The organism is Priestia sp. SRI_019, from assembly GCF_057586255.1.
In genome coordinates this window covers 1-230,686 of the sequence record NZ_JBYCZN010000003.1, presented here as the reverse complement: position 1 = coordinate 230,686, position 230,686 = coordinate 1, and the positions used below count along the sequence as shown (strand labels likewise).

Below are 230,686 nucleotides of genomic sequence, written 5' to 3'. Positions count from 1 at the left end.
CAAAACGAATCGCCATTGCTTTTCCTAAACCTGTAGATGAACCTGTTATGACAACTACTTTTCCTTCCAAATCTTTATACATTGTTAATACCCTCCTAGTTAGCTTTTGGCGAGCCCTAACATGACTCCTGCTATGATGATCAGTATAATTCCAATAATAATCCCAACTAACTGACGCTTCGTTTTCTTCTCACCTAAAATGATGATCCCGCCTAATGTTGAAATGACGATTCCCATTTGAGAAAGCGAAAAGCTTGTCGCTACGCCTACTTTAGGCTGCGAAATAAATAAAAACATATTACCAGCGGCCCAAATAAGACCTGGGATAATATTGCGAATTGCATATTTATTAAATGGCTTATGCTTAAACGTCAGCAATACTCCTCCAATAACCATACCAATTGCTTGAGGTAATAAAGCCGACCATCCGTCTACATTAAATAGACGGGCTACTACAACATAAACTAAATAACCAACGGTTGAAATTAATAAAATAACAATTCCTTTTTTGAAGTTTCCTTTTCCTCCTTCAGCCTCTTTCTCTTCTTTGCTTTGAAGTGATGCTAAAACAATCCCTACAATAATAAAGATAAGAGCGAGCACACCAAGAATAATTGAAGTTTTTGTAGACCACTCGTGAAACACAATTACTCCAAATAATGAAGTGGAAACTAACTGAAGCCCAGTTGAAATAGGCATCGTTTTAGAAACTCCAATTAAATCAATACTTTTCAGCTGATTACTTTGTCCAACTGCCCAAAATAGCCCCGATACAACTCCAACCCCAAAGATTAAAGGTGTAAGCGTAGGGTGTACAAAAATATAAATACCGATAGAGAAAATCAAAGCTCCCAATGTGGTTCCAAGCGTTTGACTATAAGGCCCTCCGCCTAGTTTCACATTGAAAAGAACAATGCTTCCCCAAAATATGGCTGGTAAGACGGCTAAAAATATGTCCATGTTTCAAAACCTTCCTGTGCTAAAATTAAATGTCAAAGTGCATATTCCCCAATTTTTCCGCCATTAATCCTTTTTCAGGGACATTTTATGAATTAATGACCGCACGAAATATTCTTTAGATAGCGAAAACTGTATACCTTAATTTGTTCTAGGAGAGAAAAAGATATACTTTCTAACGCAAAAAACAGCTTTTCCAAATAAAAGCTGTTCTGTATCATTTAATTTATTTTTAACATATAGCGATTAATAGGTCTCCCCACTCTGCCGTATTCAACTGATAATTTCAGCTCGTTTTCCTGTTCTAAAAACTCTAAATACCTTCTTGCCGTCACACGCGCAATTCCTACGCCGTCCGCTACTTCTTCAGCAGAAATTGGATGATTTTGTTCGGAAAGATATTGTTGTATCCTCCTTAGCGTAACCGCATTTAGCCCTTTTGGAAGCAAATCGGCTTTTTCTTCGAATTGCTGAAACAGCATAGAATCTAATTCAGACTGAGTAATATGTTCTTTTTGACTTATTTTAACTTGAAACGAACGATACTGCTCAAGCGCTTGCTTCATTCGTTCAAACTTGAACGGTTTCATAATATAATCCACCGCTCCGTATTGAAGAACTTTCCGTACGGTTTCAATATCACTTGCAGCCGTAACTGCTATCACGTCTGTTTTATAGCCATTTGCTCGAATTTGCTGTAAGGTAGTTAAGCCATCTTGATTAGGCATATACATATCAATAATCGTTAAATCAGGCTGATGCTGTTTAATGAGCTGCATACCCTCTAAACCATTCGAAGCTGCAGCGATAACGATGAACCCTTCAACTTGTTCAATAAATTGGCGGTTCACTTCCTGTACCATAGGATCGTCTTCTATGAGAAGCACCGTCCATTCTTTTTTATTCATTTCCCACTCCCCCTATAAAAAGAATGTAATGATAAAAGTCGTTCCAACATCTAATTCTGACTCTACTTCGATCTGACCGTTTCCTTTTTCAACAATTTGTTTTACTAAATGCAAACCAATTCCTCTATTTTCTTTTGCTTTGGTTGAAAAACCTTCATCAAAGATTCTCTCTACTTGATCCTCATTCATGCCACACCCGTTATCTTCAATTAATATAGAAAGAATCCCGTCATTTTGTTCCATACTTATATAGATCTTCCGTTCACGATGCTCCAAATGTTGATATGAATCAAAAGCGTTCTCAATTAAGTTACCGATAATAATCACAAAATCATGATGATCTAGGTAAGGAGGAAATGAGTGAAGCTCACTGTGGCGATCGATAGCTAACTCAATTCCAAGTTCTTTGGCACGACTGACTTTGCTCAACAGCAATCCCGATATACTTTCATCTTTGATATGCTTATGAAGAAATTGGGTGAGCTCTTCTTGCTGTTCAGACACTTGAAAAACATACTGAAGAGCCTTGTCTTTATTTCCAAGTTGGATAAGCCCTGCAATCGTATGAAGTTTATTCATGTATTCATGGTTTTGAACTCTAAGAGCGCTTACAAATGATTTAACTCCTGTTAACTCTTCAGCTAATTTTTTAACTTCCGTTCGGTCTTGAAAAATAGCGACCGCACCGACTGTGTGATTATTAACCTTAATCGGCACACGATTGCTTAAAATATTCAAATTTCGAACTTGAAGCTCTCGATTATAAACAGGCTGATTAAGCTGCAGAATTTCTGGAAGTCTTGTATCTGGAATCACATCATAGATCTTTTTTCCAATTACCTCATCGGGTACATCCATCATAATTTTCGCTTTATGATTAAAAATAGTGATGTTCTCCTCTTTATCAATGGCAATGACTCCTTCATGCATGGCATTAAAGGTCTCCGTTCGTTCTACGAACAAACGAGCAATTTCATGAGGTTCAAGCTCAAACATCTCTTTTTTGATACGAGATGCAAGCGCCCACGCTCCCCACCCTCCAAAAAAAAGAGCAAGACCTGAAATAAGAAAGATTTCTTTTTTTAAACTTAAAATGACCTCTGTAAATTTCGGAAGAAGATAGCCTGAGACAACTACTCCTACTTGTTCATGCTGATCGTTCACAACGGGCACAAAAGAGCGAATGACCATTCCGCCTTCTCCTTTTGCTTTATCGGTATAGGTATGTTCTGCAAACGCCTGTCCCTCATCATCTCCTTTAGAGATTTTTCCAATCATGCTTTGCAAAGGGTGAGACAAACGTTCATGATTCATATTCATAACCACTACATAATAAGCACCGTGAATAATGCGAATCGGCTCTACAATTTGATTAATGTTCTTGCTATCTTTTTCAATTTTTTCTCGAATTTCAGGCATTTCAGCAACTGTTCTCGAAGTGATTAAAGCCCTTTGCTCTAAATCATTTTCTTTTGACTGTACAAAATTATTAATCACCACGATACTTGCTAAAAACAACGAAAAGACCACGATAAAAAAGATTAACCCCGTCATTTTCGTTTGCATGGATAAGCGCGTCATAGCGGAACACCTACTGCTGATTGAAGTTTATTTTAATTTTACCACGTTGAGAAATTGCGTGTTAAAATATTTGTAGAGAAAAATTATCGAATCGCGGGGTTGGACATTTTGAAGATGTTTATAGGGGCAAGTATCATTGTCAGCGTTTTCTTGATGATCTATGTTTTTTTGCAGTATACGGTTATAAATCAGGATAACGTGTATCATGACGATGAGCAAAAAGGATTAAATAAGCAAATTGTGATTAATTTTAGCCACGTTGTAGCCGAAAACACTCCAAAAGGCTTAGCCGCTCAAAAATTTGCTGAAATCGTTAATCAAAAATCGGATGGTAAAGTTAAAATTGAAGTATATTCAAACGGTGTATTGTATTCAGACGACGAAGAACTTGCCGCCCTTCGCCGAAATGATGTACAAATGATTGCACCTTCCATTTCAAAGCTAAGCGACCTCTCCCCTACGTGGCAACTTTTTGATCTTCCCTTCATTTTCGATGATTACAGCGAGGCAAAACAAGTGTTTACCGGTAAAATCGGACAGGATTTGTTGAGTACGCTGCAAGAGAAAAACATTAAAGGGCTTGCGTTATGGAGCAACGGCTTTAAACAAATGACTAGCAATACGAAACCTTTGCTCCATCCAGCAGATTTTCAAGGTCAAACGTTTCGCATTATGCCAAGTGAAGTAATCAAAAAACAATTCGAACTTCTTGGCGCTAAGCCTCAGGCTGTCTCGTTTAATAAAGTATATCAATCCCTTGAACGACAGGAATTTGATGGACAGGAAAATACCATTTCTAATATTTATTCAAAACGTTTGTACGAGCTGCAAAAATATATGACCATCAGCAACCATGGATACTTGGGCTATGCTGTTTTAATGGATGAAAAGTATTGGGACAGCCTCCCTGAAGATGTAAAACAACTATTAAGTGATGCAATGGTAGAAACAACTAACTGGATTTGGACTCAATCAAAAATGATGAACGATGAACAGCTGCAGCAAATAAAAAATAAATCTGGCATGCGCGTTTATTACTTAAATGATTTACAAAAAGCCGAATGGAAAAAACAGTTTAACTCTCTTTATCAATCGTTTGAAAACAATGCAACAAAACAAACGCTTGATATCATTCAGCAAATAAAAAATATCGAAAGCAAAAAGTGATGACTAGATGTTCATCACTTTTTTTGACCAAAATGACCAAAAAGAACATTATCACCAGAAATATAAATAGTTAAAATTATCAGTTAATATAAGGATAAGAATAATGTAAGCGTTAACAAAAAAACACTCTCGAAAGGAGCATTACGTATGAAATTAAGTTTTAAAAATCTAACTGTTCAAGTTGTTATCGGTATCCTTCTTGGTATTGCAATTGGCTTCATGTTTCCTGAATTTGGAGCTAAATTAAAAGTATTGGCTGATATCTTCATTAAATTAATTAAAATGGTGATTGCCCCAATTATTTTCTTAACAGTGGTCATCGGTATCGGAAGCATGGGAGACTTAAAGAAAGTGGGACGAATTGGAGGTAAAGCTCTTTTATACTTTGAGATTGTCACTACTTTTGCCTTAGCAATTGGAATTATCGTTGTAAACTTTATTAAACCTGGGGCTGGCTTTAATATCAATGGCGCAAACGGAGCTGATGTTACTCAATATACGCAGCAAGCAGCTGAAGCGGAGCATGGCTTTATGGAGTTTATCATGGGAATTATTCCAGACAGCGTATTTGGCGCAATGGCAAATGGTGAATTATTGCCAATCTTATTCTTTGCCGTACTATTTGGAATGGCTACAGCTACACTCGGCGAAAAAGCGGCTCCTGTCATTACATTCTTTGAACGCTGTACAGATATTTTCTTTGGCATTGTTAATATGATTATGAAACTTTCACCTATTGCGGCGTTTGGAGCGATGGCTTATACGATCGGTAACTTTGGAATAGGCTCTCTTCAAAAACTCGGTTTCTTAATGGGATCTGTTTACATTACTATGTTCTTATTTATTGTATTTGTACTTGGAACCATTGCTAAGATTTACGGATTTAATATTTTTAAATTCATTGCTTTTATTAAAGAAGAAATTCTACTTGTATTAGGTACGTCTTCTTCCGAATCTGCACTGCCAAAAATGATGGACAAAATGGAGAAGTACGGATGTTCAAAATCTGTAGTAGGACTTGTCATTCCAACTGGTTACTCATTTAACCTAGATGGAACAGCCATCTACTTATCCATGGCTGCTATCTTTATCGCTCAAGCGTATGGAGTCGACCTGTCGTTAATGCAAGAGATTACGCTGCTTGGTATTTTAATGCTAACGTCTAAAGGAGCTGCTGGAGTTACTGGCTCTGGATTTATTACACTAGCAGCTACGCTTGCTGCATTCCCGATGATTCCAGTTGAAGGAATCGCGCTGTTAATCGGGGTAGACCGCTTTATGTCAGAAGCTCGTGCTATTACGAACTTAATTGGAAATGGTGTAGCAACTGTAGTTGTATCGAAAATGGAAAATGAATTTCATTCTCCTGTAGAGAGGATACAAGACGTTAATTCCGCACCTCCATTAGCTAAATAATAAAAAAAGAAGTTGAGACATAGCGAAACGAATCCAATCTAAAGACGAATAAATGGGATACATGAGCTGAACCGCTTATGGCACCGCAGTTGATTTCCGTACAAGACTTCGCTTTCCGCGGGCGGCCGATGAGCCTCCTCGTCGCGTGCGCTCCTGCGGGGTCTCATCTGTTCCGCTTTTCCCGCAGGAGTCTTCGCCTTGTCCTCCAATCAACTGCTAGAAGGATCTAAATAAATGAAGCCTACGTTCACCACAACAAAAAAAACGAACCACTAATCAAAATTGATTAGTGGTTCGTTTTTCACTTCATCTTAAATACCTTTGTCCCAACCTCTTTTTAGGATTAATGCGTTTCTTTTTTAGAACGTCCGCTAAGTTTCCCGACAACAACAACTAAAATAGCTAACAAAATAGGAACAATCGTATGCAAATACGGATTTAATCCTTCTAATACATGTCCCACCGCTTTGTCTTTAAAGATCATTTCACCAGCAGTATAGCCAAGAAGCGCTGCTCCGGCAATGATGATAATCGGAAATTTTTCCATAATTTTCATTAAAAGCTGACTTCCCCAAATGATTAACGGAATGCTGATAACAAGACCAAGGATAATGAGTAGAATATTGCCGTTAGCCGCACCCGCAACCGCTACTACGTTATCTAAACTCATAACAAGATCCGCTATAATAATTGTTTTGATAGCACCTGCTAGAGTTGAATTCGCTTTAATATCTCCGTCATCTTCACCTTTTAAAAGACTAATTGCAATCCATAGAAGAAGCAGGCCTCCGATGAAATTTAAAAATGGGATTGTTAATAAATATACCGCGACAAACGTTAGCCCTACACGTAATACAACCGCTCCTAATGTACCGAAAACAACCGCTTTGTTTCGATGCTGGTCCGGAAGATTCCGACAAGCTAAAGCAATCACGACTGCGTTATCGCCACTCAGTACAATGTTAATCAGTAAAATTTCTAAAAGATTTAAAATAAAACTCTGATCCATAAAAAAACTCCTTGATTGATTTTTATTAGTCTATTTCTCTATCTCTTATTTCATTACTAGAAATAGAGAACTAAAACTCTATCAATATAACCCCTTCTTACCCTTTAATGAAGAGAAGTAGTTATTTCACTAACAGTATTTTATCACTAAAAAGAAATTTGAAATAGGTATTTGTAAAGGAAAAGTCAGTTCATTACAATAAATCAAACCTTATCCTTTATCTTTCATCTGTTTTTCACCATCACCCTCTATTATTAGTAGCAGGAGAGCATTTATAAAAAACAGAGTAATTTTTATAAATAATACAAGCCTCCAATGCTTCTTCATTATTTTGTAGTTTTTCGGCAGCTACGATATAAGAAGGGAGAAAATAGGTATGATTTTAAAAGCATTAAAAACAAATAAATTATTAACTATTAACTATCAAAACAACGGTTTTGTTCAAACGGTAAAAGGTTATATTCAAAACTTAAACTTACTCGAACAAACGCTTCTATTAAAAGATGAAAATCAGCATGTACGATCACTTCGCCTATCAAGCATTAAAAATATTTATTGATAAAAAAAGAAGAAATTCACGTTCCCATAACCATAAAAAGATCCGAACGATTCATCGTTCGGATCTTTTTTCAACTAAATAAAAAACTTTTGTCCTATCCTCTTTTTATTTAACTCACTGTATGACGTGCGATTACTTCTTTAATTGATTCATATACAATTTCAACCATTGTTTTTAATTCTTCGTCTGTCATTGAAAGAATAGGCATCATCGTAATCACAGGACCTAGCTCTCTAATAATTAAACCTTTTTGGCGAGCCGCTAAAATGATGTCTCCCATCACTTTTTTATCTTCAAAAATAGACTTTGTTTGGCGGTCTTTCACAACTTCGATTCCTGCCATTAATCCTCTTTGTCTAATGTCTCCCACGTTAGGCAGTTCATAAAGCTTTAATAGATAACGTTTAAAAACTTTTTCCTTTTCTTTTACACTACGGATTAACTCCCTTTCTTCTATCAGTTCAATATTTCTAAGCGCTACTGTACAGGCTAATTGATTTCCGGTATACGTATGTCCATGAAAGAACGTTTTATTTTCATCTGGATGAGCTAAAAAAGCATTAAATATCTTTTCGCTTGTTAACGTAGCCGCAAGCGGCATATACCCTCCTGTTATCCCTTTTCCTACACACATAATATCCGGTACAACATCTTCTTGTTCACATGCAAACAGCGTTCCGGTTCGTCCAAATCCAACGGCTACTTCATCACAAATCAGCAATACCCCGTACGCTTTGCACAGACGCTCTACTTGTTTTAAAAAACCGGGAGGATGTGTAATAATACCCGCGGCTCCTTGAACAAGCGGTTCAATAATCAAACCGGCTACTTCTTCTCCTTTGTTCTGCAAGAGCTTCTCTAGCTGTTGAATACAGTAAGCTGAAGCTTGCTCTTCCGTTTCTACCCCGTCCATACGGTAAGTATAAGGAGAAGGTGCGGGAATTCGTTCAAACAGCAAAGGCTTAAAGATGCGATGAAATAAATCCATGCCTCCCACACTGACTGCCCCAATTGTATCTCCATGATATGCCTCATTCAATGAGATAAATTTATTTTTGTTTTTGTACTTTACAGAGTCGAGATTTTGCCAATATTGATAGGCAATTTTCAACGCAATTTCGACAGCGGCGGAGCCTGTATCAGAGTAGAAGACTTTCGATAAGCTGCCAGGGGTAATTTCCGCTAGCTTTTTGGCTAACAAAATAGATGGAACGTTTGCGGATCCAAGCAGCGTAGAATGCGCTAATTTTTCCACTTGTATATGTAAAGCTGTATTTAATTCCGGATCATTATGTCCATGCACGTTCACCCATAGAGAAGCGTATCCATCTAAATATTTGTTTCCCTCTACATCATATAAATAGCTTCCTTCCCCTCTTTCAATAATAAGAGGATTGGATTGACGGTAAGCTTTCATTTGTGTAAACGGATGCCATACATATTCTTTATCCCATTTCTCCAGCTCAGCTTTTTGATACGGCACAGTCAAACACCTCCTGAATATGTTGAATAACATTTTTTTGCCTCATCATTTTCTCAATATATGCCTCTAACTCTTCATCGATATGTGTGAATACTGGAACGGTCATTAAAGATGATATTTGAAGCAGCTTTTCAATCGTTCGAACATTATCGTTATGAATGATACTGCTGTGATTAAAACGATTAAAAATGAGTCCGTTGATTTTAAGGTGATGCTCACTTGCATATGAAAAGGTAGAAAGCGCATCGTGAATAGCTCCTAACCCTGTTGTTCCAACAGCAATAACCCGCATCTGTGCATCTATGATCAAATCTTTTGTCATATAGAACGTTGTTTCCTTCTCAATTAAAGGTACGGCAAGACCTCCCGCTCCTTCTACGAGCACTACATCAAATTTCTTTTTTAATTCATTAATGCGTTTTAAGACGATTGAAGGCTCTACTTGCTTGTTGCTCAGTGCAATAGCCAAATGAGGAGACGTCTCCGGCTTTAACTGATAAATACCCGTATCTGCTACTCCGAGCCTTGTTTCAAACCAGTGAATATCCGGATAACCTCCAATTTTGTCTTGATAGCCGGTTTGAAATGGTTTGCAAATTGTCGTTTTTATTCCTAGACGACCAAGTACTTTATACAAAATACTTGTAACCAGGGTTTTTCCAATATCTGTTCCAGTTCCCGTAATAAAATACGCTTTGCCCATTTTCTTTTCTCTCCTTTTTTTCTATGTCTTAGTTACCCCGCTTTAACCCGCTTTGATGACAAACGACTAAATTGAGGCTGCATTCGGTGAATCAGCACTGAACATAAAATACACAACAAAAGATCTCCAGGCATTGGCAAAACAGCTCCAAAAAGAAGTGTATCGCTCAGTGAAAGAGGCTTTTCAAGTATCCATTTCATTGCTCCGTAAAGCCAGAAGCAGCCGACTGCGTACACAATAGCTAACGTAGATAAATTAGCTGAAAAGATAGAAAAAGGTTTCTTTAAGTCATATTTTTGAATAAGGTAGCCGTTCATAAATGCACCCATAGCATAGCCAATTAAATAGCCAAACGTTGGTTTGAAAATATACCCTAAACCTCCTCCTTCTGCAAAAACCGGAACACCGATTAACCCAATACCTATGTAGCATAGCTGACTATACAAACCTAAACGCGGACCTAACAGCGCACCGGCTAAATAAACAGGAACAATTTGAAGAGTAAACGGTATGTAGGGAATAGGAATTTTTATAAATGCACCAATCGCCGTTAAAGCTGCAAATAAGGAAACATACGCCATTGTTTTCGGTTTCATATTCACCCTCCTTTCTCTTTTCGCTGCTTTAAGTTTGCAATAATTCCTTTTTATTTGTCAACTTAATTTTATTTTAAGTTTACAAATAAACAATAAAAAAAGACGCAAAAGCCCATGCTTTTGCGTCTTTTTTTATAAAATTACTTTTTTGTCGTCTTTAAGCTGCACTTCTTGACGGCTGATAGATAAATCAACTTTCTTTTTTACACGTGCGTGATAATAAGCATAAAACAGCAGCGCTAGTGGAATACCGACATACAGTGCCATTCGCTGTTCTGCATCAAATGCCATGCTTCCCAATACGATTGTATTTAATACTAATGCGATTAAAGGTAATACCGGGTAAAGAGGGACTTTAAATTTTAAATCCTCGATTTGCCCTCCTTGATTTATATATCTTTTTCTAAATGCAAGCAGTGATGCAGCAATCGTAATCCAGCCGATTTGTGCACCTAAACCCGCTGCAGAAATGAGCCATACAAATACTGTTTCTTGAGCAAAGAATCCTGAAAGTAAAGATAAAAGCGCAATGCCTAATGTTAAAAGCAGAGCATTCATCGGCACACCGCGTTTATTTACTTTCATGAAAGCTGAACTTGCCATGTTATCTTTTGACAATGAATACAGCATACGCGTTGCTGCATAAAGACCTGAGTTAGCTACAGATAACAGTGCCGTTAGGATAACAAAGTTCATAATATCTGCTGCATATGGAATACCAATTTGGTCAAATACAACAACAAATGGACTCTCAACTACGCCTGCTTTTTCAAGCGGAATCATACCCGCTAAGACAGCTACAGCTAGTACAAAAAATACAAGCGTTCTCCATACCGTTTGTTTAATTGCTCTTGGTACAGTCTTGTCTGGGTTTTCACTTTCCCCAGCTGCTACACCAATAAGCTCTGTGCCTTGGAATGAAAAGTTAACTGTAATCATGGTAATCAACACGGCACTAATTCCGTGAGGAAACACACCGTGAGCCGTATAATTAGAGAAAAGCGGTGCGCTGTCTCCATTACTTAATGGAAGAAAACCAAACATAGCAGCTCCACCAAGCACGATAAATAAAATAATAGCTAACACTTTAATGCTGGCAAACCAAAACTCCGCTTCACCAAACGCTTTAGCTGATAGTGCATTTAATGAGAATAATAAAAGGGCAAATATAGCACACCAGATCCATACAGGAGAATCAGGAAACCATCTTTGCATAAGCTGACCTGCTGACAAAAATTCTAATGCAACCGTTACAGCCCAGCCCAACCAATATAACCATCCAAAAGCGAAACCAACACCAGGGCCAATAAATTTTGTTGTATATGTCTGAAACGAACCGGAAACTGGCATTGCTACTGCAAGTTCCCCTAAGCAAAGCATTGTTAAGTACATAATGAAGCCACCTACGATAAACGAAAGGATCGCTCCAATCGCTCCTGCTTGGCTAATCGTGTATCCTGTTCCTAAAAAGAAACCTGTACCAATAACCCCGCCGAGCGAAATCATAAACAAATGTCTGCTTTTCATCGTCTTTTTTAATTCATTTGTTTGCTGTTGTCCTTCTATCATATTAACGACATTTCCTTTCAACCTATTTATTACGAGATATTACCTAGAAAAAAATTAATAAACCTTTGTTTTCTATGCATATTTACTTACATATTTATGCGGTGTTCTCAATTTAAATGAAACAGCCTTTTGTAATCTTAACATAATGCTCACTAGATTTAAAATATTTTTCTACAAAAGTAAAATGAATTTTTCTTGAATAGTGTGATTTTCTTTTACTGTGGATATTCATAACCATTTTTCTGCAAATGAATAGGTGATGCAACAAGAAAAAAAGCTGTGCTTTCTAAGACGAAAGCACAGCTTTTTTTAACTTTTTACCAAACAAACAATCCAACAATCATAGCACTTAATAACGAAACAGCGATACCGCTCACAAGCAGTTTCCATACGTTTTTTCCAATAATCGTTGATTTACCTTCTGATAACGTAGAATTATACGTCCCATAAATCATACCCACCGTACTGAAGTTAGCAAAAGATGTTAAGAATGTTGTAGCAACTGCAATCGTATGCGGTGGAAGTGTATCTAGATTTTTCTTCAAATCCATCATTGCCACGAATTCATTTGTTGCTAGCTTGATACCCATCAGCTGAGCTACGTACATTGCATCATGTCCCGTTAGCCCTAGTAAGAATGCGAATGGACTAAAGATATAAGAGAAAATCTTTTGTACAGTCAAGCCGTCTACGATAACGCCTAAAATACCGTTAAGCGCAGATGTAAGAGCTACATATCCAATAACCATCGCTAAAATAACAATAACCATGTTCATTCCGACTAACATACTGTTTGAAATGGTAGAGAAAAAGTCTTTTTTCTCCGACTTTGGCGGTACGTAAATCATATCTTCTTCTTTTGTAACATGAACTGGATTCAATAAGCTCACTAAAATAAGCGCGTTTAAACAGTTCAGTGGAATTGCTGTAAACACATACGTAGCGGGAACCATCGTTAAATAAGCACCGATAATAGATCCGCTAATACTGCTCATACTCATAATTCCAAACGTAAGCAAACGGTTGTCTTTTAACACAGAAAGCTGATTACGAATAACCGCTAATGCTTCCGTATTTCCTAAAAACATCATTTGAATAGCGAAAAAGCTTTCTAATTTAGGCAAACGAGAAACTTTTGAAATGACCCAGCCTACTTTATCAATAATCCACGTTAAAATACCAAAGTAAGATAAAATATCAAAAAATGTCACGACAAAGATGATAGGCAGTAATGCACTGAAGAAAAAGTCAACCGTTTCATTTCCCATTACGGATGGGAACGCAAAAGCAATTCCATCGTTAGCACAGGAAATTAGCCAAGTAAAGAACGAAGCAATTTTATTAATGATCCATGTTCCGATTGAAGTTCCTAACATAAACCAAGTAATGAGGACTTCAACGACCAATAGTGAAGCAATAGGACGCCACTTTATTTCTTTCTTTTTAGGAGAACATAAGAAGACGACACCCATTACTACAAAAACGCCTAATAAATTTAATAAAAAGTACATGCAAGCCACTCCCAGGTGTGTATTTAAAAAACAAAAAAAGCTCTTACTTTTCATAAATTCTGACAATAACAGAAAGTATGAAAAGTAAGAGCTTTGAAAGAAGACTGTATTCATGAGAATACGCCCTTCTTTTTGCTGCTTATATCCAAACTTTCTTGTAGTCTAGTTTTTTACGGTTACTAGGTAGAGACTATCAGACCATATTACTGATAATATACAAGATCGTAATCTTAGCTGTATTCAATTGATATGAACAAATTCTACCCTTTATTTTTTTAATAATCAACACTTTAAAAGTTTTTCGGAATAATAAAATTGGTATGAAAATTCTATTTATTTATTACTTCTTTTGAACTACTCATCAGAAAATTACACAAAAAAAGTGAATTTAACCGTTCTTTTAACTCAATTATTTTCCTATTTTTGAAACAAAGAATTTGATTCTTTGATGAGTATGTTTAAATATCTACTTCGCTTTTCATTTAATTCCTCAAAAAAATATTTCATTTTTACGACTTGAGACGTAGAAAAAAATAATCCTGCTGTTCGTTGAAATTAACCGCTTTTCATTTTACACTTTATGGTAGAAGAAACAAATTTAATTTAGGTAGAAAGCGGGTTATAACGTGAAAAAAATATTGGCTTTTATTTTAGTGATAGGTGGTACGGCAGTCCTCTTTTCTACTGCGTTTGCACCCTTCTCTTGGTCGTTAAGTTCATTCAAGACGTCCAAGTCTGAAGCAGCGTTATCAAGTGATATTCAGCGTATTCAAATCGACTCTCCAAGCATTAGTACAACTGTCGTGCCGCAAGATCGTCAAGATATTAAAACAAAAGTAGAAGGTAAAGGAAAAGTAGATGTAAAGCAAAATGGAGACACCCTAGTCGTCACTTATCAAAAAAGTCCTTTTCAATGGCTTTCTATTTTTTCAAATACAAAAGTGACAATCTACATTCCTAGAGATTATCACCACAACCTTGCGCTTACGGTAGGTTCTGGGGACCTTCAAGTTGCTACACAGCCTGAGCAAGCGCTTCAGCTGAAAGATGTTTCGATTAAAGTAGGTTCTGGAAATGCAAATATTTCAAACTTGAGGAGCACCTCTCTTCGTACGGATGTCAATTCTGGAGATTTACAGCTGAGTAATGTTGAAAGCCAAACGGCTAAATTTGCTGTAGGCTCTGGGGAAATTAAAGGAACAAACTATCAAGGAAAACTTCAGGCGCGCATTGGATCTGGTGATCTCTATATGGATTTTAAAAAGCTAGAAGAGGCCGTTTCTGTAGATGTAGGATCTGGAGATGCCGTGCTGGTTCTTCCGAAAAGCGCTGGTTTTAAAGTGAATGGAAAAGTAAACAGCGGTGATATAAACAATGACTTTAAGTTAAGCAATGCAACCGTAACAGAAGGTGTCTTAAAAGGAAAGCACGGAAATGGAAAATATCCTATTGATGCAGCTGTTTCAAGCGGAGAATTAACGTTAAAATCAAAATAAAACGAACACGGAAGTGTTCGTTTTATTTATGGTCTCACTGCAATATACCATGCTACTCCTACGATTGATCCTATGAATACGACTCCGTAAATAATAGATAAATTCACTATACTTTTCTTTTTAGATTTCCCGTAATCTTCATCTACTTTCTTTGCAGCACTGATCGTACCTGCAAGGGCAGCAACGCCGATAATAATGACAAGAAGCAATGCTAATTTCATTCATTCTCTCCTCCATATTTCGGTGATTGAATAAGATTGAATACCAAGATATTATTTATTTCATTTTAAGCAGCACGATTTAATCAGAATATGAAAGCGTTATATCTTCTCTTTCTATCATAAAGCTAAATTATGTAAAATCAACCATCCAATCGTGCATTATTTTCCTCCGCCACTTTACATACATAAAAAATTCCCGAGCTTCACTGCTCAGGAATCTTTACACATTTTAAGGTTTTAAAATGACTTTAATGCAGTTATCTTGATGACCATTAAAGATTTTGTAAGCATTAGCTGCGTCTTCTAAAGCGACTTTATGAGTAATGATTTCTTTTGGATCGAATTCTCCTTTTACAATTTGATCATATAATTTCGGCATAACTGGAATGACAGGAGCTTGCCCCATTTTGAGAGTTACATTTCGAGCAAAAAATGCTCCTAACGGAAAACTGTTATAGTTGCTTCCGTATACCCCGGTGATTTGGACGGTTCCACATTTACGAACGGCTTTTGTCGCAATTTGAATGGGTCCGAGCGTCCCACCTTGAAGCTTTAATTTTTGTTCAATGTATTCAAGAGGCGACTTTTTGCCATCCATACCTACACAGTCAATCACCACATCAGCTCCGCCTTTTGTGATTTCTTTTAAATGCTCCCCCATATCTGGGTATTCTGTAAAATCAAAGATTTCTACGGCATTCATTTTCTTTGCATGCTGCATTCGGTATGGAACATGATCTACTGCGATAACCCGTTTGGCACCTTTCATCCAAGCAAACTTTTGAGCCATTAACCCTACTGACCCGCAGCCGAGTACGATAACGGTATCACCTTTTTTAACATCCGCATGCTCTACACTCCAATAAGCAGTTGGAAGCACATCTGATAAAAAAAGAAGCGATTCATCTTCTAATTCGCACGATTCTGGAATCACAAACGGTGTGAAATTCCCAAACGGCACTTTTAAATATTCAGCTTGACCTCCTGGATGATTTCCAAACTTTTCAGTATATCCAAAATAGCCGCCAGAATCATAATGTGGATTAGAATTATCACATTGGCTCGTTAAATCATCCTTACAGTACGCACACTGTCCGCACGCTACGTTAAATGGAATAATAACGCGATCTCCTTTTTTTACTTTTGTAACATCCGGTCCTACTTCTTCCACAATTCCCATTGGTTCATGACCAATAATATAACCGTGAGGCAATGGCATGTTTCCTTGATATAAATGCAAATCAGAACCACAAATAGCGGTTGACGTTATTTTAATGACAATGTCATCTTTTTTCTCTAACTTCGCATCTTCTACTTCTGCTACTTTTACCTGATTAGGTCCTTGATACGTTACCGCTTTCATTTTTACCTCCATTTTTAAAACCTTGATGCTACTTAAATTTATCTAAAGGCATGTATTCTATCCGGATAAATCAAGGAAAAATAAAAAAGCAGCGCTTACGCATCTGCTTTAATGATTATTAAAACTGAAAGACATGTTTTCCTACCAGTACATCTGCCATCTTTACAAAGCGCTTAATTTCTAATACGTCATGAACCCGAACTATTTGTACGCCTTGTGCAATCCCAGCATATACAGTAGCTGCGGTTCCTTCCATTCTTTCCGTAGGAGGAGCATCGACTATTTGTCCAATAAATCCTTTACGAGAAGTAGCAAGCAGCACAGGATAGCCCATCTTTGTCAGCTGATCTAGATGCTGAATCGCTTCTACATTATGCGCAGCCGTTTTTCCAAAGCCAACGCCTGGATCTAAAATAATCTGATCATCTCGAACTCCTGCAGCTTTTGCTATTGATATGCTTTCTTCCAAATCACTTATCATATCTGTAATCAGATTTGTATAGTTGGGCTCATGACGGTTATGCATTAAAATAATAGGAACATTATAATCAGCTGCCACTTGAGCCATTTTAGGATCAGCCTTTGCCCCCCATATATCGTTAATAATATGTGCTCCTGCTTCTAGCGCATGCTTGGCCACTTCCGATTTGTATGTATCTACGGAAATCGGCACCTCTACGCGCTTAGCCACTTCAGAAATAACGGGCACAATCCGTTTAATCTCTTCTTCATCGCTAATTCTTGTATAACCAGGACGAGTTGATTCTCCTCCGATATCAATGATGTCTGCTCCTTGCTTTACCATTTCCTCAGCATGAGCAACCGCTTTATCTACATCGTAGTATTTTCCGCCGTCTGAAAATGAATCTGGGTTTACGTTTAAAATCCCCATAATAAGCGTACGGTCCGCATAATTCAGCTTATACTTTCCACATTTAATGACGGATTGAGACGTTAAAGTTGACACTATCCTCAGCCCCTTCGTAATTTGCAAATTGATGTATATTTATAAATATCATGTATTTTGAGAATGTCATACCGTTCGTAATTATATCAAAAGTCGCCGGTCCTATGTGATTTTTCTTAGAGTTTCTTTCTTCTATAGTGTGAGATAAACATTAAAAGTGAATACATAGATAACATTAAAAATCTCTATCGGACTTGTCTTCAGGGTCTTTTTTCCTTTTCTCACATCTTTTGTGAGTCTTTTTATTCAAAAAGAAAGGATTCGCATGAAAAGTGTTTAATTTATAGAAATAGTTGGGAATTTATAATTAAGCAACTTCCATTTTTATGGAATTCATTTTAAGGAGGATGACTATGACTCAACAACCGTTACAAGTCAAATTAATTCCTTATACAATTGAGTCGATTATCGATTCAACAAACGAAACGCCTAAAGGAGTAAGCTTAATTCAAGCGCCTGCTATTTGGGAACAAAGCAATCAAGGAGAAGGCACTGTAATTGCAGTTATCGACACTGGTGTTGACACAAATCATCCTGACTTAAAAGATTGTATTATCGGAGGAAGAAACTTCACTACGGATTATGACGGAGATTCTTCTGTATTTGAAGATAATAATGGGCACGGCACTCACGTGTCTGGTACCATTGCTGCTGCGCTCAACAATGAAGGGGTCGTAGGGGTGGCACCCAAAGCAAAAATTCTAAGCTTAAAAGTACTTACCGGTGAAGGATCAGGAAATTATGAATGGATTATTGACGCTATTAACTACGCCGTCGAATGGCGCGGTCCTAACAATGAGCGAGCACGAGTTATTTCCATGTCACTCGGGGGACCACAAGACGTTCCAGAACTGCACGAAGCTGTTCAAAGTGCTGTGAATAAAGATGTTTCTGTCGTTGTTGCGGCTGGAAATGAAGGTGACGACCGCGAAGAAACCTTTGAATATTCATATCCAGGAAGTTACAACGAAGTTATTCAAGTAGGAGCAGTGGACAGCAGTTTAAATCTTGCTTCTTTTACCAATGTCAATGAAGAAGTGGATTTAGTGGCACCGGGTGTTAACATCATCTCTACTTTTTTAGAAGGTAAATATGCGACTCTTTCAGGAACTTCAATGGCAACTCCCCACGTCGCCGGAGCTTTAGCTCTATTAATTAACTTATGTGAGAAAGATTTTGGCCGCTCTTTAATTGAAGCTGAAATCTATGCTCAACTTGTAAGAAGGACGCTCCCTCTTGGATACCGGAAAAGCTCTGAAGGAAACGGATTTCTCATGCTCGATTTGGTAGAGAAAATACATGATATTATTAACGTAGCCCGTATCAATCCTAGTAAGTAATAAATAAGAAAACCGGATCATTACATGATCCGGTTTTCCCAGATTAACGAGAATCCTTCTTGGTTCTCGTTAACTTGAAATAAAGACAAACCATTGCTTATCTTTATTCATATCTTAATGCTTCGATTGGATCTAGCTTCGCCGCTTTGTTTGCAGGAAGCATGCCGAATACAATGCCAATCGTCATGGAAAACAACACTCCTCCAAGTACTACTTGCCACGAAATTAACGACGGCCAGCCAGCAAATAATGAAACAAGAGCTGCCCCGCCCGCGCCGAGACCAATTCCAAGCAAACCACCAATTAACGTAAGGGTAATGGATTCAATCAAAAACTGAGTTAGAATTTGTCTTTTAGATGCTCCCAACGCTTTACGAATACCAATTTCTCTTGTACGTTCCGTTACAGAAACCAGCATAATGTTCATAACGCCAATTCCTCCAACAAGCAATGAAATGCCTGCAATTGACCCAATAATCGTGGTCATAATGCGCGTTACATTTCCAATACTATCTGCTATTTCTTCTAAGTTCTGCACTTGGTAAGCATCTTCCGCATCATGCAAGTTATTTAACAAATCCGTTGCGTCATTGCCTACTTTTTTTAGCTGATCAGAGCTTTTTGCTTGAACGCTAAGGTTTGTGTAGTCAAGCTTACCGAAGCTTGATTTGTACGTATTATTTGGAATGTAAATAGTCGGTATTTCATATGCTAAAAAGCCTTTTGGCTTTTTTGTCACACCAATAATTTTGATAGGCTGTCCTTGAACCCATACTACTTGTCCAAGAGCTTCTTTTTTATCAAACAGCTCTTTTTTCATATCGCTCGTAATAACACCTACTCGATTACCTGACAAAAAATCAGCGCTGTCTAGCATTCTTCCTTTTGAAACTTCAAGCTGATTAACTTCAATATACCCTTCATTAATTGCATTAACAGTCGTATCCGATTCCTTGTCTCTATATCTTATTCCCATTCCCATTGAGCTAGAAGCTACCACATTCTTCGCTCCCGGAATACTCGAAAGAGCTTTAATATCATCCTCTGTAAAGATGGGCTCCCCCGTCATGGAAAGGTCATCAGCTTGCATCTCATCTTCAGGAGGCTCGTAGTAGACATCAACTGTATTGCTTGCTCCTGTTATTTCTGACTTAATCATCTGTTCTCCGCCTTGACCGATAGCAACAACGATAATAACCGCCCCTACGCCAATGATAATACCAAGCATTGTCAAAATTGAGCGCATTTTATGAGCAAGAACCGAGGAAAAAGCCATACGAATATTTTCTATTAAACTCATAAGCTATCGTTCTCCTTATCGCTATGACTTAGCACTTTACCGTCACGAACGATAACTGTACGCGATGTATATTCTGCCACTTCAGGTTCATGCGTAATGACTACAACCGTTGTGCCATCTGCATTAAGCTGAGAAAATTGCTCCATAATATCAGCACTTGTTTTTGTATCCAGAGCTCCTGTTGGTTCATCTGCTAAAATAAGCGTCGGATTGTTAACAATAGAACGAGCAATAGCAACGCGCTGCTTTTGCCCTCCTGATAGCTCGCTCGGTAAATGTTTCATCCGCTCACTCAGCCCTACTTTTTCAAGCGCAGCTTCTGCTCTGGCTCGTCTTTCCTTACGCGTTACACCTGCATATACCATTGGAAGCTCTACGTTTTCTACCGCTGTTAAACGCGGCAACAGCTGAAATTGCTGAAAAACAAAACCGATATGAATATTTCTTACTTTTGCAAGCTGCTCATCACTATAAGTGGAGATTTCTTGTTCATTTAATAAATAGGACCCCGACGACGAACGGTCTAAACATCCGATAATGTTCATTAGCGTTGATTTACCTGAGCCAGAAGGTCCCATAATCGCAACAAATTCACCGTCATAAATCTTCAAATTAATATCTTTTAAAATTGGCACTTCCTCTTTGCCAAGATGATAACTTTTATGAATATTCACAAGCTCAATCATTGAACAGTCACTTCCGCACCATCAGTTAAGTTCTTTGTAGGATTTGTAATGACTTTGTCTTTAGAAGATACGCCGCTTTTGATTTCAATAAATTTATTTGTTGTTTCTCCAATCTTTACTTTCTTACGAACCGCCTTTTTATCTTTCACCACATATACATATTTTTCACCGTCTTCATTTACAACTGCTTTTATCGGCAAAGATGAAGCCTTTTTACTGCTTGTTTCAATTTCAAGCAGCAGCTTAAATCCCGGCTTAATCATCGTGATATCCTGGTCATCTACTTTTACTTCAACTGGATATTGATTAGCCCCATCATTGCCCGCTTCTGCTGATGCCTGCTGCTGAGGTAGATAGTCAATTTGTTTAACGCTCCCTGCCCATTCTTTATCAGGCAGCACATCTGATGTAATTTTGACAGCTTGACCGGTTTTAATTTTTAATGCATCGTACTCAGACAGCACACCAGTAGCTAAGTATTCATCGGTATTACCAATATGTATAAGCGGTTTTTGAACGTCACTTGTGTTATTAACCGCTTCTTTATCTACTTCTAGCACCGTCCCATTAATATCACTCGCTACGTCTAAATTACGTTCTTTTTTAGCAATTGATTTGGCTTCTAGTTTGTTTCGTTCTAAATCAATTTTAGCCGTTTCTAAATCGAGATTGAGCTGCGTACGTTCTGTATCGATTTGATCTCTCGCTTCTTGCTTACTCATTTCTTTTTCCAATTCTTTTTGTTTTTTATTTAAATTAGAAAGCTGTTTGCTTACTGAGTCAATTTGCAGCTGACTGGATTTTTTTTCTAGCTTGTTTTGTTCTTGCTCTAAATCAAGCGTATCGCTTTCGTATGTTACAAGAGAGGTTCCCTGCTGTACACGAGATCCTTCTGTTACGTGAAATCGTTCAACCTCGCCTTTTTCAGCATCAAAATAGACATATTGCTCATCAGCAAGCTTTAACGTACCGGGAACCATAACTGTATTTCTTAACTTTTTTTCCTTTATATTTGCTACGCGAACATTGATTGCTTTCCCACTTACACTTTGTGCACGATATACGTTAATTCCAATAACCGCAACAATAACAACTGCTACAGCTGTAATAATTATTCCTTTTTTCATTTACAACCCTGCTCCTTTAAGCGCTTCTGAAGCAGCTCCTCCAACTCCTGAAATAGCGGCTCCTAAGATGAATAAAATAATCACTGCAATAATAGAAGCAGCTTTTGATACATTTGCCACTTTTTGTAGTCCTACTGCTGTCAGAATAAGTCCCCAGATAGAAAAGATTTCAATGGAAGTAAATACTCCTCCCATAGCACCTTTCGCACCAACCATTCCATTTAACGAAGTCACATTCGCTGAAGTATGTGCTAGTGCAGCTACTCCCGTATTAATTAGCTGACCGATTGCTGTGATGAACGTAACAAACAAATTTAAGCTAAACATTTGGCGGTACGTTGTTTTTCCAGTCCCTAACTTTGCAATTAAAAACAGAATCAAACTCGTGAATGCCAGTGTAGCAACTATTGCAATCACTCCTCCAACTGCTCCGCCGATCATACTAAATGTTGAATTCACTTCAATGCCAGCTTCTTTTTGCTGCTGTAATGCCTCTTTTGCCTGAGGGGTATAGACGGCTAGAATCGTTGTTGCAGCTGTTAAGATGAGGATAAGTAAAAGAGGTCCCCAAATGACCGGGTTGCTTTTCATTTTCTCAAACTGTACAACTGGACTTGTAATAAAACCAAAAATAGAGGGCTTTCCTTTCTCTTGGACTTCCGAAGATACGTTAACTTCTGTGCTCATAATCAAACTCCTTTTATTTTGTTTCGTTATTAGCTCTTAAGACCCGTCTTTTGCTGTTTTTTAAAGTTTTCTAGCAAAATCGACTCTTTCTAAGAAACTCTCAAACACCTAATATTCTAACATAATTATACAAAATAATTTACATTTTTCTTACATTTTATATTTTTTATGGTATTTTTAGAAATTAAAGAGATGTCTGAATGAAAGTATTAATCTTACTTAATAATTTCTAAATATTCTAATTATTATTTGACATCATTTAATAGAATCCGTATATTATGATTAAAGTTTATTATTCCTATGTTTTTTATAAGTTTTATATCTAAGGAGGAGTTTCAATGTCTGCTAAGAAACCATTTCGTCCTGAAACACAAGCCATCCATTCTGGCCAACAGCTTGACCCGACTACTTTTTCGCGTGCGGTACCTATTTATCAAACAAGCTCATTTGGATTTAAAGATACGGAGCATGCTGCATCTTTATTTAATTTAAGTGAACAAGGCTACATCTACACTCGAATTGTAAACCCTACTACGGACGTTTTTGAACAGCGAATTGCTGAGTTAGAAGGCGGAGTAGGTGCTCTAGGAGTAGCTTCAGGTCAGTCAGCTACTACCTTTTCCATTTTGAATATCGCTTCCGCAGGAGATGAAATTGTATCAGCAAGCAGTTTATATGGGGGAACATATAACCTCTTTTCGTCTACGCTTCCTAAACTGGGCATTACCGTCAAATTTGTAAACGCCGATAATCCAGAAAATTTTAGAAGTGCAATCACTTCCAAAACAAAGGCAATTTATGCTGAATCCGTTGGAAACCCGCAGGGAAATGTGTTAGACATCGAAGCAGTTGCAGACATTGCCCATGAACATGGAGTTCCTCTTATTATTGATAATACGGTTCCAAGCCCTTACCTTCTTCGTCCCATCGATTTCGGAGCAGATATTGTCGTTCATTCTGCTACTAAGTTTCTTGGAGGGCATGGAACAGCAATTGGGGGTGTTATCGTAGACAGTGGAAAATTTGATTGGGAAGCGAGCGGGAAATTTCCAGACTTAACAACTCCAGATCCAAGTTACCATGGCCTTGTATACACAGAAGCTGCCGGTGAAGCTGCTTATATTACCAAAGCGCGCGTTCAGCTTTTACGAGATATTGGCGCTGCTTTATCACCTTTTAATTCCTTTTTACTCCTTCAAGGGGTAGAAACACTCCATCTGCGATTAGAGCGTCACAGCGAAAACGCATTAAAGGTAGCGAAATTTTTAGAGCAGCATGAATTAGTAGACTGGGTACATTATGCGGGGCTTCCTTCTCACCCTTCCTATTCATTGGCAAAAAAATACTTACCTAAAGGACAAGGAGCCATTTTAACCTTTGGTGTAAGGGGAGGAAAAAACGCTGCGGCTAAGTTAATTGATTCCGTTCAGTTATTTTCTCATTTAGCCAATATCGGCGACTCGAAGTCACTCATTATTCACCCGGCAAGCACCACTCATCAACAGCTATCTGAAGATGAACAAAAAGCTTCCGGCGTGACGCCAGAACTCATTCGTCTATCGGTTGGAACAGAAGCAATCGACGACCTTCTTGAAGATTTAGATTATGCCTTAAAAGCCAGCCAAAAAGTGAATACAACTGTTTAAAAGCTGTGATTTTTCACAGCTTTTTTTATATCGCCCAATAACTTTTTATACTTTCCCTTATGCTACAATAAACAAAACGAATGAAAAAGGAGCTACTATGAACACGTTCAATTCAATACCTGCTATTACATTTACAGACGTTCATAAAACATTTAAAGATAAAGAACATAGTGTTTTAAAAGGCATATCGGGTACAGTGATGCAAGGCTCGCTCGTCATGATGGTAGGACCATCAGGATCCGGAAAAAGCACCCTTCTTTCCATGTGCAATCTACTTTCTGCACCTGATGAAGGAAGTATTGAAGTATATGGTAAAGACATTAGCAAATGGATTATTTCTGATTTGCGAAAAAAAGTGGGCATTGCTTTTCAATCAGCTCCTGTTATTGATGGAACAGTGCGAGATAATATGATGCTTGTTCAAAAACTGCACGGCAAACAGGATATTATGCCTGAAGAACTCTGTGCCTTAACCGGTCTTTCCCCTGACTTGTTAGACCAGGATGCCAGAGATTTATCCGGTGGTCAAAGACAAAGGTTATCATTAGCCCGCACGCTGTCCAACGGATCTGACCTTTTACTTTTAGACGAAATCACTTCTGCTTTGGATGCCACTTCTGCTCATGAAATTGAGCAGCTTATTTCTCATTTACATAAAGAGCAGAATAAAACGATTATTTGGGTTACCCATAATTTAGATCAAGCGAAACGTTTAGGAGAGGAAGTCTGGCTTTTAATGAACGGAGTGATTGTAGAAAAAGCGAAGACGGAGACCTTTTTTCATGCTCCTGTAAAAGCTGAAACAAAACAATTTATTGAAGGAGCCTTTCTATGAGTTCACTTTCACTGATTTTTACAATTGTTTTTGTTTTTATTGCTCTTTTTTTATCAAAATCTTTTCGTATAGGACTCGAAAAAGATATTATCATTGCCAGTATTCGAGCAGCCGTTCAGCTGTTAGTAATCGGATATGTTTTATCGTTTATTTTTGACGCGAATCATCCTGTTTTTATGATTCTCATTTTATTCGTTATGCTCACAGTCGCTTCTCAAAACGTTGTAAAGAAAAAAAAGCAGGGATTTAAAGCTTTTTTTCGTGTATTTGTCACTCTTTTTATTGTAGAAATCCTGACCCAAAGCGTTATGCTCGGTCTACATATTATCCCTGCTACTCCGCGCTACGTCATTCCTGTCAGCGGTATGATTATTGGAAATTCGATGATTTTGGCTAATTTATTTTTAAATCGGTTAGATGCTGAAGTAAGTCGAAGAAGAGAGGAGATTCAATTAATTCTGGCGCTTGGGGGTACTCCTAAACAAGCTATTCATAGTATTTTAAACGCCGCAATCAAAGCTAGCATGATTCCTACGGTAGAAAGCCAAAAAACAATTGGACTTGTTCAGCTTCCGGGTATGATGACAGGCCAGATTATTGGAGGGGCAGATCCGATACAAGCTGTCAAATTCCAGCTGCTTATCGTTTTTACTATTCTAGCGTCTGCTACGCTTTCCTGCGTCATCTTAAGCCGATTAACATACCCTACCCTTTTTAATAGCTATCAGCAGCTTATCCGTGAGCATACATAAAAAGAAGAAGGGAGACTCCTTTCTTCTTTTTTTATTGAGCAGCTTTTTTTAATCTTGATCCTACGTCACTTCCAAAGGTCACTCCTAAATCACCTAGCCATCTTCTATAGGCAATACTCAATCGGTCCGGATTCAAATGAAGCTCTGCTTGTAAGTCAAGCGGCAGCTCTTCTGGTTTTTGACTTTCCACAATACTGGTATCTTGTTCAATAATAAGCTGCTGAAAATCGCGGAAATATTGATCAGGTGCATCAAACGAATAGTTTCTAGAAACTAGCGCAAATACCGTGGACTTTCTTTCCTCTTCAGGTAAAACCGCAAACAGCATTGAAAAGATTTCACCCGTTTCATAGTTCACTTTTTTCAATCTTGCAATAGTAGGACGAAGAATTTCAAAGGTATAATAAATAGTCGCAAAGTTACCCGTACCATCTGCATCTGCGTACACAGCGATTTCATCAGAAACGTATCGGTTATCTTTCCAATGCACCTTATAATCAGGAATTTCGGCGTAGTCAGAGTGTCCAAGGCTTCCTTCGTGAACAAAAGCCAAATGGCTTACATCTAGAAAGTTTTCTACGACACGAGGAGCTGCTGCCTGCAGAGTATGAGGGTTGGCGCAAACCGTTTTGAATCCGGAGTTAAGATGTTCTTCATACAAGGGAAGAGGAGTATCACCCGCCTCTCTGTTCATCTTCACCCATATAATTCCGTACTTTTCAACGCAGTCATATACCTGTGCTTTTGCTTTTGAAGGAATAGCTCTTCCCGGCGGCTGTTGAGGAATTTTCACACAAGCCCCGGCATCATCGTATTTCCATCCGTGATAAGGGCATACAATGCAATCATCTACCACTTTTCCAAGAGATAACGCTGCACCGCGATGGATGCACAAATCTTTAAATGCTTTAATGGCATTAGATGTGCGAAAAAGCACAACTCGCTCTTCTAAAATCGTTACTTGCAAGGGCTGATCTGTTAAATCATGTGAATAAGCTGCAGGCAGCCATTCCTTAGCCAATACTAAATCTTTAATCATCTGCATCGCCTCCGTACAATAAGTAAATTTATTTCTTGTTTATAAAAAAAACCGCAGAAATAGAAGGAGTGCTTCTAATTCCGCAGCTTTTTCGTTCCGTAAAACAGACTATAAGCGCGCGAAGATTCTACATGATTGCAGATAGAGCGACCTTAGCACTTCATCTACAATGACAATACGTGTTCATCGCTATTTTTTAAACTCAATACTTAAACCCTTATATATTGAATAAAGAGCGGCCAGCCGCTAAAAGCTTTTCTGTCCACTGATTTCTCTTAGTTTTACTTTATCAATTTCCCACTGAAAAATCTCTTGATTTGTAAGCATCTCTAACATAATTTTTTCGGTTAAACGAATAAAAGCTGCGGTTTTAAAAACCGCAGCTTGCTTTATTATGAGCTCATATAACTGGCTGTATATTTTTTCGTCTGCTTTTGTATTTCTTGATTTAAATGTTTGAAAAATGAGAGGGTTTCTTCATAATCCGTCGCTTTTTCATGAAACTTCAATGTAAGACTTTCTTCAAACAACGTTTCTCCTTGATGACCAACCGCTTTCAGCTGAACATCTGTAACAATACCTTGCGAAATCGAACATAATAAATAATTAAAGCAATGAACCGGAACGATATGCATGAGATGAAAATCATCGATAGTTCTATCACTTTTTGTTTTCTTAAATTCCACGGTGAGTTCTTCCGGATGAATAAACACATTTATATGCTGTTTGGACAAACAAGTAGGATTCATTTTTTGTGTATACTCACAAAATTCCAGTCCAATAAATACAGAATTCTCGGAGTCAGCTTCAATGAAGATTTGCGAATTTTTTACCATTGTCCTCGTCCTCCATATTCAATCTAGTTCCCCCATCACTCGCATTCAGTTGTAGAATATTTCCATCTTTTTTCTATTCTATCATTGATTTTTCTCAGTGCCTATTTAACAGGCGGAAGTTCTCTTTAAAAGAGAGGGAACTGACAGGCAGTTCTTTATGTGAGAAAAATAGGCAAAAGACACCTCTTTTATTTTCTTGAGGTGTCTTTTGGTAGCATCAGCCTGTATTACGCAACCCTGCTGCAATGCCGTTAATCGTTAATAACGCTTCTTTTAAAAGTTCTTCATTTAACGTTCCAGCCTCATCTTCACGCAGCTTGGAAATGACCTTAACTTGTAAGAATGTTAGAGGGTCCACATACGGATTTCGTAATTTAATAGATTCTTTAATCGTAGGAAGATGATCCATTAATTCTTTTTGACCTGTGATTTGAAGAATCATTTCTTTTGTGAGATTATACTCTTTTTTAATGGCGGTAAAAATCCGCTCTGAAATAGCCGGGTCTTGTACCATTTCCGTGTATTCTTTTGCTGCCATTAAATCTGCTTTTGTTAAGGCCATTTGCAGATTATCGACGGTCGAGCGGAAAAATGGCCATTCTTTATACATTTGCTGAAGAAGCTGTATATCTCCGGACTTCTCTACTAAATGCTGTAAGCCCGTACCTGCAGCGTACCAGGCTGGAAGCAGCTGTCTGCTTTGCGTCCATGCAAATACCCACGGAATTGCTCGCAAGTCTTCAAAGCGATCACTTCCTTTTCGACTCATTGGACGTGACCCAATATTTAAAGCTCCCAGCTCAGGAAGAGGTGTAGCTTGTTTAAAATACGTTAAAAAGTCTCGATCTTTGAAAACAAGCTCTTGATACTTACGTAAAGAAGCAGTTGAAATCTCGTCCATTGTTTCTTCCCATTCATGTGTACGAATATCACATTGTTCAGCTTCTTGAGAAACATTTGCTGCCGCTGTAAGAAGAGCTGAGACCGCTTGTTCAAGGCTTCGGTAGGCAATGTCATATAAAGCGTATCTAGAAGAAAGAACTTCTCCTTGCTCTGTAATTTTCACGCCGTCTCCTAGCGTCTCAACAGGCTGAGATAAAATGCTTCGGTTTAACGGTCCACCTCCTCGGCCTAGTGAGCCGCCTCGGCCATGGAAAAACTTCAGACGAACTTGATACTTCCTCGCCATATCGTGAATTTCCTGCTGCGCTTTATATAGCTTCCAATTAGCAGTAAGCGTTCCTCCGTCTTTACTTCCATCTGAGTAGCCAAGCATAATTTCTTGCAAATCCTGCTGTTTCCTTAAGTGCTCACGATAAAAATCTAATTGAAATAGCTGTTCCATAATTTTAGGACCCGCTGTGAGATCATCAATCGTTTCAAGCAGCGGAGCTATATTTAACTTACTTTCAATGCGGCCATCTGCATGAAGGCGATAAATACCCGCTTCTTTGGCAAGTACCATGACTTCTAACAAATCACTTGCAGACTGCGTCATGCTGATTAAGTAGACTTCAATAGATCTTTCTCCAAATTCTTTATGTGCTCGATGTATCATATTAAATACTTCAATTACTTGCTGCGTTTCTTTAGAGTAATTCTCTACAAACGATAGCACAGGTCTTGGGTCTTGAAGAACTTTCCCTAACAGCTCAACTTTTTTCTCTTCTGTTAACGCTGAATAATCTTCAGCTAAAGAAACCGCATGGAAAATTTCTTTGATTGCCGCTTCATGTTCCCCGCTGTGATTACGGATATCAAGCGTTGCTAAATGAAAACCAAACAGCTCAACTTGGCGAATTAATTTACATAAGCTTTTTAACTGATAATCCTGAGGCTGGTGCTTTTGCAAACTGTCTTTGATTAGAAATAAATCATGTAGAAGTTCTTCCGACCTTTGATAACCCGCTTCCGACTCTCCAACTAAATTTAATTTATGAAGCATAATCGTAAGCTTGCAGCGATACACTTCGTGTTTGATTCTCCATCGCTTTTTCTCAGGCAGCAGAGATATTTCTTGATTAATAGAATCAAGAAGATTATCTGAAACTGCGACTCTTTTTGTAGACTGACTTAACCTTTGTCTCAATTGAGTAAGCGACTCTTTATATTTACGAATAGCTAACTTTCTTTGTTTGACAAGCGTTTGCCACGTTACTTTGGGAGTTACGTTTGGATTTCCATCCCGGTCTCCGCCAATCCATGAACCAAATCGAAGAATATTAGGCACCTTCCAATTTTCTTGGGGGTAATTCTCCTGCAATGAATTTTCCAACTCCTGATGAAGTTGAGGAAGCACTTCAAATAACGTTTCATCAAAATAATATAATCCATTCGATACTTCATCCATTACGGTTGGCTTGCGATCTCGCAGTTCATTTGTTTGCCATAAAATCAACACTTCGCTAAACAGTCTTTCTTCAATTTCCGTACGTTCGCGTTTTGTTAACGTTGGATTATCCAAATTTTTCAGAAGCTCAGCCATTCGTTTATGAATATCAAGAACACTTCGTCTAGTGGCTTCTGTTGGATGAGCAGTGATGATGAGCTCTAGAGATAAAGTTTGAAGCAAGTTAGCAATTACGTCTGGCGCCACGCCATTATTTTTAAGCGAAACAACGGCACTTTCCAATGAGCCCGGCTGCATAATAGAATCTTCTTGCTGCTGATATTCCCGTCTGCGACGAATTCGATGATTTTGCTCTGCAATATTAACTAAATGAAAATAAACTGCAAATGCCCGAATAACCTGCTCGCGCATCGGCTGTTCAAGAGTAACGATTTCATTTTTTATTTCTTTATAGATAACTTCATCTTTGTTTTCTCTAAGTGATTTTGCTACTTCGCGTATTTTTTCTACTTTGTTGAGCAGTTCTTCTCCACCTTGGTGAACCAGAACTTTCCCTAACAATTGACCGAGAAATTTTACATCACGGCGCAGGGCAGTGCTGCTGTTTTGTCTTTCTGCTGCTTCTACTGTTACCATTAGACACGACACCTTTCTTTATAAATGTTGTACTTTTTAAACTTTTTAGAAAATTATATTAAATTCATATTACCATGAACGAAAATAAATTTCATATAATTTTATTTCCTCCTCTCGTTCAGGAGAGGAGATTCATCAAATATAAAAAGAGGTTAAGACATAACTAAATGAATCCAATCTAAAGACGAACAAATGGGATACATAAGCTGAACCGCTTGTGACACCGCAGTTGATTACTGTGCAAGACCTTGCTTTCTGCGGGCGGTCGATGAGCCTCCTCGTCTCTTTCGCTTTTCCCCCGTAGTCTTCGTCTTGCTCTCCAATCAACTGCTAGAAGGAACGAAACAGATGAAACCTACGTTCACCATAACAAAAAAAACGAACCACTAATCAAACACGTTGATCAGTGGTTCGTTTTTCATTTGAGCTAAAACACTTTTGTCTCGGCCTCTCTTTTATGCTACCAAGGTTGTCCTAAATCCAATACCGATGCCAGCTCATTGCTTTTTTTACGCACTTGTTTACGCGTGGCAGCACGATCTGCCCCCGTTTGAAACAGGTATTTTTCTTCTTCTGTTTCTGGAATAAGCTCCGGTACTGCACGAGGCTTTCCATCATCATCCATTGCCACAAAAGTTAAAAATGATGTGGCTGCAATTTGACGCTCCCCGGTTTTTAAATTTTCTTTAATCACTTTCACAAACACTTCCATGGATGAACGACCTGTCCATGATACGTATGACTCCAAACATACAGAATCCTGAGGCGTAATAGGGTGCAGAAAATGAATAGAGTCTGCTGAAGCTGTTACACACTCTGTACGACTGTGACGATAAGCTGAAATGGACGCAATCATATCAATATCACTCATTAACTTTCCACCAAATAACGTATTGTGATTATTAATATCATTAGGAAAAATGCGGCTCGTTCGAACAGCCTTTGTATCTTTACAATAATTTGCTTTCATTAGTAAGAACCTCCATTGATGCCTATCATAATAAGAATAAAAGAATGAATGAACCTATACTAGCATATTTTGATAAATTTAGCTTTACAAAAAACTCGTTGATTTATTTACAGAAAACAAAAAAGAGAAGAAAAATTCTTCTCTTTTTTTGTCTATCGAATATAGCTTGATCCAAACGTTTTACCTAAAGAATCACTGTATAGGTCACTTGACTTTACAGTCCATTTCCCATCTTCTTTCACCATAAAAATTCGTAGGGGACGACTTCCTTCTTTCGTTTCTAATTCATTTACAATATCTTTGAAATGAGAAGCCGCAAACTCTTCAGAGTGTTCTGTATCGTAATCTTTCGTTTCATCTGTATATGCTCGCTTAAGCTGCGATACGTATGAATACAAGTCTGATAAATTAAGAGTAGTGTACTCCACCTCTACTACTGCTTTATTATTTGCATTCGCAATCACATTTGTTTTTACACTTGCTTTTTCTTTTAAAACATCTTTATACATGTTAAAAAAGTCTTTTTTTGCTTTGTCGGTTAAACTATTAGAAAACGCACCTTTTAATTCTTCGTTAAACGCTTTTTTCTGTTCTTCTATAACAGCTGTTTTATCTGCTGTTACATATTTATCATAGTCTACGTTTTCTTTATTTAAGTAAAGGACTTCTGTATAAGCTTGCAGAGCTTTTTCTGGGTCTTGCAGCTTATTATAGCTTTTCGCGTATTTCTTTGTATCCAGTGTTAATGTCACTTCGTCAATTTCTTCATCATAATCAGATGATTTTGGCTGAAGCCCAATTTTGTACTTGTTATCTTTTTTGACTTCAAAGACAAACGTTAAATTTTTTTGCTTTCCAGCACCAATTTTGTCAGATGCACTGCTTTCTAGTCCGAGCTCACGACTGTTCACTCCCGTTTTTGGAGACAGCTGTTCATCTCCTTCGTACAAATAAACACCGTCATAATCCGATAAAGATATACTGTTTTTGGAGACATTTTTCACTTTTAAATCAACTTTCAACAGCCCTTTTTCTTCACTTGTATCTCCTTCATCACTATCTACTAAAATGTAAGAAGCGCTGTCAATAGATACTTCAATCGCCTTATTTTTAGCCGAAGTGGACCCTCCCGTTTCCTTAGAACTGTTGCAAGCCGCTAATACTAGCATAAGTACAAAAGCTAAAGCCAAAACATTCATTTTTTTCACAGCTGCCTAATCCCCTTTATTTTGTTTTTTTAGAACTTTATCCCAAATAAAGGTTCCCTCTGTATAAATACTTAAACCTTAAAATCTATATTTTTTACAATATTTTGATAAAAACTAAGTCTAAACTCTCCACTCACCTAAATAAAAAAACACGAGCACGGGCTCGTATTTTTTTATTTAGATTTAAAATTTTCTTGATTGATTTGTTCAGCTTCTTTCATATATCGGTTAGCTTTGCCACTTTTAATTCCCCAGTAATAAAAAGCTAATGATACGCAAGCAATCACTAGCATATCCCATCCGAAAGGCAAAATATTTTTGCCTCCGAATTTTTCGCTTCCTATGTAGGAAATAAAAATCATGCACGCTAAATAGATAAGCATCCAAGCCCCGGTTAAAAATTCTTTTTTAAAGCCCACCCATTTATTTTTCGCTTGGTAATAAAAATAAACAGGCAGGCCAATTGCCATAATAAAGATCACTTCACCTGTAAGTGGCCACCTTGCCCAGTAAAGCGTCAAGGAAGCAAAAACGAAGCCGCATGGCGCAATAACTGATGCCCCTTTTAAATAAAATGGACGGTAAAAGTGTGAAGCCGTTTTTCTTAATGTTATAAGCGCTACAGGACCCATAATATAAGAGATAAGCGTCGCTACTGAGATCACTTCTGCTAAGACACCCCATCCTCTAAATAAAAAGAGAAACAAAAAGCAAGCTGCTAAATTTAGCCACATAGCTGAGCGCGGGACATTGTAAAGTGGATGAAGAGTACCAAATATCTTTGGCAAATATCCATTTTGCTGCATCCCGTATAACATTCTAGAAGTAGTTGCCGTATATGTAGCACCTGTGCCGGAAGGAGAAACAAATGCGTCTGCGTATAACACAATTGTTAGCCAGTTAATTCCAAGCGCAATCGCTAAATCAGCAAAAGGAGAATTAAAATTCAAATGATTCCATCCATCAGCAATTGATGACGGACTTACTGCTCCGATAAAAACAATTTGCAATATAATGTATACAATTCCTGCAATAAAAATTGAACCAATTACAGCTACCGGAATCGATTTATTAGGTGATTTTGCTTCTCCTGCCATATTTACAGGACTTTGAAACCCATTAAATGCAAACACAATACCTGATGTTGCCACTGCCGTTAAAACACTGGCCCACCCATAAGGGGCAACCCCATGCTCACTTGAAAAGTTTCCACTATGAAAACCAGCAAAAAATAAAGCCCCTGCCGTTAAACCAGGAATAATTAATTTAACAATCGTAATAAATGAGTTTGCTTTAGCAAAGAGATTTACCGTCCAATAGTTCATAAAAAAGTAAACGAATAATAACAAAGACGCAACTGCCAACCCCTTGGACGTCAAAATTCCATTATCTACTAATTCGTGAGTCCAGCGAGCCCATTTCCACGGCCAAGTACTCATATATTGCACAGATGCAATAGCCTCCACTGTTATCGTTGAAGCGATTGAAATCCAGTTAGCCCAAGCAGCCAAAAAACCAATAAATGATCCGTGTGAATACTGAGGATATTTAACCATCCCCCCTGCTTGTGGAAACATCGCGCCCAGTTCAGCATATGATAGAGCAATGGTCAAAATAACCACCATTCCAATAACCCATGAAAAAATAGCCGCGGGTCCCGCAATTTGAGCTGCTTTCCATGCTCCAAACAGCCACCCTGAACCGATAATCGAACCTATGCCTGTCATGGTTAAAGCAAATGTTCCCATCTTCCTTTGCATATTGCTCATCCAAATCTACTCCTCTTCCCTAGGAAAATAAAAAAACACTTGCGAAAATTTCTCAAGTGTTTGCCCAGGCGCGCGGCTTATACGCTATATGCTCCCCCATGGTCATCCATGTTGCGCCAGTCACATATAGGAATATATTTTTTATCAGTATATAACATTCATTTCTATTACTCAATACACAAAAATGTTTACATTACTTTTATAAAGATAATAAATTATTCGTAAAATTCCGAATAAAACTTCTAAAAACCTCTTTTTAATTACAAAAATAACTAAAATCCTATCTTTTCTTGTTGTTTGATTCTTTTACTCCACGAGTAGATTACCTTCTAAAGATTATACTAATATATAGTATTCATTTACATAATAAGAATTAGCAGCTATATATCCATAGAATTCTTGCACTAGACCCTTTACTTATATACAATATGAAGAAAAGATACTAAAGTGAACTGTCCACCACTTAGCTACGCTTGAAGTGGGAGACTTCTTTTAGGAAAACGTTAAAACCTACATATCATGCACTTCGCAACAAATGAAGTACTTCGAGCAAACTTCTCTGTTTACGCAAGCAAAAAACAGGGAAAATTACGAAAAAAGATTGTTAGAGGGATGCTTATGAATTATGCAAATGTAAAAGTTCTTTATTTTGATGACGACGGAACCATTCCAAATCACCCTCGTCTTCCAGTTTTATTGTATGAACACGTATTTATTAGTAAGAAAGAGAAAGTGGAGAGCATTTTTAATTCTCACAACTGGAAAAACAGCTGGGTAGGTGGCATACATGATTTTCACCATTACCACAGCAATTCCCATGAAGCACTAGGCGTAATTAGCGGATCTGCACGTTTAAAACTAGGTGGACATATGGGGGAAAATATCGTGGTGCACGCTGGCGATGTGCTCGTACTTCCTGCAGGAACAGGGCATATGCGTCTGCAGTCAACTGCTGATTTTAAAGTGGTTGGAGCTTATCCAGAGGGCATGGATTACAATTTACGAACAGGAAAACAAACTGATCGCCCTCACGTATTTGATGAAATTGCACAAGTACCTATTCCTACAACAGATCCTGTTTATGGCGACAAAGGACCATTGACAGAGTGGTGGAACTAGACAAGCACTTATTGTCTAGTTTTTTTATTTGCTCTGTTTTATTCTTTCCATGAATCTCTATTTGAACATACAAATTCTTTTCTTATGATGCAATAGCAATATACTTTATCTCAGCGAAATAACAAAAACTTCCCGGTCAAAACTAAATTTCTTCTTTTTCGTGCTTTTTTTGCTTCAAGAGCAGCTTCGCTTAGATTATTCCCCTTTTTTTCTTTCATAATCATTTCAAATATACTCTCATCACAAGCTCTTTTTTGTTTTTCTAAAAAAATTTTCATAGATTATAACGAAATTTTCAAAAAACTTATTGCTTTACCATGTCAGACTTGCTATCATAGTGAACATTGTTAGATAAATTTTTAATAGGAGGAGTAAAATTGAACAGAAAATTCATAATTTTTATTTTATTCATCATTCCATTTATTGCTCAATTCGCTGTTTTACCTTTTGTAAATAACATTCATCCAATTATTTTTGGATTACCTCTTTTGCATTTATGGTTATTTTTATGGGTCTTCTTAACGCCTGTGTGTACATTTATTATTTATCGTTTACAAAAATCTTGGGGGGACATTGAATAATGCAAGGAAATTTAACGGCACTTTTAATCACATCAGCAATTGTTCTTGTTGTTATCGCGATTGGCTTTATAGCAGGACGTGACAAATCATCTAGAAGCTCAGTTGAAGAGTGGGCTGTAGGTGGAAGACGTTTTGGAAGCCTGCTCGTCTGGCTTTTAGTAGGAGCAGATTTATATACTGCTTATACATTCCTAGGTCTTACAAGTACAGCTTATCAGGGAGGAAGCATCGCATTTTTTGCCATCCCTTACTCTGTTTTAGCCTTTTTAATTTCATACTTTTTTCTTCCAAAGCTTTGGACTGTTGCTAAAAAGCACAAACTTACTACGCTTGCTGATTATGCCAGAGAACGTTTTAGCAGTAAATTTCTCTCCTCTTTAATTGCTATAGTAGGTGTATTGATGCTCATTCCATATATTGATCTTCAGCTTAGCGGTATTCAAGATACCCTTCGCGTTGCAGGAACTGGCTACATTAACGTAAAAGCAGTCGTTATTCTTTCATTCTTTCTTGTGGCTCTTTATACCTTTTTCAGCGGAATTAAAGGTCCCACATATACGGCAATTATTAAAGATATTTTAGTATGGGCCATTATGTTATTTATGGTTGTTTCTCTGCCAATTATGCATTTTGGAAGCTGGGGCAACATGATCGACAATGTTGCAAAGGATGCACCTCAGCTATTAACGATCCCAACACAAGGACCTAAAGGCATTCCATGGTTTATTACAGCATCACTCGTATCTGCTTTAGCTTTATTCATGTGGGCTCACGCTGCTACAGGTGTTTTCACTGCTAAAAGTGCAGATTCGCTTCGTAAAAATGCTGTCTTCTTACCTCTTTACAATATTGTTTTAATTCTAGTCATCTTCTTAGGGTTTATTGCTTATCAAGTATTACCTCAAGATACAACGGATCCTAGATTAGCATTATTAACCTTGATTCAATATTCATATGGCGGCATTGGCCAAGGCTTAGCTTATGCAACGATTGCTCTTGCTTCATTAATTCCATGTTCTATCATGGCTATCGGAGCGTCTAACTTATTTGCAAATAATATATTCAGAGATTTAATTAATCCAAATGTACAGGGTAAAACATTAACAATGGTTACTCGTTCTATGGTTTTCGTTGTTATTGGACTGGCACTTTTATTCGGTTTATTATTCCCTCAAGCGCTTGTTTCCCTACAGTTACTAGGGGTATCTGGTATGGTACAAATCTTCCCGGCTATCGTTATCAGCCTGTTCTGGAGAAATCAATCGAAAGAAAGTACGATTGCTGGATTAGTAGTAGGGCTAGTTGTAACGTTTACCGTCCATGCCACAGGAAATTCATTTGGTCTTTATGAAGGATTCTGGGGATTATTATCTAACTTACTCGTAGTTGTTATTTTAAATCCAATCTTTTCGGCCAAAACAAAAGCAGCAACTAACGGCGTGAAAGAAACACTGTTTTCTAAAGGCACTACGCAAACTGAATTAAAGAAAAACGCATAAAAAAGTTCAGCCAATTGGCTGAACTTTTTTTAGATAATATTCTCTTTTTCAGAAGGGGGTGGAGTAGATTCTCTTTCCCAACATTCAATATTTTGATTGTTTTCTAACGCATCTCTATAAAAGACTGGATTTTTTCCTTCCTTTTTCTGCTGAGTATAGTCATGCAAGGCGGAAAATGCCACTTTCGATAATAGAAAAATAGCAATCAAGTTCACGACTACCATCATCCCCATAAATAAGTCTGCCAAATTCCATACAAGCTGAAGCTGAGCAATCGATCCAAAAATAACCATCGCTAAAACACCTACACGATAAGACCAAAGCCACATCTTATTTGAATTTAAAAACTCAATATTCGTTTCTCCATAATAATAATTGCCAATTAACGTACTAAAAGCAAATAGAAATACCATGATAGCTAAAAACCCTGATGCCCAAGAGCCAATATGGGTACTAAGAGAAGCCTGCGTTAGTTCAATGCCGCTTAGTCCCTGCTTATAGGCGGGGGATAAGAGAACGATAAATGCTGTGCTTGTACAAATCACGAGTGTATCCGTCAAGACACCAAATGCTTGGATAAGACCTTGTTTAACTGGATGACTCGTCACTGCAGTTGCCGCCGCGTTGGGAGCACTTCCCATACCTGCTTCATTGGAAAACAGTCCGCGCTTTACTCCATTGATTAACGTTGCACCAATTGATCCCCCAAGCGCCTGTTCAAATCCAAATGCATTTTTCACAATTAGAGATAGAACCGCAGGCATTTGATCAATATTTTTAAAGATAATGAACAGAGCCATTCCAATGTATAAAACGGCTAATACGACCACGATGTATTCCGATATCTTGGCGATGCGTTTGATTCCGCCAAAAATAATTACCGCAAATATAACTGTCATAATAATCCCAACCAACAAGCGGCTCGTTCCAAAAGAGTTCTCAAATGCTAGCGTAATCGTATTAGACTGCACAGCGTTAAACACCAGGCCGAATGATAGTGTAATGAGTACAGCAAATAGCCCGCCCATCCACCTTTTATTTAACCCTTTTTCCATATAATAAGCGGGTCCTCCTCGAAACCCGTTTGATCCTTTTACTTTATAAATTTGAGCGAGTGTACTTTCTACAAAACTTGATACTGAACCGATAATGGCAATAATCCACATCCAAAATACAGCACCCGGGCCACCAAGTGCAATAGCAATCGCTATCCCTGTAATATTTCCCGTTCCTACTCGAGCTGCCATGCTTATGCAAAAAGCTTGAAACGGGGAGACTCCTCCACCTTTAGCCGCTCGTCCTTCTTTCAAAACAAGTACCATTTCTTTCAACATGCGAAACTGCAAAAAACGAGAGCGAATCGTAAAATAAATACCAATTGATACAAGTAAAATAATTAATAAATTCGACCAAAAAAAATCATTGATGACGCTAATCACACTTTCGATTGCTTGTTGCATGCCTATCACCTCATTAAAAATTTGGTAGAACAAATGCAAAACATGAAAGTTTTTTCTCTTGGTGTTTATATTATTGAAGCCAATGAAGAGTACGTAAATAGACTAAAAAATACTCAAATCCCATTCTTTTGCGATTTTTTTTAGCAGCGTAACGCCTTTTACGCTATTCCCGTATTCATCAATAGCTGGACTGTATATTCCGATACCGCATCCGTCTGGAAATGGAGACTGCTTTTTCGTATTAGGTGGCACCAATGACATGATCCCTCCCGATACACCGCTTTTAGCTGGCATACCAACAAATGCCGCAAACTTTCCTGAAGCATTATACATACCGCATGTAAGCATGAGCGCTTTTGTTAATTTAGCTACTTCTTTTGGAATTACTTGTTTGTGAAACACTGGATGGTATCCGTCTAATGACAGAATTAATCCAATCAGTGCAATATCTTCAGTCGTTACTTCAATTGAGCACTGCTTTAAGTAAACCTCTAGAACTTCTTCTACTTCTCCTTGCAAGTAGTTCGTTTCTTTTAAATAGTAGGCAAGCGCACGATTTCGATGAGACGTTTGCCATTCTGATTCAAAGACCGTTTCATTAATGAGTGGTGTTTTCCCGGTAAGCATCGTTATCACATCAAACAAATAGCTTAATTTTTCTTTTGCCGTCTCCCCAGATAAAAGAGATGAAACCGTTAAAGCACCAGCGTTAATCATAGGATTGAACGGCTTTCCTGGTTTATGCATTTCCAGTCTTATAATAGAATTAAATGCATCTCCAGTCGGCTCTACATCCACTCTCTCTAGCACATAAGGAATGCCGCAGCATAAGCAAGCTGCTATAAAGCTAATGACTTTGGAAATACTTTGAAGAGTAAATACCGATTCATAATCTCCAGATTGGATAACTGTTCCGTCAGCACCAATCAAACAAATACCTAATTGAGACGAGTCCATATCTTTCAGCGCTGGAATGTAATCAGCCGTTTTTCCTTCTGACGAAAATTCTTTTATTTGTTGCACCCACTCATGTAACCGGTCTTTTGCAGTGAGCTGTAAGTAAGACATTTCCTGTTCAATTTCTCTTTTCATTAAAATCACCTCATCACTTAATTAACCTTTTATTTTAAAGCGCTTTCATAAAGCGAGATTTCATTTTCGTTTTTAATGTACAATGCAACCTACGAGAGCATACAAAAACCTACAAAACTTTTTGGAATTATATTTTTATCTTTGACACTCTTCTCCATTGTGCTGGACGCTGTCACAATGTATACTAATTCACGAATCACTTCAGGAGGTGAAATTATCTGAATTTTAAATCTTTCATTCGAAAAGATCCGTACATTTTATTGCTCATGCTCATTACTGTCCCGCTGGCGGGAGAGTTAAAATTTTATCCGTTAAATGAAACATTTCGAATTACATTTGGAGCTCCTACATTTTTCTTTTTCCTGTTGCTTTTAAAACGGAAAACCGTTTTAGCCGGGGGCTTGTTAACCGCTTTAAGCGTCGTTCTCTTTCGCATCATGCTCGATTATATCATGCTCGATCATTTTCAATTTGCGGCTTCTGCACATACGCATTACCCTACGTTTTTCTTCTACTTTACGTATGCACTTTTATTTTTTATTTTTAAAGTAAGCCGCATGAACTATAGTGCTATTGTAATTGGAGTGATTGGACTCATCATTGAAATTGCTGCTGATGTAGTGGAACTAACTGCGCAGTATATAGTTTTGCACACAACAATCCATGTCGATTCATTATCTGACATGGCCGTTATTGCTTTTGCTCACAGCTTCATTGTACTTAGCTTTTTTAATATGATGACGATTTATGAATCACAGTCACGGGAACGTCAAATTCGCAAACAAAATGAGCACATGCTAATGCTCATTACAAGCCTTTATGAAGAAACCGTTCATTTAAAAAAGACCCTTCATAATACAGAAGCCATTACAAAAGCTTCGTACGATTTATACCGTGTATTAAATCAGCAGGAAAAAGATCATTCTGTGCTAAACCAAACGCTCAGTAAAAAAGCGCTTCGGATTGCGGGAGATATTCACGAAGTAAAAAAAGACAACCAGCGTATTTTTGCGGGCTTATCTAAAACAATTTCAAATGAAAGTTTCCAAAATTATATGAAAGCAGAGGAATTAATCGAGCTGATCGTACGCATCAACAAAAAATATGCCGATTCTCTTCACAAACAAATTACCTTTTTTTCTTCTGTAAACGGGGAACATTTCAGCTACCACGTTTATACCATTTTATCGATCATTAATAACTTGGTAGCAAACGCAGTGGAGGCGATTAAAGATGAGGGAAGGATTGTTTTATCGGTACATAGACAAGCTGAACATGTAGAATTTCATGTACAAGACAACGGTCCTGGAGTACCTTTAAAGTACGAAAAAGCTATTTTTGAACCTGGTTTCACCTCAAAGTACGATCAATTTGGAAACCCCTCTACTGGGATTGGTCTTTCTTATGTAAAAGATATTGTTCAAGAACTTGAAGGTACGATTAAAGCTACACAAGAAGACAGCGGAATGACCTTTATCATTCAAATCCCCCTTCGTAATCTAATTCAGAAAGGATGAGTTTATGCGATTTTGTATTACAGATGACGATTCAGCTATTCGTTCAACGCTCAGTCAGCTGATTGAAGATGAGGATTTAGGAGAAGTTGTAGAAGAAGTCGTCGACGGAAGCTTTTTAGATGCCTCTACGTTAAATTTAAAACAAATTGATATTTTATTTATCGATTTACTTATGCCAGGACGGGACGGAATCGAAACAATCCGTCATTTAAAAGATTCATTTAACGGAAAAATGATTATGATTTCACAGGTAGAGTCCAAAGAATTGATAGGAGAGGCTTACTCATTAGGAATTGAATACTATATTACAAAACCAATTAATCGAATTGAAATTTTAACGGTTATTCGAAAAGTAATGGAACGAATCTCCCTTGAGAAATCAATCGACGATATTAAGAACTCATTGAATAGTTTAGCGACAGCTCATCACGCTCCCCCTTCAAGCCAGCCGATAACGAAACAAGCCCATCTATACGATGTAGGAAAATTCTTATTAGCCGAGTTAGGTATTGTAGGAGAAAATGGTGCAAAAGATTTACTGGATATTTTACAGTTTCTGTACACTTATGACCAAAGAGAAAGTGTGGAAAAACATTTTCCTTCTCTAAAAAATATTTTTGTAAATGTTGCAGAGAAAAAATTAGGAGCTCACGCGTCTTCTATTGAAATTAACCGTGAAACCAAAGCTTGTGAACAGCGTATAAGACGAGCAGTTACTCACTCACTAAATCACTTTGCTTCTATTGGATTAACAGATTTTTCAAATCCAAAGTTTGAAAATTATGCTTCTAAGTTTTTTGACTTTACAGCCGTTCGTAAAAAAATGAAAGAATTGCAGGGAGATTCTAAAATTTTGCCGATTCGCATTAACACTAAAAAGTTCATTCAAATATTCTTTTTTGAAGCAAAGCGCTTGTTAAGCAAGGAAAAAAGCTGGTATTGATAGAAAAGACGGAGAAGGTGCAAATACCTCTTCCGTCTTTCATACTAATTGATTCAGTTTTACTAAGAAAGGTCCATATACAGTACGCAGAAGCAGCATCTTTTCTCCTCTTGCATATTCCACCAGAGAAAATGCTCCTTTTTCTGTTTCTACCTGTACATCTACAGAAACTGGACACTCTTTTAACTGATTAACTATCAGTTGCGCTTGTTCCACCGACAAATAAGAAGAAAGTCGAATAAGTATATCCAAATCACTAGTTGTTGTAACAACTTCGGCACCACTTGCAAATTCGAATCCCACACTGCCGGTTGGTCCCCACGCAAAATCTTTTAAAATAATAGCAACTTCTTTTAAAGCACCTATGGCTGGCATGTTTCTAAAGTGGCCGTTTTGAAAAATAGTAACGAGATCTTCCGGCTTAATTCTTTGTTTAATGGCCTGCTCAGATACAAATGCTCCAAAACGCTGATTTCTTCTTTCTCCTCTTACTCCAACAGGTATCAGGCTATCTCGATGAACAGCCCGCCTTACAACGACAAGCGGAGCCTTCGCTAAAGAATGCGCCGCCCAATCGGGGATGGGTGTATAACTGATAAGCTTTGCTTCCTCTTTTAACTGAAGCAAATCATGAGCTATATATTCCATTGTTTTTCCAACTCATCTCTTACTAATAAAGAAGCTTTTCGCCCTTCCTTCCTTGCTTGCTCACTGTATAGCCGGGTGCTTAAATCGTACAGACCTTCACGGCGTACATCTTCTACTGCTCCAGTCAAAATATCTTGAATCGTTTGAATGTCGCGCTCTGTGGGCTGCTCTGCTTGAATACCGCTAACCAGCTCATATAAAGCGCCAAGTGAGGCAAATGATTCAATATCATAAGCCATGGACGGGACTTTCTTTGAAGCTTCTTCAAGTTCTTTTATACTTCTTTTAGTAATGCGCGCTGCCGACTGTTTGGACATGGCGTGAACATTCACTCCTTCGTCTTTTAAAGCCACAATTCGATTTGATTGGTATCCATGAGCCAAAAATGCTCCTGAAATTGCTTTTCCAACAATTAGCGTAATAACCGGATGACCTGCTAAGCGCGCTGCTGCATAAGCATCAGCCGCAGCACCGCACGCATAGTGAATACCTAGAAGTTCTTCATGATAGCCATACGCTTGACTCGGTACGTCTACAATGGCAATTATAGGGCGCGGAGATTGATTTCGATCTTCGTTTATTACTTCACGAACGTGCTTGGCAATTGCCCATCCTTCATCTAGTCCTACTTCCCCTTTTCGTGCACGTACGAAACGATTATAAGGATTAGGTACAACCGATATATATCGGACCTTTTCTCTTCCTAGCAATGCGTCTTTATAAAGAACGGAAGGAATTTCAAAATCTGCTTCTTCATCATTTATTAAGGCGTTGATCCACACGCGACCGCGGCTGTTGGGCATATTACCTGGAACTTCATTCAGCGAGTAAGAGACTGTTGAAGGGATATATTCATTTTTTGTTGCTTTATACAATTCTTGAAACTGATCAGGAGCCATTTTTTCTGAAGGATCAACCTTACTAAGCAAATGTCTGTAAAAATCTACTTGTTCTGTTTTACTAGTTACTTTTTCTTTCTTCTGAAACGTCTCTTGAACCGCTCGTTGAATAGCAGTGACATCATCCTGTGCTAAGGCATCTGCAAACCCGGTTTCATAGCGTTGAATACCGCCAATCGTTTTCCAGATTAAGCTTCGGTCTCTTGCATCAAACTCTTCAACCCCTGCTTCTTGTTCGATCACTTCAGGGCCGTTAAGGCCAAACCTTGCTTCTTTTGTCATAATGAGATAACTAAAGAGTGAAGCAGTTATGGACATTCCTCCAAAGCAGCCTACATTTCCTGAGATAACTCCAACAACAGGTGTATGCTCACGCAAAGCAACCACAGCTGAGCCAATTTCAGATATCGACAAAAGTCCATAATTCGCTTCTTGGAGCCTTACCCCTCCTGTATCGAATAGAAAAACAGGTCTGACAGGAACACCTTTTTTGTGATTATTAAGGGCTAGTTCTAAAGCTCCTGCAATTTTAGCTCCCGATACTTCACCAATGCCTCCCCCTTGAAACCCCCCTTCTATTGAAATGACAACGGCTGGCTCTCCTGCTATCAGCCCACCTGCTATAATGACGCCATCATCGCTTTGAGGAACAATATTTTGCTTAGGTAAATGAGGCGATTCGATTCCGTCAAAAGGGCCAAGCAGCTCATAGAATGTTCCTTGATCTAAGATTGCCTCCGCTCGTTCTCTTCCATTTAACTCAATAAAGCTTTGATTATTCACTCCCATTTTCACTCACCTCCAAAGCTTGTGCAAGACGCAAGGCGACTACACCAGGCGTAGCACCGAAATCATTAATTACAATTTTCGCTTGAATGGTATGAACGCTAAAGAACCGGTCTAATACGGCTTTCCAGGTTTCACTAAACCCTTCACTTCCTGTTCGTACTGATACATGAGCATGTTCTTCATCCGAAGGAACCAATAAAATTTCTAAATCCCCTGAACCAACAACGCCTACATGTGCGCGCTGAGTTAACTTTCGATCGGCTTTGTATTTAAACACTAACGTTTCCATTAGCCACTCCTCCCTGCAGACGTTTACGATTCTTTAAAAAGAGATATTCGATCTAAAAATAATACAGCAGCCAGCAAATCTGCACTTCCGCCTGGAGAAGCGTTAGATGATAGAAGCATATGATCTAACGCTTCTAGCCGCTGTTTTCCCATTGATGTAGATACCCCTCCAGCTTGTAACACATTGGATGCCGCCATTTTAACCTCCTCTAACACAACCGGACCAGCACGATGCAAAATACACGTATCATCAAGGTTGGCAATTAATGTTACTAAAGTATCAATCCTTGCTGATGTTTCATGTATGCCTAGCTTGCGAGCTTTATGTAAAGCAGGCAAGCCTATATGAATCACGTGGGGAAACCCTTGCTTTGCCTCTCCAGCCGCTCCTTTTACGCCATACTGTTTTTTCACACGAAGTCCATTAGATGAATGCAAAGGACAAAAACGATCTTCATAACGAGCAATTTGTCCTGCAGCTTCTGTGATGGATGCAGGTGATGCTTGAATACCGCAGACTGCTGTTGCAGAAGCAAGTAGACCTAATGCCCAAATGGCTCCTTTGTGTGTATTAACACCATTCGTAGCCGCGTACATAATTTGTTCGCCCTCGCGTCCGATTCGAGCAATTTCTTCCCTTAGCATCTGACTTGGCTGCTTTCCTTGACTGTATAATGCAATCTGTAAAAAGGTCGGTTGTAAAGCATAAGCAGAAGTTAACAGCGTCTCAATATTCATATCTTGATGAGATCCAGTTGTTGCTGCATCTACAAGCCCAGGCTTAGGTGTAAGCACCGCTTCATCAACCAGAGCGGTAACTGCCATTTTAGCTATTAGACATGAGTAAAACACAGCTGGTCTTGGCTCTTCTTGAATACTTTGAATACGCATATTCCTTACCAGCTCCTAAATTTAGCAGGCGGATTATACAAGCCACCCGACCATTCTACTAAATCTTCGACACTTCTTGCTGCCAATAATGAACGCTTTGCTTCTGTACGGCGAATCTGTAAATCTTCGGGAAAAGCCACTAGGCCATCTCTGCGCATCTCTTCCACTTTATTTTGGTTATGTCGCAGGCCTATAGGTGTTACCCCTGCTACTGCTTCAAGCGCTGCTTTTCTTTCGTCCAAGCTTTGTGCTTTATATAAATAAGCAATTCCTTCTTCCGTCACAACATGCGTCACATCATCCCCGTAAATCATGACAGGAGCAGTAGCTAATCCTGCTTGTTTCGCTACCTTTATCGCATCCAAAGACTCCACAAAAACAGGCTCATTTCCTGATTGAAAGGTTTCAACCATTTGAACAACTAGCTTTTTGCCTCTTGCTAGTTCGTGCTGCTCGTTTATCATATCCAGCCAAGCAGGGGTAGAATGTCGGCGTCCTCTAGGGTCATGCCCCATATTAGGTGCTCCGCCAAACCCTGACAAACGTCCAGATGTGACGGTAGAAGAATTTCCTTCTCCATCTATTTGCAAAGTTGATCCTACAAAAGCATCTACCGCATATTGACCAGCCACTTGACACATCGCACGGTTTGAGCGCAGGCTGCCGTCGCGTCCTGTAAAAAACACATCTGGACGCGCTGCTGTGTATTGTTCCATTCCTACTTCTCCGCCAAAGCAGTGCACGCTCTCGATCCATCCGCTTTCAATAGCTGGAATTAACGTAGGGTGAGGATTCAGAGCCCAATGCTTGCATATTTTACCTTTCAGTCCTAGCTTTTCTCCATAAGTAGGCAGCAAAAGCTCAATTGCAGCGGTATTAAAGCCAATGCCATGATTTAATGATTGTACGCTGTGGCGTTCATAGATCCCCCTAATTGTCATCATACCCATTAAAATTTGGAGTTCTGTAATATGACGAGGATCTCGCGTAAATAAAGCTTCCAATTGATAAGGCTGATCCGCCACGACGATACAATCAATCCAAGAAGCCGGAATATCAACTCGCGGAAGTTCTTCAACAAGTTCATTTACCTGCACAATAACAATTCCATCCTTAAACGCCGTTGCTTCGATAATGGTTGGTGTTTCTTCCGTATTTGCTCCTGTATATAAATTACCTTGTGCGTCCGCTTTGTCAGCAGCCACTAAGGCAATGTTCGGAATTAAATCAATGAAAAGGCGTCCGTAAAGCTCTAGATATGTATGAATTTCTCCCATTTTCAACGTCTCATCTTCAATCATTTGAGACACGCGAAGGCTTTGAGCACCGGCGTACGAAAAATCAATTTTTTCAGCAATTCCTTTTTCAAATATGTCGAGATGTTCGGGACGTGAAATACTAGACATAATCATATGAAGGCCGTTTACTTTATCAGCGCTTACTTCATTCAGCGCCTTTGATAAAAAAGATGCTTGCTTTTGATTGTCTCCTTCAAGCACTACTTTATCTCCGGGTGATATAAGCAATTCTAACGCTTCAATAATGTGTTCATTACCCAATAACTTTCCTTTAAGAAGATGGTCTATTTGTGCAAGGCGAGCTGCTTTTTGATCTCGGCGAGTTGTCCATGATTTTGAAGTTTTTTTTATGCCACTCATGTTCTAGCTCCTTTCTGACATTTCTAAATTAATACGCTTACATTTTTTCTTTTTCCATTAAAATCAGCAAAGTTTTCATCGTAGATTCGGCTGCCGAAATAGCCCTTGCTTCAGGGAAGCTCTTAGCAGCCAAATCTGTTAGCACTCTTCCTGGATCCATTTCAATATATAATCTTGTGCCCATTTCATACATAACTTCCGTCGTATCATGCCAACGAACGGGCAGGGCAACACTCGCTGCCAAGTCTTCCTTAACATCAGCAGCTTTCCATAATTTCCGGGCTTTACAATTACCTATAAAAGGAACGATCGGGTCTTTTCCTTTCACTTCAGTTATTGTTTTTCGTAATTCACTCGAAACTCCTTCCATAAGAGGACAGTGAGAAGGCACCGTTACATGAAGCATTTTAGTTTTTCTAGCGCCTTTTTTAGATGCTTTTTCAAGAACTTTCTCGATTGCTTTTAAGGTGCCAGAAATCGTTATTTGATCAGGAGCATTTAGATTCGCTACGTACACAGGAGCTGCATCAGTTGATAGTTCATGTACAATAGCGAGAAGCTGATGCTCGCGAAGTCCCATTACAACCCCCATACCATAACCATAAGGATAAGCATTTTCCATCAGTTCCCCTCTTTTTTTCACAAGAAGAAGAGCTTCTTTAAAAGATAACACTTCAGATGCAACTGCTGCTCCAAACGCCCCTACTGAATGCCCCCCTACTACGTCTGGCGAGTATCCTTTGTTTTTAAACGCCCTAGCCGCAGCTACTCCTGCAATAAAAAGACATATCTGAACATTTTTATTATATTTCAATTTTTCTGACGAATCTAACGATAATACGTCTTGATTTAATGCCTCACTTGCTTCTTCAAACGTAGTCGCTAATCCCCATTTATTTTTTATATCATGAAGCATACCAGCATATTGTGCACCTTGTCCTGGAAATAGAAATGCAACACTCATCGTGTTTCTCCTTTCGACTTTATATCATCCAAGGAGATAATGGATAATTTTATTATAAAGAACATAGGATCAATAACTCTAATACATATTTCTTATATATCCTATAACTTGAAATCTATATAAAAAAGAGGTTGGGATATAACTAAATGAATCCAATCTAAAGACGAAAAAATGGGATACATGAGCTCATATGGCTCGCTTGTTCCATCACGGTTGATTTCCGTGCAAGACTTCGCTTTCCGCGTGCGTCCCGTGAGCCTCCTCGTCGCTAAACTTCTGCGAGTCTCACCTATTCCGCTTTTCCCGCAGGAGTCTTCATCTTGTCCTCCAATCAACCGCTGGAAGCAACTACATACATAAAATCTACGTTCATCCTATCAATAAAAAAATCCGAGCGAGTTAGATTCTCCATTAAGAATCTAACTCGCTCGGATCTTCAACTAAAGTACTTTTAGCTACAGATGAGCCGGAAAATGCGGAAGCACTTCTTCACCAAGCTCATGTATAACTTCTTCAGCCGGACGCTTACTATCAAAAAGAGCAAAAAAGAGATGATTAACTCCTATTTCTTTATAAATAGAAAGAAGCTCAATTAATGTATTACGACGATACGCCTTATGATGTTGAAATGTAGTCATTTGCTTCCTCTCCTTTTATAGATAAGAGATCATCGCAAAAGGCGATGATCTCTTGTTTTATTTTGCTTTTGCTTCTATTGAGCGGCTCCATGCTGTTAATAAGACCGCTCCTAAAACCATAACTCCTCCAATCCAAGGAGTATGAACAAGACCAATTGAATCAACAATCAGGCCGCCTACAAAAGAACCAATAGCAATTCCAACGTTAAATGCAGCAATATTAAGCGCAGAGGCTACGTTCACTGCTGAAGGAACATACTTTTCAGCTAAGTTCACGACCAGCACTTGCAGTCCAGGTACGTTCATAAATGCCAATAAGCCCATGGCAAAAATCGTAATCGTTCCCGCTACTTTAAATGATGCAGTAAACGATAAAACAACTAAGATAACTGCTTGAATTAAAAACATCCAAAATAATGCTTTTAACGGGTTTTTATTCGCAGCTTTTCCTCCGATTGTATTTCCGATGGCTACCGCTACACCGTATACCAGCAGTAAGATACTAACCGCGCTTGGTGCATATCCTGTTAGTTTTTCAAGAATAGGTGCTAAATACGTATAGGCTACAAACGTTCCGCCATATCCTAAGGCAGTAATAGCAAACGATAGTAAAAGCGGCCCGTTTTTCAAAATTTTCAATTGATCACTAAACTTTGCCGGGGGCGCTTCTTTTAAGTTTTTAGGCACTAAAAGAGCACTTGCAATAATGGCAATAACCCCAAGTAACGCTACTCCCCAAAATGTTGCTCTCCAGCCGAAAGCTTGTCCAATAAATGTACCAAGCGGAACACCTGTAACCGTTGCAACTGTTAAACCTGTAAACATTAAAGCAATGGCACTTGCCCGCTTATCTTCCGGTACCAAATCAGCAGCGATAGTCGCACCGATAGAAAAGAAAATCCCGTGTGAAAATGCAGTAATAATTCGTGCTATAAGCAGCAGTCCAAAGCTTGTTGATAAAGCTGCTACTGAGTTTCCTACGATAAAAATAACCATCAATAGCATCAACAGTGATTTTCTGCTCATTTTACTTGTTAAAGCTGTTAATACGGGAGCTCCAAATGCAACTCCCATTGCGTATCCTGAAATTAATAACCCTGCTAGTGTAATGGAAATATTTAAATCATCTGCAAGCGATGATAATAAACCTACTGGAACGAACTCTGTAGTTCCGATCCCAAAGGCGCTAATAGCTAGCGCTAATAGCGGCAAAGCACCGCTTTTTTTACTTTGTTGTGTTTGTGAAAGTGTATTCACTTCTTAACGCCTCCTGTTCGTTATAATAACTTCTTTATAATAGCTTCTTTTATGGCTGATTAGCTTAGGTACCTTTCATATATTCGCTAACTCGCCATCAACAATTGTTATTATGAGCGATGTAAAACCAAAGAAAAAGTACGCACTTTCAAGTGATATAGGTACCTGGAGGTTACAATAAGCGTAAATACTAAAGTCATGAACTATTGGGTATTCTAAAAAAATGCTTACACCTAGAAAATTCTGCTCTATAGTGGTATGATAAACATCAGAAAAAATGCGAAACCATGCATTTAACCGTTATCTCTAGAACAAGGAGAGTTGTTAACGTGAAAAAATATAATATTCCAGTGGAAGCGGCACTAGAAGTCATTGGAGGCAAGTGGAAAGTCGTTATTCTTTGCCACTTAATTAAAGGGACAAAGCGCCCTGGAGAATTAAAAAGAATTATGCCGCGCGTTACACAAAAAGTATTAACGCAGCAGCTTCGTGAACTTGAAGCAGACGGCATCATTGTTAGAAAAATGTACAATGAAATGCCCCCTCGAGTAGAATATTCTTTAACAGATTACGGATGGTCTTTAAAAAGCATTCTTGATTCATTGTGCTCTTGGGGAGAACATCATATTGAAAAAACGTATCCTGATAAAGAAGCTGTACTTATGCAGCCTGTAGAAGAAGTCACTGTTTCTAATTAAAAAAGCTGACTAGATAGTCAGCTTTTTCATTGCCTTACTTTCTTTGTTTTTTAGACGATGTACGTATTCAGGAGGAGCCCATATGACAGAACAATCAAAAAAGAAAATTAGTCTTCAAGATGCTATTAAACAGCAGCTTGCTAATAAGAAAAACCAATCTTCAAATAAAGCTAAGAACAGCAGTACTAATCAAGCAACCAAAAAGCTGACGAGTCAACAAACGAAAAAAACGAATAATCAGCGAAAGAGAACAGGTGTATAATGAACGGACAAAATAGAAAAGACGTAGCTCCTGGAATTAAAGTCGACATTGTTTTAAAAGCAGATCAGCGCTCTGGAAAACTGACACATGGAACGGTCAAAGACATTCTGACCAATTCAAGCTTTCACCCTCACGGCATTAAAGTTCGTTTAACAGATGGACAAGTCGGACGTATAAAAGAAATTTACCCAAATTAAAAAAGCATGTATTCTACATGCTTTTTTAATTTATCCTTCAAATAAATCTACTTATCATTTCCTACTTTTGTTAAAATAAAGAAGCACTGTCGTCCCCTTTCTTTCCCTTGGGAATTCACGCAAGGAAAAAAAGGTGGTGGATAGTCTGAGACAAATCCTCAAGTCATTTTTCCTAGATGCTGAGAATGTTCAGCTCCTAACGGCTTACGTCGAGCTTTTAGGAGCCATAGTCGCTCTTATTTTGCTATTTTTCCAGTAGCAAAATAAGTAATCACCGATAAGTATCGTCTAAAAGGTTCTTCATCCATAAGGCTCGTGTGCTGATTGTCTTTAGGGAATGGTGTTTGGCGGCACTTCCCTATAGTAAAAAGACAGCTTCCTTGCAGAAATGGACAAGGTGTAATCAACTACGGCCGATTATGGGTGCGGGACCTTTTTCTTTATTAGTCTATGTCTTTTTTTCCCTTCCCATACACAAAAATAAAAAAACCTCCGAGTTGGCGGTCTCGAAGGTTTTTTCTAGTGAATCGTTTTCGACAAATCCTCATCCGGGCTAACAAGGTTCAGATCTAATAAGATTATGTGATGAATTTCTTCACCTTACAAGCTAAACTTGTCAAAGCTAAGAATTCATTCGCTTGTTAAGAATAACTGAACGTGCGCTCCAGATTGTCATTTTTCCTAGCCTCAGTATATCATACTTGTTGAAAACAGGTAAAAAAAGTGTTCGACAAAGCTTGTCAGCAGCTCTTCACCTATGTCATATTTTTCAAAACAAAAAACATTTTACAAATATGAAGGAATTTCATACTATTAGATAAAAGATAAAACATAGAAGATAGAAGTATTCTGACTTGGAGAGGATTTCAATGAAGCAACCTCAGTTAGAAAAAGAAATTCGAGCCTTACAATCAGATATTTACCAATTAGCTAAGAAAACAAGCAGCTATTCTCAGGGTGAGATTTTAAAATTAAGTCAAAAGCTAGATCAAAAAATTGTTAGTTACCAAAAGCTTTTTAACCATACCAAATAAGAGCCGCGTAGGACTTTCACATGCTATCCCTCAGGTACCATAAACCTACAAATAAAACAGATATGTTTTATTCGCAATAGGTACATCTCTGCTTCCCTAATTAATAGGGAAGTTTTTTATTTAGAAAATTAAAACCTTCTCCTTTCCTTTGATTAGTTGTCATACAAATTGGGTATTCAATCAGTAGGCCTTGAAACCTATCTAAGAAACATAAAGGAGAGAATGCATGATGAGTAATGCTGATACTACCGAAACAAAAAAAGGAGCTGACTTACTAGTAGAAAGTTTGGCAAGTCAGAATGTGCCTTATATTTTTGGCATTCCAGGAGCCAAAATTGATGGCGTATTTGATGTTTTGAAAGAAAAAGGGCCGGAAGTAATTGTTTGCCGCCATGAACAAAATGCTGCGTTTATGGCAGCTGCTATGGGAAGGCTGACAGGTATGCCGGGTGTTTGCCTTGTCACATCAGGTCCAGGTGCCGCTAACTTAGCCACTGGCCTTGTCACTGCTACTTCTGAAGGTGATCCAGTGGTAGCCCTAGCAGGAGCCGTTCCAAGAGCAGATCGATTAAAAAAGACGCATCAATCAATGGATAATGAAGGATTATTTAAATCTATCGCCAAATTCAGCGTTGAGGTAGAAGACGCTGCAAACGTTCCAGAAGTGATAACAGACGCCTTTCGCGAAGCTGTTTCTTCTCCTTCAGGAGCATCTTTTGTCAGCTTGCCGCAGGATGTAATGGATAGCAAAACATCAGCTTCCACTCTATCCGTTTTAAAAGCTCCTACGATTGGGACTGCTAATTTAGACGCTGTTGCCCAAGCTATACACACTATTCGCACAGCAAAACTACCTGTCTTGCTTTTAGGTATGAGAGCAAGTAAATCTAAAGCAGTGGAATCAATCCGTCAGCTTATAACAGAACATGACCTTCCTGTGGTGGAAACATTCCAAGGTGCGGGAGCTGTTTCACGAGAGCTTGAAACTCACTTTTTTGGGCGAGTAGGTCTTTTTCGCAATCAGCCTGGAGACGCCTTATTGAAGCATGCTGACGTCGTCTTAACAATCGGATATGACCCAGTTGAATACCCTCCTTCTCTTTGGAACTCAGAAAGTCAAAGAAGCATTATTCATTTAGATGATTTACAAGCACAAGCTGACCACCATTATCAGCCGGAAATGGAGTTAGTAGGGGATATTCCAAGCACAATTGACCTTTTAGCGGATAAACTCCCACATTTAATACGTTCAAAAGAAAGTGCTTCTTTTTTAAAAACACTAAAAAGCAAACTTGAACAACCTGACGATCAGTACGAGTTTTCTAGTGACACTCACCTTCATCCCCTACAATTAATTGAAGCTCTGCAGAACTTTGTTGAAGATGATACTACCATCACATGTGACGTTGGTTCGCATTACATATGGATGGCTCGTTATTTTCGTTCCTACGAACCTCAGCATTTACTATTCAGCAACGGTATGCAGACACTAGGCGTTGCTTTGCCTTGGGCCATTTCAGCTGCACTCGTTCGCCCCCATAAAAAAGTTCTGTCCATGTCTGGAGACGGCGGGTTTTTATTTTCAGCTATGGAGCTCGAGACAGCCGTTCGGTTAAACTTACCAATTGTTCACATTATCTGGAACGATCAAACCTACGATATGGTTGGCTTTCAACAGCAGATTAAATATGGCCGAAAATCTGCAGTAGAGTTTGGCAGTGTAGACTTTGTTACGCTTGCTGAAAGTTTTGGTGCCAAAGGATTTAGAGTTAACTCACCCGAAGAATTCCCGGACACTCTAGCAAGCGCTTTTCGTGAACGAGGCCCCGTTATCATTGATGTTCCTGTAGATTATAAAGATAATGAAAAATTAAATACACAGCTACTGCCAGATCAAATTAACTGAAAGGACTGAGTAAAGAATGAGCAATAAAGAAAAATTAACGATTCACCAAACTTCCACTATGATCGCTTTATTAGACGGAGTATTTGACGGTGTTGTCACATACAATGATTTAGCTAAGAAAGGTGATTTCGGCATCGGTACATTTAATCAATTGGATGGTGAAATGATTGCCTTTGACGGAGAATTTTATCATATTGCTGATGGAAAAGCGGCACCTATTAGTAAAGATGCAAAAACACCTTTTGCCATTATGACAACCTTTTATGAAGATATCTCTTATCGTGTAGAAAAGGAAATGAATCGTGAACAACTAGAAATCTTAATGAACGAGCTTATTCCTAGCCCGAATTTATTCTATGCAGTTCGCATTGACGGGAAGTTTAAAGAAGTAAAAACGCGCACGGTTGCAAAGCAAGAGAAGCCCTATCCTTCTATGGTAGATGCGGCTGCTGATCAGCCTACATTTACATCTTCAGATGTAAATGGAACACTAGCAGGTTTTTACACGCCAGAATATTCTTCAGGCATCGGTGTTCCCGGCTACCACCTGCACTTTATTGATGAATATAAAAAAGAAGGGGGACATGTTTTAGATGTCTCCGTTCAGGATGTTACAATTCAAATCTGCAAAAAAACGAAATTAAATCTCAATTTATCGGAAACAAGTGAATTTTTAAATGCTAACTTAGAAGACCATGATGTAGAAGAAGAAATTGCGACTGCTGAATAAACAACGATACTTTTACTGATAAAAAACGCTCATCGTCATGCATGACGATGAGCGTTTTTTATTTAATCGAGTTCAGGCTTCATTTCTAGCACAACACAGAAACCTTCCGCCTATACGTAAAAAGAGCCCGTATCTTTTAAAACATAGAAAAATGGTATTTCAGCCTCTTTTAGACATCTAGCCATTCGATCCTTAAAGTTATCTAATTTAATTATATTTTTTGCTTCTTCTAACGTAAAATATCCCACATCTTGCGTTTCACTGGAGACAGAAATTTCCCCGCTAATCGCTTTTCCCTTTAATAAAATAACAGTAGTAGATCGTTTAACATCTTGTTCTACTCCTAGAAAGTTGGTCACTTCAATAACAATTCCAGATTCTTCTTTAACTTCTCGTATACCCGCATCTTTTATCGATTCACCTGCTTCGACAAAACCACCGGGAAATTCCCATCCCCGTCTATGGTTCTTGACTAGAAGCACGTGGTGATCTTGATTTATTACCATAACTGCTACAGCTAATTTTTGATTCAACTTTTTCTCACTCTCCTTTTAGACCTTTAAGATATTGTTCAAGAAGGTGAAGAAATCTTTCTATCTCTCTATATGTGATATCACCAATATTTGCTATTCGAAACGTTTCTAATTTATCAATTTTACCAGGATAAATGGTGAATCCTTGTTTATAAAAAAAATCATGCATAATATCAAAATTATACTTTTTATGGGAAGGCTCGATGATAGAGGTAATAATTTTAGAATGATGTGTTTCAGGAACCAAATAGGTTAACCCAAGCCGAGTAATTCCATCCGTTAAAGTAGTCCATGATTTTGAGTAGCGTTCATATCGTTTCTCAATTCCTTCCCACTGAGTTTCTATAATTGCCTGCTTTAAAGCGTACATAGTCTGAACAGGAGGAGTAAAACGCATTTGTTTGTTCATTTGGAAATATCGATACTGATCATATAAATGAAGATAAAGGTTACGAGGCTTTATTTGCTCCGTTTTTTCTAACCGGGCTTTATTTGCTATAACAAACGACACGCCTGCCATTCCTTGAAGGTTCTTATTTGCACTTGCAGCCAGATAGCTTATATTCATTTTTTGCATGTCAATTGGAACAGCTGCATACGAACTCATTGCATCCACAATCATTTCGATATTTTTCACTGCACAAAATTTCCCAATTTGTTCAATATCATTAAGAAGCCCTGTGGAAGTTTCACAGTGAACAAGCGCCAGATAAGAAACGTTCGTTGAAATCTTTTTTATAAAAATTTCTAAGTCGTTCATATCAATAGCCTGCTCGGCGGAGCTTTTATATTCTAAATAATTCAGCCCATAAATTTCAGCGATTTTACACATTCTTTCACCGTATGGACCATTATTGATAATAACAACCATACCGTTATCAATTACTGAACTTAAAATCGATTCCAGTGCCGCCGTTCCAGATCCGCCGAATAATACCGTAGTATACTTCTCTGGATTCCCCACAAATTTTGTTAGTTCAGCAGAGATAAATTCCATCGTCTCTCCAAATTCTTTTTCTCTCGGGCAAATGTCTTCCACTATTTGAGCATATTTGACGGTATCTGTTGTAGTTGCCGGCCCGGGGTTTAAGAGTATATTTCTCTTAACTGTATGCGTAATATCTTCTCGAGCTTTAATAATCGGATAAACAATAGTAGTTGCTCTTGCCCAGTGATCTTCATCATCCACTTCACACCATGCCAAATTATCCAGTTTATGAACATACAGATTTGCTTTTTCGGAAATTTTAACGAGGCCATATTCATAATCGATCGTTTGATTAAACTGAAACAGCGTATTTGCTTCATCACAAAGTCTCTGAAATGTAGCATAAGAGAGTTTGGTTAAACCAACTAGTTCTGCATAGATACTATTCAACTCTTCTTTTTGTTTTGACATATTCTTAAGGTTATTATTTTCATCAGCTTCAATATAAACTTCATCGCCAGCACCGTTCAATTTACTCGCTAGTATGACATCTGATCTCGAATGGTTTACTAATGTTTCCAACGCATTCTTTTCATAAATTACATCTGATTCCAATAGTAAAAAATCTTCTTTAATATAATTTTTAAATTGATACAGCGTAAACAGACTTCCTGTTGTTTCGTATCTAGAATTATAAACACATTTTATTTGAGGATATCTAACCATTAGCTTTTCATATTCTTCTTTCATATATCCTGTTCCAATAAAAATCGTCTTGACTCCTGCTTCTATTAACTTCGAAATGGAATGTTCAATAATCGATTTTTCATCAATCATCAAAAAACCTTTAGGACGGTTTCCAGCTCTTTTACGAATCCTGCTCCCCATCCCTGCAGCTAGAATAACAGCTGTTTTAATCATCTAAAAACACCTGCAGTCTTTCTCTGACTTCATAAGGCTTCATTTCAGGACGCCCCAGGTTCTTTTTAGATCCTTTCGCTATTTTAAGATATAAAAACGTTAATTTTTTATCATTTTTCCACTGTTTTATATACGTCTCTAACTCGTTTAAGTTATGAACATGAATGGAATTTTGATACCCACAGGAAGAAGCAATATCTACAAAATTAATGTTATGAGAGACCGTATGTTGTCCCCCTGTAGAATCATGAGTTTGATTGTCTAAAAGAATGTGTAATAAATTTTCCGGACAATAGTACCCGTTGGTTGCTAGATTTCCCATGCGCATAAGCAAAGCTCCGTCTCCATCAATCGTAATGATGTTCTTTTCATTCCTGCTCAAAGCTAAGCCTAAACCAATGGAACTAACGCACCCCATAGATCCAACCATATAAAAATTATTTCTTGCGTCTTCTATTTCGTAAAGCTCTCTTCCTGTTTTTCCTGTAGCGGCCAATTGAATAGTATCGTTTTCTTTTAATGAATTAACTACTTGTAACGCCTCATACCTTAAAGGTAACTCGTCGGTTGTTATCTTTTCACTTTTCATTTTAGGAGTAACGTTTTTTATTGATTTTTCTAAAAGCTTAACTGGCTCAAACGTTCCTTTTTTTACAATAAAGAAGTAGCTTTCATTATTTTCAACCGCTTGATTAGCCCGCTGTAACTGTTTTTTAACTTCGGCAAAATCAAAAGATAAATATTCCCATTTTATTTTCATCGTATTTAGCAGGGCAGGAGTAATTTCTCCCATTAATTCATGCTGCGGTTCATCTGGACATCCAGGTTCTCCGCGAAAACTGACAAATCCAAGGACAGGAATTTTAAACGGATGAATAAGAGAGGTTAAAGGGGAAACAGCATTTGCTAATCCGGAGTTCTGCATTAAAACAACCGCTTTGTTGCCAGCAATTGATGCCCCAGCAGCAATCGCTACCGCTTCTCCTTCGTTTGCTGCTGCAACATATTCACATTCGTTGATAGCGTAGTTAATAAGATGTTTAAGATAGGAACAAGGAACCCCGCTATAAAATTGAAAACCTAGTTTTTTTAATTGAGTTCCAAATACGGATGTACTAATCATTTTTCCCACCATCTTTTTGAATCTTTGTATACGTTTCGATATCTATCCATGACCCCACCGTATATTTAACAGCAACCGGGTGAATTAGATTAATATAATTAAAGAAATCAGAAAACGTGAGCTGAGCAAAATCTTTTCTTTGTGCCAGTTCTTCCAAAGCTTTTTTTACAACCTCAGTGCCTTTTCCGGAAACTTTCCAAAGACCAATGAATTCACCGTGAATGTTGTTAGAGTTTGGATTGCACGACATTTGAATCAAGTCTACTGTTTTGGAATACAGCTGCTTGGAATAGGGAAGTTTAGACGTTACATAAGATGTTTGATTCCCTTTTAACTCATAATCAGCTCCTGCTACGATCGTGATATCGCCACTTTCATGAATTAACTCCTCAAAAACATGTGTTTTATATACGATGTTACTATCGCTGATTAAAGTAGCCGTTCCTAGCTTATCTCTTGCAGCATAGAGATGATATAATTCTCCTTTATTAGGAAATGCCTTATCTTCCATAGCTTTGTTGGAATCTACTTTTATACTATTTGTCACGCCGACTTTTTTTAACTGATTTATCTGCTCAGTTATTAAAGCTTCATTTGCTGATTCTTTTACCAGAATCATAGCGTTCGTGCTATGATTGGCAGAGCTTAAATAAAGTTTCTCTGCCATATCGAGCTCCTCAGCTTTTTGAAGACGGAAAACTTCCTCAAGCGGAGAGACATTTTTTTCTACGTTAATCAAACTTTTATCGTAATAAATCTGAGCGGACGTTTTTTGCATAGCTGTAATGGAAGATCTTAAGTTATGGTTGGCCCAAATGCTCAAGCTAATTCCTAAATCACTAAATTTATCAGTTGGAACTGAATAATATTTGGTTGGAACAATAATAACCGGGAGCCTGTTTCCCCACTCTTTCATAAAAGCTTCAATCTCTGTCATATCTGACCTTTTACTATGAATCAAAACGGCGTCGGTTCCCGCTTGACGATAAGCTTCTGCACGTTTTAAAGCTTCCTTCAGCCCCCACCCTGCAATAAAAGCTTCTACACGCGATACCACTACAAAATCTTCGTCATTTTGGCTATCTTTCATTGCTTTAATTTTGCCGCAAAATTCGTTAATATCTGCAAGCGGCTGTGCTTCACCTTTAATAAATGAGTTTGTTTTTGGAAACAATTTATCTTCAATACATACGCCTGGAATGTCTCGCTGCTCCAATTTCTTAACTAATCTTCGTGCATTATTAAAATTTCCATAGCCTGTATCACCATCAAGAAGAATTGGAACGGACGTTGCGTCACTCATAAACTCTAAGATGTCTAATACCTGTGTCCATGAAGCCTCGTTATTATCTCTTACACCCAGTGCTGCAGATAATGACAGGCCGCTGGCCCATATTCCTTTGAACCCTGCTTCTTCCACAATCTTTGCAGATAGCGCACTGTGAGCCTCCATAATAAACTCTAGCTGTTTACTTTCTATCAACTCTCTTAGCTGTTTAGTCTTCTTCATGTCTATCCTCCTTTTACTCTTCATTGTCTGGAATAAGTTTATTTCTTAATTCTTTAAAAGTAGGTTTTTTCATAACGCGATGCGTTACTTTTAATAAAATTATTGTATTTCCATTTAAATATGGAGCTAGCACATTGTATACTTCATCACCAGTGTTACAAAAATAGACTTTGTTAGGATCCATTCCACATTTTAAAGCTCCTGTCCCAATAGCTTTCGCTTCTTCTCCTACTACCACTAAAATATCAATCTTTGATTCCGCTGCTTTTTTTCCCATATCTTCATATTGTTTAATTGCATAAGATCCTTCTCCTAGCTGAGGCATGTAACCTAATAAAGCGATAGACTTTTTCTCTTTTGACATATCACCAAGAACTTTAAGAGCTGTAGCCATCGATAAAGGTGAAGAGTTCCATGTATCATTAATTACCGTACATTCATTCATTCCTCTTTTAAATTCCAAATGTTCTTCTACTTGTTCAAATAAGCTAAGTCTTTGTGTGGCAACGGAAATATCAACGCCCACATAAAATACAGCAGCAATGGCAGCCAGTGCATTATACACATTATGTTCACCATATCCAGGGATAAAAGCATCGTATTCTTTGTTTTGGTGCTTTAAAGTAAAAGCCATTCCTCCATTAGCATATTTAATATCTTTTGCTTGAAATTGGGAATCCTCACCTTTACCTATATATACAACATTTTGAAGATGACTAACATCAAGCACTTTCTTAATATTTTGGTCATCTGCGTTTAAAATCAAAATGCCGCTATTTGGATCTAAGCCTTCTACAATTTCGGCTTTTGCTTTCATATATTCTTCAGGTGTTTCACAATCAGCGAGATGGTGCACGCCTATATTTAATAGAATTCGTATTTGCGGCTGAAAGTAGCGACACGCAACTTTTAAATAGCCCGGATAAGCGACCGGCATTTCAAAAACAGCTACTTCTGTCGTATCATCAATACCTGTTAAATAACGTAGATTTACAGACATAGAATTCATACTCATCCACGTAGCTTTCACTTTATAATCTTCAATTAATATTTGCCGGATCATCTCTTTCGTGGTCGTTTTTCCACAAGTTCCTGTAACACCAATAACAGGAAGATCAAAAAGCCCTCGGTAGTATTCGATAAATTTCCAATAAGCCTCTTCTAATTGATCTGTTTTAACAAGAATAATATTTCCCTCTAAGTTCGTGCACAGCTCAGGGTGATCTGTTATAACGACAATTGAATGATTTCCTTTCCAATACTTCCCTCTAATCGGTTCTCTATCTAAATGAAAGATGAGTGTATGATCCTCTATATCCTTTTTAGCGTAGTTTATAGCATGTTTAATAACAGGATTTCCTGATCCATAACAAAGGTCTCCCCCCGTTTGTTTAAGAATTTCATTTAATGTGAAGTGCTTCATGTTAAATCCTCCTTTTCTTCTTCGTAACCAGCCAGTGAAGACGCATAATTGAGCAAACGAATTCCCGCCAAAGTACGCAGCTTGTAGGCTCTAATTTGTGAGAATAGACTATCTGGTTTTGCATTTATTTCAAGTAACTTTATGGAACCGTACTGATCTATACATAAATCTACCGCCAGCTCCCCAAAAGGACCTACTTTCTCCTCTACTGTTGCAACAATATTTTTAGATATTTTAGCTAATTGGTTTATAATGAGCCTTCTGTCTGTTGGATCAGGATATAAACTGTTTAATATTTTACTGAGGCGCATATTCGTTTCAGAATCTTCCGTTAGCACATCTTCACCGGTGAGACGCGCAACCATACCCGTTCGAAGCCAAATTTGCTTTTCATTTTTTTGCATATAAACCCGTATTTCTAAATTTTTATCTTTATGCTGTTTTCTGCGAATTCCTTCTTGAACAAGATAAGGATTGTTTTTCATCAAGGGAGTGAGCAAAGTAAATAATTCTTCCATATTACTGAATTGATGCAGCTCTTTTTTATTAAGATCAAACCAAAAGATGCCTGTTGGTCGGCGAACGATGCGCATGACTCCTTTACTTAAGGCCCCCCCAAGCGGTTTTAAATAAACTTCTCCGTAGCTATCAAGCATTTCTGCAATGTCAGCAGAGTTTTGTACGAGACGTGACTCTGGAAGAAATTCTTCATATTCTTTCATAAGAAGTTCATACGTTGCCCACTTATCTCCCGTAAGCTGAAACAAGTTTGAAGAATTAACAAAAGGAATTTTATAAATCGCCTGAAGTTTTGCTCTTACTTCATCTATTAAAATATTTTTTCTACCATCTATGAAATAACGGTCATAAATAACAGCAGGAAAAGGAAAGAGCCCTTCACCGTTAATGGTTGTTCCTTTAACCAATTTTTTCTCCCAATCAATATCTTCGGGTTCAAACACATATACAAGCATTCGCTTTTCATTTGCTAAGCGACATAGATGATGGAAATAAGTTGTTTGTCTTTCAAAAGGACGGTTAGCAAGAATGCCAATGATAGGACCTAAAGTTATGATGCCTTCTGAAGCTGATAGCTTGGGGCACCAATCTTTTGGGAGAGATAGTTTATCACGGAGAGATTTAGAGAGTTGAACCATATTTGGATGGCGAAATGAAAAAGGATAAGAATGCACAGTTGCAGTTGATATTGCCTTTCCTGCACTAACAATCGTAGACTGCCCCTCTTTAAGGCCGTATTTTAAACGGAGCTTTTTGGGGATTTGGATAATATGTCCGCGGTCATAGATTTCTTTAGAAATCTTTGCATTCCAATTTCTGCGAATATCATTTGATTCATCACAAGGAATTTCTTTTTCTATCATTTCAAATAGAAAAGATAGTTCATTTTGATAGTGTGGATAGCTGGATGTTTTCATAAGATTGCCCTTGATATGTTTCCACATTCGTTTAAGAAAGATTTTATTTCCTTGATAGTAGGCACGCTGCGTAAGTGGATGAAATAAAAATTCGCTTTTTAATTCATGATGATGGGTAGCAACTAGCTGAGCAAGAGCTAAAGTGGAGAGAGTAATTCTAGGGTCGATAATCCAAGAGCTTAAAGTTAAATACTCAAATCCATACGGTTTCTCACGATAGCGTCCAAGACCTCCATGGTTCGTTTTCCGTCTGAGTTTAGCAGTCTTAGATTCTTCTATCAGCGCTACGGGAATAGCCAGATAGTGATCAAGAGCTCTTAATAAGGATAAAGAAAGCGGGATGCCAAAATGAATGTGTCCTCCACATTGGTATCCAGAAAAAGGCATGCTGCCTGCCCGAAAATGAACATTTTCATAAGGTACCTGTGCAGATGCTTTTTCTATTAATTTTTGGATATTCTGGAATAGTTCTGTTGATGAATTCGCTTTTTCAGGCCTAACTTCTACTAATGGATACTCACCGCTATCTTGTTCTATTTGCCTTTCATCACAGCCTACCGCACCTTCAAGAGAAAAAAAAGTAGAAGCTGGTAGAAGTTCCCCGTCACAGCTTAACATAAACTCAACATCAGCACCCATGCTAAAAGGGATAGTAGGCTTTAGTGGATTTTCTATCCACTCACTTTCTGATGAGTTAATATCTGTGACAATACACTCTCCACTTTCTAATATCCCCATTTTGACAAAGCCGCTTTTAGCTCCTGTTACATAAAGCGCTCGAATGGCTATGCTTACCAACATTTCCGGTACATCCATACCGTTTATCTGTTCTAATTTCCAGCCGAAGGCTTTTGTTCGAATGGGTATTTCATTAAATACAACGTGTTCACTAGTAACTACTTGTACTGATTTTACACTCAGCCCTTCCACTTCTAGGCAATATTCTTTGTCTATTGCATACATTTTCGTAAAATAATCATATCCTTCATATATTGCTTGATCCTTTGTATTTACGATAACAACATCTCTTCCGCTGTGATGACCATACTTCCTCCCTATCACTGGATATGAACAGGTTTTGGGGTCAACTAATTCAACAGATGGTACATTATTCAGATTAAGAGTTTGCAACGTCATTTCTTTATCAGATAATATCCCTAACTCTTCTTTCATTGGATCCATTTTAAAGCCTCCTAATTAGAACTTTCTATCTTATTTTGCTACTTTAATGCCCTATAACAATAATCAGCTACTCACATAGTATGTAACTATACAAAATACTCCTGTACATTTATCTATTTATTTCCACCATCTCTAAAAACTTTTTATGTATTTACTTAACCCGTGTAATAATTCACCGATTTTATTTTTACTGCATTTATTATAGAAAGGATAGATTTCAAACGATATAAAAGGAGAAATAGTCAATGGCATTAAAATTCATTCATGGAAACTACTTAAAATATAACAAAGGAACTGGTTTTATAAGCTGTCACGTAGACGCACTTCATGCAGAACCACCCGCGGCTGATTTATTTACGGATAAAATCGTAGAGAATGTAGTAAAGAAAACAGGATGTGCTGGAATTATTAGTACGGTTTCCCGAACCGTAGCAGATTTAAATAGAAATCTAAATAAAACGAACTATGAGGGGATCCAAGAATATAGAAGCACAATCCAAGAAATTATCAAATCTTTGAAGATAATAGATAGCAATAATTGCCTTCTAACACCCTATTTGCATTTGTCTTTCCATGGAATGAAGGACACACATTACGGGCCCCATGCAATTGAAGTAGGAACCTTATATGGACAATCTTGCTCAAAGGAAGTTAAGGACTGGTTTCAACAAGCCCTGAGTAAAAAATCCGAAAATTCGTTTCCAAAAATCCATGTAATATTTGATAATAAATTTATTGGAAACGAATCAATTGCTTTTCACAGACAAGGTGACAATAGGAACTATACAGGCTACAGCCATAATTTTAATACGTTTCAAATTGAATTATCCCGAACTCTGCGCAGCAAACATAGATCTGCTATAACAAATATATTTTCCGAGATTATTCATGACTTTCAACAAACATTCGTCACTACTTAGTTTTTAGGAATCTTTTCCGTCTACTATTTCTTTTATATATTTAGGTAAAACAAATGATGCGCGGAAAATTTCAGGATCAACATATTGAGTATGTGTATGCTGCAGCTTCGTCAAATCGGCCTGAAGAGGATCCATTTTTTTAGAAGCAATCGTAAAACTCCAAATGCCGCATGGGAAAAGAGGTATCGTCACCAAATATGTGCGGACAATTGGAAACAGTTCCTTTAAATTTTTAACTGTGCCTTGTAGCGTGGAAGTATTGTAATAAGGAGATCCCGATTGAAAAACAACTACGCCATCATCTTTAAGGCTATTGTAGACATATTGATAAAAATCAGGTTGAAATAATTTTTTTCCTGGTCCAACAGGGTCAGGTCGGTCAATGATAAGAACATCATAAACTCCCTTTTGTTCTTGAATCCACTCTATTCCATCTCGATGTATCATATTGAGCCTCGTTTCACCATCATAACAAGAAGCCGGAGTTAGCCATGTGCGGCAGATTTCTGTAACTTTTGGATCAATTTCGACTACATCGATTTGTTGAATTCCGTCATACTTCATTGCCTCTCGTGCAGGACCACAGTCCCCTCCGCCAATCATCGCAACTTTTTTAGGATTTGAATGCGTTATAATCGGCACATGGCTAATCATTTCATTATAAATAAATCCTTCTCCTGTTGAAATTTGTGGAGTACCATCTAGCACCAACATTTTCCCATACCATTTTGTATCCACAATACTGATTTGTTGATAAGAAGATTGCTCATAGTGAAGCAGACTTTTTACTTTATACCCCATTTTTACTCTAGCCTGTCCAACATAACTCCATATCCAGAGAACTCCATAATCATCCTTTTTATAACCTGAAAGAGGATGCTTTTCTGTCACTTTTTCCACCTTCTATTTCAAAAATTTGTGTTCTATATAAAATATGAATTTTTTTTGATTTGGCTATAATTCGATAGCACAAATTTATAGGTGCTGACTCTATTAATCTCTTCTAATTTCAATTTTTCTTCCATTCTTTCGACGATATTTCTACTTACTGTTCTTTTAAAGCTTTTTAACCGTTTCTTCATCAGCACTTAGATAGAGTGTAAGTTATCTCTCCACTTTTATCTGCATCCGTTCTTCAGCAAAAATACGGAAGAAAACCTAACACAGAATGATACATAAGAAAGAAAGCGTAGTATCATAATTACCATATTGCAACAGCTTTACGCTGCATATAAAAAAGGAGGTTTTTAAGTAATGTTTTCTAAACGGCCCTTATCTGTACTTCTTATCTCGACTTTATCTATGATTATTGCTTTTTCAGTATGGTCTGTCTTCGCACCTATCGCTGCAGATATTCAGGTGATGTATTCATTAACCAATGCTGAAAAAAGTATCTTAATTGCCACTCCCGTCTTATTAGGTTCTCTGATGCGAATTCCGATGGGGATTTTAACAGATCGCTTCGGAGGAAGAAAAGTGTATTCTTTGACGATGCTGGCTCTTCTACTCCCTACCGTTTGTGCAGGCTTTACTCATTCTTATACCATGCTGCTCTTTTGGGCATTTTTTATTGGCATGGCTGGAACAACATTTGCTATTTCCATTACATATGTCTCTAAATGGTATTCACCTCAAAAACAAGGTTTTATTTTAGGAATTGCCGGGATGGGCAACTTAGGATCGGCGGTAGCAAGCTTTAGTATTCCACTTATCTTTTCTTCTTTTGGCTTGCCTTGGGTATTTTGGAGTTTAGCAATTGCGGTAGCCTTAATGGCTCTTTTATTATGGGTAGGAACTTCAGACCACCCTTCTGCTACTTCCCCCAAAACGCTACAGGAATCTTTATCGGTATTAAAATTTAAAGAAACGTGGTTTTTATCCGTTTTCTATTTTTTAACATTTGGTGGGTTTGTAACGTTCAGCATCTATCTTCCTACCATTTTGCATGATCAATTTAATGCTTCAACTGTAGACAGTGGGCTGAAAACAGCTATATTTGTCATACTAGCAACGTTTGTACGGCCTCTTGGAGGGTATTTATCGGATGTATTCGGAGCAAAAAAAGTACTTACCTTCGTCTTTACCGGAATGCTACTAATAGGGTTATTTATTGCATTTACCATCACTGCCTTCTCCCTATTTAGCGTAGGTTGCTTACTTGCAGCCATCACTCTTGGTATCGGAAATGGAGCTGTTTTTAAAATGGTTCCATCTGTTTCAACAGGAAATATTGGAGCTGTCACCGGGATCGTAGGAGCATTCGGAGGAGTAGGCGGCTTTTTCCCTCCTATTGTGCTAGGCTTTATAAAAGATACAAGCGGAGATTACGTTGTCGGTTTTTCTTTACTAGCGCTTTTTGCCCTATTCTGTCTCTTACTAAATTATTCTGGATTCAAAAAACAAGATGTACGTATTAACCAAAAGCACCTTGCCTGATTCCATGCAAAAAGCCTCTTTTTTCAAGAGGCTTTTTGCATCAGCATTTTTAATAGCTGCTTCTTTTTACAGAAGGGCTAATATTCACAGCACTTACTTTAAACCCTGGCATCTTACAGGCGGGATCTAATTTTTCAGAAACAAGATTATTAACATTTTGAGAATCCGCCCAGTGAAAAGGAACAAATACGGTATCTGGCCGAATGCCCTCTGAAAATTTGCTTCTTACCACAATCCTTCCATATGAAGATTCAATTTGTACTAATTCTTGATTCGAAATTTCATATTTTTTCGCTGTTGAAGGGTGGATTTCCATAAAAGATTCGAAATTTCTAGCAGATAAAGACGCACTTTTTCGCGTTTGTACACCCGTTAAATAGTGCGACATCACTCTTCCCGTTGTTAAATAGAGAGGATATTTTTCCGTTATTTTTGCTTTAGGTACAATAGCTTGATTCGAGACAGGGACCATCATCGCTTTTCCATCACTATGAGCAAAATGTGTTTCAAACAGGCGCTCGGTTCCTTTATCTGTTAAGCTTCTGCATGGCCATAAAATTCCTTTTTCTTCTCGTAATCGTTCGTACGTAATACCGGAGTAATCAGCGATTCCTCCTTTGCTTGCCATTCGCAGTTCATTAAATATTTCTTCAGCTGATGAAAACGAAAAATATTCCTCTTTCCCTAAAACTTTAGCAATTTCACATAGTATTTCCCAGTCGTGTTTGATTTCGCCGCGGCATGGAAAGCTAGCTTCGCGTAATGTAACTCTTCCCTCTACATTTGTCATGGTTCCTTCATCTTCCAAGTAGGAAGATGCTGGTAAGATCAAGTTTGCTAATTTTGCCGTTTCTGATTCAAACATATCTGCTACCACTAGAAATTCAAGCTTTTCAAAAGCCTTCTTAACAAAATTAGCGTTTGGATTTGAAACTGTTGGATTTGAACACATCAAAAACAGCCCTTTAATTTCACCGTCATGAATTTTTTCAATCATCTCATATGCAGAAACACCTTTTCTAGGAAGATCTTTCTCCTCTATGTTCCACACATCTGCTATATACATCCGGTGCTCATGATTTTCGATTGAACGGTAGCCTGGAAGCTGATCGGCTTTTTGACCATGCTCTCGGGCTCCTTGCCCATTTCCTTGACCGGTAATGGCCCCATATCCGCAGCGAGGTTTACCGATTTTCCCAACGGAAAGTAGAATATTCAAAAAATTTTGCACCGCAGCACTTCCGTCTGTTTGCTGCTCTACCCCTCTAGCAGTAAAAATCATTCCCGTTTTTCTTTGACCAAACATACGGGCAGCTTGGTACATCTCTTTAAGTGGCACTCCCGTTATTTCTTCAATGATATTAAATTCTAGAGACGCCACATATTGAATTACTTCTTCGAATCCATTGACACGTTCTTGTAGAAATCGTTCATCTAGATACTCTTCTTCGATAAGGACCTTCAAGATTCCATTGGCTAATGCCGCGTCGCTCCCCGGTTTAAGTTTCAAGTGTAAATCAGCTATTTTAGTTGTAGCGGTTTCTCTTGGATCAATTGCAATAATAAAAGCTCCGTTTTCTTTTGCTTTCTCAAAATAAGGCATAATCGTTGGCTGACATTCCGCAATATTTGTTCCAGCTAACATAATACATTCAGTAAACGGAATCTCTTGCAAGCTATTCGTAAATCCTCGGTCCATGCCAAATGTTTTACTAGCAGCAGAAGCAGCAGCCGACATACATAAGCGTCCATTGTAATCAATATACTTTGTCTTTAACGCAACTCGAGCGAATTTCCCTAATAAATAAGCTTCTTCATTTGTAATAGAAGCACTTCCATAAACACCTAGCGCATCTGCTCCATTCTTCTCTTGAATCTCTGTAACGTTTTCTTTAATATAGTGAAGAGCTTCTTTCCAAGAAATCTTTACAAACTCTCCTTTTACTTTTAATAAAGGATATTGAATCCGATCTTTATGCAAAGGATGCTGATGCGCATTCATTCCTTTGATACATAACCTTCCTTGAGAAGTAGGGTTGTCTGTTCCAATTGTTTTATACGTTTTCCTTTTTACATGTGTTTGTTCAACTAACTGCATTTTGCACTGCATGCTGCAGTAAGGACACTGCGTATTATAGATACGCTCGGTTTCAACTTGCTTTTGCTGCTCACGAAAATATTTCAATAGCATCTCAGTCAACGTAGATCACCCTTCTTTCCTATAATAAATATGTGATTGCACGAGAGCGTTCTGAGCTGAGCTGCTTTATTAAATACTCTCGATTGTCTACCTCAAACAAAACTTCTCTGACATGAACAATTCCCACTCGTTCGATCCAGGTCCCGACAGTTTCTAAATAGTTCCCCGTTTCACGGTAATATTGAATCAAAGAACAGCTGATTTCTACTGCTTCTTCGTTTGTTTCGGCCACATAAAACAGCTCGCCGCTTCTAGCTTCTGCGCTGCTTCCGCCGGCATATATTTCCCATCCTCTGTCTATTCTTTTTAATCCTATATCACTTGTTGTTACACTCTCTGCAATGTGAGAACACGAAGCAATACTGATTTTGATATCACATGGAGTCTTTACATATTCAAGCTGTTTATCTAATTCATTTGATAAAGCAAGAGCAGGTTCATACTGACAAATACACGTTCCTTTTCCTATATAAACAGATACATTTTTAACTGTACGTTCATATAGCTGCTGAAGTCCTCTATCTATTTCCTCCCTTACCAACGGAAGATATTCTTTTTTCACTCCAATGAGTTGAATGCGCTGATCATTTGTTAAACGAATAGTAGAGATGTTGTACTTTTCAGCTACATTTGCTATGTTTCTTAATTCCTGTACATTTGTCAGACCACCGTGAATTTGCGGTACCACTGAGTAAGTCCCGTCATGAAGCAGAACGGCCTGTTCATTCTCGGTAATAAATAAAGAATGTGGATCGCTTTCATGATGAGGATTCATCATTTCTAAATAGTAATGAAGACCGCCTTCACATAACGAGCAGCCTTTTATGTTTTCAAATTTTAACACTTCCCTCACTTGCTGAACTGTTTCAAATTGATATCGCTGCATCTCTCTTACCAGCTCATCTTCTGATAAGTGTGTACACGCACAAAAAGTCTTTTCTTCAATAACTTCATCAAACTCATCGCTTTGAATATATGTTAAAAGATTTGTTACAAGAGGTTTGCATCCTCCGCATGAACCTGAAGCTTTTGTACAATTTTTTATTTCATCTACTGTCGTTAAATCATTTTTCTGGACAGCTTCAATAATAGCTCCCTTTGTTACACCGTTACAGTTGCATACGATATCTGGAAGTGACATGGAAGCTACTGCATTTTCTTTTTCATGTTGAGAAGGAAATAACTGTACTTTTTCTGCTTGTGATAAATCCTTTTTTTCACTAATCATTTTTGATAGCTTTACAGCATCACTGGTATCTCCAAAAAGAACAGCTCCCACTATTTTCCCTTCGCGAAAAACGACTTTTTTGTATATGCCATCTAGCATATTCGAAATCGTAATAGCTTTTGCACCTTGATTTTCCTTGAACTCTCCGACTGAGTACACGTCTATTCCTGATATTTTTAACTGAGTGGAAAGAACGGACCCGCCATAACCTTCGTTTTTTATTTGGCAAAGATGTCGCGCTAAAACTTTTCCTTGTTCGTAAAGAGGCGCAACAAGACCGTATGTCATCCCTCGATGTTCAGCGCATTCACCTACTGCATAGATATCTGGAATGCTCGTTTCTAAATAATCATTTACGATAATTGCTCTATTTGTCTCTATTCCGCTTTTTTTAGCTAGATTAACATTTGGCCTCACTCCTGTAGCCATTACAACTAAATCAGCTGCAATTGTGCTATTATCATTAAATCGGACGCCCTCTACTCGGTTTTTCCCTATAATCTCATCCGTATGTTTGTTTAACAGAAAACTCATGCCTTGCTGTTCCAATTCTTCTCTTAACATAGCAGATGCTGCTCTGTCTAACTGTCGCTCCATTAAGAAACCCGAATGGTGAATAACTTGAACATCCATTCCTAGATTTAATAGTCCTCTAGCAGCTTCCAGCCCTAACAGACCTCCTCCAATAACCGCTGCTTTTTTATACTGTTTAGAAATTTCAATCATTTCCTGACAGTCTTCAATGGTACGAAAACCGAGAACACCTTCTTTTTCAAGCCCTTTAACGGGGAGCATATGCGGGCTCGAACCGGTAGCAATAATAAGCTTGTCGTACCTCGTCTCTCTGTTTTTATCTGTTTTTATTATTTTTCTCTTGGTGTCTATGTGCGTAACGCTTTCTCCTTTAAATAAAGTGATATTATTTTCCTTATACCATGCCAAAGAATGAATATTGATATCTTCAAGCTTTGTACTGCCTTGTAAAACGGTTGATAATAAAATCCGATTATAGTTAACGTGAGGCTCACTTCCAAAAACAGTAATATCAAAACAATCTGGAGAATGAATAAGAATTTCTTCAATACAGCGCATTCCCGCCATTCCGTTTCCGATTAATATCAGCTTTTGTTTCGTCATATAAAAACCTCCAACACATAGATTCAGACCGTAAAATATACATTTTTTATTATTTCATAAACTTCTCTAAAAGAAATGAACCTTGTTATAACTTCTAACATTAAAATCTGTTTAAAGCATAGGAATACGCCGATACCATTCGTTGAAAGCAAGCTTTTATATAGAAGATTAATATGCTTTAAAAAGGGGTAGAAAAAAGGATGCTGTGCTTATATCACCTTTCCCTACGCCTTATAAGTAATCTATATAAAATTTTGTTATCTTCTTTTTGCCTACTATTTATTTATTTTGAAATCAATTATGATAAAAGAAAGAGTCTGAATTGGAGGTTTAAAACATGTCAATAACTGTTCACGCCACTCAGTGGATTCATTTTCAAATTAAATTGTATAACCTTCATTCCAAAACGAGATCGCTTAAAGATCAAAAACTAGAATTACCTCTGCCAGAATTCCATCAAAACCTGATCATATTTACATCAGCAGCTCATCATGGCCTTACGTTTGGATATCAAGCCATTCAATGGGATACACCCTATACTTCCTTTCCGATTTACATAGAGCATCAGTCTATTCCATGGTCCACTTTAGAACAACGTTCCCCTAAGCACATAACCGAACATATTACAGCTATTTTCTTAGAGACAATGTTTTATAGACAAAGTCAATTCAAACAATGTCAATTTTGTTTTGAATTTATCATTCCTGAGAGTCTTTTTGACCATACAACCTGTCAAAACTGCGCATCACGACATTTTGGAGTGGTGTATTAATTAACAAACAAAAGCCTGAAGGAGTCAAAAAATCTCTGACTCCTTCAGGCTTTTGTTACATGACTAGCTGAACAAAAAGTGGAATAACGGCAACTGTGACGACGCCTACAATAACAACTGCAATACTTGCCATGGCTGCCTCTACTTCTCCCATTTCAATCCCTACGGCTACTCCTAGCGCATGTCCAGAAGTGCCAAGAGCTAATCCTTTCGAAATTGGATTCTTCACCTTGAATACTTTTAAAAATAAAGCGCCCAGCGCATATACGATGACTGCATTAAAAATAACAGCAAAGGAAGTAATAGCAGGAATACCTCCAATATCTTGAGACAATGGCAGCGCAATCGCTGTTGTAGCTGCTTGTGGAAGCATTGATTTCATCACGACTTCATCCATATGAATACCTTTCGCAATCGCAAAAATAATCGCTACCGAACAAATTGATCCTACCGCAATAGAAGAAAGGATTTGCCACCAGTACTTTTTTAATTTATCAGCTTGTTTATATAAAGGGATGGCAAAAGCAATCGTTGCTGGTTCTAAAAAGAAGCTGATAATTTTTCCGCCGCTACTGTACTCCTCATAAGAAAAGTGACCAATTTTCAAAAAAGCAATCCCGAGTACCATTGCCACAAATAAAGGAGTAAATAAGAAAAACCCTTTTGACTTTTTAAATAAATACGTTCCAATACCGTACGCAGCTAAAGAAACCACGATTCCAAAATACGGATTCATCTTTCCAACCACCTTGTCTCTTTATAATTGATATTAAGCAATGCCCTGTTTTTTTGTTTTTTCACTCATAGCTACATCTTTTATTTCTTCTTTTGCTTTATTATCTTTTGTCATGCCAAGTATAAGCTGTGAAAATAAGCCTGTAACGCCTAACAAAATAATCGTTGCCACGATGATAACTAAACAAATTTGAATGCCGTACTGCTGCATAACACCTAATGAATTCATAACAGAAATACCTGCTGGTACAAATAAAAATCCGATCAAAGAAGTTAAAGCCGTTCCCAGTGATTCAACTTGCTCTAGTTTAATAATCTTCAAGCATAGTGCAAGAAATAACAGCACAAGTCCAATGACTGAAGCAGGCATTGGAAAAGGCAAATGCTCTGCAATAAAATCTGAAATCAACATAATTACGGAAAAAATAAATGCTTGTGTTAAAAAGCCATACACTTTTTTAGCACTCATTTCTTTCACCTCTCTCTGTTTGTTGACTTCATTATATAAAATGAAAACATATTAGAAAGCGTTTTCAAATCAAAGAGTCGAATATTTGTGCTCACTTACAAAAATCGAGCCTTGAAATGCAAAAAACAGCCTGCTAAAATGCATACGCAAGCTGCTTTTTCCTTAAATTCCTAAACGCTTCTTCAATTCTTTAGCATATGTACGGCTGACAGGAACTCTCTCATCGTTTTTCATCACTAAATTATATGTAGAATTAAACCATGGCTGTACCTCGGAAATATGATGTACGTTGACGATATAACCGCGGTGCACACGACTAAACGACTGAGAAGGGAGCTTTTTTTCTAGCATAGCCAGCGTATCAGCAGTATGATAGGATTCGGTTATAGTCTGAATGGTGACTTCTCCTTCTATTAACCCTACAAACAAGATGTCCTCTATATTTACTAACACAATCGAATCGTCTACAGAAATCGCTAACTTTCCAGTTTGAGAAGAAGACTCTCCGATCAATTCTTCTTCTTTCAAAGCGGGATGAGGAACACGCATTTTTTTATATTTATGAATGGCCTGCACCACTCTTTCTTCATCAAAAGGCTTCAAAATGTAATCAATTGCATCTACTTCAAAGGCTTGTAAAGCGTACTGATCGTACGCAGTTGCAAATATAACAGCTGGCGGATTTTTCATTTTTTTAAGCCTTTTAGCAATATCAAAACCGCTGTCATCTGACAGTTGTATATCTAAAAATAATAAATCCGGCTTTTCATCCATCATTTTATCCAACGCCTCTTCGATACTTTCAGCTTCTTCAATGAAGTCTACTTCTTTCGTTCGATGTAATAAATATTTTAATTCATCTCGTGCTAACATTTCATCATCTACTATTAGTACTCGCAGCATATTACATACCCTCGCTTTTTAATTCCATTGGTATAACAAACGAAACCGCTGTTCCTTCTTTTACGTCAAACTCCAGCGTTGTTTCTTTTCCAAATAATCCGTGCAAACGTTGTTTAATATTGTAAAGAGCCGTCCCCGTTCCTTTTTCTGAAAAAACGGGCTGATTGCCAAGCATCTGCAATCGTTTTGCGTCTATACCTTGTCCGTTGTCTTTTACCTTTACGTATACATATTTATCTTTTGTCTCAATATAAACTTCTACACAACAGTGCTTTTGTTTACGCGGAAATGCGTGACGAATGGCATTTTCCACAAGCACTTGAAGAATAAACGGGGGAAGCAAGACATCATCTAGTCCTTCTTCAATATACATGTCAATTTCGTATTTATTAGGGAACCTGGCTTGTTCAAGCGATAAGTATGCGTGAACGTGATCAAGCTCTTTTGATAACGGAATTAACAGCTGCCTTGCACCTTGCAAATTAGAACGAAAATAAACGCTTAGCTGCAAAAGCAGCTTTCTGGCTTTTTCTACGTCCTGTCTGCACAGCGCCGATATCGTATTAATGGCATTAAATAAAAAGTGAGGATTCACCTGTGCCTGTAAAGCTTTAATCTCCGCATCTTTTAGCAATTTACTTCGAAGCTCTGCTTCGCCGAGCTCTAGCTGAGTTGAAAAAAGTTTAGCCAATCCTTCTGCCAGCTCTTCCTCTACCCGGCTTAACCCGCTCGCATCTTTAAAGTACATTTTTAATGTTCCGATTGTGGTACCGTGAGAAGTAAGCGGCATCACAATGGCAGCATGAAGCGGGCAATCTTTATGCTGACAATCAATTTGTTCTCTCGATTTTGCTTTCATAATTTTTCCTGTCTTCAGTACTTCGTGAGACAGCCCGGTAATTAAACTATGCGAAGGAACGTGATGATCAATTCCTTCCCCTACATGAGCTAAAATTTTGTGCGTATCAGTTAGCGAAACAGCATCCGTACCTGTGAAGCGATGAATAATATTTGCAACATTTTCACATGATTCACTAGTAAGACCCTGACGAAAATGTGGAAGCGTTTGATCCGCGATTAATAATACTTTGTGTGTCTGAAGCGCTCTCATTTGTTCCTCTTGCCGTAAAATGGACTGAATAATAGATAAGAAAATATAGCTTCCCGTGCCATTTACAATAATCATTGGAATAGCAATAATACTCACTAGCGTCCATGCCGAATCAAACGGTTTAGCAAATAATAAAATAATCAGCATCTGAAGCGTTTCCATCGCTATGCCTACAAGTGCTGCAAAGCGCGGTGTAATCGTTCGATGTTTTTTCCGGTAGGCATAGCCGATATATCCAGTTAACACCCCTGCTAAAACGGACGAAACTGCACAGCTAAACGCCGTACTCCCTCCTAACATAAAGCGATGAACGCCAGCAAGTAGTCCTACTCCTAAACCAACAAAAGGACCGCCAAGCAGACCGCCCATTTCTACACCCATAATTCGCGTATTTGCAATCGAGCTTGATGGATCTACTTTTAATAATAAGTCTTCATTTCGAATAATGGTTCCTTGAATTTCAATTCCCGTGTAGTTGCTAATAATGCTAAAAAGAGAAAAAATAAAAATAAGTACAGCTTTTCCTTTATACCCTTGCTGTTTGCGGAGAAATTGCCGAAAAACTTTTGTATGTGCCAGCAAAAAACCTAAAATGACAATAACTCCGACTCGTTCTACCATCATAATTAATAAGTGAATCATTTTTAGCCACCCTTTGCTGTCTGTTTCTATTTTATATTGTTACACTGATGGTGGCAGAAATCTAGCTTTACACATATAAAAAAGCTGTTCGAATACGTACTGTATTCGAACAGCTTGACTTTAAGCTTGAATAGGTTTAAAAAATTGAGGCAAGTAATCTTTATGAGCTTCTAGCATCTCATCTACAATTTGCTTAGCTAGTTTATCAGAAGCTACAAGCGGATTAATGGTTAATGCTAAAATAGCTTTATCATAATCTCCGGTCACTGCTGCTTCAGCTGCAATCCGTTCAAATGACTTAATTGTTTGAACAAGACCTCTGACAGGTACAGGAAGGTCGCCGACTGAAATTGGCTTCGGTCCATCTTTTGTAATGATACAGCTTACTTCTACGGCAGAATCAGCAGGAATGCTTGCTATGGCACCATTATTAATAGTATTTACAGGCTGAATATCGCCTTTATCCGTGTAAATGGATGTAATCAATCGAACGGCTGCATCACTATAATAGGCTCCGCCGCGCTGTTCTAATTGAGGCGGTTTAATGTCTAGATTAGGATCTTTATACAGTTCGAACAGCTCTTTTTCCAACTGTTTTACGACTTCTGCTCTGGTTTCACCTTTTTCATAATTAACAAGCTCTTTTTCTACCATTTCACGCGTTTTATAATAGTACATGTGATATGGACAAGTTAACGCATTTAGGGCTTTTGTAAATTCTGGCTCCCATCCAAGTCCCGCTACATTTTTCACAAAGCTGCTGTTAGTTGGATCACTTAGTAAATCAATAACTTGATCTTTGACGCTTACGCCATCTACATACACATCTAATCCGTAGACCATATGATTTAAACCAGCAAAATCAATTCGAATGCGAGAGTGATCTACATCAAGCAGCTTAGCAATGCCCATTTCCATTCCGATTGGCACATTACAAAGTCCTACAATCTTTTTAATGTTACTATAGCGAAGCACAGCTTCTGTTACCATGCCTGCAGGATTTGTGAAGTTAATCAGCCAAGCTTCTGGACATAACTCTTCAATATCACGGCAGATATCTAAAATAACCGGAATTGTACGAAGTCCTTTAAATAACCCGCCCGGTCCGTTTGTCTCTTGACCAAGCACCCCGTATTTAAGCGGTATTCTTTCATCTTTTGCTCGGGCGTCTAACAAGCCAACGCGAAATTGAGTCGTTACGAAATCCGCATCTTTTAATGCTTCTCTTCGATCTAACGTTAAATGAACACTAATTGGCAAACCTGATTTTTTCACCATTCGCTTCGCTAAATTCCCAACAATCTCTAGCTTTTCTTTTCCTTCTTCCACGTCTACTAGCCACAGTTCTCGAACTGGAAGTTCATCGTATCGTTTAATAAATCCTTCTATTAGTTCAGGCGTATAGCTTGAACCGCCGCCAATCGTTACAATCTTAATACCTTTTGTCATAGTGTAATCCCCCCAGAAATTTTGATTGCTTCATATAAATCTACAAATTCAGTGGCCATTTCTTTTACCGTCATGGCATTCATTAAATGATCTTGAGCATGAATCATAAGCAGAGAAATTTCTGTGCTTTCCCCTCTAATTTCACCTTGAATTAACGACGTTTGGATATGATGAGCGGCATTTAATTCTTCAGAAGCCTGTGTAAGCTTTTCACGCGCTTCTGAGAAATTTCCGCTTTTGGCAGCCGCTATTGCTTCCATTGCTGAACTTCTGCCGTTTCCACCGTGTAAGATTAATTTAAAAATATATTCTTGAATGCTTTCCATCCTTTATCCCTCCTCACACAATATCTTTCTTTGTATCACTTGGTACCCCTTCAGCTACAGGCTGTATACCGTTTTCTTCAGTGAATTTTTGTTTATCCCACATTCTAAAGAAAGGATAGTAGATGCAAACAGAGATTCCAATGTTAATAGCTTGCATAACTGCACCCGATAATTTCCCTCCTGTTGCCAGATAGCCAGAAATAATCGGAGGCATAGTCCAAGGAACCGCAATACCTGCTGGTTTTGCTACGAGTCCTGTCGACATGGCAATATAGGTTGCTACTACCGTCACAAGAGGGGTAATAATAAACGGAATAAGCATCATTGGATTCATCACCATCGGAAGTCCAAAGATGATTGGCTCATTGATATTAAAAAGAGCTGGCCCTATTCCTAATTTACCAAGCTGCTTCATTTGTTGACTGCGCGCTTTTAAAATCATCGCAACGACTAAAGCTAACGTTGCTCCGCTGCCTCCGATATTGATCCAAATATCAAAGAACTGCTGTGTAAAAATATTTGGTAATGCTTCATGGTTAGCAAAAGCTATTCGGTTTTCATCCATAGCTCCATACCAAATGGGAGCCATAATTCCACCCACAATATTCGCTCCATGAAGTCCACATGACCACATGAGCATAATAACAAGCTCGGCAACTAGCGTACCGCCTAAACTGCCGCCTAACACACCTAAAGGCTTTCCAAGCAATTCTCCAACGATATTATGCAGACTTCCAAAATGAGTTTGTTCTACTAACAAACGTAAAATCCAAATAAATGCTATTACCGTAAAGCCAGGAATAAGAGCAGCAAACGATTTTCCAACAGCGGGAGGAACTCCATCAGGCATCTTGATGACAAAGTCTTTTTGAATAAACCATCTGTAAATTTCCGTAGAGAGAATCGCGACAATCATTGCTACAAAAAGCCCTTTACTTCCCATTAAAGCGGTTGGAATTCCGCCGTCTACTAAAATAGCTTCTTTGGCTCCACTTGGGAGAAAGGACACTTTATACGGAGTAGCAAGTAAAAAAGCAGCAAGTGAAATAGCCCCTGCGGACAAAGCATCTACTCCGTATTTTTCAGCTAGCCGATAGGCTATTCCGAAACAAGCAAGCAGCGCCATAATATCGAATGTAGCTCCAACTGGATAGGCCATTTTCGTTGCCCATTCTTTTCCGAAAATCCCTGCCATAAAGTCGTTGTAACCTGGTATCGGTAAATTCGACAGTATTAAAAATACTGAACCGATAATAATAAGCGGCATTGTCAGAACAATACCGTCTCGAAGTGCTTGTAAATGGCGTTGACCCGCCATTTTTCCCGCGATAGGCATTACTTTGCTTTCAAGCATACTATTAAATTTGCTCATGTAGTCCACACTCCTATTTTGAAACTAGTTGAACTGCAAATTTTAACACTTGTTCTCCATTACACGTTCCGTAGTGAACAGGATTTATAACGTCAACTGGCACCCCTTTTTCTTCACCAAGCTTCTTAAGCTGCGGCAATAAGTAGCGCACTTGAGGTCCTAATAAAAGTACATCCGCTTGATCAATATGGTTGCGAACAGAGTCACCAGGAACCGCCCAAATTTTATACTCCGTACTTTGCTCATGAGCGCTCTTTTCCATTTTTGTTACTAGTAAACTTGTAGACATTCCAGCTGCACAACATAATAGAATATTCATTTGTCATTCCCCCGTTTTTTTATTTTGCTATCTGTTTTGTTGATAGTTTTATCTTAAAATAAAAGCGCTTACATTTATACACAACCTTTTTCCGCTACTAACGGAAAAAATATGTTTGAACATTCAGATAAAAAAGAAGTCCCTCTCTCAGACTTCTTTTTTTATCTAATATTTTTCATAAACACCTCGATAAATTCCTCATAATCCTTGCACTTTACTAAGCGCTGCACGACCTGCTTATCATCCACAACGCGGACTAACAAACTGTACATCTTCTGCAAATCGCCTTGATTATTCGCTTTTACACTTAAAAGGCAAATAAATTGTACGAGGTTTCCTTCCCACATAATCGGTTTTTTCAACGTGCAAATGGCCCAAAACGTCGTATCCGTCTGAGGAACCATAGGATGAGGAATCGCAACGAGATTGCCAAAACTTGTTGGTGATGCAGCTTCTCTTTCAAAAACAGATTCTATAAATTGAGAAGGAACTAGTCCTAGATGAGTTAATTTCTCTCCTAAAAAATGAAGTACTTCTTCTCTCGTTTGAAATTCTTGCTGTAAATATACTAATTCTTTTTTTGTGTATTCTAAGGAAGGTAGCTGTTTGTTCTTCATTAAACAATCAATTTTTTTAAAATCACTGTTTCCTAGAATCGTACTTACTTGTACTACAGGAACAGGAAGATGATCTGGAATTGGAATGGTACTAACAATAAAATCTAAAGAGTGCAGCGACATTTGGTGAAGCTTATAATACTGCGTTGTGCCTAAAATAGTCAGATTTAATCCAAAAGTAGCCTGCAGCTTATATGATAATAGCTTGGCACTCCCTACTCCCGATGCGCATACAATCAAACAGCGCTTAGGCTGATTGATAATTTTTCGACGTTCAATAGCCCCTCCAATATGTAAAGCTAAATAGCCAATTTCCGTTTCATGCATGTCGATTTCAAGGCGATTTTTCAAAACCTTCCCAGCTATAATCCCAGCTTCAAAAGCCAGAGGGTAATGACTCTTAATTCCTTCAAGCATCGGGTTTCGCAGATTCATTCCATATTTATAGCGATTGATAGCCGGTTTCAAATGCAAGCTCATGCCAAGGATCAGCTCTGAATCTTCACTAATTCCTAAATGAAGCTCTTTTTCAATTGCTTCTAATATAGCTGCAGTTAATTCATAAATATTTGTGTCAATAAACTGCTTCACTTCTTTTTCTTCATGATTGCTATTGTTGAGCATTTTTGTACCTAACAAATGAATGGCGATATATGCCGTTTCTGACTTCGGAAAACGAATCTTGAATGCATTTTCAATCTCTCGCACAATTTCAGCTGCCACTTCATATTCTTTATGCTCCATAATCTCAAGCAGATCTTCTGAATACAAAGAGATAAAATTTTCTTCTTGTATTCGCTTACAAGCTATCGCTAAATGAATGATTAAATTGTTTAATCCAATGTCTGAAACCATAATATTGTATCGTTTTATTTGATTTAAAATGTGGGCTTTAATCGTTAAGATTGATTCTTGGGGCAGGATAGATATTTTATTGTATACCATATCTATTTCTTTATCTTTTCGGTTGAATATGTACTCAGACATACAGAATCTCATTTTCATTTCGTCCCCTTTAGCTTTCAAGCCATAGTTAGGACGTTTTTCTAAAAGAATATCATATTTACAAAGCTGTTTTTTAACATCTCTTAAATCGTTTTGAACCGTTGACTTGCTAATATACAACTCGTCTGCTAAATCTTCGAGCTTCAAATATTCGTCTGCTAGCAGCAGCCTTTTGATTAAATAATGCACGCGGTCATCAGGAACGGTTGGAATAGAAGTTGCATCAAATAATTGATTAGCCGAAAGTTCTTTTAATAGGTGATGGAACTGTTTTTCATCTAAAACGCTAAGTTCATATCCTGTCCCACGAGCTGATTTAATTTTAGCTCCGTACTGAGACAAAATGTCATCTAGCTGTTTTATATCCGTTCGAATAGTTCGAGAAGATACTTGATTTACTGTTGCTAAATATTCACTCGTAACGGTTGATAGTGTAGACTGTACGGACATTAGTTCTCTTAATATGACGATCATTCTTGAATTAAGCATGTTTGCTTCTCTCCATTCTCAGAAGATTTCTCCCTTATAAAACAAATAAAAAGGGGTGGTTATTTTAAACAAAAACAAAAAACACCTAAACAGCAACAAACAGAAACTACCTTTTTCTGTCCTTGCAGCTTAGGTTTTGCCTGCTTCATCAGTAACAACCCTAAAACAATAGGAATAAATGTCTTTATTTGTAATCTATCATTCTTTCTCTTTTTTTTCAATTTCAACTAAAGCATTAGGCTTAGTGGCCTTAATGAGATTTATGTGGTCTGTTTATACCGGTGTAGCCCCAATGCAAACGTACGGATTAAAAAGTCTAGAGTCTCATCAGTGCTTAATGACATTCCAAATCCCCCTTTCTGCTCCAAAGAAGAAAACCCATGTAAAATACTGCGAAGACTTCTAACAGCATGAAGGGCTTCATTTTCCGGAAGCTGATACGGTTTCAACACCTCCAGCACTAAAAACACAATGTTATCAGATACTTTTTGTACTTCTTCATCCTGTATCCTTGTTGCTACCGTTGCCGTTGCTTCGTATATTCCCGGAGACTTTCTTACAAATGAAACGTATGCTTTACTTAGCCGATAAACAGCGTCTTCTCTAGAAGCATGTTCAACAGCACTTTTTAAAAGATGATATAGCTGCTGCAGTCCACTTAAAGCCAGTTCTTTGCGCAGCTCTTCTAACCCTTTTATATGGTTATATAAAGACGGTGGACGAACATTTAATTCTTTGGCTAATGAGGCAATTGTAACAGCATAAAACCCTTCACGATTGGCCAAATTTTCACCTGTTTGAATCACCTTTTTGAAATCTAGTCCTTGTCGTGGCGACATTCCTTCATCCCCTTTTTTCTATTTTTACTTTTGCTTGTTGTATTACTTTTTCCATCAATTTTAGCTGCTGAGAAAGAATTCTTCCGTGTCCAACAGCAAGAAGTGACGGGTTTAGTTCATGTAGCTTTTCTGCACTTTTAAGCGCTAGCTCTTTGCTCCACGTTCCAAAGGCAGGAAACGGAAACAGCGGTTTTAACTGACCTGATACCGCAATTCCTCCTCGCACTTGGAACGAATCTCCGGCAATCAATGCGTTCGTTCTCTGATCCAAAAAAGACATAGATCCAGGTGTATGTCCAGGTGTAAAAATAGGAGCAAGTGAGCCTATATAAGAATCTTCTTCGATGAAATGATCAATTTTAGTTGAAACCTTTCCTAGTTTTGGTATTCCTCCACGGATTGGGTTTTGAGGTTCTTCAGAATCGAGTGTGAAATCTCCTGAAAATAATCGATAATCTCTTTGCGACATATAAACAGAAGCATTCGGCAAACTTTTCTTCAAATGATCAATCGCTCCGATGTGATCTTCATGAGTATGTGTAAAAACAATTCGAGTAATCGGTTTTCCAATTTGATCTGCAGCTTTCAAAATACCCGACGCGCTGTAAGGAAGAGCTGCATCAATTAATGTAAGACTGTCTTTCTCTTCGACTAAATAACAATTTACTGGAAAAAAGCGAGGCAAAAACGTCAGTTGATACAACATTTTCTCACGAACTATTCTCATTTCTTCATCCCCTATTATCAAAATAAAAACTAATACCATTAGTTTTATCAATCATATATTGGAAAAAACAAAAAAAGTGTGAGACATAACGAAATTAATTAAATCTAAAGACGAACAAATGGGATAAAGAAGCTCGTATAGATCACTTGTTACACAGTCCCCACAAAAAAATCCGAACGCGTTTGATTCTCCATCAAGAATCAAACACGTTCGGACCTTCCTTTAACTAAACTACTTTTTTCATAGCCTCTATTAAAATTAAACGTCTTTTCTTTCCCCAGTAGCAGCTACTACAATCGCACTGCCTTTCTTTAACTCTTCTTCATATTTTTTTGTTTCGTCTTTTGATAAGCCTAGTGAAGCCATTTTTGTTCGAAGCTCATCTTCTCTGGTTAAAAATAAACTCGCTGCTGAATGTAAAGGACCTTCTTCAGACAGTCGAATAATATTTGTGTCCGTTACTTCTGTTAAATTTTTAGAATTTTCCTTGTCATACGTAAACACGTATACTTCATCTTTCTCAAAACCTTTCTCTGCAAATTGATTAACTGCTTCGTTAATGTTTGCTCCTTTTTCTACTACTTCAACATGTTTCATTATTTATAACCTCCTGTTTCTATCGCACAACTTTCTTTTATACTTAGCAAAAAAATAAACTTCTTACTACTATATATACCCGTTTTCAGAAAGGAAAACCCGCATTTAGAGCTTTGCAGAGAGTTTGAATATCATTCCACATTATCCTTTAATAGAATGTATACCTCTTTTGATTAACTTATTTGAAACAATCATTCAGCTTATTTTCAGCTACCATTCATAAGAAATTCATCTGCATTGCTTATTATAAAAAAGGAAAAAGACGCTAATCAGGTACTTTATACGCATAATGAATGTCTGTGTCAGAGTAAGCCAGATATGAATGCAACCATTCATATCCGCTTTTTGTATGAAAGAACCTCTAACAACATCCTGTCCATACGTCTTACAACATACTATAATTCTCCATATTAACTAAAAATTCAGGTTATATAGGAGGTTATAAATGAACAGCCATCCACAGCCACAGTTAAAAAAAGAGTTAAAGATCCGGCACATCACCATGATTTCTCTTGGAGGAATTATCGGTGCTGGATTATTTATCGGAAGCGGATCACTTATTAACACCGCTGGACCAGGATCTATTTTTTCGTACGCATTTGCTGGCTTGCTCGTTATTTTAGTCATGCGAATGCTTGGCGAAATGTCTACTGCAAATCCTTCCAGCGGTTCTTTTTCCACTTATGCAAAAGAAGCATTAGGCCCTTGGGCCGGCTACACGATTGGCTGGCTTTACTGGTTTTTTTGGGTTATCGTTATTGCTGTTGAAGCCATTGCAGGTGCAAATATTATTCAATACTGGTTCCCGTCTTTGCCGTCTTGGGGAGTAAGCTTGGCTCTTACTTTTTTATTAACGATGACCAATCTGTACTCTGTTAAATCTTTCGGAGAATTTGAATATTGGTTTTCCCTCATTAAAGTCGTCAGTATCGTTCTTTTTTTACTTTTAGGTATAGCTATTATTTGTGGATTCATTCCAGGAATTGATTCTCCCGGCACTTCCAACCTTTTACACAAAGGCGGATTTTTACCGAATGGAATTAGCTCTGTATTTTTAGGCATTGCCCTTGTCATGTTCTCCTTTATGGGAACAGAAATTGTCGCAACCGCAGCAGGTGAATCGTCTCAGCCTGAAAAAGCCATTACCATCGCGACCAATACCGTTATTTATCGCATCTTATTTTTCTATTTAGGATCTATCTTTATTTTAGTGACGGTTCTTCCATGGAATTCATCAAGCCTAATGAAAAGCCCATTTGTATCTATTCTTGAATTAGTGAATGTACCGGCCGCAGCTCAAATTATGAACTTTATCATTTTAACAGCCGTTCTTTCCTGTCTGAATTCTGGCCTGTATACAAGTTCTCGCATGCTGTTTTCCATGTCTCAAAACGGCGATGCGCCAAAAAGCTTTTCAAAATTAAACAAAAAAGGCGTGCCGGTTAGTGCGATATTAGCATGTACAGTTATCTCGTACGTTAGCGTTATCTTTAACTACATTTCACCGGACAAAATCTTTTTGTTTTTAGTGAATGCATCAGGCGGCGTAGCGCTTCTTGTGTATCTTGTTATTGCATTTTCACAGATTAAAATGAGAAAAAAATATGAAAAAGAAAATCCTGAAGCATTAAAAATTAAAATGTGGTTATTTCCTTACTTAACTTACGCTACCATCCTTGCCATCACTAGTATTTTTATTGCCATGGCATTTATTGATTCATTACGTTCGCAGTTCTTTTTAACTCTTTTAATTGCTGTACTCGTCGTAGGTTCTTTTTTCTTTCAGCGTACCAAAATGACGAGTGGCTTAGCAGCAAAAGAAAATACATCAAAATAAAAAAGGTTGAGACATAACTAAATGAATCCAACCTAAAGATGAACAAATGAGATACATGAGCTTGACTGCTTATTACACCGCAGTTGATTTTCGTGCAAGGCTTCGCTTTCCGCGGGCGGCCGCTGAGCCCGCAGGAGTCTTCGCCTTGCCCTCTAATCACCTGCTAGAAGGAACGAAACAGATGAAACTATATTCACCATCAAAAAAACGAACCACGAATCAAACATATTGATTAATGGTTCGTTTTTCACTTGGATTAAAATGCTTTTGTAGCAGCCTCTTTTTATTTAACGAGATAAATCTCCTACAATTTTTGTTCCGTGTAATTCAGCTGCTTTTGTTTCTTTCATAACCCGCTCTGCGTTGCCTTCATGAATTCCTCCGCCGGGCAAAATAATAATACGGTCGTCAGCATATGTGATCAATTCTCGGATCATATGCAGATTTTGCAAAGCAGACCCTTTCCCTCCTTTGGTCAAAATACGGTCTGCTCCCAATTCAATAAGTATATCAATGGCTTTGTATTTATCTTTAATCTCATCAAATGCCATATGAAATGTAATGCTTAAAGGACGAGCTTCTGCTATTAACTCTTTAGTGCGTCCGTAATCGATTTCAGCTTCTTCTGTTAAAATGCCGAATACTACTCCGTTTACTCCAAGGTCTTTACATGCTTTAACGTCTTTTTTCATAATTTGAAATTCTGCTTCGGAATATATAAAATCACCGCTTCTTGGGCGAATAATTACGTTGATATCTGTATCAAGATGTTCGCTTGCATATTCAATGGTGCCGTAACTTGGCGTAGTGCCTCCTTGACTGAGATTGTCACACAATTCAATGCGGTCTGCTCCTAGCTTTTCTGCTTTTTTTGCCTGCTCATACCCTTCTACACAGGCTTCTTTTATGTACTTCATACTTTTAACTCCTTTATTGACTCTATAAATAAAGCCCATCTTTAAAAAGATGGACTTCCTTTTGCTATTTAATCGCTTTATGAACTTTTAATTTCTTTCCTTTAATCGTTTTGTTTTTCATTGCTTGTAACACTTTTGGACCTTTTCCATTCAAAATCTCTACATAAGAGACATTTTCTTGGATCGTAATAATTCCAATATCGTCTGCGGTTACTCCGTCTAATTTCGCAATTGTTCCCACAAAATCAACCGCTCTAATTTTCTTTTTCTTTCCTCCGTTAAAATACAGCTTCATAATGTCTTTATTTAATGACTCGCTTTTGTCCTTTTTAACTTCTGGACGCTCATTGATTTTTTCAGTAAAAGCGGATGCTGCCTGCTGTACTTCTTCTTTAGAAGGAGGAGTAGATGTTGGAATTGAAAAACCGATATATTCTTCAATTTCCGATAGCATTCTCTCTTCATATGGCGTTACAAATGTGATAGCATTCCCTTTTTTACCGGCACGTCCCGTTCTTCCTGTACGGTGAACGTAGCTTTCTTTTTCTAACGGAAGATCGTAGTTAATAACGTGTGTGATATTATCAATATCAATGCCTCTCGCAGCTACATCTGTCGCCACTAAATAGCGGAATTTACCTTTTTTGAAATCATTCATAACCTCAAAACGGTCTTCTTGTACCATTGCCCCGTGAATTTTATCACAAGGATACCCAAGATCATCTAAATCATCTAACAGCGTATTTACCTGCTCTTGTGTGCGGCAAAAAATGATGCAGCTGTCTGGGTTTTCTACTGTGGTTACGTCTTTCAGCAGTTCAAATTTACGTTCGTTTTCTACTGATATAACAGAATGGTCAATCGTACTTGTCGTTAATCCATTTGCTTTGATTTCAACATCAACTGGCTTTTTCATATACTTGCGAGAAAGCTCTTCAATATCTTCAGGAAGGGTAGCGGAGAAAAGCATCGTTACACGCTCACTAGGAAGATGTTGAATAATTGCTTCTACTTGGTCAATAAAACCCATATTTAGCATTTCATCTGCTTCATCAATAACCAAATAACGAATTTTCTCTAATGCAAGCGTTTCTTTTTCTATATGATCAAGCACTCGTCCAGGCGTACCTACAACAATATGTGTTTTTTGCTTTAATTCTACTTTTTGCTTGGCAAACGGTGATTTCCCATAGACAGCTGCTGCTTTAATTCGCTTAAAACGGCCGATATTTGTAATATCTTCTTTTACCTGCGCAGCCAGCTCTCGTGTAGGTGTTAATACTAAGGCCTGGGGCTTATTTTCTTCCCAGTTAACTAATTCACACAGTGGAATGCCAAAGGAAGCCGTTTTTCCACTTCCTGTTTGAGACTTCACGACCATATCTCTTTCTTCTAGTGCAATAGGGAGCACCTTGCTTTGTACTTCCGTGGGATGATTGTATTGCAGGCTAGAAAGCGCCTTAGCTACCTTGTCACTAAGACCATATTGACTAAAACTTCTTTGATTCATTTTGTACCCTCATTTATTTTAAATTAGTGATTATCTTTATCATGACCTGATGCACTATGTTTCATTATACTTTAATTCTTCTATACGCGCTCAAGATTTAATGTAGCATTGATTTGTCAAACAAAAGAGAAAAGCCGCTCTCTTATTAATAAGAAAACGGCTTTGGTATGAGCGATGAGGGATTCGAACCCCCGACCCCATCCCTGTCAAGGATGTATTCTCCCACTGAACTAATCGCTCGTGATATGTATTGACTATATTATAGAAAGAGTTATCCAATTTTGTCAACTATTTTTCCGCAGTTCCCAAGTTGGAAGGATCGTCTTTACTTTTGATAAAATAAAAACATGCCCTAAAGGAGCGTGACGGGATGAAAGTACCAACTTTAAAAATTGACAGCCGTGTACTTCAAGGATTCGCTTCCAAAGAGACAATCGAAAAAGCGCTGTTACATGAACGTTCTGCTAAAGATAGAGAGAAATGATTTACTAAGAGGTGCATTTGATGAATATTAATTATTATTTTAGTCGGTTTTTAGCTAAGAAACCGGATAGCTCAACGTACGAAAGCTTAGCTGCTTTACAGAACAAACACATGCTTCATGTTCCTTTTGAGAACTTAGATGTTCTGTCTCAAACCCCTATTGTAATTGATTTAGAACGAATTTTTCAAAAAGTAATTGTAAATTTACGTGGAGGATTTTGCTACGAATTAAACGGTCTATTTGGCTGGCTGTTAAAAGAAAGCGGATATGAAGTCTCTTACGCTTCAGCTACCGTCAAAAAACCCGATGGCACGTGGACCATTGAAGGAAGTCACGCTACAAACCTTGTGACGATTGAAAATCAGTCTTACATCGTAGACGTTGGATTTGGAGATTCTGTGCGCAAACCAATGCCTTTAAATGGCGAAGTAGTAAGAGATGTAAGCGGCTCTTATCGTATGACAAACGTTGCTGAGCATATGTATGATTTGCAGCGATGGGAAGATAGTGTATGGAAAACACTCTACCGTGTGTCTACTATTCCTAAAAAACTGACTGACTTTACTCCGATGTGTGAGTTCAATCAAACGTCAGCTGATTCTCCGTTTGTACACAAACGTCTTGTTACGATCGCAACCCCTACAGGGCGCATTACCCTCTCTGGTGAAACGCTAACTGTAACAGATGGCGGGAAAAAGACGAAAAGGAACGTTTCAGAAGAAGAAATACCTGATATTTTACAAAATCATTTTTATATTATTAAAGGATTTTATTAATATGTCCTTACACAAAAAAACCGGCCTCTTATGGGGCCGGTTTTTTTATAGGGGTAATCATCCTGTTTTCTACAGGAGACTTTAAAATAATTGAGGTATTCACATTTCCATAAGGAATCAGTTCATCCACGAGCATTCTAAGTCCATCCATTCCAGACACGGCTGCTTTGATAAAGTAAGAAACCGGCCCCGTTACGCGATGACATTCAAGCACGTCTTCATTTTGCTCAATAAAGTCTTCAAATTCCTCTGGTTTTCTTTTTAATTCGCTTACTTGAATAAATAGCTGTGTATCTCTTCCTAAAGCTTTCGGAGACACCGTAGCGCTGAAACGCTGGATCACCCCTCGTTCCTGAAGACGCTGCAGCCTTTCTGATACACTTGGACGGCTAAGAGCCAGCTTTTTTGATAAATCACTAATCGTCATACGTCCGTCCCTTTGCAAAATAGACAATAGTTGTGCATCGATTTGATCCATCCAAACCTTTCCTTTCAAAATGAATATAATAAATAAAATCTTTATTCAAGTTGATAACAGAACAAGTATTATTTCCTTCATTTATACATGTGTTTTCTTTATTTAATATCCTATCATTAAAGTAGATAATTGAAAATGAAAATTCAGAAAAGACAAACAAAGGGGTTTATTTATGCGAAAAGTTTTATGGATTATTCTTGGATGTACGATTGCAAGTATTGGTGTTCTTATCTTGCGGCACTCTCACGTAGTGACGGGGGGAACAGCTGGTCTGTCTCTTAGCTTGTCATATGCCTTTCCCTTATCGTTTGCGGTGATCTTTTTTCTCATTAATATTCCTTTTTATCTCTTTTCCTTCTTTCAAATAGGATGGAAATTTACCGCCACAACTATAGGATCAGTGTCTTTACTATCGCTTCTCACTTCACTCGATCACTTGCTTCCTTCTTTTACACTTCCTAGCCTGATGGGTGCTGTTACGGGCGGACTAATTGCCGGCCTTGGCTTATCCATTTTATTTATGAACGGAGCTTCTCTCGGCGGTGCTAATATTCTAGCGTTATTCGCGCAGCGAAAATTCGGTTGGGATCCTGGAAAAGTGAATTTTTCATTTGATTTCCTTGTCGTGCTGTCGAGCATGTATTCAATTGGACTTTCAAAAGGAATTTTCTCGATTATGTCCATTGCGATTACAGGTTTTGTTATCAGCTACTTCAAACAAAAGATTGCTTTACACAATCGACCAACATCCACTTCTGCCACACAGCCTTTAGATAATGCGCTTTCTAAATAAAAACCACGATTTAGCTACGGCTAAATCGTGGTTTTTATTTACATTTTTTCTACTTTTATAAAATCAAATTGGGCTTCATACCCTTCTCCTTGAGGACTACAGGCATAAATACCAACTTGAACAGGTTCTTTGGTTGAGTTCAATAAGTGAGCGAGTCGGAGCTGAGTCCAAGAATCTCCATCACTTGAATAACAAACGGTGTAATCATCGTTTTTACGCTGAATTTTAAAATAAAGCGCTGATTTGTTTTGAGTAAAATTTTGACTGGACCAATCTGAGAAGCCCTGGTTGGTTACGACTGCTCCTAATTGGTTAGGACCATCGGGATTGTATTCAACTGACGTTTTGATCCACGTATCTTTTGATACACGAATCATGAGACCTGCTTGATCGTAGCGATTAACTGGATATGTATGCACCTTTGTCATGATTTCAAAGTCGCCTTCTACTTCACGGTAAAGAAAGTGTCCATTGTCCGCTTCAAAGCCATAATGAGTACGCTGCCAAAAATCCGTTTTAGCGTCTGTTTTAATCACTAATCGATTCGTTTCTGTGTCAATTTGAAATTGAGCTGGTGGACAATACCAAGAAACGTCTGAATCTAATTTTCCTTCTGAAAAGTTTGTGAAAAATACTAGTTGATTACTCACTCTCTGTCATTCCCTTCTTAGAAGCTATTATTCTTCTATTTCTATTTTGCCATAATTTAACGAATAAATAAAATATTTTGATTATTTTTCTTGTAAATTCTTTTCTTTCATAAAAAAATAAGACTCTTTTACATAGAGTAAAAGAGTCTTATTTTTAAATTAATGCATTTAGAATAAGTGCTCCCGCAAAAGCAATAAAGGATAGAAGCGTTTCCAGAACGGTCCATGTTTTGAACGTTTCTTTCACTGTTAATCCTAAATACTCCTTCACCATCCAGAAGCCAGCATCATTAACGTGAGAGAACATTAGTGAACCCGCACCCGTAACGATAACAAGCAGTTCTAAGTTAACACCGGACATGTGCTCAATGATTGGTGAGACAATACCAGCCGCTGTTGTTAATGCAACTGTTGCTGAACCTGTAGCAATACGGATTAATCCAGCAATTAAAAATGCAAGTACAAGTGGTGATAGAGATAGATGTTCAGACATTTGACCAATCGTTGTGCCTACTCCGCTATCGATTAATACTTGTTTGAAGCCACCCCCTGCACCAATAATTAAGACAATAGATCCTACAGGAAGCAAACATTCTTCCGTTAGTTTTTTAATCACATCTTTTGTCATACCTTGACGTTTCCCAAGCAGGTAAAACGCTGCAAAACAAGCAATTAAAAGTGCAATTAATGGACTTCCTATTAATTCTACAAACTTCACTACGCCGCTTGGCAATCCGTTAATAACAGGTGCTATAGCTGCTAAGATCATTAATAGAACGGGCAGTAAAATGACAAAAAATGAAACGCCTGTACCAGGAAGATCTTTTGATGTTGTCGTAATACGAATTAGATCAGGTTCTCCTTCTGGAATCACTCGTTTGTGAACCCATTTTGCAAAAACTGGTCCAGCGATAACTGCAGCTGGAATTGAAATGATTAATGCGTATAAAAGCACTTTTCCCGTATTTGCTCCGTAAATACTAATAGCTGCCATCGCTCCTGGATGAGGAGGAACGAGACCGTGAACAATTGATAATCCTGCAATAACCGGCAGAGCAATCAATAATATATTTTGTTTTGTTGTTTTATGAATGGAAATAACTAAAGGCAGTAGAATTAAAATTCCTACTTCGAAGAAAACAGGAATACCAATAATGAAACCTGCTACTAGCATCGCCCATGGCAGTCTTTTCACACCGAATATTCTTACGAAATAATCCGCTACCTGCATGCCGGCACCTGAATCGGCCATCAGCTTACCTAAAATCGTTCCCAGCGCTAAAATTCCTACTAAGTGGCCTAAAACACCGCCCACTCCCGTTTCGTAAGCGCCAACAATTTTATCCATTGATAACCCAGAAGCAATTGCCAAAAACAAACTCGCAACCGTTAAACTAATAAACGCATGCCATTTAAAAACTGAAACACCTACAATAACAATAACAATTGCGGCAACTGTAATAGCTAATAAGTATGCATCCATCTTGCTTTCCACCTTCCCTTTAAGTAAACGCTTTCTCTATGTAGCAAAAAAGCTCTACACCCTGTGAATTTTTAAAAAAATAAGTTCCAATTATCGAAATCGTTTACATTAATTAATTTAGAAAACGATTTCATTTTTTTATTACTTAAATTATATGAAAAAAAAATTCTTAAATCAATAAAAAAACTCAAAAAAATTTTATCAATTTTCTTCCATACAGTTTTAACACATAAAAAAATCCAATCATGTTAATGATTGGATTTACCTTATTTATTTGGTGATGGTTGGATCAGCTGTTTGACTGTCGATAATCGGTTTTTCGCTTGTTTTTAACGTTATTTCTTCATATTCCCCCGGCGCTAATACACTTTTATCTTCTCTCATGAGATACGTGTAAACAATGATAGAAATGAATAGACCAAATGTCCAGGCATTATCCCATAAAAAGCGCAGTCCAGGAATCAGTAAGCCTAAAACGGGTATGGCCACGCCAATTACTAATGCATAAATACCGTTTTTATTAAAACCTGTTGAATAACTGTAGCGACCGTTTACCTCATATAAATCCTTTAATGCCATCTGTCTCCTTCTTACAAGCCAGTAGTCAGCAATGGCGATGCCGTCTATAGGGCCAAGCAGCGCTCCGTATGTTCCAAGCCAGCCGAAAATATAGTTCCCGAAATTAGACATGATGTACCATGGCTGAAGTAAAATAGCAAAAATACCGGTCACTAGCGCCCCCATCGCAAACGTGATTTTCTTTGGATTCAGATTCTCAATTGCACGGGCTGGCGCGACAATATTTGCTCCCACATTAATCGTTAAAGAAGAAAGCACGATAACGATTGTTCCTAAGAAAATGATAAATGGAGGGAATTTAGCTACTAACGCCACTGGATCCCAAATAGCTTCTCCAAATATAACGATTGTTGCTGAGGTAACAGCAATTCCAATAAATGAAAAAATACTCATCGTCAACGGCAAGGAAAAAGTTTGCGCAACCATTTGAGATTTCTGACTTCTAGCATATCGACAAAAATCAGGAATGTTCAAAGCGAGCGTCGCCCAAAAGGCAATGACTCCGGTTAAAGCAGGGAAAAATATGGCTAGAAATTCTCTGGTTGATGTAAATTTAGAAGGCGCAGATAAAATGGGGCCCCACCCTCCCGAGTTGGTATAAGCCCATATAAAAAGAATAATAGCTGAAATACCAATAACCGGAGCAGCAATCGCTCCTAATACTTTAATCGCTTGCGGTCCTTTATATGCTACTCCTACATTTAAAAGCCAAAAAAGAGCAAATACAATGGCTGTATGACCAGCTAAACCATTCCAAGACGAAAACGAAGCGCTTAAAAGTGTATCAATTGCTTCCGTTCCAATCCATGTATTAATTCCAAACCACCCAGCAGCCACAATGGCCCTAGCCAGTGCTGGGATATGTGCTCCTTTATCTCCAAACCACAGGCGGGCAAATACTGGATAAGGAATGCCAAACTTGGTTCCAGCGTGAGAATTAAGCAAAATAGGAATAAGAACAATAACATTTCCTAAAAAGATTGTACCAATTGCTTGCCACCAGTTCATTCCAAGCGTCATCATTCCGCTCGCCATTGTGTAAGCCGGAATACACAGACACATCCCAATCCAAAGCGTGGCAAAGTTAACTCCTTTCCAAGAATGCTCTTTCATCGTAGTCGGACGTAAATCCTCATTCCAAAGGTCACTGCCGCTCAGCTGATTGTGCGTCTCATCTGTGAGCGTCACAATTCCATCTTGCTCAATTTGTGTTTTCATCCATAAAACCCCTTTTCATAAAATAAGTTCATTCCAAAAAACAAATTTTGTTTGAATTTTCTGAAATATAAAGGCGTTTGTGACGATTCCTTCTAGTATGTGATAAATACTAACGTTATCCCTTATTATATTTAATGCGAAACGGGGATACACTGGACAAATTGTAACATTATTTGAGGTAACTTTTATATATTGTGTAGTGTCAACTCTTTTGATTGTTAGATAACCTAACACACAAAAAATCATCGCTTGAAAGCTTCAAGCGATGATTTTGGATATTAATGTACGTATTTTTTTTGAAAAGCCGTAATGCTTTCGTACTCTTCTTTAAATAAGCGAGCCAAACGAATATAGATAGTCGTTAACTCTTTATATACTTCACTGTTTTCTTTGATTGGATAATGATGATTAGTCGCTCCAACCATATCAGAAACAACGTTTAATGAGTCAACTTCGCCAAGGCTATATAAGCCAAGGATAACTGCTCCTAGACATGAACTTTCAAAACTCTCCGGCACGGATACTTCTTGGTTAAAAATATCTGCCATCATTTGACGCCAAAGTGCGGAACGTGCAAATCCGCCTGTTGCCTGAATCTTTGTAGGCTCTCCAATTAACTCTTCAAGTGCCAATAACACCGTATACAAGTTAAAAATAACGCCCTCTAATACAGCACGAATCATATGTTCTTTTTTATGATGCAAACCTAGGCCAAAGAATGAACCTTTCGCATTTGCATCCCAAAGCGGCGCACGCTCTCCTGAAAGGTAAGGGTGAAACAATAAGCCGTCCGCTCCTGGTTTCACTAAAGCTGCAATATCCGTTAATACTTCATACGGATCTTTTCCAAGGCGTTTAGCTGTTTCTACTTCGGACGCTCCAAACTGATCGCGAGCCCATCTAAAAATCATACCTCCGTTATTTACAGGGCCGCCAATTACCCAGTGGTCTTCTGTCAACGCATAACAGAAAATACGACCTTTCGGATCGACTACTGGCTTGTCAGTCACTGCTCGAATAGCTCCGCTTGTCCCGATTGTCACAGCAACAACGCCTGGTTCAATTGCATTTACGCCTAAATTTGATAATACACCGTCACTTGCGCCTACAATAAAAGGCGTATCTGGAAGTAAATTCATGTCAACTGCAAGCGCTGGGTTTAACCCTTTTAACTGATGCAGTGTTGAAACAGGAGTGGATAACTGATCGGTTGTAACACCTGCTACTTTAAGTGCTTCTTCATCCCACGCAAGATTTTTCAGATTAAACAAACCCGTTGCTGATGCAATCGAATAGTCGATAACATATTCGTTAAACAACTTAAAGAATACATATTCTTTAATCGAAATGAACTTATGTGTTCCTTTCACTAATTCAGGCTGTTCATTAGAAAGCCATGTTAGCTTAGAAAGCGGCGACATAGGATGAATAGGCGTACCCGTACGCAAATAAATCTCATGACCGTTGTATTCATTTTTAATTTTTTCCGTCCATTCTGCACTTCGATTATCTGCCCACGTGATACATTTTGTCAGCGGTTTTCCCTGCTGATCAACGGCAATAACACTGTGCATAGCTGAGCTGAATGAAACGCATAAAATATCCTCAGGTTTTACATCGCTCGTTTTTACAACCGTTTGAATTGTACGTACAACTGCTTGAAAAATTTCTTCAGGATCTTGCTCAGCCATCGCGGGCGTCGGCGAGTATAATGGATACTCAATCCCATGATTTGCAATGACTGTACCGTCTACTGAAAACAATACAGACTTTGTACTCGTTGTTCCGATATCTACACCTATTGCATATTTTTTGCTCATGCTGCTGTCCCCCTACTTTACTACTTTACTTATTTACAACACCGTGACCGCCGAATTCATTTCGAAGTGCTGCTACAACTTTTCCTGTAAATGTATCTTCCTCTAATGAACGATAGCGCATCATTAACGATAAAGCAATAACAGGAGTTGCCGTTTGAAGATCAAGAGCAGTCTCTACGGTCCATTTCCCTTCGCCAGAAGACTGCATGACTCCTTTAATACTGTCTAGTTTAGGATCTTTTGAAAACGCATTTTCCGTTAGTTCCATCAACCAAGAACGAACAACAGATCCGTTATTCCAAACGCGTGCTACGGCTTCATAGTCGAAATCAAACTGACTTTTTTCCAGAACTTCAAATCCTTCAGCAATGGATTGCATCATTCCATATTCTACACCATTGTGAACCATTTTTAAAAAGTGACCGCTTCCGCTTTTACCTGCGTACATAAATCCATTTTCTACGCAAATATCATTAAAAACCGGTTCAATTGTACGGAATACTTCCGCATCTCCACCGATCATTGTACACGCTCCGTTTCTTGCGCCTTCCATTCCGCCGCTTGTCCCTACATCAAAGAAGTAAATACCTTTTTCCTGAAGATCATGAGCACGTCGAACAGATTCTTTATAATTAGAGTTTCCTCCATCTATTATAATATCTCCTTCTGACAGAAGTTCTTTTAGTTCCGTAATAACATTTTCCGTTACTTCTCCAGCCGGAACCATAATCCATACAACTTTAGGTGAAGGAAGAAGTTCATTAACTAACTCTTCAACAGTAAAGGCGCCGGTTGCTCCTTCATTTGAAAGTTTTTCTACCGCTTCTTTATTTACATCATAAGCTACTACTTCATGATGGTTGTCCATTAAATTTAATGATAAATTATATCCCATTTTTCCTAAACCGATTAATCCAATTTTCATTTTACAAACTCCCTTTGAAAAAAAATTTCACATTACCTCCATTATACGAATTATTTTTCATTTTGCAATCGTTTACAAGAAAATTTTTTTCACTCATATTTTTGTGCTATACTCTTTTTACTACTAAATTCGTGGAAAGGAACATCAGTTATGACGCAAAATTGCTTAGGAAAAATTCGTTCTCACTATGCTAGATTCAGTGAAAAAGAGAAAAAAATAGCAAATTATATTTTAGAACAGCCGGAACAAATTATTCACAGTACCATTAATGAAGTAGCAGACGATTTAAATGTAGCTGATGCAACAGTCTTTCGCTTTTGTAAACGAATTGGCTTCAAGGGCTATCAAGCGATGAAAATAGCGCTGGCTGCTGAAATTATGACGCCTATTCAGCAGATTCACGAGGAAATTGCTGAAACGGATAATGAAAAAACGATTGCTGAAAAAATCTTTCGCTCCAATGTGCGAACGCTTGAAAATACATTACAAATACTAGAAAGCAACGCTATTGAAAAAGCCGTCAAACTTCTTATGAAGGCGGATAAAGTTCAGTTTTATGGCACGGGCGGTTCTTCCGTAGTGGCTATGGATGCTTTTCATAAATTTGTTCGAACAGGAATTAAAACGTTTGCATTTATTGATTCCCACTTCCAGCTTATGTCCGCTTCTCAATTAACAAAACAGGATGTAGCGGTAGTGATTTCTCATTCTGGAACAAATAAAGACACGATGAACATTTTAAATACAGCAAAAGCCAACGGTGCCAAAACGATCGGTATTACCGGTTTTCCAAAATCTCCATTAAGCCAAAATGTCGATGTTTCTCTTTATACGAGTTCAGAAGAAACAGAATATCGATCTGAAGCTCTTGCCTCGAGAATTGGACAGCTAAGCCTCATTGATGCTTTGTACGTTAATGTAATGATTGCGAATAAAGATGCCTCTAAACACTCGCTTGAAAAAGTACGTGATGCCATTGCTGAAACTAGAATTTAATGTTTCGCCCTTATATATTCTTCAGCTATAACATCAAACAGAGCATAGAATATATGCTCTGTTTAGTGCAGTTCTTCGCTTAAAATTTTCGAGTTTTAATTCTCATTTAACATTTTCTAAGTTGCTACATATGATAAAGCACAACTTTTAAAAAGTAGGTGAAGTGTGTATGGAGATTATCTATCGCACTGCAAAACTCGATGATTATACAGAAGTAAATAAAATATTAGGGGAATCACTAGAACTCCACGCAAATGCGCTTCCTTCTATGTTTGATAATCAGATGGCTGTTTTATCTCCGGAACAATATCAAGCTACTCTTTATTATGCAACCATTGATATTCTTGTAGCTCAATATCGAAATCAAATTATTGGGGCGTCTGTTGTGGAATTAAAATATAACCCTCCCACTACATTAGCTCCTCTTTCCTACACAGCGTACATCCAATATTTTGGCGTTAAGAAAGGCTTTCAAAATTATGGCGTAGGAAAAAGTCTTTTTTCTGCTACGAAACAGTGGGCTGTACAAAAAGGAGCAAATGACCTCCAACTTACCGTATGGGCATTTAACGAGAAAGCACGTGCTTTCTATGAAAGTCTTGGGCTGAAAAACTTAAGCTACCTTATGACTACTTCACTACAGCCATAAATCGTTCCAATAACGGAGACTAGACACGTATCACCTACGTGCCTAGCCTCCGTTATTCAAATAAAAGACTAAATCATTTCGACGTGTTAATTTACACAGCTTATATACATACTAAAAGAAGTTTATTACGTAGCCGGATTGCCTTCTTGCAGCTGTTCTTGTTCATCACGCTGACGGTGAGCTAAACGACTTGCCGCACTAGAAGCTACGCTCGCTACTAAATCATCTAAAAAGGTATTAACTCCTTTTTCTTTTTTACAGTCCAGCTTTTCAATAATGCCTACTTTTACTTTATCTAAATAGCCAAAGGTCGTAACAGCGATACTGCCATAGGTTAAAACGGCACCTAAAGCAATCGTTTCATCAACACCAAACAACCCTTCGTCTTGTTCTACAATACTTTGAAGAGGTTCTGATAATTTATTTTGCTCAGCTAACTTATCAAGTTCGATTCCAACTAGAAGCGCATGCTGAATTTCTCTTTTTTGCAGTACTCTTTCTACGCTCTCAGCGCATTCCTGAATGGTTAGAGCCGGATGATAAGGAAGCTGTAAATCATACACAATTTCAGCAATATCCAAAACTGTTACGCCACGCTCTTCTAGCAAATCAAATGTTGCCTTTGCTACTTCTTTGCTCGTTGGGATTTTTTTCGCTGTCATGTCTCTCTCTCCTTTTCAAGTTGTTGCCTCTCTTTATATTAAATTCGATGAGAGGCGCTAAAAACCTTTTTTGTTTCATCCACCTGAATTCATAAACTCGTCACATATCTCTTTAGGCGCTCATTACATTTACTTGCTATAATGAAATTATCTAATCAGGAGGTTTGTCTACTGTGGAAGAAAAACAAAGTAAATTTAGCAGAGGCTTATTATTATTTTTCATTGGCGCAACAGCCCTTTTCTTTATCGTCTTAATCGTTCTGTTTCTCATGTCTACGTTTGGAAAAAGCGAAAAAGAAGCCGTAGCTCTTTTAGCAGGGAATCACTACGCTATCGTTAAGGAAGAGAATTCATATACTCTTTATGATCAAAAAGAAAACAAGCCTATTTTAGAAGATGTAAACGGCTATTTCGGTGCTCGCAATATCCGAAGTTATGTAAAAAATGACACAGAATTGGTTTCGATTGATGAAAAAGAAGAAGAATATACGAAGAAGCCGCTAGAAAAAGCCAGCCAAGCAGAAAAAGCTATGTTTAAAAAAATGAAAAAATTAGATTAACCAAAAGCGCTTCAGTCGATTCTGAAGCGCTTTTTTAGTGACGCATGCCTCTTTCTCGTCATTCGCTAAAAAATTCGTTACAATAAAATAAAGAACGGTTATTAGAAAATGTGTTACAATAAAGGTAACGCTTTCATTCAAATGCATAGGAGTCGATTATTCATGTCAGAAAGTAAGCGGAAGTTAGAAGAAATTTCTTTTTATAGTGACGCACTGCAAGAAGATGTCACGTTACTAGTCTATTTACCGTCAAACTATTCTACGCTCTATAAGTATTCCTTACTTATTGCCCAAGACGGAAAAGATTATGTTATGTACGGACGGACACCTCGTTTAATTGATGATTTAATGAACGAGTCAGAAATCGATCGTACTATTTTTGTTGGAATTCCATATAAAAGCGTGGAAGACAGACGCGATAAGTATCATCCAGAAGGAAATCAAGTAGATGCTTATATTCGCTTTTTAGCACATGAACTTGTGCCATTTTTGGATAAAACATATCCTACATATCAAATGGGAAAATCACGTGTTCTAATTGGTGATTCGCTTGCTGCTACAGTTTCACTGCTGACGGCCATTGCGTATCCTCACACGTTCGGGAAAGTAATTATGCATTCTCCCTTCGTGAACGATGCTGTATTACAAACGGTCAACTCATTTGCTTCTCCTTCACTTCTGGATTTGTATCATGTTATTGGAACTGAAGAAACGGCTGTCAAAACAACACAAGATGGTATATTGAATTTTATTGAGCCTAACCGCTTGTTGCACGAACAAATGAAGCAGCGTGGATATTCTGTTTTTTACGAAGAATTTAATGGAAACCATACGTGGAAATACTGGCAAAAAGACGTAAAGCGGTCGCTTCAATATATGTTGAAGTAGAAAGATATCATATTTTTCGAAAATTTGTTATAATAAGCTCGCTTTATACATATTTTATGATCTTACTTTGGAGGGATTTTTTATGAAATTTGGCGTTGTACTTTTTCCATCTAAAAAATTGCAAGATGTAGCGAATTCTTATCGAAAGCGCTATGACTCTCACTATTCATTAATTCCGCCTCATCTTACATTAAAAGAAGTCTTTGAAGCTACAGAAGACCAAATTGATGAAATTGCGGCTAACTTGCGTAAAATTGCCGAAGAAACAAATCCATTTACATTAAATGTAACGAAAGTAAGTTCATTTTCACCAGCCAATAACGTTATTTACTTAAAAGTGGAACAAAAGCCAGAACTGACGTCACTTTATAATAAACTTCATGAAGGCAATCTCGAACAGCCAACTGAATATTCATTTATTCCACATATCACAATTGGCCAACGCCTTTCAGATGATGAGCACTTAGATGTATATAGCCAGTTGAAACTTGTAGATGTCGCTCATGAAGAAACAGTGGATCGCTTTCATTTAATGTACCAGCTTGAAAATGAAACATGGACTGTGTTTGAAACATTTCGTCTTGGAAAGGGATAAGATACGTGAACATCAAAGTACTAACGAACAAACAAAATCCTTCTGATGCTTACTTCGTACGTCAAAAAGTATTTATAGAAGAACAACAGGTTGATGTAGAGCAAGAAATCGATGAATACGATTCCGAAGCCCTACATTTAGTTGTATACAAAGGAACTGCACCAATTGGTGCGGGACGCTTCCGTATGGTAGAAGACTATGGAAAAGCCGAACGGATCTGCGTTCTTTCTTCTTATCGAAAAGACGGTGTAGGGAAGCTTTTGATGGATAAGTTAGAAGAGCTGGCAGCAGAGCATGAGATTGAAAAGATTAAGCTGCATGCTCAAACGCATGCGGAAGGATTTTATAAAAAGCTAGGCTACGTAACGGTTTCAGGTGAATTTATGGATGCTGGAATTCCGCATGTAGAGATGGTAAAGAAACTAAGTAAAAAACACTAGGAATTGAACCTGGTGTTTTTGCTTTTTTAAAGGATAAGAACCTTTGCTTTGCTTATACTAATACCTAATCATGTGAATTAGGTGAAAATATGGATGAACTTATCGGAATTGCGCTAGAGCTTTTTTTCGGATTTATCTGCTTGTTTATTTTAACTAAATTGTTAGGAAGAGCGACGATCACTCAGCTTACCACTTTTGATTTTATCTCTGCTCTTGTATTAGGAGAGTTAGTAGGAAATGCATTATACGACTCAGAAGTAGGAGTAGGAAAAATTTTGTTTTCCGTTATATTTTGGGGTGCGCTTATATATGTGACCGAAGTTATTACTCAAAAAAACATTCGCCTGCGTTTGTTTTTAGAAGGACGCCCAGCTATTATTATTCGAAAGGGAAAAATTTCGTACAAAGAACTTAGCAAAAATCGATTAGATATCGACCAGCTGCTTCATATGCTTCGTTCAAAAGACATATTTTCCATTCGTGAAGTTGAATATGCGATTTTAGAAACAGATGGATCACTAAGCGTATTGCCAAAATCTGATTATGCTAAGCCAACCAGAAGCGATCTGCAGCTGTCTCCTTCTGAACCTGCTTTACCTATTGCCTTTGTCAGTGATGGACGTTTACTTTTGAAGAACTTAATTCAATCTGGCTTTGATGAAGACTGGCTAAAGACACAGTTAAAAAAACAAGGATTTACCGATTATAAACAAGTGCTTTATGCTGAATGGCAGCAGGGCAGTACACTTTTTATTGAATCTTACTAAGATGTTTTTTACTTGTTCATTACTTTGCGAAAAAATCGTGAGCGCATTTATTCTGCTGCGCTCACGATTTTTTCTATTATACGCGTGTATCAATCACTATGCCCTTATTTGTTAGCTTGCTGTATACACGCTCTGCTGCTTGAAGTTTTTTTCGCTTTTGTACTGAACTTGGTGTCAATTCCAGTAAGTGAGAACGCGATTCAAACTCTTCGTCAAAGCTTTTTCCCTCAATAGGCCAAATACGATTTGAAAAAGAAGCATTATTTTTTTGAAGGCGATTTGCATATTGAATAGATTGATAAGGCGTGACGGGCAGTATATATCCCATATGAACCCTCCTCTTTTTCAAGATACCTTCTACTCCGAGACCTCAGTATTTTTCTCAAGAAGTATCGACATTGAAACAGCTCACTTAAACTCTCTACTTTAGACTTGTTCAAAACAGCTGACACCTTGTATCTATACCGCCTTTTTTGAACATATGTAATGTCTTATTCAATATATACCCTTTTTTACATCCTATCCCTCCAAAAATATCCGTGCTCTTTTTTAAAAAAGATGATTTTGATATGATAGACTTTGACTATAAAATAAAAACTGTGCGTATACACACATCTATATCGATGTAGAACGAGAGCGGCTTCTTGCTTTAACTCCCTCTTATTTACTATTGATTATTCACGAAAAGGAGGCCATGTTTTTTGCAACGTGCACTTTATCAAAATCAGATACTTAACCTTGCTATAACGGCTAGAGACCGATTTCAATATTTATATGAAGCTAGTCTCCGAGGAGAAATAACGTGTGCTCACTGCGGAGAACCAGTTAAATTATATCTGGGGATTGAGCATTCTCCTTACTTTTATCATGCTCAAGTTCCCCATGAAAGAGAAGAGTGTTCAGAAAGACTATCAGAAACAACAGCTGTGCAACAAATAAAAGAAAATCCGGCTGAATACAGAGAAACCAATGGATTTCGTATTCCTAAAGGACGAGCTATTGGTGAGAAAAGTTCAACTGTAAAAGAGAAAGCGACATGGAGGTCTTCTGCACCTTTTTCAAGTGTTCCTGCTTTTCGCTTAAAACCAGCTGTTCCTAAACACTCTGACTCTCCTTATTTAAATGAATTTAAAGAGAGCGGTATTGAATTAGATTCGAACCAATGGAAAGCTGTTACACATTCAGAAGGACCGCTCCTTATTCTAGCTGGTGCGGGAAGCGGAAAAACGCGTGTATTAACAGCTCGCACCGCATATATGATACAAGAAAAACAAATTGATCCAAAATCCATTATGCTGGTGACTTTCACGGCTAAATCAGCTAAAGAAATGAAAGAACGATTGGCTACATATCCAAAGATGTCCGGCTTACATCTTCGTCAAATGCTAGTTGGAACTTTTCACAGCATTTTCTTACGTATGATTGTTCATCATAATCCTCAAGCGTGGCAAATGGACCGCCTGCTAAAATGGGATTGGCAAAAAGAACAGATTGTGAAAGAAGCAGCAAGAGAGCTCCACGTGGATGAAAAAGATTTTCCGTTTGATCAGGCACTTCAGCAAATCGGCTATTGGAAAAACACGCTTGTTGGCGTGCAAGATGTTCGCCCAAAGGACAAATGGGAACAAGATGTGCACTTTTTATATCGTCGCTATGAAGAAGTCAAAAAGCAAAAACAGCTATTCGATTTTGATGACATGCTGTATGGATGTTATGAAATGCTAAAACAAAATCCCGATTTACTCACTCGTTACCAAAAAAGGTTTCGCTATTTTTTAATTGACGAATTTCAAGATATTAATAAAGTTCAATATAAAATTATGAAAATGCTAAGTGAAGACTCTAAAAACTTGTGTGTCGTAGGAGATGATGATCAATCAATTTACGCTTTCCGCGGAAGCGATCCTTCGTTCATTTTAAACTTTGAAAAAGATTTTGCTAATACAACTGTTATTACGTTAAACCAAAATTATCGTTCAGCTCACGCCATCGTTTCTTCTGCTAATAAAGTCATTGCACGAAATACAGCGCGCCGACAAAAAGAAATGGCTGCCCAGTTTGATAATGAGTTGCGACCTACATTCTTCTTTCCATACGACGAAGAAGAAGAAGCAACAATGATTGTAACGGATATGAAAGAAAAGATTAAGCAAGGGGCTTCTCCAACTGAATTTGCGGTTTTGTACCGCACTCACGCTTCTTCACGCGCCATCTTTGAACGTTTATCACAGTCAAACCTGCCATTTTCAATCGAACAAGATGCGGATTCGTTTTATAAAAGACGCATGGTTCGAAGTTTACTTTCATTTCTACGCTTGAGCGTGAATCCAAATGACGCAAGTTCGCTACAAGATTTAGTAAACGCACTCTTTTTAAAGAAAACAGCAGTCAATGACTTAAAAGCAGCAAGTATTCTTCATGATGGTACATTTATTGATGCACTTGAATATCTTCAAGATTTAAAACCGTTTCAGCAAAAAAAGCTCAAGAAAGTAATTCCTTTATTCAAGTCGCTAAAATCAATGTCTCCTTCTTTGGCACTTGAGACGATTTCTAAAGATATGGGATTCGATGATTTTGTCAAAAAACGCGGAAATGAAGGAAATATGATGGAAAAAGGTTCGGATGACGTGCGGGATTTAAAAGTTGTAGCACGTAAATTCAAAACCGTACCTGAACTCTTAGAGCATGTGGATCATATGATTGCCATGAACACAGAGATGAAAGCTTTAAGCAAGCAATTTAACGAAAGTATTCAGCTAACCACAATTCACCGAGCAAAGGGTCTTGAATATAAGCATGTATACGTACTGAGTAGCGTAGATGGCGGTTTGCCTCATGATTATGCACTCGAAGCTTATAGAGGCGGAGATGATGTGCCGCTTCAAGAAGAACGCCGTCTTTTATATGTAGCAATGACACGTGCACAGAATTCACTTTATTTATCTGTTCCGCAAACTAGAAGGGGTAAAACCGCTTATCCTTCAAGATTCCTGAAGTCGTTTATAAAAAAAGTGTAAAAGAAAAACAGGCTGGGACAAAAGTAGTTTCATTAAAATGAAAAACGAACTATCTATCAAAAACGGATAAATAGTTCGTTTTTTTATAATCATGGTGAACGCAGGTGCTTCTAGCGGTTGGTTAAAGAGCAAGGCGAAGACTCCTGCGGGGACAGATGAGACCCCGCAGAAAGCAACAGCGGTCGAGCAAGCCGGATCATGTATCCAGATTGTTCGTCTTTAAATTGGATTTCTGTAGTTATGTTTCAACCTCTTTATCTTACTTCAAGCTAGCGTCCATAACTAATATTCTCATCATCTATTATTAACCAAATATTCCACTAAGAGGTAGATATTCATACGTGGATACGTTACACTACGTTATGTACTGTACTACTATATTTTAGGGGGCTCCATTATTGAACACAAAGCTTATTCATGAAAATGAAAAGATTTTTTTCATTCTGTGTATGGTTATCAGCTTATTAACTTATTTCTTTTTAATTATTTCACTCATTGGTATTATCTACCTTGTAATCGGTTTTTTAATTACATTTATACTCCACGGTTTCTCCATTGCTCAAATTCGCAATAATGGAGTTAGATTGACAGAGAAGCAGTTCCCCCACACTTATCATCAGGCAAAACATTTATCTTCAGAGCTGAATTTAGAGCTGCCCGATATTTATATTATTCAATCAGGCGGCTTGTTAAACGCGTTTGCTACACGTTTTTTTGGACGTCACTTTGTCGTTTTATACTCGGACATTGTTGAAATGATTGAAGATAATCAAGAAAAAGAACTTTCTTTTATTATTGCCCACGAATTAGTTCATATCAAACGTAAGCATACACTCTACCACTCACTTATTCTACCTGCTCTTTGGGTTCCTTTTTTAGGAAAAGCTTACTCTAGGGCCTGTGAATATACATGTGATCGCATAGCTTCCGTTGCGATTGGTGATGCAAAAGCTGCCACTCAAGCACTCACTATACTTGCGGTTGGTCATTGTCTAAATAAAAAAGTAAATCAGGAAGAATTTGTTCATACGCACTCACAGGAAAAAGGTTTTTTTATGTGGTTGAATCAAGCCACTTCAACTCACCCTCCTATCGCTCATCGTATTAAAGAAATTAATTACTTAGCACAGCATCCCGAACTGTTTGATCTTGATTCTAACGCATTTCAAACAAATGAAATTGCATAAATGGAAAAAAGCCCTGACGTGTCAGGGCTTTATATAAAACATTAAATTATTTTTTCTCATTTAGCATTTTAGCGATGGTCGCAAAATCAATGGATTGATTATTGTTTGCAATCGCCTTAACAATTTGTTCTTCTTTTTGTTTTGAAATTGGCTTATTCGCAATTTGTGCTACTCGCTTCACAATATTACGCACCGTTTGCTCATCTTTAAAATTAGCATTTTGTACAGAATTCGCAAGTTCAAAGATATCCTTCATATTAACGCCTGTTTTCTTTTCTATATTTTTAAACATATTATTATCCATTTTGCATGACCTCCTTTATTTATACTTCATCGTATGCACCATGTGCCTAGATGGTGCCCTTTACATTTAATAAAAAAATAAAGTACGAGTGAAACTTCACCCGCACTTTTCGGTGCCTTATTCATAGAAGGGATTAATTGTAAAAACAAACACAACCAACAATAATTAATAGAATGAATAATACAACGATTAACGCAAAACCACCGCCGTAGCCACCACCGTAACCACAACCACCGTAGCCAAATCCGCAGCCCATAATATTACACCCCCTCTGTTTTACTCTCTATACTGTATGTTCACTCAAATGATTTTGTATGGGCTTTTCAACTGTGTACATTAAATTTCATTGTCCAAACGGATCTTCAACATCTTGCTCATCAAGTCTTTTTACATTTTGCTGCAGTTTCCTCTCTTGCTGTTCCATCTGCTTTTCTGCTTTTTCTACTTCGTTCATTCTCTTTCGATGTTCTCCCATCATATGCTGTTCAAAAAAACGTTCAAATTCATCGAAAAAATCCGGCATCTCTACACCTCTCTCCACTCTATGTAAAAAAGCATTGTCCGAGTGACAATGCTTCTATTGCTTATCGCTTTGGTAACTTTGAACCACAGCCGCAACCACCTTGTTTTGGAGAAGGGTACTGGACTGGCTTAGGAATAGACTGCCCTTTCTTTACCGATTGTTTTGTCATTGGTTGTGGATGATAAGGCAGGGGCTGAGGGTATTGATTAGGATTATAATTATAATGATAATACATCATGTTTCCCTCCTTTTCACAGCATCCTATCTATAACATTATATTCAGGACTAAAGAAAGACGTTCTATCTTATTTGTCCATTTTGCGCTGCAGGGACAAAAATAAGTCCGTGCTGTTCTTTGGTTTCCTTACTCTTGGCCTTTCTCCTCCCTTTTGTTCTGTCACTTCACGCAGCCGATTTTGCAGTTCTTGAATGGTACCTTGAGCTTGATGATTGTACTGTACAATGGACTGTTCGGTTTTTGATTTTTGTTCATTAACGCATACTTTCAGCCAATCTATTTTTTCCTCTAGTTTTCTTTTTTCTTCTTCATGCTTTTGCTGTAATGCCACTAACTCTTCCTTAATATCTTCATATTCAAATTCTTGGTGCTTGAATTTTTGATATTCTTCTTTATAAAAAGCCAACTCCGACTTCAATGAAGCAATATATTTTTTCGTTCTTTCCTCACTCATGCCCTTCACTCCTCCATTATAAATAACCCACAGCTTCTAAAAAATCAGTTAAAGATGAATAACACTTTTTATTAACATGAATATGCTGTAATTGAGTTTATTATTTCCTTCATTTTTTATGCTCGCTCCAACTAGAATTTATTCCGATAAATTCCGCTTTTACTAAGGAACATAAAAGCAGGTCATTCATACACTATAGTAGTCCGATACCTAGTAACGAAAAGCGTAAAGGAAGGACAATTACAATTAGGAGGTTTAAAAATGGCAGAACTTTTTGAATCATTATGTATCCGCGTGCCTAAAGTGTACGACTGGGTTAGACGTCAAGTTGTTTTACCACAAATCTTTACGAATGACACTTCATTATTTAAAGAAGAAGCACTTAAAGATTTGGGCCATGACGTAGAAGTGGAAATTGTTTTAACAGATAGTGAAGGTCACCCTGTAGATCCTTCAGATGAAGACGCACTTGATAACGTGATTGAGCTTGTGCCACACGGTGGTCGCAGACCTAAAAAAATTGTGTTACCAGATGGAGAAGTTGTTGTTCTTCATGAGGTAAAATTATCAATTAGCGGCTTTTACCGAGTTAAGTTAATTGAATTGAGTGGACATCACAAACACGATGAGGTTGAATCTAGCGTTATTCCTTGGAAAATACATCAGACATTCTATTTATGCGCTCCGGAAGGAACAGAGCCTGTTGTACACCTTGAATCTTTTGAAGGAACTGATGGTTCTCTCAGATTATCAGATTGTCACTTACAGCAACTAAGCTTTGATCTTGTATTGTGCCTAAGTGTCCAAATTGAAAAAGATGTAAAAGTTGAAGTAGAGGGAAGCTTCTGCTATCCTCGCCCTGAAATCATTTCCACAAGCAGCTGCTCACCTATTGAATATCCACCTCAATGTGATGCTATTTTCCCTGGAAAGCCACATCACGATGATTTTGATGGAGACGACGTAGAGTCAGACTTCGACCTTCACGACTTTGATTAACGAGATAAAAAGCCAGAGGAGAATATTTCTCCTCTTTTTTCATCGTTTACAAGCTTTGTGCATACATATAAATAAAACTGCTGTGGGCAGCTCAGATTTACAAACTTAATTCATAGCTCAGCAGGAAAGGAGACTACTAAATGAGTCGTAACTCCCCTTCCCCTAAAGATGATTTAACTCAATTAAAACAAAAGCTCATTCACTATAAATCGGAAATTCGGCACGTGCAAAATCAATTAAAAAGCTATGAACGAGCTTTAGAACGAGAAAAAGAAAATACATCGTTTTGGAAGAAAAAACACGCTGAGACGCTTTCTACATCTGAAAAAGAAGTAGAAATTGAAGGATTAGAAAAAGAGCTGGATTTACTAAGAAACGAGCTTTCTGAACAAAAAATTATTGCAGAAGCATTTCGGGAAAAAGCCTCGAGAAAACAGCCCGTTATTGAAGAAAAGATTGTGGAAAAAGTAATCGAAAAAATTGTGGAAAAACCTGTGGAAAGGTTCGAAAAGAGTGATATCCTCTGTTTCTTTCAACATTCTATACTGCTGCCAGAACAAGATGAAAGCGAGCTGACGATATTCGGCAACGTAATTATTCAAAATCAAACGAGCAGTACTTTACGCTCTCCGGTGCTTTGCTTAAAAATGAAACCCACTGCTTCGGCTATATTAAGCGGGAAGCTCATTGATGAAAAAGACATTGAAGTTTCCAGTATCCCCTCTTCTTCTCTAGAATGGCGCTATGCTCATCCAAAATGGAACGAAAAAATTCAAAATGACGGTGAATATTGGATTAAACCTATTAAGCAAACCGTATTAAAGCCAAAAGACAAATTACTATTTGACTCTTTTCAAGTAGTCATTCCGCTGTCCTCTGATACGACTTCATTTATTCTAGAAGGCTTTTTTTATAGCGAAGAGTGGCAAGAAGGCATTCCTTTTTTTAATAAAGTAGTGCTAAATTTCCCTTAATTATTAAAAGACATATTGATGTTCAATATGTCTTTTAACTCGTCCATTTATTTCATAAACGATTCTATAATTCCTGCACATCCTGCAATAGCTAAGATTGTAATGACAGGTATAGCAATATGCGGGACCGCTACATAACTAAAATAAATCCCTACCGCACACCATATGCCCGTACACCAATAACAGCTGAGCAGCTCTCCAATCCAATTTTGCAGTCCCTTCCCTTTTATCTCTAAATAAGTTACCGTATTTCCTTGTTCATCTTGATCTTCTACGATTTTATGAAACGGTTTACGAATAAACGCTGTAATTTTATCAAAAACAATTAGACGAGTAAGTCGAAACGTCGCAAAGACAAATAATGTTAGATAAATCCATGTCATCTTCATTCCTCCGTGCATTCACAAACTTATGAAAATAAAAGCTAACGTGCTTCTTCACTGTTAGCTTTTAGAGTTGCTTAAATTTTAATGATAGATATGGTCTGAATATCATGAAAAGTCAATACTGTTTTCTCTTTATTAGGGGGAACGCTCACGTATAAACTTCCTTCTTTTAATTCTAAAATTGTTCCTATATATTTTTGGTTTTGACACGTAATTTCACAAATTGGCTGAGACATATGAGGCGGGAAGCTGCATAAAAATTCAACTTTTTCTTTAATCGTCATAGACTGAAACATTTTATTTGGCTTTTTAGTCTCTGATTGCGGTATATCTACGGGAACAATTGAACGCTCTTCCTCTTTTTCTTGCTTAATCTCTTCCACTTTTTCTACGTCAGGCTCTTTGACTTCTTGAATGGAAGAAAAGCTGGGCTCTTCTTTTAACACGTGCTCTTTCTCTATTCCTTTATTGTCTTGCTGTTTTGAACTAAAATAATATTGCATAGAACGCTGATTTTGCGTAGCGTTTGGCTGGACAATGTACATTAGCGGCTCGTTTTCTTCTGACTTAGATTTTGAGTTAGTCATGAAGCATACCTCCAATTGCTTGTTATCGTTCTTTTAAAAATGTATGCTTGAACACGGAAAAACTTGTTTATTTTTTTGCGGTAGCCTTTTTAACAACAAAAGCAAGGCTGTACTTTTATTTCCAGCATTTAAGAAAACACAATAAAAGAGGTTGAGACATAACGAAGCTAATTCAATCTAAAGACGCACAAATGGGACACATGAGCTGAACCGCTTGTCACACCGCAGTTGATTTCCGTGCAAGACTTCGCTTTCCGCAAGCGGCCGATGAGCCTCCTCGTCGCTTGCGCTCCTGGGGGGTCTCATCTGTTCCGCTTTTCCCGCAGGAGTCTTCGTCTTGTCCTCCAATCAACTGCTAGAAAGAGCTAAACAGATGAAACTTATTTTCAAAACAACAAAAAAACGAACCACTAATCAAACATTTTGATCAATGGTTCGTTTATCACTTCAGCTAAAATAATTTTGTCCCAGCCTCTTTCTCTCATTCAATAATATAGAAAACTAAACCTACCTAGATACCTTTATCTAATTTTATACTCAAGAAGCATACGCAATTCATTCACATACGAACGAGACCCCGTTACAATCAAACGATCATCAAATTCAAGCTCTGTATCGCCATGAGGTACAATGGAATCTTTGCCTCTAAAGATTCGAACAAAGATCACATCTCCTGTAAATGGGAACTTGCGAAGCTCTACCCCCTCGTATTTAGGGTTACGCATATTAATTTGATAAAGTGCTGTTTCTTGATTGGTTAAGATATTTAAAATATTTGGCGATTCGATTAAAGCTTTTAGCAATGCAGTCGTAGATAACAGCACAGAAAAAACTTCAATGTTATTTTCTTTCATCTTTTCATCTAATACAGGACTTTCTACACGGGCAATAACCCGTTCTGTACCATATTGTTTTGCAAATAGAGCAATGTCGCTATTTCTCTCTTCTTCCCCGGTGGTTACAACTAATACATCCGCATCTAAAATCCCCATACGTATTAAAGTTTCCTTACTATATCCATCGATGTCGACGATATTAAAAATGGAATCCGACGTACGGTTTTCAATTTTGTCCTGCGTAGGATGATAAATCGTAACATCATATAAATCAAGATCCATTTCTCGAATAACCGGGAGTGTAAATTGATTTGCACCGAGCATATTAATCTTCAGCTTTCTGTCACTGATTTCAGGCTTTGGAAACAGCTTTCTAAAGATAATAGGTGTAATAATACATGTAATAATCGCCACCAAAATCAGCGCACCGGACATTTGTGAATCAATAACACCAATATTTTCACCAACCGTTGCTGCTGCAATAACGAGTGATAAAGTCGATGTTAAAAGAAAACCCGATGCCAAAACGGTTTTCATATCATACCATTTTCTTAAGATTAACGCGGGGACTAGCTTGGATATCAACAATGCAATGAATAATAAAGGCATTAAAATCAGCACTTTTTTATCACTGAACAATGACCAAACATCAAGCTTCACTCCTACCATCACAAAAAAGATAGGAATTAAAAATCCGTAGCCAAACGAATCTAATTTATGAACTAAATTTTTGTTAGGCGCAAGAAGAGAAACGAGTGATCCCGCTAAAAAAGCGCCTAAAATGTTTTCAACACCAATTGACTCCGAAAGGCCCACTAGAATGATAATGAGTGCAAATACCGCGCGCGTGTCAATTTGAATTGTACCTTTAGACATTGTCTCAAGAAACGATCGGTTTTTAAACTGCTTCCCTATGAAGTATAAAATCACTCCTACTCCAAATAAAATTAAAATCAACCATGTATTGCTATTTCCTGATTTATCATAGACGGAAGCAAATACGGCTAGTAAAATCATCGTGACTAAGTCCGCAATAACCGCAATCAATAAAATGGTCTGTCCAATCGGCTTTTTCATAATCTGTGCATCTTTTAAGGTCGGCACTACTACTCCTAGTGAAATGGTAGAAATAATAAGCGTCATCAAAAAGGCATTATCAATAAAACCGGTCCATACAAAAACATAGGACAAAAATAGTGAAACCGCAAAGATAGCTGCAAACACTAGTATAGAAATGGAAAAAGCATTTGGCACCTTAGCTCCTGATGCCTTTTTGTCTTTTGAATTTCCTCCAGCAAAAGCAGAAAAATCAATTTCTAAACCACTTAAAAACATCAAAAAGATAAAGCCTAGAGTGGAAAGTGTTTCAAGCCACATATCCTGCTCCACAAGGTCAAAACCACTTTTCCCTATAATTAATCCCATAATAATTTCAGCTACGACTACAGGTATAATGTTGAGTTTAAACCGATGCAACAGTATAGGCGTTAAAAAGGCCAAACTAATGACGATAACAAGTGATGTAAAGGACGCGTGCTGTTCCATTAGATTCCCCTCCTTTTACCTTCGTTATTTATAAAACGAAGACGTTAGTATTCAAAATTAAAGGTTAATCATAAAAGCTTGAAGGTTCTCTGTCAACTATATGAACTGATAATGAAAATCCGACATGATTACTCATGTCGAATTCTAAAGTCCCTTCATTATTTTAAATAACTCATAAATGTTGTCGCTAGACCGAAGTAAATTAAAATACTGATAAGATCATTGATCGTTGTAATAAATGGTCCTGATGCGACTGCAGGGTCAATTTTGAACCTGTGCATGAGAAGGGGGATAAACGCTCCTGCTAGTGTAGCCACAATCAATGTTGAAAATACAGAGACGCCTACCAAAGCGCCTAAAATAAGATCACCTTGCCAAATATAAACAATTAATACAACTAAAAGTCCACATGATGCGCCCGTAATCATTCCCGTAGCTGCTTCTCGGATTAACAGCTTAAATTTGCTTTCTTCTTCGATTTCTCCCGTCGCCAGTCCGCGAACCGCAACGGCTAGTGCCTGTGTTCCTGTATTACCAGCCATACCGCCAATCAAAGGTATAAATACAGCTAAAATAGCTACTTGATTCAACGTATCTTCAAAACGTCCAATTAAACTCGCTGTCATCATTCCTAAAAACAGCAAAATGATAAGCCAAGGCAGCCTCTTTTTGGCCGCTACTAAAGGATTGTGGTCAATCGTATCATCTACATCACTAATACCCGCTAATTTAGAATAGTCATCCGATGCCTCTTCATCCAGAACATCCATCACATCATCAACCGTAATGATCCCGAGAAGATGCTGCTGAAAATCAACAACTGGAAGCGCAAGAAAGTTGTAATCGCGCATAATACGCGCAACTTCTTCTTGGTCTTCTGCTACTGACACGGATACGACTCGTTCATTCATCACTTCGCTTATCATCGTATCTTCATCTGCTATAATTAAATCACGAAGAGAAATAACACCTGCTAGATGCTTTTGTTCATCAATAACAAATACATAATAAATCGTTTCCGCTTCTGGAGCTTCCCTGCGTAGAATGTGCATAGCTGAATGTACGGTTTGATTTTCACGAATGGCTACAAATTCAGTCGTCATAATACTTCCAGCGGTATATTCCTCGTAATGAAGCAACTCTTTAATTTCATCGGCTGCTTCTTCATCCATAATCGTTAAATAGCTCGCCACTTGTTCTTTATCCAATTCATTTAATACGTCAACGGCATCATCCGCCGACATTTCCGACAGCATGTCTGCTGCAAAATTGGGATGCATCTCTGAGAGAATTTCTTGATAATCTTCTTCTCGTATCTCTACATTTTCAAAGATATCCGCCATTTCTTCCGGAGATAACATCTCGTACAGCGCAAATCTAGAAGGCTCATCTAATTCTTCAAAAAATTGAGCTTGGTCATACGTATGCATATGTAAAAATTCTTCACGAAATGCATCGATTTCATTTTTTTCTAAAAGTGATAATAAATGTTCGGCGAACCATGCCTTTTCTTCTTTTTCAATTGAATCTGTCATGTCTTCAACCTCCCTGTCGCACAAAACTCATTTAACTTTATGATGAATTTTGTTTTTTTTCAACTCATAGCTCTTTACTCTTTTCCCAATAATATATAAGTTCTACACATAGTTTGCTCCATATAAGGGTAATTTTATATCGTCAAAGGAAAAACCTTTTAAGGATGTGGATAAAAGATGAAAGTAGATATAATAGGGGATATCCATGGGTGCTATGATGAATTAAAAGCGTTAACAGAAAAACTTGGGTATGAGTGGCAAGACGGGATTCCTGTCCATTCTGACGGACGGCGCCTTGGATTCGTAGGTGATTTAACAGACCGAGGACCTCATTCACTAAAAGTGATTGAGCTCGTATGGTCACTTGTAATAAAGCATCAGCAAGCTTACTACTGTCCAGGCAATCACTGCAATAAGCTATATCGCTTCTTTTGCGGTAACAAAGTGCAAATTACTCATGGGTTAGAAACGACCGTTGCTGAGTACGAAGCTTTACCTTCAAGAGAACAGAAATTCATTAAAAAAAAGTTCATTGAGCTTTATGAACAATCACCTCTATATGTGCAGCTTGATCAAAACCAATTAATTATTGCTCACGCCGGTCTTAAAGCTGAATACATCGGCAGAACGGATAAAAAAGTAAAAACCTTTGTGCTATATGGAGACATTACGGGTGAAAAACATCTAAACGGCATGCCTGTCCGACGAGATTGGGCCCAACATTATAAAGGAAAACCGTTTATCGTGTATGGGCATACACCCGTAGTAAAAGCCAGAAAAATTCACAATACCATTAATATTGATACAGGCGCAGTTTTTGGAGGGGCTTTAACGGCGTTTCAGTATCCTGAAAGGAATATTATATCTGTACCGTCATCTATGCCTTATGTAGAGGAAAAATTTAATCACTTCGGGTAAAAAGAAAGTCGCTTTTCATTTAAAAAAGCGACTTTCTTTTACGATTTGAAGTTTCTGCATATCTGGCGGCAAAGGTGCTGTAAAAGACAAAGTTTTTTGTAAAAAAGGATGAAAAAAAGTGAGTTCATAGCTGTGAAGAGCTTGACGAGAAATAAGATGATTCGTTCCGCCATATAAAGTATCTCCAAGCAGGGGATATCCTTTATAAGCCATATGAACACGAATTTGGTGAGTTCTCCCCGTCTCAAGCGAAAGAGCAACTTCTGTAAAAGAAGAATACTGACGAAGCGCCGTATAGTGCGTAATAGCAAATTGCCCATCTTCTCTTACTTCTCGTTCGATGATACTTGACTCTTTTCGGCCAATCGGTGCCTCTATCGTTTCTTTGCCAACAAGCTTACCATGAACAAAAGCTCGGTACACGCGTTTAATTTCATGTTCTTTTTGTGCTTTAGAGAATAAGTAATGAACGTGCCTATGCTTAGCGACAATAAGCAGTCCAGATGTGTCTCGGTCCAACCTATTTACAAGATGAACAGTCGAGTTAATGTTATTTTTCTCATAATAATAGAGCACAGCATTACTTAGTGACCACGTGAGATGTTCTCGAGAAGGTATACTTGGCATATTTGGCTGCTTATTCAAAACTAAAATATACTCATCTTCGTATACAATATCCAAAGGTATAGCTTTAGGAAGAAGACTTTCACTTGCTTTTTCTGGTGGAAACGCCACCTTGATTTCGTCACCTTTTTGCAGAATATATCGAACCGTTGCATGCTTTCCATTTACTTCAATTGCTCCTCCTCTGAACTTAATATCCGTCAGAGAAGCTTTGGAAATATCATGTTCTTTTAAAAATTCACGAACCGCTACACCCTCGAAAGAATGATCTACGGTCCAACTCAACGTAAAAACTTGTTTCATTCTCTTCCCTGCCTTTAATCATCACATACAAAAGAGTCTCTGACACGCTGCCAGAAAGGAAACGCACGAAAGCGAGCAAATCGAATTTTTTCGCTTGCTACTCGAAATTGAATCGACTTTACATCTTTATGTAAAAGAGTTAAATGATCAATGGTAATTTGGAAGTCTGCGTCGTTGACAGGCTTTAACAGCGCTGTATGATGTCCAGGAAGAACCAATGGAGAACCTATCGTACGGAACACTCGATTGTTAATAGAAGCCATTTCAGCAATTTGAATAGCTTGAAGCGAAGGATGTAAAATCGCGCCTCCCAGGGATTTGTTGTAAGCTGTACTTCCCGAGGGAGTGGATACGCAAAGGCCATCTCCTCGGAATGTCTCAAATCGCTGCCCTTTAATTTCCACATCCATTACTAAAGAACCTTCTACACTTTTTACCGTACATTCATTCAGAGCTAAGTATCGAGCTTCGCGTCCACCGTTTGTGTAGCGAATAATCACTTCGAGCAGTGGATACTCTACAGTCTGATAGGGTGTCTTTGCAATAGCAATCACCAGCTTCTCAATCTCATCAGGTGTCCAATCTGCATAAAAACCTAAATGGCCGGTATGAACCCCAATAAAAGCGGTCTTGTCAAGTCGGTTTCGATAGCGGTGAAACGCATAGAGAAGCGTTCCATCCCCTCCTACTGACACTACAATATCAGGCTGGTTTTCATCATATTCTAAATGAAAATCTAATAAATACGTTTTCATTTTTTGCATAAGCGTATTTGATATTTGGTTGCCTTTTGATGTAATAGCAAATTTTATTTTCTCCACCTAATTCTCTCCCCCTATCCATCCAATGTACAAAGCTGTTGCTGAGTCATAACTAAGATTCTTCCGCCGATTCTTTTTTTCGTGAGAAAATAGCCTGAGCTTCTTGAATCTCACCTCGTATTTGAGACATTTCTTCATCGAGCTGAGTAGCCGCTTCAGAAGCACGCTGAAGTCGCTTTTTGATATTCTCAGGAAATTTCCCGCTGTACTTATAATTTAAAGAATGCTCAATTGTAGCCCAAAAATTCATAGCCAGTGTACGAATTTGAATTTCCACTAAAATTTTCTTTTCACCTTTAATTGTTTGAACAGGATAACATACGACCACATGATATGAACGATAGCCGCTTTCTTTTTTATGAAGAATATAATCTCTTTCTTCAATCAATTCAAAGTCTGTGCGCTGACGCAGGAGCTCTACGACCGCTTTAATATCGTCCGTAAATTGACACATCATACGGAGTCCCGCAATGTCCTGCATCTCTTCCTCTAAGCGATCGAGAGAAATTCCTTTTCGAGTCGCTTTATCCAAAATACTGGCGACAGGCTTTACTCGTCCCGTCACGAACTCAATAGGTGAATGCGTAGACTTCATATCATACTGTGAACGAATTCCTTTTAACTTCACCTTAAGTTCTTCAACGGCTTGTTTATACGGTGCTAAAAATAAATCCCAATGCCTGATCATTAATAACACCCCCCTCTTTTCTCTCTATTAATTATTTTCTTTATCTAAAAAAACTTCCTCTACTCTTGCTACCATCTCGTCTCCATAATTCACATTTCCTTCGATGTTACTGATGAGATAAGACAGCTCTTCTTTAACGGCTGATAGCTCAATTACTTCCTTATTAATTTCTAAAAATACTTTCATATCTTTATGTAAGACGTGCTTTAAATTCGCCCAAATATTATCACTAAGGCCAACATACATAAATTGATCATTAATATCTACAACATATACAAATGACATGTTATCTGAGTCAACAAGCATTTGTTTTGTATCTTCCAATTGTTCAATTTTCGTCTCAATAGGGTCTGCTTTTAAATGTAATTCATTTGATTTCATCACACAGGTAGTGATGTCAATTCGATTGTGCATAAATAAACTCCTTCCAACTATACAATTCGTTACTATTTTAACACATTCCAGGAACGTTTAATAAAGGTAAAACCTAAACAATCCGTATTTCTTCATTTTCCAAGTTCCCCATCTGGATATTCCTGTTAGGAAATGTAGTTTTACTGTCTCAAAAAGTGTGATAAATTAAGATGTAAAGTGCCTTACTAAAAGACCTAAATTAAAAGGATGATTTCATTGAAACAAGAAATTGAAATTGAATTTAAAAATATAGTAACGAAAGAAGAGTTTGATCGTCTCCGCTCATACTTTCAATTAACTGAAGATCAGTTTGTTTCTCAAGAAAACCACTATTTTGATACACCTGCTTTCTCATTAAAAGACTGCGGGGCTGCCCTGCGAATTCGAAGCAAAAAAGATAAGTTCGTTCTCACGCTCAAACAGCCTCATCAAGAGGGTCTTTTAGAAACACATGAAGCATTAACAAATGAACAAGCTAAAGAATTGCTAGATGGCAGTGCCAAGATTCCGTCAACAATTCAACAGCTTATTACTGATTTACAAGTTGATAGCCATGCGCTAACTTATTTTGGCACTTTGCGTACAAGTCGAGCAGAAATTCCATATAAAAATGGGTTACTTGTACTCGATCATAGCTTTTATCTAGGTGCTGAGGATTATGAACTTGAATACGAAGTAACCGATGCCAATGAAGGAGCAAAACACTTTGAGCAATTGCTTACGGAGCTTGATATTAAAAAGAAACCAACGGAAAACAAAATTCGACGGTTTTACAAGCGAAAGTATACGTTAATGGATGGAGAATAAATTTATGAGCATGAATATTAACAATTACATGTCTTCCGTTCAATTTCCTGGAACGCAGCCATTTTCAGTTAACAACCAGCTGCCAACAGCTAACGTGATGCTTGGTACAACTTTACTCTCTGTATTTGCTCAGCTTTTTCAAGACTACGTCAATCAAGAGCCTCAAATGAGTACCAATCTTTACTTGAAAGCAGCGCAGTTGTTTCCATCTACGGCAGTTCAAATGCAGTCCGAGCCATCTGTTTTTTCTTCAGGTGAGGCAGCGGCTTCAAATGCTGCCTTACCTGCACAAAAAAACGAAACGGCAAAGGCCAGTTCTCAGGATTTACAAACGATCATTACAGAAGCAGCGGCACGCTACCAGCTGGATCCTAAACTTATTCGTTCTGTTATTAAACAAGAATCAAACTTTAATCCATCTGCCAAAAGTTCTGTAGGAGCGGCTGGGCTTATGCAGCTAATGCCAGCAACCGCTAAAGCTCTTGGTGTAGAAGATCCGTACGACTCCAAGCAAAATGTATTTGGAGGAGCCAAATATCTTCGACAAATGTTAGATAAATACAATGGAAACGTGAAATTAGCGTTGGCGGCCTATAATGCTGGACCAGGTAATGTCGATAAATACGGCGGAGTACCTCCTTTTCAAGAAACGCAAAAATATGTAAATAAAATTATGTCTTCTTATCTTGTGTAAAAGAGCCAAATCATTCGCCACTCGAACATGGAATGGCTATAGTTTGCCGAGGTTACACTATATAAATAGAAGGAAACGTTTGTGAAAGTATTCCTTTGTTTCTCATAATTAGTGATTCGCCACAGCATGATAGACTTTTCTTATGTAAAATTCCACTTTATCTCTTTTCCAGTAGAAGAAGTAAGCGGATAGTTTGAGTTAACCAAATGACACTGCTAAAATTAAGGAAAGTAAAAAACACCAAAGAGTTAAGACGTATATTTCTTATAACAAAGGAGTTATCAACATGAGAGAAAAAATCCACTCCCCTTACGAATTATTAGGCGGTGAACATACGATTTCAAAACTTGTTGATGCTTTTTATACACGCGTTGGACAACATCCTGAGCTCGCGCCAATTTTTCCTGATGATTTAACAGAAACAGCACGAAAGCAAAAGCAATTTCTGACACAATATTTAGGAGGGCCTTCGTTATACACTGAAGAGCATGGTCACCCTATGCTGAGAGCTAGGCATCTTCCTTTTGAAATTACACCGTCAAGAGCTAGAGCTTGGCTGACGTGTATGCATGAAGCAATGGACGAAATTAATTTAGAAGGCCCTGAGAGAGATGAACTTTATCATCGTCTTATTTTAACTGCCCAACACATGATTAATTCACCGGAACAGACAGATGAGAAAGGATTTTCACATTGAGTAATCTAAATAGCCAATACCCATCCTTGCATCAGCTTTGTCAAGGTTCAAATAAAAAACCGCTTGAAATCTATGTATTTGTTGACCCTCTTTGCCCGGAATGCTGGGCACTCGAGCCTATTCTAAAGAAGTTACAAATAGAATATGGTCAGCTGCTATCCCTCAAGCATGTGCTTGGAGGAAACTTACAGCAATTAAATATTGGAGCACAGCAGAAATTTGAACATATTGCAAAATCGTGGGAGAAAACTGGAAGCCGTTCCGGTATGTCATGTGACGGCAATCTGTGGCTTGAAAACCCAATCGATACTCCTTACGCTGCATCAATTGCGATTAAAGCGGCCGGTCTGCAAGGAAAGAAACAGGGCATTCGCTTTTTGAGAAGACTTCAAGAAGTAGTATTTTTAGAAAAACAAAATGTTACAGAAGAATCTGTCTTAATACAATGTGCAAAACATGTGGGGCTAGATGTTAATGAATTTGTAAAAGATTTGCATTCAGATTACGCTGCGAAAGCCTTTCAATGTGATTTAAAAATCACGTCGGAAATGGATGTCGATGAGATTCCAACTCTTGTGTTCTTCAACGAAAAAGTTGAAGAAGAAGGCATTAAGATATCAGGATACTATTCGTACGAAACATATGTACACATCATTAAAGAGATGTTAGAAATTGACCCAGATCCAGCTTGTCTTCCGCCTCTTCGTTCATTTTTAAGCTACTTTCAATTTGTTGCTTCAAAAGAAGTTGCAGTTGTGTATGGTTTATCATTAGAAGAGGCTGAAAAAGAATTGAAAAAACTTCAGCTTCAGCAAGTTGTTGAGAGAGTTCCTGTCAAATACGGAACCTTTTGGAGAAGTACTGAAAAGAGCTGTTAATCATTACATGTTGATGCTTATCCTAAGCATCAACTAAACAAAAAAGACTTGGCTTTCGCCAAGTCTTTTCGTTTGTCTTAAGACAACAAGGGGATGGGAGAAATTTTTCACGGTCAAACAAAGGGGTATATGTTTGTTTTGTGATAAACTTCACGATTAATACTATAGCAAATTATGTCGACTTTTGGCAACCCCTTTTTTCAATTTTATTCATTTTTTTATAAAAAAACTTCATAAACAGCCAGATTCACTCATATAGTACAACCAATTATGCTTTTAATAGAGGTGTTAACTATGAAAATTGCTGGAATTACTCTAGGGGTTGTTATTCTTTTGTTTTCTTTTTTATTCTATATTTTATCTCTTATGCAGCTTGTTCCTCTCCTTATCGCAGGCCCTCTCTTATTTTTAGCTATTCTTATTATTTTTACATTGCTTAACAATCACAACAAGTTTCGAGGATTTAAAAAATGAAGCAGGATACAGCTCCTGCTTCATTTTAATTTTATTGATTTAATAGACGTTCCATTTCCGTTAATTTCTCTTCAAATACGGCTAGCGCTTCTTCAATAGGCTGAGATGTTGTCATGTCCACTCCTGCCTTTTTCAACACTTCAATTGGATAATCAGAGCTTCCTGACTTTAAGAAACCTACATAGCGCTCAACAGCTGCATCTCCTTCTTCGAGGATTTGCTTGCTTAATGCTGCTGCTGCACTGAATCCTGTAGCATATTGATAAACGTAGTAATTGTAATAAAAATGAGGGATACGAGCCCATTCTAATCCAATCTCTTCGTCAATTACTAAGTTGTCTCCAAAATACTTTTTATTTAAGTCATAATACAATTTTGTTAACAATTCAGGTGTAAGCGGCTCTCCGTTTTGAGCACGCACGTGCACATCGTGCTCAAATTCAGCAAACATCGTTTGACGGAATACCGTACCGCGGAACCCTTCTAAATAATGGTTAAGCAAGTACAAGCGCTGCTTTTCATCATCAATTGTTTTTAGTAAATAATCGTTTAGAAGCGCTTCATTACACGTTGAAGCTACTTCTGCCACGAAGATTGAATAATCTCCGTAAGGATATGGCTGCGTTTTTCTTGTGTAATAACTGTGTACAGAATGGCCAAATTCATGAGCTAGTGTAAACAAGTTATTTACATTATCCTGCCAGTTCATTAAGATATAAGGATTGGTGCCGTACGTTCCTGAAGAATACGCACCGCTTCGTTTGCCTTTGTTCTCATGGACGTCTACCCAACGATTTTCAAATCCTTCTTTTAACACGTTAAGGTAGTCTTCACCTAGTGGTTTCAGACCTTTTAAAATATAGTCTTTTGCTTCTTCATAGGTTACTTCCATTTTTACGTCTTTTACTAAAGGCGTATAGAGATCATACATATGAAGCTCTTCAATTCCCAATACTTTCTTACGTAAATCAATATATCGATGCAATAAATGCAAATTATCATTCACTGTTTTAACTAAGTTATCGTATACTTCTTCTGGAATGTTATTTGTGCTAAGAGCTGAGTGACGAGCTGAATTATAGTGACGAACGCGGGCGCTAAAATTATCTTTCTTCACCGTGCCGCTTAATGTACTTGCAAACGTATTTTTAAATTTACCGTACGTTTCGTACACCGCTTTAAACGCTTCTTCTCGTACGCGGCGATCGCTGCTTTCTAGGAAACGAATATAGCGTCCGTGCGTAATTTCTACTTCTTCTCCATTTTCGTCTTTAATGGAAGGGAATTCTAAATCTGCGTTGTTTAGCATTCCAAACGTGTTGCTTGAAGATCCTAGCACTTCAGAAGCCTGAGCAAGAAGCGCTTCTTCGCTTTCTGATAAAATATGCGGACGCTCGCGAGTAATTTCATCTAATGCATGAGCATATAACTTTAGCTCTTTATGTTCCGCCATGTACTGTTTAATTTTTGATTCTTCAATAGACAAAATTTCTGGTGTTACATACGATAGTGCACTTGCAATTTGGGTATAAAGTGTTTTGATGCGATCATTTAACCCTTGATAAAAAGAGTTAGTGGTATCTTGATCGTAGCGCATATGAGCATATGTATAAAGTTTACTAACGCGCATTGTGAGCTCGTCTTGCTCTTGAAGAGCGTCATATAAAGTTTGAGCGGACTCTCCAAGTTTTCCTTTGAATTTTTCCATTTGCGGAATAAGAGCTTTTACTTCTTCAAATTCTTTTTCCCATGCGTCATCTGAAGCAAAAATATCCTCTAGTTTCCACGTATCTTCTACTTTTATCTCGCTTCTACTTGGTAACTTTTTTACTTTTGATTGTTCACTCATGGTCATCCCTCCATCTTTTTCTACCTGTCTATAACTGTTCGCTTTTTCTAAGGCGAATCCTTTTTATTTCTCTCGTTATTGTATGTTGTTTTAAAAGAATTAATCAAAAGTCAGTACGCTTTTGAAAAAAGGATTCTTTCTTAAGCGTACTGATTTTCAGTGATTATGTCACTTCTTTTGCTTGATTTAACCACCTTTTCATCATTTGTCCATCTTCTAAAAAAGCATCAGATGTTTGCTTTGGAATCGTGTAGGGCCTTCTGATTTTGTATACTCCAGAAGTTATATACGTTAGCATTCCTAGCCGGCATAATACCTCTATATACTCAAACAGGGGCTGTTCCATAGCAACAGGAGCCATGGTTAAAGACCGAAATATAATATGCCTCTTATGAATTCTGTAGAGCCATAGCCGGCATAACTCTTGTTCTGTAACTAAATCCCCTACTTGCTTCTGCTGCATTAAATCAAGGAGCAGCCACGTTTGCCATATAGTAGCAGACGTTTCAACCATGTATAAAGAAGACAGCGGCATGCCTGCTTCTGCTGGAATATGGGAGGGAGGAATATTTTTATCATAAAGAGCGTGTAAAAAAGGCTGAAGCTTCTGATTAGGATAGAGGATATAATGCGTTCTCCATGCCTTCTTTTTCTTTATCCATGAAGAGAAAAATTGAGGTTGTGTATGTGTAGAAAAAAGATCATGAAAGGTATGCTCGTGAGGAGAAAGCACGACAAGCTGTGCATAACAAATCTGAGATGAAAAAGGAATAAGATGTTCAAGTTTCAACAGTTGATTAGTAGAAGGTGAAAAATAAAGAAGTGTGGGCGTATAATCGGAAAGAGTAAGAAACTGCCACTCTTGAAAAGAAAGTTGATACATGTAAGTGGATAAGCGCTTCATTCTTTTTGCCCCCATAATCCAAAGAGGCATATAATTTCCTTTCTCATAATGAATAGAACGTTTGGTTAGCACTGAGGAAGATAAGGAAGCACATTGAAATTCGATTGCATATTTTTGCGAGGGCGTATCTACAAGAAGATCTGGACGCTGCATAATGTCAGGAAGATAACTTTCTAACTCGACTTCAACATGAGAACTAAACCAGTGAAACAGCTTTCGTTTTCCATCGAGATGATAATCTGTTTCACCTTCATGCTGAGCGACGCACGTTTTTTTCAAGTGAGCAAAATGAGGGATTTTTTTTGTACCTACCTTTAACTGTACAGGGGATTGACAAGAGGGACAGTAGAACTGCTTTTCTTTTTTCCACAGCTTAAGCTGTTCAAGCGAAAAGCGCTGAGCTAGTGAAATGAGGCCTTCTTCTGTTTGGGCAACTAACAATCGTACATTTCTCCTTCCTATAGCAGCGAGCTATATCCTTGTATTCGACACCTTTCTACTAAACCCTTTTCTTTCAGAAAAAAACCACATTACAGCATACGCAATGTGGTTTACAGCGATTATAATAGCGGTGAAAGCAAACGGGCTGTTGATTCAAATAGCCGCTGTATAAATGGCCGCTTTTCAAAGTCTTTAAAGTGAAGCTCACTCGTTTCTTCTAAATCTTGCATATATTCATATACGAGCTTTTGAGTACTAGCTGTGCGATATAAAAAAGCATTTACTTCAAAATTTAAATGAAAGCTTCTCATGTCCATGTTAGCTGTTCCAATAGAGGCAATTTCTCTATCAACAATCACAATCTTGCTGTGCATAAATCCTTTTTTATACTCATAAATTTTCACACCTGCTTCTAGGAGCTCCGGAAAATAAGAGCGTGATGCATGAAAAACAATTTTTTTATCGGGCTTCTGAGGTACAAGAAGCCTTACATCTATACCGCTTAGAGCAGCTACTTTGAGGGAAGTAAAAATATCTTCATCAGGTATGAAGTAAGGAGAAGCAATCCAAATGGACTCTTTCGCAGACGTAATCATCGAAAAAAATAAGTGTTTGATAATTTCCCACTCACGGTCTGGTCCGCCAGCAATCATTTGAACACCGCCGCACTTTTCCATATCAATGTCAATTAAATCCGGCGATAGATACGTTTGAGTAAGCATCGTCTGACCTGTCATATAATACCAGTCTTGCAAGAAAATAAGCTGTAATGAACGAACTGCCTCCCCCTTCACCATCAAATGGGTATCTCTCCAAAAGCCAAAATGGCGACTTTTCCCCAGGTATTCATCACCAATATTCAAACCTCCCACAAACCCAATTGTTCCATCAATGACTACAATTTTACGGTGATTACGGAAGTTAATTTTATTGTTGAGAAATGGAAGCCTAACGGGCAAGAATGGAATCATTTCTACGCCGGCGTTTCTCAACTCATGAATATAGTGCGATGAAAGTTGAAAACTCCCCACGGCATCATATAAAAAACGTACATAGACGCCTTCTTGTACTTTCTGAATTAAAATATCTTTAATTTGTTCTCCCAAGTGATCATGACGTACGATGTAATATTCTAAGTGGATATGATGCCTTGCATGCTTTAATGATTCGATAATTTCATGAAACGTCTCTTTTCCATTCGTTAATGCGCGCGTATCGGATGAAAAAGAAATGGGGCTTTTACCAAGCTTAACGGCTAGCTTCAGCATTTGTTTTCTACTTGTGCCTAACTGTTCAAAGTGATTGTCTAATACCCCAGAATCTCTTTCCATCTTTAAAAGTACCTGTTCATCCAGCTTTGCTTTTTTGGCAAATAAACGACGTTTTCGCGTATTGCGTCCAAATAACAAATAAAAAAAGAAGCCTATTACAGGGAAACCGCCTAATACTACGAGCCACGTTAGCGTTTGAGTTGGATGACGGTTTTCTAATGAAATAACAAGACCGATGAAAACAACACTAATCGTAATTAAGATACTTAGCACGCCGATAAATTTCCCGTCCCAATATCCTTTTGTAAAATAAAGTAGCGCAATGATACCAACAACAAAAATTAAAAGCTGTAATCTATTTTTCAACTTGTTTTCACCTATCCTAAAACCAATCTTTCGTCATTAACACCGGATCCATGTACCGTTATTATCCTCAAACTGGGGATTTTAACCCTACACTTTTCTCGTTCAGGAACTAGTTTCCTTCTTTCTCCACTTATGTTCGTTTCATACAAGCAGAGAGCTTTTCCCAAAATGAAGACAAAACAAAGACCGATTTCATATACATGAAATCGGCTGCTATTATCGTAAAGGAAAATACTGCTTTACTTGTTCAAGTGCATTTTCACTGATTAATTCTTTTCCATACTCCATTAAACGATGAACTGTTACGTTTGATTCATTTGCATATTCTAAAATGATACTTAAAATGTTATCAATTTCAGCTACAAAATCTTCATCGTCTGTAAACTCAACGTATAAATAATATTTTCCTTCAAACACGTACATGCTGTTGATGATATCATCTAACTCTAAATGGTGACTTAAGGAAATTAAATGTTCTAAGTCTTGAAAGCGTGCGACGAACTGTAGCCCTTCGTCTTCTATAATTTCTTCTTCAAAATCAGCTTTTTTATTTTGATTCGCTTGATGATCAAGTAACGCTTCAATTTTTCCATCTACAGGGATATCGATTTTATCATTTTCACCAACAGGTACTTCGAACTTTTGACCGTCTTTTGAAACTTGTGCTCTCGTTACAATAACTTCTAGCCCCTTCTCAAGCGCATGTACTTGAATCCAAAGAGGACCTTCTGCTACAAACTCTTCTTCTTGATGAATTTCGTCCATCATCTCCCAGAATAGTTCTTCACTGCGCTCTCGGCTAAACCAAATTTCATTGCGATCAAATCCACGTTCTTCAATATCTACGTAAGTGACAAAGAATTTTACTGTGTTTTCATTAATGCGTTCGATTTCCATTATCATCTCTCCCTTCGGAAAAATCAGTGAAGGTAATCCGGCCATTTCGAACATTACCCCTAAACGATGAAGGGACTATTTTACCCCCGTGTTAAAGCAATATTACATGTACTTTCTCACTTTGTAAAGCATTCTAACTTGGGATATACAAGCATACACTATTTGAGTGAACCTTGTATATCTATTTTATGACAAAATGCGAAAGAAAGGAAATAAAAAATACTCTGACAACTCATAGCCACCTTACACCTTACTTTGTTATATACATAATTTCTTTACCCTATGAACGCTTTTTGTTAAAAATGAACACAGATAAAGCAATATAAGCTACTTATCCTTACATATTGGGAGGGAAGACTATTGGATTTAGAATTAATAACCTCCATTCTTCTTATTATCGGTATCGATATTGTATTAGGTGGAGACAACGCTATTGTTATTGCCTTAGCAAGCCGCAACTTACCTGAATATCAGCGAAATAAAGCTATTTTTTTAGGGACTGGCTTAGCTGTGATCGTTCGCATTGTACTTACTATTTTAGCTGTTTATTTACTAACTATTCCTTACTTGCAGCTCATCGGCGGTTTTTTATTATTGATCATTGCCTTTAAGCTTCTTGTATCAGAAGGTGATGATGCATCTTCAATCCGTGCAGGTGTGACATTAGGCGCCGCTGTAAGAACGATTGTATTTGCTGATATTGTAATGGGACTAGATAATGTAATAGCTGTAGCAGGCGCAGCTCATGGAAATATTATCTTGGTTGTTACCGGATTACTCGTATCCGTCCCCATTATTGTTTGGGGAAGCAAGCTCATTTTGTATTTGATGGAGCGATTTCCCCTGCTCGTTTATGGTGGGGCAGCTATTTTAGCTTATACTGCTGGAAATATGATTGGGCATGAAAAGAACTTACATTCATTCTTTGCAGACCATACATCTCTAGGAACATTTATTCCGTTTATAACAATTGCTGTCGTGCTAATAAGCGGCATGGTTGTTAATAGCTTTCGTTCAACTAAATGATAAAGAAAAGGCCATACTAAACATTTTTATTTAGTATGGCCTTTTCTTTAGTTTAATGAGCACAGCAGTCTTTTATTCATAAAACACTTTGTACACTTAAAAAATAATCTCTGTGAGTAAAAAAAGAATAGATGGTACGAGTAAGCAACCAAGACCTGTATAAAATGTAGCTGTCATGGCTCCGTAAGGTACAAGTTTTACATCTGTCGCGGCTAAACCAGCTGCTACACCGCTCGTCGTCCCCATAACTCCTCCATAGATCATTGCTGTACGAGGGTTGTTTAATTTAATTTTCTTAGCAAATACCGGTGTTAAAATCATAACTGAAATGGATTTAATTAATCCTACTGCTATACTTAACGCGATAATATCAGAAGAGGCTCCAATCGCAGTTCCAGAAACCGGCCCCACAATATAGGTCACGGCTCCTCCTCCGATTGTGGTCAAAGTAACGGGATCTCTATATCCAAAACAAAGAGCAATAATTACACCTATTACAAAGGAATAGAAAACCCCAAAAAACAAGGCCGTAATACCGCTGATTCCCGTTTTTTTGACTTCGCTAAAATTGGCGCCGAATGCAGTAGCAATAATGGCAAAATCTCGCAGCATTCCTCCGCCCATTAAACCAATTCCTGAAAATAACTGTATATCAGAAATCCCTTTCTCTCCTCCTGTATTCACTCCACCGATATAAGCAAGGATTAATCCAAACATAATAGCAATAGCAGATCCGTGAACTCTTCCTTTTGTTAATTTATCTGATAAAAAATAAGCAATATACATGACAATCCCAATAATAGCAAATGCCGTAATCAGTCCGTTATTTTCTAATCCTTCTTTGATCATATTCATCATTTCATCTGCTCCTTAGGTAAAATAGAAAGCTCTATTTCTTGTTCTTTCACCTTCGCTTTCTCTCCTATTCTGCTGATAAATGGTATGGATAAAAAGCCTACTACGACTACTACCAACCCTGCAAGAAGCGCCATGCCTCCTCCATCAAGAGCAGCTACAACATTTTGCTGTGCAGACATTGCTACCACGATAGGAATATAAATACCTCCCCAAAAAGCAATGCCTTCTTCGGATTTTACTTGGAGCTTATTTTTCTTCTTTAAATAATCCACCGCTAGTACAAGAAGAAGCATAGATACCCCTACTCCTCCAACGTTGGCTTCTACTCCCATCAGCCCTCCTAATGCGTCCCCTACAACTACCCCTATCAACATGCAAATAGACAGCAGCGCTACACCGAAGATTATCATATTACTTCCTCCCTAACCCATTATTGAAAGCGTTTACTTTATGGTTTAAAAATAGTGTAAAGGAAAAAAGTTGAATAACCTATGCGTTTTTAGTTATATACTTATATCAAAAATGACATAATACAGTTTTTCTCTACTGTTCACTTTAGATTTATTCGAAAAAGAAATAAAAATCATGACATTTAGTCATGATTCTTATATGTATTCATGAGGTATACCGGAGGGTAAATGTTTAAAATAATCAATCACAAACTGCCTAAAGATTTGTTGTAAATCCGTCACGTAGCCTCCGTTGTTCCAAGCTAAAAAGATAGTACGTTCAAATGTTTCCTCTTCAATTTTCAGCAGTTTTACATCTTTCCCTGTAGAACCTCCCCAAGTTACTTCAGGAATAAAACCTATTCCTTGCTTCGCTCTAATCAAACCTCTCACTGTTGCTGGGTCATCGCTTTCAAACGTAATTTGAGGTACAAAATTCTGTTCCTTACAAATTACATCCGTTATTTTCCTTAGCTCTTTTCCTTTCTTTAGCACAATGAATTTCTCATTTTTAAGTTCATTTAACTTTACACGTGATTGCTTGGCTAAAGGATGATCAAGAGGCACTGCAAGCAAAATCGATTCACGGAGCAAAGGAGTATGTTCGATCTGACGGGTTGTTAATGGAAAAGCTGAAATACATAAATCAAAATCAGGCTGTGAATTAGAATTAGTCAAATGCTGCATCAGTCGAAAACGCACCTGAGGATATTGCTCCCGAAATCTGCTTAATAGCTCTGGAAGTAAATGTGAACTAGCTAATACAACAAGGCGAATTTCTTCACATGGATCGTTCGACATATCCTTTAGCTCGTGCTTTGCGTCTTCCAATGTTTTTAAAGCAAGTTCTACTTTGGCACAGAATGCTTTACCATACCGATTTAATTTAATGTATTTACCGTTTCGATCAAACAAACGAATGCCTAGCTCTTTTTCTAACTGTGAAATCGTTTTGCTGAGTGCAGGCTGAGATACGTATAGCTCTTCGGCAGCTTTACTGATATGTTCTAGTCTAGCAACTACTTGGAAATATTTTAGCTGTAAAAGCTCCAATCCGTTCACCACCACTTTTATGTGTTTAGTTACTCTCTTTCTTTACTAATTACATACATACTTCATTTTCCCTGCTATTTCGACAAAAAATAAGCAGCAGGGAGCCAGTGGCTCCCTGCTGCTTATTTTTTATATACCAACTTCAAGCAAACGTTACTTGGTTGGTTCCTTATTTAAATCTTAAACAGACAAATATAAAAATTAACCATTCACAAGTCTTTGAGCTTCGCGAAGTTGGAAAGTACGCACTTTACGTGGTAAGAAACGACGGATCTCGTCTTCATTGTAACCAACTTGTAGACGTTTTTCATCAATGATAATCGGACGGCGCAATAAGCCAGGATTTTGCTGAATTAATTCATACAAATCTTGCAAAGGCATAGCGTCTACCTGAACGTCTAGTTTTTGGAAAGTTTTCGAACGTGTTGAAATGATTTCATCTGTTCCATCTTCTGTCATACGTAAAATTTCTTTAATCTCGTCGATTGATAACGGCTCTGAAAAGATATTACGCTCTGTATATCCAATATCATTTTCCTCTAACCAAGCTTTCGCTTTACGACAAGATGTACAACTTGGTGATGTATATAATGTAACCATTTACTCCTTCACTCCTTCTATCATAATCGGTCATAACATTTAAAACATGAACTGTAAATCATGTTGTTTTATACAAACTTCAACGAGTGTAAATATTTAATGACTGATAATGAAAATCGATACTACTTTATAATTACTTTTAAAAAATAATATCTATTTGCATTATACTATAAACTTCATCGGAATGATATACTTTTTGAAGTGGACTAGTACATTAGTTCGTTCCTTCACTGTCATTATTTTCATTGCCGATTTTCTTCATTATTTATTTACCACACTACTATTACGAATAAACCTGTAGATTAGTTTCATTTTTTTATTATTTTTTTCTTTTACAAATTCCTGAAATTTTTCAGTCACTAAAAAAGCCTTGCAGAAGAACTGACTTTTCTGCAAAGCTTTTGAGATAACCTCTTATTTATTTAATAGCTGATGTGCTGCTTTTTCCTCGTCTCATTAAGATAGGATACAGTAACAGCCCGATTACAAATAAGCCAATACCTAAGAAAAATGTTTTTAAATCAGCTGTCCCTGTCTTAATCACCCAAAGTGAATAAATAAGTGCTAACGAGGCAATGATTCCGTCTTTTACTCGGGATCCTTTAATCGTGTCGTACGTCTCACCCGTCACAATAAGCTTTAATTGATAAACTGTCGTCACGAAATAAGGAACTAAATAAGCGAGAGTAGCTACAACAATAGCGAAATTATAGGCTTGCGAAACTGTACCTGAAATAGTCGCAAACAAAAACAACTGTGTTAAGCCATTTGTTAATGTTAGTGAGCGGGCTGGACTATTGTTCTGATTTGTTTTAGCAAACCACTGTGGAAACAACCCTGATTTTGCTGCTTGATAAGGAACTTCTGCACTAACAACAATCCATCCAACCGTAGAACCTAATAAAGAAATAAGTGCTAAAATGGCCATTACGTAAGCACCTTTATGTCCAATCACCATTTCTAACGTATCTACCAAAGGTTTTTGAGACTGCTGAAGCTGAGCTGTTGAAAGAATCCCCATAGCTAGAAGCGTAATCCCCACATAGATAACCATTGAGATCAATAATCCAAGCAGTGTTGCTTTCTTCACTACTTTTTGGGATTTTGCACGGTTAGATAACAGTACAGCCGATTCAATTCCGATAAACGCCCACAGCGTAGCAATGGCTGCCCCATTGACCTGACTTCCCAATCCTACATTTATACCCTTTGAATTAACAAATTCTGTACTGACCAGGTTGGATGCGCTAAATAGCGATAGCGCCACAACAATAAATAAACCGAACCCAATAATTTTAGCTGCCGTTGTGATAAAGTTAATATTACCGGCGCTATTGATATCTCGCTGCAAAATAGCTTGAATTCCCCATAGGACAATAGAACATACTAAAAACGTAATGAATTTTCCAGCTTCTAATTGAAAATCTCCAACTGAAAATAAAATATCCTTACTCTCCATTACTGGAAAGAACGTTGTTAAATATCCCGCAAACGATATGATGACAGATGCTGTTGCAGCCCAGTTGGCTGCCCAGTACCCCCAAGCCATGCTATACCCTGCTACTTTACCTGCTTTAGGCGATGAAAAAAGATTCGCCGCATAACTTTGAGGCCCTCCTTTTAATTCGGGCTTTCTCATGACTAAATTCCCGAATACAAGAGCAATCATGAACACGCCAAGACCTGTTGCAATCCAAGCAAGTGTTGAACCGACTGGACTTGATACGTTTGCTAAATTAGAAGGAAGCATAAATACTCCACCGCCTACCATATTACCAACTACAAAGGCTGTTAAAAACCAAAGTCCCCATTTTTTATCTTTCATTTGCTGTGTCTCCTTTTGCTTTCTAAAAGCTTAAACTTTTGAGATAGAAAGCTCGATGCTAATCTATTAACACGTAATAATTATTTGTTTCTTCATTCATCTCTTCATTCGTTTAACAATATAATATATTAGCACACTAAAGCAAAAAGTGAAATAATAAATCCTTCATTTTCTTTTGGAAAAAAATGCGGCTGGGACACAACTACATCAATCTAAAGATGAACAAATGGGATATATGAGTTCGTATGAATCACCCTTGTTACACCGCTGCTAATTTCCGTACAAGACTTCGCTTTCCGCGAGCGGCCGGCGAGCCTCCTCGTTGCTTCCGCTCCAGCAGGTTCTCGCTTTTCCTCGGAGGAGTTTTCACCTTGCCCTCCAATCAACAGCTAGAAGCCCTACATACAGTAACCTACGTTAACAATCACCATAAAAAAATCCGAACGAGTTGGATTCTTAATCAAGAATTCAACTCGTTCGGATCTTCCTTCAACGAAATTACTTTTGTCCGAGCTTTATTTTTTATCTTTTATGAAAACCTTTTGAATAGTAGACAACAACCAATAAAACAAACCATACCGGACCTACAATAAGGGCGATTCTTGTATCAGAGGAAAAACCCATCACCACTACTACTCCCGCTAAGAAAGCAAGAGAGAGATATGACGTATACGGGAAAAACGGAAGCTTATATTTTAAATCACTTACTTGGTGATCCCTTAATCCCTTGCGGAAGCGAATTTGAGAAAGTAAAATAATTCCCCATGTCCAAATTGCTCCAATAGTAGCAATACTCGTCACCCAGGTGAACACCTTATCAGGAACAACATAGTTTAAGCCAACTCCGATTAGCAGTACAACAGCTGAAGCAATAACTGCTGCACCAGGCACGCCGCCTTTTGTTAAGTTGGCATAGCGTTTTGGAGCTTCCCCATGCTGAGCTAAATTAAATAACATACGGCCTGTACTAAAAATTCCACTGTTACAAGAAGATAAAGCCGCTGTTAACACTACAAAGTTTATAATCCCTGCTGCAGCGGGAATTCCAGCTTTATCAAATGTTAAAACAAACGGACTTCCTTGTGTTCCGATCTCTGGCCAAGGATAAATAGACATAATGACAAACAAAGCTCCGATGTAAAAAATCAAAATTCTCCATAGTACATTATCAATTGCTTTTGTTAATGTCTTTTCTGGATTTTTGACCTCTCCTGCTGTTACCCCAATCATTTCAATACCAAGGTAAGCAAACATAACCATTTGAAGTGATAAAAGAACACCTTTCATACCATTCGGGAAAAAGCCCCCGTGACTCCATAAATTACTGATTCCTGTTGCAATACCGCCATTTCCAATTCCAAAGATAATCATGCCTAGTCCAAGCACGATCATAAGGATAATCGTCACTACTTTAATAAGAGAAAACCAAAACTCTAGTTCGCCATATGCTTTTACAGCTAAAAAGTTAACCCCTGTCATAATAACGAGTGCTGCAAGTGCCCATATCCACTGAGGTACACCCGGGAACCAAAACTCCATATATACTCCAACAGCTGTAATTTCAGCCATACATGTAATAATCCACATAAACCAGTAGTTCCAGCCTGTTAAATAACCAGCAAGTGGTCCTAAATAATCGTTAGCATACTTACTAAAAGAACCTGCTACTGGATTTTGCACTGCCATTTCACCTAGCGCTCTCATAATAAAAAACATAACAAGACCACTGATTCCATACATGATAAGAATACCAGGACCCGCTAACCGAATAGCGGATGCAGAACCTAAAAACAATCCAACTCCGATAGCTGCACCTAAAGACATTAAGCTAATATGTCTTTCCTCAAGTCCACGGCTTAATTCTTTTTCTTGCGTGTTCCCTTGCATAATTCTCTCTCCTAACATATCCATTTCATTTAATAGCGATAGCGGCTACGTGTATAGCATTAACTTATTTTTCAGCTAAATAATTCTAGGCGGTATATGTATTAAAAATCTAATATTACAAGTTTCACACCTGCACTTTTATCGCTATCACATCTATAAAATACAATATTAAAAAAACTTTACTTTGTTCATTTTATCAAAAATCACAAAAAATGCGATAGTTTTTTGTGATTTTCACAAATAAACTTACGATAGAAATGTAATAAAAACCATTTTTTTATATTATATGTTCTTATTCTACTATAATTATCTAATTATTAAGAATAATCAATCGATTATTCTTCTATATTTTCAATTATAGATGCTTACTTTTCCCTAAAAAGGGTAAAGATAAGATAACTGTTTAAACACTATTATGAACATCATCATGAAAAGATCAGTAGGAGGGTGCTATGAATTGGTATGAAAAATTAAGTCAATATTTTCCCATTGAAGAAATGAAATCAAAGAAGCATATCGAAACTCTTTTACAAGAACGCAGCGATATTTATCATAAAAATGAAGGACCCCATCACGTATTAATGTACGTGGAAACAAACCAATTTATCTTTATCGATTACCTCTTTGTTTCAAAAGACGCTCGAGGTCAAGGGCTTGGCGGTAAATTAATTGATGAGTTAAAACAGCACAACAAACCAATTATCTTAGAAGTAGAGCCTGTAGACTATAAAGATTCAGACTCAGCAAAACGACTACACTTTTATAAACGTGCAGACTTTAAGCATGCTCAAACAATTGGCTATAACCGTCGGTCATTAGCTACAAATGAAATTAACCAAATGGAAATTCTATATTGGTCTCCTACCTCTGAAACAGAGGAAAGCATTTTAAATAAAATGAAAAAAACGTACGAGTTAATTCATACGTACAAAGACAAAGAAATATACGGTGCGTCCTATCAGCCGGCAGATCAAGTGCTAAAAATTGATAAGAATCGTAAAGACGGCGATATCTTAGCAGATTTATAAAAAGAAGGTAGACATGCGTCTACCTTCTTTTTATATTTTTTGAATTATTATTCAACATATAACATTATTAACCACTTATATTCCTTTAGTTATAAGGTTTATACATAGATATTTTGTCTTAAATATAAAATTCTGAAAATTTTTAATAGTATTTTTCAATCCTTTACTGTATAATACCTGTAAAGCGCTAATGTTACTTGTTCTTACATGTTTTTTTGCAACTTGAAGCTTAGTGTTCTTTGATAATTAAATAAAAAACGACCTCGTTGTGAGATCGTTTTGTTATGTTGTATATGTGGCAAACTCTGCTTGAGAACAAGACACGTAGTGACCTGGAGATACTTCTCTAAGCTCCGGTTCTTCACCGTTATAGTCATGGATACTTGGATCATAAATTTTGCGCTGACGTGTTTTTTCACTGTCAGGATCGGGAAGCGGAATAGCTGAAAGCAACGCTTTTGTATATGGATGAACAGGGTTTCGATAAAGTTCATCACTTGGTGCAAGCTCTACAATCTTACCTCTGTACATAACGCCGATGCGGTCACTGATGTATTTTACCATTGACAAATCATGGGCGATAAATAAATATGTTAGTCCACGTTCACGCTGTAACTTCTTCATTAAGTTAACAACTTGAGCTTGTATAGATACGTCCAAAGCTGAGATTGGTTCATCTGCGATGATAAAATCAGGTTCTACTGCCAGTGCTCTTGCGATACCGATACGCTGACGCTGGCCGCCACTAAACTCATGTGGATAGCGATTGGCATGTTCTTTGTTAAGCCCGACTGTTTCAAGAAGCTCGTGAACCTTTGCCATACGCTCTTTTTTAGTCTTAGCTAAACCGTGAATGTCAATGCCTTCTGCTATGATATCTGCTACGGTCATACGAGGGTTAAGCGACGCATATGGATCTTGGAAAATCATTTGCATTTTACGATTGAATTTTTTAAGCTCTGAGCGGGATTTGCGACCATGTACATTTTCGCCATTAAATAGCACCTCACCGCTAGTAGCATCGTATAAACGAATAATCGTTCTGCCTGTCGTTGACTTTCCACAACCGGATTCACCTACAAGCCCTAATGTTTCTCCGCGGAAGATGTCAAACGTCAGACCATCAACTGCTTTAATTGTTCCTTTACTTGTGAAAAAATGTTGCTTTAATCCTTTAATCTCTAATAATTTATCTGTCATATTATTCACCATCCTTCGCTACGAGTACAGGTGTGCTGTATACATTATCAACTTTACGCATGCGGCGCTGAACTGAAGCAGGCGGCTCTACTTTTGGTGCATCGGGATGTAACAGCCATGTTTTCGCATAGTGCGTATCAGATATTTTGAACATTGGAGGTTCTTGCTCAAAATCAATTTTCATTGCGTATGGATTTCGCGCTGCAAATGCATCTCCCTTTGGAGGATTCGTTAAATCTGGCGGCGTTCCAGGAATAGCAGCAAGCTCTTCTTCTGCCTCGTTATCTAAGCTTGGCATAGAAGCTAGCAGTCCCCATGTATACGGATGTTTTGGATCGTAAAACACTTCATCCACTGTGCCGGTTTCAACAATTTGACCAGCGTACATAACGGCTACTCGATCTGCTACATTTGCTACTACACCAAGATCATGGGTAATAAAGATAATAGATGTATCCGTTTTTTTCTGAATGTCTTTCATCAACTCTAAAATTTGAGCTTGAATTGTTACATCAAGCGCCGTTGTTGGTTCATCAGCGATCAAGAGTTTCGGATTAGAAGCAAGAGCCATTGCAATAACAACACGCTGTCTCATCCCGCCGCTGAATTCATGCGGATATTGATTCACACGCTGTTCTGGAAAAGGAATTCCTACAAGCGTTAATAACTCGACTGCCCTTTTTTTTGCTTCTGCTTTAGATACTTTGGAATGCTTGATTACGACTTCACCAATTTGAGCCCCAACTTTCATCGTTGGATTCAAGGAAGTCATCGGATCTTGGAAGATCATACCGATATCTTTACCGCGAATAGCTTCCATTTCTTTATCCGTTTTCTTAGCTAAATCAATACCGTCAAACAGCATTTCACCGCTTTTTATTCGGCCAGGAGGCATCGGAATAAGGCGCATGATCGTTTGTGAAGTTACACTTTTACCAGATCCTGACTCACCAACAATTGCTAAAGTTTCACCTTTATTTAAGTGGAAGTTAACGCCGCGAACAGCTTGAACTTCTCCGCCATATGTTTTAAATGATACAGCTAAATTTTTTACTTCTAATAAACGTGACATATGAGTCCACTTCCTTACTTACGTAGTTTTGGATCTAACGCATCTCGTAATCCATCACCAATTACGTTGAACGCTAAGATTGTTAAACAGATAAACAAACCTGGGAAAAATAAGCGCCAAGGATAGTATTCCAAAGCAGGTAAGCCTTCTGAAGCCATTGTTCCCCAGCTTGCAAGCGGTGCCGGAACGCCTAGTCCCAAGTAGCTTAAAAATGCTTCTGTAAAGATTGCTGAAGGAATCGTTAGTGTCATTGTTACTAAAATTGGACCTGTTGCGTTAGGAATAAGATGTTTAAATAAAATACGTTTTGTTGTTGCTCCTAATGTTTGTGAAGCCATTACGTACTCTTGATTTTTCAACTGCAATACTTGTCCACGTACAATACGGGCCATGTTAATCCAGCCGGTAATGGTCATCGCCAAAATCATCGTGCCTAACCCTTGGCCAAGCATAACCATTAAAATAATAACCAGTAAAAGGTAAGGAACACCATATAAGATATCCGCAACACGCATCATTGTTTCATCCGTACGGCCGCCGCGGTATCCAGAGATGCTTCCCCAAACTACGCCGATGAATAAATCAATTAGAGCTGCTGCTAATCCGATAAATAATGAAATACGAGCGCCTTCCCACGTACGAGCAAAAACATCACGCCCTAATTCATCTGTACCGAACCAGTGCTCAGAAGATGGAGCCTGATTGGCATTCAGTAAATCATTGGTTGCATAATCATATTTCACCATCAATGGACCAAATATAGCCATAAAAACAAGGAGAACCATTAGTACTACACCAAACATAGCAAGCTTATTTTTGCGAAAACGAATAAAAACATCTTGCCAGAATGAAAGACTCGGTTTTTCAATCTTTTCTGCCTGAGCGCGGTCAATCCCTGCTGTTTCAAACATTTCTTTAGGAATTTTCGGAAGTTGCTGCATAGTTACTCTCCTTTCTTAGCACCTGTAAGTTTAATTCGAGGGTCAATGAAGCCGTATGCAATATCTACAAGCAAGATACAAAAAAGTAGTAAAATACTGTAGAACACCGTTACGCCCATAATCGTTGTATAATCTCGGTTTGAGATACTGAGTACAAAGTGTGAACCTAATCCCGGGATACCAAATATCTTTTCAATAACAAAGCTACCCGTTAAAATCCCTGCTACTAAAGGCCCCATATAGGATACAACTGGAAGCATCGCATTTCTCATGGCGTGTTTAACTGTAATAACGCCTCTGCTTAAACCTTTTGCTTTTGCTGTACGAATATAATCATTGCTTAATACTTCAAGCATACTCGAACGAGTTAATCGTGCGATAAACGCCATAGGGGTTGAAGCAAGCGCAAGAGCTGGTAACACCGTGTGTGCCCAAGATTCCCAGCGTGCAACCGGAAAAATTTGTAGTTTCATAGCCAAAACGTATTGTAATACCGCTGCCATGATAAAACTCGGAACTGAGATTCCTAGAACTGCAATAACCATCGCCGTGTAATCTTGCCACTTATTATGTTTTAAAGCAGCAATAACACCAAGTACTACCCCAATAGCAATTGCTATTAAAATAGCTTCCATCCCTAGCATGAATGAAACAGGGAAGCCGCCGTTAATCAAATCATTTACCGTTTGGCCTTTATATTTGAAAGATGGACCAAAATCCCACTTTAAAATTGATGTTAAATAATCAAAGTACTGATGGTACCAAGGCTGGTCTAAACCGTAATACTGATTTAGATTTTTTTGAATTTCAGGGGGAAGCTGCTTTTCTGATGTGAATGGACCTCCTGGAACAGCACGCATTAAGAAAAAGGTCGCTGTTACGATCAGCCATAATGATAGAAACATATAAATAAGTCGTTTTCCTATATATTTGAACACCCTGACACACCTCCATATTTTTACAAAATTCGCGCACAAGAAAGAAAAGTATATGGAGCACCAGGCCCCATATACCCTTTGTCATAATTGATGTTACTTACTCAAAATGAGCCCACTTAATCTGAATGTCTCCAAGTCCAGACATCACAACATCTTTCAGCTGCTTGTCTTGTACCCAAGCGTTTGTATAGAAGTAGATTGGTGCCACTGGCATTTCATCCATGAAAATACCTTCTGCTTTTTTCAACATTTCCAGACGTTTTTTAGGATCTGTTTCTTTTTGAGAGTCAATTAATAACTTTTTATATTCTGGGTTTTCCCAGTTTGTATCATTGTTTCCACCTTTTTTATCACGGAATAATTCTAAGAAGTTGATTGGATCGTTAAAATCTCCTAACCAGCCCATACGTCCAACTTGATAATCTCCTTGGTGTAATTTTTCAATGTAAACAGCCCACTCAGAGTTGTCTAACTGTACTTTAATACCAAGGTTTTTCTTCCACATATCTTGAACAGCTTGTGCAATTTTTGCATGTTTTTCATCCGTGTTGTATGAAACCTTAATTGCTGGTAGTTCTGAAGCATCTTTAAGGCCCATTTCTTTCAAGCCTTTTTCTAAATATTCTTTTGCTTTTTTCACATCGTTGTCTTTGAAGTAACCTTTTTTGTTATCTTCAAACATTGTTGGTGGTACAGCCGCCATCGCTGGAACTGAACCGTCTTTTGTAATTTGTTCTGTAATACCTTTACGATCAATTGCATAAGCTAATGCTTTACGAATGTTCACGTTGTCTAAAGGTTTTTGTTCTGTATTAAACTTGTACCAGTAAGTACCTGCAATCTCTTGAATGTTTAATGAACCGTCTTTCTTTAATTCAGGAAGTGCATCAGCCGGTAATTGACCAGTAGGCATACCCGCCCAGTCTAACTCACCGTTTTTAAACATTGAAAGTTCAGTGTTATTATCATTGATCATGTACATTTCAACTTTTTTAAGTTTTACAGCATCTTTATCCCAATAGTTTTCATTAGGAACTAACTCGATTTTGTCATTATGTTTCCAAGCTTTAAGCTTGAAAGGACCGTTTGACGTATAGTTTTCGCCTGCATTTGTGTACCATTTTTCATTTGATTCAGCAATTTTCGTATTCACTGGGAAGTACGTATAAAAAGCTGTTAATTCTAAGAAATATGGCGTTGGGTTTTCTAATGTTACTTCAAGCGTTTTATCATCTGTTGCTTTAACGGCAACATCCTCTAATGAACCTTTTCCTTCATTGGCAGCTTGTGCATTTTTAACATAGTATAATTGATATGCATATTGAGATTCGTTTTTAGGATCTAACGCCCATTTCCATGCATATTCGAAATCTTTTGCTGTTACAGGGTCACCATTTGACCATTTTGCATCGTCGCGAATCGTAAACGTATATTTAGTTTGGTCATCGCTGACCTTCACATCTTTCGCCATTGCATTTTCAGGTTTTCCATCTTTACCGATACGAGTTAAACCTTCAAATGTTTGTAATAATACGTTTGATGACGTTGAATCATTAGCTAAGCCTGGGTTTAGTGAAAAAGGCTCAGTTTTAATGTTTACGCGAAGCTCTTGCTCTTTTTTCTTGTCGCCGCCATCACTGCTAGCATTTTCACTGCCACCAGATTCTTTGTTAAATCCACATGCAGCTAAAAACAAGCTCATTACAAGCAGCAAACTGAAAAGAATCGACAACCTTTTCTTCATTGCGTGTTACCCCCTATTAAATTTTGTTTGTGTAGCAACCATATTTTTTTGATATGCACTAATTTCTTAATCCTCTTTCAATACAAAATAATCAGTTATTTTTTCACGTAGTAGAGCGTTAAAGACCTCGCTGCAAAATTATTCTTCTACCCTATGAAACTGTCATCAATTGTTTACATGCTGTAAATCCAATGTATGCGCTTAATATGTAGAAGACTCATTCATTACAAAATTCGCTAATTGAAACAAAACATTGTCTATTTTGTGTTTTCTGAAAAATTAAGAAATTGTAATACCTTTGTAAAAAATATGTTTGTTACGCCTATTATAAATATTTTAAAAATTTATTGCAATACTATTATTTAATGGTATTTTTTTGTCATGAGGGAAAAAACCTTATCTTATAAGGATTGTGCCTACTTGTCAGACTTCTAAAATCTTTTTTGTAGTATAGGTATTACGATAGTATTACAAAGCTATTAGAAATACTAAATAAAAGATTTTTACCAAATCCTCCACCAAATTTTCATCAAGAAATGCTTTAATTAAAAGGTTCTTGTCTTTTTTTGCCGCTGAAAAATTCCAGTAAATTGTCTTATAAAACTTTTTAGCGATAAGATGTTTAAATTCCTGCTTTTTCGCGTTATAATAACGAATAACTATATAATTAAAGCTGTGAAAAAGAGTAGTATGCAGAATTTTCATTTTTAGAGAGTTTGTGGCTGGTGAGAACAAACATTGAAACCTGCAGAATGGACTTTGGAGCTTTCAAGTGCAAAGCTTGAACGTTGACCTCAACGTTATATGAATAAAGATAGTTCACAATTATGTGTGCTAATTAGGGTGGCAACGCGGTCCATTCGCCCCTAGCTTATGCTAGGAGCGGATGGGCCTTTTTATGTTGTATTCGTAAATTAGCATCATATATGTGCAGATGAAAGGAAGATTTGATGAAAACAATTTTTTCAGGTATTCAACCAAGCGGTACAATCACTTTAGGTAACTACATTGGAGCGATGAAGCAATTTGTTGAACTTCAACATGACTATAACTGTCATTTTTGTATTGTAGATCAGCATGCGATTACAACGCCTCAAGATCGTTTAGCACTTCGTAAAAACATTCGCAGCCTTGCTGCTCTGTATGTAGCGGTAGGAATTGATCCAGCAAAATCGACTTTATTTATTCAATCGGAAGTACCTGCCCACACAGAAGCGGGATGGATGTTACAGTGCGTAGCGTATATCGGTGAACTTGAACGTATGACTCAGTTTAAAGATAAGTCCGCTGGAAAAGAAGCAGTATCAGCAGGATTACTAACTTATCCTCCATTAATGGCAGCGGATATTCTTTTATACAACACCGATTTGGTTCCAGTTGGTGAAGATCAAAAGCAGCATTTAGAATTAACGCGTGACTTAGCTGAGCGCTTTAACAAAAAATACAATGATATCTTCACTATTCCTGAAGTACGTATTCCAAAAGTGGGCGCACGCGTCATGTCTCTTCAAGATCCTACGAAAAAAATGAGCAAGTCCGATCCAAACCAAAAAGCTTTCATTACGCTCTTGGATGACGCAAAAACAATTGAAAAGAAAATCAAAAGTGCCGTAACAGATTCAGAAGGTATTGTTCGCTATGATAAAGAAAATAAGCCAGGTATTTCAAACTTATTAAGTATTTATTCAATCCTAGCCAATAAATCGATCGAAGACATTGAAGCAATGTACGAAGGCAAAGGTTATGGTGACTTTAAAGCTGACACAGCTAAAGTGGTAGCTGAAGCACTCGCTCCAATTCAAGAAAGATATTATGAATTAGTTGATTCTAGCGAGCTAGATGATATTTTAGATCAAGGTGCCGATAAAGCAAATGCAACGGCTAATAAAATGCTTCGCAAAATGCGAAACGCAATGGGAATTGGCCGTAAACGTTAAAAAAACGACTGCTATGCAGTCGTTTTTTTTAATTAACTTTTGGCTCTTGTTCAATTTCCCAAAGTTTCTCAAAGAAAGGTTGTCCTTTTACTAAGCGCTCGCATAATAATTTATGCTTCGGTGACCACCCTGACTTCGTTTCATCGTATAGCTGACTCCATACGTCTTGAAACGACATCTCTTGAATGTCTTCGTATTTCGTTGGATTCCACTCCGTGTACCAGTAGCGGATTTGAGCTGTATTTTTTGTGGTATGTAGCTGATCAAGTGCCATAAATAACAGCTGTTTTAGCTGACGTTCTTTACGTGTTAGTCCTCTCATCGTTTCAGGAGACGGTGAAAGAATATGATGCTCTTTTTTATTTAGCTCGTCTTCACTGAACTTATATTCTAGCTCTTCTTGATCCGCAATCATCTCATAGACTAACTGTTCCTGTCTTGGAATTAAGCGGCTTTTTCGAATCGGAATATGATATCCCATCGTATCAATTGCTAAAATATTCGTTCCATCTGTAACGATAAAACAATATTCAACCTGCGTGCGTTCATGATTTTTCCGAATGTATGCTTTCTGATAGACATCTTGTAGTAGTTGTTGAGGTAGCTCGGAAAGATCATTTTCAATGTAATGAAATAAAAGCGGATTTACTTTTAATAACGGTGCTTGATCGAGCAGTTCTACACAATCGTCTTTTCTCCACTCATGGAAATGACACACATTATAACCGTTTTCTTCGCCTTCAAACCAATTAACCCATACATCATGAAGATATAGCATAATTTACCCCTCACTTACTATCTGTTTGTTATCCATCAGTATAGGCAGAGAAAGGAATTTTTATTCCAAATGATGTTATTTTTCTAAAAATTAATTGTAAAATACCTTCGTTTTTGGCTATTATTCAAATGCACTTATTTCGAAGCACAGATATAACGCCAGTGCTAAGGATTCCTAAAGGCTTCATGAGCTATATCCACCCCTATAAGCAGAAAAAAATCCGAGTTTCTTCTATAGTAATAGGTTTGTCAGAAGGTCTGACAAACCTAAAAAAATCTATCACACTTTTGTGATAGATTTTTAACGAAGAGATTTTGGATTCAAAGCATCTTTTAATCCTTCACCAATGAAGTTGATAGCTAGGATTGTAAATGTAATAGCTAAACCTGGCGGAACCCACATCCAAGGCTTATTCTGCAGCACATCTGATTCCCTTGCTTCTGTCAGCATATTCCCCCAGCTTGGCGTATCAGCCGGCACGCCAAAACCGATAAAGCTAATCGCTGACTCAAACACAATAAGGATAGCCATCTGCAAACTGGCTTGAACCACAATCGTTGAAAACACATTTGGCAGCAAATGTTTAAAGATGATTTTAAACGGGCTGCACCCAATGGAAATAGCTGAAAGCACATATTCATTTTCTTTTTCAGCCAAGACTTTGCTTCGAACCAGCCGGGCCGTACTTCCCCAGCTTAGGAAACTAACAACTAGGATGAGCGTCCAAACGCCTGAGATCTTTCCAATTAGGATTGTATTTAACACTACAACGAAAACAATTAGCGGAAAGTTTAATACAAAGTCTGTAAAACGCATTAAGAATTGATCCACTTTGCCCCCGTAATAACCCGCAATCGAACCAATAAGAGTTCCGATTAAAATAACGAGCGTTGTACAAGCAACTCCAATCAGTAACGAAGTTCTTCCTCCATACAGCGTACGTGCAAATACGTCTCGCCCATTAGTATCCGTTCCAAACCAATGCTCACTAGAAGGCGCTGCATTCATCGCCATATAGTCAATACGTGTAATATCTGCTTTTGTAAGCAGCGGTGCAAAAATGGCAAGAAGCGTAATCACAATCATAAAAGCTAAACTTATCATGGCCAGTTTATTTTTAACAAACTTCTTTCGCGCAATCGCCCATGGAGAAAGATTTTTAGGAGCTTTCATATTCACTTCTGGCTGTACATCTTTTTTCGTTACAATTTCCATACTTTCTCCTCCTAATCCAAACGAATACGCGGATCTGCTACGCCGTATAACAAATCAGCAACTAGATTCCCAACCAGTGTTAAAATTGAAAACAACATTGTAAGCGACATCATAACTGAATAGTCACGCGTTGCTACAGAGTCAACAAACAACTTTCCAATTCCTGGATACGTAAAGATCGTCTCTGTAATGATAGAACCGCTAATGATTGTTACAAAATCAAACCCTAAAAACGTAATAAGCGGAATCATTGAGTTGCGTAAGATATGAACATTATAAATTTTAGATTCTTTTGTCCCTTTTGCTCTAGCAGTGCGCACAAAATCTTTGCGACTGTTTTCAATAATATCATTGCGCAAAAACTGGGTATACTGCGCGGTCGACATCAAACCAAGAATCAGCGCGGGTAATATAACGTGATGAATTCTACTTTGAATAAATTCCCATGATCCCTCTTTCAGTCCTACTTCAACAGAACCGCTAAATGGAAACCAACCTAACTGAAAGGAAAATAAATAAATGCCTACGATCCCTGCGATAAACGATGGAACCGCTAATGCAAAGTAATTATATCCTGCAATAAAGTTATCTGCTAAGGTATACGGTTTTCTTCCTGCATACATACCTAAAATAAATGCAAACACATACGTAATCAAAAGCGAAGTCAAAGCTAAAAAGATAGTATTAGGCATACGCTCTAAAATAATATCTAATGTCGGTAACTTATGAGTTGTTGACTTTCCTAAATCTCCTTGTGCCACTCCCTTTACCCAGTTCCAATATTGAACGTAGATAGGATCGTTATATCCTAGCTTATCACGCATTTCCTCAATGTATTTTGGATCTGTATTACTAGGGTTGATTTCTCCCCCAAAAGGGTCCCCTGGCATCATTTTTGCCAGGGAAAACACAACAAAGGAGATCAGAATCAACATTGGAATCATCCCTAAAATACGTCTTAGTGAGTATTGCAGCATCGTTGACTCTCCTTTACATGTAAAATACTTATTCCGTTACAGACCATTTCTCCGGATCTACAACTACCGTTGATGGATCTAGAGTTACGTTTTTCACACGCTTATTCACAGCATAAATATTGATGTTTTCCCATAAAGGAAGTGCTGGCAGCTGCTCATTAAAGAATTTTTGCCATTTTACATATACACCTTTACGGTATTTATCATCAAATGATTTTTCACTCAAACCGTCTTTAAGCATTTCATCAGATTCCTTATTTACCCAACGTCCATAGTTCCATTCAGCATCAGAGCTCCATAATCCTGTAGGATCTGGATCTGAACCAGTGTCCCAAGAACCAAAGAACGCTTCTAACGCCTTATCGTCGTTATCTTTCATTTCATTGTACAAGTTAAATTCAACAAGTGAACCCGTTGCTAATTTTGTTTTAATACCAATATCATTCCATGCTTGCATTATAGCCTTCGCACGACCCTCGAAGTTGGCTGGACCAGCATAGTGACCGAATGAGATCGTAAATGGTTTTCCGTTTGGATCTTCTACAAAACCATCATTATTCTTATCTTTATAACCAGCTTCAGCTAATAATTTTTTAGCCTTTTCTGGACTATACTTGTACTTTGTTAAATCTTTTTGGTCAGCAGCAATCCAAAATACAGATGGAATAACTGTGTTAGAAACAACCGCTTTATCGTTCATAAATGCTTTTACCATTGCTTTTCTATCTATTGCATAAAGCAATGCTTGACGAAGTTTTAGATCTTTGAACTTTTCGTAATCATCTACGTTTTTACCAGCTTTTTGATCACGATGTCCAAATCGTAGACCAATATACGAATAACTAGTTGATTTCCCTTCCAAAAAGTCTAAGTTTTCTGCTTTTTCAACTTGCCCTAGATCAGCTGGGCGAACATCCATAATGTCGACATCGCCTTTTTTCAATGCTCCGGCGGAAACAGATGGATCCAGTACTTTTACAACAACACCATCAAGGTGAGGTTTACCATTCCAATAATCATCATTACGTTCCATTTGGACATATTCACTTGCTACCACTTTTTTCACTTTAAACGGTCCAACACCAATAGGCTCTTTACGAACTTGTTTGGACTCTGCAAGATCTTTTACAGCAATTCCTTCATAGTACTTTTTCGGCATTGGATACGGCCACAAATTGTCTAAGTTATTTACACGAACTTCTTTAAACGTTACTTTAAATGTTTGTGGATCTACTACTTCAACTCCGGAAATAGAATCCGCTTTGCCGTCGTGATATTCTTGAGCGCCTTTAATGTGCTCAACGTTTACATAGCGTGGACCTGTATAGTCTTTATCGGCAATCGTTTCATACGTATATTTAAAATCATCTGCACTTAATGGATCTCCATTATGCCACTTAATCCCCTTTTTTAATTTAAACGTGTAAGTTAGTTTATCACCACTCACATCCCAAGTAGCTAAGTCAGATTTAATCTTTAATTTCTTATCATAAGTAAAGAGACCTTCATTGATAAATTCTAAGATTTGGCTATCATATGCACTACCATACAATGCGTACTCAAAAAGCCCTTCCGGCGCTCCGTCAATCCCATACGTAATCGTTCCGCCATCTTTTGGCTTGTCTGTTTTTGCACCTTCAGTTTTTGTTTCTCCGCCTTCTTTATTACTAGAAGTTGAAGAACTGCTTCCACCGCTGCATGCCGCTAGAAAAAGCGATAGCACAAGCAAAATGGAAACAAGTGATAAAAACGATTTCTTTTTCATCATGACGTTCCCCCTATTTAACTAATAATCTGTTCGTATGTAGCTTTTACGAGTTATATAAATGGCAAGCTACTTGATGGCCAGGTCTCACCTCCTTTAAGGCAGGTTTCGTTTGGCTGCACTCTGCCATTGCATGTATACAGCGAGGATGAAACGCACAGCCTTTTGGCGGATCAATTGGACTTGGCACATCTCCCTGCAAAATAATACGTTGTTTTTTCTTTCGTGGATCTGGTTCAGGTATAGCCGATACAAGTGCTTGCGTATAAGGGTGCAATGGCTCTGCGTATAGACTTTTCTTATCAGCAATTTCCACTAAACCGCCTAGGTACATAACACCGATACGGTCACTCATATGTTTAACAACACTCAAATCATGGGCAATAAATAAAAAGGTTAGGTCGAATTCTTGTTGAAGTTCTTTTAGAAGGTTTAAAACTTGTGATTGGACAGAAACGTCGAGTGCCGATACCGGTTCATCAGCAATAATAAGTTTTGGACGAAGTGCAAGTGCACGTGCAATTCCAATCCGCTGACGCTGTCCACCGGAAAATTCGTGAGGATATTTATAGTATGCATCTTCCGGTAACCCTACTTTTGTAAGTAGATTCATAACTTCTGATTTTAATTGATTGGTTGATTTCCCTGTAAAATTCCGAATTGGTTCAGAAATAACATCTCCAACCATTTGCATTGGATTGAGGGAAGCATAGGGATCTTGAAAAACCATTTGAAAATCTTGTCTAATTTTACGGAGAGAAGTTCCTTTTGCTTCTGTGATATCTTTACCATCGAAAATAATTTTTCCACTAGTTGGTTCCAATAGTCTTAGAATCGTTCTTCCTGCCGTGGATTTTCCACAGCCAGATTCTCCTACTAGACCGAGCGTTTCTCCTTTTCGAATTGCAAAAGAAATACCATCAACTGCTTTTACATCACCAATTTTCTTTCGAAAAAATCCGCCGTGAATAGGATAGTAGGTTTTTAAATGCTGAACTTCTAGCAATACATCTTTCACCGCTTTAGTCATTAGCTTGTCTTCACTCCTTTTGACGGATAGCTATTTTTATACAGCAGACATGCGACATCATGCCCCTGTGAATCCTGGCGAAGAACAGGCGTAACGGAACTGCAGTCTTCCATTGCATGAGGACATCGGTTAACGAAACGACAGCCTGTCCGCGGCATGTTTACAAGAGAAGGCACAATTCCTTTGATCGTATTTAATACTTCTACATCATCTTCCATGCGTGGAATTGAGTGAAGAAGCGCTTTCGTGTACGGATGTTTCGGGGCATAAAATAACGTATCAACATCTGTATGTTCCACAATTTTTCCGCCATACATGACAATCACTTCATCACACATCTCAGCAACTACTCCTAAATCATGTGTAATCATAATAATAGACATATCATTGCTTTCTTGAATTTCTTTTAGCAATTCTAAAATTTGAGCTTGAACCGTAACATCTAGGGCCGTGGTCGGCTCATCAGCAATTAAAAGTTTAGGCTGACAAGCTACCGCCATGGCAATCATGACACGCTGCCTCATTCCTCCTGACAGCTGATGCGGATATTCATCGATGAGCTTTTCGGATCTCGAAATACCAACTCTTTTTAAAAGCGCAATGCTTTTTTCACGCGCTTCCGCTTTCGATATATTCATATGGTTAAACAATACTTCCTGCAGCTGATACCCAATGGTTAACACAGGATTAAGGGATGTCATCGGTTCTTGGAAAATCATTGAGATGTCTTTCCCCCGAACATCATTCATCTCATCTTCTGATAAGTGCGTAAGATTCTTTCCGTTAAATAAAACGCTTCCGCTTCTAATTTGACTATTTACTTTAGGTAATAGCCCAATAACGGATAAAGACAATACGCTTTTTCCACAGCCAGATTCTCCTACAACCCCTATAATTCGCTTTCGTCCGACTTGAAACGACACGTCGTCCACAGCATTATGCCAGGAATCATTAATGGAAAAAGCAGTTTGTAAGTTTTTCACTTCTAGTAAAGGTGTTGATTCGACGGGCTTTTTATCCATTTATAGTGCACACCTCATTTTTCTAAAAATTGTTATATTTGAATAAGATATTATTACAATTTCATTACAAAATCAATATATTTTGAAAATTAATTATATTTTTTATTTTTAAAATAATGATTTCTGAATATTCCTTCGGCACTTTAACGCATAAACCTCCTAATTTTTTGTTGAAAATAGGATAAAATTTACTATTTTTAACTTTAGGTATATAGAACTTGTTTTTTTACAGTTGGAACGCAGATTTTTTTAAGATAGTATTGGTGCTAAGAGGAAGCAGCTGTGTAGTAGTTAAAGTGTGAGGCTTCATACATGAAGTAACAAGATGATAACCAATATTGTAGCCCATCATTTCTGGATACCAATTTTGGCCGAATAACAGTTGATCATATTTCTTTTCATCAGCGCGCAGATTGTAATAAGGTTTAACATGCTTTTCCCACATTTTTTTAGCTTCTTCAATGGTATAATAATTTGTCCACGGAGCTAAATATTTTTTACCACAATACTCCTCTACAGCTCTTTCAGCTAACCCTTCCATCATCATAGCGTCTAACAAAGTAATCGTTTCATCAGATTTATTAATGGCTTTTAGCCTGCAAACGTGATGGTATTCATGGGTAAGTACCGCTAACATTTCTTCATCGGATGTATGACTTGTCATAAACACAAATAATTTATCGATAAAAGCGACACCTGCTCTTCCATTAAATTCACGCTGCATTTTTCGATTTCTAGGATTGCTTGGAAGCACTAGCACCGCTACATCGGGTCCATTCCATGCTTTTTTAAGCTTTTCATAATGTGCTTTAACTTTCTTCCAAACCTGTCTTTTCTTCATTTCTTCTAATTCTTTTATAAACATTAAAGAAGGCGGACACATTCCATAGTTAAAAAGTAATTCCATATATTCTTTTTCTTTTAATTTCTTAAAATAGCGCGCAAGATAACGGCTTATTTCTTTCGGCTCCGTCCAAGTAGAAGTTGAAACAATCGGCATGTTTTCCCCACACTTTCTTCATCCTTTTGTTTCATGATATGTTCACAGCTACTCTTTTGGTTATTAAAAATAAAAAAAATTCTAGGCATCAGCCTAGAATTTTTCATTATGCTTCGTATTTTTTAAAGATGATTGTTGCATTGTGACCGCCAAATCCAAGTGAGTTGCTTAGCACCGCTTTTACTTCTTGCTTACGGGCTTTGTTTGGAATGTAGTCTAAATCGCACTCTTCATCAGGTGTTTGATAGTTAATTGTTGGAGGAAGAATACCGTCTTGAATTGCCTTCACACTAAAAATAGCTTCTACTCCGCCAGCAGCTCCTAACAAGTGGCCAGTCATTGACTTTGTTGAACTAATTGCTACTTTTTGAGCGTGGTCACCAAATACTTCTTTAATAGCCATTGTTTCAAATTTATCATTGTATCCTGTACTTGTACCGTGAGCATTGATGTAATCAATATCACTTGGCTGTAGGCCTGCATCTTCAATGGCATGACGCATTGCACGAACGCCGCCTTCTCCTCCTGGAGCTGGCGCTGTGATATGGTGAGCATCTCCTGTTGAACCATAGCCCACAATTTCAGCATAAATACGTGCGCCGCGCGCTAGTGCATGTTCAAGCTCTTCAAGCACAATAACACCCGCACCTTCTCCCATAACGAAGCCGTCGCGGTCTTTATCAAACGGACGAGATGCTGTTGCAGGATCTGGATTTGTAGAAAGTGCTTTATTCGCACAGAAACCAGCAATAGATAAACGCGTGATTGGCGCTTCCGTACCGCCCGTCACCATCACGTCTGCATCTCCGCGTTGAATGACTTTAAACGCATCACCAATAGAGTTTGTACCTGTTGCACATGCCGTTACCGTACAAGAGTTCACGCCTTTCGCCCCTAAAGCAATAGAAACTTGTCCTGTTGCCATATCAGGAATCATCATCGGAATGAAAAATGGACTTACACGGCGGGCACCTTTTTCTAATAACGTTGAATATTGGTTTTCAAACGTTTCCATACCGCCAATTCCAGAACCAATCCAAACGCCGACGTTTGGAGCAATTTCTTCTGTAATAGTCAAATCCGCATCTTTAACAGCCGCCAATGCAGCTACCATTGCATATTGAGTAAAGCGATCCATCTTACGAGCCTCTTTGCGATCAATAAAATCTTCCACGTTAAAATCTTTTACTTCAGCTGCTACTTTAGCCGGGAATTCATCTGCATCTAGTCTTGTTAAAGGACCAACGCCAGACACGCCTGCTACTGCGTTTTTCCAAGCTGTTTCTACGTCATTTCCAATTGGTGTAAGCCCACCAAGTCCTGTTACAACTACACGTTTTTTATTCATCGTACATTCATCTCCTTCAGTTGCTTTAAAAATGTAGTGTTATTTTCCCCATCTAATAGCAATAGCTCCCCATGTTAAGCCGCCTCCGAAGCCAACCATTACAATTAAATCATCATCTTGAATTTTCCCTGCTTCAAGTTCATGAACAATTGAAATTGGAATCGATGCTGCTGATGTATTGCCATAGTATTGGATTGTTTTAGACATTTTTTCTTCAGGCAAATCTAATCGCTGTCTTGCAGCTTCCATAATACGAATATTCGCTTGATGAGGTACAAGAAAATCCACATCCTCTTTTGTTAAACCCGCTTTTTCAATTACATTAACAGCAGATTCCCCCATTTGTCGAACAGCAAACTTAAATACTTCACGTCCGTTCATGACAATATGATCAAGCTCGTTTTGATACAAGTGCTTGCCTCCCGTACCGTCCGACCCTAGTTCAAAGGATAAAATACCTCGTCCTTCTGATACAGGTCCCATTACAACTGCACCTGCTCCGTCTCCGAATAAAACAGCCGTGTTACGGTCGTCCCAATCTGTAATCTTAGAAAGCTTTTCTACACCGACCACTAATATATGCTTGTAAGCATTGGTTTCAATAAATTGCTTAGCTGTAATCATGCCGTACATAAATCCTGCACATGCAGCACTCACATCGTAAGAAGCTGCTTTTGTTGCTCCCAATTTTTCTTGTAGCATACATGATACTGTAGGAAACGGTTGATCTGGCGTTACCGTAGCAACAATGATCATGTCAATATCTTCTGCTTTGACGTTAGCTTTATGTAAAGCTTCAACTGCTGCTTTATAAGCTAAATCAGATGTGTCCTCGTTATCAGCTGCAATTCGGCGCTCTTGAATACCTGTGCGCGTACGAATCCACTCATCTGATGTATCCATTACTTTTTCAAGATCTAAATTTGTTACAACTTTCTCTGGTACATAACGTCCAATTCCTAGAACACCAGCGTTCATATCAACCTCTCCTTTAAATAAAAGGCTTATATTCCTATAAAACCTATATCCGTCATTTCATTTATCGATTATATAATCAATTATTATGAGTTGGTACTAATTTTACTTCATTTTTTATTTTTTGTCTATATAGGTGTTCGTCCTACTCAGGTATCTATCATGCTACATATAGTAATCATACGGGACCCTCTTACTCTAGTATGGAACATTAGGTAAGAACTTACCCACCATTAAAATAGTGAAAGGAATGAGTATCATGGCAAGAAGACAAAGAAATGAAGGTTTTTCTGATTTTATGTTTGGAGCTGGGCGCAGAAAATCAAGAGAAGAAAGAGAACGAGAGGAGTGGGAACGATTATTTAAACAAATCGATGAAATTGTACTCGCCGTCGAAGAACTAGCTCCTCTTCTTAAACAGTTTGCCCCTTTAGTCGATTTATTTTCCAAACAAAAATAACAGCTCGGATTCTACCGAGCTGTTTTCTTTAGTTGTTTTCATTTTCAGCTAATGCATCTTGCTTGCCAAGCTCATAAGCGTCGTTCATTACTTTTGTTAGTAATGTCAATACCGGCTGTACGTGTTCCATTGATAACTCAACGCCTGTTTCATCTAAGATCTGTTTTGCTTCTGGCAAGTACTTCATTGCAATTTGCATGAATTGCATATTTTGCTCTTCCATAGTGAAATCTCCTTTATTAAAAACATTTATTCCTCCTTATATTAGCGAATCTATTCTATAAGTACAACTTTCTCCTTTTAATGAAGAGGTAAAAAGAATGTTCTCATATGTTTTTTTTGCAGATAAATGCCTTCTTTAGCCGTTACTTTTGAAGAAAAATGCAGCAGTTCTTTCGCTTTCCTGCTGATTTCATATTTTTCTTGAGCTGCTTCTTCCTTCACCTCCATATGAGTAATGTTTGCTCCTGCGCTCCAAGGCTGTAACTTTTCTTCCACTAAATGAACCACTTCATATGAATATGCAGCAGTTTTACAGCGTCTAAGTGCACTGACGGCATCTTCAATGTAAATAATAAAATCCGTGCCTTCCATAATGTTAAAGGCCTCTTCGTACCCGGCAATATTTTTGGAATAGCACATTGACAAAGGCTGCCAAGGTCCGTAAAGAGTCGGCGTTCTGACAATTATAATGGGCCATCCATCATCTTTATATTTCTCTATCATTCGCTCAAAATGAACGTATAGCCTTCCTTCACTACTGTCCGGTTCTGGAATCGTTGTTTCTTCAATCTTTCGCTGCTGGTCTCCAAATACGCGCATGGTAGAAACAAACACAAATCGAATGTTGAATTGACGGCATTTGTTAAGCGCTTGAATGAGCACTTGCTGCGCTTTTTGCATTTCTTGTCTTAAAAAATCAGGATGATAAAAATCTCCTCCATCGAAATACGTAAAGTAGACAATATCCGTTTCTGAGGTAATCATATCTAATGACTCTCCTACTTCAGTCGATGCATAATTAGCGTTTCGCCCTAAGAAAAATTTCATTTCTTCCTGCAAATCATCTTCTTCTTTATGAGCAGAATGTGTATACCCTTTTACTTCTGTACCTTCGTCTAAAAAAGCCATACATAAATGAAAACCAATAAAGCGGTTTGCCCCTATTACTACTACATTTCCCATATCGCTTCCTCCAATTCTTCATTCATCATTTATTCAACAAAAAGCTTAAATCCCTATAGTTATGAAGGCCACTCATTCCTTATTTCAAAGAAGCTCACCTGTAAAAGCATCATGAACTCTTTTTTCATTTTATCTCTTATACAAAAAGCCCCTATGATATGTATAATCATAGAAGCTTTGCTTATAACACTTTTTCATGTTGTTTATAAAATTGGAGAAGGGACCGTTCAAACAAATAGTTTTTTTCCGGTAAATAAAGTGAAAGCATAATCGGAGAGTGAAGTTCTTCACGATGTAGTTCATATTTTTTACTGTGTGCAATTGGATAATGAGTAGAGGCATTAGGCGCCGTCCATATCTTCACGGGCAGCGTTGATTTTAATTCTGTAACAGAAGGGTACTCCTTAATTAACTTTGATACTTGCTTACGCTCCACTTTATAAGCTTGAGTCAAGTCCTTCGTGAATTGTTTATAAAAGAATTTATTGTTTTTTTCATGTTCTGCATGCGTATGAAGATCAATACATGGATTTAGTAAACCAGCTGATCGAACGAACGTATTCCCGTCATTTTCCATTAGCTGCAGCGCTAACAGAGCCCCCATTCCTTCAGCTAAAATATGAATTCGTTTATTTAAAATTTCTTGTTTCATTACTAAATGATAAAGTTGTTTTGCAAGGTGATATGCTTCAGGAGACCCCCAATGTCGGCCATATAAATTGGAATAAAATACTGTGTATCCTTCATCTTGTAAACATTGCAACAGCTGTGACCTTCCGCCGTGCTGAATCCATAAGCTAGTTGAACTTTCAACAAAATGATCTTTATCACCCAATACTAACACACCGAAACCATTCGGTCGTTCAGGGACATGTACGACATTCCATTGCGTATCTAAGCTAAAAAAGCGTCGATGTATCATAGCTCTTCCTCCGTAACTTACTAGTTGTTCCATACAGTGTATGATAGAACCATCAAAAAGCGCACTAGAATAATGCCTATTTCTGACTTATTGCTCTTTTGTTTCTATATGGGAACACGCCCCTTATTTATTCATAAAAAATTCAATTTCTTATTTGACTGCTATATGCTAAAATGAAATCAAACTGTACTGTAAACGAGGTGAATAGAATGCGTGTCGTAATGGCTTTTGTTTGGGGCTTTTTACTAATGAATATGGCAGTGTACGTAATCTCTGCAATGACGGGCGGTACTTACAGTTTCGCAACCGCTTCCATCCTTGGAGTAGTTTTCACGCTAGTTGTAATTTTGATTGGAGAACTGGGTGTACCGAATAAACCAGCAAATAATCATCACTAAAAAGTGTTGGCTGTAAAGCCAGCGCTTTTTTTATCTTTTGGCATAGGCTTTTCTCAGCAATTTCTTTCGTTAACTCGTATTCAAAACAAATGACTGAAGCTATTTTTTACATTTTTATACATTCATAATCATTGATTATCCCAACCTTTAACTATATAATTTTAGAATAATCAAACTATTAATTTTAGGAGTGAATACTGCTGTGACTAAAGAAAAAATTGGTTTTATCGGAACAGGCGTTATGGGTCAAAGCATGGCCGGGCATTTAATTGACGCAGGATATGAAGTCCTTGTTTATACGCGAACAAAAACTCGTGCTCAAGCACTACTTGAAAAAGGGGCCATCTGGAAAGAAACCGTTCAAGAAGTGGCTGAACAATCTGATGTTATTATCACCATGGTAGGCTATCCTCACGATGTAAAAGAGATTTATTTAGGCAAAGACGGTATTATACATAATGCAAAGAAAGGCTGCTATACAATTGATATGACAACATCAAGCCCTATCCTTGCACGTGAGATTTATCAAGCAGCAAAAGAGAAGCACATTCATGCGCTTGACGCTCCTGTTTCAGGAGGCGATATTGGAGCTCGAAACGCAACATTAGCGATTATGGTAGGAGGCGATGCTGAAGCGTTCTCTGCCGTTACGCCTATTCTTGAAAAAATGGGAACAAATATCGTTCTTCAAGGCAGCGCTGGAGCTGGTCAACACACAAAAATGTGCAATCAAATTGCTATTGCCTCCAATATGATGGGTGTATGCGAAGCGATACTTTATGCTGAAAAAGCAGGATTAGATCCGGACACCGTTCTAAAAAGTATTGAAACAGGCGCAGCGGGAAGCTGGTCATTAAGCAATTTAGCCCCTCGCATGATTAAAGGAGACTTCGAACCGGGCTTTTATATTAAACACTTTATTAAAGATATGAAGATTGCCATCGAATCAGCTGAAGAAATGGAGCTGTATACACCAGGATTAAAATTAGCAAAATCGCTTTATGAACAGCTTGAAAAACAAGGCGATGAAAATAAAGGAACGCAGGCTCTATATACCCTGTTAAAACAGCATGCCATAACTGTATAAAAACAGGCAGCTCATAATGAGCTGCCTGTTTTTATTAATAATTTACTCTTGATTTAACGAATTCATAAAGCGACTGAATGCAAGCTGTCCTTCAGCAGTTTGTTTAAACACACCTGCATGTTCTAAAATAGTCGCAAAGACTAAACCAAGCTCTTGTTGGAGAATCTCGTGAACATTTTTCTCTTCAATATGCGGATACTTTTTCTTGATGTGCTCAGCCCACTCCACGTGTTTTTGCACTTGATCATGCCTGCTGGCTAACTCGCTCAGATTATTCTGAACTAATCCTTTGGCCACTAGACTCATTTCGTCTTTTAAACGACCAGGTAAAACTGCAAGCCCCATTACTTCAATTAAACCTATATTTTCTTTTTTGATATGATGAACTTCTGCATGCGGATGATAAATGCCATCTGGATGTTTGCTGTTTGTTCGATTGTTTCGCAGTACTAAATCTAATTCGTACAAATCTCCTCTTTTCCTAGCAATAGGTGTGACTGTATTGTGAGGAGTTTGATCTGTAAAAGCTAAAATGCCAGCGCTTTGATCACTATATGATTTCCATTTCTTCAAAATAAAATCTGCTGCTTCCACTAATGGTGCAAGGTGCGGACTTTGAAGACGAACAACCGACATCGGCCAATGAACAATTCCAGCTTTCACATCTGGATGCGCTTTGAGAGAGAACAATTTATTTATTCTTGCTTTAGCCATAGGAAACTCATGATAGCCTCCTTGAAAGTGATCATGCGTTAAAATGGACCCTCCTACAATGGGTAAATCTGCATTTGACCCTAAAAAGTAATGTGGGAATTGTTCAACAAAGGCAAGCAGCCGCTCAAACGTTTGCTTTGAAATATGCATAGGTGTATGCTCACTCGCAAAAACAATAGCATGCTCATTATAATAAACATACGGTGAAAACTGCATGTACCACATCTCTTCCTGCAATTCCACAGGAATAATCCGATGATTTTGACGAGCTGGGTGGTTAATACGACCTGCATAACCAGCATTTTCTTTACAGAGAAGACACAGCGGATAGTTGCTTTCCTTCAACGATTTGCTTGCTGCAATTGCTTTTGGATCTTTTTCCGGCTTAGACAAATTAATCGTAATTTCAAGCTCTCCAAAATCAGTGTTTGTTACCCATCTTTCGTTTTTAGCAATTCGATCTTGGCGAATGTAGTGAATGTCTTTTGACAGCTTATAATAGTAGCTTGTGGCTTTTTGAGGACTTTGTTGATAATAATCATAAAATAGTCGATTAACCTCTGACGGCATGCTTGCAAAGCATCCCATTATTTTGGTATCGAATAAATCTCTATACGTGATAGAATTCTCGGCAATTCGATTGTTTTTGGCAGCCCAATCAAGCATGTTGTCTAAAATAGCAGCTGGATGTTCCAGACGTTCTTGTTTGACTTTTACCATGATGTATTCATCGAGCTTTAACACTTCCAGCAGTTTATTTCTCACCACATCTATATCCCATTTTGTTAATAGATTCTTTTGCAGACCATATTGAATAAGTCGGGTGATTTCTTCATGAATGTTGACTGACATACACTCGTTCCTTTCTCTATCTGTTTTTTCTTATACTGCTTCTAATGTGAGTTCACGCGCTCCTTCTCCAACGGTAACCACGTAAAATTCAGCTTCTAAACTTGTTTTCTTGTAGTAGGCTTCTTTTACTTCCTCAATAAACCTATCAACCTGTGCTTTTTTTACGATGCTGATTGTACAGCCCCCAAAGCCTGCACCTGTCATGCGTGATCCAATCACGCCTTCTTGCAGCCAAGCTGCTTCTACAAGAGCATCTAGTTCTTTTCCGCTTACTTCATAGTCATCTCTCAGCGAACGGTGCGACTCATTCATCAATTGACCAAACCCTTTTAAATCACCGTTTTGCAATTTAGCAACCGCTTCTTTTGTGCGTTCATTTTCATATACCGCATGTTTAGCGCGCTTACAATCTACTTCGTTTTGTATCAAAGATTTATGCTTTTCAAATTGTTCTTTGGTTAAATCACCAAGCGAATTAATGGAAAGTGACGTTTGTAAATCTGACAGCGCTCTTTCACACTCCATACGGCGCTCATTATATTTTGAATCTGCCAGCCCTCTTCGCTTATTTGTGTTAGAAATAACGAGCACAGCATCTGTTAACTGCAGCGAGCTATACTGGTATTCAAGAGTTTGACAGTTTAACAATACGGCTTGATTTTCTTTTCCCATTCCAATTGCAAACTGATCCATAATCCCGCAGCTTACGCCGATAAATTCATTTTCAGCTTGCTGCGCCATTTTTACAAGGTCCATCATATCGATATTCAATTCAAGAATTTTATTTAAAAGTACGCATGTGACTAACTCAATTGATGCGGATGATGAAAGCCCTGCTCCATTAGGAATGTTGCCAAAAAACAAGATATCAAAACCAAAAGGAAGGTCATATCCGTGCTTTTTAAAGGTATCCATTACTCCTTTTGGATAATTAGCCCAATCATCTTCGATTTTGTACGTTAATTGCTCTAAAGAGGATTCAATAACGCCTGCTTCAGAGAAGTTTTTAGAGTACATACGTATTTGTCGATCGTGACGTTTTTGTACTACCGCATACGTTCCTATACTCAATGAACAAGGAAAAACATGCCCTCCATTATAATCAGTATGTTCTCCAATTAAATTGACACGTCCTGGCGCAAAAAAGCAGCGAATAGCTTCTGACGAATGAAATATTTGTTTGAACTCTTCGATTAATTTTCCCAGCATTTATTATCACCTATTTTAAGTAGTTTTTTGGAAACGGATTCATATGTACATTGTAAAGTCCAATTTTCCTTGCCTCAATGGTAAAATTACTATCGATAATCGGTACTTTTTTGCTTATCCCTTTAAAAATGATTCTTTTGAATTGACGATGAACTACTCTTGCGCCAAAAAGGTGTTATCTTTATGTGAGCCTTGACTTGCAAATTATAAGAAAATAATAGATTTAGAGACATTCCCTAAAAATAATCACGATATTTTCAAAAAATTATAGAAAAATGAAAGCGATTACGTTAAAGTAAGAATTAAGTACTACTTTATTTCAAAAAGAAGGTGAAAATTTGCTCTCACATTTCCAAGCTCAAGAATATTCAACGTACGCATACAGGTTTTTAGAATCCCGCACAAATGAAGTTGCGCAGCTATGGTCTGTTGGGTGGGATGAAGTTTTCTCTCCCCTTTATAACTGGAGCGGAAATCAGCGAAAAGACGTAGGGAAATATATTTTTCAATACACGGTTTCTGGATACGGAATGATTGAAATAGATGGACAAGAATATAAAGTGGATGCTGGGAAAGCATTCATCGTCAATATACCTGGAAATTATCGCTATTACTTACCAAAGGAAAGTGAAAACTGGGAGTTTATTTTTCTTACATTATACGGAGATGAAGTACAAAAATGCTGGGATTATATTCAGTCAACCCACTCCCCTGTAATACGGTTTCATCCTGAATCAGCACCTGTTCAGCTGCTTGCTCAAATATATAAGCGGGCAAGTGAAAAACATATAGCAGATCCATTTCATGCCTCAAGCTTATCTTACCGCTTTGTAATGGAGCTGTACCAATATATTAAAAGCATGGACAGTTTTACAGAAGATTGGCCTGAAAGTATCATTAGCTCTATTTTATTTGCCCGTAATCATTATCATGAAGAAATCGGTCCGGATGAAATGGCAGATGCAGCTCATTTATCTCGCTATCATTTTAGCCGGTTATTCAAACAAACGACTGGGATTACGCCGATTCAATACTTAACGAAGCTTCGCATTCAAAAAGCGGCCGAGCTACTGCATCAAACCAAGTACTCAATCGAAGAAATTGCTGAAAACGTCGGCTATGCAAATGCCAATTATTTAACAAAAGTATTTCGCAAAACGACCAATATGACACCCGGGCAGTATCGAAAAAGTGATGCATCCATTGATGAGCACTTTGCATTGCCAAAATAAAAACGACTTCCATAAAAGGAAGTCGTTTTTATTTTTTATCGGGAATTTCTACTACTACAGAACCTTTTTCGTAAATAAAAGTCAATTTTTTACCCGGGATAATCATATTTTCTAAAATATCTCGTGCAGCTTGAAGTGCAAACTCTGTCCGTTCTGCCTTTTCCTGCACTTCTTCATTTTCAGCTTGAAGATCATTTTTATCCAGCGCTCTTATTTTAGTTAATGCCTGATCTATAAAATCGTATGCTTCGTCATATATAAGCTCTATACGGTCCTTCATGTGCTCATTCATGCTCCTTTGCCCATTTTGTATTATCATAAATGAATTAGATATATTCTACAACCTAAAACTGAATAAGTTTTTACACTTAGCTCTCACGTATTTTCTTTTATTTATTTTAAAAGGAGAGCTGCTTTTGATAGCAAAAAAAGACCATTCAGTTTATCATGAATGATCTTTTTAGGAAACTTATACGCTGACAACAAACTCATCATCTTTTACATCAACTGTCACTTGACTATAATCTTCAATTTGCCCTGCAATTAATTCTCTAGCAATTTTTGTTTCAATATATTTTTGAATAAACCTTTTTAAAGGGCGAGCTCCGTATACCGGATCAAACCCGGAGGCTGCAATATAATTTTTTGCTTCTTCTGTTAACGTTAACGAAATATGACGATCGGATAAACGCTTTTCAAGCTGAAGCAATAGCTTATCGATAATCCCTTTTACTTCATGAACAGTTAGCGGTTTGAATAAAATAGTGTCGTCTACTCGATTTAAGAATTCTGGACGAAAATGCTGTCTCAATTGAGCCATCACTTGCTCTCTGGCGTTTTCAGTAATCTCGCCTTCACTTGTTAAACCGTCTAATAAAAATTGAGAACCGATATTCGACGTCATAATAATAACTGTATTTTTAAAATCAATGACTTTTCCTTTTGAATCTGTCGCTCTTCCATCATCTAGTATTTGAAGGAGCACATTAAATACTTCGGGATGGGCTTTTTCAATTTCATCCAACAAAACGACTGAATAAGGCTTGCGTCTTACCGCTTCCGTTAGCTGCCCGCCTTCTTCGTATCCTACGTAGCCAGGAGGAGCTCCTATGAGCCTAGAGACCGCATGCTTTTCCATGTACTCAGACATATCAATCCGAACCATTTGTTCTTCACTGTCAAATAAAGAATGTGCCAACGTTTTGGCTAGCTCCGTTTTTCCTACTCCGGTAGGTCCTAGGAAAATAAATGATCCAATCGGACGGTTCGGGTCTTTAATGCCTGCCCGTGCACGAATCACAGCATCCGTCACTAAGGATACGGCTTCGTCTTGTCCAATTACACGCTGCTGTAAAATTGACTCAAGCTTCAACAGCTTTTCTCTTTCTCCTTCAACTAGTTTTGATACCGGAATTCCCGTCCATCTTCCTACAATTTCAGCAATTTCTTCTTCTGTTACTTCTTCTCTTAACAAACGGTTTTCTTGTGCTTTTTCAGCTGCTGTTTCTTCCAGCTGTTTTAGTTCTTTTTCAAGAGCTGGAATGCGTCCGTGGCGAAGTTCAGCTGCTTTATTTAAATCATATTTCCCTTCAGCTTCTTCTAGGTCTCGCTTCGCTTTTTCAAGCTGCTCCCGAACATCTTGCACCGTTTGAATCGACTGCTTTTCTTTTTCCCACTGCAGCTTCATTGTATCTGCACGCTCTTTTAAATCAGAGACTTCTTTTCGAATTGCCTCTAACCTTGTGATGCTTGCTTGATCTGTTTCTTTACTTAATGCCGCTTCTTCAATTTCGAGCTGCATGACACGTCGTGTTACTTCATCTAATTCTGATGGCATCGAATCAATTTCTGTTCGAATGGTTGCGCATGCTTCATCAATTAAATCAATTGCTTTATCAGGTAAAAAGCGGTCTGAGATATAACGATCAGACATAACCGCTGCTGAAACAATCGCTCGGTCATGAATGTTTACACCGTGATGAATCTCAAATCGTTCTTTTAAACCACGCAAAATAGAGATTGTATCTTCTACTGAAGGTTCTTCAACCAGCACCTGTTGAAAGCGTCTTTCAAGCGCTGGATCTTTTTCAATATACTGACGGTACTCATCAAGAGTTGTAGCTCCTATACAGTGAAGTTCTCCTCTAGCAAGCATTGGTTTTAAAATATTCCCTGCATCCATCGCTCCATCCGTACGGCCTGCGCCAACGATTGTATGAAGCTCGTCAATGAATAAAAGAATTTGACCGTTGCTTTTCTTAACTTCTTGAAGAACAGCTTTTAAACGCTCTTCAAATTCTCCCCTGAATTTCGCTCCTGCTACTAAAGCTCCCATATCTAATGAAAAGATGGTTTTATCTTTTAATCCTTCAGGCACATCTCTACGAACAATACGCTGTGCTAGACCTTCAACAATCGCTGTTTTACCAACGCCAGGTTCTCCAATCAAAACTGGATTGTTTTTTGTTTTTCGCGATAAAATGCGGATAACGCGGCGAATTTCTCCATCTCGTCCAATGACGGGATCAATGTTCCCTGCTCGTACTTCTGCTACTAAGTCTCTTCCATATTTAGCTAACGCTTCATATGTAACTTCTGGGTTTTGGCTTGTAATACGCTGATTCCCTCGAAGATTAGTAAGCACATCTTGCAAGGCTTTTTTTGTTACACCGTGACTTGAAAATAACTTGCCATATTCACTAGAAGAAGGTTCCTGGGCTAACGCTAAAAAGATATGTTCAACTGAAACATAATCATCTTGCAGACGAGATGCTTCTTCTTGAGCTTTAACAAACAGCTGCTGAAGTTTATTTGTAATATAAACCTTCCCTGCTTCAGCACCGCTTCCTGTAACGGCTGGTTTTTTCGCAAGCAATTGATTTACCTGCTGCTGAAAAGATTGATGATCGATATGTAAATGATCTAATATGCGAGGAGCAATACCATCTTGCTGATGAATGAGCGTATAAAGCAAATGAGCAATATCGACTTCCTGCTGATTTCGTTTAATAGCTTCGGACTGCGCTTCCATCACGCCTTCTTGCAATTTTTGGGTCATTTTATTTATATCCATTAAACATCCTCCTTCGATACATTTGACCTTTATTGACCTTTATTTCATTATACCCAGCAATAGGAAAACAAGTAAAGCCATTCAATTTAGAATGGCTTCTTTATTTTTCACTATTAAGGCTTGCGCGTATATGTCCAGTGGCGATCATCGTTTGCCGTCTCTGGAAAACGCTCTCCTGCTTTTAATTTAACCTTTTGAGGATTATTTACGTTACTTCCTGTTTCACCAATTTCAATATACACTCCGTTATTAGGAGCTTTTTGACCTGGTGTAAAATGACGATTTTGTCCCATTGTCCTGCCTCCTCATTCCTGAAATGAAATGTTCTCCTATACTATTCCCTTAAGATTTCTGTTTCATAATGGAGATGTTTTCATATTAGGAAGAGAAAAAGAGCAGACCTTTAGATCCGCCCTTTTGTATCAATGAGTAAATTTAATAGCTTGTTCGATTTCAGTTTCTCCAGCTAACATTTCAAACGTTTTTCCTATCGTAGCTTCTTCGTTCAGACATTCTACAAGCACGGTTGCTACATCCGCTCGAGGAATCGTCTGAGATTTATCTTGAATATCATTATTGATATCAATTTTCCCAGTAGCTTGATCATTCGATAAAGTTCCTGGTCGTACAATTGTATACTGCAGATTAGACTGCTTTAGGTATTCATCCGCTATCGCTTTCGCACGCAGGTAAAGCTGTAAGCCTTCTGGTCCTTGTTCAGGTGTGTCTGTTCCCATTGAACTTAACATAACAAAGCGCTTTACACCTTGATTTTTTGCTTCATCAATGATATTTTTAGCACCGTTTTGATCTACAGCGATTGTCTTTTCGTCTCCGGTATTTCCTCCAGAACCTGCTGCAAATATGACAGCGTCCATACCTCTTAAAGCATCTGAAACATCTTGCTCCAAGTCACCAAGTACAATGTTAGCGCCCAGCTTTTTTAAAGCGTCTGCTTGTTTTTCGTCGCGAATCATCGCATAAGCTTCGTGCTGTGTGCTGTTTGCGACTTTTTCTACCACTTGTTTTCCCGTTGTTCCGTTTGCTCCAACAACTAATACTTTCATCATAAATCACCTTTCGTTCTGTTTAGTATACAATTGGTGTTCCCACAATTAATTCCCTTTAAACAAAGAAACCTTTCTGAGAATATCAGAAAGGTTTTTTTCTTAGCCTAAAATTGCTTGAAGCAAAGCTTTTTGTACATGCATACGATTTCCAGCCTGCTGAAAGACAACAGAATTTGGTCCATCAATAATGCTTGCTGTTACTTCTTCTTCACGATGCGCAGGCAAGCAGTGTAGAAATAAATAGTCTGACTTAGCATAGGCAGCTAGCTCTTCATTTACTTGATAAGGAGCAAATATTTTCAAGCGCTGCTGTGCTTCTTCTTCCTGTCCCATACTTGTCCATACGTCTGCATAAATAGCATCGGCATTTTTCACAGCCTCTACAGGATCTTTTGTAATCGTAACCTTTGCCCCTGTTGTAGCAGCTATTTTATTAACATAAGCTGTTACAAAGTCTTTTGGCTCATATCCATCAGGGCATCCAATTGAAATATCTATCCCCATTTTTGCACATGCAATCATTAACGAATGCGCTACATTATTTCCGTCTCCAACGTAAGCTACTTTTAGCCCTTCAAATGATTTCTTGTGCTCGTAAATCGTTAATAAATCAGCTAGAGCTTGACAAGGATGATAATCATCTGTCAAACCATTAATAACGGGAATGGATGCGTAATCTGCAAGCTCTTCGATCTTGCTGTGTTCAAACGTACGAATCATTATAGCATCGATGAATTCAGATAGTACGCGCGCTGTATCAGCAATCGTTTCTCCGCGTCCAATCTGTAAATCCTGGCTGCTTAAAAAGAGGGCGTTTCCTCCAAGCTGCATCATTCCCGCTTCAAATGAGACTCTTGTTCTTGTTGAAGATTTTTCAAAAATGAGCCCCAGCGTTTTTCCTTTTAACGATGTTACGATTTCACCATTTTTATGCTTTTCTTTCAGCTCAATGGCGCTTTCCAAAAGTGACATAATATCGTCTGATGATAAATCTTTAAGCGTAAGCAAATCTTTTCCTTTTAAATTGGTATTTACCGATACTGTACTCATGATACTGTCACTTCCTTTTTAGTTTTTTGAAACCATTCTTGCAGTGATGAAACGTGATATTCATCTACTTGGAACGATTGGAAAAATAGCGAAGCCGTTTCTGCCTCCGTCATAACCATTAAACCGTGTTTTAACGCTGACATACGGCTTTCTTTATCTTCAGGCTGTAAACTTACATATAATAAAGCTTCTTTCGTTTTCACCCATTCACTAACTTCTTTATCTTTAACAAGAGTTAAGCCCGCGCTTTGCACAAGTTCTTCAAGGCCCTGCGCTTCTCCGTTGATATACACTTCTGCAGCACCTTTTTTACTTAACACATACTGATGGAATACTTTTTTTGCTGCTTCTTCAATCGTTGAAGAAATCGCAATTCCTTCACCAGTTGACTTCATCTCCGGTCCAACAAGTGGATCAACTCCTGATAATTTACTTGTCGAAAACACTGGAAACTTGATAGTTGTGTAAGCTGGATCCGGCAATAAACCTAGCTTTTCACTAATTTCCGACAATGATTTCCCAAGCAATATTTGAGTTGATAGCGAAACAAGCGGCGTGTTGCACACTTTGCTTACTACAGGGACTGTACGGCTGGCACGCGGATTAACTTCCAGCATGTAGACTTCATCGTTGTAAATAACATATTGGATATTCATAATCCCTTTATATTGAAGTTTGTTTACAATTTTTTGAGCGTAGCTCACTATTTTTTCTTTATGTGCTGCTTCTACTGTTTTTGCTGGTAAAAGCGCATAGCTGTCTCCTGAATGAACGCCGGCTTTTTCAATATGTTCAACGATTGTCGGAATCAACACATCTTTTCCGTCTGCTACCACATCAACTTCTGCTTCTTTTCCAGGGAAGTAAGCATCAATAAGCATTGGGAAATGAGACGCTTTAATAGCCGGTAAACAAGCCTGAAGCTCGGTTTCGTTTTGAATTGTCAGCATACCTTTTCCGCCAATCACGTAAGAAGGACGAATGAGTAATGGGAATCCCATATCTTTTGCTTTTTGTACAAGTTCTTTCGCATCTTTCGCCATTTCACCTGGAATATGAGGAATATCACAGTCATCTAAGAGCTTATAAAACAGGTCACGATCTTCAAGTGCATCAATGACATCATTTGTAATACCTAATAAATTAACGCCAGCTTCTTCTAGACCTTTAACAAGCGAAATAGCTGTTTGACCTCCGTATTGAACAATTACATCCGTCACATTTTCAGCATCAAGAACATTTAATACGTCTTCTACTGTTACAGGTTCGAAATATAAGCGATCTGCTACTTCAAAATCCGTACTTACCGTTTCTGGATTATTGTTAATTAAAATCGTTTCGTATCCTTCTTTTTCAAGAGCTAGCACACCGTGTACAGAGCTGTAGTCGAACTCTACTCCTTGCCCAATACGAATGGGTCCAGAACCGATAATCGCAACTTTTTTATTCGTTGATGGTTCAATCTCACTTTCGCCGTAGTAACTAGAGTAGAAATAAGCCGTTGAAGATTCAAACTCCGCTGCACATGTATCCACCATTTTATAGCTTGGCGTAATATGTAATGCTTTACGTTTCGCTCTTACGTCAAGTTCTGGCACATTCCATACGTTTGCTAGATACGCATCTGTAAAACCATGCTCCTTCACTTGTTTAAAGTGTTCAGCTGTAATCGAATCAAAACGTACTTCTTTTAAAGAGGCTTCCATTTTAATCAGCTGTGCAAAGTGTGTTAAATAGAAATAATCAATTTGTGTTACTTCATGGATATACTCAGACGTTGTGCCTCGGCGTAAAAGCTCAAGGATAACAAAAATACGCTCATCGCTTTGTTCGCCCAGCTTGCTTTTTAATTCATCTGTTGAAAGTTCTTGCAGTTCTTCTACTTCTAATCCTTGTAAGTCAATTTCTAAAGAAGATAATGCCTTTTGGAAGCTACGTGTAAAGTTACGGTCAATAGCCATTACTTCTCCAGTTGCTTTCATTTGGGTGCCAAGCGTTCTTTCAGCGTAGAAAAACTTGTCAAACGGCCACCTTGGAAATTTCACTACTACATAGTCAAGAGCAGGTTCAAAGCTTGCATACGTGTCTCCTGTCACAGGATTTAATAACTCATGAAGCGTGTAGCCTACCGATAGCTTTGCAGCAATTTTAGCAATTGGATAGCCAGTTGCTTTTGATGCAAGAGCAGACGAACGGCTCACACGCGGATTTACTTCAATTAAATAGTACTGCTTGCTTTTTGGATCAAGCGCAAACTGAATGTTGCAACCGCCAATAATGCCAAGCGATGAAATAATTTTAACTGAAGCAGAGCGAAGCATTTGATATTCCACGTCTGTTAGTGTTTGAGAAGGAGCAACGACTACCGAATCTCCAGTATGGACGCCTACGGGATCGATGTTTTCCATATTACAAATTGTGATGCACGTATTGTTTACGTCGCGCATAACCTCATACTCAACTTCTTTAAATCCAGCGATGCTTTTTTCAATTAAGCACTGAGTAATAGCACTTTCACGCAAACCTGACGCTGAAAGCTTTTCAAGCTCTTCCATAGAATGAGCAATTCCTCCGCCCGTTCCGCCTAATGTATAAGCAGGACGTACAATAACAGGAAAACCAATTTTCTTGGCAAAAGCTAACGCTTCTTCTACTTTTGTAACAACTTCACTTTCCGGCACCGGTTCATTCAGTTCATTCATCAATGCGCGGAACTCTTCACGGCTTTCACCTTTTTTGATTGATTCAATCGGTGTTCCTAAAAGTTTCACATCGTATTTCGGCAAAATGTTTTGTTCATGAAGCTCAAGGGCTAAGTTTAAACCCGTCTGTCCGCCTAATGTTGCTAACAAACCATCCGGCTTTTCTTTTGCAATAATTTTCTCCACACAGTCTACTGTTAATGGTTCAAAATAGATTCGATCTGCTACGTGAGTGTCCGTCATAATGGTAGCTGGATTATTATTGATTAAGATAACTTCGTAACCTTCTTCTTTTAATGACAAGCATGCCTGAGTTCCTGAATAATCAAATTCTGCTGCTTGCCCAATTACGATTGGTCCTGATCCGATTACTAAAATCTTTTTTAACGTTTGGTCTTTAGGCATATACTTTTCCGCTCCCTACTTGCTGTACTTTCGTCATAAATTCATCAAAGATATACGTGCTGTCACTTGGTCCAGGATGTGCTTCTGGATGGTATTGAACTGACATAACAGGAAGGTCTTTATGCATTAAACCTTCAACCGATCCGTCATTCACATTTTTAAATCGAACGTTTAATGGCGTAGACGTAATCGTCTGTTCGTCTACGACATAGCTGTGATTTTGAGACGTCATACACACTTTGTTATTCGTTAAATCAATTACAGGCTGATTAGCTCCTCGGTGACCGAACGCCAGCTTTTTGGTTTGTGCCCCAAAAGCAAGCCCAATTAACTGATGTCCAAAGCAAATTCCTAAAGTTGGATACGATGAAATAATTTCTTTTAATTCATCCAGCTGACTGCTCACTTGGGTTGGATCTCCAGGTCCGTTTGATAAGACAATGCCATCCGGCTGCAGCTCTTTTACTTGTGAAGAGCTTGTAGAATAAGGAACAACTGTTACTTTGCACTCTCGATTTAACAGCTCTTGTAAAATTGATTTTTTATAGCCAAAGTCCATTAATACAACGTGTTTTTCACCGTTTCCGTAAGTAACAGGCTCTTTTGTTGATACTTCTTTTACTACATATCCATCGCATTCAGCAGTAAATGCTGGCGGCTCAGCAGATGTCGAAAAGGCAGATTGCATCGTACCTTCTTTTCGAATTCGTTTTACGACCGCTCTCGTATCCACATGTGTAATAAGCGGAATGTTCCATTTCTTTAAATATTGTTTAAAGCTGTACATGGCTTCGTAATGGAACCCTTCATCTGAACATTCGTATACGACAACGCCTGCTACATGAGGCTTTTTGCTTTCATAATCTTTTTCATTGATACCATAGTTCCCAATCAAAGGGTACGTAAAGACGATAATTTGATCTTTGTAAGATGGATCAGTCACAACTTCTTGATAACCAGTCATTCCAGTAAAGAAAACAATTTCTCCTTCTGCCTGGTGCGTTGCTGTATGTTCAATGTGTCCGGCGAACGAATCGCCGTTTGCTAAGTGTAAATATCCGTTCATTGTGCATCCCTCTTCGAATAATTATTTATAAAACAGAATTTTTATACAAACATATTCAAAAAAATTTGTATTATGAAGTAATTTTTGTTTGGCTAAACGCTTCTTCAATGATATGAATCGCTTGGTCCAACTCTTCTTTTGTTACAGTTAACGGCGGCAACAATCGTACTACATGCGGTCCTGCTCCCAGTGCTAGCAATCCTTTTTCACGCATAGCTGCAAGCAATGCTGACTGATGTTCTCCGCATTCAATTCCAATCATAAAACCTTTTCCACGAATATCGGTTACAAATGAATAATCTGCTACGCTATTTTTCAAAGCATTGGTAAAATAAAGGCTTTTTTCTGTAACCTCTGCCAAAAATGCTTCATTAAAAATAATGTTTAAGGTTGCTTTGGCTGAAGCTAGTGCAATTGGGTTTCCTCCAAAGGTTGTTCCGTGAGTACCAGGTCCAAATGCTTCTTTGAGATATCCTTTTCCAATCATCGCACCAACCGGCATTCCGCTTCCTAATCCTTTAGCTGCTGTAATAATATCTGGTGACACGTTAAAATGCTGATAAGCAAATGGTTTTCCTGTTCTGCCGATTCCAGTTTGCACTTCATCGACTATAAACAGTGCTTCATGCTTTTTACACAGCTCTTGAATGGTTAATAAAAATGCTTCGGTTCCTGGAACCACTCCGCCTTCTCCTTGAATGACTTCAACCATAATTGCTGCTACGCTGTCGTCCATTTCTTGTTTTAATGCTTCTTCATCATTGTATGGCACGTAAACAAACTCATTAACAAGAGGACCGAAGCCATCATGAATTTTTGCCTGCCCTGTAGCTGTCATTGTAGCAAATGTACGTCCATGAAATGATTTTGTAAACGTAATAATTTTGTGTTTTTGTGTGTACTTGCGCGCTAATTTAATCGCCGCTTCGTTGGCTTCTGCACCGCTGTTACAGAAAAATACTGCATCACCGTTTGAATGTTCCACAAGCTTACCTGCTACGTCTTCTTGAATCGATTGATGAAATAAATTTGACACGTGCCACACTTTATTTAACTGCTCTTCCACCGCTTTTTGAACATCAGGATGACGATGACCTACGTTACAAACAGCGATACCTGAAATAAAATCTAAATACTCATTTCCTTTGTTATCTATTAATTTTGTTCCTTGCGCCTCTTCCACATGGATATCAAACCGTTGATATGTTGGAAACAATGAACTCATCGCTATCTTCTCCACCTTTTCCACTATATTTAATTGCTGTACCAATCAGCTTTCCTTCCTTATCTAAAAATCCATCAGTTCCGCTAATAATATGAACTTCTTCAAGTAAAGGAGATAACGCATTTACCGCTGATGTTACTTTCGGAATCATTCCGCCGTAAATTACTTTTTCTTCAATAAGTGCATCAATCTCTGACTTTGTAAGTTCTGGAAGCAATGTTCCATCCTTTAACACACCTTTTACATCCGTTACAAACATCAGCTTTTCAGCATTTACTGCTTGTGCAACGGCTCCGGCTGCCACGTCAGCATTAATATTATAGCTATTACCTTCTTCATCTGCTCCAATGGAAGAAACAACTGGAATATACTGACTGTCAGTTAGTTGTTTTAATAATGTATCGTTTACGCCTTTTACTTCTCCAACGTAACCTAGACGTTCCACATCAATTGCCTCTGCTTTAAGCAATAATCCATCAATTCCTGATAGTCCTACCGCTTTTAAGTTCGCTTTTTGTAGATCTTTTACAAGCTGCTTATTAACCTTGCCTGCTAATACCATCGTCACAACTTCTAATGCTTCTTTGGACGTTTTTCGAAGCCCATCTACAAATTCCGTTTCAATGTGAAGTTTGGTAAGCGTATCTTGAATATCAGGTCCGCCTCCGTGCACAACAATGATCTGATATCCACTCGCTTTTAACTGCTGAATACTTTCAAAAAAAGCGCTTGTTAACTGATTGACAATGCTGCCTCCGCATTTTACAACGACGATTTTTTCATTGCTCATTTCACTCTCTCCTTACGTTCGATAACTGGCGTTGATTTTGACGTAATCGTAAGTCAAATCGCAGCCCCACGCTTTGCCAATTCCATTTCCCTGCTGCAAGTCAACATAGACTTCGACCGTATCATTTTCTAAATAAGCCTTTGCTTCTTCTTCACTAAATGAAACAGGCTGACTGTTTTCTAACATCTGGATATTGCCTAACGAAACATTCACTGTTTCTGGATTAAGCGCTACTCCGCTGTACCCAACTGAACAAATAATTCGTCCCCAATTGGCATCGGCTCCATACATGGCCGTTTTCACTAGATTCGAGCCCACAATTTGTTTAGCAATCACATTTGCTTCTTCGTTTGTATGAGCCCCAGATACGTTTACTTCAATTAGTTTTGTTGCTCCTTCACCGTCGCGTGCAATTTGTTTGGCTAAATCTTCACACGTCAAGCGCAGTGCTTCATAAAACGAATTCCATTCAGGATGATCTGGTGTAAGCGACTGGTGATCAGCTTTTCCATTTGCTAAAACAACAACCATATCATTTGTCGATGTGTCACCATCCACTGTAATTTGATTAAAGCTTTTATTTGTAATAGAACCTAGCGCATCTTGCAGCACTGAAGCTTCAACCTTAGCATCCGTTGTGATAAAGCTAAGCATCGTAGCCATATTTGGGTGAATCATGCCTGATCCTTTCGCTGTGCCTCCAATAGTAACTACTTTGCCGTCAATTTTTGTTTCATAGCAAGCTGACTTCATCACTGTATCTGTTGTTAAAATAGCCGTTTGAAATTCTTCTGCTTTTTCTTTGTTCGACGAAGGACTTAACAACCCAATGCCTTTCACGATTTTTTCCATATCTAGAAGCTCTCCAATTACGCCTGTAGAAGCTACCGCTACATGATGAGGTAGGATATTAAGCTTTTTCGCACATGTATTTCGCATTTGGTATGCATCTTTTAATCCTTGTTCTCCCGTACATGCATTTGCACATGCGCTGTTCACAACGATCGCTTGCAGCTTCTGCTCCACTGCTACACTTTCTTTTGTAACAGCTAAAGGCGCTGCTTGAAAGGCATTAAGCGTGTAAACAGCTGCGCAATTAGCTGGCACCTCGCTTACAATAACTCCTAAATCTTTTTTAGCATAACGTAAACCAGCATGAACGCCGTCTGCTGAAAAACCTACCGGCGTTACAATTGTACCGTTCTCTATTTTCTTTATCTTTTCTTTCGTTTGTTTAACCGTAATCACTATACGTTCCCTCCTGCTTTTATCGTGATTAGTGATGCTGTTGACTTTATGGGAAGACAGGCAGTAGTCCGATACCCGCTTGCTGTTCAAATCCCATCATGATATTGGCATTTTGAATGGCCTGACCGGCTGCCCCTTTTACTAAGTTATCAATGACAGAAACGATCGTGACACGCTTTGTTCGTTCGTCAAATGTAATACCGATATCGCAATAATTTGATGCACTTACTTCTTTAGTAGAAGGAAATTCACCAGCTTTTCGAACGCGAACGAACGGGGAGTTTTGATATGTATCTACATATAGCTGATGGAGCTCTTGAACTGAGCTCTCTTCAGAAAGTTCAGCGTATATTGTACTCATAATCCCTCGCGTCATTGGAACTAAGTGCGTACTAAACGTAACATGGCCAATTTCCTCATCCCACTTTTCTAAAATAGATTCGATTTCTGGGATATGCTGATGTTGATTAACTTTGTATATTTTCATATTTTCATTGATTTCAGCATAATGAGCCATTTGCGAAAGCCCGCGCCCTGCTCCTGAGATTCCGGACTTCGCATCAATGATAATAGAGTTTGATTTCACCATTTGTTTACTAACGAGGGGAGCTAGCCCAAGCAGTGTAGCTGTTGGATAACAACCCGGGTTCGCAACGAACGTACTGCTTTCGACTTCGTCTGCAAACCATTCTGATAATCCATACACAGACTGTTGTAAAAATGCTTCGGCTGCAGCAGGCTTTTTGTACCATTTTTCATAAAGCGCTTCTGTTTTTAATCTAAAATCTCCAGATAGATCTACTACTTTGATTCCTTCTTCTATTAATTGAGGTACAAGTTTGCTAGAAACACCGGACGGAGTTGCTGTAAACACTAAATCTAATTCTTCAGCCATCTTCTTAGGGTTTATATCTTGCAGCGTATATACAGTATTAGAAAGGTGAGGATAAACTTCTGCTAGTTCCACCCCATCCTGAGAGGATGAATAAACTGCATAAACATGAAAATGTGGGTGATTCGCTAACAAACGAATCAGTTCTACTCCTCCATACCCTGTTGCTCCAACAATTCCTACCTTGTATTCTTTCATTTTAAAACTCCTTTTTCCACGTATCTATTTGAATTATTTATCATTATAATACCGTATAAAAATAAAATCAAATGAATATTTAAAAAATCCAACACTTTATTCTATATTTTTAAACATTTTTATTTATTCATAAGTTTTTATTTTTATAACTATCTTTCTATTTTTGTTTAGAAATTGTTCACAGATAGTTTTGGAAAACACTGGTTGTTTTTGTGTATAATAAGAATATCGATAAAATCATCCGTATGACATTTTTTTCATACGGCTAGTGGACGTACAGCATATACAGACTGTTCTAACTTAATAGATTCATAAATAACAGTCGCAAAAATTTTAATTAAAAGGTGATAACATGATGAACATCACAACGGATTCTTTTTCAAATGAGCTGCAGCAATTTTTTATGAACTTTGATCATAAGCTTTCGTTTGAAAAAGGTGACTTTCTCTTTCAAGAAGGTTCACCTTCAACTCATTTATTTTTTATTACGTCAGGGGCCGTGCAAGTAGGTAAAGTGACGCCGGAAGGACGCGAACTGACGCTTCAGCTGGCGAGTTCAGGAGACTTAATCGGGGAAGTCATGCTGTTTTGCGGATCTACTCCCCATATGCTCCAAGCAAAAGCCATTGAACCTTGTACAGCAATCAGTATTCAAAAACGGTTGTTAGAAAACGAACTAGCACAATACCCTGCTCTTTCTATGGAGTACATGAAGTGGATGGGACTCCAAATCAAGCGAATGCAGACAAAGTTTAGAGACTTAATTCTAAATGGAAAAAAAGGTGCTCTCTACTCTACTCTGATCCGCATGTCTAATAGTTTTGGAGTAATGAAGCCAAATGGTATCTTATTAAACGTAACGTTGACAAATCAAGAAATCGCCAATCTATGCGGGACATCTCGAGAAGTGGTCAATCGCATGCTCGCTGAGTTGCGAAAAAACGAAGTGATTTCGATGGCAGATGGAAAAATCATCATTCATAAGCTCTCTTTTTTAAAGAAAGAAATAGACTGTGAGGACTGCCCTTTGGAATTGTGCAGAATTGAATAAGAAAAAAAGCCATCGTTGATGGCTTTTTTCTTATTGAACACCTAATGCAATTTTAGCGTAGCGCGTCATTCGATCTTTATCCCATGGAGGATTAAATGTGATATTCACTTCTACATTTTCTACTTCTTCAAGAGAAATTAATTGTTTTTTCACTTGTTCGCCAATCACACCAGCCAGCGGGCAGCCGATAGAAGTTAACGTCATCGTCACGATAACTGTGTTGTTTTCTTCCATTTCTACACCATACACTAAGCCTAAATTTACGATATCAACGCCAAGCTCTGGATCAATTACTTCTTCTAGTGATTCCATGATTTTATCTTCTAACTGTTTATCCATATTCATTCTCCTTTCTCTTACTTCCGTAATTATCTTCACGTATTAAATATACCCTTAAACAAATTATCGTAAGCAATCAATAACTATGTCTTACACCGTAACAAGACAGCTTTTGCATGTCAATCGTTCTGCTTTGCTCCTAAGGAAAAGTTGTGTAAAATATGGGAATACAAGCATGAATATTAGTAGAATTCAATATAATCGTATAACTACTTCAATTTAAAAGGAGCCCTATATGAGAAACAATCAACACTTAATCGCCTTAGATCTGGATGGAACATTGTTAACGAATGAAAAAACCATTTCACCTACAACAAAACGGGTATTAGAAAAAGCCAAACAAGAAGGACATATTGTAATGATTGCAACTGGTAGACCTTATCGTTCCAGTGCTATGTATTACAGCGAATTAAATTTATCCACGCCTATCGTAAACTTTAACGGAGCGCTTGTTCATCACCCCCTTCAGCCTGATTTCGGCACGCATCACGAACCTTTAAACCGCCGCACTGTCCATGACATTGTGACAGCTATGCAAGACTATCGCATCAACAATATCATGGCAGAAGTACAAGATGATGTGTATCTTCATTTTGAAGATCGAAAATTAATGGATGTACTTAGCCTAGGGGATCCTAAATTACAAACGGGTGATTTGCGTCATACGCTGCAGCACGACCCAACGTCTATTTTAATTCACGCAGATGAAGAACATGTGCAAGATATACGCTCTCACCTTTCAGATGTTCATGCAGAAGTACTAGAACACAGACGCTGGGGAGCACCTTGGCATGTCGTTGAAATTGTAAAAAAAGGACTTAATAAAGCTGTAGGTCTTGAGCGCGTAGCTAATCATTATCAAATTCCACGCGAACGAATTATTGCGTTTGGAGATGAAGACAATGATTTTGAAATGATTAAATTTGCAGGACACGGTATCGCCATGGAAAATGGTATTAACGAATTAAAACAGCTAGCGCGTGAAGTAACAAAATCGAATGAAAATGACGGTATTGCTTATTATTTGGAAAAAACGTTAAATTTATAACTTAGCTTTTTTTGAAAAGCAAGGTAAATTTTTATCGCTATCATTTTTTTTATTTAGCACACACTATAACCGACACTTCTTAAGGTGTCGGTTTTATTTATATTACGAGGAGGAATTTATGATGGGCAGAGGCAATCGATCAAAACGTTTTGTGAAACAAGGTGCAGACGCAGTTCAAAAACATGATGAACGAATTCCTTATCATATGACTATGGCAGAGGCAGAAGCATTTCAAGCTCAGCAGCGCCAAACTCCTCATGGAGGACAGTAACTTATGAAAAATTCACTTTTTGGTCAAGTAAAAGATGCGATTCGAAACGCAGTATCCGGCCATTCAGAAGATCAGCTTCATCGTCAAAAGCACGGCAACGGGGAACTTGATATTTCAGAAGGCGTATTAAACAGTATTGCTTCTAACGCTTCTCCTGAGGAGCAAGAGCAGCTGAAGCAATTCCAAAACTCATTGCATCAAGCGTATGATACAGATGGAGAATCACATTCACAAGAGAAAAGCGCAGACATTATGTCCGATACGCTGTCTCATATCGTTCAGAATGCTTCTTCCGAAGAGAAGGCACAGCTTGAACAGCTTCAAAGCACTTTAGAAGGCGGTCAGTCTCACGCTCACGGTAAAGCTCACACGTCCAGTGAAAGCGTGGCAGCTGATATATTATCTCATGCACAGCAAAATGCTTCTCCTGAAGAAAAGAGCCAGCTTGAACAGCTTCAAAGCACTTTAGAGGGCGGTCAGTCTCACGCTCACCGTGAAGCTCACACGTCTAGTGAAAACGTAGCAGCTGATATGCTGTCTCATGCACAGCAAAGCGCTTCTCCTGAAGAACAAGCTCAGCTTCAGCAGCTTCAGAATACATTGGGAGCTGCTGGTCAAAATCATCAAACGTCTCAGGCTCATACGTCTGCAGGTTCTGATGAAAACATTGCAGCTGATATGCTGTCTCATGCGCAGCAAAATGCTTCTCCTGAAGAACAAGCTCAGCTTCAAGAGCTTTCTAATGACTTAAAAGGCACACATTAATAAAAAAGAGTCCAGGTAATGAATACCTGGACCTTTTTTAATCCTTGCGAAACAAACCAAAGATTCCCGTTGTCTGAACGATATTGGTAAATGCTTTAGGATCTACCTCTTTAATCACTCGCTCCAAGTCAAATAATTCGTATCTAGTCAAAACAATCATTAGCATTTCTTTATCTTCGTTTGTAAAGCCGCCTTTAGCCGGTACCGCCGTAATCCCTCGCACAAGTTTGGCGTGAATTGCCTTTCTTAGCTCCACTCCTTTTTTCGTTACGATCATTGCTGTGAGTTTGACATGACGCGTATGAATAACATCAATGACGCGAGTAGTTGTATAAAGCGTCACAAGCGTATAGAGTGACTTCTCAGCCCCATATAAAAGACCTGCTAGCACGATAATAATTGCGTTTAATATGAACATATAAGTGCCAATTGGTCGGTCCTTTACTCGAGATAAAATCAGGGCAATAATATCGAGCCCACCAGTTGAAGCTCCAAACTTCAACGTAATTCCTACCCCTACCGCTAAAATAACGCCTCCAAAAACTGCGTTAAGGATGATGTCTTTAGAAAGTGCTTGAATAGGAATAATTCCAAGAAACAAAGTTGTTGCAGCAACGCTGATAAAGCTGTAAACAGTAAATGACTTCCCAACTTTTTTCCACCCTAAAATAGTTACAGGAATATTTAACAACAACAGCAGCACTCCAGTGGAAATAGTAAAAGGGGTGTAATCTGTCACGATACTCGAAACAAGCTGCGCTACTCCTGTAAAGCCGCTCGAATATACATTAGCGGGTATCAAAAACAAGTTGAGTGCAAGCGCATTCAATAATGCTCCTACCAAGACGACTATCGTTTTTTTTGTTTCAAGCCACATATTCAAATGACCGACCTCCGCTTTTTTAAAACTTCTTACTCTCCTATACCCATTTATAAAATGAATAAAGTCAGCATCTTTAAAATAGTTAGTACATATAGTATGTACGATTTGGCAGAATTAAAAAAACTTATTCAAAAATTGTATTTTCCTCAAAGTGCTTATACACTAATACTATGTCGTATATAACGCTTCTCAATGTTTATACATCAAACTCATTTAATATTTTATAAATGCAATTAGGAAGGTGACATTTATGTCAATTAAACTTTTAACCGATAGTGCAAGCGATTTGCCTTTATCCTTTTTTCAAGAAAATAACGTTGGCTTTTTACCGCTTCGCGTAAGCCTGGATAATCAAGAATTTTTAGATCTACAAACCATTGAGCCAGCTTCTGTCTACGAAGCCATCCGTAAAGGCAAGATGCCAAAAACATCTCAAGCGGCTCCAACTACTATGTATGAGGTCTTTGAGGACATAGCTAAATCAGGTAATTCGTGCGTTTATTTAGCTTTTTCTTCAGAATTATCCGGTACATATCAAACAGCAATGATGATTCGAGAAGAACTCCTAGAAAAGTATCCCGATTTCCAATTAGAGATAATCGATACGAGATGTGCATCTCTTGGCCAGGGAGTAGTTACTTATTATGCAGCACAATTGCTACAACAAAACCTCTCACTTGTAGAGATGACAGAAAAAATAAAACAATACGCGCTGCATATGGAACATATTTTTACGGTCGATGACTTAGATTTTCTTGCTCAAGGAGGACGGGTTAGCAAAGCTTCTGCTTTTGTAGGAGGTCTGCTTAATATTAAGCCGCTGCTTCATGTGGAAGATGGAAAATTGATTCCAATCGAAAAAATCCGCGGCCGTAAAAAAGTATTTAAACGCATGCTTGACGTAATGGAAGAGCGAGGGAAAAATCTCTCTTCTCAAACCATTGGAATTAGCCATGGAGATGATTTAGAAACAGCTCTTCAGCTGAAAGAGATGATTCAAGAACGTTTTGGAACCCAACATTTTATTATTAATATTATTGGTGCAGCCATAGGTTCTCACTCTGGCCCAGGGACGATTGCAGTCTTCTTTTTGAACGAAACCATCGAATAATTTAAAGAGATCAGGGCATTCTAAAGGTACGACCAAAAAGGGGTGTATCACAATGCCAAAAACGAGCGATAACGATAAAAAAGCAAAAGATAATAATGCAAAGCTTCACGAAAAGAATCTGCAAGCTAAGCATAACCGTGAGCTTGGAAAACATTCATTTTCTAAAAAAACTGATCACTTATAAAAAGAAGCCGCTGAATTTTCAGCGGCTTCTCCTTTTAGTTTTCTTCTTTTTTAAAATATGTCCATCCTTCTTCTTGATAAACTTTTCCTTCTTTCATCAGTTTACCAAGCGCACGTTTGAACGCAGCTTTACTCATATTAAAACGCTCACGAATATCTTCTGGATAACTTTTATCCCAAAATGGCATCACGCCACCGCGGCTTTCCATGTAATCGTATAGTACCTGTGCATCTTCATCCATGCTTTCTTGCTTGCGCGGAAGAAGCGAGACGTTTAGCGTTCCATCTTCTTTTACATTAATGACACGGCCTGTTACATACGTACCAAGCTTTGGTTCTTTGCGTCTCTCGCTTTCATGAATAAATCCAACATATCCTTCATCTGTCATAATAAATGAACCTACGCGCAGTACGCGATAGATATATCCGCTCACTTCACGATTAAAAAGTTCAGGCGGAGCATCCAATGCCATTGCTTTCATGACATCGTCTGTAGCAATTTTCCCGTACATCTTACCGCGCTTTGAAATCTTCATTGTACAGTAAACTTTGTTTCCAACTTCTGGCCACAGCTCTTCTAGCGCAGGTAAGTCGGTTGAACCAATTAACATATCTTTGTTCATTCCGATATTTACAAACACGCCTAAACCTGGATTAACATCTACGACTTCAACCCACTCATAGACTCCTTCTTCAACAAGAGGTAAGTGCATCGTTGCCGTTAAGCGATCGTGCTGATCAAGATATAGAAAAACTTCTACTTCTTCTCCTTCAGCAAGTTCTCTTGTTGTTTCATTTTTATGTAGCAAAATTTCTTCTTCGCCTTCTGCTAACATATAACCAATCGGCGTTTCACGGTTTACTGTTAAATACGCTTTCATCCCAGCTTCTACATTCATCGTTCTATCCATCCTTTATATAAATTAGTAGTGACTATTCCGTCACCACATACCTTCTCACTTTGCATCGAACAGCATTTTAAATTTCAAATCAACTTAAATGCATGCATTGTTTAAAAAAGCTGCTTCTATAGCTTACAACAAAAAGCATAACTTGTATTGTATCAATTACCGGCTCTCTATTCAATATCAGTTGTATACAGTTTGTGTTTTATTTATAATAAAAGAACAAACTCTTTACATATGGAGGTTATTATGGCTAAAGATAGTTCATTTGACATTGTGTCACAAGTCGATTTATCAGAGGTAACGAACGGCATTACCATGGCAACAAAAGAAATTAAAACCCGCTACGATTTTAAAGGCAGCAAAAGCGAAATCTCGCTCGAAAACGAAGAGCTTGTTCTTATTTCAGATGATGAATTTAAGCTTGAACAGTTAAAAGACGTACTGATCTCTAAGCTCATTAAACGCGGTGTACCTACACGCAATATCTCATACGGCAAAATTGAGAATGCTTCTGGAGGAACGGTTAGACAACGCGCCAAGCTAATTCAAGGTATCGACAAAGACAACGCTAAAAAGCTAAATACAATTATCAAAAATACCGGTTTAAAAGTAAAAAGCCAAATTCAAGATGATCAGCTTCGCGTAAGCGGTAAAAATAGGGATGACCTGCAGCAAATTATTTCGGCTATCCGCAGCGCTGATTTACCTATTGATGTACAATTTATTAATTACCGCTAAAAAATGAATGCCCTCGGCATTCATTTTTTCTTTTAACGCCTCTTTCTATTCGTCCAATCTTATCCCTATGCATAGATACACTTTCTTAACAAATACTAGTATACGCTTACGTACTCATATTAATGAAGGAGTGTATACCAATGAATCAAAATCAAAAACAAAACTTCCCTCCTCAGCATCAGCAAGCGCAGCCAGGTATTGAAAAAGAGATGCATCCAATCCCTACTTCTATCGCTCCAGACTATAAGGCAAGCGGAAAATTACAGAACAAAGTAGCTGTTATCACGGGAGGAGACAGCGGAATTGGACGTTCTGTCGCTTATCATTACGCGAAAGAAGGCGCAAATGTTGTTGTGACCTATCTTAATGAACATGATGATGCAAATGAAACTAAAAAGCAGGTTGAACGCATGGGAGCTTCTTGTTTGTTGCTTGCTGGTGACATAGGAGATGAGCATTTTTGTCAAGAAGTCATCTCAAAGGCCATCCAGACTTTCGGTAAAATAGACATTTTAGTCAATAATGCAGCTGAACAGCATCCTCAAAAAAGCATTACGGATATTACGACTGAACAGCTTACTCGTACGTTTCAAACGAATATTTTTTCAATTTTTCATCTGACCAAAGCTGCATTGCCTCATTTAAAACAAGGAAGCGCTATTATTAATACAACGTCTGTGACAGCTTACCATGGGCATGATCAGCTGATTGATTACTCTTCAACCAAAGGGGCTATCGTTGCTTTTACACGTTCTTTATCAGCTTCGCTCGCAACAAAAGGCATTCGCGTCAACGGCGTAGCTCCGGGACCCATTTGGACACCTCTTATTCCGTCTACGTTCGACGAACAGCAAGTTGCGACATTTGGGTCTAATACACCTATGAAACGAGCAGGACAGCCTTCTGAGCTCGGACCGGCCTATGTATACTTGGCAAGCTCTGATTCTTCTTATATGTCCGGGCAAGTTCTGCACATTAATGGGGGATCCATTGTAAACGGATAACATTTCTCTTCGGTCATTCATTTATTTTTATGTGGAAACACTATCAGAATTCAGCTATTTTTGTTTAAATAGAGATATGAACACCGCTAAAGGAGAGTATTTGAATGACCGATACATTAAGCACTCTTAAACATATATACGAAACCATTTTAAATAAAGTCGATGCCGGTATCCATGCGGTCGATGAAACAGGAAAAACTATTATTTATAATGAAAAGATGACAAAGATGGAGCTGATGGATGAACAAGACGTTTTACATAAAAACTTGTTAGATGTGTTTATGTTCAAAGAAAATCAGCAAAGCACGCTTGTACAGGCGCTGCAAAAAGGAAAAGAAACGGTTAACGTCAAGCAAACATATTTCAACAATCAAGGACAAGAAATCACGACGATTAATAATACCTTCCCTATTTTAAAAGACGGGGTCATTCAAGGAGCGGTTGAAATTGCTCAGGACGTGACGAAACTAGAGCGTCTAATCCGGCAAAACATTAGGCAAAAAGGAAACACACGCTTTACGTTTGATAGCATCATCGGAAACAGTCAAGCGGTTCACGATGTGATTGAAGACGCCAAGCGCGCTACTAGAACTCCTTCTTATGTCTTAATTATTGGAGAAACAGGCACGGGAAAAGAACTATTTGCTCAAAGCATACATAATGGCAGCAGCCGCTCTTCTGCTCCTTTTATTTCACAAAACTGTGCTGCGCTACCGGATAATTTAATTGAAAGCCTTTTATTCGGTACGAAACGTGGAGCTTTTACAGGTGCAATGGATAATCCCGGTCTTTTCGAACAAGCGCAAGGAGGCACATTACTGCTAGATGAAATCAACTCGTTAAACCCAAATCTTCAGGCTAAGCTTCTTCGAGTGCTGCAGGAAAAAACCGTACGAAGAATTGGGGATACAGTGGACAAACCGGTTAACGTTCGAGTGATCGCGAACATGAATGAAGATCCAATCGATGCGATTGCAGAAAACCGATTACGCAAAGACTTATATTATCGACTTGGCGTCGTGACACTTTTTATTCCTCCTCTTCGTGAACGAAAAGAAGATATTATTGAATTAACAAAGTTTTTCATCAAAAAATACAATGATTTGTTTCAGATGAATGTAAAAACCGTAGATCACCAAGTCATGTCTTCTTTTCTCTCTTATGACTGGCCAGGGAATGTACGGGAGTTAGAACACATTATTGAAGGTGCAATGAACTTGGTAATGGACGAAGATGTTATTCACTATTCTCACCTTCCTTTCCAATACAGAACGAAGTTCCAGCTAAAGCAGCATGAACATTTTGAAAATAAAGCAAGCAGTGACGCACCTTCTTATCCAAGCGCTTTTCACCCTTCTCTTCCTTTAAAGGAACAGCTGTTATCGTTCGAAGCCGAATGTATTAAACAAACGCTTGAACAACACAGCCACAACATCTCAAAAAGTGCTAAGATACTAGGGCTGACCAGACAAAGCTTGCAGTATCGTATGAAACGATTAAACATCCGCTCTAAATAAAAAAAAGAAGTGCACAGTGCACTTCTTTTTTATTTTGCTTTATAAACCGGTGAATCCGATTGTTTTTGATCAATATTTTTCTTGATTCCTACGTGATAATACACGTAGAGTACAATGATTAAAGGGACACCGCAGTAAAGACCAATTCGTTGATCCGGAATAAAAATTAAGCTGATTAATACCAGTCCATACAAACAAAAACCTAGAATAGGAACGAACGGATAAAGCGGCGTTTTAAATTTCAATTCCTTTATGTCTCCTCCTTCCGCTAAAAAACGACGGCGGAACATAAATTGAGAGGCACAAATGGACATCCAAACAATAATGGTTACCATTCCTGAAATTGAAATAAACCAAAGATATACGGTTTCAGCAGCCACGACGCTTGTAATCAACGAGCACCCTGAAATAATCATTGTCACAATTAATGCGTTAATTGGAACACCTTTTGAAGATAATTTCTTCAAAGGTTTTGGCCCCATATTGCTGTTTGACAGTGACCAAAGCATCCGAGAAGCAGCATAAACGCCGGAGTTCGCCACTGATAGAACGGCTGTTAAAATGACAAAGTTCATGATATCCGCTGCGTATGGAATGCCAATTTGATCTAATACGGCAACAAACGGACTTTCAATGACGCCTGCTGTTTTGTATGGCAGAATAGAGACTAAAACAAACATAGCTAACACAAAGAAAAACAGCGTTCTCCAAATGACGTTTCGAATAGATCTCGGCAACGTTTTCTCAGGACTTTCACTTTCTCCTGCTGCAATGCCGACCAGCTCCGTTCCTTGAAACGAAAAGTTAACCGTTACTAAAGTCAATAAAACTGCCAGTATTCCATTTGGAAAAAGACCTGCGCCTTGGGTGAAATGTGAAAGAAACGGTGCGGATTCTCCTCCCTTGAAATCGATAAAACCAAAAACAGCAGCTCCTCCAATTAAAATAAATAGAATAATAGCCGTAACTTTAATACTCGAAAACCAAAACTCAGTTTCAGCATAGCTTCGAGCAGAAAGAGCGTTAATTAAAAATGTAATGACGCCAAAAATCAAGCACCATGACCATATAGGTACATCAGGAAACCATCTCTGCATTAAAATTCCTGCTGACGTAAATTCAAGCCCTGTCGTATTTGCCCAGCTGAACCAGTACAGCCATCCAATCATAAAGCCTGTAGAAGGCCCTAAAAACCTTGTAGCGTATTCTTGAAAGGAACCTGAAACCGGCATTGCTACCGCTAGCTCTCCTAAACAAAGCATAACTAAGTACATGAGGAAGCCGCCTATTATATATGCAAGAATGGCTCCTCCCGGCCCTGCCTGGCTTATAGTAAAACCCGAACCTAAAAATAGGCCTGTTCCAATCACGCCTCCTAACGCAATCATAAATAAATGTCTGCTTTTCATTGTTCTCTGTAATTGGTTTTGTTCTGTATGTCTATTCATCGGTACCTCCGTTCTTCATTTTCTTATATGTGGTTTGTACAAGCATGACTACTTTTTAGCATCTGAACAGTTGTTTCTTGAATCAACTTAGGAAGGACGGCGAACGAATAAGGCTTGTACACTCGCTCTGTCCACTTATGTCCGTCTTTCCCATATACCCCCATATTGATGGACGGAATATTTAATTCTCGAATTTCACGGAAAGGAATCGCCCCTGCAATCCCCCATCCCGGAAAGTTACGTGTAAAAGCATCGATTTCCTCATCTGTCTCATGAAGAGATAAAAAGCTGCCATCCGCTAGGTAGGGGAAAAATTTTTTAAACTGAAACGTCTCTCCCGTCTGTTTTCCAACCTTCTCCACAGCCGCTTGCAAGGGATAAAGAAGCTGCTGATCTCTGCTTTCTTCTTTCTTCAAGTGATTATGAGGCAAGTAAGGCGGTGCAAAAAAGACAATTACGCGCGGACTTTGATGCGGATCTAACCTTTGAAGTTCTTCAATTACTTTAAAGCACCTTGTTCTAAGTTCTAAATGCGCATACTGTTCAAAAGCTCGTTCAATACAAGCCTGAGCATTTATCTCTTTTTGATCCAATTCTTCCAGGTAATCTTCCAAACTCACAACATCTACTTTCCAAGACAAGTTTCGCTTTGGTAAATTCGTTCTCCGAACAAAAAATTCGTAATAATCAGAAAGTTTTTCCTCCACTTTTTCACATGCTTCGATTGATAATCCAATTAATTGACTCATCACTTCTTTGGCCGTTCGTTCATAGATGAAATAGTTAAAATACAAATGACTACTTACAGCAGTTTGCACATTATAAGCCTCTTTATTATCTCGTTGATACAGACAGGAAGGTGGCAGTACCAGCTCTCCTTCAATATTTTCAGCTAGATTAATATTGTTATGGATGCTTCCTGTAATCTCAGATGCAATCAAATTAGGATCTATACCAGCAAGCGTATCTCCTACGTGTACCTCCCTTCCGTAAATATAAAAACATGGAAGCAGTTTCCCAGCGGCTCCTGTATAAATATAGCGCGTGGAATCTCCATCGTAAAGAGGTGTAATAAAGTCGGTATTAATCGCTGCTACATATGAAAGATTTTTTTCTTTTTTCAAACGGTTCAGTTCAGAAACAGCAGAAATAATTCCAGCATGCTGACTTTCCTCATCTGGGTTGACCATAAAAAGGACGTTTCCTTCTAATTTATTTGGATGCTTAGTAAAATGCAGCACATTGGCTAAATGTACAGCAATTCCACTTTGCATATCAACGGCTCCTCTTCCAAACATCCATTCACCTGAGCGAGCATCTCGCTGTACATCTTCATTAATGTTATGCATAGAGAAATAGCGCTGAAGTTCTTCTGGATCTAATGCTATGTCTTTTAATGGACCAAAATCTTCAATGCCAACCGTATCTAAGTGAGCGTGATAAATCATTGTTTGAGCATTTTTTTTGCTGCCTTGAATAAAAGCAAATACATTTTTTCTACCTAGCGTATCGCCATTAATTTTCTGTTCCCAAACATGAAGGGGATTTTCTTTGAAATAAGGAAAACTTTGAAGCGTGTTTTTAATGAAATCAGCAATCTTTACTTCGCCGATTGTCCCATTGATACTTTTGATTTTCACTAACGCTTTTGTTAAACATTCAACTTGCTCTTCCATGCTTAGCTGTGAGAGTTGGATATACACTTCTATTCCTCCTGCCTATCAAATAAAAACGTTATTTAGCTGCATATGAATAAAAATAGTACGATATATACATATCGTACTATTTTTATTTACTTTAAACCGATTACTCAGCAAATACTTTTTCAATTCGTTCAATTGCCCAGTCTAACTCTTCTTTTGAAATCGTTAGCGGCGGAGCAAAACGAATAACCGTACTGTGCGTTTCTTTACAAAGCAAACCTTGGTCTTTTAATTTTTCACAATAAGGACGAGCTTCTTCGTGTAATTCTACCCCGATGAATAGACCTCGGCCGCGCACTTCTTTAATAACTGGATTGCTTAAGCTTTGGAGCTTCTGCTTGAAATAAGAACCTAATTCTAATGAGCGCGCTGGAAGTTCTTCATCTTCAATTACTTCCAAAGCAGCTAATGATACGGCACAAGCAAGCGGGTTTCCTCCAAATGTTGAACCATGAGAGCCAGGGTTAAAGACACTTAAAATGTCTTCATTAGCGACTACGCAAGAAATAGGGAAAACTCCTCCTCCAAGCGCTTTACCTAAAATCAGCATATCTGGTTCTACGCCTTCCCAATCACAAGCAAACATTTTGCCTGTACGCGCTAAGCCAACTTGGATTTCATCAGCAATAAATAGCACATTATGTTCTTTACATAAGTCAGCTGCAGCTTTTAAGAAGCCTTCTGGAGGTAAAACGATACCTGCTTCACCTTGAATTGGCTCAATTAAAAATGCGGCTGTATTTGGTGTAATAGCAGCTTTTAACGCTTCTAAATCACCATAAGGAATGGTTTGAAGCCCCGGAAGCATCGGTCCAAAACCACGTTGATATTCTGCTTCAGACGATAATGAAACAGCTGTCATTGTACGACCGTGGAAGTTGCCCACACATGCGATGATTTGTGCTTGATTTTCAGCAACGCCTTTCACATCGTAAGCCCAGCGGCGTGCAGCTTTAATGGCTGTTTCCACCGCTTCTGCTCCCGTATTCATTGGAAGAGCCATATTTTTATTTGTTAATTTACAAATCTTTTCATACCATGGACCAAGCTGATCATTATGAAACGCTCGTGACGTTAACGTTACTTTATCAGCTTGACGTTTTAATGCTTCAATAATTTTTGGATGACGATGTCCTTGGTTAACAGCGGAATAAGCGCTTAGCATATCCATATATTTATTATTTTCTGGATCGTGTACCCATACGCCTTCTGCCTTTTCAATTACAATCGGCAGCGGATGATAGTTGTGTGCCCCAAATTTTTCTGTTTGCTCAATGATTTTCACCGTTTTTTGTGTTTCAGTTGTCATATTTACTCCTCCTTATTTTCCAATCAGAATGTTTCAGATGTTGTTTTTGCTTGCATGTGAAGAACAAGATAATCCGGTCCGCCTGCTTTTGAATCCGTTCCTGACATATTAAACCCGCCAAAAGGCTGGTAACCAACAATCGCTCCTGTACATCCTCTGTTAAAATACAGATTTCCAACATGGAACTCTTCACGGGCGCGTTCAATATGCTCGCGGTTGTTTGATAATAAAGCGCCTGTTAATGCATATTCTGTATTGTTTGCAATCTCCATCATATGATCAAAATCTCGCGCTTTAGAGAATGCTACTACCGGACCAAAAATTTCTTCTTGCATGAGACGAGCTTTTTCATCTACATCCGCAAAAATAGTTGGCTGAATAAAGTATCCAGTTGAATTGTCTGCTTCTCCTCCCGCAACGAGACGCCCTTCTTCTTTTCCAATTTCAATATACGATAATACTTTATTGTACGAAGCCTCGTGAATAACAGGTCCCATATAAGTTGAAACTTCTTCCGGGTTTCCAACGGTTAATGTTTTGGTTAGCGCAACTGCTTTTTCAAGCACTTCATCATACACATCTTGATGCACAACAGCACGAGAACCAGCGGAGCACTTTTGCCCTGCAAAACCAAATGCAGAGTATACAATTGAAGAAGCAGCTAAATCCAGATCCGCATCTTTGTCTACAACCACCGTATCTTTTCCGCCCATTTCAGCAATAACGCGTTTTAGCCATTTTTGGCCCGGCTGTACTTTTGCTGCTCTTTCGTAAATGCGGCAACCTACTGCGCGCGAGCCGGTAAATGAAACAAAGCGTGTTTTTGGATGTTCAACTAAGTAGTCACCGATTTCAGGTGTAGCACCCGGAATAAAGTTTAATACGCCTTTCGGTAAACCTGCTTCTTCCATTACTTCTACAAATTTCGCTGCTACTACAGGAGTGGCATCAGCTGGCTTTAATAAAATCGTGTTGCCTGTTACGATAGCTGCTACTGCTGTTCCAGCCATGATAGCTAACGGGAAGTTAAAGGGTGAAATAATAATACCTACGCCAAGTGGAATATAATTGTACTGATTATACTCACCGTCTCGACTCTGTACTGGAGAACCATCTTTTAACGTCAGGACTTGACGTGCATAGTACTCTAAAAAATCAATTGCTTCTGCTGTATCAGCATCTGCTTCGTTCCAAGGCTTTCCTGCTTCTTTTACAAGATAACTAGAAAATTCATGCTTTCTGCGACGGATGATGGCCGCTGCACGGAAAAGAATATCTGCTCGATGTTCTACTTTCCATTTTTTCCACGTTTCAAAAGCTTTTAAAGCTGACTGCATCGCTTGCTCTGCTAGATCTTTATTTACTGTCGAGACATATCCAATCACTTCTTTTATATTCGCTGGGTTAACAGACGTAATTTTCTCTTCAGTTTCCACTTTTTCACCGTTGATCACAAGCGGGTACGTTTTGCCAAGCTGTGTATTTACATATGTTAATGCTTCTTGAAATACCTTTTTATTGTTTTCGTCCTTAAAATTTGTAAATGGTTCATGAGAATAAGAAACTACCATGATATATACCTCCTAGTATGCAAATCTTTGTTTACTTTATAGTTATGCAAATAGCGTGCCAACTTTTAATAAAACTTTACAGCCTATTTGTCATCAAGGTTTTCATCACTTATATCATTCTTTCTTTTTGATACAGGAAAAAATAATTGGCATGTGTATATTTTTTTTGCACTTTAAATGCCAATATCTTTGGCACAGAAAATATATTGAGACATACCTAAATCAATCCAATCTAAAAACGAAAAAATCCGAACAAGTTTGATTCTCCATCAAGAATCAAACTCGTTCGGATCTTCCTGCAACTACAATACTTTTGTTCCAGCCTCTTTCTATTTGTTTATAAAGTTATCTCTTCGTCATTTGAATGGTTTTACAGGATTGTCTTTTAATCATTTTGTGAGGAACGCGCACTTGTTCTGCAACAGCATATGGCGTTTCAATCTGCTTAATCAAGCAGCGTACAGCCTGATAACCAAGTTCAAAAATATTAATATCAACAGATGTGAGAGCAGGTCTAGCCATTTCGGCGATCAGAACATTATTAAAACTGACAATCGAAATGTCTTCAGGAACCGAAATTCCCAGTTCATCCAATGTATTTAAAACGCCTAATGCCATTAGATCGTCTGCTACTACTAGAGCCGTTGGACGTTCTTTTAGAGATAAAAGTTCGCAAACAGCTTCTTTTCCTCCCTTCTGTAGAAATTCTTCATGAATCACATACTCGTCCCGGTAAGGAATGTTTGCTTTTTGAATCGCTTTATCATAGCCTGTTAAACGGTCAATGGTAACGACTAATTCAAGACTTCCGCCAATAAACGCAATACGCTCATGCCCAGATTCAATTAAATATTCCGTCGCTTCTTTTCCAGCTTTAAAATTATCATTATCAACAAACGTGATGCTTTCACTATGTTTAAACGGCTTTCCAATAACTACAAACGGCACGCTCTGTTCTTGCAAATAAGAAAGTACTTGATCATCAACTTTGGAGTACAGCAAAATTAATCCATCTACTCGTCTTCCCTGTACCATTTGAACAACTTCTGCAAAAATCTCTTCTTCCGTTTCTCCAGTGGACATATAAATCGCTCTTTTGTTCTCGTGAGCTCCGGTGCTGATTCCTCTTAGCACTTCGGGAAAGAATGGATTTTGAAACACCTTGTCTGCTGAGCTCGGCATCACTAGGCCGACTGCCTCTGTCGTTTGATTTGCTAGACTTCGCGCAATAATATTTGGGTGATAACCAAGTTCTTTCATAGCCGATCGCACGCGCTGTTTTGTTTTTTCACTAATTCTTGAGCTGTCTGCAATGACGCGAGATACCGTCGAAGGGGCTACATTTGCTAAATTTGCCACATCTTTTATTGTTACACCCATAATTCCACCTCTTAATTATGTTTTCTTCATTAATACTTATCCAATTATAATTTGACAACTACGACGCGCTGTCCTTTTTACGTGATTGAGAAATTTTCTTTTCTTTTCTTCTTTTTGAAGATGCTTTGTACAAAAAGATGCCAAATCCCGTATAAACAGCAGCAACCGCTGCGATATATCCAATATTAAACCCTGACTTTTTCACTACTTTATATACATTTGTGGTCTCAGGCTCCAATGAAATGTTGTATACATCGTCAACGGGTCGTATAATTCCTTCCGTTATTAACCCTCTTAGTTCATTTTCTTTTCCAACTTTTTTGAGCGGGACATTAATGTCCGACGTTTCCTTTGTATTATTAATCACAACAAACGTCGTTTCGTCCTTATACCTTCTCTTGTATACAGCCACACCTTTTTGCTCAGACACAAGGGTAAAGCTTCCTTTTCGAAGAGAAGGCGACTTTGCTCTAAGTTCAGCCAGTTTTTTTAAATGATCTATAATATCGGGATTAGCTAAAAAATTCATCATCCCATAATTTTCTGCTCCCTTTCCCCCATTCAGCGCAATTTCCGTTCCATAAAAAACGATTGGTACACTCGGCGAAGTATAAAGATACGAAAGCCCTTGCTTTGTTCGGGCTCCAGGATGATTTTCACTCTTCAATGCTTGTGCTGTAAAACGTGTGCTATGAACATCATCTAAAAAATTGGCTAAAGGCTGATTACTTCCTTTCCCCCACTTGTCATACAACATTTTCTGCGGACGATTAGTACCGCTAAACGTAGCAGCAGTGGCTTCGGCTAGCGTTCTATCTACAAGCAAATCTACTCCTAACGAATCAACCTGTTCATTTTTTTTAAATGGTTGCCCTTTTATTTCTCCTATTAATAGAAAAGAAGGATTCATGCTTTTTAGCGTCTTAGAAAAGGATGAAATAAATGCAGAAGGAGCTTGATCGATATCTTTAACGTAATATCCGTCAATATCTGCTTGTTTGCTCCACCAAGCGGCATTTTTAATAAGGTATTTCTGCACAGCGCTTTCTTTTAAATTAAGGTGAGGCAATGCTTTAATTACTTCGTTATCTGTACGAGATTCATTACTTATCCATGTTTTTTTTTCTTTATCTGCTGCCCAGGAATGATTGTTACTGATTGTCAACGGAAATTCGACCATAATTTTTATATTGCGCTCATGTGCTTTCTTCACAAGATTTTGTAAGTCTTTTAACGTTCCAAAATGATCGTCTATTTTATAATGGTTGGTCACCGCATATCCATGATAGCCTGTCTCATCATTTTCCATAAAAGGAGTTAATAAAACAGCGGTAAATCCCATCTCTTGAATATAGTCTAACTTTTGTGCTACTCCCTGTAAATCGCCTCCATAATAGGCATCTGAACGTTCATAGTTAACATTTCGATCATTCTGTTCACTTCCGTTATAAAAACGGTTGATCATCAATGAGTATATTACCTCATCACGTATATCTTTATGATCTTGCGCTGAGGCACTGCTTCCAAAAAGCAATAATAGTATAAGCAGCATACTTATCGTTTTCCATTTCATCTATTCCCCTCCTATAGACGAACTGTTTCAAACTCACTTTTGTTTCCATTATAACGTTAACGCTTACATTATTGTTAAATAAGTTGATAAAAACAAAAAAAGTGATTAAAAGTTTTTACTTTTAATCACTTTTTTTCATCTATATACTGCTATACCGTCTCATTTACGTTCGAGATATGAGGTTTATCCGATACTTTACCAACTTTATTTAATCGATCAATCAATCCAACACCAAATTCAGGATGAAGGTTACCATCTCCTGTCGCTACGAAACTTTCACGAAATTCGTATGCGGATGAACCGTGTTCAGCAAAATCTAAACCAGCAATTTCTTCTTCGCTTGATACTCGAATAGAAGAAAAACGCGTGAGAACAAATAAGAATAACCCAACCGTTCCAATTGTCCAGCCCATCACAGCTATGATTCCAAGAGCTTGAATACCTAATAGCTGTACGCCTCCGCCATAAAATAAACCATTAGCCGTATCAAACAGCCCCACTGCTAACGTCCCCCAAATACCGCAAATTCCATGAACAGTAATAGCACCAACTGGATCATCTAACTTCATTTTGCTATCGATAAAATGCACAGCTTCTACTAGAATAATTCCTGCAATTAGCCCAATGACGATTGCACCTGGAATCGATACGTTTGCTGTTCCAGCTGTAATTCCTACAAGTCCAGCTAAAGCACCGTTTAATGTTAAGCTAGCGTCAATACGTTTGTAGCGAAACTTTGTATATAAAGCAGAAGACAGGACTCCACATGACCCAGACATTAATGTAGTTGCGATGATTCCTGGTACAAGGGCAGGATCCGCTGCTAATGTACTTCCTCCATTAAATCCAAACCAGCCAAACCAGAGGATAAATACACCTAATGCGCCAAGCGGAATATTATGTCCTTGAATAGCATTGACTTTTCCATCGCTTCCATACTTTCCAAGACGTGCTCCTAGAAAAGTAACTGCTACAGCCGCACCAAGAGCTCCAGTCAAATGAACAACTGTCGACCCTGCAAAATCTACGAAGCCTAGTTTAGACAACCATCCTCCTCCCCACACCCAGTGACCTACAACTGGATAAATAACAGCTACCATAGCAATTGTGAGCATCATATAGCTCGATAATTTCATACGTTCTGCTACCGCTCCTGAAATAATCGTAGCGCATGTTGCTGCGAAAACAATTTGAAAGACAAAAAAGCTCATTTGATCGCTTTCTCCATTTAAAAAGAAACCGCTCGAACCGATAAATCCTCCTTTAGAATTTCCAAACATAAGCGCAAAACCAACCACAAAATACAAGACGGAAGACACAGCTACCGTTAGCATATTTTTCATTAAGATATTAAGCGAATTTTTCGAACGAGTGAAGCCTGTTTCAACCATCGCAAACCCTGCGTGCATTAAAAACACAAGTACTGCCCCAAACATTACCCACATCATGTCAATTGATGCGCTGACTGATTCAACAGTTGGGTCAGCCGCATTAACGCGTGTTGCTGCCAACAAACTAATAAACAAAGCCGCACTAATTTTCTTTTTCAACGCTTAACTCCCCCTCTATTAAAAGAACACTCTCTTTTTATAAAATAGCCTCTACACCTGCTTCTCCTGTTCTAATTCGGACAGCATCCTCTACCGGATATACAAAAACCTTTCCGTCGCCTATTTGATTCGTAGAACAAATTGATTGAATGATCTTAATGACTTCATCAACTTGTTCTGTTTCTAAAATCATTTCTACCTTGACTTTAGGTACTAGTTTGATTTCAAAACTTTGTCCCCTGAACAGTCCCTGCTCTCCTTTTTGCTGACCGCATCCTGCTACTTCTGAGACCGTTAATCCGTTTATTCCTACTTCCTCTAATTTTACGCGCAGTGCTTGAAATTTTTCTGGACGAATGATGGCTTCTACTTTTTTCATCGTAACCCCTCTTCCATGTTAGTTTTATTAACATTTAATGTTATATATATTATCATATAGGTAATTTTCTGAATATTCAAGTTAATATGTAATAAAAATGAGACTTTTTTCTTATTTACATAATAGTTAACGCTTTCATATCTTTTCAAAAAAAAAAAAAAAGTAACGCAAAGGAAAAGTAATTCCTTTGCGTTACCCCGTAGAAATAGATGTCATAATTTTCTTTTTTACTTGACTTGTGACAAAGTGCTTTTCTGTAAATACGTCATAATTTTCTTTTCGAATTTTATCAAGAATCGCTCGGTATAAATGCGCCGCTCCTGTAAGAGGCAAACGAGAAGCGACTGGATATTTATGAATCGACTGAAGTCCTTTTATATAATACATCTCCGCTTCTTTGGCCAGGTGCTCCCACATCTCTATAAATTCAGAAGTGACCCACCGGTTCTCTAATAGCATGCGCGTATATCCGTAAGAATTCATAAGGTCTTTCGGTAAATAAATGCGCCCTCGCTCTAAGTCTTCCCCAACGTCTCTTAAAATGTTGGTCAGCTGCATCGCAATGCCTAATGCAACTGCTTCTTCTTCTAATTCTTTATGAGTAGTTGGAGCTAAAATTGGTAAAAGCATTAACCCTACCGTACTCGCTACATGATAAGAGTATGTTTTCACTTCATCAAGCGTATCGTATTCTTTTTTTACTAAATCCATTCTCTGGCCGGTAATCATATCATCAAACGCTTGAACATTCATCTCATATTGTTCAAATACATTGCGCAGAGCTACCCACATGGCGCTTTCGTTCAATAGTTCTCCATTTTTAAATCGGGCAAATTCTGATTCGAATTGCTGCAGCTCTATTTCAGGGTTGCATCCTTCATCTACAATATCATCGACTTGACGGCAAAATGCATATACTGCCCATACTGCCTTTCTTTGTTTTGACGGCAGCATGGAAAAAGCTTTGTAAAACGTTTTTGAGTTTTCTTTAATAATTTCTTCACACTGATTGTACGCTTTGTCTAACGAAATGTTCATCATATAGGACCCCTTTCTCTATTAAAGGATAAACCATCATTTCCTTATGGCTTACAAGATCTTAAGAAAGCTTTGCAACCGCTTGAACAGATGATTGTTCAATAAGATGATCAGCTAACATTTTTGCTCCTTGCATAACAATGGGCACGCCTCCGCCTGGATGAATAGATGCTCCGACCGCAAAAACATTTTTATATTCGTACGGCTGGTACTGAGGTCTGAATACGCCTGATTGAAACAGCTCAGGAGCAATACCAAAGCTTCCTCCTTCGTAAAGTCCAAATGCTTGAGCATCATTTGGCGTGCGTACTTTTACCCACTCTATTTCTTTACGAAGCTCTTCAAACCCTTTTTCTTCTAAAGTTCGAATAATTCCATCAACAAAATCTTGCTGATTGCTCCAATCAATGTGGCCACCTGATGGAACCGGTATAAGTGCATATAGCACACTTTTCCCTTCAGGGGCTAACGATGGATCAATAACAGAGGGATTAAATGTATAAATAGCGGGATCTTCAGGAATCGTTTTATGCTTAAACACTGCTTCCATATGTTTAGCTAAATCATTGCCCATAAAGTATTGATGCACATTGTGATGATCATATTTTCTCTTCAAACCAAGATAAAGCAGCAGACAGCTGGACGAAGGCACATACTTCTTTTCTTTTTTTCGAGCAATTTTCGCCATATTAGGAAAGTCGCCATTTAAAACAACTTGATCAAATGGATAAAGTTGTTCGTCAACAATAACCCCTTCCGTTTTGTCTCCTGTTATAGAAAGCTCTTGAACCGCCTTATTCAAATGAATGTTTACACCTTGCTCTATCAGCGCCTTTTCAAGAAGTGGCACAAGACTTGCGTATCCGCCTTTTACGTAATAGATGCCATGAGCATGCTCACTGTAAGGAACAAGGGAATAAATAGCGGGCGCCGAATAAGGATTTCCTCCAATATAGAGAGATTGCAGGGAATAGGCATCTACTAGACGTTCATCATGGAAATACGTTGAAACAAATTTTCTCATTGATTTATTTGCATTCATTTTTTTTAATGCCTTGATGTTTTGCCATGTCCAAAAATCTCGTTTATTTACAAATGTTTTTTCCAAAAATGCCTTACTTCCTAATTCAAATCGCTTTTTTAATTCAGTCATAAAACGCCGGTAGTTTTGCTCTTCGCCTGGAAACAAACGGCTAATTTCCTCTAACTGATCTTTTTCAGTCGCTTTTTTTGTATAGGTCGTACCGTCTGGAAAATGAATATCATAAAGTGGATCACAGCGTATTAGTTCATATTGAGAAGCAGAAATGCCTGCTTCATCTAAAATACGTTCAAGCATTAAAGGCAGTAAGACAATCGTGGGACCTTCATCAATTTTATAACCGTCTTTTTCTACAAACGCCAGCCGGCCGCCAAGCTTGTTTTCTTTTTCGAAAATATCAACAGAAAATCCTCGTTTGCTTAATAACAAAGCGGTAATCAAACCGCCTATGCCGCCTCCAACAATTGCTGTTCTCATAATGCACTCTCCATTTCCTTCATGGTTTTAAACGGCTCATTCAGTAATTGTCCGTCTCTTTTTAAGATGAGCTTTGTCGTAATGCGAGATGATTCCAGAATAGTTGGTAGACCGCTTCCTGGATGAGTTCCTCCTCCAACTAGCCAGCAGTTTTCTAATTCTTCAAATTTATTATGCGGACGCAGCACCATCATTTGAGTGAGCTGATGTCCAAGGTTAAATGTCGCTCCTTTATAGACCAGCACGTCTTCTTCCCACTGCTTTGGTGAAATGATTTTTTCAACTTCAATATGACTCTCTAAATCTTTGAAACCCGTTTTCTTTTCTACAATTTTTAATACTGCATCCCGAAAATCTTTTTGTTTTTCATCCCAGTTTACACCGCTGAAATTATTTGGAACCGGCGCTAAAATATAAAGAGCAGACTTTCCTTCCGGTGCTAAAGTTGGGTCCGTTACCACAGGGTTTTGAATGTAGATAGAAGGGTCTTCTGAAAGAGCTAGCGTTTTCGTAATTTCTTCTACATTTTTTTTATAATCTTCAGCGAACACAATCGTGTGATGAGGCAGGTCTTTGTACTGTTTGTCTATGCCTAGATAAATCATGAAAGTAGAACAAGAGTATTTTTTCTTTTCAAGTTTTTCAACTGCATATTTTTTAAGGGTACCTTCATCTATTAAATTCGTCATGGCATGAGCAAAATCTCCATTGATAATGACGTCGTCTGCCCCTATTCGCTCTCCATTTTCTAGAATAATTCCTTTTACTCTCTTATTTTCAATCCATAGTTTTTGGACACCTTGGTTTAAGTGGATGTGCCCTTGATGTTCTTCCACTACTTTTGCCATTGCTTGAGATAGTTGGTTTACTCCTCCTATCGGATGGAAGATACCGTAAGCGTGTTCCATAAACGATAAAATAGAAAAGGCTCCTGGACATTCCCAAGGGGACATTCCCAAGTACTTCGATTGAAAAGTAAAAGCTAATTTCAATTTCTCATCAGTGAAATACTTGCCAAGTACATCATAGAGCGTTTTACCTAAGGATAAATGCGGCAGTGCTCGAATTGCTTCAGGCTTTAAATAGTGATGAAAACGATCCATCTCGCCCTGCAATAAAGGCAGCAAAGCCGCCATCTTTGCTTCGGTGTCTTTCATAAAGCGTTCATAGCCTTCTCCGTTTCCTGGGTATAAACGTTCGATTTCTTCTTTCATCTTTTTATGATTATCCGTCATCTGAATCTGCGCATCATCGAAAATAAGCTCATACATGAGATTTAGACGTTTTAAGTCCATATAATCATGCGCATTGCGATTAGCAGCTTGAAATAATTCTTCAAAAATCTGTGGCATGCTCAAAAATGTAGGACCCATATCAAACGTATAACCCGACATTTTAATCGCTGAATTTCGCCCGCCCACGTATCCTTGCTTTTCATATACATCTACTTTATAGCCATGACTTGCTAACAGCATCGCTGCCGCTAGTCCTCCTGGACCTGCTCCAATCACGATTACGTTTTTTTGCATACATACACTCCTAATCCTATACAATAGTTATACAAACATTATACAAAGCTTTATTATTAAACACAACGATAAACTGCTTGTCTTTATTCGAATCATAAAATTACCAATAACTAAACCATTAAAATATGACGTTTGTACCATTTTTCCAGGGTTTCAGTACACTTTCCCTTTATTCGGTGCTTTCAAGCTTTTATTTTATATCTATGTAAAGTTATACAAAAATAGACTGCGGTCTTCTTCTCTAGTTAAACGTACAAAAAAGAGAAACAGATGACTTTATTTCATAAAAAAAACCCTCTGTACTGAGGGTCCTGTCATTCCACAATTTGAATATTATTGTGAGTAAACCAGACGTGAATTTGAGCTAGATGAGCTAGCAGCTGAGGTCCTGTCATTAATTGACCAAACCACGGTGCTTTAAATCCTTCTCCGCCTGTATCAATAATATGCTTTAACTGTTGCTTATCAAAAAATTCATGAAGAGGTGACTGTTTATCTTGTAAAAGAGATTGAAGCCATACAGTTACAGCTTTTGTATAAGCTGGGTTATGCGTTTTAGGATAAGGGCTTTTCTTGCGATAAAGAACGTCATGAGGCAAAATTCCTTCAAGCGCTTTTCGTAAAATCCCCTTCTCTTTATTGCCCGTCATTTTCATCTCCCACGGAATATTCCATGCATATTCCACAAGGCGATGATCTGCAAAAGGTACGCGTACTTCTAAGCTTGCGCCCATGCTCATACGATCTTTACGATCTAATAAAGTTGTCATAAACCAAATCTGATTTAAATAAAACAGCTTTCTCCGCTGCGCATCTTCTAACGATTCACCTTCTAATTCAGGCACTTCCTTTAATGTTTCTTCATATCTTGCACGCACATAATCTTCTAACTGTAATTTCTTTCTCCATGAACTTTGCAGCAAATCAATTCGAGCGTCTAATGAACGCATCCACGGGAAGGTATCCGAAGACAAATCATGTTTTCGGTGAAACCACGGATATCCTCCAAAAATTTCATCCGCACATTCTCCTGATAAGCTCACAACAAAATCTTGTTTGATTTCACGGCAAAACCAAAGCAGCGATGAATCTACGTCAGCCATTCCAGGAAGGTCTCTCACCTCTACAGCCTCTGTTAAATGTTGCACAAGGTCCTCCGTTGAAATAATGCAGCGGTGATGATTTGTTTGAAACGTATCCGACATGAGCTTTATATAAGTTCCATCAGAATTTGGCTGAAACTCATTTGCTTTAAAAAATTTATCATTGTCTTCATAATCGATAGAATACGTATGAAGAGAGCCCTTGCCGCTTTCTTTGAACGCATTTGCAGCAATTGCTGTAATGGCGCTTGAATCTACTCCACCTGATAAAAATGTACAAACCGGGACATCTGACACTAGCTGTCTCACAATCGCGTCTTGCACTAAAAATTTAACTTTTTCTGTAGTTTCACCTAAATCATCTGTATGCTGCTCACTTTTTACGTTCCAGTATCGCCAGATTTTCAACCCGTTACGAGTAAGCGTGAGCGCGTGAGCCGGGCGCAATTCATTTATTTCTTTAAATACGCCGTGGCCGGGAGAACGAGAAGGTCCTAAGCCAAACACTTCTGCTAATCCATCTAATCCTACTTCCGCTTTCACCTCAGGATGAGCTAATATCGCTTTTAATTCCGATGCAAATTGAATTCCACCTTCATAAGATCGATAGAATAAGGGCTTCACTCCCATTCTGTCGCGTGCTATAAATAACTTTTCATTGGCTTCATCCCAGATTGAAAAAGCAAAGATACCGTTAAAATGATCTACGCATGATTCTTTCCATTCTATATAAGATGTTAGAAGTACTTCCGTATCTGAATGTCCCTGAAATTGATAACCTCTTTTTAGTAATTCTTTCCGAATATCTTCCGTGTTGTAAAGCTCTCCATTATAGCAAAGCGTATAGAGCTGTTCATTTTTTTCTCTTGTCATGGGCTGTCTTCCGCCTTGAGGATCTACTACAACTAAGCGTTTGTGCCCAAAAGCAACATGCTGCTGTGTCCATACGTTGGTGTCATCAGGACCTCTTTTCGATAAAGTGTCAGCCATTTTTGTTATTGTTGCTGTTTCATTTAAAAGCGATCGCTTTAAGTCGACCCAACCCGTTATACCACACATCGTTTATCATCCTTTCTTTCACGCTCTTGTTTATGAATGAAATAATGCCATTGTATGCACGCAATAGTTACAGTTGAATTGTCCTTATATTTTATTTTCACTTTCGAGTTATAAAGAGAGCTTTTTTAGGCAATAAAAAAATATGGATAAATTTCACACGGAGGTTTGATTATGACTCATTATTCTAAACAACAAGCTCTGAACAATCAGCCGCGTTCCTTCGTGATTGGTACGGTTGAATGTGTTGATTCACAGTGGATTTTCTTTGAAGATGAAAGTGACGAAGCTTCCATGCTCCATGAAGTAATGGATGATACATTAGAACTTCTTATTGATACACGCTGGGAAAAAGCCATTATGGTTGATGACCGTCAAATAAAGCTTCACGATGGAACGTATTTATTGCGAAATGGGGATAAGCTAAGACTGACTAAAAAGCTACCTTATGCATACGAACAGCTGCTTCAATCACTACCGAAAGAGACCTTTTTATCATTCACTCAGCACTTAAATTCATTAAAATTCTCTCTTTATGATTGTATTTACTGTCACAACACATTATGTTTTTTACCGACAGACGGTGATACAAAAGGTGCTAATTTTATCATTTATGACAATGAGGAGAAAATTTGTGCCGTTCAGCATTTATTTGAACGAGGCACGCATCACCTAGATCGATTTGAATATACCGTTAATGATGGAGAACGTTCAATGAATCTTTTTTTAGATTAAAGCAAAAGAAAAGAGTGTGAGACATAACTTCATCAACCCAACATAAAAACGAACAAATTGGATATATGAGTTCGTATGGATTGCTTTTACACCGCTATTGGTTTCCGTGCAAGGCTTCGCTTTCCGCGGGTGGCCGATGAGCCTCCTCGTCGCTTGCGCTCCTGCGGGGTCTCAGCTGTGCCACTATTTCCCGCAGGAGTCTTCGCCTTGCCCTCCAATCAACAGCTAGAAGCACCTACACACATGAAACCTGCCTTCACAATGACAATAAAAAAACCGAAGTATTAATCAATAATTCTGATTAATACTTCGGTTTTTCTTTCAACTAAAATCCTCTTGTCCTAGTCCCTTTTCTTATCCTAGTACGACATATCCGTAATAGAATACTAAGATAAGCGCAATTACAAGAACTGCCCAAGCAACGCCTGTACGCTTTCTTTTTTCAGTACGAACAAGTACCATTTCCATTCCCACAAGCACTAACACTCCGGCAATTCCTTTAATGAGCGCTGCGCCTTGAAAATGGTACCAAGCTGCTAACATATGCAGACCTGATACTAATACTAATAAATATAGGAGTCTCGCCACCATATGTAGGATTTTTTGACCTTTAGCTTTACCTGCTCGATGTAAAATCAACGAAACCACAAACGAAATAATTAATAATGTCCAAAGCGTTACATGAATATGTAGTGGAGCCATTCATCTCACGTCCTTTCTGAAAATATCATATCATGAAAACCTTTCCTTCACCAATAATAGAAGGAAAGAAAAGGATTTTTAGCGGCTGCGTCCATAAGTAGCATACCGAATGAGTTTTTCAAGGGGTCCATCTGAAAATAGGCTCATCCATATCCGGCTTCCCAGCAGTTGAATAAAAATGATAATCCCCGCAATAGCCAAACCTTCTACAATTGAAATATGTCCGTAGTATCCTAACCCATATGAGTAAAAAAGAAATGTGCTTACAATGGACTGGACAATATAATTAGTTAAAATCATTCTCCCCAAAAGGGCAAATGGCTGCATGACTTTTTGAATAGATACACTTCGCATAGCTAATGTGACCAACGTTACAATAAAAATTGCTCCTGCCGTTCCTCCGATTGTATCGTGAATATACGATGTCGCTACATTGTGATCCAAAACATACGGCAATACGGATGATGCTGCATACACGATGAATGAAATAAGACAAAGCCACTTTGTCTCCACTATATATTCTTCTATTTCTTCGAACCACTCGCTTTTTGCCATAAAACCGCCTAATAAAAACAGTGGAAATAGCGATAAAAACAGAAAAGGAACCGTATTTAAATTATACGCGTAGTACCAATCAAGCAAGCGCTGATGAAAGATTGACGCAAAACTTCCGTGTCCATATGCTTGAAGCGCTTGGTCAATAATAGGCTGGTGAATTCCCGCTGCTGTCTCTCCTTCGTTAACCAAAGCCGCTACTGTTAAAATAACAATCATAATCACAGCATAAATGCTAAATATTCCGGTTCCCCACGCTAATAACACTTCTTTCTTTGCTTCTTGAAAAAATAGCATGATCAAAGCAAAGAAGCTGTACATCACAATCATATCACCGTGCCAAATAAATAAAGCATGAATAGCACCAACAAGAAGCAAAGCCGTGATTCTTCGTACATAAAAAGGAGTAAAACTTACTTGCCTTTCGTATGTACGCTGGAACATTTTCATAAAACCAAATCCAAACAAAATAGCGAGCAGCGCGTAGCCTGTCTGCCCTACAACTACATCAACTAATCCATTAGCAACATAATTCATTCTTGAACCGTCCAACAAATTATGGTCGTAATAGGAAGCAGGTGAATAAAAATTCGGCATGTTTATGAGCAAAATACCAATAAGTGCGATTCCTTTTAATACATCTGCTGCCTCAATGCGCTGTTCTTTATCAGCTGCGTTCATTTTGAAACGTTTCATTCTTTCACACCTTACATTATTTCATTATTGCTTTCACATTATATCGAACGTAAAAGTTTTTCTTCAATGTTTACTATTTCCATACCTCTTTTTAATGTTTTACTTCCTTCCTGCATATAGATAAGAAAAAAGCATTAATCACCTTTCTGTCTAGGCTTCATATGCTGTTACTAGACTAAATTAAAAGGGTGTTTGCCTATGCCTGCCATTGTTGGTGTTGTTAATCTTAACAGTGTTGGTTCAGCCAGCGTCTTTCATATTGGAGATGTTTATACAATAGCCCCTATTTCCACTGCTAAAACATTTGCTGGCGCAGGTTCGTTTAATACAGGCGACGGATTATATGTTGTGAATCAGCAGAGCTCAACCAATACGTCAGACAATGATGTAAATGACCAAAATGTTGCTGGAAATCTATAATAAAAATGAAGCTCATACAGGAGGATGCTTATGAACTTTTACGTGAATCAAAGTATCTGTATTCAAAGTATGAAAATCAGTGCCGTAAGTAACTCTTCAGTACTTCAAATCGGAAGCGTAGGTGTTATTAAACCGAACTCAAATCTCTTTAATACAGGAGGGTTTACAGGCGCTGCACCTACTGAAACAAAAAAAGGCATTCTTGGATCTGTTTCTCCTTCTACCTTTACTCCCGGAACCGGTGCGGGCACTGCCCCAGCTCCTTTTTCACAGTCGTTAACTCCCCCAGTTCGAGACAACGACTGACATGTTACAACCTTCATCGCCATATGTATATATATAACTATTTTCTTTATCCGAAGATAAGGGAATCGAGGTGATTGAAGGTGGATAACATGGACTATATTCAGCAGGTACATCAGTATGTTCAGCAAATGTCTTCGTATATTCAGCAGCAAGAAGGACGCATTGCTCAACTTGAAAAAAACGTACAAGAACTTCAGAAAAAAATAAAAGAGTTAGGTGAACAGCCACCTATTAAAATTGATAAAATTGAATATAAATTTGAACAGTTAAAAATCGATTCTTTAGATGGAACATTAAATATTGGATTAAACCCTCTTACACCTGATAACTTAGAAGATATCATTATTAATGAGAAACCAGAAGTAACATTTTCGCAAGGAGCTCAGCAACAAGGGCAGCCGCCTCAAGGTGAGCAGCCGGGACAACCCGGAGGTCCTGGACCGCAAAATCCTAGCTTAAAACCGTTGAACCGCCAGCTAGAAAAACAGTGGGTCTCTGATATTCATGAAACGATTTTAAATGAGCTTAATCAATATGGATTTTCTATGGTTCAACATGTGCTTGATGAGCGCTCAATGATGATTGATGAATCGTACTACGAGTTTATTTTAGAAGATATTAAAAAGCAGCTGCAGCAGCGGATTACTTTTTATATACAGCAAGTTCAACCGGAGGAAATAGAACGAAATTTTGAACAAATCAAACCTCAGATTATCGGTAAACTTTATGAAGATATGAAAAAAGGAATTGACGCATTTTTAACGTATTTACCTGAATCTTTAAAGAAAGGTGGACCCCCTTCATGAACTTTAACGTTGTAAACCGCGAATTGCTTGTTGGAGACGTTAGTATTACAGGCGTATCTTCTTCTTCTCTTTTTTTAATTGGTGATGCAAATTATATCTCTCTATCCTCGACATTTGATACGCCGGCTGAATCTTTGATTATCGGACCTTATGTGCCACTATCGTTATCATAAAGGAGCTTACGTATGCTTTCACGCACATCTTCTGTTAATTATATAGAAATTAATTCCTTGTCGGCGAGCTCTTTTTGTCAAATTGGAGATTCAACCGAAATTCATCTACTTAATAAAGCGTTAGCTGATCGGAGACAGTATCCGTTTTTCTACGGTCGAGAAGGAAACTTTGATGATTACGCTATCTTTAATGAGCCTATTCCTCATGGCGATTACGAACCTATTCCCGTTCAAACATGGAATGAAATACCTTTGATCCGTGTTAACAGAATCGATATAAAAGGTTGCTCATTCTCGTCAGTTATTCATGTTGGATCAACGTGCAATGTGTATGCAGAAGCCCGCATTAAGCATATTCGTGAACTGATCAACGATGAACCTTCACAGGAAGCTGAAGCCGGAACATCGAAAAAAGCTGCCTCAGCACCTAGCGGCAGTGAGTGAACCTTTTGAGAAACGGCTCATATACTAAACTAATATCACGAAAAAAAGGGTGTGAACCTCATGCCAGCAATAATCGGACCCGTTAGTATCACGAGCGTCGGAGGCGGTGTCGTAACGTTTGGAGATACGTTCTACGTCTCTCCAAAAAGCGCTGCTAAAACAGCCTCAGGCTCTGGTTCCTTAAATACAGGTAACTTTGTTAATACGAATAACGGCATTTCAGGAACAAATACGTTAGATCCAGATTTATTCGATCAAAATATAGCAGCAAACGCTTAAAAAAACCCCTTATCTTTGCTATTAAAGCGGATAAGGGGTTTTTTATTCACTTGGATTTTCGGCTGTTTGATTTCTTGGTTTTAGGTAATTTAGAAGAAGGCTGTTTACGAATCCATTTAATAAAAGAGCTAATTTTAGCATCAGCTTGTAATAAAGAAATCGTATTAAGACGAATGGCTAATTCATCATTTGTGTATAACGCATGAATTTGTTTATGACACGGAATACATAAGTTTGCCGTTGGTTCAAACGCTCCGCCCATTTCCTTTGGCGTTAAATGATGTACGGTCGTCAAGACATCCTGCCTTCCGCATAATTCGCATGTTCCTATCCGCCTGTCTTTTTTGTTCATATAGATTTCCTTCCCTATAAAGTTTCTACTCTTACACTAGTTCCTTTGCCAGAAGGCTCGGACGGCTCAACAATCAAACGTTTTGGCAGGCGAGCACGAAGTTCTTGTACGTGACTGATGACTCCAATTGATAAATTATTTGATTGAAGCTTTTCAAGCGCTGTAACAACGGTATCAAGAAGCTCTCCATCAAGTGTTCCAAATCCTTCATCTAAAAAGAAAAACTGCAGCGGATATTCTCCTCTTAGCTGAATTTGTGCAGATAATGAAAGGGCCAAAGCCAGCGAAGTTAAAAATGTCTCTCCACCAGATAAAGTTGAAACCGGACGTTTTACGCCTCCATTTGCATCATCTCTCATAATAAAGCCGCCTTGGGAATCAACTTCAATCGCATAGCGCTGACGTGTTAATATACCTAGACGCTCAGAAGCATCTCGGCTAACGGACATCAGCTGTTCTTCAGCAATATATTCCACGAAAGCATTTCCTTTAAATACTGTTTGAAGCTTTTGATACTGTTCAAATAACGCTTGTTTTTCTTCACGGTCCTGTTCAAGCACTAAAAATCGCTCATGCCGTTCTTTGACGCTTTTTAACGTTTGCTCAGCTGCTCCCTTGAGCTGAACCGCTTCTTTCACAGCCGCTTTTATATCATGAAGCAGCTGCTGAGTTTCTTCAAATTGGTGCTCTTCTATGGACTGGTGATTCAGCTGAATATTTAACTGTTCAATTGATGACTTCATCTGTTTTATGTTGTCCCAATAAGCCTGAACAGTTTCATCCAACAATTTCATCTCATCATGTGATAACAAAGCTTGCTGAACTTCTTTTCCTTCGCTGAATAAAGAATTCCCTACAGCTTCTTCCCATTTTTCAGCTGCTTTTTTATACTGCATATAAGCTGTTTCTAGAGATTCGCTCGCTGCTTTTTCATCCATTTGCAGCGTTTGATACGCTTTTTGAACAGTCTGCCAATGTTGATATGCCTGCTGTTCATTCGTCTCTAACTCCGCAAGTAAAAGAACTGTTTTTTGCAGCGCCTGTTCAATATCTTCTTGATCTGTAAGCGTACGCAAGCGTTCAATTTGCGAGTGAACAAGAGATTGTTTATGAGACAGCATTGCTTTTAATTCTGTAAATTCTTTTTCGCCCGCATATTTCTCTTCTTTTAGACGTTCGATTTTCTTTTGCTGATTTTCAAAAAATACGCTACTTTTTTCAATTCGAGCCTTTATTGTCTGCTCTTCTTTTTCTCTTTCAGTCAGCCTTTCATTAATTTTTTCCATCTCTTCAAATACAAAGGAAGGATAGTCTTGTTGAAAAGCTTCTTTTCCTGCTTGTAGCGCCTGTTTTTGCTGATTTACTTTTCCTTCTAATTCAGCTTGTTCTTTTTGATAATGAGCAAGCTCTAATTCAATCTTTTCAAGACTTTGCTGGACCTTTTGTACCTGCTTGAGAATTGCCTGCTGTTTTTCACTTACCTGCAAATAATCCTGCTCAAGAGATTTGATTTCAACTTCTATTTTCTTAGCATAATGGCCAAAGGCATCTGTATCCATTTTTCCTAAAGCAGGAATTTCGCCAGCTTCGTTCATAAACTCAGCTAACTCAGGTATTTTTTCAACAAGAGGTTTAGCTAGCTGTTCAAGCTGCATTTTGAGCGACGAATAGCTAAATCGCTGTTCGCGCAACTGATTAACTTGATCTTCGAACTGATCCGCTGATTCAGTTATGACGTCATCTTCTTGTTGGTGTAATACGGGGTTAGGGTGATGCTCAGAGCCACAAACCGGACAAGGCTCACCTTGGGTCAGCTGCTCAGCTAATTGATGAGCCAGACGGCGTGACCATTCTTTTTCTTTGCGTCTTTTTAGATCGCTCATTAAACGATCTGCTTGTTGAAAAAGCTGCTGAAACTCTTTTTCCCGCTCACATACGGTGTGATACAAGCCTTGAATATCTGAAAATAACCCTTTACTTTGTTCTATTGTTTGCTGCTCTCTCTCTTGATGTGTTTGTTTTTGTGTGTGCAAATGCTTAAGCTGTTCGGCTTTTTCTTTATACGTTTTTTGACCTTCATCTAGATTTTTTTTATCGTTATTCCATACTTGATAACGATAAAATGCTTGCTGAACAGCCTGCCGATAATCAGATTGAATTTCCACTTTTGTTAATGCTTCTTTTAACTCTTTTTGAAGAGTCAAGCCTTGCTGATACCGCTTATCAGCTTCCATTAATTCATCATTTTTCGCTTGAAGTGCCTGCTGCTTTTGCTGAAGAGAAACTTCCGCTTCTTTTATTTCTTGCTGTCCTTCTTTAATTTGTTTTTGAAGATCAGAAGCTTGTTGAAGCTGTTCTTTTTGAACAACTAATTTGGGCTGCTGTTCATTTTTTTGTAAGCGAGCCTGCTCATATAAACTATTCGATCGCTTATATTCCTCACTTTTTTGAACAATTTGTGCTTTTAATTTTTCTACTTTATCTTCGTAAAGCTTTTGCTGCTTTTCAGCTTGTTCAAATGTTTCTAAATAGGGAAAAAGACGTTCTGCCTGCTGAGCTTTCGTCACCACATCTTGCTTTTGTTTAATCTCCTCTTCCTGCTTAGAAGCATGCACTAGTTTTTCTTCTAGCAGTGTTTTTTCCTGCTGCGCTTTCCAAAGAGACGCCTGCTGATCGTATCTTTCCTGCAAATCAGACGCTTCTTTTTCTCGTTTTTCCAAAAGTACAATGCTATCACTTACAAGCTGCTCGGCTTCCGCTACTTTCTCTGTTGAAGCTTCACCTAATCCCGTTTGTTCTGCCGTGATTTTATCTAGGTCTGTCTTTAGCTGCTGAACTTGATAGCGTATTTTCTTACTAAGCTGATCTCCGTACTGCTCGAGATTAAAAAGGCGCTGCAGCATTTGACGGCGCTCCGTCCCTTTTAATGATAAAAACTCTGCAAACTTTCCCTGTGGTAATACAACAGCTCTTGTAAAATCATCAATAGTTAAACCGAGAAGTTCCTGTACCTGCTGATTTACATCATTCGTTTTATCTGCTAATACGTACGTTTCATCTTCAATTTCAATCAATCGACTTGAAGCTGATTTTACACGAAGCTCATCCGTCCGTTTGAAGCTTCGTTCAACTGTGTAACGCTTTTGATGACTAGCGTTTTCCAGCTCGAACGTAAACGATACTTTCAGTTCATTTTCCCCGTGATTTAAAATTCCTTGTGTATTATTGGCTGCACGCTCTACTTTTCCGTATAAAGCTAGTGTAATGGCATCCAAAATGGAGGATTTCCCGCTTCCTGTAGGACCAAATATTCCGAAAACACCGCCTGAACACAGCGCTTCAAAATCCACAGTTTGTTTTTCTCTAAAACTGTGAAGCCCCGAAACGGTCAAGTTAATAGGTTTCATTTTTCATCCTCCTTTCCCGATACTTCTTCATCGTTAATAAAGGTTAAAAACAGTTTGACTAATTCATCATCAGGTGCCCCTCCGCCGGTTTGCCTGCTGTAAAACTTTGTAAACAGTTCTTCGATCGGCACTTCGCGCTGTGAACGTGTTTCGAGTGCTAGTTCTTCTGCTTTGAATACCGGACGGATATGAATAAAACCTGGATGAAGCTTGCGAAGACGATGGATTTCTTCTAGTGAAAGTGCATCTTCTACGTGAACTTCTAAATCAACCCATGCCTGCGTATCTTTTTGCTCATCAAGCCACGTATATACTTCTGACAATCCGTTTTTCGCTTTCCAACGTGTCAAAGGCTTTCCGCTGGATAATGGAATTTCAGTCATCTCAATCTCTTTTCCTGGCTTAGCATCTAAAATGGTAACGGACTTTGCATAGCCTGACTCTGAAAAACTATAAGCAAGAGGTGAACCGGAATATCTTGCAAGGGTGCTGGCGCGATTGATCATTTGCGGGCGATGCAAATGTCCTAATGCTACATATTGAGCATTAGCAGGTAAACTAGTTGCCGCCACCGTATAAGCTCCTCCTACTTCAATTGGACGTTCTGAGTCCGTTGAACTTCCGCCTGCTACATAAATATGACTCATGGCAATATTAACGCTATCTGTTGTGAACTGCTCACTCATTTTATCAAAAATACCTTTTACTCTGGCATCATATGAGTTTCGAAGAGCCAGCTCATCATTTTCTTCTGCTAAAAGTTCCTTTAACCTTGATTCAGATGGGTAAGGAAGAGCCGCAACCTTTAACACTTCATCTGATGTAGGAATGTGAATGCTTTCTACATCGGTAGTAGGCAAACCAAGAAGCGTAATATTTTGATGAACAGCTAATGGAGAAGCCGCCGACAGCCGATCTGGGTTGTCATGATTACCTGCAATAACAATAATCGGACGTTTTCCATTGTTGCTCAACCTAGACATACTTTCGTAAAAAAGCTGCTCTGCCGCTGCTGGAGGGTTAACCGTATCAAAGGCATCTCCCGCCATGAGAATAGCATCTATCTTTTCTTCTTCCACAATGTCTGCCAGTTCATCTAAAAACTGTGCTTGCTCAGCTAGACGGCTTCGACCTTCTAACGTTCGCCCCAAATGCCAATCCGCTGTATGTAATAAACGCATGTTACTCTCTCCTTATTGGTGAAAAAGAAGAAGACTATCGCCTTCTTCTTTTTTTATATTTCAACAGCATGTCCACCATCTAAAAAGTACAGATAGCGATGCTGAACAGGTTGTTTTACGATCCGCTCAATAGCCTTTGCGTAAAGCTCTAGCTGAATGCGGTATCTGTCAATTAGAAATGGTTTTGCCCGTTCAAAATCCCCTTGAAAACGATCCGAAATGTTATCGGTTTTAAAATCAAGTAAAACGAGGCCTTCTTCCGTTTCATACAAACAATCAATAATACCTTGCACTAAAATTGTTTCGTCTTCCTGCTCCCAATGATCATAGATTTCTTTAGCGGAAACACCTAAACTAAAAGGCATCTCTCTATAAACCGTGCGAGCCGTTCGAATACCTTGTGCAATGTCACTGTCTAAAAAGTCTGCTACATCATTTGCATCAACAGCATCCGCTTGTTCTTGCGTCAATAATTCTTTGGTAACCATTGATTGAATAAAGTCTTGAACCATTTCAAGGGTATAAGCTTTATTTAATGGAAGCTGCTGCATAACAGCATGTGTAGCTGTTCCTCTTTCAGCTCCTGTGAGAGATTTCTCTTGAAGAAACAGCGGACGATTTTCAAGAGGTGCTTTAGATCCCCGAACGAGATCGTCGCTTCCACCTGCATCCGTCAGCTGCTGCTGCCTTTTTAGTTCAGAAACAGATTGCTTCGAACGATGAACGGAAGCTACACGATAATCATAAGACCAATTTAAGCGTCTATACACTTCGTCTTTATAATCGCTCGATTCTGAAACTGGCTCATGCTTTTGAAGAGCGTTTAAAAGCTCTTCATGATGCTGCTGCTCTTCAAGAGGCTGTTCGGCTAGATCACCTGCTAATAACGTTGAAAGTTTCCAGCTTGAAGCATGCTGATGAATCATCTCAGCCGGCTGGACCGCTCCTTCAACCATGTGACTAACATGTTGGTGACGAATTAAAGAAGGTCCAATCCAGTCTAAATAACATTTTGCATCTCTTCTCACGTGAGCTGGAAGCGTCCAATCTTCATGTGCCATAACGGAGCTCCATTGTCTGAGCTTTTCTGGTGCGTCTTTTACTGTTCCAACTAAAATAAGTTTTTCTTTCGCACGCGTCAACGCTACGTATAATACCCGCATTTCCTCTGCCATGCTTTCTTTTTTCATTTTTTTCTTCATGGTCTGCTGAAGAAGAGTAGGGTACGTAATACGCAGTTTTGGATCAATATATTTAGATCCAAAACCTAGTTCTTTATCGAGTAAATATGCTTTATTCAAGTCCATTAAGTTAAACTGACGAGCAAGACCAGCTACAAAAACAACAGGAAACTCAAGACCTTTACTGCTGTGGATTGTCATCAAACGCACCACATCTTCTTGTTCTCCCAGTGCTCGAGCAGCTCCTAAATCGTTCCCTCTGTCCTGCATGCGTTCAATAAAGCGTAAAAATCGAAACAGACCTCTAAATGAAGTTGCCTCGTACTGGCGAGCGCGATCGTAAAGAGCACGTAAATTGGCTTGACGCTGTTTCCCGCCAGGAAGTCCGCCAACAAATTCAAAGAAACCCGTATCGCGGTAAATTTGCCATACCAGTTCTGACAAAGAGCTTTGTCTAGCTTGTGTTCTCCATGCTTTTAACTGCTCATAGAAATACTTTACTTTATCGCGAAGTTCTTCATCATCTGAAACCGCTAAGTACGTTTTTAACGCATTGTAATACGTTCCTTTCTTTTGCTCTGCTCTCAGTGTAGCTAACTCTTCATCTGAAAGCCCTACTACCGGTGAACGAAGAACAGAAGCTAACGGAATGTCTTGATGCGGGTTATCTACTACTTTTAATAAAGACATCATAATCATCACTTCAGTAGCATCAAAATAGCCTGTTGATAAATCGGCATAAATGGGCACGCCTTCTTGCTTAAATTCATCCATAATCTGCGCAGCCCAAGGCATGGAACGAAGCAAAATAACAAAGTCACGATACGTCACGTTTCTCATAATATCGAGCTTGCGATCATATATTTGAAAACGGTTTTGAACGAGTTCTTTGATTTTGCGCGCCATTGCTCTTGCCTCTAACTGAGCCGTTTCAAGCTCTGCTTCTGAAAAAGCGACGAGAGAAGAATCCGCTTCTTCTTCTGCATTTTCTTTCGCAATGAGCAGAAGCTCCGTTTCCATTCCTTCCACTTTTGGATACGATGCTCCTAATTTTAAAGAAGCATCATCGTCATATGCAATTTCTCCTACTTCTTCATCCATCAGCTGGTTAAAAATAAAGTTTGTAGCATCAAGCACTTGAGAACGACTGCGGAAGTTTTTATTCAAATCGATACGTTTTCCGAACTGGCGACCATCTTGTGTAAAGCGCTTGTACTTTGTTAAAAATAAAAATGGCTCCGCTAAACGAAAGCGGTAAATGGATTGTTTTACATCTCCAACCATAAATAAATTCCCTTGTTCTTCACTATCTCTTGTCACTAGTTTAATCAGTGTTTCTTGAACCATATTTGTATCTTGATATTCGTCAACAAGCACCTCTTCAAACTGAGTGCGATATTTTTGGGCAATGGACGAAGGCTTAAGCACTCCATCTTCTTTTACACTCAAGATTTGCAGGCAATAATGTTCTAAATCAGAAAAGTCTACTAACCCTTTCTCTTTTTTCATGTGTTCATATCGTTCACCGAAGCGCTGAACTAAAAAGATTAGCGTTTCAATAACGGGCTTCATTTTCTCAAAATCAGCCATGTAGCCATGCAAAGGCCTAGAAAACAAATCGGCATGCAGTTTTTCAAGACTTGTTTTAGCTTTTTTGCGAAGCTCTCCGAAATCATCTAAAAGCTGCGAGTCGTACGCTTCTCCTTTACATGGCTTTAAACGAGTAAAATTCAAATTCTGCATTTCCTCATGCAAATCAGCAAAAGAATGCTTAGAAGCGCTGATCAGCCGATGAATTTGAGCCAGGTCTTCCTCTGCATTAACGGCGCGAGGAGCAGGCCCTCCTGGCAGCTTTGTTAACTCTAAGCCCTGTTTTAAAATGGACTCAATGCCCATCAGCTGCGTTGTTACTTCTTGTAAAAGAAAAGATAGAAACGGAAGTGAATCAATAGAAGAGTCTTCTGTCACATCATATTGACTCACGATCATTTCAAGCCAGCCGTTTGGGTCAGGGTTAGATCTGGCAAAGTCATATAGCTTTCTTACCATAAGCTGAATATCTAAGTCATTTCTGTCACTTGTATAACGATCAATTAAATCAAAGAATCGCTCGTTCTGTTCAATACTGTACTGTTCTTCAAACAATTCTTCTAATACTTCTTCACGCAGAAGATCCGCTTCCGTATCATCTGCAATCCGAAAACCAGGGTCTACATCGATCAAATAATAATACGTTCGAATGACTTCTAAACAAAAAGAATGGAGCGTAGAAATCGACGCACGGTTTAATAAATTAAGCTGTCTGCGCAAGTGCAAAGAAGATGGATTCTTTTTTAACTCTTTTTCCAATGCTTCTCCAATTCGATTTCTCATTTCGGCTGCAGAAGCATTTGTGAACGTAGCAACGAGTAATCTATCAACATCGATCGGCTCATCACCCATCGTGATCTTTTTAATAATACGTTCAACTAAAACCGCTGTTTTTCCTGAGCCAGCCGCCGCGGCTACTAATATATCTTGACCGGATGAAACAATGGCGTTCCACTGATCATCCGTCCACTGGGAGTCGGCCGGTTTTACGTGTATATCTTCACTCATCTCGTTTGGCCTCCTCTCGAATTTTATCTAAAATAACACTTTGACTCTCTGTACTAAGCTGACGATATTCGTTGTTTTCCATTGATTCATCGAACTGACAAATTGAGCGGTATTCACAAAACGCACATGGTGTTTTATCTTTTAGTTTATAAGGCGAAATGTCAATTTTCCCATTTGTAATCTCCGTACCTGCCTCCACAAATTTACCTCGCACATACTGACGGAGATGTGTAAAATCTTCTTCGCTCGCAACCGAAGAATTGGAATAAAAGCCCCCTGTCTTTTTAATGCCAGCTGATATAACCTGTGAGTGCCCTGATTCTAACGTTTCGTCCATTAACCTTACTGCTTCCTCGTCTCCTACAAGCAGTCCTTTCATTTTAAACTTCTTGAAGATTTCGGCTTCAATTTGATCAGGTTGTAATGCTTTAGTACTGTTGATCATTGGATTATGAACATGGAAATAAAGAACGCCAGCAGGCAATGCTCCTCTATTGTCATGAAGAAGCTGTTCAGCATACGTCACGACTATGTCTAAATAAGCTAAAATTTGAAGAGATAAACCGTAGTACACTTCCACTAAGTTTAATGCTTTATCGCTTGATTTATAGTCGACAATACGCAGTAAAAGTCCTTTGGAGCTTTCCGCTTTATCTACCCTGTCAATTCGGCCAACGAGTTCCATCGTATGGCCATTTGGCAGTGTGAACTGCATAGAAGGCAGCTCCGCGCTAGGTCCAAATCCAAGCTCCAATCCAACAGGAACAAACCCGCTCACCTTAGCGTGCTCACTTAACACAAGCGACGCCCGTTCAAGAATTTGCTGCAGCTTATGCGTTAAATAATGGTGACGATTAGAGCTCAATAAAATCTCGTTTTGTAAGCGCGGAGCAAGTTCGTGCACCGCAGCCGTAGAAAGCTGCTGACAGTCTTTTCTCGTTAAGTTCTTCCATTCTTTTTGATCGCCGCGAAGCTCGTCTGAAATCATCTTCAGCGCCGCGTGAAATAACTCGCCTATGTCAGGAGCTGCTAATTTGAAAACTTTTCGTTCTTTAAGTTTGAGCCCATGAGAAGCAAAATGAGCGTACGGACAGGCTTCAAATTTCTCCATTCTCGATACACTTGCTTGAATATGCTTTCCATACAGACGCTGACTCGTTTTCTTTGTTAACCTTTTTGCTTCGTTTTTATAAAATAAGCTGCTTAGTACCCTCTCACTGTATGAGTTCCAATTTGGATTTTCTACATAAAAATTATATACATCCCACCAAGCCGAACTCATCGGATAATGGCGTTTCCAACCTTGCAGCTGACTGGCTAAATACGCGATGCTCGTTAAAGGATTTGTGATATAATCAACTTGCTTTTCTTCTTCTAAATCCGTAGGCTCCATCATTAACAGCTTTTCCTGCAGGAGCGGAAACAGCTCTTTTACTCGATTAATAACGAGTGAAGGCAGCAGAGTCTTCCCTTCCTCATTGGCAAGAGGATACGAAACATAAAGTTTTTCAGAAGAGCTGGAAAGTGCTAAATAAATGAGAAATTGTTCGTCAAACAACTTTTGCCTTCCAGTTGGCGCAAGTAATAAACCTGATTCAAGCAGCTGCTCTCTTTCTTTCTCAGATAACAGGCCATCGCTTTTTGGTTTAGCTGGAATCACACCGTCATTTACACCTAACACAAAGCTTGCTTTGATACCGGATAAACGCGAACGCTCGAAGCTTGCCACAACCACTTGATCCAGTGCAGGCGGAACAAGTGCAAACTGCATGCTGTCAAGCCCTGTCTCAAATAGATCTGCGAACAAAGAAATCGATACTTTCTCTTCTCCCATCATTTCAACAAACTGATCAAATAAGTGAAGAATTGCTTTCCATACCTGCTCGTGCTCTCTTGCTTCTTGAAGCTTTCCTTCTTCTTCACATCGATTGCGCAGCGCTTCTATCTTTTGTGGAATATCTAAATTCGTTAAAAAACGATAGAGCGCTTCTGCTTTTTCTTTTCCTATTTTTCCTTGTTTTAATTTTTGCTGAAGCGAATGAATAGGAGGAACAATCATATTTTTTAATTCATTTATTTTTTGCTCAAAAGCAAACTCTTCGTCCGTTTTCCCAAGGTTCATGTCTTCAAGTGAACGATATTTTCTGTAGGTAAATGGTTCCTTGCTCGTCCACTTAGATCCTTGAATACCGTAAGCGAGTACATAATTTTCTAATTCATCCATCTCTTCGCGAAGCTGGTGCACATCAGATGACAAAGGAAATAAAAGATCTGTTTTCACTGCTCGAAAGATGGTTTCATATCGCCATGACCCGCTTACCACCTCTAAGACTGAGCGAACAAATTCAACGAGTGGATGGTGAAACATCGCTCGCTTTTGATCAATAAAGTACGGAATTTCGTAATCTCGAAAAATGGTTTGAAGCAAGTCATGGTAATCTTCTGCATTTCTAACAATCAAGGCAATATCACGGTAGCGATAGCCGTGATCGCGCACAAGTGAAAGTACTTCTCTTGCAATGCCTTCAACTTCTGCTCTTCGGCTAACAGCCGGCAGCAGCTGAATGTGCTCGGGCTCTGACTGAAATTCCGGCGTTGGCCGTTCATCATAATATCGTTCTAAATAGGCAAGCTCTGGACTGTTTTGATGCCTTTTTTGTTCGTTACATACGATTGGCTCTTGAATCTCTATCCCGTTTTCAGCCGCCAGGCCCATTATTTCTCGGTACGTTTCGCTCGTTAACCGAAACAAGTGCAAGTCATTTGGAATAAAATCTTGATATGAATAATCAGAAGTCACCGCTATTTTTACTTCTCTACAAACTTTCATTAGCTCTACTAATACGGTTAATTCTTGAGGAGTATAGTGATGAAATCCATCTACATAAATCGTTGCTTGAGCAAGATAGCCAGAAGACGCTACTTTTTCACTTAGCAGCTTCAAATAGTCTTCTCCATCTACATATTTCGTCATCAGCTGTTTTTCTAATTCTCCGTAAATGAGATGTAAATCATGTAATTTATCAGCAAGGACTTTCTCATCTTCTGCTTGAAGCTTTTTCTTCATCTCTTCGAGAGACGGGGCATCTACTGTGTACTGTTTAAATTCTTTAACCATTTTTTCCAGTTCTTCAATAAACCCTGCTTGTTCTGAAGAATTCGCAAACAGTCGAAGCTCTTCTTTTTGATGTTCGATAATTTTTTTAAGCATCATATGAATACCTGTTTGATCCACATGATAGCGGCTAATACCTCCGACTTCTTGCAGGATACGCCATGCAAGACGTGTAAAACTATAAACTTGAGCACGCATCATGCCTTCTAACCCAGGTGTTTGAACAAGCGCATACTCCGACTGAAATGTCATCTGTTCAGGTACAATATAAATAAGTGGATGCCCAAGCGGAGCATTTAACAGCTCTTGGCGCATGCTATTTAAAAGATATTCCGTTTTCCCGCTTCCTGAACGTCCTAATAAAAACTGTAGCCCCACGTTTTCACCCCTTGATTTTTTTCTCTATGTTTTCATTTGTTTAAGTACAAAATGGATAAACGCCACGTAAACACGTGACGCAGTCGTCAAAATTTTATAGTGATAATCATCTAAATCTCTCTATCTCTCTCCTTATTATTTTACTGAACTTACAGACAAAATTCCACTTTGCCGATATGTGAAATGCTGGATGAAACAAAAAAACTTTTCAGTAGTCAAAAGACCACTGAAAAGTTTTAGAAAAGCGAATTATTTTCTACTTTTACATCATGATTCCACCATCTACATGAAGTGTTGTACCGTTAATATAGTTGGACTCATCAGATGCTAAATACAGGTAAGCATAACCAATGTCAGAAGGCTGACCTAATCTTTGTAAAGGAATCGTGGATTTCATTTGATCAATGATTTTGTCTGGCATCGCCTTCACCATATCCGTCTCAATAAACCCGGGAGCTACAGCGTTTACATTAATTCCTTTTCGTCCCAGCTCTTTAGCCCATGTTTTTGTCATTCCTACTACGCCTGCCTTTGTCGCCGCATAGTTTGTTTGACCAACATTTCCATATACGCCAGATACCGAAGATGTGCTAATAATTTTCCCTTTACCTTGAGCAATCATATGCGGTACCACTGCTTGTGTACAGTGAAAAACGCCTGTAAGGTTTACATTGATTACCGCTTGAAAATTTTCAACTGATAATTTGGTTAGCATTCCATCTCTGGTGATACCTGCATTGTTAATTAAAATATCTATTTTAGAGTAGCGTTTCACTACTTCTTCTACCATTGCATCTACACTGTCTCGATCCGCTACGTTCACTTGAAAAAATGCTACATCTCCGCCTTCTTCTTTTAGCTGAGCTGCTCGTTCTTCTCCCGTTTTTGCATCGTAGTCAACCATAGCGACCTTTGCACCCTCTTGTGCGAATATTCGAGAGGCTTCGAACCCTAATCCATTTGCTGCACCCGTAATAATTGCCACTTTATCTTTTAATCTCATGTCACCCGCGCTATAAGACGCTTACTAACAACGATTAATCAGCAAGTCGCTTGAATCTTAGTAGCGCATTCCCCTCCTCAAAACGACGCCAAGCACGTCTTAATGATCATTCGGTGCTTTTCTAGTAATGATCCCTCTACTTACATCTTAGTAGTCAAGCTCAAAAATCATTCATATAATTTTCAAGAAAACGTTTTGAAATACATGAGGTGATAATACATGTTGAGAAAAAACATGTATATCTCTAGAAAACAAAGGGTTCATTACTTAGGTGCAACTAGGAATAGACGTCTAATTTATTCCCAGTTTTTTCTTTTATTTTAGCATATTTTTCATAATTGATAAACAAAAAACTTGTTCATTGCTGGACAGATACTCTGTATATGCATTGTTCTGTCAACCGAATAAACAGACAAATAACTTCGTTAAGAAAAATTTTAAGATCCTTTCAAAAATGCTGTTGTATCCCTATAAGAAAAGGCTTTTCTATAGTTTACAATACCCCTTTTGGCTGTATGTATAACAAAAGACTGCCTATTAAAAAGCAGTCTTTCATCACTATTTGTTATATATAAACAAACTATTTGTCATACTGTTTCACTTTAGATTTTTCATTTAATCTTCGTTCAATTTGTTTTCCAACAAGCCATAGAACAAAAATGATGACTAAAACAAGTACTGCTTTCAGAGGCTGTTTCACAAATGAAACAAAATCGGCTCCAATAAAGCTCATCATAAATATCATCACCATTTTACCGGCTAATACAGCCAGCATAAACTGAGCCATACTAACACGTGATAGGCCTGCTACTACATTAATTGCCGAAGACGGGGTAAAAGGGAAACAAAGCATAATAAACAGCGGTCCGAAACCGTGTCTTTCTACCCAAATCATAATCTTTCGAATTTGCGCATGCCGGCTGATGAAATGTAAAAACCTCGCCTGTCCATATTTTCTAAAAATCAAAAAGACAAGCAGTGATCCAACGCAGCTGCCAACCCATGAAATTAAAAAACCTAACCATAAGCCAAAAGCGGCAGCATTGGCCATTACAAACGCAAAAAGCGGCAAGATAGGGATAAACGCTTCTAAAATAGGCAACAGCAGCCCCGGAATGATTCCAAATGATTGATATTGTTTTAATAACTCGAGGACGCCGTCTAATGTCAAATAATGCTTTAATGTTTCAAAATCCATCGAATGTTCTCCTTATTTAAACAACTGTGCTACTTTTCACTTATTGTACTACTTTCCTTTACCAAACAAAAGTTTTACAGCGTTTTACCTTTCCTGTCCCTTTACGTTTACTATACAGCCTTTATTTACACACACATATTTGGTTGAGCAGCCATGCATTTTTTACTGAGACTGTTTTAAATAACGTTTAAACCAGCTTGTTAAATATTTTAGTCTTGCCGTTCGTAAATTAGGCTTACCGCTTCTAGAGAGTTCATGATTAGACTGAGGAAAACGAATAAATTCTACTTCTTTATCTTTTCTTTTCAGTGCCACATAAAGCTGTTCAGCTTGTTCAATTGGACATCTATAATCCTGTTCGCTATGCAAGATTAACAGCGGTGTTTTAACGTTCTCCGCTAAACGAAGCGGCGAGTGGCTCCAAAGTTTTTCCGGATTGTCATAAATATCAGCTTTTAATTCCCATTCGGTAAAATAATAGCCAATATCACTAACGCCGTAAAAACTTGTCCAATTTGAAATAGACCGTTGCGTCACCGCTGCTTTAAACCGATTTGTACTTCCTACAATCCAGTTTGTCATAAACCCTCCGTAGCTTCCTCCTGTTACGCCAAGCTTATCTTCATTAATATAAGAGTAGCGCTTAACTGCTTCGTCGGTTACTGCCATCAAGTCCGTATAATCCATGCCTCCGTAATCCCCTCGAACCGCATCTGTAAATGCTTGACCATATCCTCTGCCGCCTCTTGGATTAGAAAAGAGGATATTGAACCCTTTTGATGCAAGTACTTGGAATTCAAGCATAAATGTATGACCATACATAAGATGCGGACCTCCATGGATTTCTAAAATGGTTGGAGATACATCATTGGCAGCAGCAGCTTTTACTACCCAACTGTGGATATGTATACCGTCCGTAGAAGTCGCGTAAAAAGATTCTGCTTGTATGAGCTGCACATGCTTTAAAAATGAGTCATTAACGTTTGTCAGCTTCACTAATTCTTCTGTTTTTAAATTTAGAGAATAAAGATCTCCCGGATGTGTAAATGTACTGATTGCCACAATAGCTTCCTCACAATCAGGAAGAACAGATACCCCATATACGTGAGCATTATCCATAAGTACAGAGTCTAACTTTCCATTCACAGTTCCTTTATATATGCCTACAGAACCCTTTTCACTTACGACAAAATAAAATTCTTCATTACTGCCCCACATAATTCCCGCTGCGGTTCTTCCAAAGTGGAAATCTCCTGCTACCATATCTCCTATTTCTAAGTCTATACCAGCAGTGATACAAGCTGTTTTTTGGCTAGAGATCTGATAAATATATATGTCATTCATTGAAGCCGATCCGTATGTACGTTCATTTCCAATGTAAGCTATGTATGACCCATCCGGTGACCACGAAACTTGATGAAAATATCCTGTTTCCGCTGTAATAGATGTTACTTTTTTAGTATCACGATGCAAAATAAACACATCCATCGTTAGCGATAAATCCGGATTCTCTCCTCGGCTGCTGCAAAATACAATTGAGCTTGCATCAGGGGCCCAGCACCCTACAGAGTGATGATAAGGTCCATCCGTTACAAACGTCACTTCTTTATTTTTAAGTTTAACGACAGCAACTTGAGTATATTCACCTTTTAAATAACCGCTAACATCGGATTTGTACAGTAAACGTTCCACTTCATACGGCTGGGGATGTTCATGATTTTGTTCAACTCTTACAGCTTTTTCTTCTACTTTTGTGGAAAACATAATTTCGTCACTATAAGGAGACCAAACTGGATTACTAACGCCTTTTTCAAGATCTGTGAGTGCTTCTGCTTCCCCGCCTGTCGCTGCTAATAGGTAGAGCTGCACGGCTTGACTGCGATCGGATAAAAAAGCAATCCACTTGCCGTCCGGGGACCAGGCGGGAGAATGATTATTTCCTTTGTAGTACGTTAATTGCTTAGTTTCTTTCGTTTCAAGATCTAACATAAACAGCTGCGTTTCATACGCATTTTCTATTTTCTTCGTTTTTCGAACCGTATAAACTACACTTTTTCCATCTGGAGAAATCTGAGGATTATAAACAGACTTCAATTCATACAAATCCTCTATCGTTACCGTACGCTTTTTTAAATCATTCAATTTCTTCGCCCCCAAGGATTCATTTTTAAATCAAATAGTCAATCGATAGAAACGAAAATAGCGTTTCCCTCTTACTTTATCATTTCTAAAAATAAAAATCTAAAAATTTAGAAAATTAGTTGTTTTTTCTTCTTTTAATCTATATAATAATAAAAAGGGTGCAGAGGTGATGAGGTATGAACAATGAAAAATCGTACACGGAAATGATGAAGTCCCTCGCTCGCAAGAAAAAAGTAATTGATACTGTGAGTATGTTGGATGTTTATATCGAAATGGTAATTGATGAATCGCTTTTTAAGCGTCAAAAAGAACTGTTAGAAACAAACATTAACACGGCATTAGATCAACGTGATGAAATTGCTTTTTATGAGTTATCAGCACAGTACCAATCCCTGCTTCAAACATCTACTTAATATTTTAAGAACTTAATTCATGTTAATGATTTATATGTACGTTTAACAGGCAGATCCTTTCTTCTCAGGAAGAACAGCTGTCTGTTAAATCGTGTTTACTACATAAAAAAAGATTCTTACATCTGTAAGAATCTTTTTTGTTAGGATTTTTCCTATGAGTGGAAGTAACCGACCGTTCCACTCATAGATTTTTTGTTATTTATGTGCTTGAAACTGCTCTTCTTCCGTTGAACCTTTTAAAGCTGTTGTAGAGGAAGTCCCACCAGAAACTACTTGCGCCACTTCATCAAAATAACCTGTTCCTACTTCACGCTGATGTCTTGTAGCTGTATATCCATTTACTTCACTAGCAAACTCTCTTTCTTGTAACTCTGAATAAGCTGCCATTCCTCTTGTTTTATATCCTCGTGCCAGCTCAAACATGCTGTGATTTAAAGCGTGGAAGCCAGCAAGCGTAACGAATTGGAATTTGTATCCCATTTTTGCGATTTCTCTTTGGAATTTTTCAATCGTTTTCTTATCTAACTTCTTCTTCCAGTTGAAAGATGGTGAACAGTTATAAGCAAGCATTTTGCCTGGGAATTTTTCATGAATAGCATCTGCAAATTTTTGTGCTTGTTCCAAGTTTGGTTCAGACGTCTCACACCATACTAGATCAGCATACGGCGCATATGCTAAGCCACGAGCAATAGCTTGATCGATTCCGGCTCTCGTGCGATAAAAACCTTCAGCGGTGCGTTCACCTGTAATAAACTGGCGATCTACAGGATCAACATCACTTGTAATTAAATCAGCTGCATCAGCATCGGTACGAGCAATCAGAAGCGTTGGAACACCCATTACATCAGCAGCTAAACGAGCAGCAATCAAATTTTTCACAGCGGTTTGAGTTGGAAGCAATACCTTGCCGCCGAGATGACCACACTTTTTCTCAGAGGATAATTGATCTTCAAAGTGTACGGCAGATGCTCCCGACTCAATCATTCCTTTCATGAGTTCAAATACGTTTAACTGTCCTCCAAACCCTGCTTCTGCATCTGCTACAATTGGAGCAAAGTAATCGATATCCCCTTCTCCTTCTAAATGCTGAATTTGATCGGCACGCTGGAGCGCTTGATTGATTCGTTTCACAACATGCGGCACGCTGTTTGCCGGGTATAAACTTTGATCAGGATACATGTTTCCTGAAAGATTTGCATCTGCAGCTACTTGCCATCCGCTTAAGTAAATTGCTTTTAACCCTGCTTTTACCTGTTGTACTGCTTGATTCCCTGTTAAAGCTCCTAATGCATGAACGTATGGCTCTGTTTTTAATAAGTTCCAGAACTTTTCGGCTCCTCTTCTAGCAAGCGTGTGTTCAATATCAATGGACCCTCTTAGCCCAATGACTTTTTCTGCAGAATATGGACGTTCAATTCCTTTCCAACGCTCATCGCTTTTCCAGTTCTCTTCAAGGTTTTTTACACGAATGTCTTTCATTCTTTATACCCCCTAATGAATTTAAAATTCTATATTCATAAAAATATAAAACGCAGCAGTTAGAATATGTCTGTTTCATGATGAAGTAAATTAGCAGTTTGCCATAATATTAGCAAGAACGCAGATGAAATAAGTAAGTAGTTGAAGGACATGTAGTAAGACTTAGCTGAGGTGAATATACGCTGAAAATTTAGACTGCTATCTTTTCAATCACAAATAACTATTCCTCCCTATTGTTATAAAACAGTTTTTATTTTACATACGTTATTATATAACAGTACTTTCGAAAATGAAACCTCCTTTTAGAATTTTTTTCCTACCCGCAAGGAGGCTTTTCTATTAATACCTACGTATAAAAGGCTTCATATATCCTTTACTTTTTCTTATATCACTTATTCATTTCTTTCATACTTCTCAACAAATGAAATTCTTTCCAGAATTGTTGGGTGACCATATCGGAAAATCTTCACTAAATACGGCGGATTCACCTGAGATAATCCTGATTTTGTTAAGTCCTGAAATGTTTTAACAGCAGCTTGTTTATCTCCTGTTAAATCCATGGCGTACGTGTCAGATTGAAGTTCATGATGACGCGATTGCATATTTGTTAAAGGACTCACAGCAAATGTAAGAACAGAAAAAATAAGTAGAATAAGCGGTAATGAATTTAAATCACTAAGAGAAGTGACTTTTAATGTTTTTCCCCATCTCTTAATCAAAAAGCTGGCTAAATGTTTCGTTAGCCATAAACCTACAATCGATAAAACTAATGCTGAAGCAATCCCCACATAAATATGCTTCTTCACATAGTGACCCATTTCGTGCGCCATGATAAACAAAATTTCTCGTTCCGTTAATTTATTAAGAGTAGTATCCCATAACACAATTCTTGAATTAGAACCTATTCCCGTTACATATGCATTGAGAGAGTTCGTTTTTTCAGACATGTTTACTTCATATACATGCTTAGCAGGTATATGAGCTTCATCTGCTAAATGCAAAATTTTCGTCTCCAGCTCTTTATTCTTTAATGGATAAAAATCGTTGTACAACGGATCGATAACCACTGGTTGAATAAACGTCAAAAATAGCGTAAATGGAATAGATACTAGCCACGCATACAGCCACCATTTTTTTGAAAACTTACAAATGAATGCATATAACACAGCAATCACTAAAAACATGGTGGCATAGTTTACCCAAAAATCTGTAAAAAGATCTTTCATCCATCCTTGGAAAGATTGCGTCGTAATATGGTAAGCCTTTGAAAGCTTATAGCTAATCCAGTCCATAGGAAAAGAATAGATCAGCAGCAGAACAGATAACCAAAATACATAAATAGCAGTTTGGAGAAGACCGAAACGGCTAACGTCTTTAGACCACTTATTAACTTTCTTAGACACACCTAACACTAAAATTAAAATAAACCCTAGCCACTCATATGGAATTCGGATAAAAAAGAGCGCATCTCTAATTTTTGAATATTTTTCGGTCAACATAAGTTCTCGTGCATTCATAAACGTAGCCGGGTCTACGCTGGTGCCTTTTAATGATTGTGGAATAGAGGTATCACTTATATAGAATAAATACACCCAAATGCACGCTCCATACACAAGAAAAACTCCGATGGACCACCAAACAATTTTTTTCACGCATTCCCCTCCTTTTGTACAAACAGTATGCCGTTATTACTATTGTAGGTTTTTTTTCGAAATTTAGAACAAGCGTTTATAGATGGGCTATAAGAAATGCAATTTTGGGCGAGGAAATCATAGAAAAACGAAAAATAGAGTTTAGACAAAAGAATAAACTCTGTTTACAAACAAAAAAAGCAGTTTGCATATGCAAACTGCTTTTAAGATGACCCGTACGGGATTCGAACCCGTGTTACCGCCGTGAAAGGGCGGTGTCTTAACCGCTTGACCAACGGGCCA

General features: G+C 38.2%; 213 protein-coding genes, 2 tRNA genes, 1 pseudogene, 2 riboswitches and 1 other annotated feature (1 of these 219 cut by a window edge). Of the genes and pseudogenes, 66 read left to right on the top strand and 150 right to left on the bottom strand.

Features of this window, described 5'->3' with window-relative positions:
- The 4 genes from gdh to AC2YJL_RS19465 all read right to left on the bottom strand — a co-directional run.
- Positions 1–82: the 5' portion of a glucose 1-dehydrogenase gene (gdh, locus tag AC2YJL_RS19480; RefSeq protein ID WP_195695286.1), read on the bottom strand. 704 nt of this gene lie to the left of the window's left edge; only the first 82 of its 786 coding nucleotides appear in the window; the start codon lies at positions 80–82; the stop codon falls past the left edge of the window.
- Between the two features lie 17 nt (positions 83–99).
- The gene (locus AC2YJL_RS19475) at positions 100–960 is read right to left on the bottom strand and encodes a RhaT/GlcU family sugar-proton symporter (RefSeq protein WP_369361548.1); all 861 of its coding nucleotides are present in this window, start codon (positions 958–960) and stop codon (positions 100–102) included.
- A gap of 218 nt (positions 961–1,178) precedes the next feature.
- Positions 1,179–1,865 (bottom strand): response regulator, encoded by a 687-nt coding sequence (locus AC2YJL_RS19470; protein ID WP_195695287.1) that lies wholly within the window; start codon positions 1,863–1,865, stop codon positions 1,179–1,181.
- A gap of 12 nt (positions 1,866–1,877) precedes the next feature.
- Positions 1,878–3,446, bottom strand: a complete 1,569-nt coding sequence (locus AC2YJL_RS19465) for an ATP-binding protein (protein ID WP_369361549.1) — start codon at positions 3,444–3,446, stop codon at positions 1,878–1,880.
- Positions 3,447–3,554: 108 nt separating this feature from the next.
- Here AC2YJL_RS19465 and AC2YJL_RS19460 point away from each other — a divergent pair, with 108 nt between their 5' ends.
- Positions 3,555–4,613: a DctP family TRAP transporter solute-binding subunit gene (locus AC2YJL_RS19460; protein WP_042451772.1), complete on the top strand. Its 1,059-nt coding sequence runs from the start codon at positions 3,555–3,557 to the stop codon at positions 4,611–4,613.
- A gap of 147 nt (positions 4,614–4,760) precedes the next feature.
- A complete protein-coding gene (locus tag AC2YJL_RS19455; protein ID WP_369361550.1) occupies positions 4,761–6,029 on the top strand; it encodes a dicarboxylate/amino acid:cation symporter in 1,269 nt (422 codons plus the stop codon).
- A gap of 75 nt (positions 6,030–6,104) precedes the next feature.
- Here AC2YJL_RS19455 and AC2YJL_RS19450 read toward each other — a convergent pair whose 3' ends face one another.
- Both AC2YJL_RS19450 and AC2YJL_RS19445 read right to left on the bottom strand, forming a co-directional pair.
- Positions 6,105–6,242 carry a hypothetical protein gene (locus AC2YJL_RS19450; RefSeq protein WP_195695289.1) on the bottom strand — a complete coding sequence of 46 codons (138 nt, stop codon included), beginning with the start codon at positions 6,240–6,242 and terminating at the stop codon, positions 6,105–6,107.
- 130 nt (positions 6,243–6,372) lie between these two features.
- Positions 6,373–7,038, bottom strand: coding sequence for a TerC family protein (locus AC2YJL_RS19445; RefSeq protein WP_050689286.1), 666 nt, complete (start codon positions 7,036–7,038; stop codon positions 6,373–6,375).
- 376 nt (positions 7,039–7,414) lie between these two features.
- Here AC2YJL_RS19445 and AC2YJL_RS19440 point away from each other — a divergent pair, with 376 nt between their 5' ends.
- Positions 7,415–7,597: a YolD-like family protein gene (locus AC2YJL_RS19440; protein WP_013081858.1), complete on the top strand. Its 183-nt coding sequence runs from the start codon at positions 7,415–7,417 to the stop codon at positions 7,595–7,597.
- Positions 7,598–7,706: 109 nt separating this feature from the next.
- On the opposite strand, the gene bioA is transcribed toward AC2YJL_RS19440, so the two are convergent.
- From bioA to AC2YJL_RS19415, 5 genes are all read right to left on the bottom strand, one after another.
- The gene (gene bioA, locus AC2YJL_RS19435) at positions 7,707–9,080 is read right to left on the bottom strand and encodes an adenosylmethionine--8-amino-7-oxononanoate transaminase (RefSeq protein ID WP_272801719.1); all 1,374 of its coding nucleotides are present in this window, start codon (positions 9,078–9,080) and stop codon (positions 7,707–7,709) included.
- Positions 9,061–9,783, bottom strand: a complete 723-nt coding sequence (bioD, locus tag AC2YJL_RS19430) for a dethiobiotin synthase (RefSeq protein WP_369361551.1) — start codon at positions 9,781–9,783, stop codon at positions 9,061–9,063. Before bioD ends, bioA begins: the two co-directional genes overlap by 20 nt.
- Positions 9,784–9,815: 32 nt before the next feature.
- On the bottom strand, positions 9,816–10,379 hold the full coding sequence (locus tag AC2YJL_RS19425) for a biotin transporter BioY (protein WP_230931826.1): 564 nt from the start codon (positions 10,377–10,379) through the stop codon (positions 9,816–9,818).
- Between the two features lie 132 nt (positions 10,380–10,511).
- The gene (locus AC2YJL_RS19420; protein WP_013055535.1) at positions 10,512–11,948 is read right to left on the bottom strand and encodes an amino acid permease; all 1,437 of its coding nucleotides are present in this window, start codon (positions 11,946–11,948) and stop codon (positions 10,512–10,514) included.
- A 317-nt stretch (positions 11,949–12,265) separates the two neighbouring features.
- Positions 12,266–13,459, bottom strand: a complete 1,194-nt coding sequence (locus AC2YJL_RS19415) for a NupC/NupG family nucleoside CNT transporter (RefSeq protein WP_013055534.1) — start codon at positions 13,457–13,459, stop codon at positions 12,266–12,268.
- Positions 13,460–13,597: 138 nt separating this feature from the next.
- Positions 13,598–13,699, bottom strand: a riboswitch (purine riboswitch).
- 386 nt (positions 13,700–14,085) lie between these two features.
- Here AC2YJL_RS19415 and liaG point away from each other — a divergent pair.
- Positions 14,086–14,955, top strand: a complete 870-nt coding sequence (liaG, locus tag AC2YJL_RS19410) for a LiaG family protein (RefSeq protein ID WP_369361553.1) — start codon at positions 14,086–14,088, stop codon at positions 14,953–14,955.
- Between the two features lie 26 nt (positions 14,956–14,981).
- Here the strand turns inward: liaG and AC2YJL_RS19405 are convergent, their stop codons facing one another.
- The 3 genes from AC2YJL_RS19405 to folP all read right to left on the bottom strand — a co-directional run bounded on the left by AC2YJL_RS19405 (position 14,982) and on the right by folP (position 17,506).
- Positions 14,982–15,176: a hypothetical protein gene (locus tag AC2YJL_RS19405; RefSeq protein WP_013055532.1), complete on the bottom strand. Its 195-nt coding sequence runs from the start codon at positions 15,174–15,176 to the stop codon at positions 14,982–14,984.
- 229 nt (positions 15,177–15,405) lie between these two features.
- Positions 15,406–16,539 carry a zinc-dependent alcohol dehydrogenase gene (locus AC2YJL_RS19400; protein WP_369361554.1) on the bottom strand — a complete coding sequence of 378 codons (1,134 nt, stop codon included), beginning with the start codon at positions 16,537–16,539 and terminating at the stop codon, positions 15,406–15,408.
- A 118-nt stretch (positions 16,540–16,657) separates the two neighbouring features.
- Positions 16,658–17,506, bottom strand: a complete 849-nt coding sequence (gene folP / locus AC2YJL_RS19395) for a dihydropteroate synthase (RefSeq protein ID WP_195695292.1) — start codon at positions 17,504–17,506, stop codon at positions 16,658–16,660.
- A 353-nt stretch (positions 17,507–17,859) separates the two neighbouring features.
- On the opposite strand from folP, the gene AC2YJL_RS19390 reads away from it, so the two are divergent.
- The gene (locus AC2YJL_RS19390; protein ID WP_439332247.1) at positions 17,860–18,846 is read left to right on the top strand and encodes a S8 family peptidase; all 987 of its coding nucleotides are present in this window, start codon (positions 17,860–17,862) and stop codon (positions 18,844–18,846) included.
- Between the two features lie 103 nt (positions 18,847–18,949).
- Here the strand turns inward: AC2YJL_RS19390 and AC2YJL_RS19385 are convergent, their stop codons facing one another.
- The 4 genes from AC2YJL_RS19385 to yknW are packed head-to-tail and all read right to left on the bottom strand — an operon-like array spanning position 18,950 to position 22,646.
- Complete coding sequence (locus AC2YJL_RS19385; protein WP_251567186.1) at positions 18,950–20,146, bottom strand: ABC transporter permease; 1,197 nt, start codon at positions 20,144–20,146, stop codon at positions 18,950–18,952.
- Positions 20,143–20,832 carry an ABC transporter ATP-binding protein gene (locus AC2YJL_RS19380; RefSeq protein ID WP_013081850.1) on the bottom strand — a complete coding sequence of 230 codons (690 nt, stop codon included), beginning with the start codon at positions 20,830–20,832 and terminating at the stop codon, positions 20,143–20,145. Before AC2YJL_RS19380 ends, AC2YJL_RS19385 begins: the two co-directional genes overlap by 4 nt.
- On the bottom strand, positions 20,829–21,959 hold the full coding sequence (locus AC2YJL_RS19375) for an efflux RND transporter periplasmic adaptor subunit (protein WP_251567184.1): 1,131 nt from the start codon (positions 21,957–21,959) through the stop codon (positions 20,829–20,831). The genes AC2YJL_RS19380 and AC2YJL_RS19375 overlap by 4 nt, the downstream gene beginning before the upstream one ends.
- Positions 21,960–22,646: a YknW family membrane protein gene (yknW, locus tag AC2YJL_RS19370; RefSeq protein WP_251567182.1), complete on the bottom strand. Its 687-nt coding sequence runs from the start codon at positions 22,644–22,646 to the stop codon at positions 21,960–21,962.
- Positions 22,647–22,984: 338 nt separating this feature from the next.
- Here yknW and AC2YJL_RS19365 point away from each other — a divergent pair, with 338 nt between their 5' ends.
- The 3 genes from AC2YJL_RS19365 to AC2YJL_RS19355 all read left to right on the top strand — a co-directional run bounded on the left by AC2YJL_RS19365 (position 22,985) and on the right by AC2YJL_RS19355 (position 25,879).
- Complete coding sequence (locus tag AC2YJL_RS19365; RefSeq protein ID WP_230931819.1) at positions 22,985–24,292, top strand: homocysteine synthase; 1,308 nt, start codon at positions 22,985–22,987, stop codon at positions 24,290–24,292.
- A gap of 97 nt (positions 24,293–24,389) precedes the next feature.
- On the top strand, positions 24,390–25,127 hold the full coding sequence (locus AC2YJL_RS19360; protein WP_230931818.1) for an ABC transporter ATP-binding protein: 738 nt from the start codon (positions 24,390–24,392) through the stop codon (positions 25,125–25,127).
- Positions 25,124–25,879 (top strand): ABC transporter permease, encoded by a 756-nt coding sequence (locus tag AC2YJL_RS19355; RefSeq protein ID WP_195695299.1) that lies wholly within the window; start codon positions 25,124–25,126, stop codon positions 25,877–25,879. Before AC2YJL_RS19360 ends, AC2YJL_RS19355 begins: the two co-directional genes overlap by 4 nt.
- Positions 25,880–25,910: 31 nt before the next feature.
- Here the strand turns inward: AC2YJL_RS19355 and AC2YJL_RS19350 are convergent, their stop codons facing one another.
- From AC2YJL_RS19350 to aimA, 6 genes are all read right to left on the bottom strand, one after another.
- Positions 25,911–26,918 (bottom strand): aromatic ring-hydroxylating dioxygenase subunit alpha, encoded by a 1,008-nt coding sequence (locus AC2YJL_RS19350; protein ID WP_251567177.1) that lies wholly within the window; start codon positions 26,916–26,918, stop codon positions 25,911–25,913.
- 392 nt (positions 26,919–27,310) lie between these two features.
- A complete protein-coding gene (locus tag AC2YJL_RS19345; RefSeq protein ID WP_050689301.1) occupies positions 27,311–27,754 on the bottom strand; it encodes a hypothetical protein in 444 nt (147 codons plus the stop codon).
- A gap of 217 nt (positions 27,755–27,971) precedes the next feature.
- On the bottom strand, positions 27,972–30,740 hold the full coding sequence (gene ppc, locus AC2YJL_RS19340; RefSeq protein WP_251567174.1) for a phosphoenolpyruvate carboxylase: 2,769 nt from the start codon (positions 30,738–30,740) through the stop codon (positions 27,972–27,974).
- Between the two features lie 460 nt (positions 30,741–31,200).
- Positions 31,201–31,710 (bottom strand): acyl-CoA thioesterase, encoded by a 510-nt coding sequence (locus AC2YJL_RS19335; RefSeq protein ID WP_013055518.1) that lies wholly within the window; start codon positions 31,708–31,710, stop codon positions 31,201–31,203.
- A gap of 152 nt (positions 31,711–31,862) precedes the next feature.
- Positions 31,863–32,909, bottom strand: a complete 1,047-nt coding sequence (locus AC2YJL_RS19330) for a DUF5105 domain-containing protein (protein WP_230932160.1) — start codon at positions 32,907–32,909, stop codon at positions 31,863–31,865.
- Positions 32,910–33,091: 182 nt separating this feature from the next.
- On the bottom strand, positions 33,092–34,687 hold the full coding sequence (aimA, locus tag AC2YJL_RS19325) for a glutamate/serine transporter AimA (protein ID WP_230931816.1): 1,596 nt from the start codon (positions 34,685–34,687) through the stop codon (positions 33,092–33,094).
- 55 nt (positions 34,688–34,742) lie between these two features.
- A riboswitch (ZMP/ZTP riboswitch) is annotated at positions 34,743–34,821 on the bottom strand.
- Positions 34,822–35,206: 385 nt separating this feature from the next.
- On the opposite strand from aimA, the gene AC2YJL_RS19320 reads away from it, so the two are divergent.
- The 3 genes from AC2YJL_RS19320 to AC2YJL_RS19310 all read left to right on the top strand — a co-directional run bounded on the left by AC2YJL_RS19320 (position 35,207) and on the right by AC2YJL_RS19310 (position 37,886).
- Entirely contained in the window at positions 35,207–35,806 is a 600-nt protein-coding gene (locus AC2YJL_RS19320) for a cupin domain-containing protein (RefSeq protein WP_081085187.1), read from the top strand.
- 377 nt (positions 35,807–36,183) lie between these two features.
- A complete protein-coding gene (locus tag AC2YJL_RS19315; RefSeq protein ID WP_028407546.1) occupies positions 36,184–36,387 on the top strand; it encodes a DUF3311 domain-containing protein in 204 nt (67 codons plus the stop codon).
- The gene (locus tag AC2YJL_RS19310; protein WP_050689306.1) at positions 36,387–37,886 is read left to right on the top strand and encodes a sodium:solute symporter family protein; all 1,500 of its coding nucleotides are present in this window, start codon (positions 36,387–36,389) and stop codon (positions 37,884–37,886) included. The genes AC2YJL_RS19315 and AC2YJL_RS19310 overlap by 1 nt, the downstream gene beginning before the upstream one ends.
- 29 nt (positions 37,887–37,915) lie before the next feature.
- Here the strand turns inward: AC2YJL_RS19310 and AC2YJL_RS19305 are convergent, their stop codons facing one another.
- A complete protein-coding gene (locus AC2YJL_RS19305; protein WP_050689307.1) occupies positions 37,916–39,346 on the bottom strand; it encodes an alanine/glycine:cation symporter family protein in 1,431 nt (476 codons plus the stop codon).
- Between the two features lie 102 nt (positions 39,347–39,448).
- Positions 39,449–40,438 (bottom strand): glutaminase, encoded by a 990-nt coding sequence (locus AC2YJL_RS19300; protein ID WP_028407543.1) that lies wholly within the window; start codon positions 40,436–40,438, stop codon positions 39,449–39,451.
- 266 nt (positions 40,439–40,704) lie between these two features.
- Between AC2YJL_RS19300 and AC2YJL_RS19295 the strand changes: the two genes are divergently transcribed.
- Positions 40,705–41,955 (top strand): ATP-binding protein, encoded by a 1,251-nt coding sequence (locus tag AC2YJL_RS19295; protein ID WP_217599001.1) that lies wholly within the window; start codon positions 40,705–40,707, stop codon positions 41,953–41,955.
- A 4-nt stretch (positions 41,956–41,959) separates the two neighbouring features.
- Entirely contained in the window at positions 41,960–42,898 is a 939-nt protein-coding gene (locus tag AC2YJL_RS19290) for a response regulator (protein WP_050689308.1), read from the top strand.
- 39 nt (positions 42,899–42,937) lie between these two features.
- Here the strand turns inward: AC2YJL_RS19290 and AC2YJL_RS19285 are convergent, their stop codons facing one another.
- The 8 genes and pseudogenes from AC2YJL_RS19285 to AC2YJL_RS19250 form a co-directional block, all read right to left on the bottom strand.
- Positions 42,938–43,546: a malonate decarboxylase holo-ACP synthase gene (locus AC2YJL_RS19285; RefSeq protein ID WP_230931815.1), complete on the bottom strand. Its 609-nt coding sequence runs from the start codon at positions 43,544–43,546 to the stop codon at positions 42,938–42,940.
- Positions 43,534–45,234: a biotin-independent malonate decarboxylase subunit beta gene (gene mdcD, locus AC2YJL_RS19280; protein WP_230931814.1), complete on the bottom strand. Its 1,701-nt coding sequence runs from the start codon at positions 45,232–45,234 to the stop codon at positions 43,534–43,536. The genes AC2YJL_RS19285 and mdcD overlap by 13 nt, the downstream gene beginning before the upstream one ends.
- Complete coding sequence (locus AC2YJL_RS19275; protein ID WP_028407538.1) at positions 45,221–45,523, bottom strand: malonate decarboxylase subunit delta; 303 nt, start codon at positions 45,521–45,523, stop codon at positions 45,221–45,223. The genes mdcD and AC2YJL_RS19275 overlap by 14 nt, the downstream gene beginning before the upstream one ends.
- 23 nt (positions 45,524–45,546) lie before the next feature.
- A complete protein-coding gene (locus tag AC2YJL_RS19270) occupies positions 45,547–46,413 on the bottom strand; it encodes a triphosphoribosyl-dephospho-CoA synthase (RefSeq protein ID WP_230931813.1) in 867 nt (288 codons plus the stop codon).
- A gap of 5 nt (positions 46,414–46,418) precedes the next feature.
- A complete protein-coding gene (gene mdcA / locus AC2YJL_RS19265) occupies positions 46,419–48,071 on the bottom strand; it encodes a malonate decarboxylase subunit alpha (RefSeq protein ID WP_230931812.1) in 1,653 nt (550 codons plus the stop codon).
- A gap of 37 nt (positions 48,072–48,108) precedes the next feature.
- Complete coding sequence (mdcH, locus tag AC2YJL_RS19260) at positions 48,109–49,035, bottom strand: malonate decarboxylase subunit epsilon (protein ID WP_230931811.1); 927 nt, start codon at positions 49,033–49,035, stop codon at positions 48,109–48,111.
- 455 nt (positions 49,036–49,490) lie between these two features.
- A pseudogene (locus AC2YJL_RS19255) lies at positions 49,491–49,640 on the bottom strand (LLM class flavin-dependent oxidoreductase); the annotation flags it as partial.
- 90 nt (positions 49,641–49,730) lie between these two features.
- Complete coding sequence (locus tag AC2YJL_RS19250; protein ID WP_074679136.1) at positions 49,731–50,930, bottom strand: MFS transporter; 1,200 nt, start codon at positions 50,928–50,930, stop codon at positions 49,731–49,733.
- Between the two features lie 329 nt (positions 50,931–51,259).
- Between AC2YJL_RS19250 and AC2YJL_RS19245 the strand changes: the two genes are divergently transcribed.
- The 6 genes from AC2YJL_RS19245 (at position 51,260) to budA (ending at position 55,757) form a co-directional block, all read left to right on the top strand.
- Positions 51,260–51,628: a winged helix-turn-helix transcriptional regulator gene (locus AC2YJL_RS19245; RefSeq protein ID WP_013055500.1), complete on the top strand. Its 369-nt coding sequence runs from the start codon at positions 51,260–51,262 to the stop codon at positions 51,626–51,628.
- A gap of 82 nt (positions 51,629–51,710) precedes the next feature.
- Positions 51,711–51,890 (top strand): hypothetical protein, encoded by a 180-nt coding sequence (locus AC2YJL_RS19240; RefSeq protein ID WP_060744848.1) that lies wholly within the window; start codon positions 51,711–51,713, stop codon positions 51,888–51,890.
- Positions 51,890–52,087 carry a YwbE family protein gene (locus AC2YJL_RS19235; protein ID WP_028407531.1) on the top strand — a complete coding sequence of 66 codons (198 nt, stop codon included), beginning with the start codon at positions 51,890–51,892 and terminating at the stop codon, positions 52,085–52,087. Before AC2YJL_RS19240 ends, AC2YJL_RS19235 begins: the two co-directional genes overlap by 1 nt.
- 869 nt (positions 52,088–52,956) lie before the next feature.
- On the top strand, positions 52,957–53,121 hold the full coding sequence (locus AC2YJL_RS19230; RefSeq protein WP_081731992.1) for an aspartyl-phosphate phosphatase Spo0E family protein: 165 nt from the start codon (positions 52,957–52,959) through the stop codon (positions 53,119–53,121).
- 226 nt (positions 53,122–53,347) lie between these two features.
- Complete coding sequence (alsS, locus tag AC2YJL_RS19225) at positions 53,348–55,027, top strand: acetolactate synthase AlsS (RefSeq protein ID WP_407819203.1); 1,680 nt, start codon at positions 53,348–53,350, stop codon at positions 55,025–55,027.
- Between the two features lie 16 nt (positions 55,028–55,043).
- Positions 55,044–55,757, top strand: a complete 714-nt coding sequence (gene budA, locus AC2YJL_RS19220; RefSeq protein ID WP_251567165.1) for an acetolactate decarboxylase — start codon at positions 55,044–55,046, stop codon at positions 55,755–55,757.
- Positions 55,758–55,867: 110 nt separating this feature from the next.
- On the opposite strand, the gene AC2YJL_RS19215 is transcribed toward budA, so the two are convergent.
- The 6 genes from AC2YJL_RS19215 to AC2YJL_RS19190 are packed head-to-tail and all read right to left on the bottom strand — an operon-like array spanning position 55,868 to position 64,813.
- Positions 55,868–56,290: an NUDIX hydrolase gene (locus tag AC2YJL_RS19215; protein WP_195695308.1), complete on the bottom strand. Its 423-nt coding sequence runs from the start codon at positions 56,288–56,290 to the stop codon at positions 55,868–55,870.
- 7 nt (positions 56,291–56,297) lie between these two features.
- Positions 56,298–58,139: a 2-aminoethylphosphonate aminotransferase gene (locus AC2YJL_RS19210; RefSeq protein ID WP_369361559.1), complete on the bottom strand. Its 1,842-nt coding sequence runs from the start codon at positions 58,137–58,139 to the stop codon at positions 56,298–56,300.
- Positions 58,132–59,262 (bottom strand): phosphonopyruvate decarboxylase, encoded by a 1,131-nt coding sequence (gene aepY / locus AC2YJL_RS19205; RefSeq protein WP_369361561.1) that lies wholly within the window; start codon positions 59,260–59,262, stop codon positions 58,132–58,134. The genes AC2YJL_RS19210 and aepY overlap by 8 nt, the downstream gene beginning before the upstream one ends.
- Positions 59,255–60,772 carry a phosphoenolpyruvate mutase gene (gene aepX / locus AC2YJL_RS19200; RefSeq protein WP_195695311.1) on the bottom strand — a complete coding sequence of 506 codons (1,518 nt, stop codon included), beginning with the start codon at positions 60,770–60,772 and terminating at the stop codon, positions 59,255–59,257. The genes aepY and aepX overlap by 8 nt, the downstream gene beginning before the upstream one ends.
- Before the next feature lie 13 nt (positions 60,773–60,785).
- Positions 60,786–62,195: a Mur ligase family protein gene (locus tag AC2YJL_RS19195; RefSeq protein WP_487374898.1), complete on the bottom strand. Its 1,410-nt coding sequence runs from the start codon at positions 62,193–62,195 to the stop codon at positions 60,786–60,788.
- The gene (locus AC2YJL_RS19190; RefSeq protein WP_487374897.1) at positions 62,192–64,813 is read right to left on the bottom strand and encodes a putative amidoligase domain-containing protein; all 2,622 of its coding nucleotides are present in this window, start codon (positions 64,811–64,813) and stop codon (positions 62,192–62,194) included. Before AC2YJL_RS19190 ends, AC2YJL_RS19195 begins: the two co-directional genes overlap by 4 nt.
- A gap of 245 nt (positions 64,814–65,058) precedes the next feature.
- Here AC2YJL_RS19190 and AC2YJL_RS19185 point away from each other — a divergent pair, with 245 nt between their 5' ends.
- On the top strand, positions 65,059–65,733 hold the full coding sequence (locus AC2YJL_RS19185) for a hypothetical protein (RefSeq protein ID WP_050689323.1): 675 nt from the start codon (positions 65,059–65,061) through the stop codon (positions 65,731–65,733).
- Between the two features lie 3 nt (positions 65,734–65,736).
- Here AC2YJL_RS19185 and speE read toward each other — a convergent pair whose 3' ends face one another.
- On the bottom strand, positions 65,737–66,624 hold the full coding sequence (gene speE / locus AC2YJL_RS19180; RefSeq protein WP_050689324.1) for a polyamine aminopropyltransferase: 888 nt from the start codon (positions 66,622–66,624) through the stop codon (positions 65,737–65,739).
- 363 nt (positions 66,625–66,987) lie between these two features.
- On the opposite strand from speE, the gene AC2YJL_RS19175 reads away from it, so the two are divergent.
- Positions 66,988–68,169, top strand: a complete 1,182-nt coding sequence (locus AC2YJL_RS19175; RefSeq protein ID WP_487374896.1) for an MFS transporter — start codon at positions 66,988–66,990, stop codon at positions 68,167–68,169.
- 49 nt (positions 68,170–68,218) lie between these two features.
- Here AC2YJL_RS19175 and nasC read toward each other — a convergent pair whose 3' ends face one another.
- Both nasC and nirB read right to left on the bottom strand, forming a co-directional pair.
- Positions 68,219–70,369, bottom strand: coding sequence for an assimilatory nitrate reductase catalytic subunit NasC (gene nasC / locus AC2YJL_RS19170; RefSeq protein ID WP_230931804.1), 2,151 nt, complete (start codon positions 70,367–70,369; stop codon positions 68,219–68,221).
- Between the two features lie 19 nt (positions 70,370–70,388).
- Entirely contained in the window at positions 70,389–72,734 is a 2,346-nt protein-coding gene (gene nirB / locus AC2YJL_RS19165; protein WP_487374895.1) for a nitrite reductase large subunit NirB, read from the bottom strand.
- 337 nt (positions 72,735–73,071) lie between these two features.
- Here nirB and AC2YJL_RS19160 point away from each other — a divergent pair, with 337 nt between their 5' ends.
- Positions 73,072–73,506, top strand: coding sequence for a hypothetical protein (locus AC2YJL_RS19160; RefSeq protein ID WP_060744843.1), 435 nt, complete (start codon positions 73,072–73,074; stop codon positions 73,504–73,506).
- Positions 73,507–73,561: 55 nt separating this feature from the next.
- On the opposite strand, the gene lrgB is transcribed toward AC2YJL_RS19160, so the two are convergent.
- The 12 genes from lrgB to AC2YJL_RS19100 form a co-directional block, all read right to left on the bottom strand.
- Positions 73,562–74,242 carry an antiholin-like protein LrgB gene (gene lrgB / locus AC2YJL_RS19155; RefSeq protein WP_050689329.1) on the bottom strand — a complete coding sequence of 227 codons (681 nt, stop codon included), beginning with the start codon at positions 74,240–74,242 and terminating at the stop codon, positions 73,562–73,564.
- Between the two features lie 33 nt (positions 74,243–74,275).
- On the bottom strand, positions 74,276–74,710 hold the full coding sequence (lrgA, locus tag AC2YJL_RS19150) for an antiholin-like murein hydrolase modulator LrgA (RefSeq protein WP_028407516.1): 435 nt from the start codon (positions 74,708–74,710) through the stop codon (positions 74,276–74,278).
- Positions 74,711–74,872: 162 nt separating this feature from the next.
- Complete coding sequence (locus AC2YJL_RS19145) at positions 74,873–75,613, bottom strand: LytR/AlgR family response regulator transcription factor (RefSeq protein WP_487374894.1); 741 nt, start codon at positions 75,611–75,613, stop codon at positions 74,873–74,875.
- 1 nt (position 75,614) lies between these two features.
- On the bottom strand, positions 75,615–77,366 hold the full coding sequence (locus tag AC2YJL_RS19140; RefSeq protein WP_251567151.1) for a sensor histidine kinase: 1,752 nt from the start codon (positions 77,364–77,366) through the stop codon (positions 75,615–75,617).
- A gap of 120 nt (positions 77,367–77,486) precedes the next feature.
- Positions 77,487–78,815: a 6-phospho-beta-glucosidase gene (locus AC2YJL_RS19135; protein ID WP_487374893.1), complete on the bottom strand. Its 1,329-nt coding sequence runs from the start codon at positions 78,813–78,815 to the stop codon at positions 77,487–77,489.
- The gene (locus AC2YJL_RS19130; RefSeq protein WP_050689334.1) at positions 78,812–79,141 is read right to left on the bottom strand and encodes a PTS lactose/cellobiose transporter subunit IIA; all 330 of its coding nucleotides are present in this window, start codon (positions 79,139–79,141) and stop codon (positions 78,812–78,814) included. The genes AC2YJL_RS19135 and AC2YJL_RS19130 overlap by 4 nt, the downstream gene beginning before the upstream one ends.
- 13 nt (positions 79,142–79,154) lie before the next feature.
- The gene (gene celB, locus AC2YJL_RS19125; protein ID WP_050689335.1) at positions 79,155–80,513 is read right to left on the bottom strand and encodes a PTS cellobiose transporter subunit IIC; all 1,359 of its coding nucleotides are present in this window, start codon (positions 80,511–80,513) and stop codon (positions 79,155–79,157) included.
- A 13-nt stretch (positions 80,514–80,526) separates the two neighbouring features.
- Positions 80,527–80,832 carry a PTS sugar transporter subunit IIB gene (locus AC2YJL_RS19120; protein ID WP_195695323.1) on the bottom strand — a complete coding sequence of 102 codons (306 nt, stop codon included), beginning with the start codon at positions 80,830–80,832 and terminating at the stop codon, positions 80,527–80,529.
- 161 nt (positions 80,833–80,993) lie between these two features.
- On the bottom strand, positions 80,994–82,943 hold the full coding sequence (locus tag AC2YJL_RS19115) for a BglG family transcription antiterminator (protein ID WP_195695324.1): 1,950 nt from the start codon (positions 82,941–82,943) through the stop codon (positions 80,994–80,996).
- A gap of 260 nt (positions 82,944–83,203) precedes the next feature.
- Complete coding sequence (locus AC2YJL_RS19110; protein WP_230931800.1) at positions 83,204–83,782, bottom strand: TetR/AcrR family transcriptional regulator; 579 nt, start codon at positions 83,780–83,782, stop codon at positions 83,204–83,206.
- A gap of 4 nt (positions 83,783–83,786) precedes the next feature.
- Positions 83,787–84,509: an MBL fold metallo-hydrolase gene (locus AC2YJL_RS19105; protein WP_487374892.1), complete on the bottom strand. Its 723-nt coding sequence runs from the start codon at positions 84,507–84,509 to the stop codon at positions 83,787–83,789.
- A gap of 258 nt (positions 84,510–84,767) precedes the next feature.
- On the bottom strand, positions 84,768–85,106 hold the full coding sequence (locus AC2YJL_RS19100) for a YflT domain-containing protein (protein WP_230931798.1): 339 nt from the start codon (positions 85,104–85,106) through the stop codon (positions 84,768–84,770).
- A gap of 445 nt (positions 85,107–85,551) precedes the next feature.
- Between AC2YJL_RS19100 and AC2YJL_RS19095 the strand changes: the two genes are divergently transcribed.
- The gene (locus AC2YJL_RS19095) at positions 85,552–86,943 is read left to right on the top strand and encodes an amino acid permease (RefSeq protein ID WP_074679191.1); all 1,392 of its coding nucleotides are present in this window, start codon (positions 85,552–85,554) and stop codon (positions 86,941–86,943) included.
- 287 nt (positions 86,944–87,230) lie between these two features.
- Here AC2YJL_RS19095 and AC2YJL_RS19090 read toward each other — a convergent pair whose 3' ends face one another.
- From AC2YJL_RS19090 to AC2YJL_RS19080, 3 genes are all read right to left on the bottom strand, one after another.
- Complete coding sequence (locus AC2YJL_RS19090; protein WP_195695327.1) at positions 87,231–87,860, bottom strand: copper homeostasis protein CutC; 630 nt, start codon at positions 87,858–87,860, stop codon at positions 87,231–87,233.
- Between the two features lie 64 nt (positions 87,861–87,924).
- Complete coding sequence (locus AC2YJL_RS19085) at positions 87,925–89,370, bottom strand: DEAD/DEAH box helicase (RefSeq protein WP_487374891.1); 1,446 nt, start codon at positions 89,368–89,370, stop codon at positions 87,925–87,927.
- A gap of 168 nt (positions 89,371–89,538) precedes the next feature.
- A tRNA-Val gene (locus AC2YJL_RS19080) sits at positions 89,539–89,610 on the bottom strand.
- Between the two features lie 264 nt (positions 89,611–89,874).
- Between AC2YJL_RS19080 and AC2YJL_RS19075 the strand changes: the two genes are divergently transcribed.
- Complete coding sequence (locus tag AC2YJL_RS19075) at positions 89,875–90,630, top strand: arylamine N-acetyltransferase family protein (RefSeq protein ID WP_195695329.1); 756 nt, start codon at positions 89,875–89,877, stop codon at positions 90,628–90,630.
- Positions 90,631–90,658: 28 nt separating this feature from the next.
- Here the strand turns inward: AC2YJL_RS19075 and AC2YJL_RS19070 are convergent, their stop codons facing one another.
- A complete protein-coding gene (locus AC2YJL_RS19070) occupies positions 90,659–91,108 on the bottom strand; it encodes an Lrp/AsnC family transcriptional regulator (RefSeq protein WP_182006625.1) in 450 nt (149 codons plus the stop codon).
- A gap of 172 nt (positions 91,109–91,280) precedes the next feature.
- Between AC2YJL_RS19070 and AC2YJL_RS19065 the strand changes: the two genes are divergently transcribed.
- Entirely contained in the window at positions 91,281–91,901 is a 621-nt protein-coding gene (locus AC2YJL_RS19065; RefSeq protein WP_230931795.1) for a YitT family protein, read from the top strand.
- A gap of 38 nt (positions 91,902–91,939) precedes the next feature.
- Here AC2YJL_RS19065 and AC2YJL_RS19060 read toward each other — a convergent pair whose 3' ends face one another.
- From AC2YJL_RS19060 to gnd, 5 genes are all read right to left on the bottom strand, one after another.
- Positions 91,940–92,551 (bottom strand): DUF1349 domain-containing protein, encoded by a 612-nt coding sequence (locus AC2YJL_RS19060; protein ID WP_028407502.1) that lies wholly within the window; start codon positions 92,549–92,551, stop codon positions 91,940–91,942.
- A gap of 154 nt (positions 92,552–92,705) precedes the next feature.
- Positions 92,706–94,034, bottom strand: a complete 1,329-nt coding sequence (locus tag AC2YJL_RS19055; RefSeq protein WP_028407501.1) for a GntT/GntP/DsdX family permease — start codon at positions 94,032–94,034, stop codon at positions 92,706–92,708.
- A gap of 270 nt (positions 94,035–94,304) precedes the next feature.
- Complete coding sequence (locus AC2YJL_RS19050) at positions 94,305–95,831, bottom strand: NCS1 family nucleobase:cation symporter-1 (protein WP_195695331.1); 1,527 nt, start codon at positions 95,829–95,831, stop codon at positions 94,305–94,307.
- A 278-nt stretch (positions 95,832–96,109) separates the two neighbouring features.
- Positions 96,110–97,651 (bottom strand): gluconokinase, encoded by a 1,542-nt coding sequence (gene gntK / locus AC2YJL_RS19045; RefSeq protein WP_487374890.1) that lies wholly within the window; start codon positions 97,649–97,651, stop codon positions 96,110–96,112.
- A 25-nt stretch (positions 97,652–97,676) separates the two neighbouring features.
- Positions 97,677–98,576 carry a phosphogluconate dehydrogenase (NAD(+)-dependent, decarboxylating) gene (gene gnd, locus AC2YJL_RS19040; protein WP_230931793.1) on the bottom strand — a complete coding sequence of 300 codons (900 nt, stop codon included), beginning with the start codon at positions 98,574–98,576 and terminating at the stop codon, positions 97,677–97,679.
- Positions 98,577–98,726: 150 nt separating this feature from the next.
- Between gnd and AC2YJL_RS19035 the strand changes: the two genes are divergently transcribed.
- Together AC2YJL_RS19035 and AC2YJL_RS19030 are read left to right on the top strand one after the other, a co-directional pair.
- A complete protein-coding gene (locus AC2YJL_RS19035; protein ID WP_013055460.1) occupies positions 98,727–99,572 on the top strand; it encodes a MurR/RpiR family transcriptional regulator in 846 nt (281 codons plus the stop codon).
- 169 nt (positions 99,573–99,741) lie between these two features.
- The gene (locus AC2YJL_RS19030) at positions 99,742–100,221 is read left to right on the top strand and encodes a GNAT family N-acetyltransferase (protein WP_025749861.1); all 480 of its coding nucleotides are present in this window, start codon (positions 99,742–99,744) and stop codon (positions 100,219–100,221) included.
- A 125-nt stretch (positions 100,222–100,346) separates the two neighbouring features.
- Here the strand turns inward: AC2YJL_RS19030 and AC2YJL_RS19025 are convergent, their stop codons facing one another.
- Complete coding sequence (locus tag AC2YJL_RS19025; RefSeq protein ID WP_013055458.1) at positions 100,347–100,883, bottom strand: phosphatidylglycerophosphatase A family protein; 537 nt, start codon at positions 100,881–100,883, stop codon at positions 100,347–100,349.
- Positions 100,884–101,056: 173 nt separating this feature from the next.
- Between AC2YJL_RS19025 and AC2YJL_RS19020 the strand changes: the two genes are divergently transcribed.
- The 5 genes from AC2YJL_RS19020 to AC2YJL_RS19000 all read left to right on the top strand — a co-directional run bounded on the left by AC2YJL_RS19020 (position 101,057) and on the right by AC2YJL_RS19000 (position 104,133).
- On the top strand, positions 101,057–101,443 hold the full coding sequence (locus AC2YJL_RS19020; RefSeq protein ID WP_029324785.1) for a hypothetical protein: 387 nt from the start codon (positions 101,057–101,059) through the stop codon (positions 101,441–101,443).
- 162 nt (positions 101,444–101,605) lie between these two features.
- A complete protein-coding gene (locus tag AC2YJL_RS19015; RefSeq protein WP_013055456.1) occupies positions 101,606–102,331 on the top strand; it encodes an alpha/beta hydrolase in 726 nt (241 codons plus the stop codon).
- A gap of 82 nt (positions 102,332–102,413) precedes the next feature.
- Entirely contained in the window at positions 102,414–102,926 is a 513-nt protein-coding gene (locus tag AC2YJL_RS19010) for a YjcG family protein (protein ID WP_013055455.1), read from the top strand.
- Between the two features lie 5 nt (positions 102,927–102,931).
- Positions 102,932–103,366: a GNAT family N-acetyltransferase gene (locus AC2YJL_RS19005; RefSeq protein ID WP_195695335.1), complete on the top strand. Its 435-nt coding sequence runs from the start codon at positions 102,932–102,934 to the stop codon at positions 103,364–103,366.
- An 89-nt stretch (positions 103,367–103,455) separates the two neighbouring features.
- Positions 103,456–104,133 carry a DUF421 domain-containing protein gene (locus AC2YJL_RS19000; protein WP_195695336.1) on the top strand — a complete coding sequence of 226 codons (678 nt, stop codon included), beginning with the start codon at positions 103,456–103,458 and terminating at the stop codon, positions 104,131–104,133.
- A 76-nt stretch (positions 104,134–104,209) separates the two neighbouring features.
- Here AC2YJL_RS19000 and AC2YJL_RS18995 read toward each other — a convergent pair whose 3' ends face one another.
- Positions 104,210–104,461 (bottom strand): hypothetical protein, encoded by a 252-nt coding sequence (locus tag AC2YJL_RS18995; RefSeq protein ID WP_195695337.1) that lies wholly within the window; start codon positions 104,459–104,461, stop codon positions 104,210–104,212.
- 373 nt (positions 104,462–104,834) lie between these two features.
- Between AC2YJL_RS18995 and AC2YJL_RS18990 the strand changes: the two genes are divergently transcribed.
- Positions 104,835–107,153, top strand: coding sequence for an ATP-dependent helicase (locus AC2YJL_RS18990; protein WP_195695338.1), 2,319 nt, complete (start codon positions 104,835–104,837; stop codon positions 107,151–107,153).
- A gap of 398 nt (positions 107,154–107,551) precedes the next feature.
- Positions 107,552–108,340, top strand: coding sequence for a M48 family metallopeptidase (locus AC2YJL_RS18985; RefSeq protein WP_244658398.1), 789 nt, complete (start codon positions 107,552–107,554; stop codon positions 108,338–108,340).
- A gap of 46 nt (positions 108,341–108,386) precedes the next feature.
- Here the strand turns inward: AC2YJL_RS18985 and spoVIF are convergent, their stop codons facing one another.
- The 5 genes from spoVIF to AC2YJL_RS18960 form a co-directional block, all read right to left on the bottom strand.
- Positions 108,387–108,644, bottom strand: a complete 258-nt coding sequence (spoVIF, locus tag AC2YJL_RS18980) for a sporulation-specific transcription regulator SpoVIF (protein ID WP_013055449.1) — start codon at positions 108,642–108,644, stop codon at positions 108,387–108,389.
- A gap of 133 nt (positions 108,645–108,777) precedes the next feature.
- Entirely contained in the window at positions 108,778–108,900 is a 123-nt protein-coding gene (locus AC2YJL_RS18975) for a YjcZ family sporulation protein (protein ID WP_013055448.1), read from the bottom strand.
- 87 nt (positions 108,901–108,987) lie between these two features.
- Entirely contained in the window at positions 108,988–109,167 is a 180-nt protein-coding gene (locus tag AC2YJL_RS18970; protein WP_487374889.1) for a hypothetical protein, read from the bottom strand.
- Positions 109,168–109,228: 61 nt separating this feature from the next.
- Positions 109,229–109,405, bottom strand: a complete 177-nt coding sequence (locus AC2YJL_RS18965) for a hypothetical protein (RefSeq protein WP_164797097.1) — start codon at positions 109,403–109,405, stop codon at positions 109,229–109,231.
- A gap of 67 nt (positions 109,406–109,472) precedes the next feature.
- Positions 109,473–109,859, bottom strand: a complete 387-nt coding sequence (locus AC2YJL_RS18960) for a hypothetical protein (protein ID WP_487374888.1) — start codon at positions 109,857–109,859, stop codon at positions 109,473–109,475.
- Positions 109,860–110,120: 261 nt separating this feature from the next.
- Here AC2YJL_RS18960 and AC2YJL_RS18955 point away from each other — a divergent pair, with 261 nt between their 5' ends.
- Together AC2YJL_RS18955 and AC2YJL_RS18950 are read left to right on the top strand one after the other, a co-directional pair.
- Positions 110,121–110,858 (top strand): BMQ_0737 family morphogenetic spore coat protein, encoded by a 738-nt coding sequence (locus AC2YJL_RS18955; RefSeq protein WP_043980442.1) that lies wholly within the window; start codon positions 110,121–110,123, stop codon positions 110,856–110,858.
- Between the two features lie 140 nt (positions 110,859–110,998).
- Positions 110,999–111,832 (top strand): OmpH family outer membrane protein, encoded by an 834-nt coding sequence (locus tag AC2YJL_RS18950; RefSeq protein WP_195695341.1) that lies wholly within the window; start codon positions 110,999–111,001, stop codon positions 111,830–111,832.
- 47 nt (positions 111,833–111,879) lie between these two features.
- Here AC2YJL_RS18950 and AC2YJL_RS18945 read toward each other — a convergent pair whose 3' ends face one another.
- The 5 genes from AC2YJL_RS18945 to mgtE form a co-directional block, all read right to left on the bottom strand.
- Positions 111,880–112,215: a DUF1360 domain-containing protein gene (locus AC2YJL_RS18945; protein WP_195695342.1), complete on the bottom strand. Its 336-nt coding sequence runs from the start codon at positions 112,213–112,215 to the stop codon at positions 111,880–111,882.
- A 77-nt stretch (positions 112,216–112,292) separates the two neighbouring features.
- A complete protein-coding gene (locus tag AC2YJL_RS18940) occupies positions 112,293–112,805 on the bottom strand; it encodes a CotO family spore coat protein (protein WP_060746416.1) in 513 nt (170 codons plus the stop codon).
- Between the two features lie 217 nt (positions 112,806–113,022).
- A complete protein-coding gene (locus AC2YJL_RS18935) occupies positions 113,023–113,157 on the bottom strand; it encodes a hypothetical protein (RefSeq protein WP_487374963.1) in 135 nt (44 codons plus the stop codon).
- Between the two features lie 169 nt (positions 113,158–113,326).
- Positions 113,327–115,186 (bottom strand): monovalent cation:proton antiporter family protein, encoded by a 1,860-nt coding sequence (locus tag AC2YJL_RS18930; RefSeq protein ID WP_195695343.1) that lies wholly within the window; start codon positions 115,184–115,186, stop codon positions 113,327–113,329.
- Between the two features lie 158 nt (positions 115,187–115,344).
- On the bottom strand, positions 115,345–116,721 hold the full coding sequence (gene mgtE / locus AC2YJL_RS18925; RefSeq protein ID WP_014461563.1) for a magnesium transporter: 1,377 nt from the start codon (positions 116,719–116,721) through the stop codon (positions 115,345–115,347).
- A 177-nt stretch (positions 116,722–116,898) separates the two neighbouring features.
- Between mgtE and prpE the strand changes: the two genes are divergently transcribed.
- Positions 116,899–117,639 carry a bis(5'-nucleosyl)-tetraphosphatase PrpE gene (gene prpE / locus AC2YJL_RS18920; protein ID WP_487374887.1) on the top strand — a complete coding sequence of 247 codons (741 nt, stop codon included), beginning with the start codon at positions 116,899–116,901 and terminating at the stop codon, positions 117,637–117,639.
- Positions 117,640–117,654: 15 nt separating this feature from the next.
- On the opposite strand, the gene AC2YJL_RS18915 is transcribed toward prpE, so the two are convergent.
- The 4 genes from AC2YJL_RS18915 to AC2YJL_RS18900 all read right to left on the bottom strand — a co-directional run bounded on the left by AC2YJL_RS18915 (position 117,655) and on the right by AC2YJL_RS18900 (position 120,489).
- Complete coding sequence (locus tag AC2YJL_RS18915) at positions 117,655–118,566, bottom strand: RluA family pseudouridine synthase (protein WP_195695345.1); 912 nt, start codon at positions 118,564–118,566, stop codon at positions 117,655–117,657.
- Positions 118,567–118,580: 14 nt separating this feature from the next.
- Positions 118,581–119,378 (bottom strand): NAD kinase, encoded by a 798-nt coding sequence (locus AC2YJL_RS18910; RefSeq protein ID WP_025749877.1) that lies wholly within the window; start codon positions 119,376–119,378, stop codon positions 118,581–118,583.
- Between the two features lie 61 nt (positions 119,379–119,439).
- Positions 119,440–120,075, bottom strand: a complete 636-nt coding sequence (gene yjbM, locus AC2YJL_RS18905) for a GTP diphosphokinase (RefSeq protein WP_028407486.1) — start codon at positions 120,073–120,075, stop codon at positions 119,440–119,442.
- Positions 120,076–120,102: 27 nt separating this feature from the next.
- Positions 120,103–120,489 (bottom strand): UPF0738 family protein, encoded by a 387-nt coding sequence (locus AC2YJL_RS18900; RefSeq protein WP_487374886.1) that lies wholly within the window; start codon positions 120,487–120,489, stop codon positions 120,103–120,105.
- 216 nt (positions 120,490–120,705) lie between these two features.
- Here AC2YJL_RS18900 and AC2YJL_RS18895 point away from each other — a divergent pair, with 216 nt between their 5' ends.
- The 5 genes from AC2YJL_RS18895 (at position 120,706) to AC2YJL_RS18875 (ending at position 124,039) form a co-directional block, all read left to right on the top strand.
- Complete coding sequence (locus AC2YJL_RS18895; RefSeq protein ID WP_195695346.1) at positions 120,706–121,296, top strand: CYTH domain-containing protein; 591 nt, start codon at positions 120,706–120,708, stop codon at positions 121,294–121,296.
- 4 nt (positions 121,297–121,300) lie between these two features.
- A complete protein-coding gene (locus AC2YJL_RS18890; protein WP_230931788.1) occupies positions 121,301–121,990 on the top strand; it encodes a lytic transglycosylase domain-containing protein in 690 nt (229 codons plus the stop codon).
- A 286-nt stretch (positions 121,991–122,276) separates the two neighbouring features.
- On the top strand, positions 122,277–122,687 hold the full coding sequence (locus tag AC2YJL_RS18885) for a globin domain-containing protein (RefSeq protein ID WP_230931787.1): 411 nt from the start codon (positions 122,277–122,279) through the stop codon (positions 122,685–122,687).
- 26 nt (positions 122,688–122,713) lie between these two features.
- The gene (locus AC2YJL_RS18880; protein ID WP_013055432.1) at positions 122,714–123,565 is read left to right on the top strand and encodes a ClpXP adapter SpxH family protein; all 852 of its coding nucleotides are present in this window, start codon (positions 122,714–122,716) and stop codon (positions 123,563–123,565) included.
- A 270-nt stretch (positions 123,566–123,835) separates the two neighbouring features.
- The gene (locus tag AC2YJL_RS18875) at positions 123,836–124,039 is read left to right on the top strand and encodes a hypothetical protein (protein ID WP_487374885.1); all 204 of its coding nucleotides are present in this window, start codon (positions 123,836–123,838) and stop codon (positions 124,037–124,039) included.
- Between the two features lie 31 nt (positions 124,040–124,070).
- On the opposite strand, the gene pepF is transcribed toward AC2YJL_RS18875, so the two are convergent.
- The 4 genes from pepF to mecA form a co-directional block, all read right to left on the bottom strand.
- Complete coding sequence (gene pepF / locus AC2YJL_RS18870) at positions 124,071–125,888, bottom strand: oligoendopeptidase F (protein WP_028407481.1); 1,818 nt, start codon at positions 125,886–125,888, stop codon at positions 124,071–124,073.
- 163 nt (positions 125,889–126,051) lie between these two features.
- Complete coding sequence (locus AC2YJL_RS18865) at positions 126,052–127,233, bottom strand: competence protein CoiA (protein ID WP_487374884.1); 1,182 nt, start codon at positions 127,231–127,233, stop codon at positions 126,052–126,054.
- A 119-nt stretch (positions 127,234–127,352) separates the two neighbouring features.
- Complete coding sequence (gene cls, locus AC2YJL_RS18860) at positions 127,353–128,870, bottom strand: cardiolipin synthase (protein WP_195695351.1); 1,518 nt, start codon at positions 128,868–128,870, stop codon at positions 127,353–127,355.
- 216 nt (positions 128,871–129,086) lie between these two features.
- The gene (mecA, locus tag AC2YJL_RS18855) at positions 129,087–129,767 is read right to left on the bottom strand and encodes an adaptor protein MecA (RefSeq protein WP_013055427.1); all 681 of its coding nucleotides are present in this window, start codon (positions 129,765–129,767) and stop codon (positions 129,087–129,089) included.
- Between the two features lie 360 nt (positions 129,768–130,127).
- On the opposite strand from mecA, the gene AC2YJL_RS18850 reads away from it, so the two are divergent.
- Entirely contained in the window at positions 130,128–130,793 is a 666-nt protein-coding gene (locus tag AC2YJL_RS18850) for a TerC family protein (RefSeq protein WP_195695352.1), read from the top strand.
- Positions 130,794–130,889: 96 nt separating this feature from the next.
- Here AC2YJL_RS18850 and madM read toward each other — a convergent pair whose 3' ends face one another.
- From madM to AC2YJL_RS18815, 7 genes are all read right to left on the bottom strand, one after another.
- Positions 130,890–131,651 (bottom strand): malonate transporter subunit MadM, encoded by a 762-nt coding sequence (madM, locus tag AC2YJL_RS18845; RefSeq protein ID WP_195695353.1) that lies wholly within the window; start codon positions 131,649–131,651, stop codon positions 130,890–130,892.
- A complete protein-coding gene (madL, locus tag AC2YJL_RS18840; RefSeq protein ID WP_195695354.1) occupies positions 131,648–132,061 on the bottom strand; it encodes a malonate transporter subunit MadL in 414 nt (137 codons plus the stop codon). Before madL ends, madM begins: the two co-directional genes overlap by 4 nt.
- 195 nt (positions 132,062–132,256) lie before the next feature.
- Positions 132,257–133,153: a LysR family transcriptional regulator gene (locus tag AC2YJL_RS18835; RefSeq protein ID WP_269067431.1), complete on the bottom strand. Its 897-nt coding sequence runs from the start codon at positions 133,151–133,153 to the stop codon at positions 132,257–132,259.
- Between the two features lie 201 nt (positions 133,154–133,354).
- The gene (gene spxA / locus AC2YJL_RS18830; protein ID WP_013055422.1) at positions 133,355–133,753 is read right to left on the bottom strand and encodes a transcriptional regulator SpxA; all 399 of its coding nucleotides are present in this window, start codon (positions 133,751–133,753) and stop codon (positions 133,355–133,357) included.
- 418 nt (positions 133,754–134,171) lie between these two features.
- Positions 134,172–135,578, bottom strand: a complete 1,407-nt coding sequence (locus AC2YJL_RS18825) for an amino acid permease (protein ID WP_195695356.1) — start codon at positions 135,576–135,578, stop codon at positions 134,172–134,174.
- A gap of 212 nt (positions 135,579–135,790) precedes the next feature.
- Positions 135,791–135,964, bottom strand: coding sequence for a hypothetical protein (locus AC2YJL_RS18820; RefSeq protein ID WP_195695357.1), 174 nt, complete (start codon positions 135,962–135,964; stop codon positions 135,791–135,793).
- Positions 135,965–136,100: 136 nt separating this feature from the next.
- Positions 136,101–137,465 (bottom strand): amino acid permease, encoded by a 1,365-nt coding sequence (locus tag AC2YJL_RS18815; protein WP_195695358.1) that lies wholly within the window; start codon positions 137,463–137,465, stop codon positions 136,101–136,103.
- A gap of 452 nt (positions 137,466–137,917) precedes the next feature.
- On the opposite strand from AC2YJL_RS18815, the gene AC2YJL_RS18810 reads away from it, so the two are divergent.
- Positions 137,918–138,493: a GNAT family N-acetyltransferase gene (locus AC2YJL_RS18810; protein WP_028407472.1), complete on the top strand. Its 576-nt coding sequence runs from the start codon at positions 137,918–137,920 to the stop codon at positions 138,491–138,493.
- Between the two features lie 282 nt (positions 138,494–138,775).
- On the opposite strand, the gene AC2YJL_RS18805 is transcribed toward AC2YJL_RS18810, so the two are convergent.
- The 5 genes from AC2YJL_RS18805 to AC2YJL_RS18785 all read right to left on the bottom strand — a co-directional run bounded on the left by AC2YJL_RS18805 (position 138,776) and on the right by AC2YJL_RS18785 (position 144,388).
- Positions 138,776–139,693, bottom strand: coding sequence for an ABC transporter ATP-binding protein (locus tag AC2YJL_RS18805; RefSeq protein WP_028407471.1), 918 nt, complete (start codon positions 139,691–139,693; stop codon positions 138,776–138,778).
- Between the two features lies 1 nt (position 139,694).
- Positions 139,695–140,765 carry an ABC transporter ATP-binding protein gene (locus AC2YJL_RS18800; RefSeq protein WP_028407470.1) on the bottom strand — a complete coding sequence of 357 codons (1,071 nt, stop codon included), beginning with the start codon at positions 140,763–140,765 and terminating at the stop codon, positions 139,695–139,697.
- A gap of 14 nt (positions 140,766–140,779) precedes the next feature.
- Positions 140,780–141,706 carry an ABC transporter permease gene (locus tag AC2YJL_RS18795; protein ID WP_013055416.1) on the bottom strand — a complete coding sequence of 309 codons (927 nt, stop codon included), beginning with the start codon at positions 141,704–141,706 and terminating at the stop codon, positions 140,780–140,782.
- Positions 141,707–141,708: 2 nt separating this feature from the next.
- Positions 141,709–142,644, bottom strand: a complete 936-nt coding sequence (locus AC2YJL_RS18790; RefSeq protein ID WP_013055415.1) for an ABC transporter permease — start codon at positions 142,642–142,644, stop codon at positions 141,709–141,711.
- A gap of 97 nt (positions 142,645–142,741) precedes the next feature.
- A complete protein-coding gene (locus tag AC2YJL_RS18785; protein WP_195695359.1) occupies positions 142,742–144,388 on the bottom strand; it encodes a peptide ABC transporter substrate-binding protein in 1,647 nt (548 codons plus the stop codon).
- A 666-nt stretch (positions 144,389–145,054) separates the two neighbouring features.
- Positions 145,055–145,259, top strand: a binding site (T-box leader).
- A 76-nt stretch (positions 145,260–145,335) separates the two neighbouring features.
- Here AC2YJL_RS18785 and trpS point away from each other — a divergent pair.
- A complete protein-coding gene (gene trpS / locus AC2YJL_RS18780; RefSeq protein WP_029324755.1) occupies positions 145,336–146,325 on the top strand; it encodes a tryptophan--tRNA ligase in 990 nt (329 codons plus the stop codon).
- Between the two features lie 28 nt (positions 146,326–146,353).
- Here the strand turns inward: trpS and AC2YJL_RS18775 are convergent, their stop codons facing one another.
- The 9 genes from AC2YJL_RS18775 to AC2YJL_RS18735 form a co-directional block, all read right to left on the bottom strand.
- A complete protein-coding gene (locus AC2YJL_RS18775; protein WP_050689374.1) occupies positions 146,354–147,103 on the bottom strand; it encodes a YjbA family protein in 750 nt (249 codons plus the stop codon).
- Between the two features lie 300 nt (positions 147,104–147,403).
- On the bottom strand, positions 147,404–148,318 hold the full coding sequence (gene opp4C / locus AC2YJL_RS18770; RefSeq protein ID WP_251567143.1) for an oligopeptide ABC transporter permease: 915 nt from the start codon (positions 148,316–148,318) through the stop codon (positions 147,404–147,406).
- An 11-nt stretch (positions 148,319–148,329) separates the two neighbouring features.
- On the bottom strand, positions 148,330–149,295 hold the full coding sequence (opp4B, locus tag AC2YJL_RS18765; RefSeq protein ID WP_487374883.1) for an oligopeptide ABC transporter permease: 966 nt from the start codon (positions 149,293–149,295) through the stop codon (positions 148,330–148,332).
- A 28-nt stretch (positions 149,296–149,323) separates the two neighbouring features.
- A complete protein-coding gene (opp4A, locus tag AC2YJL_RS18760; protein ID WP_251567141.1) occupies positions 149,324–151,063 on the bottom strand; it encodes an oligopeptide ABC transporter substrate-binding protein in 1,740 nt (579 codons plus the stop codon).
- Positions 151,064–151,106: 43 nt separating this feature from the next.
- Complete coding sequence (locus AC2YJL_RS18755; RefSeq protein ID WP_016763042.1) at positions 151,107–152,090, bottom strand: ABC transporter ATP-binding protein; 984 nt, start codon at positions 152,088–152,090, stop codon at positions 151,107–151,109.
- Complete coding sequence (locus tag AC2YJL_RS18750; RefSeq protein ID WP_251567139.1) at positions 152,090–153,112, bottom strand: ABC transporter ATP-binding protein; 1,023 nt, start codon at positions 153,110–153,112, stop codon at positions 152,090–152,092. The genes AC2YJL_RS18755 and AC2YJL_RS18750 overlap by 1 nt, the downstream gene beginning before the upstream one ends.
- A gap of 226 nt (positions 153,113–153,338) precedes the next feature.
- Positions 153,339–154,112 carry a DUF2268 domain-containing putative Zn-dependent protease gene (locus tag AC2YJL_RS18745; RefSeq protein WP_251567137.1) on the bottom strand — a complete coding sequence of 258 codons (774 nt, stop codon included), beginning with the start codon at positions 154,110–154,112 and terminating at the stop codon, positions 153,339–153,341.
- Between the two features lie 106 nt (positions 154,113–154,218).
- Positions 154,219–155,460: a beta-ketoacyl-ACP synthase II gene (gene fabF / locus AC2YJL_RS18740; RefSeq protein WP_013055405.1), complete on the bottom strand. Its 1,242-nt coding sequence runs from the start codon at positions 155,458–155,460 to the stop codon at positions 154,219–154,221.
- 39 nt (positions 155,461–155,499) lie between these two features.
- Positions 155,500–156,438, bottom strand: a complete 939-nt coding sequence (locus AC2YJL_RS18735) for a beta-ketoacyl-ACP synthase III (protein ID WP_251567136.1) — start codon at positions 156,436–156,438, stop codon at positions 155,500–155,502.
- Between the two features lie 256 nt (positions 156,439–156,694).
- On the opposite strand from AC2YJL_RS18735, the gene AC2YJL_RS18730 reads away from it, so the two are divergent.
- Complete coding sequence (locus AC2YJL_RS18730) at positions 156,695–156,895, top strand: hypothetical protein (RefSeq protein WP_025749899.1); 201 nt, start codon at positions 156,695–156,697, stop codon at positions 156,893–156,895.
- A 28-nt stretch (positions 156,896–156,923) separates the two neighbouring features.
- Here the strand turns inward: AC2YJL_RS18730 and AC2YJL_RS18725 are convergent, their stop codons facing one another.
- The 3 genes from AC2YJL_RS18725 to AC2YJL_RS18715 form a co-directional block, all read right to left on the bottom strand.
- The gene (locus AC2YJL_RS18725) at positions 156,924–157,118 is read right to left on the bottom strand and encodes a ComZ family protein (protein ID WP_013081746.1); all 195 of its coding nucleotides are present in this window, start codon (positions 157,116–157,118) and stop codon (positions 156,924–156,926) included.
- Between the two features lie 77 nt (positions 157,119–157,195).
- The gene (locus tag AC2YJL_RS18720) at positions 157,196–158,080 is read right to left on the bottom strand and encodes an NAD-dependent epimerase/dehydratase family protein (RefSeq protein WP_028407462.1); all 885 of its coding nucleotides are present in this window, start codon (positions 158,078–158,080) and stop codon (positions 157,196–157,198) included.
- 181 nt (positions 158,081–158,261) lie between these two features.
- Positions 158,262–159,002, bottom strand: a complete 741-nt coding sequence (locus AC2YJL_RS18715; protein WP_013081744.1) for a hypothetical protein — start codon at positions 159,000–159,002, stop codon at positions 158,262–158,264.
- A gap of 209 nt (positions 159,003–159,211) precedes the next feature.
- On the opposite strand from AC2YJL_RS18715, the gene AC2YJL_RS18710 reads away from it, so the two are divergent.
- Together AC2YJL_RS18710 and AC2YJL_RS18705 are read left to right on the top strand one after the other, a co-directional pair.
- Complete coding sequence (locus AC2YJL_RS18710; protein WP_013055400.1) at positions 159,212–159,400, top strand: YjzD family protein; 189 nt, start codon at positions 159,212–159,214, stop codon at positions 159,398–159,400.
- A 202-nt stretch (positions 159,401–159,602) separates the two neighbouring features.
- The gene (locus tag AC2YJL_RS18705) at positions 159,603–160,487 is read left to right on the top strand and encodes an NAD(P)-dependent oxidoreductase (RefSeq protein WP_230931782.1); all 885 of its coding nucleotides are present in this window, start codon (positions 159,603–159,605) and stop codon (positions 160,485–160,487) included.
- Positions 160,488–160,529: 42 nt separating this feature from the next.
- Here AC2YJL_RS18705 and galT read toward each other — a convergent pair whose 3' ends face one another.
- Positions 160,530–162,053 (bottom strand): UDP-glucose--hexose-1-phosphate uridylyltransferase, encoded by a 1,524-nt coding sequence (galT, locus tag AC2YJL_RS18700; RefSeq protein WP_230931781.1) that lies wholly within the window; start codon positions 162,051–162,053, stop codon positions 160,530–160,532.
- 30 nt (positions 162,054–162,083) lie between these two features.
- Positions 162,084–163,262: a galactokinase gene (locus AC2YJL_RS18695; RefSeq protein WP_230931780.1), complete on the bottom strand. Its 1,179-nt coding sequence runs from the start codon at positions 163,260–163,262 to the stop codon at positions 162,084–162,086.
- A 338-nt stretch (positions 163,263–163,600) separates the two neighbouring features.
- Here AC2YJL_RS18695 and AC2YJL_RS18690 point away from each other — a divergent pair, with 338 nt between their 5' ends.
- Positions 163,601–164,494, top strand: coding sequence for a helix-turn-helix domain-containing protein (locus AC2YJL_RS18690; RefSeq protein ID WP_013081740.1), 894 nt, complete (start codon positions 163,601–163,603; stop codon positions 164,492–164,494).
- 28 nt (positions 164,495–164,522) lie between these two features.
- On the opposite strand, the gene AC2YJL_RS18685 is transcribed toward AC2YJL_RS18690, so the two are convergent.
- The 11 genes from AC2YJL_RS18685 to argC form a co-directional block, all read right to left on the bottom strand.
- A complete protein-coding gene (locus tag AC2YJL_RS18685) occupies positions 164,523–164,774 on the bottom strand; it encodes a hypothetical protein (protein WP_014461601.1) in 252 nt (83 codons plus the stop codon).
- Positions 164,775–164,963: 189 nt separating this feature from the next.
- Positions 164,964–167,567: an ATP-dependent chaperone ClpB gene (gene clpB / locus AC2YJL_RS18680; protein WP_251567133.1), complete on the bottom strand. Its 2,604-nt coding sequence runs from the start codon at positions 167,565–167,567 to the stop codon at positions 164,964–164,966.
- Positions 167,568–167,680: 113 nt separating this feature from the next.
- A complete protein-coding gene (locus AC2YJL_RS18675; protein ID WP_195695372.1) occupies positions 167,681–167,860 on the bottom strand; it encodes a YjzC family protein in 180 nt (59 codons plus the stop codon).
- A 129-nt stretch (positions 167,861–167,989) separates the two neighbouring features.
- Positions 167,990–168,634 carry an SDR family oxidoreductase gene (locus AC2YJL_RS18670; protein WP_251568326.1) on the bottom strand — a complete coding sequence of 215 codons (645 nt, stop codon included), beginning with the start codon at positions 168,632–168,634 and terminating at the stop codon, positions 167,990–167,992.
- Between the two features lie 102 nt (positions 168,635–168,736).
- Complete coding sequence (gene argF, locus AC2YJL_RS18665; protein WP_195695374.1) at positions 168,737–169,687, bottom strand: ornithine carbamoyltransferase; 951 nt, start codon at positions 169,685–169,687, stop codon at positions 168,737–168,739.
- The gene (gene carB, locus AC2YJL_RS18660; protein WP_230931778.1) at positions 169,684–172,794 is read right to left on the bottom strand and encodes a carbamoyl-phosphate synthase (glutamine-hydrolyzing) large subunit; all 3,111 of its coding nucleotides are present in this window, start codon (positions 172,792–172,794) and stop codon (positions 169,684–169,686) included. The genes argF and carB overlap by 4 nt, the downstream gene beginning before the upstream one ends.
- Positions 172,787–173,860, bottom strand: coding sequence for a carbamoyl phosphate synthase small subunit (locus AC2YJL_RS18655; protein ID WP_121944379.1), 1,074 nt, complete (start codon positions 173,858–173,860; stop codon positions 172,787–172,789). Before AC2YJL_RS18655 ends, carB begins: the two co-directional genes overlap by 8 nt.
- 70 nt (positions 173,861–173,930) lie before the next feature.
- Complete coding sequence (argD, locus tag AC2YJL_RS18650; protein WP_251567130.1) at positions 173,931–175,085, bottom strand: acetylornithine transaminase; 1,155 nt, start codon at positions 175,083–175,085, stop codon at positions 173,931–173,933.
- Entirely contained in the window at positions 175,051–175,875 is an 825-nt protein-coding gene (gene argB / locus AC2YJL_RS18645; RefSeq protein ID WP_230931776.1) for an acetylglutamate kinase, read from the bottom strand. Before argB ends, argD begins: the two co-directional genes overlap by 35 nt.
- A gap of 12 nt (positions 175,876–175,887) precedes the next feature.
- On the bottom strand, positions 175,888–177,120 hold the full coding sequence (gene argJ / locus AC2YJL_RS18640; protein ID WP_372586374.1) for a bifunctional ornithine acetyltransferase/N-acetylglutamate synthase: 1,233 nt from the start codon (positions 177,118–177,120) through the stop codon (positions 175,888–175,890).
- A 49-nt stretch (positions 177,121–177,169) separates the two neighbouring features.
- Entirely contained in the window at positions 177,170–178,213 is a 1,044-nt protein-coding gene (gene argC / locus AC2YJL_RS18635; protein WP_251567127.1) for an N-acetyl-gamma-glutamyl-phosphate reductase, read from the bottom strand.
- A 352-nt stretch (positions 178,214–178,565) separates the two neighbouring features.
- Here argC and AC2YJL_RS18630 point away from each other — a divergent pair, with 352 nt between their 5' ends.
- The gene (locus AC2YJL_RS18630; RefSeq protein ID WP_050691041.1) at positions 178,566–179,264 is read left to right on the top strand and encodes a Crp/Fnr family transcriptional regulator; all 699 of its coding nucleotides are present in this window, start codon (positions 178,566–178,568) and stop codon (positions 179,262–179,264) included.
- Between the two features lie 30 nt (positions 179,265–179,294).
- Here the strand turns inward: AC2YJL_RS18630 and AC2YJL_RS18625 are convergent, their stop codons facing one another.
- On the bottom strand, positions 179,295–179,603 hold the full coding sequence (locus AC2YJL_RS18625; protein ID WP_013055384.1) for a metal-sulfur cluster assembly factor: 309 nt from the start codon (positions 179,601–179,603) through the stop codon (positions 179,295–179,297).
- A 235-nt stretch (positions 179,604–179,838) separates the two neighbouring features.
- Between AC2YJL_RS18625 and AC2YJL_RS18620 the strand changes: the two genes are divergently transcribed.
- From AC2YJL_RS18620 to AC2YJL_RS18610, 3 genes are all read left to right on the top strand, one after another.
- Complete coding sequence (locus AC2YJL_RS18620; protein WP_195695379.1) at positions 179,839–180,651, top strand: Cof-type HAD-IIB family hydrolase; 813 nt, start codon at positions 179,839–179,841, stop codon at positions 180,649–180,651.
- 118 nt (positions 180,652–180,769) lie between these two features.
- Positions 180,770–180,922 carry a hypothetical protein gene (locus AC2YJL_RS18615; RefSeq protein ID WP_013055382.1) on the top strand — a complete coding sequence of 51 codons (153 nt, stop codon included), beginning with the start codon at positions 180,770–180,772 and terminating at the stop codon, positions 180,920–180,922.
- Positions 180,923–180,925: 3 nt separating this feature from the next.
- Positions 180,926–181,687, top strand: a complete 762-nt coding sequence (locus AC2YJL_RS18610) for a DUF3813 family protein (RefSeq protein WP_195695380.1) — start codon at positions 180,926–180,928, stop codon at positions 181,685–181,687.
- A gap of 37 nt (positions 181,688–181,724) precedes the next feature.
- Here AC2YJL_RS18610 and AC2YJL_RS18605 read toward each other — a convergent pair whose 3' ends face one another.
- Positions 181,725–182,564 (bottom strand): YitT family protein, encoded by an 840-nt coding sequence (locus AC2YJL_RS18605; RefSeq protein ID WP_192100719.1) that lies wholly within the window; start codon positions 182,562–182,564, stop codon positions 181,725–181,727.
- Positions 182,565–182,820: 256 nt separating this feature from the next.
- On the opposite strand from AC2YJL_RS18605, the gene AC2YJL_RS18600 reads away from it, so the two are divergent.
- Entirely contained in the window at positions 182,821–183,681 is an 861-nt protein-coding gene (locus AC2YJL_RS18600) for a DegV family protein (protein ID WP_195695381.1), read from the top strand.
- Positions 183,682–183,733: 52 nt separating this feature from the next.
- Positions 183,734–183,865: a DUF3941 domain-containing protein gene (locus AC2YJL_RS18595; protein ID WP_013055378.1), complete on the top strand. Its 132-nt coding sequence runs from the start codon at positions 183,734–183,736 to the stop codon at positions 183,863–183,865.
- Between the two features lie 34 nt (positions 183,866–183,899).
- On the opposite strand, the gene AC2YJL_RS18590 is transcribed toward AC2YJL_RS18595, so the two are convergent.
- Positions 183,900–184,763, bottom strand: a complete 864-nt coding sequence (locus tag AC2YJL_RS18590; RefSeq protein WP_116515080.1) for a CvfB family protein — start codon at positions 184,761–184,763, stop codon at positions 183,900–183,902.
- Positions 184,764–185,018: 255 nt separating this feature from the next.
- On the opposite strand from AC2YJL_RS18590, the gene AC2YJL_RS18585 reads away from it, so the two are divergent.
- The 3 genes from AC2YJL_RS18585 (at position 185,019) to AC2YJL_RS18575 (ending at position 188,031) form a co-directional block, all read left to right on the top strand.
- A complete protein-coding gene (locus AC2YJL_RS18585) occupies positions 185,019–185,510 on the top strand; it encodes a YajQ family cyclic di-GMP-binding protein (protein ID WP_013055376.1) in 492 nt (163 codons plus the stop codon).
- Between the two features lie 140 nt (positions 185,511–185,650).
- Positions 185,651–186,514: an SDR family oxidoreductase gene (locus AC2YJL_RS18580; protein ID WP_230931774.1), complete on the top strand. Its 864-nt coding sequence runs from the start codon at positions 185,651–185,653 to the stop codon at positions 186,512–186,514.
- Between the two features lie 104 nt (positions 186,515–186,618).
- Positions 186,619–188,031, top strand: a complete 1,413-nt coding sequence (locus tag AC2YJL_RS18575) for a sigma-54 interaction domain-containing protein (protein ID WP_195695383.1) — start codon at positions 186,619–186,621, stop codon at positions 188,029–188,031.
- A 29-nt stretch (positions 188,032–188,060) separates the two neighbouring features.
- Here AC2YJL_RS18575 and AC2YJL_RS18570 read toward each other — a convergent pair whose 3' ends face one another.
- The 12 genes from AC2YJL_RS18570 to asnB all read right to left on the bottom strand — a co-directional run bounded on the left by AC2YJL_RS18570 (position 188,061) and on the right by asnB (position 205,192).
- Complete coding sequence (locus tag AC2YJL_RS18570; RefSeq protein ID WP_028407441.1) at positions 188,061–189,479, bottom strand: amino acid permease; 1,419 nt, start codon at positions 189,477–189,479, stop codon at positions 188,061–188,063.
- A 23-nt stretch (positions 189,480–189,502) separates the two neighbouring features.
- Positions 189,503–191,182, bottom strand: a complete 1,680-nt coding sequence (locus AC2YJL_RS18565) for a M20/M25/M40 family metallo-hydrolase (protein ID WP_230931773.1) — start codon at positions 191,180–191,182, stop codon at positions 189,503–189,505.
- A 103-nt stretch (positions 191,183–191,285) separates the two neighbouring features.
- Positions 191,286–192,491 carry an ornithine--oxo-acid transaminase gene (locus AC2YJL_RS18560; RefSeq protein ID WP_013055371.1) on the bottom strand — a complete coding sequence of 402 codons (1,206 nt, stop codon included), beginning with the start codon at positions 192,489–192,491 and terminating at the stop codon, positions 191,286–191,288.
- Between the two features lie 23 nt (positions 192,492–192,514).
- The gene (pruA, locus tag AC2YJL_RS18555; RefSeq protein WP_195695385.1) at positions 192,515–194,062 is read right to left on the bottom strand and encodes an L-glutamate gamma-semialdehyde dehydrogenase; all 1,548 of its coding nucleotides are present in this window, start codon (positions 194,060–194,062) and stop codon (positions 192,515–192,517) included.
- A gap of 345 nt (positions 194,063–194,407) precedes the next feature.
- On the bottom strand, positions 194,408–195,442 hold the full coding sequence (locus AC2YJL_RS18550) for a LacI family DNA-binding transcriptional regulator (protein ID WP_195695386.1): 1,035 nt from the start codon (positions 195,440–195,442) through the stop codon (positions 194,408–194,410).
- A gap of 58 nt (positions 195,443–195,500) precedes the next feature.
- Entirely contained in the window at positions 195,501–197,015 is a 1,515-nt protein-coding gene (locus tag AC2YJL_RS18545) for an alpha-amylase family glycosyl hydrolase (RefSeq protein ID WP_230931771.1), read from the bottom strand.
- Between the two features lie 149 nt (positions 197,016–197,164).
- Positions 197,165–198,565 (bottom strand): ammonium transporter, encoded by a 1,401-nt coding sequence (locus AC2YJL_RS18540; RefSeq protein ID WP_050691053.1) that lies wholly within the window; start codon positions 198,563–198,565, stop codon positions 197,165–197,167.
- 37 nt (positions 198,566–198,602) lie between these two features.
- Entirely contained in the window at positions 198,603–198,944 is a 342-nt protein-coding gene (locus tag AC2YJL_RS18535; protein WP_025749925.1) for a P-II family nitrogen regulator, read from the bottom strand.
- A 192-nt stretch (positions 198,945–199,136) separates the two neighbouring features.
- Entirely contained in the window at positions 199,137–199,985 is an 849-nt protein-coding gene (locus AC2YJL_RS18530) for a phytoene/squalene synthase family protein (protein ID WP_016763013.1), read from the bottom strand.
- Positions 199,986–200,043: 58 nt separating this feature from the next.
- Positions 200,044–201,501 (bottom strand): phytoene desaturase family protein, encoded by a 1,458-nt coding sequence (locus tag AC2YJL_RS18525; protein WP_230931770.1) that lies wholly within the window; start codon positions 201,499–201,501, stop codon positions 200,044–200,046.
- Positions 201,498–203,030 (bottom strand): phytoene desaturase family protein, encoded by a 1,533-nt coding sequence (locus tag AC2YJL_RS18520; protein ID WP_050691094.1) that lies wholly within the window; start codon positions 203,028–203,030, stop codon positions 201,498–201,500. The genes AC2YJL_RS18525 and AC2YJL_RS18520 overlap by 4 nt, the downstream gene beginning before the upstream one ends.
- Before the next feature lie 314 nt (positions 203,031–203,344).
- Positions 203,345–205,192 (bottom strand): asparagine synthase (glutamine-hydrolyzing), encoded by a 1,848-nt coding sequence (asnB, locus tag AC2YJL_RS18515; protein WP_025749930.1) that lies wholly within the window; start codon positions 205,190–205,192, stop codon positions 203,345–203,347.
- Positions 205,193–205,363: 171 nt separating this feature from the next.
- Between asnB and AC2YJL_RS18510 the strand changes: the two genes are divergently transcribed.
- A complete protein-coding gene (locus AC2YJL_RS18510; RefSeq protein WP_016763009.1) occupies positions 205,364–205,924 on the top strand; it encodes a DUF2777 domain-containing protein in 561 nt (186 codons plus the stop codon).
- An 86-nt stretch (positions 205,925–206,010) separates the two neighbouring features.
- Here the strand turns inward: AC2YJL_RS18510 and AC2YJL_RS18505 are convergent, their stop codons facing one another.
- The 3 genes from AC2YJL_RS18505 to AC2YJL_RS18495 form a co-directional block, all read right to left on the bottom strand.
- Positions 206,011–206,142 (bottom strand): hypothetical protein, encoded by a 132-nt coding sequence (locus AC2YJL_RS18505; RefSeq protein ID WP_487374882.1) that lies wholly within the window; start codon positions 206,140–206,142, stop codon positions 206,011–206,013.
- 136 nt (positions 206,143–206,278) lie between these two features.
- Entirely contained in the window at positions 206,279–206,626 is a 348-nt protein-coding gene (locus AC2YJL_RS18500) for a DUF1516 family protein (protein ID WP_013055360.1), read from the bottom strand.
- A gap of 78 nt (positions 206,627–206,704) precedes the next feature.
- On the bottom strand, positions 206,705–207,877 hold the full coding sequence (locus tag AC2YJL_RS18495; protein WP_251567119.1) for a DUF418 domain-containing protein: 1,173 nt from the start codon (positions 207,875–207,877) through the stop codon (positions 206,705–206,707).
- Between the two features lie 198 nt (positions 207,878–208,075).
- Here AC2YJL_RS18495 and AC2YJL_RS18490 point away from each other — a divergent pair, with 198 nt between their 5' ends.
- The 6 genes from AC2YJL_RS18490 (at position 208,076) to AC2YJL_RS18465 (ending at position 210,305) form a co-directional block, all read left to right on the top strand.
- Positions 208,076–208,297 (top strand): spore germination protein, encoded by a 222-nt coding sequence (locus tag AC2YJL_RS18490; RefSeq protein ID WP_013055358.1) that lies wholly within the window; start codon positions 208,076–208,078, stop codon positions 208,295–208,297.
- Between the two features lie 30 nt (positions 208,298–208,327).
- Entirely contained in the window at positions 208,328–208,603 is a 276-nt protein-coding gene (locus tag AC2YJL_RS18485; protein ID WP_016763006.1) for a spore germination protein GerPB, read from the top strand.
- Positions 208,604–208,692: 89 nt separating this feature from the next.
- Positions 208,693–209,409, top strand: a complete 717-nt coding sequence (gene gerPC / locus AC2YJL_RS18480; RefSeq protein ID WP_230931767.1) for a spore germination protein GerPC — start codon at positions 208,693–208,695, stop codon at positions 209,407–209,409.
- Positions 209,406–209,582: a hypothetical protein gene (locus AC2YJL_RS18475; protein ID WP_013055355.1), complete on the top strand. Its 177-nt coding sequence runs from the start codon at positions 209,406–209,408 to the stop codon at positions 209,580–209,582. The genes gerPC and AC2YJL_RS18475 overlap by 4 nt, the downstream gene beginning before the upstream one ends.
- Before the next feature lie 12 nt (positions 209,583–209,594).
- Complete coding sequence (locus AC2YJL_RS18470) at positions 209,595–210,026, top strand: spore germination protein GerPE (RefSeq protein WP_050691098.1); 432 nt, start codon at positions 209,595–209,597, stop codon at positions 210,024–210,026.
- Between the two features lie 60 nt (positions 210,027–210,086).
- Positions 210,087–210,305, top strand: a complete 219-nt coding sequence (locus tag AC2YJL_RS18465) for a spore germination protein (protein ID WP_013055353.1) — start codon at positions 210,087–210,089, stop codon at positions 210,303–210,305.
- Positions 210,306–210,351: 46 nt separating this feature from the next.
- On the opposite strand, the gene AC2YJL_RS18460 is transcribed toward AC2YJL_RS18465, so the two are convergent.
- The 8 genes from AC2YJL_RS18460 to AC2YJL_RS18425 form a co-directional block, all read right to left on the bottom strand.
- Positions 210,352–210,657 (bottom strand): HNH endonuclease, encoded by a 306-nt coding sequence (locus AC2YJL_RS18460; protein WP_230931766.1) that lies wholly within the window; start codon positions 210,655–210,657, stop codon positions 210,352–210,354.
- 14 nt (positions 210,658–210,671) lie between these two features.
- A complete protein-coding gene (locus AC2YJL_RS18455) occupies positions 210,672–214,064 on the bottom strand; it encodes an AAA family ATPase (RefSeq protein ID WP_251567116.1) in 3,393 nt (1,130 codons plus the stop codon).
- On the bottom strand, positions 214,061–215,245 hold the full coding sequence (locus AC2YJL_RS18450; RefSeq protein WP_251567113.1) for an exonuclease SbcCD subunit D: 1,185 nt from the start codon (positions 215,243–215,245) through the stop codon (positions 214,061–214,063). Before AC2YJL_RS18450 ends, AC2YJL_RS18455 begins: the two co-directional genes overlap by 4 nt.
- A gap of 53 nt (positions 215,246–215,298) precedes the next feature.
- Entirely contained in the window at positions 215,299–219,024 is a 3,726-nt protein-coding gene (gene addA / locus AC2YJL_RS18445; RefSeq protein WP_195695396.1) for a helicase-exonuclease AddAB subunit AddA, read from the bottom strand.
- Entirely contained in the window at positions 219,017–222,517 is a 3,501-nt protein-coding gene (gene addB, locus AC2YJL_RS18440; RefSeq protein ID WP_369361602.1) for a helicase-exonuclease AddAB subunit AddB, read from the bottom strand. The genes addA and addB overlap by 8 nt, the downstream gene beginning before the upstream one ends.
- A gap of 262 nt (positions 222,518–222,779) precedes the next feature.
- A complete protein-coding gene (gene fabG, locus AC2YJL_RS18435) occupies positions 222,780–223,520 on the bottom strand; it encodes a 3-oxoacyl-ACP reductase FabG (RefSeq protein ID WP_013055347.1) in 741 nt (246 codons plus the stop codon).
- A gap of 580 nt (positions 223,521–224,100) precedes the next feature.
- Positions 224,101–224,718 carry a TVP38/TMEM64 family protein gene (locus tag AC2YJL_RS18430; RefSeq protein ID WP_013081701.1) on the bottom strand — a complete coding sequence of 206 codons (618 nt, stop codon included), beginning with the start codon at positions 224,716–224,718 and terminating at the stop codon, positions 224,101–224,103.
- Between the two features lie 162 nt (positions 224,719–224,880).
- The gene (locus AC2YJL_RS18425; RefSeq protein ID WP_230931762.1) at positions 224,881–226,860 is read right to left on the bottom strand and encodes a S9 family peptidase; all 1,980 of its coding nucleotides are present in this window, start codon (positions 226,858–226,860) and stop codon (positions 224,881–224,883) included.
- A 176-nt stretch (positions 226,861–227,036) separates the two neighbouring features.
- Here AC2YJL_RS18425 and AC2YJL_RS18420 point away from each other — a divergent pair, with 176 nt between their 5' ends.
- Positions 227,037–227,273, top strand: a complete 237-nt coding sequence (locus AC2YJL_RS18420) for an IDEAL domain-containing protein (protein ID WP_013055344.1) — start codon at positions 227,037–227,039, stop codon at positions 227,271–227,273.
- A 195-nt stretch (positions 227,274–227,468) separates the two neighbouring features.
- Here AC2YJL_RS18420 and aceA read toward each other — a convergent pair whose 3' ends face one another.
- The 3 genes from aceA to AC2YJL_RS18405 all read right to left on the bottom strand — a co-directional run bounded on the left by aceA (position 227,469) and on the right by AC2YJL_RS18405 (position 230,685).
- Positions 227,469–228,752, bottom strand: a complete 1,284-nt coding sequence (aceA, locus tag AC2YJL_RS18415; RefSeq protein WP_221813031.1) for an isocitrate lyase — start codon at positions 228,750–228,752, stop codon at positions 227,469–227,471.
- 392 nt (positions 228,753–229,144) lie between these two features.
- Complete coding sequence (locus AC2YJL_RS18410) at positions 229,145–230,404, bottom strand: M48 family metallopeptidase (protein WP_230931761.1); 1,260 nt, start codon at positions 230,402–230,404, stop codon at positions 229,145–229,147.
- Between the two features lie 209 nt (positions 230,405–230,613).
- Positions 230,614–230,685 (bottom strand) — tRNA-Glu (locus tag AC2YJL_RS18405).
- Position 230,686: the final 1 nt, after the last annotated feature.

Excerpts from the sequence above, each read along its gene's own strand:
- AC2YJL_RS19310 (WP_050689306.1), top strand. The coding sequence starts at position 36,387 with ATGCAAGGAAATTTAACGGCACTTTTAATCACATCAGCAATTGTTCTT.
- AC2YJL_RS19195 (WP_487374898.1), bottom strand. The coding sequence starts at position 62,195 with ATGAAGCACTTCACATTAAATGAAATTCTTAAACAAACGGGGGGAGAC.
- AC2YJL_RS18530 (WP_016763013.1), bottom strand. The coding sequence starts at position 199,985 with ATGATGAACATTTCGTTAGACAAAGCGTACAATCAGTGTGAAGAAATT.
- AC2YJL_RS19185 (WP_050689323.1), top strand. The coding sequence starts at position 65,059 with ATGGCATTAAAATTCATTCATGGAAACTACTTAAAATATAACAAAGGA.
- AC2YJL_RS19130 (WP_050689334.1), bottom strand. The coding sequence starts at position 79,141 with ATGGAAAGCATTCAAGAATATATTTTTAAATTAATCTTACACGGTGGA.
- AC2YJL_RS19440 (WP_013081858.1), top strand. The coding sequence starts at position 7,415 with ATGATTTTAAAAGCATTAAAAACAAATAAATTATTAACTATTAACTAT.
- AC2YJL_RS18715 (WP_013081744.1), bottom strand. The coding sequence starts at position 159,002 with ATGATACATCGACGCTTTTTTAGCTTAGATACGCAATGGAATGTCGTA.
- AC2YJL_RS19175 (WP_487374896.1), top strand. The coding sequence starts at position 66,988 with ATGTTTTCTAAACGGCCCTTATCTGTACTTCTTATCTCGACTTTATCT.
- AC2YJL_RS18800 (WP_028407470.1), bottom strand. The coding sequence starts at position 140,765 with ATGTCACGTTTATTAGAAGTAAAAAATTTAGCTGTATCATTTAAAACA.
- AC2YJL_RS18595 (WP_013055378.1), top strand. The coding sequence starts at position 183,734 with ATGCCAAAAACGAGCGATAACGATAAAAAAGCAAAAGATAATAATGCA.
- AC2YJL_RS18725 (WP_013081746.1), bottom strand. The coding sequence starts at position 157,118 with ATGGAAGAGCAAAATATGCAATTCATGCAAATTGCAATGAAGTACTTG.
- AC2YJL_RS19405 (WP_013055532.1), bottom strand. The coding sequence starts at position 15,176 with ATGAAATTAGCATTGCTTCTTGTCATTATTATCGGCGTTGCTGCCCTT.
- AC2YJL_RS19160 (WP_060744843.1), top strand. The coding sequence starts at position 73,072 with ATGTCAATAACTGTTCACGCCACTCAGTGGATTCATTTTCAAATTAAA.
- AC2YJL_RS19120 (WP_195695323.1), bottom strand. The coding sequence starts at position 80,832 with ATGAATATTCTATTATGTTGTGCAGCTGGAATGTCTACAAGTTTACTA.
- AC2YJL_RS19445 (WP_050689286.1), bottom strand. The coding sequence starts at position 7,038 with ATGGATCAGAGTTTTATTTTAAATCTTTTAGAAATTTTACTGATTAAC.
- spoVIF (WP_013055449.1), bottom strand. The coding sequence starts at position 108,644 with ATGGATAATAATATGTTTAAAAATATAGAAAAGAAAACAGGCGTTAAT.
- nirB (WP_487374895.1), bottom strand. The coding sequence starts at position 72,734 with ATGACGAAACAAAAGCTGATATTAATCGGAAACGGAATGGCGGGAATG.
- AC2YJL_RS19275 (WP_028407538.1), bottom strand. The coding sequence starts at position 45,523 with ATGGAAACGTTAGTGTTTAAATACAAAGCCGATCGAAAGTTAACTCAG.
- yjbM (WP_028407486.1), bottom strand. The coding sequence starts at position 120,075 with ATGATCAGGCATTGGGATTTATTTTTAGCACCGTATAAACAAGCCGTT.
- AC2YJL_RS19070 (WP_182006625.1), bottom strand. The coding sequence starts at position 91,108 with ATGGATCAAATCGATGCACAACTATTGTCTATTTTGCAAAGGGACGGA.
- AC2YJL_RS19420 (WP_013055535.1), bottom strand. The coding sequence starts at position 11,948 with ATGATAGAAGGACAACAGCAAACAAATGAATTAAAAAAGACGATGAAA.
- AC2YJL_RS18915 (WP_195695345.1), bottom strand. The coding sequence starts at position 118,566 with ATGAAACAAGTTTTTACGTTGAGTTGGACCGTAGATCATTCTTTCGAG.
- AC2YJL_RS19025 (WP_013055458.1), bottom strand. The coding sequence starts at position 100,883 with ATGACAGCGAAAAAAATCCCAACGAGCAAAGAAGTAGCAAAGGCAACA.
- AC2YJL_RS18590 (WP_116515080.1), bottom strand. The coding sequence starts at position 184,763 with ATGAATGTAGAAGCTGGGATGAAAGCGTATTTAACAGTAAACCGTGAA.
- AC2YJL_RS18470 (WP_050691098.1), top strand. The coding sequence starts at position 209,595 with ATGCTTTCACGCACATCTTCTGTTAATTATATAGAAATTAATTCCTTG.
- AC2YJL_RS19415 (WP_013055534.1), bottom strand. The coding sequence starts at position 13,459 with ATGTACTTTTTATTAAATTTATTAGGCGTTTTTGTAGTAATGGGTGTC.
- AC2YJL_RS18815 (WP_195695358.1), bottom strand. The coding sequence starts at position 137,465 with ATGCAAGGGAACACGCAAGAAAAAGAATTAAGCCGTGGACTTGAGGAA.
- AC2YJL_RS19010 (WP_013055455.1), top strand. The coding sequence starts at position 102,414 with ATGAAATTTGGCGTTGTACTTTTTCCATCTAAAAAATTGCAAGATGTA.
- AC2YJL_RS18560 (WP_013055371.1), bottom strand. The coding sequence starts at position 192,491 with ATGACAACTGAAACACAAAAAACGGTGAAAATCATTGAGCAAACAGAA.
- AC2YJL_RS19210 (WP_369361559.1), bottom strand. The coding sequence starts at position 58,139 with ATGATTAAAACAGCTGTTATTCTAGCTGCAGGGATGGGGAGCAGGATT.
- carB (WP_230931778.1), bottom strand. The coding sequence starts at position 172,794 with ATGCCTAAAGACCAAACGTTAAAAAAGATTTTAGTAATCGGATCAGGA.
- AC2YJL_RS18955 (WP_043980442.1), top strand. The coding sequence starts at position 110,121 with ATGGCAGAACTTTTTGAATCATTATGTATCCGCGTGCCTAAAGTGTAC.
- AC2YJL_RS18950 (WP_195695341.1), top strand. The coding sequence starts at position 110,999 with ATGAGTCGTAACTCCCCTTCCCCTAAAGATGATTTAACTCAATTAAAA.
- AC2YJL_RS19000 (WP_195695336.1), top strand. The coding sequence starts at position 103,456 with ATGGATGAACTTATCGGAATTGCGCTAGAGCTTTTTTTCGGATTTATC.
- mdcA (WP_230931812.1), bottom strand. The coding sequence starts at position 48,071 with ATGAGTGGCATAAAAAAAACTTCAAAATCATGGACAACTCGCCGAGAT.
- opp4A (WP_251567141.1), bottom strand. The coding sequence starts at position 151,063 with ATGATGAAAAAGAAATCGTTTTTATCACTTGTTTCCATTTTGCTTGTG.
- ppc (WP_251567174.1), bottom strand. The coding sequence starts at position 30,740 with ATGGTAACAGTAGAAGCAGCAGAAAGACAAAACAGCAGCACTGCCCTG.
- AC2YJL_RS18810 (WP_028407472.1), top strand. The coding sequence starts at position 137,918 with ATGAATTGGTATGAAAAATTAAGTCAATATTTTCCCATTGAAGAAATG.
- AC2YJL_RS18735 (WP_251567136.1), bottom strand. The coding sequence starts at position 156,438 with ATGAACGCTGGTGTTCTAGGAATTGGACGTTATGTACCAGAGAAAGTT.
- AC2YJL_RS19290 (WP_050689308.1), top strand. The coding sequence starts at position 41,960 with ATGCGATTTTGTATTACAGATGACGATTCAGCTATTCGTTCAACGCTC.
- AC2YJL_RS18455 (WP_251567116.1), bottom strand. The coding sequence starts at position 214,064 with ATGAAACCTATTAACTTGACCGTTTCGGGGCTTCACAGTTTTAGAGAA.
- AC2YJL_RS19090 (WP_195695327.1), bottom strand. The coding sequence starts at position 87,860 with ATGAAGTACATAAAAGAAGCCTGTGTAGAAGGGTATGAGCAGGCAAAA.
- gerPC (WP_230931767.1), top strand. The coding sequence starts at position 208,693 with ATGGACTATATTCAGCAGGTACATCAGTATGTTCAGCAAATGTCTTCG.
- AC2YJL_RS18580 (WP_230931774.1), top strand. The coding sequence starts at position 185,651 with ATGAATCAAAATCAAAAACAAAACTTCCCTCCTCAGCATCAGCAAGCG.
- AC2YJL_RS19425 (WP_230931826.1), bottom strand. The coding sequence starts at position 10,379 with ATGAAACCGAAAACAATGGCGTATGTTTCCTTATTTGCAGCTTTAACG.
- pepF (WP_028407481.1), bottom strand. The coding sequence starts at position 125,888 with ATGAGTGAACAATCAAAAGTAAAAAAGTTACCAAGTAGAAGCGAGATA.
- AC2YJL_RS18615 (WP_013055382.1), top strand. The coding sequence starts at position 180,770 with ATGATGGGCAGAGGCAATCGATCAAAACGTTTTGTGAAACAAGGTGCA.
- AC2YJL_RS18875 (WP_487374885.1), top strand. The coding sequence starts at position 123,836 with ATGCTTTTAATAGAGGTGTTAACTATGAAAATTGCTGGAATTACTCTA.
- AC2YJL_RS18900 (WP_487374886.1), bottom strand. The coding sequence starts at position 120,489 with ATGCACAATCGAATTGACATCACTACCTGTGTGATGAAATCAAATGAA.
- argF (WP_195695374.1), bottom strand. The coding sequence starts at position 169,687 with ATGAGTACAGTATCGGTAAATACCAATTTAAAAGGAAAAGATTTGCTT.
- AC2YJL_RS19380 (WP_013081850.1), bottom strand. The coding sequence starts at position 20,832 with ATGATTGAGCTTGTGAATATTCATAAAAGTTATCATCTTGGCAAAGAG.
- mdcH (WP_230931811.1), bottom strand. The coding sequence starts at position 49,035 with ATGAGTGTTGCATTTCTATTTCCAGGACAAGGTGCACAATATGCTGGT.
- AC2YJL_RS18570 (WP_028407441.1), bottom strand. The coding sequence starts at position 189,479 with ATGAATAGACATACAGAACAAAACCAATTACAGAGAACAATGAAAAGC.
- AC2YJL_RS18450 (WP_251567113.1), bottom strand. The coding sequence starts at position 215,245 with ATGCGTTTATTACATACAGCGGATTGGCATTTGGGGCGAACGTTAGAA.
- AC2YJL_RS18775 (WP_050689374.1), bottom strand. The coding sequence starts at position 147,103 with ATGCTATATCTTCATGATGTATGGGTTAATTGGTTTGAAGGCGAAGAA.
- AC2YJL_RS18825 (WP_195695356.1), bottom strand. The coding sequence starts at position 135,578 with ATGAAAGATAAAAAATGGGGACTTTGGTTTTTAACAGCCTTTGTAGTT.
- AC2YJL_RS19095 (WP_074679191.1), top strand. The coding sequence starts at position 85,552 with ATGAACAGCCATCCACAGCCACAGTTAAAAAAAGAGTTAAAGATCCGG.
- AC2YJL_RS19385 (WP_251567186.1), bottom strand. The coding sequence starts at position 20,146 with ATGAGTTTAATAGAAAATATTCGTATGGCTTTTTCCTCGGTTCTTGCT.
- AC2YJL_RS18670 (WP_251568326.1), bottom strand. The coding sequence starts at position 168,634 with ATGAAAGTATTAGTTGTTGGAGCAAACGGAACAACGGGAAAACAAGTG.
- AC2YJL_RS19300 (WP_028407543.1), bottom strand. The coding sequence starts at position 40,438 with ATGAAAAGAGAAATTGAACAGGAAATGTCTTACTTACAGCTCACTGCA.
- AC2YJL_RS19465 (WP_369361549.1), bottom strand. The coding sequence starts at position 3,446 with ATGACGCGCTTATCCATGCAAACGAAAATGACGGGGTTAATCTTTTTT.
- AC2YJL_RS18475 (WP_013055355.1), top strand. The coding sequence starts at position 209,406 with ATGAACTTTAACGTTGTAAACCGCGAATTGCTTGTTGGAGACGTTAGT.
- mdcD (WP_230931814.1), bottom strand. The coding sequence starts at position 45,234 with ATGGGAGTGAATAATCAAAGCTTTATTGAGTTAAATGGAAGAGAACGA.
- AC2YJL_RS19305 (WP_050689307.1), bottom strand. The coding sequence starts at position 39,346 with ATGCAACAAGCAATCGAAAGTGTGATTAGCGTCATCAATGATTTTTTT.
- gntK (WP_487374890.1), bottom strand. The coding sequence starts at position 97,651 with ATGAGCAAAAAATATGCAATAGGTGTAGATATCGGAACAACGAGTACA.
- lrgA (WP_028407516.1), bottom strand. The coding sequence starts at position 74,710 with ATGAGTGCTAAAAAAGTGTATGGCTTTTTAACACAAGCATTTATTTTT.
- AC2YJL_RS19035 (WP_013055460.1), top strand. The coding sequence starts at position 98,727 with ATGACGCAAAATTGCTTAGGAAAAATTCGTTCTCACTATGCTAGATTC.
- AC2YJL_RS19355 (WP_195695299.1), top strand. The coding sequence starts at position 25,124 with ATGAGTTCACTTTCACTGATTTTTACAATTGTTTTTGTTTTTATTGCT.
- AC2YJL_RS18885 (WP_230931787.1), top strand. The coding sequence starts at position 122,277 with ATGAGAGAAAAAATCCACTCCCCTTACGAATTATTAGGCGGTGAACAT.
- AC2YJL_RS18420 (WP_013055344.1), top strand. The coding sequence starts at position 227,037 with ATGAACAATGAAAAATCGTACACGGAAATGATGAAGTCCCTCGCTCGC.
- AC2YJL_RS18785 (WP_195695359.1), bottom strand. The coding sequence starts at position 144,388 with ATGAAGAAAAGGTTGTCGATTCTTTTCAGTTTGCTGCTTGTAATGAGC.
- AC2YJL_RS18685 (WP_014461601.1), bottom strand. The coding sequence starts at position 164,774 with ATGAAGGACCGTATAGAGCTTATATATGACGAAGCATACGATTTTATA.
- AC2YJL_RS19350 (WP_251567177.1), bottom strand. The coding sequence starts at position 26,918 with ATGATTAAAGATTTAGTATTGGCTAAGGAATGGCTGCCTGCAGCTTAT.
- AC2YJL_RS18525 (WP_230931770.1), bottom strand. The coding sequence starts at position 201,501 with ATGAGAACAGCAATTGTTGGAGGCGGCATAGGCGGTTTGATTACCGCT.
- pruA (WP_195695385.1), bottom strand. The coding sequence starts at position 194,062 with ATGGTAGTTTCTTATTCTCATGAACCATTTACAAATTTTAAGGACGAA.
- aimA (WP_230931816.1), bottom strand. The coding sequence starts at position 34,687 with ATGAGCAATATGCAAAGGAAGATGGGAACATTTGCTTTAACCATGACA.
- AC2YJL_RS19015 (WP_013055456.1), top strand. The coding sequence starts at position 101,606 with ATGTCAGAAAGTAAGCGGAAGTTAGAAGAAATTTCTTTTTATAGTGAC.
- AC2YJL_RS19135 (WP_487374893.1), bottom strand. The coding sequence starts at position 78,815 with ATGACAAAAGGTATTAAGATTGTAACGATTGGCGGCGGTTCAAGCTAT.
- AC2YJL_RS19140 (WP_251567151.1), bottom strand. The coding sequence starts at position 77,366 with ATGATTCACTTATTAATTATGATGGTAGAACGAGTCGGAGTTATTGTC.
- AC2YJL_RS19390 (WP_439332247.1), top strand. The coding sequence starts at position 17,860 with ATGACTCAACAACCGTTACAAGTCAAATTAATTCCTTATACAATTGAG.
- AC2YJL_RS19240 (WP_060744848.1), top strand. The coding sequence starts at position 51,711 with ATGACAGAACAATCAAAAAAGAAAATTAGTCTTCAAGATGCTATTAAA.
- AC2YJL_RS18490 (WP_013055358.1), top strand. The coding sequence starts at position 208,076 with ATGCCTGCCATTGTTGGTGTTGTTAATCTTAACAGTGTTGGTTCAGCC.
- AC2YJL_RS19075 (WP_195695329.1), top strand. The coding sequence starts at position 89,875 with ATGAATATTAATTATTATTTTAGTCGGTTTTTAGCTAAGAAACCGGAT.
- alsS (WP_407819203.1), top strand. The coding sequence starts at position 53,348 with ATGATGAGTAATGCTGATACTACCGAAACAAAAAAAGGAGCTGACTTA.
- AC2YJL_RS19285 (WP_230931815.1), bottom strand. The coding sequence starts at position 43,546 with ATGGAATATATAGCTCATGATTTGCTTCAGTTAAAAGAGGAAGCAAAG.
- AC2YJL_RS18755 (WP_016763042.1), bottom strand. The coding sequence starts at position 152,090 with ATGACTAAAGCGGTGAAAGATGTATTGCTAGAAGTTCAGCATTTAAAA.
- opp4B (WP_487374883.1), bottom strand. The coding sequence starts at position 149,295 with ATGCTGCAATACTCACTAAGACGTATTTTAGGGATGATTCCAATGTTG.
- clpB (WP_251567133.1), bottom strand. The coding sequence starts at position 167,567 with ATGGATATAAATAAAATGACCCAAAAATTGCAAGAAGGCGTGATGGAA.
- budA (WP_251567165.1), top strand. The coding sequence starts at position 55,044 with ATGAGCAATAAAGAAAAATTAACGATTCACCAAACTTCCACTATGATC.
- addA (WP_195695396.1), bottom strand. The coding sequence starts at position 219,024 with ATGAGTGAAGATATACACGTAAAACCGGCCGACTCCCAGTGGACGGAT.
- AC2YJL_RS19055 (WP_028407501.1), bottom strand. The coding sequence starts at position 94,034 with ATGGATGCATACTTATTAGCTATTACAGTTGCCGCAATTGTTATTGTT.
- AC2YJL_RS18720 (WP_028407462.1), bottom strand. The coding sequence starts at position 158,080 with ATGGGAAATGTAGTAGTAATAGGGGCAAACCGCTTTATTGGTTTTCAT.
- AC2YJL_RS18575 (WP_195695383.1), top strand. The coding sequence starts at position 186,619 with ATGACCGATACATTAAGCACTCTTAAACATATATACGAAACCATTTTA.
- AC2YJL_RS18535 (WP_025749925.1), bottom strand. The coding sequence starts at position 198,944 with ATGAAAAAAGTAGAAGCCATCATTCGTCCAGAAAAATTTCAAGCACTG.
- AC2YJL_RS18675 (WP_195695372.1), bottom strand. The coding sequence starts at position 167,860 with ATGGGACAAAATCGTCATTTTACACCAGGTCAAAAAGCTCCTAATAAC.
- AC2YJL_RS18460 (WP_230931766.1), bottom strand. The coding sequence starts at position 210,657 with ATGAACAAAAAAGACAGGCGGATAGGAACATGCGAATTATGCGGAAGG.
- AC2YJL_RS18500 (WP_013055360.1), bottom strand. The coding sequence starts at position 206,626 with ATGGCTCCACTACATATTCATGTAACGCTTTGGACATTATTAATTATT.
- AC2YJL_RS18465 (WP_013055353.1), top strand. The coding sequence starts at position 210,087 with ATGCCAGCAATAATCGGACCCGTTAGTATCACGAGCGTCGGAGGCGGT.
- AC2YJL_RS19295 (WP_217599001.1), top strand. The coding sequence starts at position 40,705 with ATGCTCATTACTGTCCCGCTGGCGGGAGAGTTAAAATTTTATCCGTTA.
- AC2YJL_RS18510 (WP_016763009.1), top strand. The coding sequence starts at position 205,364 with ATGACTCATTATTCTAAACAACAAGCTCTGAACAATCAGCCGCGTTCC.
- asnB (WP_025749930.1), bottom strand. The coding sequence starts at position 205,192 with ATGTGTGGTATAACGGGTTGGGTCGACTTAAAGCGATCGCTTTTAAAT.
- celB (WP_050689335.1), bottom strand. The coding sequence starts at position 80,513 with ATGAGCAAATTTAATAGTATGCTTGAAAGCAAAGTAATGCCTATCGCG.
- AC2YJL_RS18520 (WP_050691094.1), bottom strand. The coding sequence starts at position 203,030 with ATGCAAAAAAACGTAATCGTGATTGGAGCAGGTCCAGGAGGACTAGCG.
- AC2YJL_RS18430 (WP_013081701.1), bottom strand. The coding sequence starts at position 224,718 with ATGGATTTTGAAACATTAAAGCATTATTTGACATTAGACGGCGTCCTC.
- opp4C (WP_251567143.1), bottom strand. The coding sequence starts at position 148,318 with ATGGAAATTGTAACGAAAAAAGATGTACAGCCAGAAGTGAATATGAAA.
- AC2YJL_RS18610 (WP_195695380.1), top strand. The coding sequence starts at position 180,926 with ATGAAAAATTCACTTTTTGGTCAAGTAAAAGATGCGATTCGAAACGCA.
- AC2YJL_RS19085 (WP_487374891.1), bottom strand. The coding sequence starts at position 89,370 with ATGAATCAAAGAAGTTTTAGTCAATATGGTCTTAGTGACAAGGTAGCT.
- AC2YJL_RS18695 (WP_230931780.1), bottom strand. The coding sequence starts at position 163,262 with ATGCTGGGAAAATTAATCGAAGAGTTCAAACAAATATTTCATTCGTCA.
- AC2YJL_RS18745 (WP_251567137.1), bottom strand. The coding sequence starts at position 154,112 with ATGCCGATTGTTTCAACTTCTACTTGGACGGAGCCGAAAGAAATAAGC.
- AC2YJL_RS19100 (WP_230931798.1), bottom strand. The coding sequence starts at position 85,106 with ATGAAACATGTTGAAGTAGTAGAAAAAGGAGCAAACATTAACGAAGCA.
- AC2YJL_RS18970 (WP_487374889.1), bottom strand. The coding sequence starts at position 109,167 with ATGCCGGATTTTTTCGATGAATTTGAACGTTTTTTTGAACAGCATATG.
- AC2YJL_RS19470 (WP_195695287.1), bottom strand. The coding sequence starts at position 1,865 with ATGAATAAAAAAGAATGGACGGTGCTTCTCATAGAAGACGATCCTATG.
- AC2YJL_RS18600 (WP_195695381.1), top strand. The coding sequence starts at position 182,821 with ATGTCAATTAAACTTTTAACCGATAGTGCAAGCGATTTGCCTTTATCC.
- AC2YJL_RS18975 (WP_013055448.1), bottom strand. The coding sequence starts at position 108,900 with ATGGGCTGCGGATTTGGCTACGGTGGTTGTGGTTACGGTGGTGGCTAC.
- AC2YJL_RS19330 (WP_230932160.1), bottom strand. The coding sequence starts at position 32,909 with ATGAATGTTTTGGCTTTAGCTTTTGTACTTATGCTAGTATTAGCGGCT.
- madL (WP_195695354.1), bottom strand. The coding sequence starts at position 132,061 with ATGATAATCTTCGGTGTAGCGCTGCTGTCTATTTGCATGTTGATAGGG.
- AC2YJL_RS18545 (WP_230931771.1), bottom strand. The coding sequence starts at position 197,015 with ATGAAATGGAAAACGATAAGTATGCTGCTTATACTATTATTGCTTTTT.
- AC2YJL_RS19270 (WP_230931813.1), bottom strand. The coding sequence starts at position 46,413 with ATGCGTATTCAAAGTATTCAAGAAGAGCCAAGACCAGCTGTGTTTTAC.
- AC2YJL_RS19335 (WP_013055518.1), bottom strand. The coding sequence starts at position 31,710 with ATGAAAGCAAATTATTGTAAAGATACAAAGGCTGTTCGAACGAGCCGC.
- AC2YJL_RS19050 (WP_195695331.1), bottom strand. The coding sequence starts at position 95,831 with ATGAAAACACAAATTGAGCAAGATGGAATTGTGACGCTCACAGATGAG.
- prpE (WP_487374887.1), top strand. The coding sequence starts at position 116,899 with ATGAAAGTAGATATAATAGGGGATATCCATGGGTGCTATGATGAATTA.
- AC2YJL_RS19360 (WP_230931818.1), top strand. The coding sequence starts at position 24,390 with ATGAACACGTTCAATTCAATACCTGCTATTACATTTACAGACGTTCAT.
- AC2YJL_RS18585 (WP_013055376.1), top strand. The coding sequence starts at position 185,019 with ATGGCTAAAGATAGTTCATTTGACATTGTGTCACAAGTCGATTTATCA.
- AC2YJL_RS18710 (WP_013055400.1), top strand. The coding sequence starts at position 159,212 with ATGCGTGTCGTAATGGCTTTTGTTTGGGGCTTTTTACTAATGAATATG.
- galT (WP_230931781.1), bottom strand. The coding sequence starts at position 162,053 with ATGTCAGTCAACATTCATGAAGAAATCACCCGACTTATTCAATATGGT.
- AC2YJL_RS18730 (WP_025749899.1), top strand. The coding sequence starts at position 156,695 with ATGGCAAGAAGACAAAGAAATGAAGGTTTTTCTGATTTTATGTTTGGA.
- AC2YJL_RS18625 (WP_013055384.1), bottom strand. The coding sequence starts at position 179,603 with ATGGATAAACAGTTAGAAGATAAAATCATGGAATCACTAGAAGAAGTA.
- AC2YJL_RS19320 (WP_081085187.1), top strand. The coding sequence starts at position 35,207 with ATGCACTTCGCAACAAATGAAGTACTTCGAGCAAACTTCTCTGTTTAC.
- AC2YJL_RS18630 (WP_050691041.1), top strand. The coding sequence starts at position 178,566 with ATGATGAACATCACAACGGATTCTTTTTCAAATGAGCTGCAGCAATTT.
- AC2YJL_RS18995 (WP_195695337.1), bottom strand. The coding sequence starts at position 104,461 with ATGGGATATATACTGCCCGTCACGCCTTATCAATCTATTCAATATGCA.
- lrgB (WP_050689329.1), bottom strand. The coding sequence starts at position 74,242 with ATGAATCCGTATTTTGGAATCGTGGTTTCTTTAGCTGCGTACGGTATT.
- aepX (WP_195695311.1), bottom strand. The coding sequence starts at position 60,772 with ATGAAGAAGACTAAACAGCTAAGAGAGTTGATAGAAAGTAAACAGCTA.
- AC2YJL_RS19145 (WP_487374894.1), bottom strand. The coding sequence starts at position 75,613 with ATGCTGCGAGTACTAATAGTAGATGATGAAATGTTAGCACGAGATGAA.
- mecA (WP_013055427.1), bottom strand. The coding sequence starts at position 129,767 with ATGGAAATCGAACGCATTAATGAAAACACAGTAAAATTCTTTGTCACT.
- gnd (WP_230931793.1), bottom strand. The coding sequence starts at position 98,576 with ATGAAAATTGGATTAATCGGTTTAGGAAAAATGGGATATAATTTATCA.
- AC2YJL_RS19110 (WP_230931800.1), bottom strand. The coding sequence starts at position 83,782 with ATGTCGCCACGACAAGGACTAGATTTCAAAAAGGTGATTCAAACAGGT.
- AC2YJL_RS19400 (WP_369361554.1), bottom strand. The coding sequence starts at position 16,539 with ATGAAAGCGGTAACGTATCAAGGACCTAATCAGGTAAAAGTAGCAGAA.
- AC2YJL_RS19190 (WP_487374897.1), bottom strand. The coding sequence starts at position 64,813 with ATGGATCCAATGAAAGAAGAGTTAGGGATATTATCTGATAAAGAAATG.
- AC2YJL_RS19345 (WP_050689301.1), bottom strand. The coding sequence starts at position 27,754 with ATGGTAAAAAATTCGCAAATCTTCATTGAAGCTGACTCCGAGAATTCT.
- yknW (WP_251567182.1), bottom strand. The coding sequence starts at position 22,646 with ATGAGCACAGAAGTTAACGTATCTTCGGAAGTCCAAGAGAAAGGAAAG.
- argC (WP_251567127.1), bottom strand. The coding sequence starts at position 178,213 with ATGAAAGAATACAAGGTAGGAATTGTTGGAGCAACAGGGTATGGAGGA.
- fabF (WP_013055405.1), bottom strand. The coding sequence starts at position 155,460 with ATGAATAAAAAACGTGTAGTTGTAACAGGACTTGGTGGGCTTACACCA.
- mgtE (WP_014461563.1), bottom strand. The coding sequence starts at position 116,721 with ATGACAGATTCAATTGAAAAAGAAGAAAAGGCATGGTTCGCCGAACAT.
- spxA (WP_013055422.1), bottom strand. The coding sequence starts at position 133,753 with ATGGTTACATTATATACATCACCAAGTTGTACATCTTGTCGTAAAGCG.
- AC2YJL_RS19105 (WP_487374892.1), bottom strand. The coding sequence starts at position 84,509 with ATGAGAATAGTTCGTGAGAAAATGTTGTATCAACTGACGTTTTTGCCT.
- AC2YJL_RS18550 (WP_195695386.1), bottom strand. The coding sequence starts at position 195,442 with ATGGGTGTAACAATAAAAGATGTGGCAAATTTAGCAAATGTAGCCCCT.
- AC2YJL_RS18750 (WP_251567139.1), bottom strand. The coding sequence starts at position 153,112 with ATGGATAAAAAGCCCGTCGAATCAACACCTTTACTAGAAGTGAAAAAC.
- AC2YJL_RS19375 (WP_251567184.1), bottom strand. The coding sequence starts at position 21,959 with ATGAAAAAAGGAATAATTATTACAGCTGTAGCAGTTGTTATTGTTGCG.
- bioD (WP_369361551.1), bottom strand. The coding sequence starts at position 9,783 with ATGGGCAAAGCGTATTTTATTACGGGAACTGGAACAGATATTGGAAAA.
- fabG (WP_013055347.1), bottom strand. The coding sequence starts at position 223,520 with ATGAGATTAAAAGATAAAGTGGCAATTATTACGGGTGCAGCAAATGGA.
- AC2YJL_RS18805 (WP_028407471.1), bottom strand. The coding sequence starts at position 139,693 with ATGACAGATAAATTATTAGAGATTAAAGGATTAAAGCAACATTTTTTC.
- AC2YJL_RS18930 (WP_195695343.1), bottom strand. The coding sequence starts at position 115,186 with ATGGAACAGCACGCGTCCTTTACATCACTTGTTATCGTCATTAGTTTG.
- AC2YJL_RS19230 (WP_081731992.1), top strand. The coding sequence starts at position 52,957 with ATGAAGCAACCTCAGTTAGAAAAAGAAATTCGAGCCTTACAATCAGAT.
- AC2YJL_RS18965 (WP_164797097.1), bottom strand. The coding sequence starts at position 109,405 with ATGATGTATTATCATTATAATTATAATCCTAATCAATACCCTCAGCCC.
- argD (WP_251567130.1), bottom strand. The coding sequence starts at position 175,085 with ATGAGTTCATTGTTTCCAACATATCAACGGTTTGATATCCATGTGGAA.
- aepY (WP_369361561.1), bottom strand. The coding sequence starts at position 59,262 with ATGATTAGTACATCCGTATTTGGAACTCAATTAAAAAAACTAGGTTTT.
- AC2YJL_RS19235 (WP_028407531.1), top strand. The coding sequence starts at position 51,890 with ATGAACGGACAAAATAGAAAAGACGTAGCTCCTGGAATTAAAGTCGAC.
- AC2YJL_RS18620 (WP_195695379.1), top strand. The coding sequence starts at position 179,839 with ATGAGAAACAATCAACACTTAATCGCCTTAGATCTGGATGGAACATTG.
- AC2YJL_RS19030 (WP_025749861.1), top strand. The coding sequence starts at position 99,742 with ATGGAGATTATCTATCGCACTGCAAAACTCGATGATTATACAGAAGTA.
- AC2YJL_RS19455 (WP_369361550.1), top strand. The coding sequence starts at position 4,761 with ATGAAATTAAGTTTTAAAAATCTAACTGTTCAAGTTGTTATCGGTATC.
- AC2YJL_RS19115 (WP_195695324.1), bottom strand. The coding sequence starts at position 82,943 with ATGCTTAATTCAAGAATGATCGTCATATTAAGAGAACTAATGTCCGTA.
- AC2YJL_RS18605 (WP_192100719.1), bottom strand. The coding sequence starts at position 182,564 with ATGTGGCTTGAAACAAAAAAAACGATAGTCGTCTTGGTAGGAGCATTA.
- AC2YJL_RS18890 (WP_230931788.1), top strand. The coding sequence starts at position 121,301 with ATGAGCATGAATATTAACAATTACATGTCTTCCGTTCAATTTCCTGGA.
- AC2YJL_RS19475 (WP_369361548.1), bottom strand. The coding sequence starts at position 960 with ATGGACATATTTTTAGCCGTCTTACCAGCCATATTTTGGGGAAGCATT.
- AC2YJL_RS18495 (WP_251567119.1), bottom strand. The coding sequence starts at position 207,877 with ATGAAACGTTTCAAAATGAACGCAGCTGATAAAGAACAGCGCATTGAG.
- AC2YJL_RS18795 (WP_013055416.1), bottom strand. The coding sequence starts at position 141,706 with ATGCAGCAACTTCCGAAAATTCCTAAAGAAATGTTTGAAACAGCAGGG.
- argB (WP_230931776.1), bottom strand. The coding sequence starts at position 175,875 with ATGAGCAATGAAAAAATCGTCGTTGTAAAATGCGGAGGCAGCATTGTC.
- AC2YJL_RS18940 (WP_060746416.1), bottom strand. The coding sequence starts at position 112,805 with ATGACTAACTCAAAATCTAAGTCAGAAGAAAACGAGCCGCTAATGTAC.
- AC2YJL_RS18960 (WP_487374888.1), bottom strand. The coding sequence starts at position 109,859 with ATGAGTGAGGAAAGAACGAAAAAATATATTGCTTCATTGAAGTCGGAG.
- AC2YJL_RS18945 (WP_195695342.1), bottom strand. The coding sequence starts at position 112,215 with ATGACATGGATTTATCTAACATTATTTGTCTTTGCGACGTTTCGACTT.
- aceA (WP_221813031.1), bottom strand. The coding sequence starts at position 228,752 with ATGAAAGACATTCGTGTAAAAAACCTTGAAGAGAACTGGAAAAGCGAT.
- AC2YJL_RS19365 (WP_230931819.1), top strand. The coding sequence starts at position 22,985 with ATGTCTGCTAAGAAACCATTTCGTCCTGAAACACAAGCCATCCATTCT.
- madM (WP_195695353.1), bottom strand. The coding sequence starts at position 131,651 with ATGATGAATATGATCAAAGAAGGATTAGAAAATAACGGACTGATTACG.
- AC2YJL_RS18485 (WP_016763006.1), top strand. The coding sequence starts at position 208,328 with ATGAACTTTTACGTGAATCAAAGTATCTGTATTCAAAGTATGAAAATC.
- AC2YJL_RS18655 (WP_121944379.1), bottom strand. The coding sequence starts at position 173,860 with ATGAACGGATATTTACACTTAGCAAACGGCGATTCGTTCGCCGGACAC.
- AC2YJL_RS19065 (WP_230931795.1), top strand. The coding sequence starts at position 91,281 with ATGCGAAAAGTTTTATGGATTATTCTTGGATGTACGATTGCAAGTATT.